Below are 230,686 nucleotides of genomic sequence, written 5' to 3'. Positions count from 1 at the left end.
CAATTTGTGTTAGACTGGAAGAAAAACTCAGAGAAACCGATTCCGATACACAGTGCGATAAAGGAAAAGGGAGCAACCTCGCATCGATTTACTGCATATTATAGCGGAGAAAAACTTGGGCAAGATTATGCAATGCTGTTTCAACAAGCAAAAGAATCCATCATTATATTAACACCTTATTTTATACCAAAAGACAAAACTATTTGGAATGCATTAGTAGATGCAAGAAAGAGGGGAGTCCGTGTCAAAATTTTGTTCTCACCTCATTCGGATGCACTGTTAGTTAAAGAAGCAGCGTATCCATATATCCGAAACGCATTAAAACAGGGAATAGAAGTATATGGTTATAAAAAGGGAGTGTTACACGGTAAAGTATTTTTGATTGATGAAAAAGTATTGATGGTTGGGACCGTGAATTTTGATTCGCGCTCGTTTCATTTAAATGAAGAAATGAACTGTTATATCCATGACCCTGTCTATATTTCGAAAATAAAGCCAGTCATTAATGAAGACTTACAAAATTCAAAGCGAGTAACATCCTCTGACGTCAATCAATTATCTATAAAAGAAAAAATGAAAGAAAAGGTTGCAAAAATGTTTGAGTATTATTTGTAAAAACAAAGGATTTTTATATTAAGGAATAGTAAACTGCATTTTATTAGAATAAATTAAAGTACTGACACATGGGTGAAGCTTAGTAATGCAATTAATCAAAATCAAAAAATTGTTCATCAATGCGAGCAGAATAGATGGATATACCGAGAAAACCTTATTTTAAAGGAACTGAAAAAAATTTATGAATGAGTATGGATATGATTTGTCTTCGCAATCAGTAGCTTTAGTGAAATAACATGGGGTTCGCCAGAGATTTATCAACAAAATTTTAAAATGTTAAAAGAAGTATTGAATTGTTGAATCAAAAAAGAGGTTTTCCGAATAATTTCACTTGGAAAACCTCTTTTAAGTATTTAAATATCTAATTCAAGCTACACTCTAGTTTTTTTGCGGATACCTTATTTTTTAAATAGTGTCTTTTTGTTTCTCGCTAAATAAGAATTCTCAAAATATTTTTGATTAAACTTTATTTCAGACCTACAAATATTGAATAAGGTGGTTTGAATTTAACATTTCGTATCTTCTTTTATCATGTCTCTGTATAATAAATGTAAGAATAATCTGATATTAGTTAACTGTGTATTTGAACAGTGAAATTAAGTGAATCATGAAATGTTTTTGAGGAGGGATATTGATGGGATTACAAGTAGGCGAAAAAATCACCTTTGAGCGAACATTTACAAAAGAAGATGTTGTATTATTTACGAAGGTATCAAAGGATGAAGGTGTTCATCATGTGACACCAGATGAACAAGGGCGATTTGTTGTACAAGGACTTTTAACATCAACACTCCCTACGAAAGTTGGCGGTGATTATAATGTATTGGCTCGTAAGATGGATTTTGAATTCTTACGCCCAGTTTTTAGTGGTGATACGATCCGTTGTGATGTAATTATTGAACAATTTGAACTGGATGAAAAAAATCGCACAAAAATTACTGCGGCGTTTACATGTATGAATCAACTTGAAAAAGAAGTATTAAAAGGAAGTTTCTCAGGCATAATTCTTTAATCATTTATAAAAATATGTAGTATAGCTTTTAACAGGGTTGAAAAATCAAATAAGATAGATGTGCAATTTTGTACTATAGCGACTTAAACAATCGATGTAATAATTCAATGAGAGAAACTTGAAAAGGAGTTTGTTTCATGAATATTACATCTTTTTTGATTTACTGTTTTATTATTACTCTGTAACGATCTTGGAAGGTAACTGTATTAATACCAAAGCTCCATGAAAACTCCCGCCACTTATCTCCTTCGGATCTTGAAGTGGGGGTTTCTCGTGTATCATCTTCAAAAGATGCTTAACACGAGTGGAGTTGACACAGCTGCCTGATGGCACAACCCCTCTATTCCATCGGCAAACGCCTTTGGAACTGCTTTTTTTAAGATGTTATAGGAACCATTCACATCTGCGTTTAGTAGAAGATTCTCTTTCGTACGATACAAGCCACGTTTGATACGTTTTCCACTGAATATAGGGATATTTTCCTCACCGTAAGTGGGGATAACATCATTATCTAAAAAAGATGCCTTGCTTGTATACGATTCTTCCACGACTTGTACAATAATACCTTTTCGTTTTGCTTTATAGGTGATCATTTCAATGAGTAGATTGTGTGGGATATGGTAGAAAGATTGATTCTGTTGTTTTCCCATATCACTGTTTTGTTTCCATGATTTATTTTTCCCAATCACAATCATAGAATTCTCCTGTTGAATCGCTAGCTGAACAATGTGGTAACTCATTTTATGGAAGAGGTCTTTTATTTTGAGAAATCGTTTTTCATGAAGCCTCCCTAAACGCTTGGATGTATGTGGTCCTTCTTTTGGTTCTTTTCCACGACGAAGAATCCCTAGTAAATAAGCCTTTTGCTTGTTGTAGTATTGATTGATACTTTTGATCACATTGCCCTTTACTAACACAGGAATAGCTCCTGTATTCGTTGTGATAGTTACAATGTTATCGATTCCTAAATCAATACTCATATAGCGGTTGTTGTCCACATGTTCAGGTGCTGACTCGGGTTGTTCTGCCACAATTTCCACCTTAAATTTCCCATAAGCAGGAGAAACACGTACCTCTTTGAGATTTTCAATACGCCCAAACAATTTACCAATATTTAATTTCATGCTTGTTTTTGGAAAGCGAATGTACTTATCTTGGAGCTTGCATACTTGATTGGTGAATACAATTTCTTTCATAGATGATTTGATATATTTGGGAATGCGAGGTCTGCCCGTAAAGGTGGAAGGATGTTTCTTGTATGCCTTGATGGAAGCGAAGAATGATTTCCAGTTTTGATACAACTTCTTCATAACTGCTTGATTCGTTTGCGCTGGCAAATTCATATAATCTTGTTGTTTCATTGTTTTAAACAAGCAATCTAAGAAATGATACGATAGGAACGATTTCTCTTGTGTCGGGAATGTAAACAAGTTACATTTCATTTCGTTTTGCTCTTTAACAGGTTTTTCTTTCTGTTTTTGCACGCGTTTTTGGTACGCATGGAATTGATTTTCATTCATGACTTCAATATGTGTTTGTAATGTATGGAGAACTTCTTGTTGAAGTGGATGTAATGATTTACCAGCACGTAAGGCCGTATACACTTGGCGAATATAGAAGTTTGTTGTATTGTAGAGATTTTTTGCGTTTTGACACATTTCTAGGAAGTAAGAGTATAACTTATGACCTTTCTTGATCCAAATTTGATAGGTTGCATACTCTTTTTCTTTCGTCATAATTTCCACCTCCTTCTTTCCTTCATGATACTACAAAACGCTAAAAAAAGAACATATATTCGCGTTGATGCAAGCATATTTTTACGAATGCGACGGCAATTCATCCCCACCTTAAACTAGGTTATACCCTGCGCGTTTTGAAGATGGGGTTTTCTTGCCGATTTCCCGATAAAAAAACAGCATGTGTCCAAGCCTCCATTAATATATATTCATGAAAGAACAATAGTTGAATATGAAAGACAGGATATATAATTATGTAAATTGGAGGAAAAAGAATGTTTAAACCTAATCCTGCTAATACAGCAATTGTCATAACGGACCCACAAAATGACTTTCTGTCCCCTGGAGGTAAAGGGTACCATTTAACAAAAAATATTATTGAACAGTACAACACACTAGGTAACCTTGAACTTCTAATGAGTACAGCCATGAGTAAAGGATATCAACTTTTTATTTCCCCCCATTATATTTATCCGCATGATTATAGTTGGCAATTTACTGGAGCTGAACAAAAAATGCTATTAAAGCTTCAGGTATATCAAAAACAAAATGCTTATACTTCTCCTACTGTAGGAGCTGACTGGGTTCCATCACTTACGCCTTACATTTTAGATAATCGAACAATCATTGCGACCGCCCATAAAATTGCCAGCCCACAGACAAATGATTTAGTTTACCAATTGCGTCAGCAAAGGAAAGAAAAGGTCATTTTGGCAGGTGTCCTATCAAACGTTTGTGTGGAATCACATATGAGAGACTTAATCGAAAATGGATTCCAAACAGCTGTTGTTTATGATGCCACTGCTACTATAAGTGATAAGGACTTTCAAGCAGCAGTTACAAATTATCAGGCATTCAGCAGTGCTACCTGGTCAACTCAACAGGCGATTTACCAATTATAAATACATTCAGTAAAAAAACACCGTCCCAAGAGTTTATTAATCTAACCTGCCCGTTAGCCAACTATGAAGCATAGCTTCACCACAGAATAAGTAAGGGAATTACGTTCTTACATGGTAGTTTAATAATCCAATTCTTCTTTGACTAGTGATAACAGAAAGCCGCCAAAGTCATTAGCGACAACTTCACACTCTTGCTCATCTGGTTCAAAACTAGAGTTATATACAATTACAAGTGGCTCGCCCTCGATATTACATTGGTTAAAATCTAGGCAGTACCATTCGCCCATTCCTGTATTAGAGATGATCAATAAGTTTTGAGGAAGATTAAATTCTTTACGCTCACCTAGGAAACGTAAAAGAAGTTGTAATTTTTCCATTAGTTAGGTTTTATTTACTGAATTAGGAGTTCCAGAAGCAAAGAGTTTCTTAGATGAATTAGCACCTTATTTATTGTCTTTCAGTATTGCACATGGTATTTGGATAGAGCATGGGCAAAAAGAAGACATTGAATAATGACTAAAAACATTATAGACCTATCAAAATTATAGTTATGGTATGTGGATTAAAAATTTAGATTCTCCGTAACATATCCTATAGAGTGGATTGAAATATATTTAGCATTTTGTTCTCAACAATATATATCGTATTGGATGGCACGAAATGAATTAATTTGTGCTACCTCATACGATAGCGCTTTTTCAACGTATTCATTTTGTATACTTTTTGGAGGACATTCAAACTATTAAACATTAATTTGAAGTATGTCTATTGGAAGGAAAGAAAAAATTTATATGTATTGACTACGACAAATTCCTAGTATCTTCTAAATCAACTAAGCCCCCCATTAAAAAAACCATAACACATAAATACAAAAACACCAGTATACAAAGCGCTACAATTACATAAGAAACAAACTTTAATATCCCCATTGGTGCTTTCATTGTCAGAATAACCCCAACTACAATTCCTAAAATCCCAAGTTTCCAATCAATGCTCGTCAAAAGACAACATACAATTAAAGATACTACTATTGAAATTACTCCGAAATATTTTCCCATGGTTTCACCTGCCTAATTTATCTCTATAAAAATTGGATAATTTAAGTAACTACAAAAACATACATTTATAAAGTATGGTATCTTGTAAAATCACTCGATTCCTTTTTTGTAAGTGCCAATACTTTGTTAACAAAAGAATGAGTAATAGTATATCCTTCTACGTCTGTATAGTAAGGAACATTCTTTTTCGTTGAATATCTTAGGGCCTGTCTTGTTAGTTTAATAGGAGGGGGATCGCCAACAAATTCAGTTTCAAAACTCATTACCAAAAATAAAAGGTCCTAACATATTAGTCATATATAATATGTTAGGACCTTTATATTTTAAGTTTTTTTGAATTTAGATCATCTGCTTTATCTATCCTTTTCTTCGTTTTGCGTTGTAGTAGAAACATTGATACAACAACATCATGGTGTAGGATAAAACATGTTTTGGCTAACTTGTAATTTCTTTTGTATTATAAACTTCTACTTTGAATTTCGTGCTGAATATTTGCAGAGAATTCGTCAAATGGTGCAGCTGCAGATTGTTGTTCTCCATATTTTCGAATGTTTACTTCGTTGCGCTCAGCTTCTTGATCGCCAACAACAAGGACGTATGGGATTTTTTGAACTTGCGCTTCTCGCATTTTATAACCGAGTTTCTCATTGCGAAGATCGAGTTCAACTCGTATGCCAGCATGTTTTAGCTTTTCTTCTATTTCTTTTGCGTATTGTTCATGTGCTTCAACTGATACAGGAATAATCTTTGCTTGCACGGGAGCTAGCCATGTTGGAAATGCTCCGGCAAAATGTTCAATTAAGATTCCGAAGAATCGATCAAGTGAACCGAAGACAGCACGGTGAATCACAACAGGACGTTGTTTTTCATTTTTTTCGTTAATGTAGCTTAAATTAAATTTTTCTGGCATTTGGAAGTCAAGCTGTACAGTTGCGCATTGGTGACTTCTGTTTAAAGCATCTTTAATGTGGAAGTCAATCTTCGGACCGTAAAATGCGCCGTCACCTTCGTTGATTCTATAGCGGAAATTTAGTTGTTCTAGTACATTTTGCAGAGCGCCTTCCGCCTTGTTCCATAGCTCGTCATCTCCCATTGAATTTTCAGGTCTTGTAGAGAGCTCAACGTCATATTCAAAACCGAATGTACGATATACGTAATCGATTAAATCAATTACTTCTTTTATTTCATTTTCAATTTGTTCAGGTGTTACAAAAATATGTGCATCATCCTGACAGAATGTACGAACTCTGAGAAGTCCATTTAGAGCACCGCTAAATTCATGGCGATGGACTTGGCCGAATTCAGCTATTCGAACTGGTAAATCACGATAAGAGTGCAGTTTATTTCTAAACATCAGCATATGGCCAGGGCAGTTCATCGGCTTTAAGGCAAATTTTCCATGATCAACTTCTGTGAAATACATATTCTCTTTATAATGGTCCCAGTGACCAGAGTTTTCCCATAGCTTTTGATTCATGATAAAAGGAGTGCGGACTTCTTGATAATTACGCTTTTGCTGAATCCCTCTTAAAAAAGCTTCCATTTCATTTCGTATGATTTGCCCCTTTGGTAAATAAAATGGCATTCCTGGAGCTTCTTCAGAGAACATAAACAATTCTAATTCATTGCCCAATTTACGATGATTACGTTTTGCAGCTTCTTCTAAAAAGATTACATACTCATCTAGTTCCTTTTTAGAAGGGAAGGCAACCCCATATATTCTTTGAAGGACTTGGTTATTACTGTCACCGCGCCAATATGCTCCTGAAACGTTTGTTAATTTAAAAGCTTTCATAAAGCCAGTAGACGGTAAATGTGGTCCGCGGCATAAGTCGAGAAATTCACCTTGTTTGTAAAGAGTTATGTTTTGATCGGCAGGAATATCTTGTAATAGCTCTAGTTTTAAATGGTCACCGAGCTCTTCAAATATTTGCTTTGCTTCATCGCGACTCACTTCTATTCGTTGAATTTCTAAATTTTCAGCAATAATTTTTTGCATTTCTTGTTCAATATGAACTAACTCTTCAACTGCAATACTATTCGGGAGATCCATATCATAATAAAAACCATTTTCAATAACAGGACCAACTCCTAAATTGATTTGACCATACATTCTTTTAACAGCTTGTGCTAATATATGGGCTGCTGTGTGTCGTAATACGTCTAATCCTTCTTTTGATTCTAAAGTTAAAATTTCAATTTCTGCATCTTCCTGTACGTTTCTACGTAAATCAAATAGTTGATGATTCACTTTTCCTACAATAGCTTTTTTTCTTAAGTTAGGGCTAATAGATTCTGCAATTGCTTCTAGCGTAATTCCTTTAACGTATTCCTGTTCACGACCATTTGGAAAACGAATTTTAATCATTTTTTCACTCATCATTATCACTCCATTTTATGAATATAAAAAAACGCACTCATCCCTAAAACAGGGACGAGTGCGTTAATACCCGTGGTTCCACCCAGATTCCCATCGTACTTCATAAAAAGCACCGATGGCTCCATGCGCTGTAACGTAGCGTCTACGGTATTGGATACTATAATTCCCCAATACAGCTCCAAGGTGGTAAGTTATTCTCCAGCGTTAGGAAGATCTCAGCAATTCTTCCTTCTCTGTAAAACCGTAAAGAATACCTCATGTCCTTTTCATTGCCAATTGTTATATGAAATTGAGTAAATAAAAAACGCAATCATCCCTAAAACAGGGACGAGTGCGTTAATACCCGTGGTTCCACCCAGATTCCCATCGTACTTCATAAAAAGTAGCGATGGCTCCATGCGCTGTAACGTAGCATCTACGGCATTGGATACTATAATTCCCCAATACAGCTCCAAGGTGGTAAGTCATTCTCCAGCGTTAGGAAGATCTCAGCAATTCTTCCTTCTCTGTAAAACCGTAAAGAATATCTCGTGTCCTTTTCGTAGCTTTTTTATAACATTTGTATGTTGATTCATAATATACAATATTTAAATTGTTTTTGCAAATCTGTTTTTATATAAATTGTGACCTTTTTTGGAATTTTTCTTTGTTTGTACTATTGCTGTAGATGACTAGGGGGTTTGCAACATGTATTTTATATATATCATATGTAAAAAGGAAACTTATTTTACAAAAAAACTCTAAAAATAACCGGTAAATATTTGAATTCTGATATACTACAAATAAATGTCAGAAAAAACAGAAAATAATTAGTGTAGGGGAGGATAAAAAGGTATGTCAATTCTAGAAAGAATTCGAGAAAATGTCTCGCAAGTGATTGTAGGAAAAGAAGAGGTTATTGATTTAGCTATGATTGCATTGGTAGCAAACGGACATGTCTTACTAGAAGATGTTCCAGGAACAGGGAAGACGTCATTAGCGAAAAGTCTTGCAAAAAGTATAGATGGGAAGTTTCAACGTGTACAATTTACATCAGATACATTACCGGGTGATGTAGTAGGCTTAGAGTATTTTGATATGAAAGAATCCGATTTTAAAACGAGAATGGGGCCGATTTTCGCTAATATTGTGCTGGTCGATGAAATTAATCGTGCCGTTCCGCGTACACAGTCTACTTTATTAGAAGTAATGGAAGAGCGTACTGTCACAATTGCAGGAGAGACGCATGTGTTGCCGCAGCCGTTTATTGTGCTTGCTACGCAAAATCCACTGGAGTCTGCCGGTACTTTCCGCTTCCAGATGCTCAGTTAGATCGCTTTTTATTAACGATTCGGCAAGGGTATCCAGATAGAGGGCATGAAAAGGAGATGTTACGCCGTTTCCGCCAGCAAGACCCGCTCCGCAGCTTACAAAGTGTAGTTTCTCTTGCAGACATTCTTTCTCTGCAAGAAAAAGCGAAACAGGTTGAAATTCATGAAGAAGTGGAAGATTACTTACTTGATATTGTGGAAAAAACACGTCAACATGAACTCGTTGAAATTGGGGTGAGTCCGCGCGGCTCATTAGCTTTCATGAGAGCAGCACAAGCTCGTGCATTATTAAAAGGGAGAGGATTTTGTACACCTGATGATTTTTATACATTAGCGGAGCCTGTATGTGCCCATCGCTTAACACTGAGCATTGAAGGAGATATGAAAACAACGAAAGCGAATGTGATGAAAGAAATTTTGGAACAAGTAGCTGTTCCGGTGGAGAATGTATGAAAGAGAAATTGACGATTAAACATCCGCTTGTGGAAACATATATTGCAGGGATAGTCACCCTTATTACAATACTAATGTGGCTATTTATACAAATTTTTTTCTGTTTGTACTTGCTTTTTTTTATTTGCTGATGGTAAGTTTTGCTCATTGGTATGTTCGTAAGGCTTCACAAATATATTGTGAAATAACACAACAACATGAACGTCTCTTTATTGATGAGACTGGGCATTGTCGTGTACGTATTATAAATCCAACAAAACTGCCAATTTTTGAAGTTGCATTTCGTTTTCGCTCAGATGAACATATGAAATGGGTATTGTCAGAAGGAGAATTAGAACAATCGGTTCATTCTTATCGCATTCCTTTGCATCTGAAAAACAGGAAACGTTAGAAATAGATTTGCATGTATTAGCACAGCAAAGAGGATTACAGAGCTGGCAAGAAGCAGAAATTATTTTGTCTGATCCATTTCGGTTTATTACAATTCACATACCGATAAGTAAACAACATATTCCGTGTTTCCGTATATATCCTTGCATTGCCAAAGTAAATATTCCAGAAACAAACAGCTGGAAGCATGGATTTCGAACTGCGGCTGTATCTCCTCTTTATGATGAAACGAAAATTATTGGAGTCAAAGCATATGAACAAGAGTCGTTTCGTTCGATACATTGGGGAGCAACTGCGAAAACAGGTGTATTAAGTGCAAAAAAATACGAATATACGCAAGGTGATCGATACGCAGTATATTTAAACGTATTAGGTTCGACAGGTTATACATTGTGTCCAGATATAGAGTATTTAATTGAAGTAACAGCGGGTGTTTGTCGGCAACTATTAGCGCAAGATTGTTCATTTGAGCTATGGGTGAATAGTATGTGTGAAAACGGGATTATCCATATAACGGCTGGTAAATACCGCAAACAACTACACAAGACATTACAATTATTATCATCTTTAACAGATCGAGATGTTCCGCTATCTTCTTCCTATTTCTATCAGACAGGTTTCCGTCAGCAAGAAGTTGGAGCTATTCCGATTATTATTGGGAATCCACCTGAAAAACAAGCTGGATGGCTGCAAGTGGTGAAGTGAGGGAGGAGGTCATATGTCGTTTTTACAAAAGAATCGTATTTATATGGTTCGTATCATGATTTGTCTTAGTTTTTTCGTCATAGCAGCTGTATTATCACAAGGGGCTGTGATTATGCAAGAAAAGTTCATTCATCCAAAGAAAAAAATGGATGATGAAGAGGAAAGAAGTTCGATTTATTTTACGAAAGAACCAGGAAGAGAGATTAAAGAGATGGACGAAAAAGAAGTGAAAGGAATAACTACGGATTGGAATTTTGGGAAAATAAGAGGTCTGAAAGGGGTATTTGAGAAGAGCTCAGTCGGGTATAGTACAATCGGTGGACTTGCTTTAGGCAGTATTGTTGTTACCTATTTTGTACGTCGTAAAACGAAAAAAAGGAAAACTTTAAGCCTTTTGATGAAAAAGGATATAAAGTGTATAGAAAATGAAAAGGAAAGTTGTGACAATGTAGAAAAATTTACAATTCTTCCAGAAGAGGAAATACGAGTCTTCTTAATTGAGTGGGAGAAGACGTTGCCGCAATATGAGAAGAGGCGTCCGTTTGAAACGATTCAACGATGGTTATCTCGTATAAAGAGAGGCGATGAAATTATATCTATTTACGAGCAGGTACGTTATGGGCGGAAAATAAGTTCTAGCGAAGAAATACACCGATTGAAAAAATGGACAGAAGAAAACTGAAAACAAAAACATCCTAAACTACTCTGTAAAATAAAGAATGATTAATAGTTTTCTTTCCTTACTAAAAGTAAAGAACTTATATAATGTTACACATTATATAAGTATTGGTACATCACTTAATGAAAGTGGTGTGCTTTTTTAATTTTACAGACCTCTGCATGACCTCATTTACAACAACAACACATCCTCATGAAAAGCGCATTTACAGCAACAATTACTTTAGTTATAATAAGAATATATATTATTTTTGAATTTTCAGTCTAATATGAGGGTTTAGATGAAAGTATATACAGTGAAAGAGATGGCGACCGCTTTAGGGAAACATGTTAGAGTGTTATTCCCCTATTTCGCGGGATGTGCAAAAACACCCTATTTGAAAATTTGGCTTTATGTGTAGCTTTAGAATAAGGATTGATCAAATTAATACTAATAACCTTGATAAACAAGCAAAAAGAAAGAGCGTGTTTTGAAAAAAGATTGATCAAAACACGCTCTTAATATATTTTATTGAATCATCCTTTTATAAAAAAGTTTGATTATTTTTGTTATCCTTGCTCAATTAAAGCGCCCAATTGTTGAAGATCAATTAATTCATTTTTTTTAAAACTTCTCCCCTATTAAATTTCAATAAGTATAGGAACAATCATTGGCTTTTTCTTAGTATGTCTATATACATATTGTCGTATTGATTTTTTTATTTGTTTTTTCATTACATTCCATTGGTTTCTATTTGCTTCTTGTAGCTCGTTAACAGTTTTTATAGTAAGGCGATTAACGTCTCTTCGGAGTTCTGAGAAATCTCTATCAACAAATCCACGAGAAAGGGTATCGGGTTCAGAAATCAGTTTTCCTTCCGCTTTGCTCATAGTTAAAACAATCATGAGCATCCCATCCTCCGAAAGTTGTTTGCGGTCTCGTAACACAATTTCCCCAATATTATCGACATCCCCCCCGTCTACGTAGGTATTCCCCACCGGTATTTTCCGGGTCTGACGGGCAATGGTATGTTCAATATCGACGACATCGCCATTATTGATGATAAACGTGTTTCCTTGCTCTACTCCAACAGATTCACCTAACAAACGGTGATGGTGTAGCATTCTAAATTCACCGTGAATGGGAATAAAATATTTTGGTTTCATTAATGTAAGCATTAGTTTTAAATCTTCTTGATAACCATGACCAGAAACATGCATTCCGGATGTACTTCCTGATCCATAAATCACTTTGGCTCCAAGTGCAAATAAGTTGTCTACGATACTCGTGATATTTCGTTCATTCCCGGGTATTGGACCTGCTGCAAAGATAACCGTATCTTCAGGTAAAATGTCGACACCACGAAAGTTTCCAGTGGACAGGCGAGCAAGAGCAGCCAATGGTTCTCCTTGACTCCCCGTGCATAAAATGGCCACCCTTTCAGGAGCCATTTCATTGATTTCATGTGGGTCAATTAACATTCCATCTGGAACTGTTAAATAACCACGTTCCATAGCAACCGCTATAACATTAACCATACTTCGTCCAAGCAACGCAAGTTTTCGATTTGTTTTTTGCGCTGCATTCACGACTTGCTGAACGCGACTAATATTTGAAGCAAAGGTAGAAAGAATAACTTTGCGTTCGGCTTTCATGAAAGCTGCTTCCACATGTTCACCTACCATTTGTTCCGATGGGGTCAAACCAGGACGCTCTGCATTGGTACTCTCAGATAATAGAAGCAAGACCCCTTCTTTGCCGATTGCAGCCATTTTATGAATATCCGAATTCTCATTATTCGCAGGGGTTAAATCGAACTTGAAGTCCCCCGTATGTACAATCTTACCCTCTGGTGTGTGAAAGACTATTCCCAAGCAATCAGGAATACTATGGGTCACTTTGAAAAAACTTACACTTATTTCTCCGATTGTCAAGTTTGAGTTTGAGTTGATTTCAATAAGTTCACTTTCTCCTAGAAGTTTATGTTCTTTTAATTTGATTTCAATTAATCCTAGTGTGAAGCGTGTGGCATAAACGGGTACATTCAATTTTTTTAAGAAGAACGGGATCCCCCCGATATGATCTTCATGTCCATGTGTGACAATTAAAGCCCTGACTTTATCTTTATTTTCTACTAAGTAAGCTATATCAGGGATAATCAAATCAATTCCTAATAAACTTTCATCTGGAAACTTATTGCCACAGTCGATAATCACGATATCGTTTGAATATTCGATTGCATACATATTTTTCCCGATTTCATTTAAGCCGCCTAAGGCGAAGATAGATAATGCATTTTCTATTGTACTCAAATTTATATCCTCCCAATTTAAATATAATCTTAGTATGCCCTTTGGGTTTCCCTTTATCAGTGGGTTGAATGCTCGAGCTTCCTACAAAAAAGGGAACTCTAGACTGTTTTTTCCTAAAAATAATGACTACAACATTGATGTCTTAGTTTCCCACATCGTTATTGAAGTCTTTCCTCCCATGGAGACAGCTGCTATTGAAATCACTCATGGTTTTCAATTCTTAATAAAGACACAATTCTTTTAAGGTGGTAACACAATGAATACCTATTATGCAGCTATATTTACTTCTCAAAGAACAGAGCACAATTCAGAAAGATATGAAAGTATGTCAGACAACTTGGTAGAACTAGTAAAAACACAACCTGGATTTATTAGGATTGAGAGCGTAAGAGATACGAAGAGTATAGTATTACAATTTCTTATTGGGAATCCTTAGAAGCAATTCAAAATGGAAAGCTAATACGACTCATCAAGTAGCACAACAAAATGGAAAAGAAACGTGGTACAGCCAATATAACGTGCAGATTTGTAAGGTGGTAAGAGATTATTCTTTTAAAGGAATTGATTGAGTTAGTAAATTCGTCTAAAGGAGCTTGTAATTAAGCGACCTTTTTCGCTCTAACGGCGCGTTTGTTCAACCAGAGGAATAGAAAAATAATCAAACTTTATTCTAATCCAACAGGTATTCCATTAAAGGGCCATATTGTTGAATACCATATTTAATTGATCGTGAAGAATATGAAAAAATGTATTAAGCTAACGTGGCAAAAGAACAGGGAGGAGTTTTTGGTAATCATAGGGAATTTAGACTATTAAGTAGATAAGTTATATAGGGGTACTGCCGCATCACCATCAAGCTAATATTTTCATATCCCCCTAAATTAAAATTTTCTTTCTCTACAGATAGTTATTCTGAGAAGCCGCTCATTTTTTCGTTTTGGGGGCATTTCTTTTTATTAAGTTGATGGGCATGTATGGTGACCCCTATTAGACGATAGGGAATTAACAATTTCGGGGTTCAGTTCAACTTTATTCAAAATAAGATTTTTTTGCAGTAAAATCAATGTTAGTGGAACTTTTTTAATCAAACTTTTTTCTAAATTAACATAAATACTTGCAATATTTAAATTAGTACTATATAGTTCTAGTTATGACAAAGGTAAAATTAATGAATCAAAAACGTGTGATTGAAGTAGCTGCAACATTATTTTTAGAAAAAGGGTTTGCTTATACAAGTATGGATGAATTAGTACGTGTAAGCAAAGTTTCAAAGTCTAATGTGTATTATCACTTTTCTAATAAGGAAGAATTATTAGAAGGGGTCGTTGATTATTGGATTGAAATGTATCAATCTGCAATTGATGACGTACTTTCTCAGAACCAATTTTTAGTTGAAGATCGTATCCAACTGTTTTTAAAGCAATTATCACAAGGAGTTCAGTCGAGAGAGTATAAGGGGAGCTGTCCATTTATTACTCTTTATATTCAAAGTCCTACACAGGCCACGCAAATAAAAGAAAAAATAGGTCTTTTTTTTACAGAATTACAAAAGAAAGTTTCTCTATTACTTAAACAAGGGGTAGAGAATGGGGAATTCAGAAATACGATTAATATTGATGAGGTTGCATCACTTTTTATTACAAATCTTGAAGGAGCGTTATTTATTTCAGAAACATTGAAGGATGCAACTGTAATCACGAAAACAGCAGATCATTTTTTTAACTTGCTTCGATAAAAGAAGCTTTTTTTTTACATCAAATTAGTACTAAATAGTACTAAAAAGGAGATTTTATATGAGAACAGTATTTTTAATTGGTGGAACAGGCTTTATTGGAAAGCAATTAGTGAAAGAATTAGCCAAAGAGGATGTTAAAATTCTTCTTTTAGTGAGGTCGAAAAGTAAAGCAACACGCATTTTTCAAGAAAGAGGCATCTTAAAAAAGGCAGTTATGCACTTTATTGAAGGTGATTTGACGAAAATAGATTTAGGTCTAAGTGCTGAAGATAAGGAGAGGATATTGAAAACGGATGTGATTATTCACGCAGGAGGCCCCATGGATATTCAAGTGACAAGTAAAGAGGCAGCTTCCGTATTTTTAAATGGCGCCAAACATATTAGTGAATTAGCTAAAAGTATTCATCAATTGAAGGGCTTGCAACAATTTATTCATGTTGTAGGTTATATGAGTCCCTTTGATGATAAAAATAGCAAGATTGCAATTGATGTGTTTAAAGAAGGAAACAATTATTTGAAAATAAAAAATCCATATGAGAGAACAAAATTTTTAGCAGATCTTTATATCCGTCACCAGGCATCAGCAGTAGGTTATCCGCTTTCTGTAATTAATCCGCCAACTGTAGTCGGTAGTAGTAAAACAGGGAGTACAGAGCAGATAGCAGGATTAGGTTTGCTTGTGATGAGTATGCGAAGAGGGCTCATGCCAGTGATTCCTGGAGGTAAGGGATATAGGTTACCACTTATTTCAAACGATGAGCTTGCGAAGTTTATTGTGCAGGTTTTCAGATTGGAGCAACCGACTATTCAAACATATACACTTGTTGAAGACAAACAGCACGATCAGAACATTGCTGAATTATTAAGTATTATGTCGGAAAGTATGAATATGAGGGCACCAAAAATCTCTGTCCCAATGCCACTTATGAAAGCAATTATGAATAGTGGAGTAAGTAAAATAACAAAAATTCCTTCTGATGGACTGAATTTTATTACAAAACGAAAATTTTCAAATGTTTCAGCGAAAAAAATTATGGGAGGAGATTGGTTTAAGAAGACGAGTGTAATGAAATTTTTCCCTGCCGTAGTAGCTGATCTGGATTATCGAATGATGTATCAAAATGGCCAGCATAATCATTTATTTAAACGAACATTATGCGATAACACTACCCTTTACCAATTACAAGGAGAGGGTAAACCGTTTATTTTATTACATGGTTTATTGAGTGATGGAGAGGATTTATTTCCTTTAGCACAAGAGCTTCATGAAAAAACTGGTCAACCTGTATGGATCTTGGATCTTCCAGGTTTGGGACGTTCTCCTTTTAAACGAGAGAAAAATCTTCTAGATATCTATTTGAATGTAGTGAAAAAGTTATTGGAGAAAGCTACTAATGGTGCACATCTAATTGGCCATTCATTCGGTGCGTTTATTCTTCTGGAAGCATTGGTACAAGAGTACATAGATAAGAAGTATTCAATCACTTTACTTCAGCCACCTGTTGCTAAAAAAAATGCTAAATCGCTAAATGTTCCTCAATTTATGAACAAATGGACATTAAAATTGGCAACTACTAATTTGATAGGGCGTTATTTATTAAGTAATGGTTTGTTTGAAAGTACGGAGAGCATCCCTGAACATTATATTGAAAAAATAAGTAACAGTTTTACTTCTCCTAGAATTTTAAATACTACGGTTCAGCTTAACAGTTTACTACTGAAAAACGATCAAGGTGATTTCAATGAAGTAACAAAGTATAATCTTCACATTATTTGGGGGGATTATGACAGAGGCTATTCTGCTCCATCGCATCTTGGTAAGGTTGATTTTGTTCCATATGGCCATCATTTTCCTCTTAGCCATCCGAGTGAAACGGCAACATTAGTAATAAAAAATAGTAATACTAGCAGATGAGAGTGTGGGATAAATAAAAAGTGTGTAGTAAGATCGTTGTGTCTTTGAAATAAAATCGTACTGTTTGGGGTCCCACCCTATGCCCATCAACTTAAAGATTTTATAACACCCCAAAACGAAAAAATGAGATTTTTATTACAAGTAAGCACAATTTTTCGTTCTGGGGGTAGTTGTATTTTCTTAGCTTGATGGTGATGTGGCGGGACCCCTAGTATATCAATTTTTAAGTTGATGGATATAAAGTACTACTTCTAAGTAAAAAAGAAGAAGGTTAAAAAGGCTAGAATGTGTATTGACGCCATCAAACATTATGATATAATCTATCCCATAAAACCTAAATCGTAATCGTTACTATTTAGGTTTTTGTGAAAAAAATAAAATGTAAATAAAAAACAGTGTAAAGGATAGTTGTGATGATACAGGAAATAGAGTTTATAAAATTTAATCCAACTCAAAATATGACGATTCTCGTTAAGACTAATCATCCAGTTAAAGAGCATAAGACGATTGCAACAAAAATCATGTCGTATGACAGCGTGTATGCAGAACAAGTAGGATTTATAGAAGAATCTACAAAGTATGAAGCCGACGCACATCTTCAAATGGCTGGAGGTGAGTTTTGTGGTAACGCTTGTATGGCACTAGCAACTTTTATTGCTAATAAAAAAGGACTTCAACATAATGATTTAACAGAAATATTATTAGAAGTTTCGGGAACAGACGAACTCATAGTGTGTCAAGTGAGGAGAGAGCTAGAGGAATATTATTGCCAAGTTACTATGCCTATCCCTAAAGAGATAGAACAGAAAACTATAAAGTATGAAGGAAATGATTTGGACATTGTTATAGTGAATTATCATGAGTCTATTCATATTGTGATAGAAGTAGAGGCTATTAATGAAGCAGTGAGAAAAAAAGCCCAAACATTAGCAAAATCACTGGCATTAACCCTAGACACTAAATTGATAGGTATCCTATTGTATAAATCAAATTCTAATGAATTGGTTCCACTTATCTATGTTCCACAGCTTGATAGTATGGTATGGGAACGGGGATGCGGTTCAGGTACTGCCTCTTTAGGAGCTTATTTGGCTTGGAAAAATCAAAAGGAGGTTGTTGCACATGTAAGACAACCTGGTGGAACTATTACTGTTTTTGCCAAATGTCATGAAGAAGAGTTAACAAGTCTTAAAATTGAAGGAGGTGTTGGGATAGTAGCACAAGGAAAAGCTTTTATAACTGTTTAACTATTACATTGTATTGGAGAGAAAATGAATGAATGACTTAGAAAATTTTTTGAAATGTTTGAGTAATTATCGAGAGAAATTTAATGCTTTGATAGGAAGCTATGATCACACTATCAATAATTGTTTGGAGTTAGAGACATTAATAGATGAATACTCAAACTTCATTATAAACACGAGGAACAAAGAAATATGGGGGAAATTGCAGCAACAAGAACACTATGATTTGAAGCAACTTGCGGTTTCTTTAAGAGAAAAGTCAGCGTTTTGTGTAGCTATTATGGAAAAATATCGTGCATTGAAGCTTCTAACTGGAGTTGCTGAAATAACAGATTACTTTAAGAATATCGAATTATGTATTGAAAAAGAATTTGGGAGTTTTCAAATTACTTCTGATTCAAAAGTATTACTAGTAGGGTCAGGTTCATTTCCAATGACACCAATATTAATTGCTAAGCGAACTGGAGCAGAGGTTGTTGGCATAGATATTGATGATGCAGCTATCGAACTTGGATTAAACGTTGTAGAAAGACTAGGTGCAGGATTAAATATTAGATTAGAGAGAGTACCAGTAGAAAATCTTGATTTTACAAAAGACGCGACTCATATCATTTTTAGTTCGACCGTTAAAGATAAATATAACATACTAGAACAATTACATACATTAACAAATGAAAATGTAGTCGTAGCTATAAGATATGGTGATCAGTTAAAGTCGCTATTTAATTATCCTTCGAGGGAAGTTGATAAACAAAAATGGAATAAAGTTGATGACATATTGCGTCCAGATGATGTGTTTGATATTGAGTTGTATCAAAAAGTATAACCTGTTTACTTATGAGAAAGGGAGGATTTTATGAGTACTTTTAAGCGTGTCTTAGTATTAGGAACTGGCCCTACATCTATCCAACTTGCTGTAAATTTTAAAAAACAATTGAATAGTGACGTGGGGATTGCTGGAAGAGAATCTGCTCGTTCAGAGAACTTTTTTTCAACTTTTAAGCAAAGTAATCATCTAGTTCGTGTAAGTATTCAAAATGAAAAACATCGAAATATGGAAGGTGAATACTTCGTTGATCAAGTTTTTAAAGGGTATGAAACAATTAAAGGTAATTGGGATACCATTATTCTCTCTGTAACAACGGATGCATATATTGAAGTAATAAAGCAGATTGATATAGAGCTTTTGAAACAAGTAAGGTGTATTGTTTTAATTTCTCCGACTTTTGGTTCAAACAGCTTAATAAGTAATTATATGTATAGTATTAATCCAGAAGCGGAAATTATTAGTTTTTCTACATATTATGGGGATACACGATGGATGCACGACAGCCCTTCTAATCATGTTTTGACAACAGCGGTTAAGAAAAAAATCTATATAGGGTCGACGGATTATCCATCAAAAAATATCGATATACTCTGTAAAGCATATGAACAATTAGGAATTACTCTAGAAATCATGAAATCTCCAATTGAGGCAGAAACAAGAAATATTTCTTTGTATGTCCACCCACCATTATTTATGAATGATTTTTCGCTAAGTGCAATATTTGAGGATATAGATACCAAAAAATTTGTGTATAAAATTTATCCTGAGGGTCCAATTACACAATATTTAATACATGATATGCTAGCCCAATGGAAAGAAATTATGAGTATTGTAGAAAAAATGAAGATTAAAAGACTTAATTTGTTGAAATTTATGACAGATGACAATTATCCAGTAAGATTGGAAAGTCTATCTCGGCAAGATATAGAAAACTTTAATCATTTAGAAAGTATCCATCAAGAATATTTATTGTATATTCGTTATACCTCACTATTAATTGATCCTTTTTCAGAACCAGATAAGGATGGAAAATATTTTGATTTTTCAGCTGTTCCAATTAGAAAAATGTTTGTCAACAGAGAAGGATATTGGGATATCCCGAGAATGCCTAAGGAAGACTATTATCGTATCAAAATAATACAAGGAATTGCAAAATATTTAGGTTTAAATTGTCCAACAATAGATAAATTCATTAAAACATACGAGAGTAAAATTGAAAAAGTTGCCCAATCCTATAAAGGAGAATTATTATCTAACGCATATTTTATTCAAAGTTTCGATGAAGATTTGAATATGATTTGTAGTGAAATAGAAAAAAGTATTGGAGAGAAGATGGTGGAATAATCTTTATCTTAAATAAAATAGACTAATATACCATATAAATCGTAATGATTTCGGTTTATATGGTATTCTAATCAATAGGTTTGGAACGTTAATCATAGTTAAACAGCAACAATAAATTACATCTAAATTAAGAAGACTAAAGGGAGAGGAATACTTTGTTGATGAAAAGGTTTAAGTTAGCGACTCTAGTTTTTTTGGCCTTATGCGTTCTAGCTGCCTGCTTTGTAATTTTGAAAAGCTCAGATAGCAAGAAGAAGGAGAGTGATCCTTCAACGAGTAATAAAAAAACATTAACTTATGCAGTATCTAAAGATATTAATGATATGAATCCGCATTTGTATACAGGTTCAATGTCCGCTCAAGGAATGGTATATGAATCATTAGTTGAAAATACAAAAGAAGGGATTAAGCCTTTACTTGCTAAATCATGGGAGATATCAAAAGATGGAAAAATATATACTTTCCATCTAAGGCAAGATGTGAAATTTCATGATGGTGAACCATTTAACGCAGAAGCAGTAAAAAAAAATATTGATGCTGTACAAAATAATGCACAAAAGCATTCCTGGATTAAATTATCAACAAAAATAGTAGCTTGTAATGTGGTAGATGAATATACAGTTGAATTGGTGCTATCAGAAGCATATTATCCAACTCTAGTTGAATTATCTATGACTAGACCTTATGTATTTATATCACCTAAAAATTTTGTTAATGGGGGAACAAAAGGTGGTGTAAATGGCTACAACGGTACAGGTCCATATATTCTCGATGAACATAAAATTGATGAATCCGCAACTTTTAAAGCAAATGAAAACTATTGGGGTGGCTCACCTAAAATCAAGAAGATTACTTCTAAAGTTCTGCCAGCAGGGGAAACAACATTTTTAGCATTACAAAAAGGAGAAGTTAATTTTGCTTTCACAGATGATAGAGGTGCAGACAGTATTGATGTCGAGGCAATGAATCAATTGATTGATTCAGGTAACTATCAAATTGCTAGAAGTGAAGCGATGAATACGAAAATGATTGTGGCTAATAGTAGTAAAACTGATAATCCAGTAAGTGAAAAAGCCGTTCGCGAGGCCATTTGGTACGCTATTGATAGAGAAACAATTACTAAGGATATTTTAAACGATACCGAAACAGTAGCTAATACACTGTTTTCTTCTAATGTTAATTATGCGGACGTTCCATTGAAGAAACGAGGCTATGATTTAGAAAAAGCAAAAGATATTTTAAAAGAAGCAGGATGGGTATTGCAAGGTGATGCTGTTGTTAGAACTAAAGATGGCAATAAACTAGCAATGAATCTTTATTATGATAATAATTCTCCTTCTCAAAAAGCAGAGGCTGAATTTATTCAAAGTTCGTTAAAAAGTATAGGTATTCAATTAAAAATTATTGGTGAACAATCAACTTCAATCGCTAATAGAAGATCAACTGGGGACTATGACTTATTATTCAATCAAACATGGGGACTAGCATATGATCCACAAAGTACAATAGCTGGTTTTACCTCCAATGCTTCTTATTTGCATACTACAAGTGGTATTGCAAAAGCAGACGAGCTTTACAGTAAAATTGCTGAGGTTATGGTATCAACTAATGAGGAAGCACGAAAATCATTGTATGCTGAAATTTTAAAAATTGTTCATGAGGAAGCAGTCTTTATTCCAATTTCATATGGTCGTGTCACTGTAGTCGCTCCTAAAAACTTAAAAGGCATCTCATTTAAACAAACACAATATGAGTTACCATTTGAGAGAATGAACTTTAAATAGGGATATAAAGGGGGATTTCCCCCTTTTATTTATTGATATTTTTTATTCAAAGGAGGTTTTCTATGGGAATCTATATTATTAAAAGGCTATTAATATCCATTCCTTTACTTTTAGTTATTTCATTGGCAACGTTTTTTTTAATTAATCTTTCCCCTTTAGATCCAGCCGAAATGGTACTACGTGCACAAGATATTCCAGAAATAACAGATGAATTAATTGCGCAAACGAAAGAGAAGTTAGGGCTGGATAAACCATTTATAGAACAATATTTACATTGGACCATTGCCTGCTTGCAATTAGATTTTGGGAATTCATACGTCACAGGAAAACCAGTTTGGTCATTAATAGGGCCAGCCTTTCTAAATACATTAAAACTAACCTTAGTGTCATCTGTTTCCATTATTATTTTGTCAATATTATTAGGTGTGATCTGTGCAATGAAAGAAGGAAGGGTAATTGATAAATCAGTAAGAGGGATTTTATTCTTTCTAACAGCAATGCCGCCATACTTGCTTGCCGCTATTATGATTTGGTATTTTTCTGTAAAATTAGACCTACTACCAACAAGCGGGATGGATTCGTATAAAAGTTATATTCTTCCGGTTATTGTCATCACGGTAAGTTATACAGGCATTTATTTTCGAACTGTTAGAAGTTCGATGTTAAATAATCTAAATGAAGATTATGTACTGTATGGAAGAGCGTGCGGCTTAACAGAGAGGAAAATTATTATACATGTTTTAAGAAATTCATTGCAAGTTGCCGTTTCAATATTTTGTATGTCTATCCCTATTATATTGGGAAGCACAGTAGTGATAGAAAATATGTTTGCATGGCCGGGATTAGGAAGTCTGAGTGTTAAATCTATTCTAAGTAGAGATTTACCGGTCATCCAAGCGTATGTACTCATACTAGCGGTAGCATTTGTGTTGTTTAATATGATTTCCGACATTATAAATGCTGTAATGAATCCTAAATTAAGGAATGATCTATAAGTGAAAATATTAAAATATTTAAGGGAAGATAAGTTAGCCATTATATCTTTGGTAGTCATTGTTGTGACAATTGTTGCTGGTATATTTGCCCCTTTACTTGCGCCACATGATCCCGAGGAAGTAAATATGGGACTTCGGTATGCAACCCCATCGTGGGAATACCTATTCGGTAATGATCACTTAGGGAGATGTGTCTTATCTAGACTAATTTATGGAATTCGTCCTAGCATTCTATGGGTTTTAGTTGCGTTATTGATAATTGTTTTAATTGGAACTATTTTAGGCCTCATAGCCGGTTACTTTAGAGGACGAGTAGATGCTTTTATTATGAGGTTTTGTGATATTATGCTTTCTTTTCCAGGGTATGTTATGGCATTGGCAGTTGTGGGGATTCTAGGCGTGGGTTTTAAGAATATACTAATTGCGTTTATTTTAATCAAATGGGCATGGTTTGCTCGAGTAATTAGAACATCTGTTATGCAATATTCGGAGTTAAACTATGTGAAATTTTCTAAAGCATCTGGTATTAGTGATATACAAATTATATGTAAGCATATTGTTCCTGTTGCATTGCCTGATATAGCGGTTATCTCAAGTAGCTCTATTGGTTCAATGATTTTACAAATATCTGGTTTTTCATTTCTAGGTTTAGGAGTTCAAGCTCCAAATGCCGAATGGGGAATGATGCTAAATGAGGCGAGAAAGATTATGTTCTCAAAGCCTGAGCTAATGTTAGCGCCTGGGTTAGCTATTATTACTTTGGTATCGGCTTTTAATTTTTTATCGGATGCACTTCAGATTGCTTTAGATCCTAAATTAAGAGCTTCTAATAATCATGCTCGAGAAAACGGGATCACCTTTAAAGATAAGTTCAAAGAAAAAGAGGTGGCAAAATAAATCTATGAATCTGTTAGAAGTCAAAAACTTGAGAATCTGGGATAACAACACTGGTAGAGTGATCATTCATAATAGCTCATTTCATTTAAAATATGGAAGTTGCCTGGCGATCGTGGGAGAAAGTGGCAGTGGTAAATCTATAACTTGTAGGTCAATTATGAGATTGAATAAATCTTGGATTCATCAATCGGGAGATATTCTATTTAAAGGAGAAAACTTAAATAGTCTTTCTGAGAAAGAGATGAGAAAGAAAAGGGGAAAAAACCTTTGTATGATTCTGCAAAATGGCATGAGTGCATTTAATCCTTCCTGTGTGATTGGTGTCCATGTAAGAGAAACACTTGCTCAACATTTTGGTTGGGATAACAGAAAAATAGAGTGGAAAATGAAATATGCCATGGAAAGTGTCATGTTGAAAGATCCGATAGAGATTATGAATAAGTATCCATACCAGCTATCGGGTGGAATGCTGCAACGAATTATGATTGCGTTGGCATTAGTATTAGAGCCCGACATTATCATTGCTGATGAGCCGACCACAGCACTAGATACAATTTCACAATTTGAGGTCGTTGAACAATTTATGACATTAAGGGAAAGAATGGGTTGTTCGATGATTTTTGTTTCCCACGACTTAGGTGTTGTAAAAAAAATTGCCGATAACGTTTTGGTGATGAAGGATGGGAGAGTTATTGAAAGAGGAGATATCCAAACCATCTTTTCAGAGGCACAACATGAATATACAAGATATTTAGTATCCACTAGATTAGCACTGAGTAATAATTTTAAGAAAATAGTGGGGAGGGGTTCTAATTGTTGAAAGTTTATCGAGTTGAGAAATCCTATAATAAAGGTGGGTTCTTTTCTAGAGAAAAGCAGAAAATCTTGAAAAAAGTTAGTTTTGAGTGCAGAAATGGCGAATGCCTCGGTATCATCGGAGAAAGTGGCAGTGGTAAATCAACGTTAGGACGTTTGATATTAGGAATTGAAAAACCTGATTGTGGAACAGTTTTATTTGAGGGAAAGCGTGTAGAGGACAGAACAGTGAGGCTAGGTAATATTAGTGCTGTCTTTCAAGACTATACTTCTTCAATTAATCCATTTTTTACTGTTGAAGAAGCAATTATGGAGCCATTAAAAACTCAAAAAAAGGATCGAAAAGAATACAATAGCAAGATTGATAATCTATTAAATCAAGTTGGGTTAAAGCCGTCCTATAGAAAGAAATACCCTCATGAGTTATCAGGAGGGGAGATTCAGAGAGTATGTATCGCAAGAGCCATCTCAACAGAACCCAAATGCATTTTATTAGATGAAGCAATCAGCTCTTTAGATGTATCTGTTCAAAAACAAGTGCTTGAATTATTAAAGAAACTCAGAAAGATTTATGATATGAGTTATATTTTTATAACACATGATGTTCAGGCTGCTGCCTATATCTGCGATAGAATTATAATCTTTAAAGATGGTCAGATTGAAGAAATAACCCAGATTGAACAATTAAAGGATGTTCGTTCAGAATATGCAAGGAAATTACTGGGGATGGTAGTAACGTTTTGATATTATCCACGAAAAGTATGCCTCATTATTCGTAGGTATGAAAAGAGTACGCTGCAGTATTCAGAGTTATAGAATTAGGAGGAGAAATTGTGAATGGAGCTATGTCTTGGCCTTTTCTGCGTTTATATATATTAGTTTTTCTTTATTTTAGTGCTAATGCCATATTAAACGTTATTATTCCTTTACAAGGGAAGATATTAGGGGCGAACAATACAACAATTGGTTTGATTATGGGAGGGTATTTATTTACAACTATGTTCTTTCGCCCGTGGGCAGGCCATATTATTCAACAGCAAGGCCCGATAAAAATATTACGTATTATTCTCATTCTCAATGGTTTTGCTTTAATACTGTATACGATTACTGGGATAGAGGGATTTTTAATTGCTCGTATATTACAAGGAGTTTCGACAGCTTTCTTCTCAATGGCATTACAGATGGGTATAATTGATGCGCTGCCAGAGAAGGATCGTTCTCAGGGAATTTCACTTTACTCTTTATTTGCTAATATGCCAGGTATTATTGGGCCCGTAGTAGCATACAGCATTTGGGAGGCTGGAGGAATGGATTATTTTACAGTGGTACTAATAACGATTGCTATCTCTACAGCGATGTTTGGCTATAGTGCTAAAATGGAAAAAAGAACGAATCAACCTGTTTCAGAGAGTACTGAGCAAGAAGTAAGTATCCTTAAATCTTTTACGCAGTTAATAAAAAATCCAATTTTATTCAAATGCAGTGTGTTGATGTTAGTTGCTTCAATTGTATTTGGAGCTATTACAACCTTTATACCACTATACGCTACACAATTAAAAAGTGGTAATGCTGGAATTTATCTCATGCTTCAGGCAGGTACTGTTGTCTTTGTTCGTTTTGCTTTAAGAAAAAAGATTCCTTCAGACGGTAAATGGCATGCGTCTTTTGTTATGGGGACTATGCTTCTTTTAGCAATAGCTGCACAGTGTGTAAGCTTTTCTATAACGGGTGGTGCAGTTTTTCTCTATATGGGTGCAATTTTAATGGGAATACCTCAGGCACTTCTCTATCCGGCATTAACAACGTATTTGACTTTTGTCTTGCCACAAAAGAATCGTAATGTGTTAATTGGTTTATTTATTGCCATGGCTGATTTAGGTGTTTCGCTAGGTAGTGTTATTATGGGACCAATAGCGGATTTTTCTTCATACTCATTTATGTATATGATTTGTGCTATCTTGGGTGCCACGATGATTTTTTTTGCCTATTATCGACGAACAACATAAAAGGAGCTTTCCGAAGGTTTCATTTATCGCCTTTAAAAAATTAGTTGAATGTGGTTGAACAACATTTTAAGGGTTCTGGTGCAAATACTTAGGAAAGATATAAAGAGGTGAAAAGTTTCCTAGTGGAATCTAGTCTTAAGCAGCAATTCCAAATAGTTGATGGATGAACTTCACTTGATTTTGGACAGACTTGTCCAGTAAAACAGGTTGCCCTTTTTTTACCATATGCATAGCTTCTATTCCAGAAATAATGGATGTAGCTGTGCGAAAGGATTTCAATCCTAACATCGAACGAACTCGCTTTTTAATAAACCGATGATCTTGTTCCACTATGTTATTGAGATATTTCACTTGCCTTAGTTGGATGCCTAATGGCATCTTTTTTTCTTTTCTCAATTCTTCAACTGCTATAGGATAAGCTGGATTCTTATCTACTGTCACGACACGAGGCTCAGAAATATGAAAAGACTGCAAAGCTTTCTTGAAGAATCGCTTTGCAGCCTTGTGGTTTCTTGCTTTGCTTAGGTAAAAATCGATGGTATTTCCTTTCGAATCGACAGCACGATACAGGTACATCCATTGACTTTTTACTTTGATATATGTTTCATCGACTCTCCAAGAGTCATTGGTTTGCTTGAGATGACGACGGATTCTTTTGTCTAATTCAGGACCATACTGATGAAACCAACGCATAATCGTTGTATGAGCAACGGATAAGCCCCGTTCCTCCATCATTTCCACCAAATCACGAAAGCTCAAGTTGTACCGTAGGTACCATCTTACTGTTTGCAAAATAATATCATGATGATAATGCTTCCACTTGAATAAATTTCGCTTTTCCATACTGATCACGCACCTTTTTTAGAGTAATAGTATCAGTATGTCCAAGATTTAGAGATTACTTGCAATTATCTTGAAGTTTTCGCACCAGAACCGCTTAGACATACATCATCCACATCCTTTTTAGATTAGTAGTATTAGTATGTCCAAGTTTGATAAATTTTTTGCACCAGAACCCCCTTTACTCTATAAGTACTCTAAAATAGTAAACTATAATTTATTATCCAACCCATTTTTTTACAGATGGTATTCTCTTTATTATCAACCAATCCAGTACAAGAGCAGCAAGTAATGAAGCACCCACTAACGGGAACACAATACCTAGTACAATAATAAGAACTGCTGTACCTTTCATTAATTTGAAGTTTTTTGGTAAAGAAGGAGCACCCAACGTACCAGATGGCTTACGTTTCCACCACATCATAACACCTGTCAAAGAAATCCCAATTAAGCCAAGACAGATAATGAGATCTAACAATTGGTTTGCTAGGCCAAAGTAATGCCCTTCATGTAATGCCACTCCGATAGAAATTGCTTTGGCCAGAATTCCATAATCCTTAAAACGCAAATCTGCCAGCACTTTCCCGCTATATTGGTCAATATGCAAAGTTGGGTTCTGTTGCAAAGTTTCCGAAGACATAAAGAGATGGGGAATATTGTGGACCAGTTTTATGAAACTATTAATAATTCATGTAATGCGTTATACGTCGAAAAAACGAAGTTTGGTTGAGGACTTCGTTTTTGTTTGTATATAGCATGAACAGTTTCTATACCTTTAATAGTACGTGAGGCATGGCGAAGACTTTGAAATCCTAAAGAACGGGAGAATCGACGTTTCACATGTCGGTGATCTTGCTCAATGATATTATTGAGGTACTTGATTGTACGATGAAAGGTATTTTTGTAAAGACCTATCTCCTTTAATTTTTTGAATGCGGAAGCTAAAGAAGGGGCCTTATCTGTCGTCAGAACCGTTGGTTCTCCAAAAGTTCGAACAAGTCTTTTCATAAAAGCATATGCTGCTTGTGTGTCCCGTTTTTGACGAAGTTGAATATCAAGTGTTTGTCCCTCTTTATCAATTGCTCGATATAAATAACACCATTTCCCTTTCACCTTGATATAGGTTTCATCCAAACGCCAAGATAACAATGTGTTTTTGTTTTTCTTCTTCCAAATGTGATAGATAAGATTTCCATATTCATGAACCCAGCGCATGATAGTTGTTGGATGAATAGAAATACCACGTTCTTTGAGAATTTCAGACACATCGCGATAACTTAAAGAAAAACGACAATAGTAGCCAACGGCTATTAAAATAATATCCTTCTTGAACTGTTTCCCTTTAAAATATCCCATCTGTGATTCTCCTTGTTTTCTTTTTCGAAAGTGTAGCTTAGTTTAGAAAACTTTGCAACAGAACCGTCAAAAGTATGGGTTACTCGAAGTTATACATTAAAGGGAAAACGATTGACTATGAACTTTTTCTTGATCAAATAGACATGCTAGAACAATTTGATACCAACAAGGATAAATATCTGGAGAACGAGGAACTGTCCTCGCAGAAAGAAAGAATCGAATCGGTATTACAGAAAGATCTTCGTATAGATGTGGATTCGAAGCCCTTAACGATGGAATTGCTTTCGATGAACATGGCAGAAAGGGGTTCCGAGATCGGCGTAATATTTAAACTAAAGTTCACCGCCGATGAAGCGATCGAACAATTTGATCTTCATTACAATCTGGTGTTTGAAGATTCGCCTCTTCATACGAATGTACTCTTGGTCCATTCAGGGGAATATTTCTATCAGGATATTCTTGATACGAAAAAAAGAGATGTTCAGATCACCATTGCTCAGCCTGAAAGTGAATCCGTCCTATGGAAATACTTTGTACTTGGAATCGAACACATTTTGACCGGGTACGATCATTTGTTGTTTTTGGTATCATTAGTATTAATCGCAACTCGCTTCAAGGATGCGTTGAAAATTGTTACTGCTTTTACAATCGCCCACAGCATTACACTGTTCTTGGTGGCTACCGACCGTATTCAGGTCAGTTCGCATTGGGTCGAAGCCTTGATTGCCCTGACGATCTGTTATGTGGCAGTGGAAAATATATTTGTTCAAAAGGCGAAATGGCGGTGGCTATTGACGGCCTTATTTGGCCTGATTCACGGTATGGGTTTCGCCGGGGCTTTGGCTGAAACGGGACTTCCAAAGGACAATCTGATTGGCACACTCCTTTCGTTTAATTTAGGCGTGGAAACAGGTCAGTTCATGCTACTGTGTCTATTACTGCCTCTCTTGTTTTGGCTGCGCAGGTTCTCATGGTATCGTAAAATGATGATCTCAACGTCTTGCCTTATTTTTGTTTTAGCATTTTATTGGTTGATTCAACGTCTGCAGTAAACCATAGCCCAAAACATGAAAAGATTGCCAACCATATGGCCGTATCTCCTTAGGCCATTATTAGAAAATACAGATTAGATAAAGGTGACTAGAACCTAGAGAATTTTGGTATTAACTTAGGACGAAATTAGAGGAAAAATTCTATTATTTGCTTTAACAAAATGAAAAATCAACTTAAATAAACGTTTGTTTAAAACTTATAAGTATAATGTGGAGAATTGTACTTAAGCTATTGGGTACGTTAGTTAAACAAAACATAATACTTAAGTCTTCCACAATCGGGAACTTTAATTGAGCAAGGATCACAAAAATTATCAAACTTTTTTATAAAAGGATGATTCAATTGAATATAGAAAAAGCGTGTTTTGATCAATCTTTTTTTAAAACACGCTTTTTCTATTTGCTCTTTTATCAAGGTTTATTAAGTTAATTTAATCAAACTTTATTCAAAAGCTACACTTCTTTCTCTTTTAGTAAAGTATTTCCATTTTTGTTCCGAAAATTTAATTCTTATAGAAAATTGACCTTTCAAATTCGCCTATAACGAACAAAACGCACTTGCTCTATATTATAAGTCTTAAATAAGTTAAAACTCGTTTTAGAGGATGATAGAGGGGGATTATGGGTTTTTAGTATACTTCAGTTATTTTAATGATAGGCTCTGTTAAAGTAGATTGTTGATTTTCATATTCAAATACCATGAAAAAACCTCACGGTATTAATTTAAAAAAGTGCATAACTAAAGAAGACGTCTTTATTTTATTTTTAAAAAGCGTCCAACAGTAAAAAATTATATTAGTGGTTTATGGATTAAGAGACTTCTTCGATCGATACAGAATACCCTAATTTTTCTAGTCTTCGAACTGAATGACGGACCATTGATACTTCTTTTTGTTTGTCATAATATAATACTAGGTCTAGCATTATGACTTTTTGGAATAAGTTTATTTATTGAAGTATTATAGAGTTCTGACAATTATATTTTGAATTTTTGTATAAATGCTTATAGAACTAACGGATGCTTTAGTTGAATATCATAAAAATAAATAAAAACTAACGTATTAGATGTAAAAAAGCATATAACACGATGGAGGTGTAATGTAGTAAGGGGTTTGTACGTTTTATATACTATCCCTACTACAGATAAATTATGGATAAAGAGACTCTACGAATAAATCTAAGTAAAAAGCATATCCACATGCAAGAACTACTTCAGTCTCTTGTCGAAACCACAACTGACGCTATTTCCATTAGAGACATGCAGGGAAATTTACTTATCGTAAATAATGCCTTTGAAAAAATTTATGGATGGACATATGAAGACCTACTAAATGATCCTTACTGCCTGGTGCCTGAACAGATAATAAACGAGACGAAAGAAATCTTTCATCCGATTAAATTTTCTGGAGAGAAAATTTCGGGGTATGAGACTATTCGTAAACGAAAAGACGGTAAGATTGTTCATGTATCTCTAACAGGGTCCTATATTCGAGATACCACAGGAAACATCGTAGGTACTTCTGTTATCGCCAGAGATATTACAGATCAAAAAATGGCTAAAGAAGCATTGCTAGAGAGTGAGGCTCAATACCGGATACTAGTAGAAAATACGAACGACATTATAAGTACATATGATGTGAACATGAAAAAAATATTTGTATCGCCATCTATAGAAATTCACTTAGGATATACCTTAGATGAATATCTTCAGGCGGATACTTTTGATTTTATTCATCCTGATGATGTGAAAATAATAGTAGAACTTCGTCAATCAATTTCTATCCATAAGAAAATTTTTCAAATAGAAGTGAGATTAAAACATAAAAATGGATCGTGGGTTTATTTAGAGTCGCGTTGTGTACCGATCTTATCCGAGAACTCTGAGATAGAGAGTTACCTAATCGTTTCACGTAATATTACAGAACGAAAACAATCAGAAGAAGCTTTAAGGAAAAGCGAGGAACAATACAGGTTCATTGCTGAAAATACAGTAGACTTCATTTCTGTAATTAACCAAAATGGGGACGTATCTTATAGCTCACCATCACATATGAAAAAACTAGGCAGTGATCGAATTCTCTTTGAAAATATCCATCCAGACGATGCTCCTTTCGTCTGTGAACGATTTTCATATATGCTAAAAGCAAAAGCACCTATTATCTGTGAATATCGATACAAGCTTGATAATGAAAACTCGGTTTATTTGGAATCAAGAGGAATACCTTTTTTCGGCATAGATGGCGAATGTCGTCACTTTTTCAACATTACACGAGATATTACTGAGATGAAACAAAACGAAGTCCTTCTTATGAGAACAGAAAAGATGTCAGTTATCGGAGAACTGGCTGCAAGTATTGCACACGAAATCAGAAATCCTCTTACTTCGATAAAGGGCTTTATTCAGTATTTACAACCAGAAATATCAGGGAATCCCGATTTTACTGAGATTATGTTGTCAGAGTTAGAGCGAATCAACTTTATCGTGAGTGAGCTACTTGTCTTGGCGAAGCCACAAAATCTTCATGTGAAGCCGATTATATTGGACAATATCATTGTAAATGTTGTGAAATTTCTTGAATCTGAAGCTAATTTAAAAAATATTGAAATGATGAAACAACTTGAAAGCACACATGTTGCAATCAATTGTGAAGAAAATCAATTAAAACAAGTATTTATCAACATCATTAAGAATTCCCTGGATGCTATTTCATCAAATGGTAAAATCAGTATTCAAACAAGACTTTTAAGTGACAACCAAGTCCTTATTCGTTTTTCTGATAACGGCTGTGGCATTTCTCCGGAGCTGCTGGCCAGACTAGGAGAACCTTTTTACACCACAAAAGAGAAAGGCACAGGATTAGGTTTACTGGTTAGTAACAAAATTATAAAAGATCACCATGGTAGTATGAACATCACAAGTGAAATCAACAAGGGCACTATTGTAGATATCACTTTACCAATATACAGAAGCTTTTCGTGAAATATATATGGAAAAGTTAGCTTATCGGCTTGTGTTCCCTCAGACGATTGTTTTGGGGGAATATTTTATTGCGTCACGGATATTTTTTTCCAATAAAAGACCACATAAACTAGCAACAATACCAAGTTAAATAGAGAAATTAAAGGCTCCGCCATACAAGGAGCTTTTTTTACTATCAATATAATAATTTCACGTACCTTAATGATTAATAAACAAACCCACCAAAAAATAGCAATCTACATTTAGGGGTATCGTCACACATCCATCAACTTAAGGTATATTTTCAAACAAAATGCGGTCTTTCCATATAGTTTTTTATTATCTTTTGTAGATTTTATAAAAGTGGGCATATCAAATAAACCCTGACGGGTTTCAATTTTTTTACTATGCTACCTGATGAGTAGAAGTGGTATACTCATAAACAACACCCAAAATATCAAAGACTGTCTTTTTCTCGTATCGATGAGATTTTCGTCCGTTGTGCTGTAGGAGGTTAAACAGACGAAGGAGAACCTTTGATAATTCTTGGGTGTTTTTGTGTAATGCTTGGTAAAAAAGTAAAAAATAATCCTTAATTATGTACATCGCTTTATATTCACTTAGCTCTTTCTGTTTCTTACGTAATAGGAGTTCTCGCATTTTAAACATAGTAGAAGAACATAATAGAATACTAATGAGTTGCCCATAAAGATGACATTCTAATCGCTCTTGTTTAATAGATTTACAACGATGAATTTGAAACCAAGATTTCCATATTTTAAATAACAGCTCAATTTGCCAACGTAATGAATATAAATCATAGATTTTCTCTTTTGGAACCCATTCCGTAGGAATGTTTGTCATATATACCGTAATACCTTGTAAAAGCTTCGTGCGCTCTGTATATGTAATTCCTTTTTTCTTTTCGCGAATAGCTCGGTCACGTAGGCGTTTCTGTTTTTGCTCCTCGGTACACCTATAAACTACAATACGAGTAGGCAGTTTGTCTTTACTCCCTACATATACATCGTGTAATTCATACACTTGGCCAGGTTGTAGTTGTTTCATAATGTCTTCTAAATGAATTTGTATATATACCGGTTTCAATTGAGAGGATTTTGTTTTAAATACCACTGTTTCGAACTCTTTTCTATATATTTTAGTTGGTAACTTAAGACGGGATAAATAATACCCCTGCTTGTCTTGAATAGACTTAAAGTCTTGTAGACGAAAATATCCTAAGTCACGAATATACAGCTCATTCTTTTGTATCATGCCTGTTCGAGTCGCACCATACGCCTGATCACTTCGTTTTCCTGGTTCAATTTTCACATCAGAAAATTCTCCACTCAACAAGTCATACTCTAGTTGGATTTTTACACCAGCTTTATGACTACATCCTCCGGCACCAGGATAAGTAGATGCGAATCGATCTGGAACTTGAAAGGTTGTAGAATCAAGGATACGAATACGCTCAAAGTAAGCAGAAAGAGAATGAGAAATCTTAGATAACCCTCCAATTTTAGCTTGTAGAAGTGTAGTAAATACAGTTCGAAAAAAGGCTACAGAAGCCGAGTGGTTCTGTTGCAAAGTTTTCTAAACTAAGCTACACTTTCGAAAAAGAAAACAAGGAGAATCACAGATGGGATATTTTAAAGGGAAACAGTTCAAGAAGGATATTATTTTAATAGCCGTTGGCTACTATTGTCGTTTTTCTTTAAGTTATCGCGATGTGTCTGAAATTCTCAAAGAACGTGGTATTTCTATTCATCCAACAACTATCATGCGCTGGGTTCATGAATATGGAAATCTTATCTATCACATTTGGAAGAAGAAAAACAAAAACACATTGTTATCTTGGCGTTTGGATGAAACCTATATCAAGGTGAAAGGGAAATGGTGTTATTTATATCGAGCAATTGATAAAGAGGGACAAACACTTGATATTCAACTTCGTCAAAAACGGGACACACAAGCAGCATATGCTTTTATGAAAAGACTTGTTCGAACTTTTGGAGAACCAACGGTTCTGACGACAGATAAGGCCCCTTCTTTAGCTTCCGCATTCAAAAAATTAAAGGAGATAGGTCTTTACAAAAATACCTTTCATCGTACAATCAAGTACCTCAATAATATCATTGAGCAAGATCACCGACATGTGAAACGTCGATTCTCCCGTTCTTTAGGATTTCAAAGTCTTCGCCATGCCTCACGTACTATTAAAGGTATAGAAACTGTTCATGCTATATACAAACAAAAACGAAGTCCTCAACCAAACTTCGTTTTTTCGACGTATAACGCATTACATGAATTATTAATAGTTTCATAAAACTGGTCCACAATATTCCCCATCTCTTTATGTCTTCGGAAACTTTGCAACAGAACCGGACAAAGCGTCAATTAACATTTACGACGAGCAGTGAAACACGAAAAGTACGGGTATACCTTGAAATGGACCATAGCGGAAGTGGGGTAGGAGGAAGCGCATGGTTCGATAACATCCAGCTTGAAGAAGGACCTGTCTCTTCTTCGTATAACCCAGTAGCTAACAGCAGTTTCGAATACGACAACAACGAGAAGCTTGAGAATTGGACATCAGTGTGCAACCCACCAAAAGACGCACTAGGAGAGGGATTTGCAGGTTCTACTAGCCTTCAAATGGAACGGAAGAGCACGACAGAACCAAGTTGTCATTATCGCCAACAAGTCGATCTTAAGCAAACAAAGGCACAGGATGTCACCGTCACTGCCATGTCGAAAGCGGAGAATGTGACGAATTCCATTGACAACGGTATGAACAATGGGTATTCCATTTGGGTGCATGCCTTTTATGCGGATGGTGCAGAGGCAGATTATAACGCTGTATTCCCAATTGGTACAAAGGATTGGAATCGTAGTGCGGTAGTCATTCCGACTTCTACACATGGAGCCATTCAACGATTAGATGTTCACACTGTATTCAATGGAAACAATATCGGGAAAGTATGGTTTGACGACGTCCGCGTTATAGAAGGAAATGTACTGACCAAGAACGAATATGATGCCAAATATAACTATGTCACAGCAGCATATGATGAAGAAAATCACAAAACATCGTTTACGTATGATTTGTATGGCAACAAGTTAACAGAAACAGATCCAAAGAATAACACAAAATCATATGAGCATAATCTAGATCATCAGCTGACAAAAACAACATTACCAAATAGTACATCTGTAGAGTATAAGTATGATGACAACAGCAATGTGACAGAGAAGCTCATTACGAGCGGAACGAGTATACAAACGGTGAAATATGCTTATGACGTAGATAACAAGATTACCGAATTCCAAGATGCGCTACAGCGTAAGATTTTGCATACGTACGATGTTAACGCGAACCGCATCAGTACCAAGATGCCAACCGGCAGTCTGTTAGAATGGACATACGACGCTGCGAATCGTATCACAGAAGCAAAACGTAACGGAACAGTTGCCTTCTCGTATGGATATGACGCAAATGGCAACGAAACGAAGGTAACGGATTCTGTCAATGGCATTACACGTGATAAGGCATATGATACAGGCAACCGCATCACCAGCATGACCGACCGAGGCGGCAGCGTAGCATGGTCATATCATCCAAATTCACATAAACTCAAAGATAAAACGCTCACGCATGGAACAACCACAAATACAACGAGCTATGAATACGATGCGTTAAACCAAAATACAAAGATTGTAGATGGCGGGAAGTCCTATTACTTTGAGTATGACGAATTTGGAAACGTGTCCCGTTACCAATCTGGCAATGATACAGCAGCACTGTTTACGTATGACAAAACGCAAAAGGTGACGGACCTGACCATTGGGAAAAAAGATTTGACACCTATCTTGGCTGAGCAATACAAATACGACGCAAACGGGAACCGAACAAGTGTAGAACGTACGACAGGTGTAACGAAACAAACCGTTGCTTACGAGTATGATTCTATTAACCAATTAAAGCAAGAAACACTGGCAGATGGTACAATTCAAACATACAGCTATGACGGGTTTGGGAATCGTACAAGTGTGAAAAAGGGTTCAGAGGATGCAACTACTGCGCAGTTTAATGAAGGCAACCAGCTTACGAAGTTTGGTAGCGAAACACTGACATACGATGCGAACGGAAATCGTACATCAGACGGCAAGTACACGTATACATGGAATGAAGCGGACCAGCTTGTGGCGATTACAAAGCAAGGGGAAAGCACACCATATGCGACGTACAAGTACGATGATGATGGACGCCGTATTGAAAAAATGGTGAGTGGTCAAACCACTCGTTATTATTATGATGGTGACAGTATTAATGTTCTTTACGAAACGGACGCAAGCGGAAATGTACTTCGTCAATATGTATATGGAGTGAGTGGTGTTCGTGTGGCGATGAAGTCACAAGGACAAACGCTGTACTATCACTACAATCCGCATGGTGATGTCATTGCGATGACGGATGCGAGCGGGAATGCGATTGCGAAGTACGAGTACGATGCGTGGGGGAACGTGCTAAAGGACGAAGCACAAGGAATTGCGGTAGATAACCCGTTTGGCTATGCGGGGTACATGTATGATAAGGAAATCGGTATGTACTATCTCATGACACGTTATTATCATCCAACGCATGGTGTGTTCTTATCTGTGGACCCTGATCCAGGCGATAGTGATGATCCAATTACGCAAAATGGATATACGTATGCTGATAATAATCCAGTTATGCATATAGATCCAGATGGGCAATTCGCTATGGCAGCAGCAGCTCCACTATATTTTATCCCAGGGGTTGGGCAAATTGCCTTATTCGCTACGGTAGTAGGAATGGGAGTAGCAGTTGGTTATTACTACTCTAAGAAGTATAAGAAACAATCTCATACTGCTACACGTGTTAAAGGTGGATTAAAAAAAGGAAGAGGAATAACTCAGAAACAAGCTATTAATAGATTAAAAAAGGGGTTAGATGTAATCTCTAACTCGAGGAAACAGGCTAAGAGGCTGCAGAAAAAAACACTGGGGGGTAAGAAAGCAATTAAGGACCCTCCTCATAAACCAGGTTATAGACCACATTATCATAATGGAAAGCGTACTGGAGGACATTCTTTTTTCTAAGAAGGGGGTTACCAAATGTGCCTAATATTGACTATAGGAACAAATATAAAAATACCAGAATTAACAATTAAAAATTTTGAAGAAAATAATATTTTTATTGAGGAAGTAAAAGAAGGAACACCTACTAGGCTATTTAGTACTAAATATAAACATATTTATAGTCTAACTAATGGTATGTGCTCCTGTGACTTTTTTGAAAGATCAAGTAATATCCAAAAAGTTTCTGAGTATATGCCTAAACTAAGTTCCTTAATAAATGATTTAGAGAAGAAATTGATCAGGATATGTCTACATGTTCATTCCTATGTAGGTTTCTACGAAACGGAAAGATTACCTTCACCAAATAAGGTTATAATTAATAAAGAGAAATTGCTAGAAGATTTCTCATTTTTAGAAGAAGATGTAGTCTATGTAGTAAATAATTAAGAATAAGTAGACTAGCAATCTTGGACAAAAAACGGATTATAAAAAACAATTGTTTTTTATAATCCTAGAAACAGGCAGGAAATGCCTGTTTTTTTATGGGATTTTGTTATAAGGGGTCACCATACATACCCATCAAGCGGTTCTGGTGCAAATATTTGAAGAAGGACACGAATAATAGTAGATTCCTAACGGAATCGTATTTTATGCTATAAGTCCAAACACTTGGTGAATGAACTCTTTTTGATTTTGGACAGACTGATTGATATTATCCCCTTAAGGTAGACAGTGTAAAAAGACCATGAATACACATGGATGTTACACTTTTACTTGGAGGGGATTTTATTATGGTTAAAAAAGGGGATAAATTTCAAACTTATTCAGATGAATTAAAGATACAAGTTGTAAAAAGTTATTTAAATGGTGAGGGTAGCCAATCAGCTATAGCGAAGAAATATAAGCTTAGAAGTAGAACACAGTTAATGAATTGGGTCCGGAAATATCAAGAAACAGGCGATATTTCAGACTTGCGGGGGAAAAATGGTGGTAATAACGGCTTAAAAAACCTCTTGAAAGGTCGTTCTCGTACGAAGTTCGATAGTATAGAAGAAGAATTGGAATACTACAAGGCGCAAGTGGCTTACTTAAAAAAGCAGTATCCAAATCTATAGGAGGTGTTCTTGCTCAAACGGCTAAGTACGAGATTATTGAAGAACTACGTTCTCGGTACAAAGTAACCTGGCTTGTCGTCATTGCGCAGTTAAATCGCTCTAGCTACTATAAGTGGCGTTCAACATGTAATCAAAGGCAATTACGCCTTTCAAAGGATAATACATTGCGTGAACAGATTCAAGCAATTCACATAAAACACAAGGAATACGGTTATCCTCGCATGACAATCGCCTTACGAGAGGCCGGATTTTTCGTGAACCACAAAAAAGTATATAGACTTATGCGAGAGCTTCACATTCAATCGATCATCCGTAAAAAGCGACGCTTTTTCAAAGGGAAATCCTCAAAGATTTTCCCCAATGTAGTAGAACGGCAATTCCAAAACCGCAAACAAAATGAGGTACTTGTCACAGATATCACTTATTTGCCATTCAAAGATAAATTTCTCTATTTATCGGTCGTTCAAGACCTTTACAATAATGAAATCGTTGCTTGGAAACTCTCACATCGCAATGATTTACAACTTGTTCTAAAAACATTAGATTTAGCAACACAAAAAAGAGATGTGTATGGAACCATCATCCACTCAGATCAAGGATTCCAATATACATCTCCTGCTTATTATCGTATGCTTCAACAGCTAGGCGCCATCGGCAGCCATTCTCGCAAAGGAAACTGCCATGACAATGCTTGCATTGAATCATTCTTCTCTCATTTTAAATCTGAAATGTTTTATCTTAATGACTATCAAACAAAGGGAGAACTAATTCAAGCAATTGAAACATACATCTATCATTATAACTACAAACGATTCCAAAAACGACTCAATCATCGAGCTCCGATCGAATATCGAATTTCGATGGCTGCATAGTCTTTTTTACAGTTGTCTACTTGACGGGGATAAGTCCAGATTCGGTAAATTAATCTGTCCCTTTTTTATCATACGCATGGCTTCAACACCACTCAATATAGAGGTTGCTGTTTTAAATGACTTGAATCCCAACATAGAACGCACACGTTTCTTAATAAAACGATGATCTTGTTCCACTATATTATTGAGATATCTACCTTGTCTTAGTTGTATGCCTTCAGGCATATGTTTCTCTCCCTTCAACTCTTGAATCGCTACAGGATAGGCAGGGTTCTTATCTACCGTTATCACGCGAGGTTTAGAAACATACGAAAAAGCCAAGGCTTTCTTGAAAAAGCGCTTGGCTGCTTGTTTATCTCTTGATTTACTTAGATAAAAATCAATTGTATTCCCCTCTGAATCAACTGCACGATATAAGTACATCCATTGACCTTTTACTTTCATATAGGTTTCATCGACTCTCCACGAATCATTTGTTGATTTAAGATGATGTCGTACTTTCTCTTCTAGTTGAGGTCCATATTGATGAACCCATCGCATAATCGTTGTATGAGAAATGGATAAGCCCCGTTCCTCCATCATTTCCACCAAAACACGAAAACTGAGGTTGTTTTATTATAAATTCATATCTGTTAAATGAAAAAGGATAGAATACCAGACTCTACCAATTTGGAAATGAAACGATTACGTATGATGCAAATGGAAACCGTACAGCGGATGATAAGTATACGTATACATGGAATGAAGCAGATCAACTGACTGCCATTACGAAAAAAGGCGAGAGCCAACCATTTGTGACGTATAAATATGATGATGATAGTCGTCGTATTGAAAAAACAGTAAATGGTCAAACAATTCGTTATCATTATGATGGGGACAGTATCAATGTTCTTTATGAAACAGATACGAACGGAAATGTCCTTCGTCAATATGTATATGGCGTAAACGGCGTTCGCGTTGCAATGAAGTCTCAAGGTCAAACGTTGTACTATCACTACAACCCGCATGGAGATGTTATTGCCATGACGGATCAAAGTGGAAATGTAGTAGCACAGTATGAGTACGATGCATGGGGCAATGTATTACAGAACACTGCACAAGGTATAGCAGCAGATAATCCATTTGGCTACGCTGGATACATGTATGATAAAGAAATTAGCATGTATTATCTGATGGCGCGTTATTACAATCCAACGCATGGTGTATTCTTATCAGTAGATCCAGATCCAGGTGATGAAGATGATCCAGTGACGCAGAATGGGTATACGTATGGGAATAATAATCCGGTGATGATGGTGGATTCGGATGGGCATTGGGCTAGAGTTTCTGCAGCGCTTTTTTCTGCAGGTTATAAAAGTTATAAAGCTTATAAAAAGTCTCGAAAGATTAATTCTCAGCTTGCTAAAGCAAGTAAGTTGGGGAATAATTATAAATTAAGTAATCATCAATATGAAACACATATAATAGATAGACATGGACCTAATTCGAAATGGAAAGATAGAAGTAAATTCAATTCTGGTTTTAATATCAAGAAAGGTATTCATAGTACTTTAACGAGTTCACGATCGACGATAACCCCAAATAGCCAAAACAGAAGTGGATATATTTTTACCCAAAAGTACCAGAAACCTATTGGTAAATCGGCTAAAGGCAAGAATGTCTATAATTTAAAAGTAGTTATTGATAGTAAGGGTAGAGTGGTAACAGCTTATCCTCATTAATTTTTGATTGGAGATTGAATAATGGCAGTTACATTTTATATAGGAAATAATCATAAAGAAGCACAGTTACTAAATAGATGGATACATTTCGAAGATCATATACATGACCTCTTATGGAAATACGAAAATGGGATGGGGACAGGGTGTGAACTTTTAATTGATTTAGATCCATATGGAGATAGAACCTTTAGCTTTGAAGAAGTGAATAAAATGATAAATATATGTATATATGTAATGAATGAGTATGCAAAACAACCACATGAATCTACTAAAGATTTAATTGAGTGTAAAGATGAAATTCAAACATTTGCGAAGGAATTAAAAGAATTATGTGAAGAAGCATTACAAAGGAAAAAATGCCTTCTTGCTATTGGAGATTAATGGTAAACTCTTTTTGTTAAAATGGAAGATAGGAAAATTGTATTTTTGGAAAAAACTAGGAATAGTTTTCTTTTAAAGAGTAGAGACATATAATTATGTTAAACTTTTTTAGAAAGCGAAAGTCCCGAATGTCCGGAAAATAGGATAATCGGGACTTTTTGCATTTACTTATCATAAATGGAAACGGGTTCTGGTGCAAATATTTAGGAAAGATATAAAGAGGCGAAAAGTTTCCTAGTGGAATCTATTCTTAAGCAGCAATTCCAAATAGTTGATGGATGAACTTCACTTGATTTTGGACAGACTTGTTGGACTTATCCCCGTCAAGTAGACAACTGTAAAAAAGACTATGCAGCCATCGAAATTCGATATTCGATCGGAGCTCGATGATTGAGTCGTTTTTGGAATCGTTTGTAGTTATAATGATAGATGTATGTTTCAATTGCTTGAATTAGTTCTCCCTTTGTTTGATAGTCATTAAGATAAAACATTTCAGATTTAAAATGAGAGAAGAATGATTCAATGCAAGCATTGTCATGGCAGTTTCCTTTGCGAGAATGGCTGCCGATGGCGCCTAGCTGTTGAAGCATACGATAATAAGCAGGAGATGTATATTGGAATCCTTGATCTGAGTGGATGATGGTTCCATACACATCTCTTTTTTGTGTTGCTAAATCTAATGTTTTTAGAACAAGTTGTAAATCATTGCGATGTGAGAGTTTCCAAGCAACGATTTCATTATTGTAAAGGTCTTGAACGACCGATAAATAGAGAAATTTATCTTTGAATGGCAAATAAGTGATATCTGTGACAAGTACCTCATTTTGTTTGCGGTTTTGGAATTGCCGTTCTACTACATTGGGGAAAATCTTTGAGGATTTCCCTTTGAAAAAGCGTCGCTTTTTACGGATGATCGATTGAATGTGAAGCTCTCGCATAAGTCTATATACTTTTTTGTGGTTCACGAAAAATCCGGCCTCTCGTAAGGCGATTGTCATGCGAGGATAACCGTATTCCTTGTGTTTTATGTGAATTGCTTGAATCTGTTCACGCAATGTATTATCCTTTGAAAGGCGTAATTGCCTTTGATTACATGTTGAACGCCACTTATAGTAGCTAGAGCGATTTAACTGCGCAATGACGACAAGCCAGGTTACTTTGTACCGAGAACGTAGTTCTTCAATAATCTCGTACTTAGCCGTTTGAGCAAGAACACCTCCTATAGATTTGGATACTGCTTTTTTAAGTAAGCCACTTGCGCCTTGTAGTATTCCAATTCTTCTTCTATACTATCGAACTTCGTACGAGAACGACCTTTCAAGAGGTTTTTTAAGCCGTTATTACCACCATTTTTCCCCCGCAAGTCTGAAATATCGCCTGTTTCTTGATATTTCCGGACCCAATTCATTAACTGTGTTCTACTTCTAAGCTTATATTTCTTCGCTATAGCTGATTGGCTACCCTCACCATTTAAATAACTTTTTACAACTTGTATCTTTAATTCATCTGAATAAGTTTGAAATTTATCCCCTTTTTTAACCATAATAAAATCCCCTCCAAGTAAAAGTGTAACATCCATGTGTATTCATGGTCTTTTTACACTGTCTACCTTAAGGGGATAATATCAACCAGTCTGTCCAAAATCAGAAAGAATTCATCCATCAATTGTTTGGAATTGCAGCATAACAGTGGATTCCTAACGGAATCTGTCGTCCTCTTTTCAAAACCCACTATATTTGCACCAAAACCTTATTTATTAAACTTTATTACAAAAAACTTTATCCAAATGTTTAAAAATAAATATTTTTCAGAATATATTTATTTTTCTATTTATATCGTGATATTATAGCTTTGGAAATACATTAACATTTATAGGAGGAACTGTATGTGTGATTCGAGGAAAAAAACTTTGTTTCAAGCAGCCCTAGGTATTGCAATTTTTAGCTTCTTTGCTTTACCTTCTATTGGGAGTGCAGAGAGTAACATTTATAAGCAGGAAGGTGGGGAAGTCCATTATAATTGGGGATATGAAGCTCCTGCTGGTGTGCAAAATGATAATTTTACGGCACAATTTAATCAATCAAGATCACTTAATGCCGGTGATTATTTTGTACATACGTTAGCGGATGATCGCGTTAAAGTTTCTTTTGACGGGAAACAGGTTATTAACCGTTGGTACGATGTTGGTGGGCAAATTGACCGTGCTATTGTAACAAATGTGCCGCAAGGCGATCATAAAATCCAAACTGACTTCTATGAAAATGGCGGTCAAGCAGCTGTCTTTTCTGATATTGTGCCATTTGATTCTTGGCTAGCTTATTATTATCCAAATACCAATTTAGATGGATATCCTGTTGATGCAAAAGTAATTGCACCACAAGGTACTGAAAAGAGCCTTATTGAAAATAGTGGTGATGGATCTCCAACTCCAAAAGTACCAGCTAATAACTTTTCAGCTCGATATACTACGGTAAAACGGTTACCAGCAGGTGAATATATCGTGCGAGGAAAAGCAGATGACGGTATGCGTGTATTAATTGATGGCAAACTTGTTATAGATGAATGGAATACTGGAAAATGGGATACAGAACATGCTAGAAAAATTACCATTCAGGATAATACAGCTAGTTGGGCATTTGGAACTACTAATGAAAAAGATACACATCTTGTAGAAGTACAATATCTAGAGTTAGGTGGAGGTAGCAATGTTAGCTTCAATATACAACCCTATGGTCAAGCTGTACAACATGATACATGGACAGCAGAATACTATAACAATACTAATTTAGCAGGTGACGCAGTTGTTGTAGCTGGTAAAAATTCTAAAGATAGAATAGATACAATAAATTTTGATTGGAAAGATGGTTCTCCACATCCAAATATAAAAAGTGACAATTTCTCAGCGCGTTTTACCAAAGTACAAGATTTTAAATCAGGTGATTATTACTGTGGTGGCATAGTAGATGATGGTATGCGTGTATATTTAGATGATAAACTCATTATTGATAATTGGGGGGGCGGATACGATAAAATATATGCGAAGAAAGTCCCAATTACTGAGGGGAAACATAAAGTCACCGTTGAATATTTAGAATTAACTGGTGGAGCCAACTTAAAATTCAATATTGAATCATATAGTCAAGCTATTCAACAAAGTACATGGACAGCAGAATACTTTAATAATCCAGAACTTAAAGGCGATCCAGTCCATATAGCAGGGAAAACTGCCAAAGATAAAATAGATAAACTCGAATTTGACTGGAAAGATGGTTCTCCGCATAAGAATGTACCTGTAGATAATTTTTCAATAAGATATACAAAAGTTGCCAATTTCGATGAGGGTGAATATTACTTTGATGGTATCACAGATGATGGTGTTCGTGTATATTTAGATGATAAACTTATTATTGATAACTGGGGAGCAGGAGATAACAAATTATATGCAAAAAACCACTCAGTTACCAGTGGAAAACATAAGATTACGGTAGAATATTTAGAAATAACTGGAGGAGCTAAATTTTCTTTTAATTACAACACAGAAAGAATATGTAAAAAGATTAATCCGAATGTCCAGCGTGCATCTATTTCTACGGCAGAACTAAAAAACAACGAAGAACAACTAAATGCTAATAGTGAAAATGTGAATGCAGTAAGTTCTGAAAATGCAATAAATTTATCTTGGAACAAAAGGAATGTTGTAGCAAAATATAAGTTACATAAACTAAATGACGATGACAAATGGGAAGAAATCTGGAATGGAACTGATACACATTATACTGTTGCTAATTTAGAGTCATCTAATGCATACACTCTTAAACTAATTTCTTATGATAATAACGATAACATTTTAAGTGAAAGTAAAATTAATGCATTCACATTAAATGGAAATAATGTGAAACAACAGTATTCACAAGGATTACAAAGTGCACCGAAGAGTAACGTAAATAGTGTCGCAACAGATGAAAGTAAATTGGTTTATCCAATGACAGATGCATATATTAATTCCGTTGAATCAGGTGGAATGACGAAATTGACTTGGGGCAATGTCCCAACTGATGATAATGTTTATGAAGTGTATCGAAATGGTCAGTATGTAACAACTACAAATAAAAATGAATTTATAGATACTCCAAAATCAGTTATACAAAGGGCAAGTATAGATTCTGAAACATCTACAGCAGACGATCCATATAGAACATATTATGATATTAAATCGGTTAAACAAATCCCTTCAAATAAAGTTGAAGAGAAAGTCAACACTTTAAAAGCATCTGGAGTTACTCCAACCAATCATCAGAAGGAAGAATTAGGTTGCGAAGAAAAGAAGCTTTCTACATATGTAGATAAGCCTGGATGGTCTGCACCAGCTAAGTCCAGTGTGAGTTCTGAATCAGTTAGTTCGTATGACCTAGGTTATACATTTAGATATCAAACATTCATTCCTGCTGCCTATCCAGACGCACCTTGGTATATACCTAATATAATTAGTGATTTTAAAACTTTTAAAGGTGATAATAGGAATTACTTCACTTATTTTTCAGATAAATATAGAACGCGATTAGACGTTACAGTGACTTGGAAGCATAGTATGAATGGATATCTAGGTACCTCAGCGGAATTTAAATCAATCAAAAAAACCGGACTCACAACAGGGTATAAAAAGGATGGGACAGCTGTAGATGGTAAAGCAAATGCAGAAAGAGATTTAAATATGTCGGTTGTATTAGCCACGTCTAAAAGAGCTGAATTTACTATGGAAACTGCATCTGCGAATCCATTAGTTCCAGGTGCTCCTACTATTGATGCATTCGCTTATGTAATTGTTAATAGAAATGGTAGCGGGGCAACAGCAGGCTTTCATGATAAAGCACCGAATCATGAGTTTTATAGAGCCCTTTATTCATCTGTTAAACCCGAAATTGACAATACGACCACTTTACATACGGCTCGAATAAGTTCTTTTTTTGGATTTACAGCTTTATTTCCAGGTGTATCAACTGTAGAATTTGTAACAGCGTATCCAAGACTAGTTGTTGATTGATAGAGGTTAGTCATATTATAAATATAAGTTGATTAAAAATGATTTTTTTATAGAAGAAAACTCAGTTACTATTAAGCAACTGAGTTTTTACTAATTAGATAGAATATTATTTTCGTGAATTAATAAAGAAATTGAGAGTATTAATTTATATCCTTTTGTATTACAGGAGAAATCATGCAAGTGATAGTATTGATATATATCGTAATTTTTTAAAAAAGAGGTGATTACTATTGAGAAAATTTTTAATGTCGTTTGTATATACTATATTAAGTCTATTAATTTCAATGAATATACTTCAACTATACTATAATAAGGAGATTTTTGGAGAAGAAAATTACTTTAATATTATTGTTAATATCTTTGTTAATGTAATACAAATAACAGTTGTTGTTGTATATATTGGAGTTCCTATAGTTTTACTGGGGTGTATTCTTGGAGAATTATTATTTAAGTATATTATTTTGCCTAATAAACTAAATTGTATCTTTTCTTTAATACTATATATCCTTCTAGGCACAGAAATCGTATTTGTATTTGAGATTATACTAGGAGGAGTTCCAACGGACATATTTACTATTGAGATGATGAAATATATGGTGCTGACTATTATTTGCTCTATTACATTTTTTGTGAGTAGAACCACATATGAACGAAAATGATAAATATGGTGATATTCTTTTTAAGAATATCATGTCTTTACTTCTTTTGGTTCTGGTGCAAAAATAATTCGCTAGAACCATAGAACAGCAATATCCTATTAACCTTGAGATTAAGCAGCTAACTTAAATAACTTATGAATGGCTTCAACCTCATTCTGGGCATAGTTCACCCTTTGGTGAAGTTGCCCTTTTTTTATCATATGCATAGCTTCGATGCCCCTCAAAATCAAGGTAGCTGTACGAAATGATTTCAATCCTAACATGGAACGAACTCTCTTCTTTATAAAACGGTGGTCCTGTTCCACGATATTGTTGAGATATTTACGTTGCCTTATCTGTATGCCTTCAGGCATACGTTTCTCTTCTTTTAATGTTTGAATCGCCACTGGATAAGCTGGATTCTTATCCACCGTAATGACGCGAGGTTGAGACACATGGGAAGAAGCCAAGGCTTTCTTGAAAAAGCGCTTAGCTGATTTCGCATCTCTAGTTTTGCTTAGGTAAAAATCAATCGTGTTCCCTTCAGAATCTACTGCACGATATAAATACATCCACTGTCCTTTTACTTTTATGTAAGTTTCGTCCACCCTCCAGGAGTCATTGGTTCTCCTTAAATATGGACGAATGCGTTTATCAAGTTCTGGTCCATATTGATGAACCCAGCGCATAATCGTAGTATGTGCTACGCATATTCCACGCTCTTCCATCATCTCTACGAGATCACGAAGACTCAGACTGTACCGGAGGTACCAGCGTACTACATGTAAGATAATTTCGGGTTCGTAATGTTTCCACTTAAATTCTGTTGGCTTTTTCATACGGATACACATCCTTTTTAGATTGATAACATCAGTATGTCCAAGCTTCCTAGATTTTTTGCACCAGAACCATTTAGATGATACCTTACTTGATAGGGATAAGGCAGTAGATAAATTGTTTTCAATTATTTTAGAGAAGTGTTATGGGGATGTTAAACAACATTCAGTAAAAAACGAAATGTTGCAGAAATTCAAGGAATATGATAAAAGAAGCTATGGCTACAGTGATAAAGTAAAAGTTTTGGAATCATTTTTTGATGAATTTCCACCAAAATATAGATTGCCACGCAATTACATTCAAGATTTTTGGAATAATAATTTTCCTCATTGTTTTTCTATAAACCAAAATACTATAAATATCATAAATACTATAAAGATGCATGTTAAAGTTGCAATTATAACAAATGGCTCAACTCAGAGACAAAAGGCTAAAATAATTAACACCAATTTAAATAGTTGCTTTGATATAATAATTATTTCTGAAGAAGTGGGATTTAGTAAGCCTGACAAACGTATATTTGAATTAGCATTGAATAAGCTTAATGTTCAACCGGAAGCAGCATTATTTGTTGGAGATGACATAGAAAAGGATATTGGTGGTTGTCAAAATGCAAATATAAAGGGCATATGGTTCAATCCTTATATGATCAAGAATGATACCGAAATAAAACCATATGCCGAGATCAATTCTTTTGATAGATTATTAAGTTATTTTATATATTCAGCATTTTCGTTATTCCGTTAACGGGCGCTATTCCTTTATAGAGAAAGCGTCTTTTTCTTGTATTTCAAGTGTTCTCATGGTTAAGTAATTTTTTTGTTTTCTACGATAGTTGAATAACTAGCGTATAAAAGAGACTCTCCTTGAATATAATAGAATCTAGATTAATTGATTTATAGAATGGGAGCGTGAAGAATAATGTTATTATCTGAGGCCTGGGAACAGTATCAATTAGATAAAAAAATTGAGGGATATTCACCTCTGACTTTAAAAACATATTGTTTTCAATATAATCTCTTATTACGTTATTTCGGTGACATTAACATGAGTGAATTTACTACAGAAAAAGTAAAAGGTTACTTAATTGAAGCAGGATAACACTTAAAGCCATCTAGCTTAGGACACCGAGTTCGTTGCATCAAATCACTTTTTAGATGGACACATGATGAAGGCTTTATTCTTAAAAACCCTGCTGCTAAATTAAAAGAACCGAAGTTAGGCAAAAGAATCCCCAAATTCCTTTCGGAACTAGAGATTGAACACCTTAGGGAAGCATGTCATAACTCAATGGAGAATGTATTATGTGAATTTTTGTATTCTATTGGCTGCCGTATTGGGGAAGTCGTAAAACTGAGTCGTGACGATATTAACTTCTCAACGAATTCTGTCATTGTACATGGGAAAGGTGATGAAGAAAGGAAAGTATACTTTAATACTCGTTGTATCATTTGGTTAAAAAGGTATCTAGATGAAAGAGATGATGGGGAGCCTTGTTTGTTTATTACGGAAAGAAGGCCAAAAAGACGTATGAGTATTGATAACCTAAGATTTATTATCAAACGTATATCGAATCGTGCCGGGATTAAAAAAAGTATTCATCCTCATCAATTATGTCATAGCTATGCTACACATATGATTAACAATGGTGCGCCACTTGAAGTAATACAAAGCTTACTTGGTCATGAGAAGAGTGAAACCACGAGAATATATGCTCAGCTGAGCGGAAAGTTGAGACGCGATTTTTATAGTAAATATTTTTGAAAGCTACTGAAATTAATCTTTAATCAAAATCGAGGCGTGCATATAAAAAGACGTATCTTTTTGAATTGGGCCAGTTTGTGGAATAAGATTAGCAGGGTAGTTAAAAAGCAGGAAGTTTACTTAAAAATATAGAATCTCGATAGAGTTATAAGGATTTTTTTGAAACTTTAACTATTTAGGGGGAGATTACTTTGAAACGAATTGACTTGCTTTTAAACGTACTAGATTCAACATTCGATAAAGAGAGTTGGTATGCACCGTTTAAACATGCTATAGAAGGACTTACAGCCGAACAGGCTATCTGGAAACCATCTGGAGAGGCGACTAATACCATTTGGGAGAACGTTAATCATCTCATTTATTACAAAGAGAGACTTGCTGCAAACTTGGAAGGCCGTGAATGGACACATAATCTCGACGGTGATGAAACCTTTTATCTTACCAATCAATCTAATGATGACAAGGAATGGAAGAAAGTCGTTGAACGTTCTGAAAATGCTCAACGTAATTTAAGACAGGTATTGAGTGCAATTTCCGAAAAAGAGCTTGAGCAAAATTCACTTGAGGAGAAATTACAGGACATCATGCTTCATGATGCTTATCATACAGGCCAAATTATTCAATTAAGGAAAATGCAGGGGGCATGGCCATCAAATCGTTGACTGAACGTTCTAGTTATTCCATTAAAGGGCGCTTTAATTGAGCAAGGATCACAAAAATTATCAAACTTTTTTATAAAAGGATGATTCAATTGAATATAGAAAAAGCGTGTTTTGATCAATCTTTTTTTCAAAACACGCTCTTTTCTATGATCGTTTATCAAAGTTATTAGTATTAATTTGATTAAACTTTATTTTAAAGCAACAACAAGTCGACAGCCAATACAAATGTTGTGGTAAATGAGGTCATTTGTGGTACAAAAAAGGATAGAACATACAGAATTATTCTGCCTGTCACTATCCTCTTCTTTTATTCTTATATAATGTGTAACATTATATGTCTATTCTTGTTAAAACAAAGATTAATTCAAATTTCTTGAATCTAAATAAACTTAAAAAGTTTAGGATGTTTTTTTACGTGCAAGATCATGAGAAGTATTTACATTAGAATTATCCTTCGTTCGTAATAAACTAATTCCATAGCCTAGTAAAGCTCCGATGAGTGCTGGAACGATCCATCCTAATCCAGCATCATATAAAGGTAAGTGAGAGAATAAAGAATTTATCGAATCAACTTTCAGATTTGCTGCATTCAGTCCATCAAAGATACTTACAATAAAAGTGAATAATAAACTTACTTGATATACTTCTGATCTCCCTTTAAACAATCGGTGTAGAAACGTTAATACAATTAGCATAATCGCTAAAGGATATATTGCTGTTAATACAGGTACAGATACGGTAATCAGCTGTGTTAAGCCGAGATTAGCAATGAGAGCACTGAAAGTAGCTAAAATAACAGCAAATGTTTTGTATGATATTTGTGGAAATACTTTATGGAAGTAAGATGAACATGCTGTAGTAAGTCCAACACTCGTCGTTAAACAAGCTATAGTGATCATCAATCCTAATAATAAATTTCCTAAAGAACCGAAGTAGTAATTTGCTACTTTTGATAAAACTTCCCCGCCGTTTTCTAAATGTCCTAATTTAGAAACACTAGAAGCACCCATGTATGCAAGTGAAGTGTAAACAGCAATTAATACGACAGCGGCAATGATGGCTGCTTTTATACATACACTTATAATCTCTTTTTTGTCACTTACACCTTTCTCTTTGATGGAATTAATAATGATAATACCAAATACGAAAGCTGCGAGAGTGTCCATTGTTAAATAGCCTTGCTGAAAGCCTTTGAAGAAAGAATTTGTAACAAATTCTTGTGTTGGTGCTTGAATGTCACCGATTGGCTTTATGACAGCGGTAACAACTAAAATACCGATAAATGTCAATTTAATTGGAGTTAAAAACTTCCCGACAACATCAACAATCTTTGTAGGATTTAAAGAGAGTACACAAGTAATCCCGAAAAACAGAATAGTGAAAATAATTAAAGGTAAATGACCACTATTTTCTCCTACAAATGGTTTTATACCTATTTCAAAAGATACGCTTCCTGCTCTAGGTAAAGCAAAAAGAGGACCAATTGCTAAATAAAGAATAAATGTGTATACACTCGCAAACAATGGGTGTACACGACTTGCCATTGCTTGTAAGTCGTCACTACCTGAAACACCAAGTGCTAATACACCAAGTAGTGGTACGCCAACTCCTGTAATTAAAAATCCTGCGGTTGCAATCCATACGTTACTTCCGGCTGTTTGTCCTAACATAGCAGGGAAAATTAAATTACCTGCTCCGAAGAAGAGAGCAAAAAGCATAAGCCCAATCACAAAAATATGTGAAGTTTGCACTTTTTTTGTCACAAAAAAACCTCCAAATTTAAATATTTTGAATTTTTTACACAAAGATACAATACAAAGTCATTTTTTGTCGAATCATTAACGATGATAACAAAAATAAATTATTATGCAAGACAAAAATGAATTTTTCGTAAATTTATTTTGTCCGTTATTTTTATTATATAGAAAATTTAATTAATTACAATTGTTAAGCGCTTTCTTTCGGTGGTGTATCATACGATATTTTATGGATGTTATTATTTTTATATAACAAACAAAATAATAAATTAAATATTCAATAAAATCAAGAGTTTATTATTCAGAAAATATAGAATAAAAGGTAAATTTTGTGATAGTATGGATAGAAATAAGTGTTTGGAGAGGTATTTTGTTACTCAAATGTCAAATTGTTAAATAGTGGGGGTTTAATTTTACATATTGTTCATGATATTTTGGATTAATTTGTATTCAATGAAATGAGAAAGGGAGAAATAGAATGAAGCATTATGTTTGTACAACGTGTGGTGTACAATATCCACTTTATAAAGAACCGCCTGTAAACTGTGTAATTTGTAATGAGGAACGTCAATATGTAAACCCTTTGGGGCAATCATGGACAACTTTAGAGAGCATACAGAAAAGTAAATCATTTAAGAATGAGATTGTAAAAGAAGTAGAAAATTTATATAGCATAACAACAAATCCAAAGTTTGCAATTGGTCAAAATGCTTATTTAGTTCAAGCTAATAAGTATAATGTGTTATGGGATTGCATTACGTATATTGATGAAGAGACTGTAGCAAGAATAAATGAGTTAGGGGGAATTCATGCGATTGCTTTATCGCATCCACATTATTATTCTACACAGGTAGAATGGGCGGAACGCTTTGATGTTCCTATATACATTCATGAAGATGATAAAGAATGGGTGATGCGCCCAAGTAATCGTATTATATTCTGGTCTGGAGAATCTTTAAAACTTTCCGAAGGTATTACATTGTATCGTTTAGGTGGGCATTTTAATGGTGGTGCTGTTTTACATTGGGAAACTGGAGATGAAGGAAGAGGAATTTTATTAACTGGAGATATCATTCAAGTTGTTGCTGATTCAAGATGGGTAAGTTTTATGTACAGTTATCCGAATCTCATTCCATTGCCAGCAGGTAAGGTAAAAGAGATGGCTGAAAGAGTAAAAAAATTAAAGTTTAATCGTTTACATAATGCATTTCACGGAATCGTGAAGGGAAAAGCAAATGAAGCTGTCCAAAAATCAGCGAAAAGGTATATTGACGCACTTGAAGGGAAATTAATACATAAATAAAAAGACTCTTAATCTATCTTCCAAATGATAAGCTTTTTAGAGAGTATGGATATAAATATTTAGCAGAAGTGATTATTGAACAGATAAAAGAAATCAAGTGTTAAAAAACAAAAGTAAAGCGCAAAATCTTATAGATTTTGCGCTTTTACTATGTGAAAAAGAATCTTTATCTTTTTGGTCTCCGTACTAATTCGCCTCCACAATTTGGACAGATATGATTAGTATTCTCTGTACAAGGTAGGCAAAAAGTACATTCATACACACAAATGTATGCTTCTGAATCTCCTTGCAGAGAAGTATTACAAGTTTGACAGTTTGTTTTCATTTCTAGTGCCATGGGATGCCTCCTTACATAGTAAAATAACTTTTATAATCATATCTCTAATTAGAAGATGTCTCTCTTTTATCGATTGTAACGATAAGAACACTCACTACAATGAGTAAAGCTCCAATGAAAAATGTAGTTTTTAGCTGTTCGTGCAGTAGTAACCATCCGAGAAACGCTCCAACAATAGGTTGGAAAAAGAAAAAGAGTGAGCCAATTCCCGCATCCATTAATTCCATACCTTTGTTCCAAAGAAAAAATGCACCAGCAGTTGAAATGATGCCAAGGTATAAAATCCCTAAAACTATAAATGTGTTAAGACTTTGTATGCTGTTAGATTGTAATTCCCATATCATGCAAGGTGTAATAAACAAAATCGCAAAAAATATCGCATACGTTGTAATGATTAAGGAAGAAAAACGTTGCGAGGCGATTTTGACGTAAATAGATAATAATGCCCACGTAATAGCAGCCCCGACTAAGATGATTGTTCCGGTGAAATACGTTCCAATTTTTATATCCCATCCGATGACAATGATAACACCTAAAGTTGCTAAGAGTACGGAAATGAATTTGCGAATGGTAATAGGCTCTTTTACTATTATTCTTGCAAAAATGATCATAAAGGCTGGTGTTGCGGATGTTACTAAAGAACCTGTATGTGCATCAGACAATTTTGTCCCAATAAACTGAAATGTAATGGAGACAAAATAACCGATAAAACCGATCCAGGCAAATAATAACCAATCTTTTTTCTCGATTGGAATTTTTGTTTTCTGTTTTTGCTGTGTTATTTGTAAAATCATAAATAAAATCGCAAAAGCAATAACGAAACGTAACCAAACAAGCGTGAGCGGGGGAACAAAGTCTAGTACATATTTACTGACAACATACATACCTCCCCAAATGCTTGCAGCAAGCGATAAACAAAATGCACCAAATAATGAATGTCTCATATCATATGACCTCCGTCTATTTTTAGGATTAGAGATAGTTATCCTTAAGACGAAGCATTTTAATCTAGAAGATTTATTATGCCCGTCTTAGAGACGGATTACTGGCTGATCATTTTCGGATAAGTTGTTATAATACATCGCTATTCTCCTTTCCATCCTTAGTAAGTTTCTTTTACTTGATGAATTGACAAATTTAAACGATAGTTGCCGAAGATTAAAATTTCATTTAATAAATTATGTAAGTTTTCTTGGGAGTCTATTTGTACTTTAAGTAAATAACATCCTTCACCACTTATTTTATGGGCTTCTACAATGGAATCTTTATTTGTGATGAAGGAAGTGAATTTTGCGTGTTGATTTGTCTTCATGAAAACAGTAATAAAAGCAGTATACTGCACACCTAATTTTAGATGATCTACTAAAATAGTATATGCTTTTATTAATCCCTCATCCTCCATTTTTCTAATACGGTTTCCAACGGCTTGACCTGTCATATGAATGCTTTTTCCAATATCCTTCCACTGCATTCGTGAATTTTTCTTTAGTAAATCAAGTATTTGTAAATCTGTTGAATCAATCATGGTTTCAAACCCTTTCATGGTGAAATCATATGACGTTAATGTCTTTCATGAGAATGTTATCGCGAATTCAATAAAGATTTATAATAAGATTATAACTTAATTTTCAAAATATTGGAGGGCTAATAATGAAGACAGGACTTGTATTAATTGATATTCAGAATGATTATTTTCCAGGTGGAAGATTTGAATTACATGAACCATTAAAAGCAGCAGGAAATGCAAAGAAAGTGTTAGATTTCTTTAGAAAAATGAATTTACCTGTATTTCATGTGCAACATATTTCAGTAAAAGAAGGGGCTACTTTTTTTCTTCCGAATACAGATGGTGTAAAAATTTATCCTCATGTAGCACCTCTTGAAAGTGAATATGTTGTACAAAAAAATTATCCAAACAGTTTTCGGGAAACAAATTTACTAGAGTTACTTCAGCAAGAAGGGATTGAACACTTGGTGATATGCGGAATGATGACGCATATGTGTATTGATACAACGGTTAGAGCTGCCAGTGATCTAGAGTTTGGATGTACAGTAATTGAAGATGCTTGTACGACAAGGAATCTTATATTTCACAATGAAACGATTCGGGCCAAACATGTGCATGCGGCATTTATGAGTGCTTTAGATAATATGTTTGCGAAAGTAATAGAAACAGAAGAGTTTTTATTGCGTAGAATGTAATAGGAAAAAGAAGCTACTCTACGGTATGTAGAGCAGTAGCTTCTTTTTTATTTTTGTTTGAGTGAAAATAATTCTTAATATTTTTATAAAGTGTTATTCTTAACCGTAACGTTTGACTGTACAGTTTATATATTGTATGATGTTTTTAACATATGTAGGGAGGGAAGGTCGTTGGGAAGGTGTACCGAATCGGACAGTTGGCTCACATGGCTCATGTTTCGAAACGAACGATTGATTATTATACGAATCTAGGTATTTTGAAAGCGGAGCGATCTCAATCTAATTATCGCTACTATGACGAAGCAGCAATTGAAACTTTACGTTTTATTGAGAGATGTAAAGAAATGCATATACCGCTTTCTGAAATTAAGGATAGGATCGAGGAGAAAAAAAAGCTGCTCGGTGTTAATGAAAACGTTTCGGAACAAGTAAATGATGTAACAGAGCGTATCCACCGTTTGGAGACGGAATTAATAGAATTAAAACCGTTATTAGATGGGTTAACAGATTCACAGCGCGAAAAACTAACGAAACATTTATCAACTCAAACGACAGCTTTAATACAATCTCTTATCTTACTTTTATAGTAGGTAGAGCTATCCACCCTTTTAATTTCTGTATAGCGCTTTATTTTCTAAATTTAGAGAGTAAACAAAGCAATTATTCATACAGGAGGTGGACACCTTAGTTTTTGAACTAAGGGGGATTCTTTGGAAATATTTAATTTAGTTATGATAGCGATTTTAATCGCGTTTACTGGATTTTTCGTGGCAGCAGAGTTTGCTATGGTTAAGGTGCGTTCAAGCCGTATTGACCAACTTGTTGCGGAAGGAAAACGGGGTGCATTAGCAGCCAAAAAGGTAACAACAAATTTAGATGAGTATTTATCGGCGTGTCAGTTAGGAATTACCATTACAGCTCTTGCGCTCGGATCGCTTGGAGAGCCTACGGTTCATCGTTTATTACAGCCGTTATTTCAAGATCTACATTTCCCAGAAACGGTTGCGAATTCAGTATCGTACATTCTTGCGTTTGCAACAGTTACCTTTTTACATGTTGTAGTTGGTGAGCTAGCACCGAAAACAGTAGCAATTCAAAAAGCAGAGACAATTACAATGTTGTTTGCAGCACCACTTATTATATTTTACAAAATCATGTTCCCGTTTATCTGGATGTTAAATAAATCAGCGCGTCTTGTAACTGGTTTATTTGGATTAAAACCAGCATCTGAGCATGAAGTAGCACACTCGGAAGAAGAATTACGTTTAATACTTTCAGAGAGCTATGAAAACGGTGAAATTAACCAGGCGGAGTATAAGTATGTAAACAATATTTTTGAATTTGATAATCGTCTTGCGAAAGAGATTATGGTGCCGCGTACAGAAATCGTTGGTTTCTATCTTGAAGATTCAGTAGAAGATCATATGGAAATTATCCGAAGTGAAAAGTATACACGTTACCCAATCTTTGGAGAAGATAAAGATGATATTATCGGTATGGTGAATGTAAAAGATTTCTTTATTCGTTATATGAAAAATGATAAAGAAGATCTTTCATCTATCCGAACGTTTATGCGTCCTATTATTGAAGTAATGGAGACAATCCCAATTCATGATTTACTTCTGCAAATGCAGAAAAAGCGAATTCCAATGGCTGTTTTGTATGATGAATACGGCGGTACAGCGGGAATTGTGACGCTTGAAGATATATTAGAAGAAATTGTTGGTGAAATTCGTGATGAATATGATGAAGATGAGCATCCTCCGGTTCATCATGTTGATGAGAACCATAAAATTGTCGACGGAAAAGTATTAATTAGTGAGATTCAAGATTTATTTGGATTACACATTGACGAAGTAGAAGTTGATACAATTGGCGGTTGGGTGATGACGCAAAATCACGAAATTCAAGAAGGACAATTTGTTACAGCAGAAGGATATGAATTTAAAGTTCTAGAAAAAGACGCGCATCAAATTAAGCGTATTGAAATTCGTAAAATAGATTTACAACAAGAAGAAGCAGCAACTGTATAGTTGCTGCTTTTTATGTGTCTCAAAGTTTGAGAGATCAATTGATTTTTGTTTAAATAATTTAATATTCTTAATTATTCGGATGTGTGATAAAATGAAAATTACGTCTTTTGAAGTTAGAGGAGGATGGATATGAATAAACAACAAATCATTGATGCGTACGATATACTTGCCGGCCATTATGAACAAAGTGTCGATTATGACAGTCCGTATAATACAGATTATGAACGACCAGCTATGATGAATCAGTTTCCTGATAATATGAGAGGAATGAGGGTACTTGATGCTGGCTGTGCGGCAGGGTGGTATACAGAACAGTTTCTTAATCGGGGAGCAGATGTAACCGCGATTGATGTAAGTTCAGAGATGGTTGCTGCTACGAAGCGAAGAGTAGGAGAGAAAGCTGAGGTTTATCGATTAGACTTTGAAAATACGTTACCTTTTGCAGATTGTACATATGATAGCATTGTTAGCTCTTTAGCTCTTCACTATATTGCAGATTGGGAACGAACATTTGCTGAATTTGTGAGAATATTAAAGCCAAATGGAACATTTTTGTTCTCCGTTCATCATCCGGCAATGGATATTCACCTGTCAGAGAAAAAAGAATATTTTAAGCGCGAATTGCTTCATGATAAATGGAAGAAAAGCGGTAAATATGTTGATATGTATTTTTATCGCCGGCCACTACAAGACATTATAAATGAAACGCTTCGTCATTTTGAAATTGAAAAAATTGTAGAGCCTATTCCGACGGAAGAATTGAAAAGAAATTATCCATCATCTTATGAAAAATTAATGAAACAACCGAGTTTTTTAATTATAAAGGCAAAGAAAAAGGAATTTTGAGAATGTGATAATATGGAAAATTGTTATCTTGTAAGCTTCTTCAAGTTAAATCTTAGGTCATGTAGCCATAGAATAATAGTCTTACAACGAAGCATGGTATAGCGGATATTAATTGTTATATAAAGTCACAGTAATCTATTATTTGTAAGTATTTTCAGGGGGGAATTATGTATACATATATTTACATGGTTAGACATGGTGAATCACCTAAAATAGAAGAGGACGAAAGAACGCGTGGATTAAATGAGAAGGGGAGGCTTGATACGTATAGAGTAACTGAATTATTGAAAGATGAAGGAGTAGACACGTTTATTTCAAGTCCATATAGCCGAGCTGTGTTGACGATAGAGAATTTAGCTCATTTTTATGGTAAAGAAATATTAGTATACGAAAATCTTAGAGAATGTATGTTTTCAAGTGAAGATAAGATAATATCAGATAAGGAATTGTATCCACTCGTAAAGAAGATGTTTTCCAATCCAGATTTTTCATTACTGGGAGGAGAATCAAATACAGATTGTCAGAGCCGATCTGTGGCAGTATTGAAAGATATATTAAAGAATTTTAAAGGTCATAAAATTGTAATTGGTACTCATGGACTTGTCATGACTTTAATGATGGGATATTTTGATAGTCAATATGGATTTGAATTTTTAATGCAGACATCAAAACCGGATGTATACAAGATGGAATTTAATGACGAACAATTAATTGATATAAAGAGATTGTGGACAGAATGATTTTGAATAATACTCGAAGAAGGCTGAAACTTTATATAACAGCAATATCATGTTGCCGGTCATTGTCAGGTGTGTTAGTAACAGTACAACACAATGTTTTTATGTTCACTGTCTTGCATCTGTGCGGTGTGATAGCAAATTGAGTTGAGTACCAATATACGTACATACGCTCTCAGCTCGGTGCTGTAGCTCTTTTTCGGTTCAACAAACTATAGATCCAAACAAACCTGCAGCAGTCCTTGCAATACATGTGAATGGCAGGTGAACACAAATACACCAGTGCCAGAGATGAGGCATGTTTTTTATGCCTTTTGAGAGATTTTATGATTTCAAGAACTGATTATTAGATTGAATCCTAAATCTAGGATTCTTTTTCTTTGTTATTTTTGAAGTTTTTGAACTAAAATAGAAAGAAAATTAATAAAATTCATCGCTTTCTTACGACTCTGTATGTTATTATGACAACAGACTTTTAGGAAGAGGTGGATACATATGTTACAAGCGTTACTTATTTTCTTACTGCAAATTATTTATGTGCCAATTTTGACAATCCGTACAATTCTGCTTGTAAAGAATCAAACAAAGTCCGCTGCTGGTGTTGGGTTGTTAGAAGGAGTCATCTATATTGTTAGTTTAGGAATTGTATTTCAAGACTTATCAAATATGATGAATATTGTAGCTTATGTCATCGGGTTTAGTGCTGGGTTGTTGCTCGGTGGTTATATTGAAAATAAATTAGCTATTGGATATATTACGTATAATGTTAGTTTACTAGAGCGTTGCGAAGAACTTGTGACCGCACTAAGACATGCAGGATTTGGTGTGACAGTCTTCATCGGAGAAGGAATTAATTCTGAGCGCTATCGTTTAGATATTGTAGCAAAGCGTTCGCGTGAAAAAGAGTTGGTAGAGATTATTAACGAAATCGCACCGAAAGCATTTATGGCTTCATACGAAATTCGCTCTTTCAAAGGTGGATATTTAACAAAAGCGATGAAAAAACGTGCGTTAATGAAGAAAAAAGATGATCAGGCATCATAAGAGAAAAGGCGAGATTTAGGATAGCTTCGCCTTTTTTATATACTATTTTTTTGGCTAGTTCATCATTAGTAGTTTAAGGCTTTGTTTCGATGATTTGTTTTTGGTTTGACTTTTGGATATATAAAATTCATCCAAAGAACGATAAATAAATTATCTGTTTGGAATCGCCATAAACCCTCGTTATTTCTCAAAAAAACCTAAGCTTTAGAAAATTGAGGTTCTAACTTCCAGAAAATATATTAGTGCGCAATATAGGCGTTTTGCCGACAGGTTCCCTAAGATAATTAATTGTTATACATATATTGAAAGAGTAAGTTAGATGTACACAGCTTTTTATGAAAAATATAAAACAAGTGAATTATAATCTCTCAAACCTTATTAAATAATATATAATTGTAAACAGAACACTCACCATTGTTTTGACAGCAAAACAGTCAAATAAGAAGGAGTGGCAAGCTTGAAAAGGAAAAAGATTTTGTATTGGTTTCTATCTATTGTATTGGTGACTTTTCTAGGGCATACGGTGTATGCTGCAGAACAACAAGAAACACTTAAAGTTCAAGAATCAAACGCTCTAAAGGGACAATTCCATCTTGATAATGTAGTGAAAATTTATGTGCCATCCACCTATAATGTAGATCAACCTATTGATAATACTCCCTATGTTAATAAGTCTCTAGAGACATTCTCTAAAATGTTTGGAGGAGCTACCGCTATTGAAGGAACAGGGGCCTGGGTAGGAGATAACAATCAGCTCATTAAAGAAAAAGTCACCATCGTGTATAGTTTTGCCGAAAACTTAAATAAGAAGACGATTAATGAAGTGGTAGCATATGCGAAATCCCTAAAAGAAGAGATGAAGCAATCATCAGTGTCTCTTGAAGTAAACGGGAAGATGTATTTCATTGAATAATGGTTAGAAAAAGGCTTGGAGATCTTATGTCTCCAAGCCTCTTTGTTATTTAAGAATCATAGCGCAGGCTACATAATCAGTGATATTCATGGTAAACAAAGAGGCTAATCCCTTATTCATTAAAAATTAAGCCTTTTCTCTTTTGAAAGCTTTATACAAGAATGTATACATATTTGGTTTAGTAAGTATGATTTCTCTGAATTGTCCTTATTTCTCGTATGAAAATCGCATAGCTGCTATTTAGTCTAATGCTTTATTTTCGTGCAATCATTATCTATTCATGACATATAATGGTGAATCTAAATCTTTATTTCATGAGCTAAGAAATGAAGATGTATAACACTTGGAATGAAGGATTTTTACCAAAATTAGTTTGACATTCATTTTCTAGCTCCTTAAAACAGGTTTTAATTTAATTAACTCGTCATATTAGATAAAACGTTTTTGGTGATTAAGCTTTGATGACGAACGAAAAGCTACGAAATACCACATAACATTAACGATTAATGTAGCTATGCAAAGTCCTAGTAAAATAGGAAATCCACCCATCGTTAAAGCGACTATGAGTATTGCGGAGTTTATAAGCAGTCCTAATCCACAAAAGAATGCCATAACGAATTTCATTACATTCAATCCTACTATATATAGAATTAAAGGGAGGAGATAGGTGGCAAGAGCCATGCCTATCGCTGTCCACATACCCATCGTGCCCAATTTATTAGCACTAGGTCCGGAATTAGCGAGTGGGGAAAGTGAAGCTGTAACCAATAAAGAGCAGAAGAGCAATGCGGAAACTAAAGTCATGAAAATAATACGAGATTTGTTTGTTTCTTTTGTCATAATATGTTTCACTCCTTTCAAAATCGTTCGTAAAATTAAGAGGGTTATAGAATAGTATCCTAAAGTTGAGAACGTCAGCAGTTGTGAATAGCTCCTCCATTATTCATTTAGAGTAAGTATTCTATTTTTATATTATAACAAATATATGAAAAAAAGGTTATTTTTGGATTGATAGTAGATTAATTTAAAACGTGTGAAGATGAAAACAGAGTATGTAAGAACATTACATACTCTGTTTTATATTCAATGGATCTTCATTCCTTTTAACATTTGGTTTCAAAAAATGAAGGAGTGAAAATCCAACCACGCCTAACAGACCAAAAATAATCCAAGGAAAACTCATATCTTTCCAATATTTCGTAAAGAAAGTCCCTGTATAGTTTCCAATAGTAAATCCTAGGGCAAGCGATAGTTGAAAGAAACCAAAATAGGTTGCTGTGTATTGTTCGTTACTAAAGTTTGCCACAGCAATATCCGTATTAGGTAGTACGAGTGTTTCTCCGATAGTAAATAAAATGACACACACCAATAGCCAATATGGATGAAAAGAGATTGGAATGAGAAGGAAAGAAAGTCCCATTAGTAATACACCATACTTTACAAGAGAAAGTGCATGATATTTTTTGAAGAGATATTTAAATGCAATCATAAATAAAAAACCCGTAATGGCGTTTATTGTAATGACGAGTCCTACTAAGTCTTGGTCGCGGCTTATATTATTCATATGAAGTGGTAATGCAACCGTAAGTTGTGTAAACATCGTATAAAAAAACACCATGATGAGTGAAAAAGATAAAAAGAGCTTGTTTTGCACAGCCACTTTTATTCCCGTTAACAGTTGTGTTTCGTGTACAGTAACATGAAAGTGAGATCTAAGAAGAAAGAAAAGGAATGCTAGAACGAACATGAGTGATCCTGTAAATAAGAATGGATATAGTGGATCCCAATGAAGCAATACACTACCTGCAATTGGCCCGATGATTGCTCCTCCATTAAGGAAGAGATTTAAGTATGTAAATGTATCCTTTCTTATATGAGCAGGTTGAGAACCAAAAATAGCACGTGCAGATGGTTCATAGAAAGCAGTTCCAAATCCAATGAATATTGTTGCAAGCATAATAGTATAAAATCCAGAAAATATCCCTAGAGAAAGAAAGCCAATACCTCGTAAAATGGTTCCGGTTATCATCATGATGATATAACCAACCCGATCTGCAAGTATTCCTGTAAATAACGGAAATATTCGAGAGGTAATTGTAAGCGCTGTTAAAATTGTGCCAACTTGCATAGCAGAAAAATGTAAAGAATTAGATAAATAGATAGCTAGAAAAGCCATTACTGCAAAATGACCAAGCGTCATAAAAAAAGTAGAAAATAATACAAAACGAATAGGTAATGAAAAAGATTTCAAAATGTCCACCTCTTTTTGTTAACCTTCTATTTATTTTAACGGTTAACATTTTTATGTTATGATTATACTGAAAATAAGAAAAAAAGTAAACGATGGAAAGTTGGTGGTGATTTTGAGTAGCAACCAAACTGCACCAGAGATGTTAGAAAGTATAAGAGCGTTTTTAAATACATGGAGAATCCCAAATGAAACAAGAAAACCGGTTGATTTTTTTGAAACAGAAGAAAATGTATATTTGTTTATGAATGAACAATGGGATGAAGAGTTACCTTTTGGTTCGGTGGAGGAAGTAAAAAGTTTCCGCGGCACTATTCGAGAGGCGGTTGAACAGCAGAAGTCGTTAAAGCCGTTGTTCGAGAAATATCCATTACAAGTAATGACTGTGGATGGAGAAGATGGGATTACATATCAAGCAATTGGTGAGGAAAATTTATATACATTTATGTTACGGATTATTGCCTCTGCGATTGTAAATAAACAGTGGGGAAGATTGAAAGCTTGTCCGGATTGTAAGTGGGTATTTTACGATCAATCTCGTAACGGTAGTAAACGTTGGTGCGGCATGTACGCTGAAGGAGAAGGGGGAAGAGCTTGCGGAACAATTGCAAAAGTGAAGAGACACCGTGCGAAGAGAAAAGCAAATTCAAGTTATATCAAATAGCCGAAGCTTGCAGTGCTGCAAAGTTTCGGCTATTCTCTTGCTTTCTAAGTTGAACAGTATGCTATGATTTTTTCAACTGTACAAGAACGAGTCCATCTGGTAATGTAATTTCTTTCGTTTCTATAAAATTATGTTTCTTATATAAAGCAATAGCAGGTGTATTTTTTTTACCAGTTTGTACAATATAAGGCGTTGTTTCTTCATGTAGTTGAAATAGATGTTGCAATAGTTCCGTTGCAATTCCTCTATGAAAATATGTAGGTGAAACAACGAGGCGATGAATATCAATAACATCATCCTCATATAGAAATGAAATAAACCCAGCTAAAGTATCATCAATAAAGTATCCATAAAAGATTTCATTACAATTTTGAATATCCAAAATAGTGTCATACAATCGAGGAATTGAATTGTTTTGAATATACTGTGCTTCAATTTTATATGCGGAAATTTGAACTTCTAAAATTTCCGCAGCTTCTTCAATAGAAGAAGGAGATAATTTTCGTATCAAGTGGAGGCCCCCTTTATGAAAAGAGTGAGAATATAGGATTCTCACTCTTTCGTATAACTAGTTCTAATTTTTTACAAGCAATTCATTGGCATATTGACGGGCCCAGTGATCAGCTTCTAATATCTCTTCTAATGAAGGATTAGCAATATTATGGTGAGATTCTAATGCAGAATAAATTGTTTTTTCAATGTCAAAAAATGAAATCTTGTCTTGTAAATATAAAGCATTTGCAATTTCATTCGCAGCATTTAGTACAGCTGGTTTTGTACCACCAACTTTCCCAGCCTCGTAAGCATAGTGGAGGCAAGGAAAGTTCTCTGAATCAGGTTTTTCAAAATGCAAGCTGCCAACTTCTAATAAATTTAACTTTTTGAAGGAAGATGGTAAACGTGATGGATAGTGGAATGCATATTGAATAGGCATACGCATATCAGGTGCCCCGAGCTGAGCGATAATAGAACCATCTACAAATTCTACAAGAGAGTGAATAATGCTTTCTTTATGAATCATAACATCGATTTTTTCATAAGGAATGTCAAATAACCAGCGTGCTTCTATTACTTCAAAGCCTTTATTTAGTAATGTTGCAGAGTCAATTGTTAATTTTGCTCCCATTAGCCAATTTGGATGTTTTAGTGCATCTTTCGCTTTGAGCAGTGCCATTTCTTCGCGTGTGTTATCTCTGAATGCACCGCCAGAAGCAGTTACAATTAATTTTTCAATCTCTTTATTATTTTCGCCATTTAAACATTGAAAAATAGCTGAATGTTCACTATCTACGGGAATAAGGCGACAATGATTTTCTTTTGCTAATTCCGTAACAATATGTCCAGCAGCTACTAATGTTTCCTTATTAGCAATTGCAATATCTTTTTCTGCTTTTAAAGCTTCAATTGTTGGAAGAAGCCCTGCTACGCCAACGACAGAAGTTAAGACAAGATTACTATCGGGGTGCGTAGCAACTTCAATCAATCCTTCTTCTCCATATACAACCTTTGTTCTAGTAGAAATTCGTGAGCGCAGTGTATGTGCTAATTCTTTCGTACTCACACTTACAATGAGCGGCTGAAATGTTTGTATTTGTTGTTCTAACATATCAATATTTTTATTTGCGCTTAGACCGATAATTTGAAAGTGTTCTGGGTGAGCAGCGACTACATCTAGTGCTGATGTCCCAATCGAGCCAGTTGATCCAAGAATTGAAATGTATTTTACCATAATAAATCCTCCGTAGTTGTATAAATCCTTTCCGTAAACCTTTATCTAATTAGACAAAAAAAGGGAAATTCCTGCATAATAAGACAGAAAGTTCTCTTTTGTATGAAAAATAATTATGGTATAATAAGGGAAATTTATAAGAAAAAGCGATGATAGAGAAGAGTACATATTTTGACCTTTACAGAGAGCTGATGGTTGGTGGGAATCAGTGAGGGAAAAATATGGAATGGGCTCTGGAGCTGCAAGCTGAACTGAGTAGGTTATGACGGTTGTTTCGACGTTATTCGAATCGTAAAGAGAGCTATGTAATTATAGCTAATAAAGGTGGTACCGCGGGAGTCCCTCGTCCTTTTTAGGATTGAGGGACTTTTTTGCGTGATAAAGGAGGAGTAGTTGTGAATAAAAATGTTATGTTAACAGGTATTAAACCAACTGGACATCCGCATCTCGGGAACTATATTGGAGCAATTAAACCAGCCTTGCAGCTTTCTAAACAAAGAGAAGGAGAGGCTTTATATTTTATTGCTGATTATCATGCATTAAATGCAGTGCAAGATCCAATGAAATTTCGTGAATATACGAAGGAAGTAGCAGCGACATGGTTATCTTTAGGTTTAGATGAACATGTAATTTTTTATCGCCAATCAGATGTACCGGAAATTTTAGAATTGTACTGGATTTTGGCTTGTCTTACTCCAAAAGGTTTAATGAACCGAGCGCATGCTTATAAGGCAAAGGTTGATCAAAATATAGAAGCAGGGGTAGATGAAGATACTGGTGTAAACATGGGATTATATACGTACCCTATTTTAATGGCTGCCGATATTTTATTATTTCAATCAAACTATGTTCCAGTCGGAAAAGATCAAATTCAGCATGTAGAAATTGCGAGAGATATTGCCTCGTATTTTAATAACGCATTCGGTGAAATTTTTGTATTACCGGAGTATATTATTCAAGAAGAAGGAGCAATTGTACCAGGTCTTGACGGACGGAAAATGAGTAAAAGTTATGGAAATGTTATTCCGCTATTTGAAGAGCCAGAAAAGTTGAAAAAGCTTATTTTCAAGATTAAAACGGATTCATCTTTACCAAGTGAACCGAAGGAACTTGAAACATTATTTATGTTGTATAAAGAGTTTGCTACAGCAGAGGAAGTTACATTAATGAAAGAACGATACGCAACAGGCATCGGCTGGGGGGATGTAAAAAAAGAGCTACTTCGAGTCATCAACCGGGAGTTAGAGGAGCCAAGAAAGAAATATGAAATGTATATGAATGAGCCGCAGTTGCTTCAGGAAGCACTCAAAAAAGGAGCAGAACGCGCAAGAGAAATTGCTAAGAAGAATTTAGCGGAAATAAAAAAACGGATTGGATGTTAATGTGAAAAGGAAAAGATTTGGTTCCTTTTGTCTTATTAAAAATTAGTTGTAGACTGAAAAGGTGTTTTCTGTACATGAAAGCACCTTTTGTTAACATAAAATCAATATATCGCAAAACCTTTAAAATTTCCTTCAGAAGATCTGAAGAAACTTTCTATTCACATAATCAATGTTATCGGTAGTTGTCATGCCTGATTGATAATTTTCTAAATATACAAGGAATATGTCAGCTCACCGTATGTAAGTATATGATCATCGGTAAATCCAAATTCTGTGTAGAATTTCTTACCTGCATCATTTTTAGGGTGTACAGTTAAACGAATGCAATGACAAGAAGGATGCGTATCTTTGATATGCTTTATCAACACTTCTAGCGCAGAGGATCCTAATCCCTTTCTTTGAAATCTTTTATCGATGAAAACATGAAAAAGCCAAAAGTCTTCTTTGCTATCAGGTGTATAGTGTAGATTAAAGAAACCTACTATTTTCTGCTGATTGTAGATCCCATAAGGTTCGATAATTCTATCGTCTGGTCTAATGTATGCCTTAGCAAGAGCAATAGCAACAGGAGGTGTAACTGCAGCAACAAATTCTTGTTGCTCACTATTTACAGAAAGCCCAAGAGCCCCCCGCTAGTTTTCAGAAGTTATTTTTTTCAGGCTTACTTGAGACATGAGTGATAACCTCCAGTTTCTATATTTGATTTTTTGGAAATCAGGTATTATCTAAATCTCATGAAAATGATTAGAAAAATTCAATTAGATCAGCGATGTTCAGTCTATAACATTTTTTAAAAAGGCGTCTAAAATTAATTTATGTAATGATCCCAAATTGGTAGGAAGATTATGAATAGGGAAGAATCGTAAATCTTTTGATTCCTCGTGATCGATACGTAATGTTCCTTCAAAATCACGACAGATATATGTAGCGAGAACACCATATACTTGATCTCCATTTGGGTAAACATTGAAGAATTCTTTCCCAGAAAAATTTTGAAATAGTTCTAAATGTTTAACGATTAAACCTGTTTCTTCATAAACTTCTCGTTTAGCGGCTTCTTCTAGGGTTTCACCACATTCAAGTGCACCACCAATTATGCCCCAACAATTGTAATCACTGCGAAGTTGAAGTAGTACTTCATTATTTTCGTTTAATATAATCACATGTGAACCTATTAAAATGAGTGGACGATTTCCAACTAAGCTGCGCATTTCTTCGACATATCCCATATATACACCTTTTCCTTTGTTCATATTACATACGCGCAAATTGTAAGTATGTTTCGTATGGAGTAAATCCTAACTTTTCTAAAATGGGAGCAGAATGACCTTTTCTTGCCTGACATGTTGCTAAAATAATGCCTTTTTCCTTTGCATCTTGTAACCGTTTATAAACTAAATGCTTATAAATCCCTTGCTTGCGATAAGTAGGTAATACGCCGGAACCATTTAAATAAACTACAGATCCATCATGACTGTATCTATAGTTTGCATAGCCGACAGCGACATTCCCGTCACAGCAAATGATATAACCACTACTTTCACCGCTAGCTTCAATATACGATTTTCGCTGCTGAAAAAGATTGTCTCTTGCTGAGGGAGGATAGTCCCAAATCGTAATGCTTACATCAACAAGCTTTGCGATGTCCTCATCTGTTTTTACATCAATGAATGAGTATGTATTTGGTAAATCTGGAATATGAAAGCTTGATAATTGTAAAGCGACCCCAACGTATTCATCAATACATGCAAATTTATGATTTATTATTGCTGTAATTAATTCTTTTTGCTGCGAAGGAACCCACCAAGAGAATGGTATATTTTGAAAAAAGCGCAATGCCGTTTCTAATGGCTGCTGTGATGCAAAACGAACAACTTTATTGGCTTGAATGCTAGGGATATTTTTATTTTTAATCATAATGAGATCCGTTGTATGAATAAACTCAACTTCATTTGGAATTAGCTGAGCAGGATAATCCCAATGGTGTGCTTCAATTGCATTTTGTATTGTTTCGATATCCATTGTTTTCCTCCGTATATTAATAAAATGTTGGTAGTTCTTTTAACATCACCTCTGCTTGCGAGGCTGTATAAGTTAGTTGAATATTATGTACTGATCTAAAATATAAACTACGCAAGAAATTTTTTATATTTGAGCATAGAATACAATATTCATTGATTGGGAGTCTCGCTTTATATATTGGCAGCAAGTTTAGTTTGATGCGAATCGTATCGAATAGCTGCTTTTGCGAGAAACCGAGGGATATCATAGAAAGAAGAGGGGTAATAATGCGCTCATCCTCATCAAAATGATATACAATGGAATAAACGAATATTTTATTTAAAAGGCAATGGGTTAGTTCTTCGTAATATTGTGGCGGTAATTTTGGATTATGAATAAGGGCATCGAAAGCATCTGACGCATGAGCGATGCTATGTGCCCACCCATAAGGTTGTACATACCCTCGTAAATCAATTTCCTGGTTCATATAGTCTACTAATTTTTCTTTTACAGTAAGAATAGTTTCTTGTGTTAAAAAGTTTGTTTTATTATCTGCACATAATATCAACGCAATTAATAATGTTGTAAAAGAACGTGTAAACACACTATTCGTGTTATCAGAAGTGATGCCACAATATAAATATTGTTCTTCTAAAGTTAGCATAAGTAACTTTTCTAACTGAGCCTCAGGAAAATAATCACGTGAAATAAGGTGAGAAAAGGTAGAGTAAATCAGTTGATCACGTAAGTAGCCGTCTAATGTTCCGATATGCTCTAGCATATGTAAGCTTAATTGATTTAAATCTATATTTTGAGGTAGTAAATATCCGTTTTTCTGAATGGTTTCTAGTAATTGCTGCAACATAATGGTATTCAATGATGCTCCCCCTCGTTATAGCTTTATCGATAAGACACTCTAGTGTCTATCCCGCATTAACGGGCAGTAAGCCCCCACCTCAAGATTCAAAAAGAGACGAGGAAAATAGGTGGGGGATGAAAAAAACCCCACTGATGGAAGTTTCACTTTATAAGAGCCTAATTGTTTAGGTTAATCATTGATGAAGGGTGAAGAAATTCTTTATTATATGGAATCTTTACGTTATAAACATTAAATGTCTAATATTCTACATATTCATAAAAACTCCTGCTCATGCAATAGAAAACATGTTATTTTTAAAATTTTACAGAAAGAGGTTAAGGAATGAATCAATTGGTTAATATGGAACGAGATTTTAAAGTATTAGTAGGAGAACCGCACTATATTACGATTGAAGAAAATAATACAGTTTCCTTTACAAAGGAACAAATTACAGAGGTTGTACAATTTTGGACAGAAAAAGCAACGGATAAAGGAGTTTTACATTTACATTTCGTTATTTCATCAAAAAGTCCAAATTATACATATTATGAAGAGGTGTTTCAGCGTTTACAATTTCAGCATCAAAAAAGTTGTGTTATGGTACTGAAAGATTTATCTGATGTTACAGATGTGGAAGTTCCGTTTACGCTGAAAACAATAGATGAAGTAGGAGAAGACATTTTTAAAACAATTTGGCTGGAATCTATGCAGTTTTCTTTAACTACGAAAGAAACGTTATCTATAGATCAATTATTATATGCTTTTCAAACAGAAATTGGCGACAGATGGAACGAACATTGTTTAGTCGCCTTTCAAGGAAAAGATCCAGTAGGTGTTATTCTGCCGCATATAGAGCCAGGTACGGTAGAAGAAGGGAGATTGTTCTATCTTGGTATTGTCCCGAATATGCGTGATAAACGATACGGGACAAAGCTTCATGAAAAAGCATTATACATTTTAAAAGAAATTGGTGCCTCATATTATGTAGGTAGCACTGACGAAATGAACGATGCCATGAAACGAGTGTTTTCTAACAACAACTGTATACAGTTAGGGAAGATAGAGAAATATACAAGGGTGATTAGAAAAGGATAAATAGAGCTCCCCTTCGAAGTACTAAAGAAATAAATTTAGGGGAGGAATTGCATGTTAAAACAAACATTTAAAAGAATAATTCCTTTATATCCTGAATTTTTATTTCCAGACTGGCATATAGAACACATATCACAACGGCAGGAGAGCGGGAAGTGGGAAACGCTTTGGTTTCAGGTGATAACACCCACAGGAATGTTTCGTGTGAAACAGTTTTTTCTGGATATTATGGAACCAACTTTTCCTGATAGTTGCCTGTGCCAAGCGCAGGGAGAATGTTTTCGATATAACACACTAACATATTGGCGTGGTATAAATTATAAAGGAAATGATAGTTATGTAACTTCTAAGTGGAAAATGCAAATTGAAATTTCTATTGATAATGGAGTTATAGAACAACATCAGATGGAGGAATTTTTGTATGGATTACAGCCATTTGAATTAGAGACAGCAAAACGACAAATGAAATTACCATTTCACCGTCTAAGCTTTCAGGCTCATATGGAAGATAGTGTAGGCGAAATTAATCGTTGTTCTATATGGTGTTCTCCAGAAGAAAAAGAATTTGTATCATTACCGCTTCTAGTTCCGAGTTCATGGAAGCTAGAGTCTGTTGGTTTTGGTAATCGTGAAACACAGTATATATACTGGGATACAAAAGAGCAGTTATATGCGCTATGGGCATGTCGTCATACAAATTATAGTTATCGCCCTGTATCCTCATGGATCAGAAACTATAGTTCCCCGCTAAAGATTGGAAACTGTGAATACTATACGCATCCACAAAGAGGTACAGTTGTATATCAAGATTTTGGAGATGAACAAATTACCTATGTATTTCGAGGAACGCCGTGCACGTCCTTTGGAAAAGTACAAGCAATCTTTACTCTTTAGGTGCAATGTTCGAGATAAGAGTGGAGTATTTACAAGCAGTCGTTAATGAAATTAACATTATTTATGGTTCTGTGGAGCAATATGCTGAACAAGGGATTGGATTTACGAAAGACAAGTTAGAAGAAAGAGAAAATTTAAGGGAGAGGGTCTAAAGAGCGATGAAATCGATTTTTAGAATCGCTCTCTTTTTTTTCTTCACTTGTAGACAGAGTATGCTTTATGTTATAAGACTCTCATCTCAAGATTTTAGGAAGTTGAAGAAGATAGGTGTGGGCTTTCTGGAAATGAGGACGAAGAAATTTTGCGCACTCACATTTTTCCGAGATTGATTGTGCAATGGATACAAGCAAAACCGATTGTTATGAAAAAAAGATGCTAATAGTATTTGTAGTTATTTCAAGAATTGTCAAAACATTTACAAATATATCCACGTTGTTAACACTATAAATAGTAAAAAATCTGTAACTAAGGGAGGGGATAGGGACATGCTACTATGGATATTAGTAATATTAATAATAGTAGGATTAACGGTTATTGGAACGGTAATGGTTGGGAAAACTGAGCAAGAAGATTATGGAACTTCAACAAAAGGAAATATAACGAGACTTTCTATCATTTATCTTTGTTTAGGGGTCATTTTAGTAGTTGGAGTAGCTTCGTATATATATTTTTATGGATGAAAAATACGGTGTAGTAAAAAAAATAAAGAAAAAGAGAGTGCAACATATAAGCACTCTCTTTTTTGTCTTTGATGGGGATTTTTTAGAGATAATCCTCTTCGTTTTTTATCATTTTTAATAAAGTGAAACTTCCATCAGTGGGGGGTTACTGCCCTTTAATGCGGGATAAAGTATGTAAGTTGAAAATGAAAAGTCTAGGATATTAATAATTAATAAATCTAAAAAGTTATAAAAATCTAAAAATGTATTATGCTATAATTAGATAGTGATTATTGGAAAACCAGGGAAGGAATGGATACTGATGATTGAAATTATTAATGTATCAAAGAGCTATAATGGTAGTAAATTTGCGGTAAAAAATTTGGATTTAACAGTGCCGAGTGGAGAGATATTTGGTTTTTTAGGCCCAAACGGTGCGGGGAAATCAACGACAATTAAGATGATAACGGGTGTTCACTCTCTTGATAGCGGGACGATTTCTGTAAATGGAAAAGACATTACAAAAGAGTCGCTTGAAGCGAAAAAGTTATTTGGGTATGTTCCTGATAGTCCCGATATGTTTTTACGCTTAAAAGGGATTGAATATTTAAATTTTATGGCGGATATGTACGATGTTCCGAAAGATGTGCGTCAAGAAAAGATTCGAACACTAGCAGAACGTTTTAGTTTATACGAAGCATTGTCCGATCAAATTCAAAGTTATTCACATGGAATGCGTCAAAAAATTATTATTATCGGAGTTCTTTTGCATGATCCAGATGTATGGGTATTAGACGAACCGATGACAGGATTAGATCCCAAGTCAGCATTTATATTAAAACAAATGATGCGTGAACATGCCGATAAAGGGAAAACGGTATTTTTTTCGACGCACGTGCTAGAAGTGGCTGAAAAGTTATGTGATCAAGTTGCGATTATTAATAAAGGAACACTTCAATTTCGAGGGAATTTAGCAGAAATGCGAGAGCATTTTGAATCTAATGAATCTCTTGAAAAAATGTTCTTGGAGATGACGGAAAATGAATAAGATTTGGATGTTAACAAAAATATTATTAAAAATGAATTATGCCGACATGTTAACCGATAAGAAGAAGCGTGCTGTATATTTATTTTCATTTTTGGGCCTTATGTGTGTTGGATTTTTGTTTATAGGTCCGCTTGCATATGGAATGTATGGGGGATTAAAACAAGTTGGTCAGGAAAACTTACTTATTGGCATGGGGTTAGCGATTGGAAGTATATGGGTGTTTGTGGTTAGTATTACGACAATTTTAACAGTATTTTATTATAATGATGACGTTGAAATGTTATTACCATTACCACTTCAGCCAGCCCATATTATTACTGCAAAGTTTATTACAGTTTTAATTACACAATATGTGATGGCTTCTTTTGTTTTATTTCCAATCTTTATTGTGTATGGGTTGCAAAGTAATGCTTTTATTACATATTATGTATACGCTCTAATTGTTTACATATTTTTCCCAATTATTCCGTTAGTTCTCGCTTCGCTTCTCATGACAGTAATTATGCGTTATACAAATATCGCAAAAAATAAAGATCGAAGTAATATGTTAATGGGTTTATTTACTTTGTTGATGATTGTAGGCATTAATGTATTTATTCAATGGAAAAATAGAAGTGCTGCTTCCGGACAAATGACAGCAGACTATTTTGTAAATAATCAATCTTCGTTTCTAGTAGAAATGACAAACTATTTTCCGACAACATATTTTGGGGCAATGGCGTTAATAGAAAGTGTTTCGTGGAAAGGAATTTTATATTTACTTCTTTTCGCTGCCATTTCATTTGCGTTTTATGTACTGTTTTTCTATGTTGCGGAGCGTACATATTTAAAAGGAGTTATTGGACTTTCGAATAGTACTGCGAAAAAAGAAGTGATTTCTTCTGAGAATTTTAATAAAGCTACTATACAAAATTCACATTGGAAAGCATATGTGAAAAAAGAGTTTCGTATTTTGTTTCGCACGCCACAATTCTTTATTAACTGTATTGTGCAAACATTTGTTATGCCAATTATGTTTTTCTTTATTATTTTTGTGCAAGACGGCAACTTAGCTTGGTTAAATAAATTTGCAAAAGATAGTGAAACAGCAAGTCTTGCGCTTGGTCTTGCCTTTTGTGCAGGTATGTTTTTAATGGGATCAAACGTTATTGCGACAACATCTTTTTCAAGAGAAGGTCGCACTTGGTTTATCAATCGCTATTTACCAGTCAAGGCAGACGGCATTTTCTTTGCGAAAGTATTTACAGCTTGGCTCATTAATACCACTATTTTAGCTATCTTTGGTCTTGTGCTTATCATTATAGGTGGTGTGTCGCCAGTATTTATCTTACTTTGGTTCTTGCTATGTGCAAATGGGTTATGGTTAAACAATTTAATTGGCACACGCTGGGATGCACAAACAGCTGATATTCATTGGGATTCTGAACAAAAAATGTTTAAAGGTCGTTATACTACGCTTTGGAATTGGCTTGTTAATGTATTATTAGTTGGTATTACTGTTGGTGGAGTATGTGCGTTATTTTTCTTATTAGGAATTGGAATGTGGGGTATGTTTTTAAGTATCCTAGTTGTTTTTACTATTGTAAATGTTATTGTATCTCGTAGTTTACAACTGGGTGCTGAACGTATCCTAGCAAATATTAAATAAATTGTAAATCCTCTGTTACTATACAGAGGATTTATTATATGAGGGGAAGAAGTCGCTATGAGGAAAATTGCAATTGTCACAGGTGCAACTCGGTTACATGGTATTGGAGCAGCGGTTTGCAAAGAATTAGCTCAGAAAGGGACAGATATCTTTTTTACTTATTGGCCTCGCTATGATAAAACAATGCCTTGGGGGATGGAAAGAGATGAACCGTTTTTATTAAAAGAAGAAGTTGAAAGTTTTGGCGTACGTTGTGATATGGCTGAGATTAATTTGGCGCAGTCTTATGCACCGAACCGTTTGTTATATATGGTATCAGAACATTTTGGAGAGCCGACAATTTTAGTAAATAATGCTGCGTATTCTATAAATACAAATTATGATTCAATCGATGTGGAAAAGTTAGATTCGCATTATACAGTAAATATAAGGGCGCCGATTTTGTTAAGTACACTATTTATGAAGCACTTTACAAAAGAAAAAGGCGGAAGAATTATTAACCTTACGTCGGGGCAATCATTAGCGCCGATGCCAGATGAACTTGCATATGCCGTAACAAAGGGGGCTATCGAAACATTTACAGCTTCAGTTGCACCTGCTGCTGCGAAAAAGGGGATTACAGTAAATGCGGTTAATCCAGGACCAACCAATACAGGGTGGATGAATGAAGAAATGAAACAATATCTTGTAACAAGGTTTCCAACAGGAAGAGTTGGGGAGCCGAAGGATGCAGCTCAGTTGATCGCTTTTTTAGTAAGTGAAGAAGCAGCATGGGTAACGGGGCAGGTTATTCATTCGACAGGAGGATTTTATCCCGCATTAACGGACAGTAAGACCCCCACCTCAAGATGAAGAAAAAAGCGAAGAAGATAGGTGGGGGCTAACTGTCCGTAAAAGCCCGATTGGTTCAACTAACCATCAGTGGGGGATGAAAAAACCCCCACTGATGGAGGTTTCACTTTATTGAGAAATTTGTGTTTGTAATAAATAATAAAAGGAATTTTTGTAAGGATATAGAAAACTATTTGGGAGGTGAAATTGTAATTTTAGGAGGCTTATTATGAATTTGAAAAAAATATCGATTGCTTCATTGGCGATTGGAGCGATGCTCTCCATTACAGCTTGCGGTACCTCAACAGAAAAAGATCAAGCAAATCAAAGTAAAAAGGAACAAACAAACGCTCAAGAAGAAGCGAAAACAACAAGTGCAGACCAAACAAATACGAGTAAAAATGAGGAGAAGGACTCAAAAACAACAAGTGCAGATGGGAAAACTGAAGCGACATCAACGAATACAGAACAAACGAAAAATGAGAAAAACGGAACAAAAGAAACAAAATCAACAAATGCAAAGCAAAATGCTAGTATGAAAAGTGGAGTAACAGAAGTTGTACAGTTAATAGAAGAAGTGGACAAGCAATTGAAAGCAAATCCGAAACAAGAAACTGTAAATAAACTAGGAAAGCAGATTGCTGATAAATGGGATGTAGTTGAGAAGGAAGTTGAAACAAAACATCCATCCGATTATAAAACAATCGAACAAAATTTATACCCACTAATTGTTGAAATGGAAAAACAAAAGCAGGATTTAAAAAAGTTAAAAACGTTAACTACGAAAACAAAGCAAGATTTAAATCAATTTTTGAATAAGCTTTAATAAAAAATGAAGATGAAATTAAATCTTATCTTATATATAGCCTATGTAATAAAAGGAGAAACGTAGCAGATGTGTACGTTTCTCCTTTTATGATTAGTTGCAACAAATACATAACACAACTTTTTAATAAAAAATATGGTATGTGAGAGATTGGTGCGATTAACGATATAAATATTGTTTTAACGTACCATTTTCAATACAAGCAAGAGGTATATTTTGTTCAGTTCCTTCCTTCATATTTCGTAAAACCGCTACATTGTTATTTATTTCTTCTTCACCGACAATAAGTACATGCGGAATGTTTTCTTTGTTTGCATAGTTAAGGGCACGTTTTAATTTACGATTTGTTAGTTCGAGTTCTATTTTTAAATTTTCATTTGTTCGCAATGTGTGTGCAATTTTTAAACATTTTGCCTGCGTTCCGAGTGGAATGACAAAGATATCGACAGAAGAGGAGGCACGTTCTTTTTGTATAAGCGCAGTATAAATGACGTCTAAACCAAATGAAATTCCAACTGTCGGATAAGATTTATTATCACCTCGAAAGGCACTGATAATATGATCATACCGGCCACCGCTACCAATGCTAGAGGTAATACTACCATCCGTTAAAAAGATTTCATAAATCGTTCCTGTATACATTGTAAGACCTCTTGCGAGAAAAGGAGAAAATACTGTATTAGATTCAACTCCAAGTGCAAGTAAGTATTGCTTAAGTTCTTGGAGTTCAGTAACGCCTTCCTTTACAAGTGGATCAGAGAATATTTTATCAAATTCAGAGAGCTGTATGGATACACATGTTTCCAACGTCTTACATAATATATCGATTGTTTCGTTTTGTAATCCTCGATTTATTAAATCATTTCTTACACCTTCAATGCCGATTTTCTCAAGTTTATCTACAGATAAAATAACATCTTGTATTTGTGATTGAGGGATTTGAATAGCTTGTAATATTCCTGTTAATAGCTTACGGTTGTTATATTGAATAGTTACATCTAGGTTTAATTTGTTAAATATATCGAGTGCCATTACCATTAATTCAGCTTCCGCTATAATGGATTCAACTCCAACAATATCTACATCGCACTGTACAAATTCTCGGAATCTGCCTTGTTTAATTGGACCATTACGAAATACCTTCCCGATTTCATAACGTTTAAACGGAAGACGGATTTCTGGATTCATAGCTACAACTTTTGCGAAAGGAATTGTTAAATCATAACGCAGTGCAAGTTCACGATTGCCTTGATCACGAAGGGTATACATTTCCTTTAAAATTTCAGCACCTCCTCCATATTTATAAGCCATTAAATCGTACATATTCAAAATAGGTGTTTCTAATGGCTTACAGCCGTAAGCTTCAAATGTTTCTTCACAAGTCCGCTTAATTGTATTACGCAGTACTTGTTCTTCTGGTAAATAGTCTTTTGTTCCTTTTACATTTTGTAAGTTCATATTTATCACTCCTTTTTGAAATAAAAAAGCTATGTAGGTATAAAAATACCCACATAGCTTTATAGTCGCTTCGTGGGTAACAGGAATAGCCCTGTACCCACGAAGAAAAAATTCTTCGGATACAAGGCGTTATATATGATGATGAAGTTGGAAAGAAGTATTACGTTTTAACATAAGCAATCTCTCCTTAAATTTTTTTTATATCATACCAAGATTAATTTGAATTATCAAACATTTTTTGGTCTGTTACTTAAGGGCATTAAGCTCTCTGCTGATAAAAGCTACACTTTTTTAAAGTTTGAGGTATGGAAAAGTTTAGTGAGGATGAAAAACCTGCCTCATGTATGAGACAGATTTTTCATGAAGTAATAGATGTAAGTGTTCCATTACTAATTTTAATAAAGTCTGCACCATCAATAAAGATTTGTAATCCTCTTTTTCCAGCGCTAATACTGATTGGATTTAAATTTGCAGCAGATTCGTCAATAAAAAGTGGGTAATTTTTTTTCACGCCAAGAGGTGAAACACCGCCACGTATGTATCCTGTTAATCCTAGTATTTCCTTCATTGGAACCATCTCTACCTTTTTGTTTTTACTTGCAGACGCTAATGCTTTTAAATTGAGCTCTTTATGTGAAGGTATACAAGCCATAATTACCCCAGTTTTATCTCCGCGAAGGACAAGAGTTTTGAAGACTTGTTCTAATTGTAAATCAACTTGCTCAGCAACATGTTTTGCATCTAAATTTTCTTCATCCCACTTATATTCATGTATTGTATACGGAGTTTTATGCTTATCTAATAAACGACAAGCGTTTGTTTTACTACTCATTTTCCACACTTCCTTTTTTGGTTCTTATTTTTAGTATACAAAATTTTGCAAAATAAGACAGGGAAAATGAGAAAGGACAAGAATATGTAACATATATTTTGAAAAGAAAAGAGGGAAAAAGATGTGGAGAACAACAGATCTATATGATGCATATGAAACTGAAGTGGAAGTATGTAAACCTCTGTTTCAATCATACGGAAAGAAAAAGCAGTTTCATGGAAAAATTGCAACAGTGAAAGTGAAAGATGATAATGTACTTGTGAAGCAAGCGCTAGAAACGTTACCTGAGGGTACAGTATTAGTTGTGGACGGAGAAGGCTCAACAAATTGTGCGTTACTTGGTGATAATTTAGCAAACATTGCAAAGGAACGAAATTTAGCAGGTATTATTATATATGGCTGTGTTCGTGATTGTGTAGAGCTTAGTAAAATTGAGTTCGGTATTTTAGCGATTGCAACGATGCCGAAGCGAAGCGTGAAAGAAGGGAAAGGAGAAACAAATATTCCTGTGTCCTTTGGGGGAGTTTCTTGGATTCCAGGAGATTATGTATATGTTGATGAAGATGGTGTGATTCTAAGTAAAAAAGAAATTCACCATGAGTCATGATGTGAAGAAAAGGAAATTCGAAGGTAAATAATGATAGAAATATTTTCAGATACAAATGCACATCAATATAAGGCTTTAAAAAGAGCGTTACAAGAATATTGGTATTCTTAAAAAGCAAATACGATAAATGATAGACAAAAAAATATAAAAATAGTAAAATAGTACAGAATTTTGTAATATTGTGAATTGTATAGGAGCATAGTGTTTCACTAGGTAAAAAAGAGGAAGTTCGGCGGAGTTTCAATGTTACTCCGCTACTGTAAATGAGAAGACTTTTTACATTTTTTATCAGAAGATGCAAAAAGTCATTATTTCATAAACGGGGTACCTTACCTATGCAAATACAATAACCTATGGAGATAGAGGTGCTGTGCATCCGTTGAACGCTTGTTTGAAGCGTGTTTATGCGCGCCCCTTTGAGGGTATTTTTTTATGCGATTTTTAGGAAAGGGGAGGAATAAATAGTATGGCAAACATGAAAAAATGGTTATTCATGACGATTGCATTAGTTTTCTTGTCTTTTGCAAATACCGTACACATTGCCTTTGCTGAAGGCAAAACAGCAACGTTAGCAATTGTTGGAGATTCACAAAAAGGGATTATGCTATGTCCAAAAGAAGTTGCAATTCAAGAGGGAGAAACGGCCTATAGTTTACTGCAAAAAGAAATGGGGAGTAAAGTAACCGCAGAAAACACGAAGTATGGTGTATACGTGAAAGGCATTGATGGATTAATGTCTGGTGAAACGAGCGGCTGGTCTTATGAAGTGAATAACAAATCACCGATGGTTGGTGCAGATAGCTATAAGCTAGAAGATGGAGATGTTGTGGCTTATCGTTTTGTTTTAGACTGGAACAATATGAGTCAACAAACTTTGCAGCAAGTGTTAGATGAACTTGGTACATGTAAGAAACAGCCTGATACAGACAACCCAGGTACGGACAAACCTGATACACCAAAACCGCAAGAACCTATAAAAGGTGATGTAACGAAGAAAGTTGATGAAGCAATTGTAAAAACTGCACAAAAGATGATGAAAGATGGCATAGATAGTGACTGGGTTGTAATTGGTCTAACTCAATCAGGTCAAGAAGTTTCTAAAGAGATAAAATCAAACTATTTACAATCATTAGAAGAGCGTATTAAAGAGAAGGAAAATAAATTCTCTTCCACTGAGTTAGCACGTACAATTTTAGCAGTTTCAGCGGTAGAAGGTGACCCAACAAATATTGCTAGTAATAACTTAATTTCAAAATTATATAACTTTGAGAAAATAGATTCTATTACAGGATATACTTTTAGTTTACTTGCATTAGATACAAAAAAATATGACGTGCCAGTTGATGCGAAATGGAACCGCGATACATTAGTAAATGCAATTTTAAAATCACAGCATACAGATGGCGGCTGGGCGTATATGGGGAAATTAGAGGAACCAAGTGATGCAGATGTAACTGGAATGGTTTTCTCAGCATTAGCACCATATCAAGATCAAGCGGAAGTAAAGCAAGCATTAGATAAAGCGAAGCAATATTTAGCGAGTATACAGACAGATAAAGGTGGATTTACATCCGGCGGTGTAGAAAATGTCAACAGTGTAGCGGAAGTTGTTCTTGGACTTGCAGCAGCTGGCATAGATCCAACAAGTACTACATATACAAAAAATAATTATAATGCGGTTCAAAATTTACTATCTTATCAATTAGAGAATGGTGGATTTAAATGGTTGGCAAACGATACTGAGGAAGATAGTATGGCAACTGAGCAAGCGATGTTAGCGCTTGTTCAGTATAAGAACTATTTAAATGGTAAAGGTTCTATTTTCGATTGGACAAACGCTTCAACACCAACCAATGAAGGGGATAACTCAACGGAAGAGCCGAAACAACCAACTGGTGATGAGCAATCTGTAGCAGAGGAAGAACAAAAACAAGCGGATAAACAGCCTGTTGTAGCTTCAGAAGATCAAACTGTACAAAAGGAAGCGAAAGTAGAAAAACATAGTTTACCAGAAACAGGTATGTCTCGATTAAATACTGCTATGCCAGCTGCATTTGGCGTACTGTGCATTGGCGCTGCATATGTATTATGGAGAAAAAAAGCAGCTTGACAAAATTAGGAGCAAATATTTGCTCCTAATTTTATTACGAAAGGTGTGAGAAATGATGGAAATGATGAAATGGCTTGTGTTGTTTGTTTTCTCACTTAGTTTTATCACTGGGTGTAGTCAAAATGAGGTAAAGACAGATAAAAAGACAGACGCAAAACAAACAGAGCAAAAAGATGAAAAGAAACAGGAACAGCAATCTTCAGAAGAACAGAAACAAGAACAGAAACAAGAAGAAAAATCTCAAGAAGAAAAAGTTGCAGATTCAAAATCTACCGAACAGAATCAAGAGCAAAAACAAAATGCAGAACAATCACAAAATCAAGAGCAAAAAGCACAATCTCAAGAAAAATCTAAAGTTGTAAATGAGCCGAAAGAAACGCCGAAGCAGGAAAATGTACAACAAACAACTGAAAACCAACAGTCTGCACAAGGTCATTCTGAAGGGACTCCTTCACCGGTACAACCTGCTCCAGAGCCAAAAACGGAATCACAACCACAACAAGAGGTAAAGACGGTTACGATATCCGTACGTGATGATCAAAGTACGATCTTAGGGGGAACGGAAGTAGAACTTCAAGAGGGAGATACTGTTTTTAAAGTATTAGCTCGTACAATGAAGCAAAAGGGAATTCAAATGGAATATACTGGTTCAGGAAATGGTGTATATGTTCAAGGGATTAATAATTTATATGAGAAAGATAAAGGTAGCGGAAGTGGCTGGAAATATAGTGTAAATGGTGTTGATGTTAAAATGGGTGCTGGCAGGTATAAAGTGAAGCAAGGAGATAAAATTGAATGGTTTTATACGTTAGATTATAGGAAAGAAGATCGGTAAAGGTCAATGAAACTAGCGTTTTCTTCTATGCATCCGCTCGTTAATTTTCTGTATTATGTAGGGGTGATTATACTATGTATGGTATGTCTTCACCCTGTTTTTTTAATTGGTGCAATTTGTATGATCCTCATATTAAATATCATACAAGGTAATGGAGAAAAAATGAAAAAAATGTTACCAAGTTCACTTTTTTTCGCTCTTATGATTACAATTATAAATCTGTTATTAACACACCGAGGCAGTACAATTTTATTTTATATAGGTTATAATCCGATTACATTAGAATCAGTGACATATGGATATACAATGGCGTTATCATTGTTTGCGATTTTGTTTACATTTGCTTCTTATAATGAAATGATATCAAGTCATAAGTTTTTATATTTATTTTCTCGTATTTCTCCGAAAGTAGCATTGCTTACAATGATTACAGTTCGCTTTGTACCTTTATTTATGAGACGTCTCACTCATATTACACTTGTGCAAAAGACAAAAGGAGTTCAAGTGGATGCGGGTTCTCTGAAAGAAAGGGCACAGAATGGTATGAAGCTTTTGCAAGTATTATTAGTTTGTTCATTAGAAGAAGCCCTTCAAACCGCTGATTCTATGCAGGCACGAGGATTTGGAGTGACAAAACGAAGTACATATATTCGATACCGTATGGAACATAGAGATTGGCTTGTCCTTACTTTGTTAGTAATTTTATTTGTATATTGCCTTTTCGGAGTAAGTATAGGATATGGTGTTTTAACGATTTATCCAAAAGTAGAATCACTCCTTTTGCAACAAAATGATCTGTTTTTGTTTATTCCATTTCTTATGTATATTAGTCTACCGATTTTAGTAGAAGGAAGGGAGTGGTTATGGTGGCGCATGCAGAAATAAAACAGCTTTCATTTACATATTCAGACGAGGAGTCTGCCGCTTTATGTAATGTATCTTTATCGGTTTCCCATGGAGAATTTATCGTGTTAGCAGGACGTTCTGGTTGCGGCAAGACGACGTTATTAAAACATTTCAAAAAAGAACTTCTCCCAATTGGAATGAGAGAAGGCAGCATGTATTATGATGGGGAATCTTTACATACAATACCAGACTTATTATCGGCTCAAGAAATCGGCATGGTATTTCAAAACCCAGAGAATCAGCTTGTGATGGATACTGTTATTCAAGAACTTGCATTTTCGCTTGAGAATGTTGGCTATGAAACAACGGTCATTCAAAAAAGAATTGCTGAATTAATCAGTTTTTTAGGGTTTCAAGATATGTTGCATCAATCTGTACATACGTTATCTGGAGGACAAAAGCAGCTTGTAAATTTAGCTGCTGTACTTGTTTTACAGCCTAAATTGTTGTTATTAGATGAACCGACAGCACAGCTAGATCCAATTGCAGCAAAAGATTTTTTAGGACTATTGAAACGAATTCATGAAGAATTAGGAATTACAATCATTATGAGTGAACATCGTTTAGACGAAGTGGTTCCTCTGGCAGACCGAATCGTTTTTATGGATGAAGGTACAATTGTTTATGATGGAAACCCAAGTGAAGTAATTCTAGAAATGTGGAAAGTAGAAGAGTTACGCCCATATATTCCGCAAATTCCACGTTTGTTTTTAGAATGGAAGGCTGAACAAGTTCCATTTACAGTGCGTGATGCACAGAAACAAATTCGACCTATTTTAAATGAAATTCAATATGATATATCATCGCAGCATACAGAAAAGGTACATGTATTATTACAAGCAAAACACGTTTCATTTCAATATAAAAAGCATGGATCGTTTATTTTACAGGATTTGATGTTGGCGGTTAAACAGGGGCAATGGACAGCACTTGTTGGAAAAAATGGTACCGGAAAATCAACTTTATTAACGCTTTTAGCAGGGCTGCAAAAATGTCGCAGAGGAAAAGTGACCTGGGAAGGTAAGTTAATCCATAAAACAGAAGTAACAGAGCGCTTTAAAAAAATCGGTTATGTATCGCAGCACCCTCACTATCATTTTACACATGATACTGTTTGGGACGAGCTTTTTAGCCGTGCGCAAGAATTATATAAAAGAGAAGCGAATGAAAAAGTAGAAGAAATGCTTCGGAAGTTTTCAATCTTGCATATTCGTAAGCGGCATCCGCATGATTGTAGCGGCGGAGAACAGCAATTAATTGCGCTTTGTACAGTGTTGCTATCAAAACCGAATCTATTATTATTAGATGAACCAACAAAGGGACTAGATCCAGGAAAGAAAGAAGAGCTTGGCGAGTTGTTTCAGCAATTACAAAGAGAAGGAACGACGATTGTTATGGCGACGCATGATATTGAGTTTGCAGCAAAATATGTGGATAACTGTATCATGTTATTTGATGGGAAAATTATTATGGAAGACACACCGGCACGCTTTTTTAGTGAAAACTTTTTTTATACAACGTCTGTTAATCGTTTTATTCGTAAACAACTGCCGTATGCTTTAACATGGGAGGATGTGTTTGAGGCGTGTCCAAAAGATATGTTGGTATAGTTGTAGTCGTTTTTTTAGTGTTGATTATTACACTTTTATTTACGTCTTTTGTGACGGATCAATATTATATATGGTGCAGTCTTTTCTTTTTAATTGTGATTATGTTGCCATTTTATGTGCGTTTCGAGAAAAAAGCTTTTGTTTCGCGTGAAATTGTACTTGTAGCTGTCCTAGCGGCAATTGCTGCGATTAGCCGCGTTCCATTTTCTATTATTCCGAGTGTACAACCAACTTCGTTTGTTATTATTGTATCTGCAATTGTATTTGGTAGTGAGACGGGTTTTCTTATCGGTGCAACAGCTGCGTTAGTTTCTAATATATTCCTAGGACAAGGACCTTGGACCCCGTGGCAAATGTTTTGCTGGGGTATGATGGGTTTTTCAGCTGGACTGCTGCGTCATACGTGGATGATGAAAACATTATGGGGAAGAGTTCTCTTTGGATTTATAGCAGGATTTGCTTTTAACTGGATTATGAATTTATGGTTTCTTATTGGTTTTTTGAAAGAACTAACATGGGATACTTTTATAAAGGCATACATTACAAGCTTTTATTTTGATCTTGCACATGCACTTTCCAATGTGTTTTTTCTTTTGGTGTTTAGCACATCTTGGATTAAAATATTGACACGCTTTAAGAAGAAGTACGGTATATTAGAATGATGAAATGTAACCCGCATTTTCTCAAGTAAATAGGGAATAAGTTTTTCTTATAAGACATAAATATATACAGTAGGATCGCGACTTACATATTCGTTCGCCTTTTGAGACACTTCTTACATGATGTAAGGGGTGTCTTTTTTATGTATAAGTAAGTGCATTTTTAATTAACTATTTAGGAATTAGAATCCAATTCATACTTTGTTTCTCATACTATGGTACTACATTCATAGATAGAAAGATGATACAACAGATGGATGTTGCAATAATGATATATCTATATACTGGTAGTGATAAAGAGAGTGATATTTCAGATTTCCCCCTTTTGTATATAAATTCCCTATCGGAAAATTGAGTAAAAACAAGGTGGGAGATGCGTGATAACTGTTGGCTTGGCATAATCGCTGCAACTAATTAACGTGTGGGGAAAACCCCCATTGCCAGCAGTTGAAATTTATTGCATTAGTACGAAGAAGGGATGTAAAACATGATAAAGAGTATATATGAAACACATTTACATGTAAGGGATTTAGAGAGAGCAGTTGATTTTTACCAAAATAAACTTGGATTAAAGCTAGCGAGAAAATCACCTGAAAGGAAAGTGGCCTTTTTTTGGATAGGAGAAGATAGACGACAAATGCTGGGATTATGGGAAGTGCCAACAGATGCTTCTATTCAGCTCAATCATTTCGCTTTCGAGGTAGAATTGAATTTCTTAAAACAGTCCAAAATATGGCTGGAAGAGAGAGGGATAGAAGTGATTGGAAGCCAAGGAAAAGGGAATCAAGAACCCATTGTCCAAAGCTGGATGCCGGCAGCGAGTGTTTACTTTCTCGATTATGATGGAAATAAGCTGGAGTTTATTTCTTTATTATCAGATGAACCAAATGACCTTGGATATGTACCATACTTAAGTGAGTGGGAAAAAGAAGTTGCTAATCGAAACGTTTAAAAACAAAATTCTAATGGTGTAGAATTTAAAAATATGGAGCTACGGTGTTATAAAATTACTTTTCTATGAATCAATTGGCGAGTTCAATAGGGTTGATCCTTTCTTTAGCATGTTTAACCCACAAAATGTTTAATTATAGACAAAATTCCCTCAGAAACAGCAGGATTGATTATATATAATAAACGTTGAGAATGATTTTCGAAGATGAGGTGTCTATATGATAAAGCCAGTGATTCCAAAACAGCACGGTGCATGGGCGATGCTTCTTATCCCGTTTTTGCTTAGTGCTTTAATTGGCAAAGCGACATGGCAGCACATACCACTTTTTTTAGCATGGCTATTTGTCTATCTAGCAACATATCCCTTTTTGATGTATATGAAACAAAAGCGACAAAAGCGCTATTTACACTGGACGCTCATTTATTTTAGTCTTGCTATTTTGTTTGGTATAGTTCCACTTACATACGAATGGCGTATTCTTTTTTTTGCAATATATATGCTTCCATTATTTTTTGTAAACATTTTTTTTGCGTGTCAAAAGAATGAGCGAGCATTACTGAATGATGTTAGTGCTATTATCGTTTTTTGTATTGGTGGAATGATCAGTTATTATTTCACAATGAAAACAATTGATGAAACAGCATGGCTAATCGCACTTGTTTCATTTTTATACTTTTTGGGAAGTACGTTCTATGTGAAAACGATGATTCGAGAAAAGAAAAATCCAACATATCGTTGGATTTCATGGGGATACCATTTATCACTTGTAGTCGGTACGTTCATTGTGTCTCCTTGGTTTGTCATTGCGTTTATTCCAAGTTGTATTCGCGCTATTGTGTTGTATGGTAAAACAGTAACTGTTTTAAAAGTTGGTGTGTGGGAAATCGTCAATTCAGTTTATTTTTTCATTGCTACTACAATATTATTTCAATTAAAGGGTTGATATTAAGTTAATGAATAAAAAGTAAGCATGATTCATACGTGCTTACTTTTTATTGTTGGGAATTTTTTATTCCTGAGATAAAATATCTGCCGTACTATCGCACTGTTGCAGCGCATGTTGGACAGCTTGTAAAGATTGTTGAATACGTTGACGATTATCTGATTTCTCGACTGTTTGCAAGGCGCTTTGTAAACAGTTTTTTGCTTCATGTAAAGCTTGGCAAGAATCTTGAACATGACCACGTGCATTTTTTTGCATGATTGCACCTCCTTTGGTCTATACATTTGTAGTATGAGCAAAACGAAACAAAATATAATAGTTTTCAAAAAATAAATCCTGATAATTCTTATAAGAATTGACTTTTTTGGTTATATTCATTATAGTGAGGGTTAAAGTGAATATTTTCTTATCCAGAGAGGTGGAGGGACTGGCCCGATGAAACCCAGCAACCGCAATGCAGGTGCTAATTCCAGCAGAACAGTTTTGTTCTGAAAGATAAGAAGGAAGAGATATGTTCCGCTTCTTCTTATCGAAGAGGTTTTTTTATTGCAAAAAAACCGATAATGAAAGATGGACAAAGAGAAGAAAGGAGTGGACATAGCTGTGACAATCGAGAAATATATTACATTGCGAAGTGCAATTTACGAATATATGGAAGAACAAGAAGAGCCGATTACGTTATTGGATATTCAAGAGTATATTGCTTCTGAACATAAAGGGAAATTTGCGAAAAAGATGCTTCAGCAATTTTATTTATTACGGTTACTTGATGAATTAAAACTGGATGGGAAAATTACTTTAGCAGAGCCACACAAATATATAGATGATAAGGGGATTTACTACATAGTAAAAGAGAAAAGAGGGAGTTGATCTCTCTTTTTTTATGTTATAATTTATTTGAAAATTCACTTACTTTTGAGGTATGTAGATAAAAAGACTGTACTATGCAGTCTTTTTATAAGGAAATGGTGCTGAGTGTGTAGTGTTCAAAAATTAAATGTGCCCCGAAAGATGGGCATTCTCGGCTAACAAATAAAAAGACACCATCGCCGAATAGGTGTCGTTGTTTTTGTCGAAGGGACTTGCCCTTTGACATGTATTAGAATAGCATGTGGGCCCACGGAAAGTCAAAAGGTAATTAAAGGAAAGGTATTGTTTACAATGAACATATTGATTGTATACGCGCATCCAAATCCGTCAAGTTTCAACGCTGCTATTTTGAAACATGTGGAACAAGGGTTACAAAAAACAAATCACTCTGTAACCGTTCTTGATTTGTATAAGGAACAATTTAATCCTGCTCTAACCTTTAACGAGACAAAAAAGAGAAGAGATTTAGTGCATGAGGAAGAAACAAGAAAATATAGGGAATTAGTTGCAGAGGCAGATTACTTCATTTTTATTTATCCAGTTTGGTGGTGGAGTATGCCGGCGATATTAAAGGGATTTATTGACCGAGTATTTGTTTCAGGTTTTGCTTATAAATATGAAGGGATAATGCCTAAAGGATTGCTCACAGGAAAACAAGCATGGGTGATTTATTCATTAGATTCTCCTTTATGGTATGTAGCTCTTTTATATCGATCAGCTGAATGGATTGTAATGAAGAAAGGAATATTATACTTTTGTGGGATACGTAACATAAAGCGTTCTGTATTTCAATCTGTGAAAAATAGTAAACAAGAAAAAAGAGAGAAATGGCTGCAAAAGATATATGAGAAGGCGGCAAAATTATGAAAAATAAGGAACAGATTTATAAAATTATGAATGTATTTAAAAGAGAAGATGATTTGTTTTATTCTTATCTTTCTTGTTTATCTAGGATAAAAGAGAATAGCAAGCAATTTTCTAAAGTTAAACAAGAAGTGCGAGAAGAATATCTTATAAGGGGTATTTGTGAGAGAGAAGTAGACATTTTAGTAGAACAAAATAAACAGATTGCAGATTTATATATACCTAAGTTGCTCCGATGGGAATTTTTACAGGAAAATGTCCATTATATAGAAGAGTTGTGTTCGATGGTATTTCAGTTAGAACCTTTATGTTTTTCAGAAGAACAATGGAAAAATATAATTTCGATCATAGAGAAAGAGCTGCCGTAAGACAGCTCTTTTCGTAACAAAAATTTTGAGGATTTAAGTCTAATTTTAGTGTTCTTGCTGTAAATACTTAGCGATTTGTAAATACATATCTCCATATGCAGATTGTATTTCTCCGTTATGATTCGCATTTGATGAGAAATGAACGATAACCATATGCGCAGGTGGATAAATAAATAGGCGTTGTCCATAACTTCCATGTACTTCGAATCCACCATGTTCATTATGGGGAATCCACCATTGATTATGATAAGAAAATGCTTCACCATCACCAACCGGAAGTTCATATTTTTTAATATTCTTAATTTCATCAATGATAGTAGAAGAAATAATTTGTTTTCCATCATATATTCCATTGTCTGAAACCATTTTTCCGAACCTTGCCATATCTCGAGCAGTCGCATTTAATCCTGCGCTGGCTTGTTCCACCCCTGTTTCATCAACAACATAATAAGCATCCTCTTCTGCTCCAATTTGTGACCAAAAACGTTCACTTACCATGTCTGCTAGGGATTTTCCTGTCACAGTACGAATCACCCATCCAAGTGTTTCGGAGGAACCGTTATCATATGAAAAATTCTCTCCAGGAGCAGCAGTTTCGTGTGCTTCTAGTAACATGTCATAAATTTTTAACGGTCCATCATAGTTTTTGCCACGAGGAAGAAGGTTGCTCGCTAAATATAATTGTGCATCTTGATTATCTAATCCAGCTTGTTTAAAGCCGTGAGTTGGGTATTCTACTGAAACCTGCATATCTAGTAGTTGCTGAATTGTTGCCTTTCCAAATGGTGTTCCTTGTAATTCTTTTACGTAACTTTCTGCAGTTATATCGGGTTGTAACTTTCCTTCTTCAATGAGTTCGCTAATGAGAAATCCTGTAAATACTTTTGATAACGAAGCCATACCGTGTGGTTCATTTTCTTTATATCCATCAAAATACCGTTCATATACAACGTTACCATCGTGCAGGACAATAAAAGCATCTGTTTTGTATTTTTCTAATAATTGAAGAACTGTCGTATTATTATTATTTTCATCTGTAATATGTAAATTATCCAGATTTTGCGAGTTAGTTGGGAGAGAAGATACATAATTTGTATTTTTAGCGACAACTTTTGTGGAAGCAAATTCTCGCATATGTGTATACGACCAACGAAGATACGGATCCTTTAACCAGTTTTTTTTTGTTACTATTTGTTTTGAGGAAAAACTTTTATTTTGTTTGAATAACGTAAAGCCTATACAGGTTAATGTAAATAAAAAAATCAAAACGATTAAAATTAGAGGGGATTTTTTGAATCTCATAACAAGCCTCCTTATGCTTTCATTATAATGTATAAGTTTCTTAATAAGCAAAAAAAAGAGAGTAAACATAGAAGTTTACTCTCTCTTATAACATTAAGCAGATAATTTTCCTTGTGTTGTTTGCTTTTTGAACTTTTGTTTTCGCCCGTGCAGAAAATAATAAATAATTAATGTAAATGCAACGATAATAGAAGAAATAAAATACATATTATGATAGCTTGAATGCGCTGCGATAATACCTAGTACGAAAGATCCGATACCCATACCTGTATCAAAAAATGAGAAGTAAGTAGCTGTTGCAGATCCGCGTCGATGGTGCGGAGCGACACTAACTGCAATTGTTTGGAAGCTCGGAATTAAGGTTCCGTATCCTATACCGATAAGTACACCGGCAGCAAGTAACCAAAATGGCGTTTGCGCTTGACTTAAAGTGAACATTCCAATCATAAATATCATAATAGAGGGATAAATGAGAACATTTTCTCCGAATCGATCAAATATTTTACCTGAAAAAGGACGAGAAATAACAACTACAATTGCATATACGACAAAGAAATAACTTGCAATATCAGCCATGCCAAGTTCCTTTGCATAAATCGGGATAAATGAAAGGATACCGCTATAGGAAAAGGAAAGTACGCAGCCTGTGATAGCAATTGGAATTGTTGAAGGCTCGATTAAATCTTTCCATTGCATATGTTTCTTTTCTTTCTTTACAGTTGTTTTTTCGTCAGGAATATTTACTAGTAGTCCGCATAGAAAAGCAAGCATAGAAAATATAGAACAAACAATGAATAAAACTGTAAACGAAAATTTAGAAATGATAGTTAACCCTAAAAAAGGACCAATAACCATTGGTAAACTCATAAATACTCCATAATAACCAAGTGCTTCACCGCGTCGATGGGCCGGGGCTACATCTGTTACGATTGTACCAGTAGCTGTCGTTACCATCCCAAATCCGATACCATGTAAGAAGCGCAAAGCTAGTAATAAAAATAAACTTTGAGCACCGAAATACATTACTGTTGCAGCTAAAAAGAGTGAAAGAGAGATAAATAAAATTTTCTTTCTTCCTAAATCATCGAGCCATTTACCTGTAAATGGTCGGCATAGTACAGAAGAAATTAGAAACACTGTTGCAACAAGACCCATTTCTCCAGGTTTTCCTTTTAGTCCGTCGATGACATATATGGGTAAGGTTGTCATGAGCATATAAAATGTTAAAAAGAGAAATAGACTACTCAAACATGTTCCGATGAAGTCTTTCGCCCAAAGTCTTTGACTTTTCATAGTCATCCCTCCAATTTCTAATCTAGATTACGAATTACTTTTTGTAGTACGTGAAAAGCACGACGAAGTTCTTCATCGTTAATATCTTGCAGTGCTTTTTCCTCAAATGAGTCTACCTCTTCCTGCCACATTGGAATCATTGCTAGTGCTGTTTCTGATAAAGAAATAAGCTTCTCGCGTCGATCCGTTCCTTCTTTTCTAGTGATCCAGCCCATCGATTCCATGCGTGTTAAAGTGCGAGTCATTGTTGGTGATTCAACGTTTAAATATTGGCATAGTTCAGTTTGTGTGCAAGGTCCAGTCTGATGCAATCTGAAGATTACAGCCCACTGTGCACTGTATAAACCAGTTGGAGAAACACGTTCATTAAACTTTTTGGAAAATTTCCGAGAAGTTTGACTGACGACGTGAAAAAAATGTTGTTTTTCGTCCATATATTTCTTCCTTCCTAATTAGTTGCCTAGCTAACTATATCCCTTTTTTTCTGAATTGTCTAGTAGTCTGTGCGCCACGCTTATGTTAAAAGTACGTTAATTTTTAGATTGAGAACGTATATTCCGTATGGTATTATAAAGTTGAGAATTTTCTGACTTTTAAATTATGTGTTATTGATAATTTTGAGGGGGAAAGAGGATGATTAAACCTACAATTATGAAGTCAGTAGTATTATCAAATGGCGAAACAATTGCCTATCAAGAAGTGGGAAGTGGAACAGAAGTATTAGTGCTTATTCACGGGAATATGACATCTTCACAGCATTGGGATTTAGTTATAGAACAGTTACAAGATTCTTATCATATTTTTGCTCTTGATTTACGTGGTTTTGGCTTTTCAACTTACCATCAGCCTATAGATTCATTAAACGATTTTGCGCAAGATGTAAAGCTGTTTGTGGATGAATTGCAATTGAAAGATTTTTCATTGGTAGGATGGTCAATGGGTGGAGGAGTTGCAATGCAGTTTGTTGCTTCTTATCCGATGGATGTGAAAAAACTCATACTAGTTGAATCTGTAGGGATGAAAGGATATCCGATTTTTAAGAAGGATATAAACGGTCAGCCAATTGTTTCAAACTTATTGAAAACAAAAGAAGAAATTTCGCAAGATCCTGTTCAAATTGTACCTGTTGTGGAAGCTTTAAAACAAATGAATAAGCAATATTATCGCACTATATGGAATTTGCTTATCTACACTAAGCATCAACCTGATCCAGAGCGGTATGAAAAATATCTTGATGATATGTTAACGCAGCGTAATTTTGTTGATGTAAATTATGCGCTTGTAACATTCAATATATCAGATGAGCATAATGGAGTTGTAGCTGGGAATGGGAATATTAATCGCATTCAAGTACCAACATTAGTTCTCCAAGGTGATCGTGATTATGTTGTTCCAAAAGCGGTTGGTGAAGAGCTAGCAAAGCATCTGCCAAATGCAAAATTAGTCGTGCTAAAAGATTGTGGACATTCTCCTTTTATTGATTGTCTAGGGGTATTTATAAATGAAACGATTACGTTTTTGGAAAGGTAGTAAATGGTTCCTATCCACTTCCTTTTATGAATAAATAACATATAATGTAGAGTTACGGTTTCTAAAAGGAGAAGTATTATGGATGTTTTTTATATTGAACCAGTTGTATTTATATCGCCAAATGTTCCAAGAGCAACTGTTTACCCATCTATTCGTTATGGAGCTGTGCATATGCAGCCTTTGTTAAATGGAACTAATATGCATATTCAGAAATTATATTTCCAAACATTCCCTCCAGTATATGGAACGAAGTATTATGTAATCTATTCGAATCCAGTACAAGGTGTAGTTGTGCAGCAACCCGCTGTGTATACCCAAAATTTGAAATCATTTTCAAATCATATGCAGAAATATGTGAAAGCTCAAATATGGAACGGCTGAGAGCTAGAAGTTTGGACTTCTAGCTTAATTTTTGTGAAAATTGAGAGTATACGATTTATGGATAAAACAGCTATAATAAAGGATGTGAGTTCAAAGAGGGAGCGTAATAAAATGGGGAGAAGGTATACATTTTGGGTTATGATTGGAATTGTTGCAATATCTGGACTTTCACAAGGAATGTTGTTGCCGGCAATTGCAATGATTTTTGAGAAGGAAGGGATTAGCTCAAGTTTTAATGGTATTCATGCTACGGCATTATATATTGGCATTCTTGTTATTTCACCTTGGCTTGAGAAACCGATGCAAAAGTTTGGGATGAAGCCTCTTATTGTAATTGGGGGCTTTATTGTTGTTGGAGCACTATTTTTATTTACACAAACATTTTCTTTTTGGGTGTGGTTTGTTCTTCGTTTTTTAGTTGGAGTAGGAGATCATATGCTTCATGTTGGGACGCAAACATGGATTACAACGACTGCAAGTCCGCATAAAGTAGGAAAACAAGTTTCCATTTACGGAGCATTTTTCGGTATCGGTTTTGCAATCGGACCATACCTAGCAAGTACAGTACAATATGGTATTACAACTCCGTTTATTGTATCGACAGTTCTTTGTTTAATAGGCTGGTTATTATTGATTCCAACGCAAAATACATTCCCGGATCAAGGTGAAGTGAAGCAAGAAAGTGAATCTTCTTTGCAGCGCTATAAACAAGTGTTGATGATTGGCTGGATTGCACTGCTTGCACCATTAGCTTATGGAGCATTGGAAGCGATGCTTAATAGTAATTTGCCTGTATACGCAATGCGGAAAGGTTGGTCAGTTGAACAAATTTCATTTTTATTACCAGCGTTTGCTATTGGTGGAATTGTTACGCAAATTCCACTTGGTATGCTTAGCGATCGATTTGGAAGGGAGCGTATTCTAACATGGTCGTTTAGCATTAGTACATTAATTTTTCTATTAGCAGCTGTATTTGATGAGTATTATGGGTTTGTATTTGCGTTTATGTTAATTGGGGGTATGGTCATTGGATCATGTTTTTCACTGGGGCTCGGTTATATGACAGATTTATTACCAAGGCACTTACTACCAGCAGGAAACATTTTGTGCGGAATTGCTTTTAGTGTCGGAAGCATTACGGGTCCTGTATTAGGTGGGCTGTTTATAGAGAAAATACAGTATACAAGCTTTTTTCTTGCTGTTATGATCATTATGGCAGTTATATCGATTATTTATATGACATATATGAGAAGTCAATCAATGGTAAGGAAAGTAGAAAGCAGGTAAAACAATGACAAAACAATTAAAAAAGAAAAAATTTGAAGTATTACCAGATGAAACAATTGCACAGTGTTTAGAGAGGATGGAAAAAGAAGGATATACACCTTCCCGTCGAATGGAAGAGCCTATTTTTCATGAGGTGAAAAGGGATGGAAAAACGGTTGTAGAGCCGTGTGGACGAAAAATAGTATTTGAAGGAAAAGTAAAATAAAGAGGTTTTGCGAAGAACTTTCTATTTCTGTTTTAATATTTAAAAATGTTTTTAAAAAAAATGTGCAAATTTAAGAATATACCACATATAATATAGCGAAAGATCTTTCACCATTTTTCACCGAGGGGGCAATCATAATGAAATTTTTGTCTTACCTTACAGCAATTCTGGTGATTATTGGCGGTTTAAATTGGTTATTTGTTGCACTAGATTTTAATCTCGTAGAAAAACTTTTTGGTTCTGTACCAGCACTTGTTGACACCGTTTATTGGCTTTTTGGTCTTTCAGCACTGTATCAAATCTATGACCGTTTTTTTGCAAGTAATTAGCAATTATATAATTATCATTTAAAGTGTTAAGCAGACGTGCTTAACACTTTTTGTATTGTGATTCGTCTGCTTCGATGTTTAGAAAGATAGAAGGTGGAGGGGCTGCCCGTAAAAGTCCGATTTGTTAACCATCAGTGAGGGATGAAAAAACTCCCACTGATGGAAGTTTCACTTTATGAAAAATTACTTGTGCGAACGGTTCCAATACGTCTTAGAATAAAATGAGAAAAACAGTTTGACCGAGTATTTTATATGCGTTATAATTCAGAAAGTTTAAAAATTTATAAATATAAAAGAAAGAGGAGAATGAGATGCATCGAGTATACAATTTTTCAGCTGGACCATCTATACTTCCAATACCCGTTTTAGAGCAGGTACAAAAAGAACTATTGAACTATCATGAAACAGGTATGTCTATAATGGAAATGAGCCATAGATCTACAGCATTTCAGGACATTATAGACGAAACGAAAGATCTACTTTGTGAATTAATGAATATCCCTGAAAATTATGAAGTGCTTTTTATACAAGGAGGCGCATCTTTACAATTCTCCATGATTCCACTAAATTTAATGCACCGAAATAAGCAAGCGGCATATGTACATACAGGTTCTTGGTCAAAAAAGGCGATTCAAGAAGCGGAAAAAATCGGAACTGTTTCGGTTGTTGCATCTTCAGAAAATGATCAATTTAAATCCATTCCAGAGATAAATAGCACACTTTTTTCACGAGAAATAGATTATGTGCATATTACAACGAACAATACAATTGAAGGTACACGTTATGTCAATATTCCTGAAACAGGAGAAATCCCACTTGTTGCTGATATGTCTTCAAATATTTTATCCGAAGAGTATGATATAACAAAATTCGGCCTTATTTATGCCGGAGCACAGAAAAATTTAGGGCCTGCAGGATTAACAGTTGTTATTGTTCGTAAAGATTTAATTGGCTCTGCAAATTCTGCTTGTCCGACGATGTTAAACTATGAAACTTACAGTAAACATAATTCACTTTATAATACTCCACCATCCTTTAGCATTTATGTAACAAAGTTAGTTTTACAATGGCTGAAAGCGCAAGGCGGCGTGCAGGCAATAGAGAAAAGAAATCACGAAAAAGCAGCAATTTTATACAACTTTTTAGATGAATCAAGTTTATTCACTTCACCAGTAAATGCTACGTATCGATCTTTAATGAATATTCCATTTACAACATCTTCAAATGAACGGGATGCATTGTTTATACAAGAAGCAAAAAAGCTTGGTTTTGAAACATTAAAAGGCCATCGTTCTGTTGGTGGTATGCGCGCTAGCATTTATAACGCAATGCCAGTAGAGGGCGTACAAGCGCTTGTGGATTTTATGCATATATTTGAAAAGAAACACAAATAAGGGGATGAAGAAATGTTTCATATTCAAACGTTGAATCAAATTGCTGAAAAAGGGATTGCTACTTTTTCAACAGATACATATAGTGTAGGAGAAACAATTGAGCAGCCTGATGGTATTTTGCTGCGCAGCTATTCATTGCATCATGAGGAGTTTTCTGAGCAGTTAAAAGCCATCGCTAGAGCGGGTGCAGGTGTAAATAACATACCAGTTGAGCGCTGTACAGAGAAAGGAATTGTTGTTTTTAATACACCAGGGGCTAATGCGAATGCGGTAAAAGAACTTATACTTGCAAGTTTAATTATGTCATCTCGTAATCTTGTAGATGGGATTGTGTGGACAAAAGATTTGCAAGGGGAAGAGGTACCACAGCTTGTCGAGAAAGGGAAAAAGCAATATGTTGGTTCAGAGATTGCAGGAAAGCGACTTGGCGTTATTGGACTAGGAGCAATTGGAGCTCTTGTTGCAAACGATGCTCTATCACTAGGGATGGATGTTGTTGGCTATGATCCATATGTTTCTGTTGAAACAGCTTGGCGTTTATCGAGACAAGTGCAGCGAGCATTCAGTTTAGATGAAATTTTTGCAACATGTGACTATATTACTTTGCACGTTCCGTTAGTAGAACAAACGCAAGGCATAATAAATGAACATGCATTTAAAGTAATGAAAAAGGGAGTTCGTATTTTAAACTTCTCTCGTGGAGAGCTTGTTGATGAAACGATGTTAGAACAAGCACTTGAGGCGGGTATAGTGAAGCATTATATAACAGATTTTCCAAACGAGCGTGTGCTACAAATGAAAAATGTCATTGCAACGCCGCATCTCGGAGCATCTACAAATGAATCAGAAGAAAATTGTGCGGTTATGGCATCTCGGCAGCTGCGAGATTTTTTAGAAACTGGTAATATTCGCAATTCGGTTAATTATCCAAATGTAGAACTGCCTTATATCGGAAAGAAACGAATTACAGTTGCGCATCAAAATATTCCGAACATGGTGGGCCAAATTACAGCGTGTTTGGCAGAGCATCATATTAATATTGCAGATATGATCAACCGTAGTAAAGGTTCTTTTGCATATACAATGATTGATATTGATAATGGGATAGATGAGTTTATTAAAGAAGATGTTATTGCAACGATTAGAAACATTGCAGGTGTCATAGCAGTACGGATGATTGTATAAAGTGAAACTTCCAACAGTGGGAGAAATTTCATCTTCCACTGTTGGAAAGCCCGCCCAATCGGGCCTTTATGGGCAGTTATCCTCCACCTATCTTTCTCGTTTCTCTATGAATCTTGAGGTGGTGGGCGTACTGCCCACGAATAGCGGGATAAAGGAGAGATTTCATTGGCAACTATTAAACCATTTCGGGCAATTCGCCCTGTACAAGAGCGCGCAAAAGAAGTGGCTGCTCTTCCGTATGATGTACTCAATAGTAATGAAGCAAGAGAAATTGCAAAAGATAATCCTTATTCATTTTTGCATATTGATAAGGCTGAAATTGACTTAAGTTCATCTATTTCACCTTATGATAACGCTGTGTATGAGAAAGCAAAGAAGAATTTACAACATATGGTTGAAACAAGTGTGCTTATACAAGAAGAGAAAGCATGTTTTTATATTTATGAACTTACAATGAATGGTCGTTCTCAAACTGGACTTGTTGTTTGTACATCAATTGATGAATATATGAACGACACCATTAAGAAACATGAGCGGACAAGACCTGAAAAAGAAAAAGATCGCATTCGTCATGTTGATGTATGTAATGCTCATACAGGACCAATCTTTGTAACATATCGCGGGAAAAGTGAAATTGCAAATGTAATTGCGAATTGGAAAGCAACGCATAGCCCGGTTTATGAATTTACAGCAGATGATGCAATTAGGCATAAAGCGTGGATAATTCATGAAGAAAGAGTCATTACTACATTAATAAAGCAGTTTGAGGAAATACCTTCTTTATATATTGCTGATGGCCATCATCGCTCAGCATCTGCTGTGAAAGTTGGAATGATGCGTCGCGAAGCATATTCCAGTTATACAGGTGAAGAAGAATTTAATTACTTTTTATCTGTACTTTTCCCGAAAGATGAATTATCGATTTGGGATTATAATCGCATTGTAAAGGATATAAACGGGTTATCAGAAGAACAATTCTTACAAGAAATATCTCAATCTTTTTATGTAGAAAAAGCAAATATAGTACCATATAAACCAGCAGAGCGTCATACATTTGGGATGTATTTGAATAAAGTATGGTATAAGCTGACTGCAAAACCAAATATGTTTGATGCAAATGATGTTGTAAAAAGATTAGATGTATCGATTTTACAAGAACAATTGTTACATACGATTTTACATATTGACGATCCTCGTACAAATGACAGAATTGATTTTGTAGGAGGAATACGCGGACTGAAAGAGCTAGAAAGAATGGTTGATGAGGAAGGGTGGACTGTTGCTTTTTCCATGTATCCAACAACAATGGAAGATTTACTGGATATTGCGGATGCAGGAGAAGTTATGCCGCCAAAGTCGACGTGGTTTGAACCGAAGCTTCGCAGCGGTTTATTTATTCATTCGTTAGAGTAGAAGAGGGGGCAGATTGCTTTCTCTTTTTTTCTTGCATATTTTGTATCAATCTTATAATGTAAAGTCGTACTAACTGAAGGAAAGGACTCGAGATATATGATACATATTTTATTGGCTGATGATGATTTACATATAAGAGAACTTCTACGTTATCACCTTCAAAAAGAAGGTTATACAGTGTGGGAAGCTGAAGATGGAAAAGTAGCACAGTCTATATTAGAGAAAGAAACAATTCATTTGGCGATTGTTGACATTATGATGCCGCATATGGATGGTTATACACTTTGTGAAGAAATTAGAAAATATTATGATATACCAGTTATTATGTTAACGGCAAAAGATCAGTTAATAGATAAGGAAAAGGGCTTTTCTGTTGGAACGGATGATTACATTGTAAAACCGTTTGAACCGGCGGAGGTATTATTTCGAATGAAAGCATTGTTACGTCGTTATCAAATGTTAAATGCAGATATTATTCAATTACATGGAACGACAATCGATCGGAAAAGCTATGAAGTACGTTGTCAAGAACAAACTATTTTATTACCGCTAAAAGAATTTGAGTTACTATCACAGCTTGCAAGTTATCCAGGACGAATTTTTTCTCGGGAAGAATTGATTGAACTTGTATGGGGAGTTGATTTTGCGGGAGATGAACGTACCGTAGATGTACATATTAAGCGATTGCGTGATCGTTTTTCTAAACGGACAGATGATTTTCAAATTAAGACGGTGCGTGGTCTTGGATATAAATTGGAGTTGAAATAAAATGCGATCATTGTATTCACGATTTGTTATAATTTCTATTGTTATTATGTTAGTCAGTAGTATAGTTGGTTTTTTATTATCGAATGTGTATTATCATATTTATTTGAAACCATATAACAGTGAGAAGATTTTAAAATACGCTCAAGAAGTTAAACATTTATATGAAAAGTCGGATGAACATAGTCGAGAGGAGTATTTACAATCTATTTCTAAACTTGGTTTTGAAATTTATGTTGTAGATGATCATAAACAAGGAAAGCGATATGGGAATGCCTTTCGAAAAATTAATGTGAGTAAAGAAACAATAGATAGTGTATTAAACGGACACACATACAATGGTATTTCAACGTACCCTGCACGGTTATTTATAACAGGTTTTTTTGATAATGAGCTTTTAAATAGTATTGGGATTCCGATTCAACATGATGGGACAAACTATGCGCTCTTTATTCGTCCTGATATTCAACAGCAATTTGGAGAAATGCGCATTTTCTTTGCTGCATTAATATGCTTAACCGTTGTAATAAGTATTATTTGTATTGCGATTGCAGCTCGGTTTATTGTACGTCCTATTCAACTTTTTACGAGTGCAACTAAGAAAATTGCAAATGGAGAGTATGAAATAGCACTGCCGGAATATCGAAAAGATGAAATTGGAACACTGGCTGTCAGCTTTCGTAAAATGGCAAAAAGCTTAAAGGATTTAGATCGAATGCGGCAAGAGTTTGTTTCAAACGTTTCGCATGAATTTCAATCACCTCTTGCGTCAATTCAAGGGTTTTCGAAGACGTTACAAACAAATGATATGAGTGAATTAGAACGTAAGCGTTATTTGAAAATTATTGAATCTGAAAGCAGACGTATGTCTAGTTTGTGTAAACAATTATTAACGCTTGCATCCCTAGATAAAGAAGAACAAGTTTTAGATAAGAAAATGTTTGATGCCGGAAAGCAAATAAGAGATGTTATTTTTATGTTAGAGTGGCAATGGCGTGAAAAAGATGTCGCGATTGAATTGGATGTTCCAAGTATACAAGTGTATGGAGATGAAAATTTGCTCCATCAAGTGTGGACAAATTTATTGACGAATAGCATTAAATTCACAGAAAGTGGTGGGACCATTTCGTTTTACGGGGAAGAGAAAGAAACGGAATTGCATTTTACTATCTCTGACACAGGACTAGGTATGAGTGAAGAGGAGATAGAAAAGATTTTTGAGCGGTTCTACAAAGCTGATGAAGCGCGAAATAGAACAATAGAAGGAAGTGGGTTAGGCCTTTCGATTGTGAAAAAAATTGTTGATCTTCATGAAGGCACTATTACTGTACATAGTATAAAAGGAGAAGGTACCACGTTTACAATTCAGCTTCCAAAAGCGTAAAAAGATTCTACAAATTATGTAATGGTTTTGATTTGAAGATACAAATAATAACTAAGTGTACAATTTAGCAGTGCATTACACACTTAGTTAACAACAAAAAAGGAGCTATGAGGTTAAAGATATATAACTACAATTAAGTATTATAATTAAAAGCCTATATCGAAAATTACTAAGTAACTTTCGATATAGGCTCCTTTTATTTAGGTTGCTCTATACGATAGGGGTACCACCACACATCCATCAACTTAAGGATTTAGACTATTTTTGAAGCTAAAAGCACGTTACTATTCTCTTATGTTAATGAGAAAGGGTGACGTGCTTTTTATGAATATGCACCAAAAACAAGAGTTATCTTTATTTGCCGAAGAGTTATATCGATATATGTCTCCCGCTACACTTAATCAATTAGCTATAGAAGCAGGCGGAATGAAACGAAAACGTAAGTGCCACGGGCACCATTTCTTATCTTTGTGTGTATGGTTAAATCAACAAATCGCTACTACCTCTCTTACTCAACTTTGTAGTCAATTAGAAACTTCAACAGGAATTTTATTAAGTCCTGAGGGACTTAATCGACGATTTAACTCGGCTTCTGTAGCCTTTTTTCGAACTGTATTTACTACACTTCTACAAGCTAAAATTGGAGGGTTATCTAAGATTTCTCATTCTCTTTCTGCTTACTTTGAGCGTATTCGTATCCTTGATTCTACAACCTTTCAAGTTCCAGATCGATTCGCATCTACTTATCCTGGTGCCGGAGGATGTAGTCATAAAGCTGGTGTAAAAATCCAACTAGAGTATGACTTGTTGAGTGGAGAATTTTCTGATGTGAAAATTGAACCAGGAAAACGAAGTGATCAGGCGTATGGTGCGACTCGAACAGGCATGATACAAAAGAATGAGCTGTATATTCGTGACTTAGGATATTTTCGTCTACAAGACTTTAAGTCTATTCAAGACAAGCAGGGGTATTATTTATCCCGTCTTAAGTTACCAACTAAAATATATAGAAAAGAGTTCGAAACAGTGGTATTTAAAACAAAATCCTCTCAATTGAAACCGGTATATATACAAATTCATTTAGAAGACATTATGAAACAACTACAACCTGGCCAAGTGTATGAATTACACGATGTATATGTAGGGAGTAAAGACAAACTGCCTACTCGTATTGTAGTTTATAGGTGTACCGAGGAGCAAAAACAGAAACGCCTACGTGACCGAGCTATTCGCGAAAAGAAAAAAGGAATTACATATACAGAGCGCACGAAGCTTTTACAAGGTATTACGGTATATATGACAAACATTCCTACGGAATGGGTTCCAAAAGAGAAAATCTATGATTTATATTCATTACGTTGGCAAATTGAGCTGTTATTTAAAATATGGAAATCTTGGTTTCAAATTCATCGTTGTAAATCTATTAAACAAGAGCGATTAGAATGTCATCTTTATGGGCAACTCATTAGTATTCTATTATGTTCTTCTACTATGTTTAAAATGCGAGAACTCCTATTACGTAAGAAACAGAAAGAGCTAAGTGAATATAAAGCGATGTACATAATTAAGGATTATTTTTTACTTTTTTACCAAGCATTACACAAAAACACCCAAGAATTATCAAAGGTTCTCCTTCGTCTGTTTAACCTCCTACAGCACAACGGACGAAAATCTCATCGATACGAGAAAAAGACAGTCTTTGATATTTTGGGTGTTGTTTATGAGTATACCACTTCTACTCATCAGGTAGCATAGTAAAAAAATTGAAACCCGTCAGGGTTTATTTGATATGCCCACTTTTATAAAATCTACAAAAGATAATAAAAAACTGTATGGAAAGACCGCATTTTGTTTGAAAATATACCTTAAGTTGATGGATGTGGGGTACCACCACATACCTATCAAGCTAAGATTTTAAAGCACTATCTAAATGGAAATTTTGTGTTTTTATAGCACCGAAGTTCATTTTTATCGTTTTGGAGAAGAGTGTGTTTCTTAAATTGATAGAGATTTGGCGAGACCCCAATAAGGCATTTTAATTTAGATGAGCAGGTCGCTAAACTTAATCGGCTATTTCGTATAAAAGATTTAATGGTATATGGAAAATGGAGCTGTATGTATTAAGGCTCCATTTTTATATAGATGAAAAAGTATTATGTTTATCCTGTAAGGGTATTCAATTATGATTCTTTTTGTAATTGCTGAATTCTCTTTTCTCCCCAGTCGTACATCATTTGTAAAATGGGCTGTAAGCTTTCGCCGAGATCTGTTAAAGAATACTCTACTTTAGGCGGGATTTCTGGATAAACTTTTCTTGCGATTACACCATCATCTTCTAATTCGCGTAATTGTTTCGTTAATACTTTATGTGTAATTTTGGGAAATAAATGTTGAATGGTACTAAAGCGCATTGGACCATTTATACCTAATCGATATAAAATGACAATTTTCCATTTTCCACTAATGATGGATAACGTTAATTCTTTCGCACAATTAAATTCTTTATTTTGTATTTTATGTAATACCTCATGACGTAAATCTTGCTCCATGCTTTTCACCTTCCATTCGGTATCCTAGAGGATACTTTCTATCAAAAAAGTGCATTCTTCTCGCGTTTTTATACTACATATATAATGAAAGATGTAGAGCGGAAGTAATCGCTTTATTCTATATTAACACAATTGGATTAGGAGATAGTTATATAGGGGAGGGATTATATATGCAAGAAATGGGGAAGATGACAAAAGGTTTTATTAGTAGCTCTTTGGCAGAGCAACCAATGACAATAAACAGTCGTTATACATTTAGTTTGCCATTGTACACGATAGGAATATTATTCATTGAATTACTTGAAAAGGGCTATGTACAGTTAAATCAAAATGATGAAATAGAAATAAGAAATAATCAAGGTACAAATCGTGTATACGTGAATCAACTTATATTATGTATACAAAATAACAAAAGACGTACATGTAAAGAATGGATGCACTATTTTGGTGAAAAAAGCAAAGTGACAGATGAAATATTTAAGAGCATAGTAAAAGAAATGAAGCAAGAAGGCACAGTTCGGTATAATTCTAAAAAGAGATTCGCCAATATTTTTACACAAATGCAAATTGAATATGTAACGAATGCAAACTCATTTGTAGAGTATATCAAAAAAAATTCGTTGGTTAAAAAAGAAAATAAAATTGAGATGATTATCTTATTATGGAAATACTACTATGCAGCTTATATAAACGAGCAAGAAATAGCTTCTTTACAAAAAGAACAAATGATTTATCGATTTGTAAAACAAATTCAGGAAGGTGTTCTTGAAGGAGCGCAAAGAAATATTTTATTTGTGTAATTGAAAAAGGAAAACTCGAAAACAAAATTTTATTCCGTATGAATAGGCAGTAAGCTCCTAACATTTGTACAGACGTGTAATAAACACGGAAAAATTAAGTTGGTAGTAAAATGAACTGTACTCTATAAAATGGATAGTTTAATAAAAGGACCATGAAAGATTAAGCGTTAAAGTAAAATGTTGATATTTAATCATTGAAAAAGGACTGTAAAATTTAGACAGTCCTTTTGAATTCTTATTGAACTAAAGCATGCGTTAGTTCAATAAAAGCTATTTATTAAATATTCCATAAATAAATGAAAATATTAATACAACAAAATAATACAAATACTTTTTTTAGCCTTCTTATAATACTCCTCTTATGGTAACTCGACTTAATAATCTATTCTATTCCTTAATTTTTTTGGCTTCATAATCACCGTAAAAGTAAGAGTTATCTAAATCATCATATTTAGGAGTAGCAATTATGGTATATTTACCATTTTCATCGACTTCAAACAAATAAAGAAGATAATGATAGGGACCTAAATTATTCTCTTTTGCGGTTTCAACCACACTATACATGATGGCACTTCCTCTAGCACCTCGCGGTGTATTTGAAAACATCCAATTTTTTCTCCCAATTACAAACGGTTTAATAGAACGTTCACTTCTGTTGTTATCGATTTCTAAGTGATTATCTAATAAAAAAGTTTCAAGATGATTCCATTGATTCAAACTAAAAATTGTGCACCTTTTTTACTTTTGTATATATCTACGTGTAATAAAAATAATGAAAATTCCGGATTTTGATAAGGGGTATTTGGATAAAAATATTATGTATTGTTAATTCTAGATACAGAGGATTTGAAAAATCATAATATTATATTTTTTTATAAATGAATTCACGATATAGTTCAAATCCATTTTTTGTGTAAAATTGTTTTGCTGTAGTATTAGCAAGCCAGTAGTCTAGTTCTATCATGTTTATGTTTTTGTTATTTGCGATTTTGTAAATGCAATCTAGTAATTGTGAGCCATATCCTTTATTTCTATATGTTTCTAGTATACTGATTTGATGTATGTATATAGAAGTATACGGTTTTTTGAAAGGATTTCCTGGATAATTTTTAATTTCAATCCATGCATAGCCGAGAGATTGATTAGACTCTTCTAATAGTAAAAAAATAAAATTAGGATTACTAATCACATTTTGAAAAAAATCTTTTACAGCATCATAATGATAAGGATGAAAATGTTGAGGATATAGGGATGCATGTATGTTTTGTACCGGTTCATTTAGTTTTGCAATTATTTCATAATTATTTGTTTCACTAATTTTCATAATATCACCTTTTTCATTGAGGATGTTCAGAAGTTCTTTCTATTATATCTTATTTAAAATTAAAGGATAAAGCTGTTAATGAAACAGCGATGAGAATTTCATTAATATAAGCTAAATGTATGGTATAGTGAGAAAGTATGTTTGCAGTAGAGGAAGGAGATATAAACATGATTACATCTGCGCAAACTCCTTCATTAACAGAGACGATGAAAGAGTGGCATCAAGCGTTAACATATGAAATTAAACATTGGAAAACAATTGGTGGAAGTAAACTATCCATTATAAATGGACGTTTTTTATATACAGACTATGAAAGTAGTGTATATGTATTTCAGCTTATTTCTGAAGTAAGTTTACCAGACGGAACACCAATTCGAATTGAATTTGACGGTGAGGAAGCAACTGGAGAAGTATTATCTGTTCAAGGGTTAGACATTGAAGTGAAACTCAATTGTTATATACAGCAACATATACAAGAAGCGGCGTTATATAGTGAACCGTGGCAACTGTTAGAACAGTTGCAAGAGCGTTTAAAAGAGGTAAGAAAGGATAAACAAAGACGTCAGCGCGTGAAACGGTTATTACGGGGTGATAGTGAGCCAAAGCATATTGTGAAAATGAAAAAAATGAAAAATGAACTTGCATATCGTGCTTTTTATAATGCAACAACATACGTCTGGGGACCTCCAGGTACAGGGAAATCATATAATTTATCGCGAATTATTGCAGCTCATTATCAAAGTGGAAAATCTGTTCTTGTATTAGCTCATAGTAATGCTGCGGTTGATGTATTAATGAGTGAAGTAACAAAGCAAATTGAGAAAAAAGAGAAATGGGTACCAGGAGACGTTATTCGTTATGGTTTTAGTCAAAATGAACAAATCCGGAATCATGAAACGTTACTTACTACGCGATTAGTTGAATCAACAAATGAAGATTGGGAAGAAGAGCGGCTGTATTTAGAAGAATTAAGACAAGAATTAAGACAAAAAATCCTCTCTTATAAAGCAACTTCTTCCGAAAAACGAAGAATGCAAGAAATAGAAGGAGAACTTCGGAAGCAAAAAGCAAAAGTGAAGGAAGTTGAAAAAGAGTATATTGAAAATGCAAAAGTCATTGGGGCGACATTATCGAAATGTGCAATCGATTCACTTGTTTATGAAAGAACATTTGATCTTGTGGTCGTCGATGAAGTAAGTATGGCATATGTTCCGCAAATAGCATTGGCAGCTTCTTTAGGAAAGCGAATTGTCGTTTGCGGGGACTTTCTACAATTACCACCGATTGCTTTATCAAATCATGAGCTTGTGAATAAATGGTTAAAAGAAGATATGTTTTATCATGCAGGTATAGTAGAATCTGTAAACGAGCACAAAAAGCATCCGAATTTATACATGCTGCAAGAGCAGCGTCGCATGCATCCGCATATTTCAAGTTTTACAAATGAGTTTATTTATAAAAATGAAGTGTTCGACCATCCATCTGTTGCAGCGCGAAACGATATTGCAAATTTACAGCCTTTCATGAAGGAAGCGGCAGTTTTAATGGATACAAGTAGTATCGGTGCTTATTCATTAAAAGATGTTGCATCTAGCTCACGTTATAATATTTTTTCTGGACTATTAGCGATGCAACTTGCGTTAATTGGTTTAGTGGATGGAATATCGTCAATTGGTATCGTTACACCATACCGTGCTCAGGCACGTTTTTTATCAACGTGTACCCGAGAATTTCTTCAAAAAACAAAGTTCAAAAATGCACCTGTACTAGCGGCGACAGTTCATAAATTTCAAGGGTCTGAACGTGATATGATTTTATTCGATACAGTTGATAGTTATCCGCAAGAACGACCAGGTGTATTATTCTTTGATCAAAAAAACCATCGACTCGTTAATGTTGCAGTAACGAGAGCAAGAGGGAAGTTTATTCAGTTATCAGATTGCCAATATATGAAGCAAAATCTTTCGCGAAAACAAGCCTTATCTTATTTAACACAGCACTTACAAAAGCGAGGAAATGTGTATGATCGTACAACATCAAGAGCGTTTCTAGAGCGGAAGATTACAAAAAGATTACGTTGGGTTGTACAAACGAGTGCCGAAGAACCGAGGGCATTATTAAAAGACATTGTTTCAGCAAAAAAGAAAATTATTGTATCCATTCCGAATTCAAGCCGTATGGATAAGAGGATTTGGCAAGCATTAGCACATGCAGAAGCAAGTGTTATCCTATATACAGAAGGTGCAATTCCGATAAAAAACGTACAAGCGCGTCGTCAAAACAAGGTGATGCCATTCATTATCATTGACGATGAAATAATGTGGGTAGGTGCTCCATTAACAGCTCATATGATATTTGATGGTAGTCCAGAATTTCCATATATTGCAGCGAGGCTACAAGCTCCGCAAACAATTGGAGTATTAAAAGGATTTTTAGATATAAAAATATAAAATTATTATTGAAGAATCATTATTAGAATAAGATTAAACGAGAATTCCTCAGACGAAAAATTGTCTGGGGTTATTTTCGATGATTATTATTTTGAAAATTCGTAAGATTAATATTATTATATAGTTGAGATAAATAGAAATGAGGACTGTCCTGTGAAAATTGTACATAACCGAGCTATATTACAATTATTATCTGTAAAAGATGCATGTTCATTGTATGCCATTATTGAAAAACACCTAGATATTTGGACATATTTAATAACAAATTACGTGCACACATTAAAACAGATGCTCGGAATGAAAATTCACAGCGGGCTATTGAAAGATTAGGTGCAGTAAAAGAAGGAATTCTGTGAAATGAACGCCAACTTCCAAATGGATATGTGAGATGCTGTTGTGCATAGTATTATCTCAGAAGATTGGCCAAGTGTAAAAGAACAATTAGAAAATAAATAAATGAGTGTAAAATGTAAGTAGGAGGAAAAAGATGCCATATATAGAAACAGAACGTTTAAAAATGATATCTTTCACATTAGAATTAGTAGAGGCTACAATAAAAGGGACTGAGGAGATTTCAAAAATAATACCTTACCAAGTTGCTAATCAATGGCCAATGCCTGATTATGCGGAAATTTTACCGTGGATAGCAGAACGATTACGTGAAAATCCAGATAATAGTCGATGGAGTGGTCTTATTATTCATAAAGAAGATCAGAAAATTATTGGAGATATGGGCTGTAAAGGTAGTCCGGATGTGAATGGGATCGTTGAAATTGGATATAGCATTGTCCCAGATTACCAAGGAAAAGGCTATGCTACAGAAATGACAAAAGGCCTTGTACAATGGTTATTGAACCAGCAAAATGTAACGACGATTAAAGCGGAATGTTTAACAAGTAACACTGCTTCTGCAAGAGTGTTAGAGAAATCAGGTTTTTGTTGTGTATTACAGGAAGAACATATGAAATATTGGATTTTGAAATAGTAGTTCAAGAGAAATGCCTTCTAATCAATTTATCAAGATCTAAATTCAAAAAAACTTAAAATATAAAGGTCCTAACATATTAGTCATAAATAATATGTTAGGACCTTTTATTTTTGGTAATAAGTTTTGAAACTGAATTTGAAATTTAGATAGAAGTCCCATAAACGGTCGTTTTTAGAACTGTTAGTAGTACATATTACATAATCAATATGGATATTTATGGTACGGTGATAGGAAGAGTGAAAAGTAAAGCATGGAGTAAAATAATTAAATAAAACTCATTAACACTCTACGATATGATAAAATTTAGAATGTATGTTTGGTTACTGTTGGATCATTGTAATTTAAGGGGGAGTAGCAATTGAAAGAAACAAAATATCTACAAGTTTGGAACTTAGATTATCTATTCTCAGGTGGAAGTGAATCATCTCAATTAAATGAACATATAAAAGACCTAGAAGTCAAAGTCAATAAATTTGAAGAAAAACTAAATTTTTTTAATACCCCACAAGACGTAAATGAATCAGAAAAATTTGCAGATTTACTTGATTACATAGGAGACATTCGAATTTATATATCACAAGCTAATTCTTTTATAACCTGCCTTCTTGCTCAAAATCCTAAAGATCAACATGCTATAACGTCAAAAGGGAAAATAACAACAATAAATGCTCGTTTTGAATCTGCATTGCAAAAAGTGAAAAATATTTTAGTAAAAACTAATCAATATTTGTGGGAGGACTTGCTTAATACTGATTTTTTAGTAAACTACAAGTTTATACTAAATGAATGGCGTAAAGATGCTAAAATGAAACTTTCAAATGAAGAACAAAATTTAGTGTCAGACCTTATGGTAGATGGGTATCATGCTTGGGGCCAATTTTATAATTCTTTTATGAGTAATATTAGGATTAAAGTTCAAATAAATGGAGAACAAAACAAATTATCAGTGGGTCAAGCTATAAACTTACGTTCACATCCTAATGAAGAAGTTCGTAAAGAATCTCATAATGCTTTAGAAGATAAGTGGAGAGAGAATGAAGAACTATTTGCGAAAATATTAAATCATATTGCAGGCTTTCGATTACAAGTTTACAAAAAGTGTGGCTTAGATAATGTAATAGAAGAATCTTTAATAAAAAATCGTATGAAAGAGGAAACGCTTCATGCAATGTGGTCTGCAGTTAGTAAATTTAAAAAACCATTCACTGATTACTTAAATCAAAAAGCAAAAATGAATGGCTATGAAAAAATGAAATCATTTAACTTTTGGGCACCTATTGCAAAAAGTAATCAAAAAATAGAATATGAAGATGCTGTTGACTTTATATTGGATCACTTTAGTCAATTTGGAACCGAATTAGAAAGTTTCTCTAGAAAGGCTTTCAATGAGGGCTGGATAGAAGCAGAAGATCGTTCCAATAAGTCAGCTGTTGCATTTTGTGCTGGGTTTCCACTTTCGGGGGAATCAAGAGTTTTTATGACATTTGGTGGTACAATTACAAATGTATTAACACTAGTTCATGAATTAGGCCATGCCTTTCATAACCATGCAATGAAATCTATTCATGGAATGAATAAACAATATCCGATGAGCATCGCTGAAACTGCTTCAACGTTTTCAGAGATGATTATCTTAGATGCTGCAATGCAAAAAGCTAAATCTACTAATGAAAGATTATTCTTACTTGATGAGAAATTAAAGCGTAGCGTCATGAATTTTATGAATATTCATTCTAGGTTTTTGTTTGAAAAGAAATTTTACGAAGAACGTAAGGAGGGGATTGTTTCATCATCACGCTTAAATGAAATCATGCAAGAAGCAATAGATGTAGGATATGATGGTTCTCTTGATAATGCTTCATTACATTCATGGATATGGACACCACATTATTATATTACACAATCTCCATTCTACAATTTTCCATATACATTCGGATATTTATTTGCATTAAGTATATTTGCAGGAGCAAAGGAAAAAGGTAAAGAGTTTGAAAGCGATTATTTAAATTTACTTCGGGATTCAGGAAGTATGTCCACAGAAGATTTAGTGATGAAACATTTAGGAGAAGATATCACATCAGGAGCTTTTTGGGAAAAAGGAATAAAATTATGCGTTAAAGATGCTGAAGAGTTTATGAAATTAACTTCTTCACAAGGAAAAGTGTTTCAATAAGTAAAAATACTGTAGGAAATAAAATGACTTAATTTTAGTTAAAAAGAATCATAGGCGTACCCATACTTGTAGGTAATAAAAAAACCTAATTCTTCTGCTTAACGTAGAAAAATCAGGTTTTTTTATTCTAAAAATTGGATTAACGTATAATATACGCGTTTTGTCGGCAGGACCCCATCTAGACCGAATAGTTCTAGCTGAACAGGTTCACTTTGGATTTATCAGTGCTCTAAATGGAATATATGCAACTGTACATACAACAAATGAATTTATAACACAGAATGCTGCAAGTGCATATTGATGTAGATATAATTTTCCGCAATCGTGCGCGTTTGTTGAACAAGAATTAAAAGGGTGGTACATATTATACATGACTAATATGTATCACCCTTTATTTTTTATGAATTTCTATAATTTAGGTCTTGATAAATCAATTTGAAGGCATTTTTCTTACAAAACTATTACGTATTTTATATACTTTTGTTTCAGCGTTCCATTCTTTAAAAAAATTCGCTACAATATAGAAGTATGAGAATTTGATAGAAATATAAGTTGTTATTATTATAAGTAGACCACGAATGTAAGTGTGAAATATAAAAACCTCTTTTTTATTGAAAATCCTTTTATAAAGTGAAACTTCCATCAGTGGGGAGCTTCATCTCCCACTGATGGCTAATTGAATTAATCGGGCTTTTACGGGCAGTTACCCCTCATCTATCTTCTTTGCTTACTCTGAATCTTGAGGTGAGGGTCATACGGCCCGTTAATGCGGGATAGAACTGCTATGAGGGAAAACACCTTCTTTCAAATCAATTCAAATAACAAATTGAACGAACATTCGATTTAACGAATTTTTATATAAAGTATGTAGGAAATACGGGGGCTGTAATGTTATGAAGAAAAAAAGAAGTATAAAAATAAGGGTGGTACAGGCACTCTTATTTATACTTGGTTTAATTATTGTATTTGTAAGCTATGCGGCGTATGATATTTGGCATTATCGTTCTAAGACAGATCAAGTTGATACGGATGCTGCGATTGTATTAGGAGCCGCGTCGTGGAATGGAAAACCGTCTCCAGTATTTCGTGAGAGAATTAATCACGCCATTTCTCTTTATCAGAATGGAAGCGTTAAAAAAATAATTTTTACAGGTGGTACGAAATTTGAAACGGAATTAGAAGAAGCGCGTACTGCGAAAATATATGCATTAAAGCATAATGTAAAAGAGGAAGATATTTTAATTGAAACGGAATCACGTTATACAGAAGAGAATTTAAAAAATGCTCTGCAAATTGGAAAAGAACATGGCTTACAAACGTATACACTTGTAAGTGATCCACTTCATATGAAGCGAGCAATGCAAATTGCAAAGCATCTTGGTATGGATGCATATTCTTCGCCAACGCCAACGTCTGCTTTTCGTAGTCTAGATACAGAGTTACCTTTCTTTTTCAAAGAGCTATGCTCTTATATTGGTTATGTTGCATCCTTGCCTGTTCGTTTTTTAAAAGGCGATTAAAAAGAGAGACTTCCTAATGTTTTTAGGAAGTCTTTTTTGTTTAAAACATTGTTTTTTCATCGGAATAGTGCAACAATTGAAAGGTAGATTAATATGTTTAAGGAAAAGAATGTATATAGTGAAATATCCATTAGTGGGGTCTTTACAGTTCTTTAGTACGTAATAACTAAGGTAGCTAAAGAGAACAGTGTGCATATAATAATTTTAGCATGAAATGGAAAGGACTGATGAAATGGAGTTTGTAAGATCGAGAGAGCAACAAAAGCGATTAAGTAAATTACAACCATATATCACTCAATTCTCAAATAGAGAACCGCAGTTAGACGAATTGTATTCATTTCCTTTTGAAAATATAGAAGATTTAAAAGGAATTGGGTATACAGCATGGACTGTTCCGCAGGACGAAGGTGGGGCAGGAATATCTCTATATGATTTTCTGCTATTTCAGGAATATATTGCACAAGGTGATGGGGCAACAGCATTATGCATGGGTTGGCATCTTGGAATTATACAAGAACTTTCGGAAAATCGCTCATGGGATAAGAAAGTATTTTCTTGGCTTTGCGAGAAAGTGAAACGTGGAGCACTTGTAAACCGAGCTGCAACAGAACGCAATACGGGCAGTCCAACACGAGGAGGAAAACCGGAGACAACAGCTATTCAAAAGGGAAATACTTGGATTATTTCTGGTAGGAAAACATTCACAACAATGGCCCCGGTACTAGATTACTTTCTCGTTTCAGCATCTATAGAAGGGACAGAGGAAATAGGGGAATTTCTTGTCCCGCGTAATATAGAAGGTGTTTCAATTGAAGAAACGTGGGATTGTGTAGCTATGCGCGGTACAGCAAGTCATGATTTAGTTTTAGAACAAGTAGTGATTCCGCGTAAATATTTTGTGGAGATTATTTCTCCGCGTAAGAGGGAAAAGAGAAGAGGATGGCTGCTGCATATTCCAGCTTGTTATCTTGGCATTGCACAAGCTGCACGTCGGTATGCCTTGCAATTTGCAGCAACGTATCAACCGAATAGTATACAAGCCCCTATAGCAACGTTGCCAAATGTTCAAAGATTAATAGGAGAAATGGAATTAGAAATGATGCAAGCCCGTTCTTTCTTATATAGTGTTGCAAAGCAGTATGAAGAAAGTAAAGAAAGTTTGCAAGCAGAGATGGCCGCGGTGAAGTATACTGCGACAAATACGGCAATTTCTATTGTAGATAAAGCGATGCGTATTGTCGGGGCCAGAAGTTTATCTGAAAAAAACCCATTACATCGCTATTACTTACACGTACGTGCTGGACTTCATAATCCTCCGATGGATGATGCGACAATTTCACTATTAGCGCAGCATGCCTTGCAAGATTTTGAAAAGGAAAAATAGGCACTGTTTTTCCTTTTCGTATATAATAAGGGCAAGTGATGTATGAAAAGGAGAATACATATGTTAGAAGTCATCGCAACATGTTTAGAAGATGCAAAACGGATTGAACGTGGTGGTGGAGAACGGATAGAGTTAATTACAGCATTTACAGAAGGCGGGCTTACACCAAGCTATGCATTAATAAAAAATGTAATAGAAGCCGTTACCATTCCTGTACATGTCATGATTCGTCCACATGCAAAATCTTTCGTATATTCTAAAGAGGAAATTGCGTTAATGAAAGAGGATATTCGCATCGCAAAACAACTTGGCGCAACTGGTGTTGTTTTAGGTGTTTTGAATGAAGATAATAAAATTGATGAAGAAAAATTAGGACAGTTATTAGAAGTAGTAGATGAAATGAATGTGACGTTTCACCGAGCAATTGATGAAATGACGGATTTAGTAGGAAGCGTAAAAATATTGCGGAAATTTAATAAGATTACACATATTTTAACATCTGGTGGACAAGGGAAAATAGAAGATAACATTTCTGTTTTACGCGGTATGAATCAAGCAAGCGAGGGACAAATACAAATCGTTGTTGGCAGTGGTGTGACGAAAGAGAATGTGCAGCAATTGCTACACGATACTGGAATTACACAAGCTCATGTTGGTACAGCGGTGAGAGAAGGAAAATCGTGTTTTGGTGAAGTTGTCGTTCAAAATGTACAAGAAATTGTAAAACTGACTAGTTGTTAAAGGAGATATCTAGATGAAAAAGAATGAGATCGTGTCATGGGTTAAAAGTATAGCTCTAGCTTTGGTTATTGCATTTGTTTGTCGTGCATTTTTATTTACACCGTCGCTTGTACAGGGAGAATCCATGATGCCAACGCTAGAAAATAATGAGAGAATGGTTGTGAATAAAATTGGATATAGTCTACAAGGATTAGATCGTTTTAATATCATTGTCTTTCACGGGAATGAAGGTCATGATTTAGTAAAACGAGTAATTGGTTTACCTGGAGATACAATTGAGTATAAACATGATGTTTTATATGTAAATGGTAAGCCAGTTGCGGAACCATATTTAGATGAATATAAAAAGCAACTATCTGGAGGGGAGCTAACTCCTGACTTTACGTTAGAGGAGATAACTGGAAAGAAAACAGTTCCTGAGGGTTATGTATTTGTACTGGGAGATAACCGTCAAGTATCTAAGGATAGCCGAGCATTTGGTTTTGTTTCTGAAAAACAAATTGTTGGGAAAGGTTCAGTGGTATTTTGGCCACTGCAGCATGCTAGAGCATTATAGTAGTTTATAAAAAAAGCAACTAAACTCATTTAGAGTTTGATTGCTTTTTTTATTTTTATTAATAATAAAGATAAAAAATGTATTGTTAGAATTAAGAGAATATTTTATAATTTAAAACATATAATTCATTTCGAAAATCGGAATAGGCGTTCTGAAATACGGAACGGAGGGGACTTCATGAGTTATAACAAAACAGCAGTGAAAACAATGAACATTTTAGAATTATTTTATGAGTATGACACGTTAACATTAGCTGAGATGGTGAGATTAACTGGCATGCCTAAAACATCAGTATACCGTCTTATTGGATCTCTTGAAGAAATGGGTTTGTTGCAAAAAACAATAGATGGTGCATACAAGTTAGGGTTTGTTTTTTTACGATTCGGTCAGCTTGTTTCAGAGCGGTTATCTTTACGGAAAATTGCGAAGCCTTATATGGAAAAATTACAAAAAGAAATTGGACAAGCAGTTAATTTAATTATTCAAGATGGTGATGAAGCCATTTATATTGAAAAAATTGACGGGGATCAACCTGTACGTGTATATACAGCAATTGGACGGCGAGCTCCGCTGTATGCTGGAGCGTGTCCACGTATTTTACTTACATATTTTTTAAAAGAAGAACAAGAAAATTATATAAAAAATACAACACTTGTTGCACTTGCAAAGGGCACGGTTACAGACGAAAATGAACTACGTGATATGCTACAAACTGCAAAGAATAACGGTTATACCATTAGTTATTCAGAACTTGAAAATCATACAGCGGCGATAGCTGCTCCAATTTTTGGAAGTGATGGTATGGTAGTTGGTGGTATGAGTATTTCAGGACTAGAAGCTGAATATGATGAACCAGTAATTATAAAATGGATTGAAAATCTTACTCAAACAACGAAACAAGTATCAATAGAATTAGGATGGAAAGAAAAGAAGGTAGGGGAATAATGAAATTTTCAGCACTAGGTGATCAAGCGATTGTCGTTACATTTGGACAGAAAATCAATATGGAAATTTATGAGCAAGTACAATCTTTATTTGAGGCATTACAAAATGCACCGTTTGTTGGGATGCTAGAATGTGTTCCTTCTTATACATCTGTAACAATTTATTATGATCCCTACACATTGTATAGGGAGAAAAAGATAAATGATTCGCCGTATGACTATGTTTGTTATCATGTGCAGTCACTTTTACAAGGTGAGAATTATAAGAAAATAAAAGAATATGAATATATATCCATTCCAGTTTGTTACGGAGGGGAATACGGTCCTGATTTGGAAGAAGTAGCAAAGTATCATAGGTTAACAATAGAAGATGTAATTCGTATTCATAGTGAATCCACTTACTTTGTTTATATGCTCGGTTTCACACCAGGGTTTCCTTATTTAGGAGGTATGCCGCAGCGGATTGCAACTCCACGAAAACATACACCGCGATTAAAGATTCCAGCTGGATCTGTTGGAATCGGTGGAAGTCAAACGGGTATATATCCACTTGAAACACCAGGCGGATGGAATATTATCGGACGCACGCCGCTTTCTTTATTCCGTCCTCAAAAAGTACCGCCTACTTATTTACAAAGTGGTATGTATTTACGTTTCATCCCCATAACAGAAACAGAATTTCAACAATGGGAGGATGAGAATGTATGAGCATAGAGGTGCTACAACAAGGAATGTTGACAACTGTACAAGATTTAGGAAGACATACATATCAACAATACGGTGTACCAGTTGGCGGAGCGATGGACACAGTTGCACTTAGAATTGCAAATATGTTAGTTGGAAATGCAGAAGGAGAAGCCGGATTAGAAATTACGATTATTGGGCCGAAACTGTTAATTAAGCAGACGACATTAATTGCAATTGGCGGTGCGAATATGGAACCACTTTTAAATGGAAAACGAGTTCCATTGTGGCGCCCGGTATTAGTAAAAGAAGGAAGTATGCTTTGTTTTAAGAAAATTCAGTCAGGATGTAGAGCATATGTAGCATTTGCTGGTGGAATTCATGTTCCTGATGTAATGAAGAGCAAAAGTACGTATATGCGAGCTAATTTAGGCGGATTGGAAGGTCGTGCTTTACAAAAGGGTGATCAATTGCAAATAGGTTCACCTTCTCTTTGGGCAAAACGTGTTATACAGCAGCTTGTAAATGAAAAACGAGATACAACGATGTGGGGAGTAAATTCTAGTTGTTTACCAAACTATCATCATTGTCCGAAGATTCGTGTCGTGGAAGGATTAGAGTTTGAAAAGTTTACGGAAGAGAGTCGTCATTCTTTTTTTACAAAGCAATTTAAAGTTTCCAATTATGCAGATCGAATGGGGTATCGCATAGACGGGGAGCAGGTAACGGTAGAGGGAAAATTAGAGTTGCTATCAGATACTGTGACGCATGGGACAATCCAAGTACCACCTGAAGGACAGCCTATTATATTAATGGCAGATCGTCAAACGACAGGTGGATATCCGCGAATTGCCAATGTAATTTCAATTGATATACCGCTGCTTGCACAATTAAAGCCAGGAGATTATCTTTCGTTTTCGAAAATTTCAGTATTAGAAGCACAGCAGCTATATATAAAACAAGAACAAACAATGTATCTTTTAAAAATGTTCATTAAGCTGAAAGGAGAAAAAGCATGAATATAGTGGATTTAAATTGTGATTTAGGAGAAAGTTTTGGAGTATATAACATAGGAAATGATGATGCAATTCTACCTTATGTTTCATCGGTAAACATTGCTTGTGGATTTCATGCTGGTGATCCTTCAGTTATGCGTAGTACTGTTGCAAAAGCGCTAGAACACAATGTTTCAATAGGTGCACATCCAGGCTTACCAGACCTTATTGGTTTTGGAAGAAGAATGATGCATGTTTCATCAGATGAAGTGCACGATTATATGATTTATCAGATCGGGGCATTAGATGGATTTATTCGTGCATTGGGTGGAAAAATGAATCATGTTAAACCGCACGGTGCGCTCTATAATCTAGCAGCAGTAAATTCAGAAATCGCAGATGCTATTGCAAAAGCTATTTATAAAGTAAATCCAGATCTTCTTTTATTTGGATTAGCAAGTAGTGAATTTTTGCGTGCAGGAGAAAAATATAATCTTCGTGTTGTACAAGAGGTATTTGCAGATCGAACATATCAAAGTAATGGGACCTTAACAAATCGTGCAGAATCGAATGCATTGATTACAAATAAAGAAGATGCGATAAGACAAGTATTGCAAATGGTACAGAAAGGTAATGTTCAAGCTGTTGATGGGACTATCGTTTCAATTGCAGCGCATACAATTTGTATTCATGGGGATGGCGTGCATGCTGTTGATTATGCGAAAAGCATTTACAATGCACTGCAGCAAGCACAAATTAACATTTGTGCACCGTAACACGTAAAAAAGATAGGGGGGTTATATATGGTGAAATTGATTGGAATTTTACTTGTAGCAGTTGGTTTTTTATTTCGATTTAATACATTGTTAGTTGTTATGGTAGCTGGAATTGTAACAGGGATGGTATCCGGTATGTCATTTCACGAAGTGATAAGTTTATTTGGAAAATTCTTTATAGAAAATCGATATATGTCCATGCCAATTTTATTGACACTTCCGGTTATTGGAATTTTAGAGCGTTACGGATTGAAAGAACGAGCAGAAGCACTGATTACAAAATCAAAAGGAGCAACGACGGGACGCGTTCTTCTATCGTATTTTACTATTCGCGAAGCAACTGCAGCGATTGGGCTTAACATTGGAGGACATGCGCAAGCAGTAAGACCACTTGTTGCACCGATGGCGGAAGGGGCAGCGCAGGCTCGTTACGGAAAACTTCCAGAGAAGTTAAAAGAAAAAATTAAAGCGTCCGCAGCGGCTGCAGAAAATACAGCGTGGTTCTTTGGAGAAGATATTTTTATTGCAACAGGTGCTATTTTATTAATGAAAGGATTTTTTGATTCTGTCGGCATGCATGTTGGTGTGTGGGATATGGCACTTTGGGGAATTCCAACAGCAATTTCTGCATTTATTGTAAGTTGGATTCGTTTTCGTCAAATTGATAGACATATAGACGACGTTATGAAACAAGAAGCGAATCAAAATAAGGAGGCGATGTAGCGTGAAATTAATTACACTTGATACAATTTATTATCTACTTGGTATTATTGTTGCTTTTATTGCAATTCGTGTTGCTTTTGATCGTCAACATCCGAACCGTTTTGGTTCTAGTTTGTTTTGGGCGTTGTTTGCTATTACATTTTTATTTGGAAATATTATGCCCTCGTTTTATGTCGGTTGTCTCGTTTTAGTTATGGTTATTTTAGCATCATTAAACCAAGTAACAAAATCAAATGAACAAGAAGCACCAGTAGAAGAGCGTGTAAAACATGCAGCAAAATTAGGAAATAAAATTTTCATGCCAGCTATATTAATCCCTTTGTTTACTATTATCGGGACGCTCACTCTTGGGAAACTCAAGTTTGGAGATATATTTGTTGTGGATCCTGAAAAAGTAACACTAATTGCACTAGCATTAGGTGCATTAGTTGCCCTTGCTTTTGCGATGGCTATTACAAAAGCAAAAGTGACAGAGCCAGTACAAGAAGGGAGCCGTTTACTACAAGCGGTCGGATGGGCCGTTATTTTACCACAAATGCTTGCTGCTCTTGGCGGTATATTTGCTAAGTCTGGAGTTGGACAGGTAGTGGCGGATTTAGTTGGACAAGTATTGCCGACTGAATATCCATTCGTGGCCGTCATGGCATATTGCTTAGGAATGATGTTATTTACAATGGTAATGGGAAATGCGTTCGCTGCTTTTGCTGTTATTACAGGGGGGATTGGTTTGCCTCTTATTGTTCAAATGCACGGAGGAAACCCAGCAATTATGGCAGCGCTTGGTATGTTTGCTGGTTATTGCGGTACATTGTTAACGCCGATGGCTGCTAACTTTAACATTGTTCCGGCAATGTTGTTAGAGCTTAAAGATAAAAATGCTGTTATTAAAGCGCAAGCGCCAGTTGCCGTCGCTATTTTTATAATTAACATGCTTGTTATGTACGTACTTGTATATCGATTTTAAAGGAGGGAGGATTGATGAAAAAAATTTTATTAACAGGATTTGAACCATTTGGAGGAGAAAAAATCAATCCTGCTTGGGAAGTTGCTAAACAACTTGATCAAAAGAGAATAGGTGAATATACAATCGTTAGTAAACAAATTCCTACTGTTTTTCACACATCCTTACAAATGTTAGAATTTTATATTGATGAAGTAGATCCAGCTCTTGTGGTGTGTATTGGACAAGCAGGGGGACGTTCCGATATTACAGTGGAGCGCGTTGCAATTAATGTAGATGATGCAAGAATTCCTGATAATAAAGGAAATCGGCCGATTGATATACCAGTGATTGAGGATGGTCCAGTGGCGTATTGGTCAACACTTCCCATAAAAGCAATTGTGAAGCAACTTCGTGAAGGGGGAATTCCAGCATCTGTTTCCCAAACAGCAGGGACGTTTGTCTGTAATCATCTTTTTTACGGACTTATGCACATATTAGCAAAACAGAAAGATCATATTTCTGGTGGTTTTGTACATATTCCGTTTTTACCAGAACAGGCGAGTGCATATCCTGGACAACCGAGCATGTCGCTTTCTAACATTACAAAAGGAATAGAGCTTTTAATACAAACAGCTTTGGAAGTAGAAATAGATATAGTAGTAGCAGAAGGTACAACGCATTAAGAGAAAATTTCCAAGTTGCTGCATATGGCTGTTATAATGAAAGAAGAAATATACATAGAGGTGAATGTTGTGCAGCATTATGGAGAAGTGCGTTCTATCATTGACAATGCTAAGAAAATTACGGTGTTAACTGGAGCGGGTGCAAGTACAGAAAGTGGGATACCAGACTTTCGATCAGCAAACGGTTTGTATGCGGATGCAAATGTAGAAATGTATTTATCAAGAGGATATTATAATCGAAACCCGAAAGATTTTTGGAAACATTATAAAGCAATCTTTCAAATTGAAACATTTCATCAATATAAACCGAACAAAGGACATAAGTTTATTGCGCAGTTAGAAGAAAACGGAAAAGATGTTGTTGTTTTAACACAAAATATTGATGGACTTCATCAACTGGGCGGGAGTAAACGTGTCATTGATTTACATGGTACACTGCAATCTGCTCATTGTCCAAAGTGTCGTACGAAATATAACTTACAATATATGATTGAACATGAAGTACCGCGTTGTGAGAAGTGTAATTTCATTTTAAATCCTGATGTTGTGTTATATGGAGACACATTGCCTCAATTTCAAACAGCCGTTGAACGCTTGTATGAAACAGATGTATTACTTGTTATGGGAACATCATTAAAAGTACAGCCTGTAGCATCATTCCCGCAAATAGCAAAACGAGAGATAGGGGCAACGACGATCCTTATTAATGACGAGCGGACAGGACAAGAACCGTATTTTGATTATACGTTTCATGAAACAATAGGAGAATTTGTGGATGGATTTTTAGCAGGTGGAGCAGACAAAGCAGAGTAAATGAAACTAAAGCTAAAGAAGTTATGCCAAAGTGGTTTTAAAGGGATATATAGTGCCCAACTAGCGAATGTATTAACCTAAGAGAATAAGAAGCAGTAACAAGTAACGCATGGTTGTTTCTTTTATCCATACGTTACTTGTTCTTTTATTTAGGAATCAATATACAATAAGAGAGTTGCTTATTATGAAAATCGAGTTTTTTATCCCGTAAAAGTCCGATTGGTTCAACTAGCCATCAGTGGGGGATGAAAAAAACCCTACTGATGGAAGTTTCACTTTATATTATTTTTTTAGCGATAAACCATAAACAATCGTTTCACTTGGTGTTGTAATTTTAAAGCCTGTGCTGTAATCTAGCGTCATTGTATTTCCGATATAATCTTTTGTGAAGTCATCGATTTGAATAACAAGCTGTTCGTCTTCAAATACGACATCTTTTGCATGATATTCATCGACAATTAAATCGATATTCACATAGACAGTACAAGTGTTGCCTATACTTCCTTTTACTCTAATAATTGTTTTACCTTCGTTTTGTAATTGTTGCAGTTTTTCTTTTGCTGTATTTGTAACACGAATATTCATGTAATCCCTTCCTTTTCTTAAATTCTCATTCTATTATGGCAAAAATATAATAAACCGGCTACTCGGACACATAAGAAAACCTATCAACTTTTGTTGATAGGTTGTTATTTTTAAAGCTCACATTTATCTAGTGGAATAACTTTTGTTTTCTTTGTAAATTTATAACCTAACCAAAGTATTAAGAAAAGAGGTAAACCAATATATGAAACGAGTACACCGTTCCAATCAATAGATTTTCCCATAAATGCACCGTAGTTTTGACCAAGAATAACGATTAAACATAATACAAATGCAAAGATTGGACCGAATGGGAACCATTTTGCTTTATAGGGTAAGTCTTTTAAGTCTTTTCCTTGTGCAGTGTATGCTTTGCGGAAACGGTAGTGACTAATTGCAATTCCGATCCAAGCGATGAAGCCTGACATACCAGAAGCATTTAAGAGCCATACATAGACCACACCATCACCGAAAAAAGAAGCTAAGAAAGCAACACATCCAACTAATGATGTTGCAATCAATGCATTTACAGGTATACCACGACTATTTAGTTTTCCTAAAAATTTAGGTGCTTTACCTTGGTTTGCTAAATCCCAAAGCATACGTGCTGATGCATACATACCAGAGTTACCAGCAGACAGAACAGCTGTTAAAATAACGGCGTTCATTACTGATGCCGCAAAGGCAACACCTGCTTTCTCGAATACAAGTGTAAATGGACTTACTGTTACATCACTTGCTGCAAGGCTTTTGTCTGTATATGGAATGAGTAAACCAATTACAAGAATTGCTAAAATATAGAACAGTAGAATTCGCCAAAAGATGCTGCGAATTGCTTTTGGAATATTACGTTGTGGATCTTCAGTTTCACCAGCCGCAACCCCTAATAATTCTGTTCCTTGGAATGAGAATCCAGCTGCCATAAATACACCAATGATTGCCATGAAGCCACCGTTAAACGGTGCATCTGCAACTGTGAAGTTTTTGAAACCAACAGGATCTCCGCCCATAATACCGAAAATCATAAGAAAACCGACAATTAAAAAGGCGATAACAGTTACAACCTTAATAAGTGCAAACCAATATTCAGCTTCCCCAAACCCTTTTACAGACATATAATTTAAAAGAAACATAATAGCTAAACAAATAGCACTCCAAATAAGGGAAGGTGTATTTGGGAACCAAAACTTCATAATTAATGTAACTGCAGAGAGTTCAGCAGCAATCGTGATGGCCCAGTTATACCAGTAGTTCCAACCTAATGCAAATCCAAGAGCTGGATCGACAAATCTTGTTGCGTATGTGCTAAATGATCCAGCTACAGGCATGTACGATGCTAATTCTGCTAAACTTGTCATTAAAAAATATACCATAATACCAATTGCAGCATAGGCGACGAGAGCACCGCCAGGACCAGCTGAGTGGACAACACCACCGCTTGCTAGAAATAAACCTGTTCCAATTGTACCACCAAGTGAAATCATTGTAAGATGGCGGGATTTCAATCCGCGTTTTAGTTCGTTATTTGTTTGTGCAGATTGATTTGTAGACGTAGAGGTAACTTTTGTAGTTGCGCTGTTCATTTTCAACACTCCTTTTCTTGTAAGATAGGAAGGAGCGGGGGGAATTAAAAAAAACCGCCAAAGGACTTTAGCGGAGCATTTCAAAAATAGCCACCCCATCATACCTTCCGTTAAGATAGCGCCCCACGTTTACACGGTAACTTTGTAAACGTGACAGTTCTGTTCCTATTCGAAAACAGCCCCAGCATATACTTCCAGAGAAGAAGTATAAACTTCGGCAGCTTTTCCTTTCATTCGGAGTTATTGACGTTCTCTGCGTCTCGTCCGGATTACTAATAAAAGCCGCAACCTCTACCTCATCGGATTGATGAGGATTTTTTCTATTGCTATGATTTTTAATATATCGCAATTGTAATGAGTTTCTGAGAATATTGCAAGGATTTTTTTGTAGAAAAAAAGCGAAAAAGAATGGCTATTTTAGAAAAGCGCTTTCAAAATTCATCCCGGTCCTAAAAAATATGTAATAAGTAACCTCTTGATGAAAAAGGTTATACAATAGTTTCGCATTGTGTTTCAAAAAATCCTTTAAAATTTACAGAAAATTGAGACAAATAAATTTCGACAAAATATATTGTAGAAGAGGAGACTAAAAGAAAACAAGCTTCCCTTTATGGGGAAACTTGTTTTTGTTTGTTATATACAATTTTTTTGTTTGTCTGTTGTGATTGATTACGAGTCGTAATAATCAGTGCAATTGTAACGACAAGACCTGTCACAATATAAGCAAGAAAAATTACGCTTTGATTTACTTTAAAAGTTGTTAATAGCGTACGGATATTGGTGAAAATAATGAGTCCTCCGACAAGAACTCCAAGTAAATGAGAAGGAACAATTCGTACTAGCCACGCAGCAATTGGTGCTGCAATGATACCACCAAGCATAAGAGCAAACACCCAAAACCAACTGACTTGTTCCCATCCAAGAGAAATGAAAAACCCAAGTGTGGCAGCTAATGAAACAGGAAATTCACTCGTATCTACAGAACCGACAACTTTTCTTGCTTCATTACCGCGTGCAAGTAAAACAGGAGTAGTAATTGGGCCCCAACCGCCACCGCCTGTTGAATCTACAAAACCTGCAAAAAGGCCAAGTGGGATTAATTGCTTACCAGACAGGCGTTTATTATTTGTTTGAACAACTTGTTTTTGTAAAATAAATCTTAATAAGATATATACACCTAATACGAATAAAAATACTGAAATATATGGTTTAATTAAATTTCCTGGTAAGTTACTTAAAAAGCAAGCACCTACAAAAGCGCCAATTGCACCCGGTAATGTCAGTCTTGAAACGGTATATTTATCGACATTTCCAAAGCGGATATGTGAAATACCAGATGCGGCAGTTGTAACAACTTCGGCTAAATGAACAGATGCTGAAGCGACCGCCGGTGCAATTCCAAACATGAGTAGTAATGAGGAAGATGTTACCCCATAAGCCATTCCCAAAGCTCCATCAATGAGTTGAGCAAAAAAACCAATGATGGCAAAGATAATTAATTTTTGCATGTTTAATACCTCCGTTTATAATAAAGTGAAATTACCATCAAGGACTGATGGTTAATTGAATCAATCGGGCTCTTACGGGCAATAATCTCCCATCTATCTCTTTTGTCTTCTCAAAATCTTAAGGTCGGGTCTTGCTGCCCAAAAGTAGCGGGATAAAATAAAAAAGGCTCCTTTCTCTAGTGAGAAAAGAGCCTTTGGTTTTCCAATCAGCTTTATCATATTCTAATTTTTTTTATTATAATACATATTAATCATATAAATCAACTATGTTTTAAATAAAATTTTGAATTGCCAGAAATAAACGAAAAGTAATACACTAAAAAGGATAAAGGTAAGGATGGTGAGGAGATGTTACAGTTTGATCATCTTGTTCACGTAATTCAATGCTCTCCAGCTGAAGCAATAAAACAAATGAAGATACTCGGATTTCATACAGTTCAAGGAGGAGAGCATACGAATTGGGGAACATATAATAGTTTATGTTATTTTGATTTGGCATATATTGAGTTTTTAGCAGTTCAGAACAAAGAAGCTGCAAACAGAGCAGAGAACCCTCTCATTCAGCAAACTGTTCGTAAGTTGCAAATGGGGGAAGGGATGCTTCAAGTTGCACTACGTACAGAACATATAGAAGAACTTGCTAAGAAATTCTCTGAAAAGGGATTTCATATAAATGGTCCGCTGGAGGGAAAACGTTTAAGAGATGATGGAACTCTATTAAGCTGGAAAATGCTATTTATTGAACAGGAAGCTGATGAACCTAGATTACCGTTTTTTATTGAGTGGGGTGAATTGGATGAAAAAAGAAGAGCAGATTTACAGAAAAAAGGAGTGATTTCATTTCATGACAATAATGTAACTGGAATGAAAAAGGTATTCTATGCTGTTAATAATGTAAATGAAACAAGCAAACTATGGAAAGAGTTATTGCAAATAGAAATGAGTACGCCAAAAATAGATAAGGAGTGGAATGCTGTATTTCGAAGTTTTTCTCTTGGGAAAATAACAATTCAACTTTGTGAACCAATAGGGAATGGAGTAGTTCAGAATCAATTACAGAACTGCGGGGAGGTACCATTTGCTGTAGAGTTTCAAGGAGACAAGGAGAATACGAGTGTATATCAGATATCGAATGGTATGTACATATTTTAAGAGGAATCAAGGTGAACGAAGTAATAAAGCAATTAGCAGAGCGTACAAATTGGCCGGCAATTGTCCAAACAAAATTTTGGTATAAATCGAAAGGCTTCCAATCGTAATGTTGGAAGCCTTTACGAATAACAAAAGTTGATTGCTTTTTGAAGTCGAAAGATCCCTTCAGTAATATAATTTATATTTACTTTTCCATATGATAGACGAATATAATCATCTTTTGCACCAAAAATACTGCCGGGCATAAAGGCCACTTGTTGTTTTAAACTTTGCATAATAAGTTGTTTCTCTTGAATAGGTTGTTTTAATTTTCCCCATATGTAAATTCCGCCTGTTGGTATAGAAAATGAGAGTTCTTTCTGAAGTGAGCATTGCAGTGCGTCTGCTAATATATTTCTTTTTTGTAATAGTTCATAGCGTAACTGTTGTAAATGTGTTTCAAATGGAACTGTTTCAAAAAATTGTTGTATAAGCCATTGCGGAAAAATACTTAAACCTAATTCCATTTGATGCCGTGCATCTGATAATCGTTCAACAACAGACTGCGGAGCAACGAGCCAGCCGATTCGTAATCCTGGTGCTATCATTTTAGACAGAGAATGAACATAAATGACTGTTCCGTTTGTATCAATTGATTTTAAAGTTGAACATGTTTGTTCTTTATTTTCTAATGTTAATAAGCTAGAAGGGTCATCTTCAACAATTGGAATTCGTAAATCGGCACATAAAGATAGAAGTGTTTCCCTTCTTTTGGGATGAAGGAGTGTCCCTGTTGGATTTTGATAATTGGGATTTAAGAAAATCATTTTAATCCGGTGCTTTCGATAAAGTTCGTATACATCGTCTGGATGAATGCCATGTTCATCAACAGGTAATGGAAAAATACGAATGCCAGCCGATTGGAAAAGGGGCAAGGAATAGCAATGCGACGGACTTTCAAATGCGACTGCATCGCCTGGATTTAATAAACATTGCACAATAAGGTGCAGTGCTTGCTGCGCACCGGAAGTAATCATAATCGATTGTTCAGTTGCATCAATTTGTAAATGCTCCTTCATATATTTAGCTACAATTTTTCGTAAAGGAAGGTAGCCTTGTGGATGATCATAGCTTAATGATTGTGTTAACGGTTGTTCGCGTAAAATTGCTTGTAATTGCTGATGAGGAAACAAATCACATCCAAGTTCACCGTTTGCAAAATCAATGATATTTTCATTTTGCTGCACTTGCTCACGAATGTAGCGAAGGAGTGGTAAGTTAGGCAAAAATGTCCCACCTTCCACAAAACCGCTCCAATTCGGTGCGAATTTCGGCGATACACCCCACATCTGTGTACTGACCCTTGTGCCTTTTCCAGTTGTACTTTCAACAATTCCCATTGCACGTAGTTCATTATAGGCCGTTGTAATTGTACTTCGATTTACTTGAAGCTGCTCTGCTAGCTTGCGCTCTGAAGGGAGAAAACTTCCTGGTGGAAGCTCTCCGTACATAATACGCCTTTCAATATAATCAACAACTTGTTGATAGATCGGGATTTTACTATCTAAATCTAACTTCCATTTCATTTGTAACGTCTCCTTGTTCCTTCATTATCACCATTATAGCAAATTGGCTGGGTGAAAAAACAGCCAATTGGATGGTGTTGCATTGGGCCAATTTTACTATGCTAAATGAGGGAAGGGGAGATTTGGATGAAACGAAGGCAAATGGAATGGCTCCTGATGTTAGTTGCTTTAGTATGGGGAGCAAACTATACGATAGGAAAATACGGAGTGACATATATGTCATCCATTCAATTTAATAGTATGCGCTTTTTAATTGCATCACCAATATTACTACTTATTACTTTTATTATGGAACGTTCATTACGTATAGAGAGGAAAGACTGGCTGAGACTTTTGGTGGTTGGTATTGTAGGGACAACTTTATATCAAACACTGTTTATGCTTTCAGTAAAATATACCTCTGCGACGAATGCTTCATTATTAATTGCAATGTCTCCAATTTTTACTGGGATTTTAGCTGTATTGCATAAACAAGAACGTTTTTCTCTGAAAATACAAATCGGATCTATGCTTTCTTTTGGCGGGGCAGCGCTTGTGCTATTGACAGGGCATACGAATCAGTCTACATATGAATACGCATGGCTTGGAAATATAATTGGATTGGTTGCGTCGATTGCATGGGGCTGGTATCCAATTCTTGCTCAGCCGCTTATTACGAAATATTCTGCGATGCGAGTAACCGCTTGGTCAACGTTATTAGGAATTGTTCCGCTTGTTTTATACTGCATTATGAATGTAGACTCCTTAACATGGCCGAGTGATATGCTAAGTTGGGGGTCGTTAGGATATTCTATTGTATTTGCAACGATTTTTGGACTTGCAATGTGGTACGTTGGGATTAGTAAAATTGGTTCAACAAAAGTAATGGTGTATATGTATCTTGTTCCATTATTCGCGGTTATATTTGCAGCTGTAACGATAGGCGAACAGGTGAACATCATGCAATTGTTTGGTGGGTTTGTTATTTTTGCTGGGTTATACGTTGTGAAAAAAAGAACAGTGAAAAAGCCAGCGCTCAATTTAAAAAAGGTAAGTTAGTATGAAAATGACCACGTCCTAAGAGGAGTGGTCATTTTTGTTTACATAATAAGATTGCTTGCTTCACGGCCCATTGCTGGTGATCGTGAACAAGCAACTGCTGTGCTTCAGAAGAAGATATCCAATGTAAGATGTGATCATTTTCAATAGGAACATGATGTTCTCGTACTTTACTACATATGTAAAAATGGCCATCATTTAGATAGTATACATTTTCTTTTTCTGCATAAAAGTAGCGCTCAGCATTTCCGATATAGTGGTGTACCTCAATTTCCCAGCCTAATTCCTCTAATAATTCACGATGTAAGCATGCTTCTTTTGTTTCGTTATTTTCTATCATACCTTTTGAGAGGACTCCCACCTCTAAATGTACGTAAAGGTGGCGAGGTGAATCGAAAAAGTGTATCCTAATTTCATTTATTTTTATTGTATTATCTCATATGATGATACGAAATTCCGAAAAATGATAAAGGAAAGTGAACTTCAATGGCTAATAACATACATATAAATGAGAAGTGAGAGGACATGACATATGCATATTAGAAAAATTAAGCCTGAGGATTATATTACAATTCATTCTGTTATTAATGATTGGTGGGGCGGGAGACAGATGGCAGATATGCTGCCAAAGCTGTTTTTTGTTCATTTTCAAGAAACGAGTTTTATTATTGAAAATGATAATGAAATTGCAGGGTTTTTATGTGGCTTTTTTTCGCAAACTTTTGAAGATGAGGCATACGTTCATTTTATCGGTGTGAATCCAAAATATAGAAGACAAGGGATTGCGTCAGCACTGTATTCCTCCTTTTTTGATGCCGTTCGTTCCAATGGTCGTCATATTGTAAAAGCAGTAACATCTCCTGTTAATCAAAAGTCCATTCAATTTCATCGTGATGTAGGGTTTAATATTGAAAAAGGAGATAGTCAAATAGAGGGGATATCTGTACATACAAATTATGATGGACAGAGTGGAAGTCGAGTGTTATTTATAAGACATTTATAAATGATGTAAGCAGCAAAACGATATAAAATTGTTATGCTGCTTTTTTATTATAAAATATATACTTTTGTTTTTTCTCGAGAGGTGTTTTTTAGTAAAATGTTGTTCATGATAGTACTTGCAAAACATAATACCAATGTAGTCCGAAGTCGAATTTGCAGTAAATAATCGCACTTTGCGGTATGTGTCATGATAAGTTAAAGAGGATTCTTTCGAACAGATACAAAATTTTTAATAAAAATTAAGATAAAAGGCAATATAAGGAGGGTTGAATTTATATTTCGAAAGGAAGGATAGCAATTGAGTAAAGTTCTATACATTACCGCGAATCCGAAACCAACTGATCAATCATATGGACTTTCAGTTGGACAAGCTTTTTTAGAAGCATATCGTCACGAGGCTCCGGATCATGAAATTATTGATCTTGATTTGTACAAAACCAATATTCCATATATTGATGCAGATGTACTTAATGGATGGGGAAAGCTACAAAAAGGGACAGCGTTTGAAAATCTTTCTGCAGAAGAGCAAAGTAAGATCGCTGCAATTAATAAATTAACAGATCAGTTTGTAGAAGCAGATAAATATATATTTGTAACACCGATGTGGAATTTTAGCTTTCCACCGCTTATGAAAGCATACATTGATACAATTTGTATGGCAGGAAAAACATTTAAGTATACAGAAGAAGGTCCTGTTGGTTTGTTATCTGGTAAAAGGGCCGTTCATATTCAAGCACGCGGTGGTATTTATTCAGAAGGTCCAGCAATAGAAAAGGAGTTTGGAGATCGTTATCTTCGGGCGATTATGAGCTTTGTTGGAATTGAAGATGTACAATCTATTATTGTAGAAGGTATGAATCAAATGCCGGATGAGGCAGAGAGCATTAAAGAAAAAGCAATGGCACACGCGAGAGAAGTTGCAAAAGGCTTTTTTGAATAATTAGAAAAAAACCCACAAATTTCTTATAATGGAATTTGTGGGTTTTTATTTATCAGATAAGTGTGGGGGGAATCGGGATGGATATTGTTTTTACAGAGGATGGGAAACGTTTTAATTATCGCGTAGCAGCTGTATGTATAGAGAATGGAAAGGTTCTTCTTCATCGCGGGAAGGGAGATAACTTTTGGTGTCTACCTGGAGGACGAGTTCAAATGCTTGAAAGTAGTGAGTCTGCTCTTAAACGAGAGATGAAAGAAGAGTTAGAAGTGGATGCAAATGTAAAACGATTAATATGGATTGTTGAGAAGTTTTTTACTTATGATAATCATGAGTTTCATGAAATAGGTTTTTACTATGAAACGCATTTAGAGGATTGTGATATTTCAAAAACAGATTCTTTTATCAGAGAAGATGGTGGACGAGAATTTGAGTTTCAATGGGTTCCACTAGAGGAGATCCATCATTTTAATACGCAGCCTGCCTTTTTAAAAACAAAGCTAGATCATTTACCGCAGTGTGTAGAACATATTGTGACAAATTAAAAGAAAGACGGCTCTGTACTGTTAAGGTTATGTATAATTTCAAATAAAAAGAGACTGCCTCAAAAGGTACATATGTGCCTTTTGGGGCAGTCTCTTTTTGTGAAATCCTATCTTTTAAAAATTGGATATAGGTCAGAGGAGAATAAGAAGAGTATATTATTGTTTTGTCTAGCATAAAAGACATCCGACTCTAAGCTGTACATATGGAAATATAGTTGAATAATAATTTTGGTGAGAAAAGGGAATAGTAAATATAATTTTGAGAAGTAGAAGGGATAACTTCCCATTAAAAAGAGGATAAAAACAAAATTATTGCCTTTCAAATGAAATTTATGTATATTAGTTGATGTATCAATTATTGATGGGTCAATTATTGATACATCAACTTTTTAGGTAGTCTAAAAAAGGGGTGGTAATTTGAGCGATTCATGTTCAAAGGAAGCAATTATTTTATATAAATTACATTTCCTCAATAAAGACATTAGTTCGAAATTCGAAGGTTGTACGGGGATTAGCCAGTCTAGACTGGAACTTTTACATCAACTTTATCTAGTAGATGAAATAAGTCAAAAAGCACTTCAAAAAGAAATCAATATTGACAATGCAGCAATTACCCGGCATTTAAAGCAACTTGAAGCTAACGAAATGATTACAAGACGTAAAAATCCGAATGATAATCGAATAACCCTTGTTAGTTTAACAGATGCTGGTCGGAATAAAATTCACTCCTTTCAAGAGGAAAAAGAGCGATTTGCAACTTCTGTGTTAAAGGATTTCAACGAAGAAGAACGTGATGAGCTTCTAAATATGTTAAATCGCATTCAAAAAAATATAAAAGAATTCTAATGTAATCATTAGACAGAAAAAGGGAGAATTCATCTATGACTAACTTACAAAAAACAAATAATTTTACAGAAATTATCACAGGTCGTCGTTCTATTCGAAATTACGATCCTACTGTGAAAATTAGTAAAGAAGAAATGACAGAGATCCTTACAGAAGCAACGCTTGCACCATCTTCTGTAAATATGCAACCATGGCGCTTCTTAGTAATTGATAGTGCTGAAGGAAAGGAAAAGCTTGCGCCACTTGCTAAATTTAATCAACGTCAAGTAGAAACTTCAGCAGCAATGATTGCTGTTTTTGGTGATTTGAATAATTTTGAAAATGGTGAAGAAATTTACGGTAAAGCAGTTGAACTTGGATATATGCCTTTAGACGTAAAAGAAAGTCAAATGGAGAAGCTTAAAGGTTATTTCTCAACAGTTTCGCCGGAAGTAATGAGAGACACAGTTTTAATTGATGGTGGTCTTGTTGCGATGCAACTTATGCTTACAGCTCGTGCTCACGGATACGATACATGTCCAATCGGTGGATATGAAAAAGATAAAATTGCAGAAGCGTTTGGTTTAGATAAAGATCGTTATGTACCAGTTATGTTAATATCAATTGGAAAAGCAGCTAACAGTGGTTACCCATCAGTTCGCCTTCCAATTGATAAAATTGCTCAGTGGAAGTAATTGTAGAAGATCACAAGGTTTCATTATTTGTGTGATTAACCTTTTATATACAAATACAAGTAGAAAAGTGAGAGGAGACAGTACTATGATTATAATTCATGCTAAATTTCATGTGGATCCAGCAAAACAACAAGCGTTTTTAGATGAGATTCAGCCGCTAATCAGTGGTTCAAGAAAAGAAAGTGGAAATATGTCTTATGATTTGTACAAGGATACCGAAAAAGAAAATGTCTATACAATGGTAGAGGTATGGGAAAATACAGAAGTAGTTGCTAATCACAATAAGAGTGAGCATTTCACTACTTTTGTTGGCAAAGCAAATCAATTTTTAGTTGCACCATTAGACATAAAAGCTTTTGATGGAAAACCGCTACAAGGGTAATAACAAGGAGAGCGTATGAATACTCCCCTACTTAACTTCGTTTGAAGTAGGGGTTTCTAACGTATCGAACACTGCGGAACGCTTAACGTTAGTGGAGTTGACACAATGGTGTGCTATAGACACCCAACCCCTCTATCCCATCAGTCTAGCTTTTGGGACTGCTTATGAGCCTACTGCAAGATTCCTAAGAATCATTAATGCGTCTTCGGCTACTTCTTAGGCTTGAACATTTTACATAGCAGAGCCAATAAGTACCTGCTACAACCTCATACGTTCAGTTTTCAAAGTACAACTTGTACATGGGAAATTATAACATAGGAGTATATGTTTTGCTACGCAAAAAAGCCAATTCATCTCCCGCCTATTTGTTGGTGCTACGCACCTTCACACAAATTGAGGAAGAAGTCTTCTTGGCTAAAATGATAAATTGACGCACTAGTTTGTGAAAATTTATGATACGGTTATAGACAGTTTCCATCGTTTCAATGAAATGTAGGTGGAATTTTTAATTAAGGGGGAAGAAAGATGACAAATTCAAATAATAAAATAGCCAGTATCTATGAAGGCACGAATATAAACAATTGGGGATCATTTCAAAACGTGGAAGAAACAAAGTTATTTGATCCGATTCAAATTGGAGCTTGGTCTCTTCGTAATCGTGTGGCAATGGCACCGATGACGCGTTGTTTTGCTAATGATGAGACAGGGGTAGTTGGAGCTGATGTAGCCGAGTATTACCGGAAACGTGCGGCAGATGGTGTTGGTCTAATTATTACAGAAGGAATAGTAATTAGCCCAAGAGCGAAGGGGAATCCAGGTGTCCCAGGTATTTATACCGAGGAGCAAATTGATTCTTGGAAGTCAGTAACAGATGCAGTACATGAAGAAGGTGGAACAATTATTGCGCAAATATGGCATGTAGGACGTATGAGCCATCATGAACTAACAGGTGGATTCTTACCACAAGCACCTTCAGCTATTGCGGCACAAGGAAATGTCCCACGTTTTCGGAAGCCTTTTGATACGCCAGAAGCGATGACAATAGAAGAAATTCAAGAGACTATCGAACAGTATGCGCAAGCTGCTAGGAATGCGATAGAAGCAGGCTTCGATGGGGTAGAAATTCATGGGGCACATGGGTATTTAATTGATCAATTTGCTTATGAATTTGCGAATCATCGAAATGATCAATATGGCGGAGATTTAAAACAAAGGTTAACATTTATGAAAGAAGTATTGCAAGCCGTTATAAGTGCGATTGGTGCAGATAAAACGCTTATTCGTTTTTCGGCATTTAAAGGTGATAACCCTAGCTACATGTGGGAAAACCCTGAAGCAGCAATTCAAACTTTCGTAGAGATGTTCTGTGAAGTAGGATTAACGATGATTCATCCTTCAACAATGAATTATACGCAAGTTATAGCTGACGGAAAAAACTTACATCAATTAGTTCGTAAATATTGGGATGGTATAATTGTAGGAGTTGGGAATTTAAATCCAAAAGAGGCAGAAGAAGCACTACAAGAAGGTACAATTGATGTAGCGGCATTTGGTAGACCATTGATTTCTAATCCGGATTTTGTTCATCGTGTTAAACATGGGGAAAGTTTAGAGGAATACGATGCAAAGCAGCATCTTGCTACATTAATATGAATAATAATAAAAGAAGAGCACATAAGGTGTTCTTCTTTTATTATGTAAGCAAAAAATATAAGAGAATAGCATGATAGGGGAAAGCGAAAATGAATGAAACGCTACTCGTTATTATTAGTATATTAATATTGTTTTGCTATTCATTATCTTTTTTTACTTTAAAAATATCCAACTTTTATGTAAGCTCTCTATACTTCTTTGATAAACGAATGAACTCTGTTTTATTTCTTTTATCTAACGCTTGATCTATCTCCATCATAATATTCATCTTCTTCTGTGTAATTAGAACACCTTTTAAAAATTCTTCAGCTATTTTAGATGCACCTTTTATATTACCCTTATCATACTATTAAGAACCTCGATAACTCCAGTAGGAGAAGTCGAGGTTTTTAGCTAGTATTGAGATTCAAGCTTATTATTTCTTTTCTTTCACTGATTTCGATATTTGTATAATATATGAACTTCTCTTTTAAATTTCTGGAGAAGTTCGGTATTATCACGGTTTGCATACCTTGTAGCGTTATATGCATCGATAATCACATCAAATTGAATGGAGATCTTTTCTTCTCTATGAAGTCTTTCCATCCATTGTTCAACTGTTTCACCGCGTAGCCGATTTAATGGTGGTTTTAGTTTCTTTTCCAAATTAAATATTTCTTTACGAATTGCATTGTTTGGTGGGCGTAACTTTCGGTTTCGCTTTTGTATATTTCGTTGTTCTAGACCAACAATGATAGGTTCATAGGAAGACATACGCCCAAAGTTGATTTCATGACGCCTTTTAAATAGTTTCCAAATTACATAAATGGCAGCAACTACAATGATAAGAATTGTAATACATTGTAAAACGAACGGATCATATTCTTTTCCTAGAACCTGTGGAGGCGGCGAATTACCTTGCATCAAATTACTATTTAAAGAACGGTCAGTTTGCTTCAGTTCAGCTGCTAGAAATAGTGGGTTTAAAATATATCCTAATCCTAAAGCAATCCATTGAATGACATAAGTGATGCCAGTTCGTACGTAAGAAAGGAAAGGTATGAATAAAAAACTAGTAATCCCAATAGCTGTAACTGATAGTAATCGCATTATTTGTTGATTTCGATTAAAACTTGTCATCCATAATGTTAGGAGTGTATGCAAAATGAGTAATCCTAATTCCCATATGGAAGGAAGTTGCATATGGAGAAATATGGAACCAAAAGACCATAGAACGGCTCCTAATAATTTATGAAAGGGTGAAACATCATCTTTTGCGCACACAAGAAAAAAGAAAAACGGTAATAATACGGAACTTATAGTAGAAAATAACGCCAAAGAATAGCAAACCATGACTTGTAGAATGAATAGTGCTACAAACCATGTTTTTTTCTTTTTACTAATTTTTATAATAGGCAGCAAACAAATATGACTGACTAGAAGAAACGAAACAATGTGTACAACTTCTCCTTTTTCAGTTAATAAAGAAAGAAGGAGGAGAAGAATAAAATCATTAACGTACCGTAGCCATGTATTCAAGCTGTTCCACCACTCCTTCATTGTGAACAATATATGTTGGCTGTGTTGTATAAGGTATAGTATGTTTAGGGAAGCCAAGGAAAAATAGTGTAGACGACCTCACTCTTTTTCGCATCATATAATGCAGAAAACTCTCTCGCGGCAGTAATGTACTATCTTCTGAAATACGTGCAAGTTCTTCCAATGCTTTTGCATAATGTATAGAGCCTTCATTCAGCGTCAAGTGCATAGGCCCATCTTCTGTTAAAATGCTAATAAATAATTCAAAGGGAATTTTCTTTTCTGTTGCAATTTGACAAATGTATGTTGCATAGGAAATCAAGTCTTCTATATTTTCTTTCCATCCAATTCCTCGATCTGAGGCAAGGCATATGCAAATTGTCCAGCTATAATTTTTTACTGCTTCATATTTCTTGGCTTGTAAACTTTGCATTTTGGCAGATGCCTTCCAATGGATGGAACGAAATGATTCTCTTTCATACTGTTTTACTCCGACAATTGACGTTTCATCATGAAAAAAAGAAAAATTTGTTCTATAAGAGCCCAGTAATAGTTGCTGTATTTCTTGTAGTCCAGCAACTTGCTTCGGGGTAGGATAGACAATAATTTCTGTTTTTAATTTATGCATAATTGGTAAATGTACTTGAATGATGTGAAAAGGATCACCAATGATGCATTCAAACTGTTCAATTTGAAAAACCCCTCGTTTTGTCGCTGTGAAAGTTAAATCTAACTTTTGATGTGAACGAGCAGGCTGTGAAAATGGAAAAGAAAAGAGATTTTTTGATATTTGTTCTAGTCCTATGCTTGGATGAATATCGAGTGATGGATGTATATGAAAAAAACATTTTCCATTCACCAACGATACTTTTGCTTCATTTTGTAACATAATGGATAGTTGTCCATTCTCTTTAGGAAACAATCTTGTTGTTTGTTTCTTATTTATAATTTGAAAGTATTTCTCTATGTAAGTGATATACCGATAAATAAAGAAAGAAAATACATAATAAAACAGAAGCGGATATACGATATATGGCTGCGGTAAGAAAAATGTGAACAACAGTGCAATCGGAATTGTTAATTTTATGGTATGATTTTGAAATAATAATGGGACGGAGACGAGACGTTGACCATTCATGTTTGTTCAATCTCCACTGGTACATCAACCTCTTTCAAAATCGCTTCTATAATCTCTTGTTTTGTCGTACGAAGAGCGCCTTCCATGGATAAAATAATGCGGTGTTTCCAAATGTAAGGAAGTAGTAATTGCACGTCTTCTGGTGTACAAAATTCTCGATTCCTTAAAAAGGAAAGAGCTTGAATACTTCTTACTAAAGCGAGTGTTCCGCGTGGACTAATTCCGTTTGCGATAAAATCATGATTACGAGTTGCATTAGCAAGTTTGATTATGTAGTCTTCTAAAGGTTCTGATACATAAACATCTTTTACTTTATTTTGTACTTGAATAATGTCATCTAGTGAGATGACAGGCTGAAGCTCGTTTAATGGTTTGTTCTTTCGAAAACGTCTCATCATTTGGAGTTCTTCTTCTGGAGTAGGATAGCCAATCGAAATGGTCATTAAAAAGCGATCAAGTTGAGCATCTGGAAGTGGAAATGTTCCTTGTGATTCAATTGGATTCTGCGTTGCGATTACGAAAAATGGTTTCGGAAGAGGTGTGGATTGCTTTTCAAGTGTTACTTGTCGTTCTTCCATTGCTTCTAATAAACTCGATTGCGTACGCGGCATTGCACGGTTAATTTCATCTGCTAATAATAAATTTGTCATAACAGGACCAAGGCGTAGTTCAAATTCACTTGTTTTCGGATTAAAGTATTCAATACCAGTTACATCACTCGGTAAAACATCAGGAGTGAACTGTACGCGGGAAAATTGTCCGCCAATACTTTTCGCAATTGTTTTTGCTAGCAATGTTTTTCCGGTTCCAGGCACGTCTTCTAATAAGACGTGTCCATCTGCTAATAAAGAAACTAAGAGAAGGTCAATTACATTTTCTTTTCCGACAAATACAGAAGAGATGTTTTCTTTTAACTTATGTATCATTTGTTTCTTCCTTTCTTACAAGTCTTTTTCTCTTAATTTTAACAGAATTTTCTAAAAAATAAAATTATTTTTCGTTATAATGCAATGTTAAGCATGTGCGTAGATGTTCTGATAAAGTAAATAAATAAGTAGCCCTATGTTAACGAGCTACTTACAATTTGCTGTTGTATGATTGAACAAAGTTGTTTTCTTATATTTTGATCGTATATTTTTTCAAAACGTACCCAATCATCGTTGTAGTAAATAGATATGTGAGAGCTGAAAAAGTGAGGATGCTCTTTTACTTCTTCGATTTGTTCATAAAAGTATTCTTCATATCGCTCAGGAGTAGGCTCGTTTTTTTCTTTATATACAAACAGTAATCTTTTATTTGTTGTCAGTAGTATCCCTGGCATTGATGGTCCTCTATGTAAAAATAATGATAAGGAACATTGTGCGTAAAAAAGGATTGTTTCGTTTTCATGGAGTAAGTTTTTTACTGTATCTAGTAATGTTGGCATTACAATCACCTCTTTCTATATATAATGATTATATCATTTAAATAAAGTTCGATAATTTCCGTAGTCTTTTAAATAAAGTCACGGTGTTTATAAAAAAGACACGATGTTTTGCCCCTTTGGATCTGTTTATCTAAAGGGGCGTTTTTATAGTGAAAAGTGAAAAGAAGATCTAAACTGAAAGGCGGATTAAGGAACTGTTGAGTAGTAACAAATGGCTATCAGGACCTAAATCGTAAAAAGTTATCAAAAATAAAGGATGTCACATATTACATATAACTAATATGTGACTGTTAAATGACAATAAAGTCATTTGAAAAATAATAAAGTTGTTTAAAAAATACCAATCATTGTATTCAACAATCGGGCCATATAGTTGAATAAATAAATCCCAATTTCTCAATTATGACACTGAGAGATTGGGATTTTGAATGCTGGAATATCCTTAACGCTGTAAATCCGTGTTTTGCTGGAGGTACCCTGTTAACAGTTTTGTAAAGTTTTGAGCGGTTTTTGATAGATAATGATTCTTCAGCCATATTAAGCCCATAGATGCAGATAGCTCTGTATCTGTAATTTTGAAAGCCTGGATATTGTAGTTTTTGTATTGTTTAATGACGGTTTCCGGAACAATGGCTTCTCCAAATTTACAAGCGACTAAATCTAATAAAAGGGAGATGTCAGAGCACTCGGCAATAATGTTCGGATGTAGTTGAGCTTTCGAAAATGCTTCCAAGATCATATAATGAACTCCCAATCCTTCTGTACTCGGTAATATCAGAGGGTGGTTTTGAATGTCAGCAAGCATAACCTGATGATTAAAAGGCTGCTTTTTATTTGAAGTAATAAAGTAAAAAGGTTCTGTATAAAGATGGATAGCTGAAAAATCATCTAACTCGAGCGGTAATCGTATAATCGCCAGCTCTACAATCCTGTCTCTCACTAATTGACAAAGATGAGATGACTCATTTTGATGAACTTTATATGTAACCTTAGGATATTTTTTGTGAAATTGGTGAAGTAACTCAGGTAATCCGCCTACCGAAAAAGTATTGATACCTATCGTCAGTCTTCCACTTACCCCGTTTCCGACTTCCTTTACCTCCATTCTGGCTTCTTCCATTAACTGAGTCATTTGTAGCGCATACTTATATAAGGATTTTCCTGCTTCCGTCACTTCTAAAAATTTCCCACTTCTCTCTATTAATTTCGTTCCTAATTCATCTTCCATTGTTTTCAGGTGCTGGCTTAGCGGAGGCTGGGAGATATGAAGTCTTTCAGCGGCAGCAGAAATTTTTCTTTCTTCTACAATTGCTATGAAATATCGCAGTTGTCTAATATCCATCAGTGGAAAAAACTCCCTTCCTATATGAAAAACTTAAGTAAAATTAATTTTTTTTATATTTTTCATATACTACATTCTAAGATATCATAATTTTAGATGAAAAGAAATTTCCCGCAACGGCTTTAAACCGCGATGCATTTTTAAGTAAAAAAATTTTGCAGATGTTAGCTAGAACATCGAGATAGGTTAATAAAAGCTTTTCTTGCGGGAAATCTTTATTTTTAAGCCAATTAGAACTAATTTCTATTGGTACTTGGAAAAAATAAACATTTTAATATAAAGGTGAAACAATATGAAGAAACAACATTTTTACGGCGCTTTAAGCATATTTCAATGGTTCTTTTTCCTGCTGGCTACTTCTGTTGCATTACCGATCGTAATCGGGGGAGTATTTCATTTATCGACTGAGGAAATATCCGATTTGATGCAACGAACTTTTTTTGTGGTGGGCATTAGCTCTTTTATACAAGGATGGCTCGGACATCGCTATCCGATCGCTGACGGACCTGCAGGTTCATGGGTCAGTGTATTTGTTATTTTAGCGGGTATGGCGATTCAGCAGGGGGAAAGTACGAAAGAAACATTACAACTTTTAGAAGGTGGTTTGCTGGTTACAGGATTTTTACTAGTTATTCTTGGCATAACCGGCCTGGTTAATCGGCTGCTGTTTTTGTTCACTCCTTTAGTTACTGGTTCTTTTCTTTTGATTCTGAGTCTTCAACTTAGTGGTGTTTTTTTAGAGGGAATGCTCGGAATACAAGGACAGTCCAACCTAGATTATCAAATAGTAGCGATTTCATTTGGCGTATTTGTTCTAGTGATAGTGCTATCAATTAAAGGAAAAGGATGGATGAAAAGTTACTCCGTACTGTTAGGAATTTTATTTGGGTGGTTACTATATTTCTTATTAGGAAAAACCCCCAATACGATTTCCACACCGGCTTCCTTCATTAAATTACCAGACATTTTTGCATGGGGGACCCCGAAGTTAAATGCTGGAATGGTTATAACCTCAATTGTATTTACGTTTATTTTAGTCTCTAATACGATAGCGGCCGTTACGGCTGTTAAACAAGTGGTTCCAGAATCAGGAGAATTCGAAAAACAAACCATTAATCGCGCCAGTTGGGCAGGCGGTAGTACACATGTTATATCAGCTCTTTTTTCGACAATTGGAATTGTGCCATTGCCAGTATCGGCGGGTTTTATCCGAATAACCGAGCAAAAACGAATAATGCCTTTCCTAATAGCAAGTTTAGCCTTAGCAGGTATAGCCTTTGTTCCGGCAATCGTCAACTTCTTAGCTATGCTTCCCGGCCCTATTGCTTGTGCCGCAAGTTTAGCATCCTTTGTCCAAATGATTGGGATCTCGTTTCAATCCCTTTTGAAAGACGAATTAGATCAGCGTCAACTAACTATATTAGGAATCACATTGCTAATCGGTATTGGATTAATGTTTCTTCCTAAAGGAATATTTCATGATCTGCCTACTATTTTCCAATATATTTTAAGGAATGGTCTCATTGTTGGTACGATCATCGTAATTGTGCTAGAACAACTATGGAAAACAAAAAAACATGAGTGAAAAAAATCATATTTAATATTTAATTTTTAAAGGAGTGTTTTTAAATGAGTCACGAAGAATTCATGAAATTGGCAATCGAGTTAGCTTACGACAATACCAAAAACAAAAAAGGAAAACCATTTGGTGCAGTGATTGTTAAAGATGGTGAGATTGTTGCAAAGGGAGAAAATGATGTTCTTAAAACACACGACCCCACTGCGCATGCTGAACTTCTAGCTATCCGTCAGGCTTGTCGCACTCTTGGTACATCTGATCTTTCCGACTGTATACTATACGTAAGTGGGGAGCCTTGCCCGATGTGTTTAAGTGCTATTTACTGGGCGAACCTTAAACATGTTTATTATTCCTATACTGCACAAGAGGAAGAAGAAATTGGATTAGGAACAAAATACGTTTATCAGCAAATAGCTCTTCCAAAGGAACAACGAGACATTAAATTATTAAAGCTCGATAAAAATCATCATGAAAAGAATCCTTTTGCTCTTTGGAAAGAAAAGAATAAATTATATATTTAACGGAACGTGTTTTCCAAGAGAAAAAGCCGCAGAATATAAAAAATTTCACTCCTCAGGTAAAAAGAGCAGAGCAAAAACCATATTAGAATAGAGGAGAATATTTTATGTGGAAGTGGATGATGGCATTTATAGGATGTATTCTCTTGCTTCAAGGTTGTATTTCTAACATTAGTGGAGAACCGAAAAAACAAGAAAAGGAGAAGGAAATCGTGAGCGAAGAATTAAATAAACAGTTGCTTCAAGCAGCAGAACATAGAGAGGCAGACACCATAAGCAAACTCATTAAGAAAGGTGCGAACATCAACACACAGGACTCAAAAGGACGGACTGCCACTATGATTGCGACATATAACAATGATGTAGAAACCGCAAAAGTACTTATCAAGGCAGGTGCGGATGTGAACATCAAGGATGATATGAAAAACAATCCCTTCCTGTATGCTGGTGCAGAAGGATATATAGATATTCTAAAACTTACGATTGAAGCAGGGGCCGACCCGGCGATTACAAACCGGTATGGAGGAACAGCTTTAATCCCTGCCTCAGAACATGGATATGTGGATGTAATAAAAGAACTTCTCATCCATACGGATATTGATGTGAATCATGTCAATAATCTTGGTTGGACAGCTTTATTAGAAGCGATTATTTTGAATGATGGAGACGATAAGCAGCAGCAAACGGTGCAATTGCTGATTGAACATGGTGCGGATGTGAACATTCCAGACAATAATAAGGTGACTCCTTTACAACATGCACGTGAGAAAGGCTTTAAAGAGATTGAAAAAATTTTGTTAAAAGCAGGAGCAAAATAGCCGGATTGTATAAGATTCCAATCAGTACAAGCGATCTGTATTACTACTATAAATAATAGACAATAATGTAAATTCACTACAATCATAAAATGAGGAGACGATAAAAATGAACAAAAAAGCAAAAGCAATATCATCAATACTACTCGGATTCACATTAGTTTTAATAGGGTGCAGTGCTGGTGCTAACGCCCAAGAATATCATAGTAAACAGAAGCAAGAACAAGCTGTTAAAGAGACTAAAAAGGAAAATAAGTTAACCAAAGGTCAGGAAATGGCTAACATTCTTAGTAGCACAGATTGGCAAGGTACAAGAGTGTATGACAAAGATAATAATGACTTAACAAAAGAGAATACAAACTTCATTGGTCTTGCGAAATATGATGTGAAATCAGGAAGATATGAATTTTTTGATGCTATGACAGGTAAAAGTCGTGGCGATAAAGGAACATTCTTTATCACCAATGATGGGAAGAAGAGAATATTAATTTCAGAATCAATGAATTACCAAGCTGTTGTTGACATGACAAAACTAAATAAAGATGTTTTTACTTATAAAAGAATGGGAAAAGATGCTAATGGCAACGACGTAGAGGTATTCGTTGAACATGTTCCATATAAAGAAAAAGAGCTGTCTTTTACTGATCCGGACAAGCAGTTGGACACTACTACAGGAGATATTGTTAAAAACGTTGATGGAGATAAAATTTTAGGTAGCACCCTTTGGAAAGGAACAAAGGTATTAGATGAAAACGGCAATGATGTAACAAAATATAATTCAAATTTTATAAGTCTGGCAAAATTTAATGATAAGACTAATAAATATGAGTTTTTCAATGCTGAAACAGGCAAAAGCCGCGGTGATTATGGCTACTTCGATGTTGTACACGGAAATAAGATAAGAGCCCATGTTTCAATTGGAAATAATAAGTATGGCGCCGCCCTTGAACTTACCGAACTTAATAATAATAAATTTACGTATAAAAGAACTGGTAAAGACGTAGGTGGCAAGGACATAACTATATTCGTTGAACATGAACCTTATAAAGGTGATTTTAAACCAAAATTCACTAAATAGGGCTTGGTATGCAGACAAGAAGGGAATAGATTTCTCCATTCCTTTCTTGTTTCCTTTAACAAGGGAAGAAATAACTAGAATTTCTTTTGTCGAATTTAAACAGTGAGGAAATAAGTGAAATGACGGGAATAGAACAAAAGAGTGTGAAGCTTTCTGCTTAAACTAACTAGCTAATAGAAGCTTCAGTGATCTTCAACAAACGGGCGCGATTGTTGAACAACATAGGTAGAAATGATCAAACTTTTTTATAAAAACTAAACATAAATCTGTAAGAGAAGAATCCATTTTGATCAATCTTTTTTCAAAATGGATTCTTTTTATTTATCGTAAAACTTGGGATTGCGAGGCATTTTTGAACAAACTTTATTTCAAAGCTACACGTCTTGCAGTGATAGATAGTCAAAATAAACAAGCAAAATAAAACCCTTCATTTGCTTAACAGCAGACAAAGGGCAATGACATAAATGATCTAGTAAGAAGGGAATCTGACCATTTCCTTCTTCATTTATTGTAACATAGAAGGAAAACAGCAAACAAAGGAGAACTCTCATGAAAGAAATCGAAAAATACATGATACCAGCTGAAGCATCTTTTTATTGGAGGATTCCTCGTGAGACATTGAAGAATAAATACAGCCCGTCTGTAATGAATGAGAAGCAAGTGAAGGATCTAGAACGCATGTTACAAGAAGGCTTAGTTAAGTACTTTTTGCATCCTGAAGGAAAGCGTAAGGAATGGATTATTAGTCGTCAAGCAATGTATGAATGGTTTGGAGAACCAAAAGAATAAGGAGAAAGGATGTTAAGAATGAAAGAAGAAACTATTTCATTGTGGGGAGGATTCAAAAATACACTCAGGATGATTGTCTGGTTTTGGATCATAATGCTTTTTATATTTGGAGAAAGCTTGTTACAATAAAAAGAAAAACATAGGGTAAATAAGATAATGAAAAGAGGAAAGAGGCTGAATGAAGTCAACGGGAATCACTAGAAAAGTAGATGAATTGGGGCGTGTAGTTATCCCAAAAGAACTGAGGGATACGCTCGGTATTAAAGAAAAATCACCATTAGAGATCTTTGTAGATGGAGAAAAAATTGTTTTACAGAAGTATCAAGCTGGTGGGGATTGTGTGATAACTGGTGAGGTTTCAGAGCGTAATATGTCATTAGCAAATGGAAAGATTACAATAAGTCCAGAAGGTGCAGAGTACCTGGTTAAAGAGTTGCAACAATACCAAGTTAAATAGAGAAATTAAAGGCTCCGCCATACAAGGAGCTTTTTACTATCAATATAATAATTTCACGTATCGTATTAATTACTATATTAAACAATATCACATAACATTCTACATTTATCTCTTATTTCTCTTTTGGGATGCTATTTCCTTATGAGTGAATCATGGGGTACCGCCACACATCCATCAACTTAAGGTATATTTTCAAACAAAATGCGGTCTTTCCATATAGTTTTTTATTATCTTTTGTAGATTTTATAAAAGTGGGCATATCAAATAAACCCTGACGGGTTTCAATTTTTTTACTATGCTACCTGATGAGTAGAAGTGGTATACTCATAAACAACACCCAAAATATCAAAGACTGTCTTTTTCTCGTATCGATGAGATTTTCGTCCGTTGTGCTGTAGGAGGTTAAACAGACGAAGGAGAACCTTTGATAATTCTTGGGTGTTTTTGTGTAATGCTTGGTAAAAAAGTAAAAAATAATCCTTAATTATGTACATCGCTTTATATTCACTTAGCTCTTTCTGTTTCTTACGTAATAGGAGTTCTCGCATTTTAAACATAGTAGAAGAACATAATAGAATACTAATGAGTTGCCCATAAAGATGACATTCTAATCGCTCTTGTTTAATAGATTTACAACGATGAATTTGAAACCAAGATTTCCATATTTTAAATAACAGCTCAATTTGCCAACGTAATGAATATAAATCATAGATTTTCTCTTTTGGAACCCATTCCGTAGGAATGTTTGTCATATATACCGTAATACCTTGTAAAAGCTTCGTGCGCTCTGTATATGTAATTCCTTTTTTCTTTTCGCGAATAGCTCGGTCACGTAGGCGTTTCTGTTTTTGCTCCTCGGTACACCTATAAACTACAATACGAGTAGGCAGTTTGTCTTTACTCCCTACATATACATCGTGTAATTCATACACTTGGCCAGGTTGTAGTTGTTTCATAATGTCTTCTAAATGAATTTGTATATATACCGGTTTCAATTGAGAGGATTTTGTTTTAAATACCACTGTTTCGAACTCTTTTCTATATATTTTAGTTGGTAACTTAAGACGGGATAAATAATACCCCTGCTTGTCTTGAATAGACTTAAAGTCTTGTAGACGAAAATATCCTAAGTCACGAATATACAGCTCATTCTTTTGTATCATGCCTGTTCGAGTCGCACCATACGCCTGATCACTTCGTTTTCCTGGTTCAATTTTCACATCAGAAAATTCTCCACTCAACAAGTCATACTCTAGTTGGATTTTTACACCAGCTTTATGACTACATCCTCCGGCACCAGGATAAGTAGATGCGAATCGATCTGGAACTTGAAAGGTTGTAGAATCAAGGATACGAATACGCTCAAAGTAAGCAGAAAGAGAATGAGAAATCTTAGATAACCCTCCAATTTTAGCTTGTAGAAGTGTAGTAAATACAGTTCGAAAAAAGGCTACAGAAGCCGAGTTAAATCGTCGATTAAGTCCCTCAGGACTTAATAAAATTCCTGTTGAAGTTTCTAATTGACTACAAAGTTGAGTAAGAGAGGTAGTAGCGATTTGTTGATTTAACCATACACACAAAGATAAGAAATGGTGCCCGTGGCACTTACGTTTTCGTTTCATTCCGCCTGCTTCTATAGCTAATTGATTAAGTGTAGCGGGAGACATATATCGATATAACTCTTCGGCAAATAAAGATAACTCTTGTTTTTGGTGCATATTCATAAAAAGCACGTCACCCTTTCTCATTAACATAAGAGAATAGTAACGTGCTTTTAGCTTCAAAAATAGTCTAAATCCTTAAGTTGATGGATGTGTGGCAGGACCCCTAATATCTATTAATAAAAGCAGTTTTTCTCGGATAGTTGAGGGCATCATCCTCAAAGTAGATGGTTATATATACAAATAATAATATTATAATATAACATTAAAAAATATACGCCAAGCCTATGATTATGCATCCGTCTTGCCGTTTTCCTTTAAACAATACCTAAGTTCGGTTTCAGTCTTCGATTGCTTGGTAGACCGTGGTCCAGAAGTCTTGGATAAGATGCGATGAGTCCGGAGTGGACATCCCAACCTGGGTGAACAGGATTCCAGTAAACTGTTTGTCTGGATCAGCGTAAGCTGCAGTGCCGGTTCCGCCATCCCAGCCGAACTGACCGATAGACGCGTAGTCTCCAAGATAGGTACGCACCGCCATCCCAAAGCCCCAGCCGCCTTGTATCCCTTGTCCAAACGACAAATGGACGTTGTTTTTGGCCAAATCGTCTCGGTATACTTGTTGTTCAGGAGTAAGACGGTTGGTGGTCATCAGCTGGATTGCAGGTCGGGACAGGATCCGTTTGGTTCCGTGCATCCCTTTGTTCAACAGCATCTGCAAATACGCGTGATAATCGTCGACGGTTGCGAGCAGCCCACCACCGCCTGCTTGGAATGCTGGAGGTTTGCTGTAACGTCCGCCTGCACCCTCATCCCACACGATGAACTCACCTGTCTGCGGATCGGGGTTGAAGGCAGGTGGAAGCCGGTCAATCTTGCGCTCAGGCACGTAGAAGCCAGTGTCCTTCATTCCCAGTGGATCGAAGATGCGTTCGCGCAGGAACGACTCGAATGTCTGACCCGTGACCCTGGCAACAAGCACGCCGAGCACTTCAATACTGATATGATACTGCCACCGCTCTCCGGGCTGGTAGCTTAGCGGAAGTGCACCTAGGCGACACATAAACTCATCTGGATCGGGCATATCCTGCCCTGGCGTGTCGAATATCCCACTCTCGAAGAACGCGTTCATGATCGGAGAACCCATCAACGTGAGATCCACTCCGAGCCCGAATGTGGAGGTCAATAGGTCTCGTACAGTGATAGGACGCCGTGCTGGGACGGTCTCTTCCAGCGGACCATCGGGCCGTTTCAACACCTGCCGGTCGGCGAGTTCGGGCAGCCATTTGTCTACTGGGTCGTCCAAATGCAGTTTGCACTCGTCGAGCAGAACCATTACCGGTGAAACTGCGATCGGCTTGCTAGTGGACGCCAATCGAAAGATCGTGTCCCGACGCATTGGTGCGCCACCATCATGCCTCATTGTTCCAAGCGCTTCGACGTGCGTCTCGCCGTTTCGGCTGACTAAGGCGACGAGCCCAGGAATCTTTCCAGAATCGACATGCTGCGCCAGTACATTGCGCATTTTGCGCAACCCTGTTTCAGAAAAGCCTTTATTGTTTTGTCCCATTTTGTTCTCCTTTAGTTTAGATTGAGATTTCTAATACATATTGGCAAACAATTATTAGTTCTTCAAATAGAAAAATTCCCCTTTTTAATAATTTCGACAAAATGTATTTATGTATATGGGGTCACCATACATCACTATCAACCTAAGATAAATTTATCCCTAGACGAGCCTAAAACCGAAGGAATGGACAAAGAGGGGACTTATCCCATGGAATTTCTGGCATCTTGTCTTTTGTTAGGAAGATCAAATATGTATGTAAAATTTAATTTCGGTTTTTAGAGAGGGACAATTCAAGACAAGTTTAAGGTCTTCGGTTTTTAGTGTATAGATATTGAGATGCACTTTCAAAGTTTGATAGGGATTTTTGTAATTTGTATAGTTCGTATGTTGGAGAAGGGGTAATGACGGTAAAACGCGGATTTTATACGCTAAGGATATGCAGGATTTCATGCAAGCTACAAGAACGGTTTGAACTGTCAAATGCTGTTGTGGCAGGAATGTATGAAACCTTGCATACAGCAGAGGGAACGGAAATCTGGAAAAGTCTTGGTATAAATAGCTTTCGGGGATTTGGTTACTGCTGATAATATTACGTTATGTTAACTTTACACGTATACAATATTCATTAATCTTTTAGTACTTATCATAAATTTAATACAGTAAAATGGAAATATAAGGGAACGAGAATAAGATGTGTAGGAGGATTCGATGAGACAAATAAAATTTCTGTTTGTTTTAGTAGTAATCCTTATATTAGGAGCTTGTTCTAATGATAAGAGGTTTACCCTTAAAGGTGAGAGTGCAAATTGGAAGGGTACGTACCAAGGCTATACATATGATGAAAATAATGAAGCAAGTGAACTTACCCTGATTTATAAGGGAGATCCTTCAAAAGTCAAAGATAATGTTAAGTATAACTATGAAACCGGTAATGGTGGAGGAAACGGAAATGTTCCACTAACTCAAAAATTTATTAAAATTAAAAAGTCATGTAAAGGTTGTGCTACGACTGATAAAAATGATGTAATAACAATCACTGTAAGTTGGAACGATAAAACAGAAACTTTTAAACTACAATCTAAAAAGTAACTTTCGCCAACGATAATTATGTGAAAACAAAAGTCCCCCAGTTAAACAATCTGGGGGACTTTTAATAGTCTTCTAAATACATTGAATCCCGATAATGATACGTTATGTTAACTTTACATGAATATTTTATACATTATTGATTGTTCGACTAATAGAATAAAATGATTGAAGAAGATAATACAATTAATTAATGGTATTATATGTAATAGATAGTCATTATTAGAAAATCAGGAGGTTTTTATGAAGGGGAAATTAGTTTTAATTCTTTGTTTTACAGGAGCTCTCATATTATCAATTGATTTTATGAAGGATAAAGATTTGCAAAACATAGAAGTATCTGCACAAAATGAGGAAGTATTTTTAAAACAAACAAAAATTAATGGAGAAGATACTTTAAAAGTTATAACAAGAGAAGAACAAGAAGCTAGAGAAAACATGTTAAATGTGGAAAATAAAGATCAATCTACAGTTATAACAAAAGAAGAACAGGAAATGGTAGAAAATATGTCAATTAAGGAAGGATTTATACCACAAAAAGACGGGACAGGGTTCTATTTTGTAAAAGAAAAATAAAAATGAACTAATTCCTTAAAATAATAAATATCTTATATAAAAATCCCATTTAGTAAAATGAACTAAATGGGATTTTTATAAGCTTTTAATTTTAAACATATTAAATTTCAATAATGGGACGTTATGTTAACCTTACATGAATAAGATATACATCAAAAAAAGTTCTATCGAAATAGATCACTCATGATAAAATGGAATTAAAAGGAAGGAGAGTACCTTAATGAAATTAAAGATATTTTTCATAAGTTTATTAGTAATATTAAGTATAGCATGTGTATTCTTTGTACAAAAAAAGGATGTCATTTTTCAAGAAGGAAATCCGATACCATTCGCAATTGCTATGTCAAAGATGATCTTTACAGATAAAAATATAATGGAAGTACAAACTAACGATACTCGCTATACCTATTTAGTAAAACGAGGGGAACTAGAGCCCTATATTGAAATGAGAGAGCAAGATGGATGGGAATTTTTAGAGAGAGATATATACAGAAATTCTTTAGCTTTTCAAAAAGGAAATATGACGGAGAGCGTTCCTTACAGATATTTCACACGGTATTATACAATCATTAATTCCCAATATTAATAGGTACATTGACTTCCGCTAATGTTACGTTATGTTAACCGAGCATGTATAGGATATACATCAAAAAATGTACGACTTATTCTAATTCTTTCGCGATAGAATGTAATGAATCCATATTTTCACAAAATATAAGAGGGGAGAAAACCTTTGTATAAAAAACTTAGAAAACATCTTATATTAGGTTTCCTAACTCTTATCATTAGTGGCTGTTCAATTTCAAAAGGATACGACACACAGCAAGAAGCATTAAAACAAGAATTAAAACCAACAAGTAATACAGAAATAGATAAATATCATGCTTTAGGACGTATTATAAAGATAGATGGAAAAATAGCTTTTTTTGTTACACCTGATAATTATATTTCAATAGCGGATTTAGAAATGAAAAACAGAAAATGGACTGTTAGTGGGACAGCCGGAGGAGGAAATGTAAGTGAGTTAGAAGTACAAGATTCTGGTATATCACCTACGCTTGTAGTTTCAAATGGAAAAGTTATTTTTGGTTATCTTAAAAATCCATCTATTAGCAAGGTATCTTATGAATCTACTTCGGGACATATAATAAATTTAGATAAATACTTACCAAACGAATCAAAGTATAAAGGATGGAGTTTATGGTACATAATCCTTCCTAATAAATTAGACGATGGCCCAGAATCATTAGATTTTATTAAGACTGCTTTAGAGTTTAAAGATATAAACAGAACTATTATAAAATATAAAAGCTGATCATCTAAAAACAACTTCTGATAACGATAATTATGTAAATGAGCTGTCCAAATGGATGGCTTATTTTATTTTTTGCTTAGCGTGGGTTTTTTCCAAAATGCTGACGGTACCCTAAATAGTCAAATTGACTTAAATTTATCCGCATTATAACATCAGATTAATGCAACAATTATTTAATAACGAGGTAAAAAAATGGATAACTATAAGTTGTTTTCTAATTGGTTAAATCAGCTCTTCGAGCAAGAAATACCAAAAGGAATAAAAGCATTCAATTTTAACTTATACGAAGGGGAGGAAGGGACCTACGACATTCAGTTAATTGGTTCAGATGAATTTGATGAAGATGACTCTGATTGGGCTTGCACGGACTATTTTTCTTCTGGTGAAGCTATTTGCTACATAAAAAGAACAGAAGAAATTGAGGATTGGGAACAGGGTCTAAGCTACATTACGATGTTAGTAGAACGTTATCTTAATGAAGGAGAGAACGCTAACATCCTTAAAAATGCATCTGTAATAGGAATAGGCTTTGTGGATGGGGATATAGACATTCTCTACCGTGCTTAATAATGTAATCATAATTATTGAATTGAAAGCCTGTTTCAATGACTTCCTAGTATCGTTGATACAGGCTTTGTAATTTCCATAACGCACTTGTTAGTTCAACAAGAGGCTTCCAATAAAATCTTCTCGTAAGACTTTATTTTGTTCCAAAGTGTCTTATATGCTAACGAATCTGTTTCACATTTGTCTAATTCAACGAAGGCACTTATTAAAGCCTTTTTTGTTTCAATTTCTTTATCGGTTTGACTAAGTATATTTCTTTTATCTCTATACATAATAAGATTTTCTTTAAAATTTTTTCTTGCTTCTGTTAGAGAGTAATCCTCGTTTGGCCCACCCAAAACTTCATCTACATATGAGTCATCTTGTCCATCATCTTCCCAATTACAAAGTTTACATATCTCAAAAATCCCACGTTCTTCTAATGTTGGATAACCACAACACGGACATTTTTCACGTTGCACTTGAATCCCACCCTAATCGTTTTAATCAATTTTAATAATATCAAAATCTTTCATTTCGGGTTAAACATTCTTATTGAACTATTCTGCTTTAGTTGAGTAAGCGTTTTTTATCACTCGTTATAAAAAGAAGTCCCACATCATTTCCATCCGTTTATATCGAAGTTTAAAATAACCCCAAACAACTATCATGCGCTGGGTTCATGAATACGGAAACCTTCTCTATCAAATTTGGAAGAAGAAAAATAAAAGAGTACAACTATCTTGGAAATTGGATGAGACCTATATAAAAGTCAAAGGAAAATGGTGTTATTTATATCGTGCAATAGATAAAGACGGGCATACATTGGATATTCAACTTCGTAAAAAACGAGATTATCAGGCTGCTTATGCCTTTATGAAAAGATTAGTGAAAACATTTGGCGAACCAACGGCTCTAACAACAGACAAAGCGCCGGCATTACTTTGCGCATTTAAGAAATTAAGAAAACAAGGTTTTTATTCAAATACAACTCATTGCACAATCAAACATTTGAACAATCTCGTCGAACAGGATCATAGGCATGTCAAAAGGCGTTTTGCCAAATCCGCAGGATTTCAAAACCTTCGTCATGCTTCACGTACGATAAAAGGAATCGAAACCATTCATGCTCTATATAAAAGAAACCGAAGTCTTGACTTAGACTTCGGTTTTTCAACGTATAATGAATTACACAAATTATTAATCACTGTCTAAATACTTCCCCCATTTAGCAACACCTGTTTATGCTTTTTGAAACTTTGCAACAGAACCATAAAACTTATGGTTCTACTTGTTTAGCGTCTTTTCAACCAAACGATGTGTGTATACGAGAAATGGTCTAATTAAAAAACAAAAAGGAACATTCATTCCTTTTTGTTTTTTTCTTTATAAAGGGACCTTCTTGCATGCTAGATCATCTTGAAAAGCGATAGCTCCATCGACCATCGTTAATACTACTCGAACGTCTTGTATTTCCTTAACTGGTATTTCGAAGAGATTTTTGTCTAATACAACAATGTCTGCTAGTTTTCCCACTTCAAGTGTGCCTAATTCCTTTTCTCTGAATGATCCATAGGCAGGGGATAACGTATAATTTCTCAAGACTTCGGATAGTGACAGACGCTCCTGCGGATTCCATCCTTCTGCCGGTGATCCATCATATCCAATTCTTGTTAGCGCACGGTAAATGCCTAGCATCGGATTTAATTGCACAATTGGATAATCAGTACCAAAAGCCAACATTGCACCTGAATCTTTTAGCGTTTTCATTGCAAAAACAAGGGGCTCACGTTCTTTTCCAATACGTGAAACATACGTTATCCGTTGCTCCTTACTAAGACCCAAATGTTCTGGTTGCATTGATGCGATCACGCCAAGCTTTTGAAAACGAGCGATTTCATCCGGATGAATGACCTCCACATGTTCCACACAATGCCTAGCATCTCGCTTGCCATTCTTTTTCTGAGCTTCCTCAAAAGCATCCAAAGTTAGGCGAATTCCACCGTCACCAATCGCATGAATACGGATTTGAAAGCCTTCTTGATCAGCCTCTACTATCCATTTTTTCATCGTATGTGGAGAAACAGCTGTTTCCCCACAGGTTTCTGGTTTATCTGAATATGGTTCAACTAAATACGCGGTATAACCAGTTAGTACTCCATCAACAAACTGTTTCAATCCCGAGACTCGAAGCTTGTCTGATGCATAAGTATCACGCAATTGTTTCGCACGCTCTATATCACCGTTTAAGGGAGGGGAAAGGTGAATCCTCACAGTTAATTCTCCGTTTTTATCCAGATCACTAAACAATTCATAATCCTGTAACTTTTCCATAGCAGGCGATCCATACAAATCGTTAACCGACGTCACACCCAGCGCAGCCGCCTGTCCGAGAAATCTTTTCATCATTCTCATACGGCGTTCCCTTGAAAAATTAAATGCATGATTCGACACTAGTGCAATCGCTGTCTCATACAAAATACCCGTTGGTTCTCCGTTTTCATCTTTTGCAATAATTCCGTGGGGCGGATTATCTGTATTTCGATTAATACCCGCAATCTCAAGCGCTTTGCTGTTTACCCAGACATAGTGTCCTTCCATATGAAAGAGTATAACAGGACGATCGGGGAGTACGCGATCGAGTGCAGCACGATTGGGAAGCCCCTTGTTGTCCCAATTGTTTGAATCCCAACAAAAACCAATGATCCATGGATCATCTGGTCTTGAATCAGCAAAATCAGTTACCATTTTTATCGCTTCTTCTTCTGAGCATGCATCGGCTAGAAAAACACTGTCCTCTGCAAGACTTCCAAATAACATATGCAAGTGAAAATCATGAAAGCCAGCCATAATCAGTTGATCGGAATAATGATGTACTTTCGTGTTCGGTCCAATAAACGGATTTATTTCAATTTCAGAACCAATGGCTACAATCTTATTATTAATAATGGCGATATAAGCAGGAATGGGCTTATCCGTAAGACCTGTAAAAACAGCATTACTTGAGATAACAATGTCAGCTTTTTGATTCATATTCATTAGTGACCTCCTAAATTTATCAATATTCTGAATTTTATTTCCGTAAAATAAGTAACAATCGCATATGATGCAAGAGTAGATACCGCTCCTAATTTTACGTTATTTCAAATTGATCTCATGGTTCATTTTATAATTTTTTTCAAAAATTCTAGGCAATCCCATTCATAAACAAGATCTTTAGCCAAAGAAACGATCCAGTCCCTTGTAATATGATACTTTTCTCTAGGCCACACTTAATCTTTGTGCTTCTTCAGCTGTAATTTTTTTCGCAAAAAATAGGTTCTATAAACGTACTGCCTTAACATTTGTATCTTTTAAACGTTGGAACTCTTTTTTCATAAAGTATATGGCAATGAGAACGCCTGGAATTTCTGCAGCAGGACCTGCATACCATATACCTTCTACTCCCCAGAATTTCGGGAAAATAAATAGAAACGGGAACAAGAACAGCAGCGTTTTACTTAGATTTATAAATGTTGCCGTCCAGTTTCTCTCTTGGGCTTCGAAATAGCCGGCGATAAGCAAGCTAACGGCATTTAACGTGAACAGGAAATTAAATACAGTTGTTGCCCAGATGCCAAGTTTCTGCAATTCAGGATTACCGCCGGAGAAAAATGACATAATCGGATCTGCAAAATAGATTAGGATTGCAGTCAATATCACGAATAAAGTAACCGTGAAGATGATTGCTATTGTAATCGCTTGTTTAACGCGGTCAAAGTTGCCCGCACCGCAATTATAACTAATAATCGGTTGAAGTCCTATCACCCCCCCGAGCGCTATAAGCGCAAGCAGATTTGTGATATAGCCGTTTTGAATCGTGAAAGCGGCAACGTGCAACCCACCACCGTAGCTTTGCAGTAAGTTGTTGAAGAAAATAATGAGAAAAAATATCATGAACACACTGGAGAAAGATGCAAAACCTGTCCAAGTCACTTCACCGACAGTCTTTCGTTTTATTTTCATGTCTTTCCACTTTGGCTTAAGATTTGTTTTGCCTAGCAAGAAATAAAAAATTAGCAAAACAGGGATTGATTGCACAACGATGTTCGCCCAAGAAGAACCCATCATTCCCATATGAAACTTCACTACTAAAACCCATTCTAAAATTGATGCAACAACTGCTGCAACTAACCAACTGCTCATTGATAAGATAGGTTTTTCATCAATATTGGTTAAAATACTTAATACAACGGCTAATATCGTTAATGGCAATGAAATCCAGAGAGGATGGCTGTATTGCACTGCATATGGAAGCGATGCATCACTTGCTCCAAACAAGGTCATAATTTGATTTTCAAAGACCAATCCAATGAAAGCTAGCAGAATAGAGACAAAGAGTGTAAACCATAAAGTTTGACCCATTATGCTTCTAGCTTCATTAATTTTGCCTTTTCCAAGTCGAAGTGAAATGACCGCACCGGCTCCAACACCAAAAAGAACGCCAAGCATACGAGTAATGACCATAACCGTATATCCGATTCCAATCCCTTCGATTTCTACAACCTGAAATCCGCTGACGAAATAGCCATCGATAACCGCAAACATTCCTGAAATTGCATTCGCCATAATTCCTGCCAAAGCAAACCGTAAATATAGTAAAGGAATACTTTTGGTTCCCAGTGTTGAATCATATACTGGCTTATTCATAATGTCTGCTTTTTCTTTCTGCGATGAGGGACGGTTTCCTGCTAATTCCATGCGCATACCCTCCTAAAAATAATTTATACAGCTTGATTTATAGGAATTTTTCTATTAGAAATCAAGCGTTTAACCCATTTAACTGTAAAGGTTATCGTAGTTACACGCTGTTTATACTGAACACAATGAATTATTAAACATTTTTTAATAAATATGTTTGGGATCTTAAATCTGATTGCTTATGTCGCTATTATCAAGATTACAGTTCCCTCAATATCACTGATTAAAGGTACTTTTATCTATATCCTCTTTTCCACTTACAACACTTAATTCTTTTTGTCTCAGTGATAGGATGACCGCACAAGCAAAAATCGCTAATGTACCAATTACGAACATCCCGTTTGAAATCGCTAATTGTCCGAAGATCATTGGGCCAAAAAATCCACCTAAACTCGCAAATGCATTAACCGTTGCAATGCCGGCTGGTGCGGTTGATTCCGTGAAAAACAGGGTCATAAATGAGAAAAAGGCACCTACAAATCCATACAATCCAATCGCTGCGAAAGCAATCAACATAATCATCGTCAATGCGCTATCAGCAAACCCACACATAATAAAACCTAAAGCTGCAATGAGGAAGCTTGCAATCAAATGTTTCTTATGCTCATTTCTTTTATCAGAACTCCATCCAAAGAGTAACATGGAAGGGATCCCGATTAGTGCAGGTATAATCGTTAACCAGCCAATTTCCATATTATTTGAACTAGTGGCAAATGATTTAATGATACTCGGAAGCCAAAAACCAAGACCGTACATTGCTGTGTAATTAGCAAAATAAATAAAAGCCAACTTCCATACCTTTGAGTCTTTAAACATTTCTAATTTCGATGCTTTATTTACTGCAAGGCTTTGACGTCTTTCTTTATCCAGTTCATTTTCTAGCCAATTTTTTTCTTCCTCTTTTAACCATTTAGCATCTTTCGGACGATTATTTAAGTAAAACAGCGTGACAATTCCTAAAATAATGGCTGGGATTCCTTCGAGAATAAACATCCATCTCCAACCAGCTATCCCATACCATGCAATGTTATCCATAATCCAGGTAGATAATGGGGCCCCTATAATCGTACCAATCGGCAAAGCCATAACGAGAGATGCGGAAGCGCGCCCTCTTTCTTTATTTCGAAACCAATATGTAAAATATAAAATAACTCCTGGGAAAAAGCCTGCCTCAGCAATTCCGAGTGAAAAACGAGCGATGTACAAATGTGTGGCCGATTGTACAAATGCTGTTAAAGCTACTATGATGCCCCATGAAATCATAATTCTAGCAATCCAAACTTTCGCGCCAACTTTGTGCATAATCATATTGCTCGGTATTTCAAATAGGAAATACCCAAGAAAGAAAATACCTGATAATAATCCAAAAGCTTCTGCAGATAACCCTAAATCTGCATTCATTTCTAGAGCTGCAAAACCTAAATTCACACGATCCAAATAAGCAATGACATAACATATAAAAGTAAATGGTAAAATGCGTATCATTGTTTTTTTGATTGTTGTACTTGCAATTGATTGATTCAATGAATTCATATTAAACATTCCTCCTAAAATAACGAATCATCATTAGGCTCTACAGTACTTAGTAAATTGCTTTGGTGAATATACTTACAGATTTGACAAATTTTCTTCAATCACAAACCAGAGAGCATTTTCAGTCAGTTCAGCCTTCATCGTAAATCCAGATAAGGTCCCATGAAGTACTAATCAGATTTCTGCTGTAAAAGATAAATTTATTAGTAGGAGGACATATTTTGGCTTTCGCGTATAAAATCTTTGGTGTAAACGCTAACATTTATATAACTGCCAAATATTTAACATTTAGTATACGAATTCTTTGTTTAGAAAACTACTATTTATGAAAATTGGATTTCTCAAAAACATAATCGATCTGCTTTATACACTTTTCATTCCGTTCTTTGGAGCTTCAGCTTCAATTTTCCCTTTGTAAGTTCAAAATAATTCCTCCTTTTTAATGATTGGACTGATAGTAACACGGGATTTTGTCGTATATAAATAATAAAATTCTGCTATGTGACAATTGCTATTAATTTTTTAAAAATTCCAAAAATATAATGCGTTTAAAACAATCTGTTGGAGACTGTTAAAATAATTCCTTTCAAGTGGGAATTTTTATTGAAAATAAGGGGCTTATCTATCTAAGTAATGATCTAGCGTACGATTAAACGGATAAAATAAAAAGACATTTGAAATATTCTTTTTATTATTCTATTGAAAGAGGGCCTTTGAGAAAGGGGGGTAATATTTTAATAATTAATAATTGTTAAAATATGATATAAAGAAAGTAATATGTATTACAAAATAGAAAGAATTTAAAGGAGTGAATGATATTAATAGAGATTATACAATCCAGACTGTGCAAAACGCTATGCAAATCTTACGTTTGTTCACCGCAGAAAAACGGGAATGGACATTGTCGGAGATTGCTCAAAAAAAATCTATGAGTATTAGTACTACTAAGCGTCTTTTGAAGGTATTAGAAAACTATGGGTATTTGGAGAGAGGTTTAAGAACTAAAAAATATAGACTTAGTCTGTCGATTTTAAAATTATCCGGTATTGTCAAAACAACAATGGAAATTCACCGGGAAGCTCGGCCAATTTTAAAAAAATTAGTCAACGATTTTGGCGAAGCTGTCCATATTGGAGTTTTAGAAGGAACAGAAACGATTTATTTGGACAAAATAGAAGGCTTACATCCAGTCCGATTATCTTCCCACATTGGAAAGAATAATCCAGTATACTGCACTGGATGTGGAAAAGTTATACTCGCTTTTAAAGAACAAACAGAACAGGAAGAAGTCATTAAAACGATTGAATTGCAACAATTTCATCAGTTTAGTTCAAAAACGGTTAGAAATGCAAGGGAATTAAAGAGTCATCTTAGTCAAATCAAAAAGCAAGGATATGCAGTCTGTATAGATGAATTTAGCGAAGGCATAACCAGTATTGCAGCTCCTATCTACGATTATAATGAATCTGTCGTCGCTTCGATCAGTATTACTGGCCCTAGTAACCGGATAGACATTCCACAAATTGTAGAAGGTGTGGTGAAAGCAGGAAAAGACATTTCGAAAAGTCTCGGATATATATATTAATATGATTATGGAATACGAAAGAAGGTAAGGTAATGAAACGAAGAAGCTTTTCATCACTTGAAAATGCATTACGTATACTGGATATGTTTAGTGTTGAAGAACCAGACTTTAGTGTGAAAGAGATTGCAGATCGGCTTTCGATTGCTGACAGTACAGCCCATCGATTGCTGTCCACACTTAAAAAAGAAGGATTCATTGCTAAAGATAATATAAATAGCAAATATCGTCTTGGTATTTCTATACGCGCATTAGAATCAGTTTTAATAAAAGATTTGGCCCTACATAATGCATCTACGTCAATTTTGTATTCACTGGCTAAAAAGGTGAATGAGGCATCCTCACTCTGCATTTTATATAATAATCAAACTTTTTATGTAAATACAGTAGATTCTGATCGCCCTATTTATGACGGATTGACATACGTAGGAAAATCTCAGCCTATCTTAAGTACAAGCGCAGGAAAAGTGTTAATTTCCACTAAATCGGAAGAAGAAATAGAGTCAATTATTTCTATGGAAGCAACACTTAATAAAACAGATAAGCCTCAGTATGATTTAACGGAGTTATTACGCGTTCAAGAAATGGGGTACGCAATTAGTTATAACAACTTTTCCTCTGGATTAACATCAATTGCTGCACCAGTAAAAAATAAGAGCGGAGACATTATAGCTGCCATTGAATTAATTGGTCCTGAGCAACGCATTCGGCCATCTTCTGTTAATACATATGTAAAAAAGGTGATAGAAGCCACGATAGAATTGGGAAAATCTTTAAACAGTAATAATTAATGCAGGACACAGAAAAAGCTTTCTGACTGTTCTAACAGTTAGAAAGCTTTTTCTGTGTCCTGCATCTTTAAATATTCACCGCGTTAATTTGTTGTAATATAAAGTGACGAAGAAAGATTAGGTCGTGAAGACTGTTTCATACAAGAAAATATCCTTTTTGAAGGAAAAAAGATACATTTTCGCTATAATCGGAAAACGCTAGAAAACATTTATGATTGAATATTTCGAAAATAAAAATTGCAAATTGCCACATAGAAGAATGTCTGATTTATAAATGACAAAATGTTGTGATAACATTCAAAATAATAATTATGAAAGCAATTACATTTAAGGGAGAACGATAATGATGATTTCTGAAAAGAAAAAAGAAGTGTTTATGGAGCCTTATATTCGTGTAGAGGATATTCAATCTCAAAAACTTCAAAAACAACTGGATTATATTTTTGGGAATTCGAAATTCTATCAGAACAAGTTTAAAGAATTAGGTATTGAAAGAAGCGACATTAAAGAGTTAACTGATTTAGCAAAACTGCCGTTTACCTATAAACATGAGATCAGGGAAAGCCAAAATGTATTGCCACCACTAGGTTCGCATGCGATTGTCGATATGAAAGAAGTTATTCGTGTACATTCATCGTCTGGTACGACTGGCCGACCGACTTATGTTGGAATCACTAGACATGATTATGGTGTTTGGACAGAAATGCTAGCAAGAGCTGCATATACTCATGGGATTAGAAAAGAAAGCAAAGTTGTTTTCGCAATGGGCCTTTCCTTCTTTGTTGGAAGTTCTTTCAAGGATGGAATAGAAAGGTTAGGCGCCACTTTTATACCGATTGGTACAGGTGCCTCGGATCGAGTCATCAGAAGTATCATCGACTTCGAGGCTGACGCTTTGTTCTGTACGCCATCTTATGCATCTCATTTAGCTGAATTTGTCAGAAAAAATTACAACATGGAGCCTTCCGAGTTAAGCATTAAACTCATGTCTGTCGGTGGAGAGCCAGGTGGGGGATTACCTGAGGTTCGTAAAAAAATTGAACAGGATTGGGGTTGCAAAGTCGTGGAAGCGATGGGAAATGCCGATATGGCTCCCGTGATGTTCAGTGAATGCCAAGAGCAGAAAGGTATGCACTTCATCGGATCGGATTATGTCATTTGCGAAATTATTGATCCTGAAACAGGAGAAGTTGTTCCACATAGCGATCATATGGAGGGTGAACTTGTTTATACAGCTATTGACCGTGAATGTGTCCCACTTGTCCGGTTCAGAACAAGAGATTTAGTTCAAGTCGATACAACGCCATGTAAGTGTGGACGATGCAGTTTCCGTCTGCGCTGTGTTGGAAGAACCGACGATATGTTAATCGTTCGCGGAGTGAATGTTTTCCCATCAGCGATCAAGGATGTAGTAAATAGTTTTAGGCCGAAAACAACAGGTGAAATTCGGATTCTACTGAAAGCGAAGCCACCTTTAGCAGAGTCGCCACTTCCAATTAAGGTGGAGTATTCAAAAGGCTTAAATGAAAATGAAAAAGGCACATTGAAGAAAGAAATCGAATCTGTGTTACGAGCTAAACTATTTTTCACAGCTGATGTTCAACTCGTTCTAGAAGAATCGCTACCGCGTTTTGAAATGAAAGCAAAATTAACCGAAGATTTATATAAAAAGTAAAAAAATAGTTTGAAATGAAAACGTTTAAATGAAGAGGAGATGGATAGAGTGAGCAATATCGTACTGATAGATGGAGCACGCACTGCATTTACAGAAATTTCAGGCACATTTAGAGGGATTTCCGCAACAGATTTAGGAGCAGAAGCAGCCCGAGAAGCGATTCGTAAAGCGAAAATTGCCCCAGAGGAAATAGATCAAGTCGTATTTGGAAATGTCCAGCAGTCCAGTAAAGATGCACATTATCTCGCTCGTCATGTGGGTTTAAAGGCAGGACTTCCCATCCATGTACCCGCATTAACAATCAATCGCTTATGCGGAACTGGTGTAGAAGCCATTTTAACAGCCGCACGCTATATTATGAACGGCGAAGCAAAAGTGGTGTTGGCCGGAGGAACGGAAAGTATGAGTCAAGTCCCGCACGTGATTCCTGGAATGAGATGGGGGAGCCCGTTGGGTGGGCCTACTATAGAAGATTGGGTGTGGGATGGATTATATGATACGTATGGTGGATGTAGTATGGCTGTTACTGCGGAAAATTTAGCAGAAAAATATAGAATTACCCGTGAAGAGATCGACAGTCATGCATTATTAAGTCATGAGCGGGCGCTGGCAGCGATGGAAAAAGGATATTTGAAGGAAGAAATCGTTCCGATAATGGTTCAGGACAGAAAAGGAAGCATAGTGATTGAAGAAGATGAACATGTCCGGAAAACGAGTATGGAAAAGCTTGGTAAACTAAAAGCCCGCTTTATCGAAAATGGCGTTGTGACACCTGGAAACGCGAGTGGAATGGTTGATGGCGCTGCGGCTGTTATTGTCACTTCAAGTGAATATGCTGAAGAAAAAGGCCTGAAGCCTATTGCGAGACTGGTTTCCTGGGATGTGGTTGGTGTTGATCCAAAATACATGGGTATTGGACCAGTACCTGCGATTCAAAATGCTTTACAAAAAGCGGGATTGAGAATGGAAGATTTAGACTTAATTGAAATCAATGAAGCCTTCTCTGCACAGTATTTAGCATGCCAGAAAGAGCTAGGCTTTGACCCAGAGAAAGGAAATGTGAATGGCGGTGCGATTGCGCTAGGACATCCACTTGCAGCTAGTGGCACAAGAATTACTCTTTCCCTTGCTTATGAATTAAAAAGGCGTAACAAAAGGTATGGAGCTTCTGCTGTCTGTATTGGCGGGGGACAAGGGATAGCATCAATTTGGGAACGATTGTAATAGGGCGATAAATTATTTGACAGAAACACAAGTGTGTATTCACGTCAATAATTTTGTGAAATCTTGCAGAAATAGAATGTTGGGATTTTTTTGTTGTTAACTTTTTGAATATTAAAAATATACAGAGGTGCTTAACAATAAAAGTATAAAGGAGTTGGTGAAAATGATCGTAGATTACAAGTTTAGAGTAAGGTGGGGAGATACCGATGCTGCGGGAATTGTATTTTATCCGAACTTTTATAAATGGATGGACGATGCCACGCATGAATTTTTAGCTGCTATAGGGTCTCCATCATCTACTTTGTATGTTGAGCAGCAAATCAGTGTTCCGCTTCTTGAAGCAAATTGTCAGTTTAAGAGTCCGCTATTTTTTGAAGATCATGTGACCATTCGTAGTTCAGTCGTGGAAATGCATCAAAAAGTATTCAAAATAAGCCACATGTTTCTCAAAGATGAAAAGCTGGTAGCGAAAGGATATGAAATTCGGGCTTGGACATCGTTTAAAGAAAAGCCGAAGGCTCATCCAATTCCGAACCATATCCGAGAAAAAATGATGCCTGAAAATGTAGAAATCGTGAAGAATTGAAGCGATTGTTGACAAATAAGAAGAAAATGAATCACTTTTCTACCATTTAATTTAGATGATACTCCTAAAACAATAATAAATTATAGCAAATTCATTATTCATAGCTATAACCTTTTATCTTTATATATTTCATAAAACTTAGAAATGGGGCGTAATTTCATGAAAAGTGTAAATAAATGTGATGTGATTGTGGTTGGAGCCGGACCGGTTGGATTGACAGCTGTGTTGGCGCTACAAAAAAAGGGAATCTCATGCATGATTATCGAAGCTGAACCGAAAGACCGTCCGCGTCCAGGCAGCCGTGCGATCTATCTACACAGTGCGACATTAAAACTGCTGGAAGAAACATCAAAAGGACTAGGTTTCGAATTAGCCAAAAACGGAATTATCTGGCCAGTAAAGCGAACGCTCTATAAAGGAAAAGAAGTATACGTGAAAAATTATGGGGTCACCAACAATCAGGATCCAAATAAATTGCCGCATTTTACTGCGCTTCATCAAGACCATATTGAAAAACATATATATAACGCATGCATTGAAGCCGGAGTGAAGTTTGTATGGGGAGCACCTGTCGCTAAATTAAACATTCAGGACAATGGGGTAACATTAATTACTGAATCAGGTGATGTTTGGGAAGCAAAGTATATTATTGGAGCAGATGGCGCCCGTTCAGTGGTTCGTGAACAGGCGGGCCTTAAGCTGGAAGGGCCACGCACAAATGATACATTCCTCGTTGTGGATGTCAAGGAGGACGAAGAAAATCCCCTTCCTCTTGAACGAATTTTCCATTATCATCACCCAGCAATGGGTCGCCGTAACGTGATGCTCGTTCCTTTTAAAGGTGGATGGCGTGTTGATCTTCAATTACTTGAAGACGACGACGTTGAAGAATTTACAAATATTGAAGGTGTGAAAAAGTGGCTGTCTAAAGTAATGGATCCGAAATATGCAGAGCGCATAACCTGGGTATCTTCTTATCGTTTCCATCAAGTAGTCACTAATTCGTTTACAGATGAAAAGCACCGGGTTCTTTTGACTGGAGAAGCGGCTCATTTATTTGCACCATTTGGTGCCCGCGGACTGAATTCGGGTGTGCCGGATGCGATTATCGCGGTACGCGGCATTGAAAAAGCCCTTAGGGCAGATACGGAGGAAATGCGTCGTGAAGCGATCGGAGCTTCAGCAACAGAGCGTAGAATTGCTGCCCAGTGGAACCGTGATGGATCTACAACCGCGCTCCACCATTTGCAGGGAGAGGCAAAAGAAATTGATATGAAACGAGCAGTCGCTGCTTCACTCACATCCATTGTCCCAAGACTTGGTCGCTGGCTTGATGAAGGTCCGTATGGCCCGAAATTTGGTCCGCCTGAACTGACAACGAAATATTAATGCAAAGAGAGAAGCTAATTCTCGCAAAAAAGCGGATCTGATCATCAGGACAAAGGTAAAAGGAGAGGAACTTAATGGTAGTTATGCTGAGTGAGGAAAAACATGGGACGGGTGCTCGTATAGTGAATGATTGGATAGAACGTTTACTAGCTATTGATTGGTATAAACAGGCAAGTCAACAGCAAGAAGGTGCAGTGGAGAAGGTAAATCAATTTATGCGAACACTGGGTGTCAATGAATATGAAATAAAATGGTTGTCCAAAGATCAAGTGTCCGATGCCATACAACGTCTTACCTTTGAGAGAAGTAGCCTTTGGGGAATTTTAGAAAAAGTACCAGATCAGTTGAAAGTTAAAATAAATGAAACCGGTAATGAGTCATTGCTTGAAAAGGTAGTGGATGTTGTACCAGAAGCAGTATTTCATAATGCTTTTGCAAGAGCTTTCCATACATTTGGTGAAGAAAAAACGGTTCAGTTTCTTGTGGGGCATGCGATGTATGTCAGTATACTGATTTGCACAGCTGTACTGGCTGAAGAATCGAATCTTTTTTTACCTATAGTAGAACTGCTTGAAGCAGGTTACCTGCCACTTGGGCCAGAAGGGAATACATTTTATCTTGTTTAAGACGCATGAAGAAGCTTTATAGAATAAAGGAGTCGTTGTTTGGAAGAGCCTGCTATATATGTTGCTGGTTATATAGAAGCCTTACAGTATCTTATTATCTTTCACGAGATTAGAGGATATCTCCCAGCAATTAAAAGAAATTCTTAATAATGAAGAATGATATGAATGGAGGATATGGAAATGAAGTTAATTACATTTAGCCGCGAAGGTATGACACAACGTGTTGGAGCAATCGTTAATGAAGAAATTATCGATCTGCATGTTGCCTATAAGTCTTTACTTGCATCAGAAGGGAAAATTCGCGCCCAACAAATTGCCGATGCATTTGTTCCGGCAGACATGACTGGATTTTTACAAGGTGGAAGAGAAAGTATGGAGCTTGCCCAAAATGCAATTGACTATGCAGTAGAAAATAAAACCGACAATGGATATAGACTTGTATATGATTTAAATGAAGTAAAAGTTGAAGCGCCAGTTCCGGTACCTGGAAAAATAATCTGTGTTGGTCACAATTATCGCGAACATATTTTAGAAATGAAACGCGAGCTTCCACCATACCCGCTTGTATTCGCTAAATTTGCTAATACGGTCATTGGCCCACAAGATGACATTCCATTTTATCCAATTTCAGAACAGCTTGACTATGAGGCAGAATTTACTTTCGTAATTGGAAAACGTGCAAGAAACGTATCACAAGAAGAGGCCCTTGAGTACGTAGCAGGATACACTATTGCTAATGATGTAACGTACCGCGATCTTCAAAGACGCACTCTTCAATGGCTGCAAGGTAAAACTGTTGAAGGAAGCGCACCAATGGGGCCATGGTTAGTAACATCTGATGAACTTCAAGATCCTGCTAGTTTAGAAGTTGTTTTAACGGTTAATGGTGAGGAACGTCAGCGTTCTAATACTGCAAATTTAGTATTCTCTGTTCAGTACTTAGTTGAATTTTTATCAAACTTAATGACGCTTGAGCCCGGAGATGTCATTTTAACAGGTACTCCAGGAGGAGTAGGAGTTGCACGTGATCCACAAGTCTTCTTGAAAGATGGGGACGTTGTCAAAATTGAGATTGATAAAATTGGTGCCCTTGAAAACCGTGTAACGAGTGTCAAAGAAGTAGCTGAGGTAAAAAAATGATGGCTACTTTAAAGGTTAAAGATTCTGTTAAATCCGTTCAACAATTGCTTGATCAAGTGATTCAAAAAACAGAAGGGCTTTCCGACGATGTACTTCGTTGGAATCCTACTGAAGAAGAATGGTCTGTTATGCAAATTCTTTGTCATCTCGTCGAAGCGGTTCCTTATTGGCTTGATGAAATTGAACAGCTTTTAGAGACTCCAGGTAAAGAGTGGGGGCGGGGCTTGCAGAATGAGGATCGTTTAGCTGCTGTAAAAAAAAGTAAGGTTGACAGCACTTCTTTATCTGATGTTTTAAAAGAATTAGAAGCGTTAAAACCACAAGTAGAACAAACGCTTAACAAATTAGATGAGGAGAAATTAACGATGGAGGCACCTAGCCGAAATCCTCGTTTTGGTACAAAGCCTATTTTATTTATCGTGGATCATTTACTTGTTGAACATACGAGTAAGCATTTAGGACAAATCGAGCGCAATTTATCTAAGGTCAATAAGTAATGGAACAGGAGGAATAGAGAATGGCTGAAAAAATGGATTTTTTTAAAAGTAAAATAGTTCAGGACTTTACAAGAGATATTCGACAATACAATCTCGGGCCACTTTGGGAGGCAATTCCAGAATTGATGCATCATCAGCCTGAGCCACATGCACAGGCATACCTCTGGAAATGGGATTTACTTGAGAAAAAATTAGGAGAAGCGGCACAAATTTTCACTCCTGAGCGCGGTGGTGAACGAAGAGCAATTTATCTTCAAAACCCTGGTTTAGACTATCGTCAGCCGTGGGGATGGGCATCTACTTCTCAAACGCTTTACGCAGCAGTCCAACTGCTTCAGCCTAATGAAGTAGCCCCTTCTCATCGTCATACACAAAATGCCCTTCGGTTTATTACACATGGTGAAGGCGCTTACTCTATTGTTGAAGGCGAACGTATTTTCATGGAAGAAGGAGATTTCGTTATTACTCCGAAAAACCTCTGGCATGGCCATGGCCATGAAGGTACTGAGCCGATGATTTGGATGGATGTTCTCGATATCCCGACAATCTATATGATGGGTGGTACCTTCTTCCAGCCTTATCCTGAAAGAATCGAAAAACCGAAAGTACCAGATAACTATTCTGCACAGCGCTATGAAGGCGGTATGGTTCGCCCAATTTCTGACCGTCATCCTAAGGCGGCACCACTTGGTGCTTATAAATGGAACCAAACATTGAAAGCTATTGAGGGATTATCGCGCTTTGAGCCAGATCCATATGATGGATATGCCGTAGAGTTTATTAATCCATCAAACGGTCAAACGGCGAATCCAAATATTGGGGCATGGATTCAGAAGCTTCCAAAAGGATTTCGTTCAAAAGCTCACCGCCACACGCATTCGACGATTTACCAAGTATTTAGAGGTTTCGGTTACAGCATAATTAACGGCATTCGATTTGACTGGTCACAAGGTGATTATTTTATTATTCCGAACTGGGCAGTCCATGAACACGTAGCGTTAGAAGATACGTTCTTCTTCTCTGTAAACGATTTACCGATTATGGAAAAATTTGATCTTGAGCAAGAGAAAACATATGAAAGCAATAATGGGTATCAGGAAGTAACGGGTGAGTTTAAACCTATTGTTTTAGTATAAACTCTGATATGTTTCAAGGGTTTAGTGTGAAAACTATTTGAAAGGGACATCAAACCTGCATGGAATGTTCAAGTACCAATTATGGTGTAATTCAAAATAACTTATATATGAATCTAATTTTAGCTAGGTGATGATCTTGTTATTAAAAAAACATACCAAGACATGTTGTCTTCAATATAAACAATTGGTAGTAGAGATAGAAAAACTCAGGGGACTAATGGTGTTTACTGCCCTTGAAAAAGGCTTTACAGATCCTAAAACACTAGAGATAAGCCAGAAACTAGATCAACTGTTGAATAGAACTAACTAATTCAGGACTAAATAGAGGTGCAATTGGTTCTGGTGCAAAAACTTCAAGACAATTGCAATTAATCTCTAAATCTTGGACATACTGATACTATTACTCTAAAAGGGGTTCAGCCGAGATACGTGTAAAAATAGGTCATAGAGATACAATATTTACCAAATGATTTCTATTTAGGGTTCCACAACATTCCCATCAACTTAAGAAAAGTAAACATTCCAAAAGCGAAAAAATGAGCTGAATTCTCAAAATAACTAACTGTAGCGAAAGAAAACTTTCACTTAGAGGTTACTTCAAAAACTTAGCTTGATGGCGATGGGGTAGTACCAGCGAAGCTGTTACCACCCGCAATAAGGAAATGTCAAGATTAAAATAAGTTATAATTTTATTACCTCAAACACGTATACCTCCATCCTGTTTAAGATGGGGGTATATAAGGCAGTTAATTTTTTTATAAAGTATGCTTTAACAATCTAAGCTTTATTCCACAATCACGCCCGTTTGGTGAATATCATTCGTTTAATTCAGTAGGCTGTCACCGAAAACGATTGTCATAAGGCTTCGCCAATGCTCTCTTCCTCGATTAAAGTTAGATTTAAATCTTAAGATAATGAATTAATTACATGCAGGATGTTTGTCCGATTAATAGTTCCTTCTTTCGGAGTTGAACTTATTAAAGTCAGTTTTTAGCATTCCGAATACAATACTATCGGTCCACTCATCTTTATTCCAAAAGTCTTGTATAAAGTGGGCTTCTTTCCTCATCCCAATCCTTCTACATAATTTTCCTGATGCTATATTTCGTGCATCCAGATTCGCTTGAATACGGTGAACTTTTACAACTTCAAATAAATAGTTTATTAGTGCAATAACAGCCTCTGTTGCATATCCTTTTCCAGACACAGATTTTGAAAATGTATAACCAATTTCAACAGTATCTTTCATATCTGTGTACCAAACAGATAGATCGCCAATTACTTTAGTGTCCATTAAGACCGCTAAGCTCAAAGCATTTTCCTTTGTTAATTGATTATTATTTAATTTCTTATCAAATTCCCTTTCTTTATCTTCATGGGTCCATTTATCATGCAAAAGATATTGACATGTTGAATCATCATTATAAATTTCATAAACGTCATTCAGATGATGTTTTTCAAAAGTTTTAATCAGTAGCCGGTTAGTTTCAATTTTCACAAAATCACCTCTTTAAGACAAGAATATCAATACGGGTAAAACGGCACAACTTTCATATTCAATTATGCAACAATCTGGCCCGATTGTTGCATAGAATAACTGTAGCTTTTAACTTTATTACTTTTTATAAAATAGAATTTTTTATGCTATGACCGTAACAAAAATGACCCATTTTTTTACTTTCTTGGTATTAAGTAAATCATCCACCTCTTTTTCTATTTTCTTTCCAAACTCTTTGGCTCCTGGATCAGATATATTTATAGTAGTATTTATAGCAATAGTAATAGGTTGGTTCAATACATTAGCCTGTCGAATTGTAAAATCTTTGTATCCTCTTTTCATAAACACTTCATTAAAAATATCACCGTAAATTCTGTCCCGTCTATGCTCTTTTTTTACAATGTCCATATTCTTTTGACTAACATTAATTGTATAAGGTCTAATTAATTTCATCAAAAATAGCTACTACACGGCTCCACCCAGCACTTGCATTAGCAATATTGATAGGAAACGCACATACTGTAAAACCATATGGTTTTGAAATTTTATCAAGGTTACAAAGCTTTTCAATTTGACAATATTCTTTACGTCTGCCTACTAAATGGGCTTCCCAAAACTGTGACTTCCCTTCCTTTGCCTCTTTGGCTGTTACATTAAATGGACGATCTAGACCCCATGCATCTATCCCGATTAGTTTTACCCCTTGGTCGATAAGCCACTCTGTTGCTGATGCAGTTAGTCCTGAATGCAAGTACTCATAACCAGGCTGATGAAAATGCTTGGAAGTTCCAGTGTAAATAAGTATGATGTCATAAGGTTTGATTGAATAATTCATCCTTTTTAGTTCTTGTTGCAAATCATCAATACTAATCCCTTCGCCAGCTTGCTTGTAAGTCATATTAATGAGAACACCATCTCCATAACACCAATTTAAGGGGATTTGTTCAATTGTTTTTGCAGGTTTTCCATTAGATGTAGAACCATAATGATAAGGAGCATCAATATGGGTGTAGGAATGAGTTGATAATGTTACTTCTTCTACTGCCCAGCCTTCCTCATCTGGCCAATAAGACTTATCAAGCCCTAAATACTTTTCTGTTACTGTAATTGAATCTTTATGATCTTTGTAAATAATTTTATGTGCATTTGGCTCAAATTCCCGAGTAGCGTTTGATAATCGATCGCTTAAATCGATAATTATTTTCCCTTTTCCATTTCGTATAAAACTTTCAATCATAACTCCATTCCCCCTAGTTCCTTAAAATTCATAAGCTCTCTAACTTATACTAGAAATTTAATCTATTTTTGATTATATGCAAAACTTCTTTACAACTTTAACCATTTTTGATTGATAGTTTTTTTACCTTCATCTGTATTCTTTAATCGGTATTTACGGTTCTGGTGCAAAAATAGCTTAATAGAAATATAGAATAGCGATATCCTGTTGATTTTAAAGATTAGGCAGCTAATCCAAACAATTTATAAATAAGTTCAAGCGTATTTTGGGCAGATTTCGCCCTTTGGTGAAGTTGCCCTTTTTTTTATCATATGCACAGTTTCGATGCCTCTCAAAATCAAGGTAGCTGTACGAAAAGATTTCAATCCTAACATGGAACGAACTCTCTTCTTTATAAAACGATGATCCTGTTCCACAATATTGTTGAGATATTTACTTTGCCTTATCTGTATACCTTCAGGCATACGTTTCTCTTCTTTTAATTCTTGAATTGCCAATGGATAGGCTGGATTCTTATCTACTGTAATGACGCGAGGCTGGGACACATGGGAAGAAGCCAAGGCTTTCTTGAAAAAGCACTTAGCTGATTTCGCATCTCTAGTTTTGCTTAGGTAAAAATCAATCGTGTTCCCTTCGGAGTCTACTGCACGATATAGGTACATCCATTGTCCTTTTACTTTTATGTATGTTTCGTCAACTCTCCAGGAGTCATCTATTTGCTTGAGATGACCACGAATTCTCTTGTCCAACTCAGGACCATATTGGTGTACCCAGCGCATAATTGTTGTGTAAGCTATGGATAAACCTCGTTCCTCCATCATCTCCACTAAATCACGAAAACTAAGGCTGTACCGAAGATACCATCTCACTGTGGGGTCCCGCCAACACAATGTCATAAAAACCACGCTAAGCAAATCTGCTTAGCGTGGTTTTTGTTAGGATACTAACATACTTCGTAGATATTTCATCCCTCTCTTTTTGTAAAATTTGTTGAACGGTGTATATATTAGGAGGAATCACGCGACATTTATTGAATGTTCTGGTTAATTAATTGTCATATTTAAAAAAAGAGGAGTGTATGTATGAAGCGTAAAAGGGAAAAGTGGAGATGGGTACAGTATCTGATTCGTCTTCTGATTGTGACTTTAGTTGTATCATCGGTTCTGGTGCAAAAACTCCGAGACAATTGCAATTAATCTCTAAGTCCTGTACATACTGATACTATCAATCTAAAAAGGATGTATATCTGTATGAAAAAGCCAACAGAATTCAAGTGGAAACATTACGAACCCGAAGTGATCTTACATGTAGTACGCTGGTACCTACGGTACAGTCTTAGTTTTCGTGATCTCGTAGGGATGATGGAAGAGCGTGGAATATGTGTAGCACATACTACGATTATGCGCTGGGTTCATCAATACGGACCAGAACTTGATAAACGTATTCGTCGACATGTAAGGAGAACCAATGACTCCTGGAGGGTGGATGAAACATACATAAAGGTCAAAGGGCAATGGATGTATCTATATCGTGCAGTAGATTCTGAAGGGAATACGATTGATTTTTACCTAAGCAAAATTAGAGATGCGAAATCAGCTAAGCGCTTTTTCAAAAAAGCCTTAGCTTCTTCTCATGTATCCCAACCTCGCGTCATTACGGTGGATAAGAATCCGGCTTATCCAGTGGCGATTCAAAAATTAAAAGAAGAGAAACGTATGCCCGAAGGCATACAGATAAGGCAAAGTAAATATCTCAACAATATAGTGGAACAGGATCACCGTTTTATAAAGAAGAGAGTTCGTTCCATGTTAGGATTGAAATCATTTCGTACAGCTACCTTGATTTTGAGAGGCATCGAAGCTATGCATATGATCAAAAAAAGGCAACTTCACCAAAGGGTGAACTCTGCCCAAAATGAGGTTGAACTGATTCATAAATTGTTTGGATTAGCTGCCTAATCTTAAAGGTAACAGGATATTGTTGTTCTATATTCCTAGTAAGCTATTTTTGCACCAGAACCGGTTATTTTATTGAAGCTTATTCCACAAACGCACCCGATAGTTCAATACGAATTATTCTTGAACTTCTCTAATACGTTTCCCATTTAAAAGCGCATGTCCGTTTGTTAACTTTTTTACTGTTTGAAAGCCATACTTTTTATATACTTTTTCTATTGATTCATTTATTGGAAAAACCCAAAGTTTTTAAATCCCTCTATTACATATTTATTTTTGGAAAAATAGCCTAACTCCAAATACTAATAATACTGTGCCAGTAATACCCTCTATTGTACGGTTCACTTTTTCTTTTCTTAAAAAAGTTCTTAATTGACGTATTAGAGAGATATAAAGTAAATACCATATTGCTGTCAAAGTCGTAAATGTGAGTCCTAACAAAAGAAATTGGAAGAAATGATTTTGATTACTCACAATAAATTGGGGTAGAAAACTAAGGAAAAATACAGCAGTTTTTGGGTTTAAGATTGCCGTGGTAAATCCTTGTCTAAAACTTTTAACCGTTCCAATATCCCTAGAGTTTATTTCCACTGAACCTGACATATCTTCTTTTTTAGAAAAGGCACTTTTAATTGACTTTACAGCTAAATAAATTAAATAAAATGCCCCAGCATATTTTATTAATGTAAATAGCATAGCAAATTTCATTAGGATAGCAGAGAGTCCTAGTGTAGCCATTATTGTATGAATCATCATTCCAGATACCGTTCCTAAGACGGTCTTTATCCCACCATTTCTGCCATGAGAGATAGTGTTTTTTGTAACTAAAGCAAAACCGGGACCAGGCATCATTATGATAAGGAGTGCTGTAAGGATAAACAACAAATAATTTTCCATGTTCTAGTATTCCCTTTCTGATTTTTAGTTTCTCTTATAGTATAGCTTTTTTCCTTAAAACATTAAATATAAAAAGTGTGATCAGGATAGTATCATAAACTTTCAAGGTGCTGTAATTGAATTTTAGGGGGCTTCACTTGAATAATGTTCTTCTGTAAATGAGCGTTTTAATGGAATATCAATTACAGAAATAATCAATTTTTTTTATAAGAGTATAACTCAATTAAATAAATTAAGAGCGTTTTTTAATCACTTTTTCTTGGAACACTCTTAATTTTCTTTCGTTTATCGAGGATATTAGTATCAACTTGACCAAACATTATCCAAAAACTACATTGATAAAACACACAGCAAAGCTATGCATACATTTTCTTTGAATATCTTCTAAGACTAAGTAATTTTATGAAAATATAATATCTGATTCCAAACATAATTAGAAATAAAAGTAAGTCTATGACCTATTTTTACACGTATCTCGGCTATACCCCAACAAAGAGATATTCAATTAATGCAAGTATTAAGAGAAATACAAGATAGTAAGCGGCTAATAGCAGCTTCAGAACAGAAGAAATCACTTTGGGGTCGTCTATTTGGTAAATAAATTAGATTCTTTGCATGAGAATGAAATAATATGGGATATTAAAAACATTAAAGAAAATATAAACGTGTTACTTTATATTCTTGTGATAAGATTTTATAGTAGTTTACTATAAAGTATTCATATTGATAGGATATTTTTATCAGAAGGAGAGTGGGGATTGTGAGAGAAACCTGTGTTCCGACTGGCGTAGGACTAAAAAACACTGGTTTTGGATATACGTTATCCTTAATAGGTGGTAAATATAAAATAATTATTTTGTATTGGTTATCTGAAAATAAGGTTATGAGGTTCAATGAGTTGAAGCGATGTATTGGGACTATTTCTTTTAAAACACTAAGTGTTATGTTAAAAGATCTTGAGGAAGATGGTCTTATTATACGCGAAGAATTTCCCCAAATACCTCCAAAAGTTGAATATTCATTATCTGAACGTGGTTGTTCACTTATTCCATTGTTAGATATGATGTGCGAGTGGGGAGAGAAAAATAGTTTTCAAGCTCTAGAAGATGTAACAAAATAGGCATAGTGTAAAAAGAAAGTACCTTCTTGGTTTAGAAGGTACTTCTTATTTTAATTTTTATAAAATTTACCTATTACATATTATCAATGAAATTTAAATAATCTTGAGTACTTTTTTCTATTTCACTTACAGATGGCCCAAATTCTGCTCCATAAAATGCAAAGAATGAACGATAATCCGCTTTACAATAGATGGCTGTCGCCTCAAACGGACGCAACACTTGTTCAAGTGTATAATGGTATCTTCCAGCTTCACTATAATCCACATTTTTGATCCCGGCAGATACACCTAAAGCAACTTTACGATTTTTTAATTTATCTCCTTTTGAACCATAAGCCCATCCATAAAGGAAAACATCATCTAGCCACTTTTTTAAGAGAGGAGGACAGTTGAACCAATATACAGGAAATTGGAAAACAAGGTTACCGTGAGTTTCAACCAATTTTTGTTCTTTTTCCACATCTATGTTCTCATCAGGATAAACCTTATACAATTCGTGCACAGTATATTTTTCTGGATATTTTTTTAATTCTTCTATCCATCGCTTATTAACAACAGATGTTTCTAAACTTGGGTGTGTTATGATAACAAGAGTTTTCAATGTTGCTTCCTCCTTAGGCTGATTTCATTTTTATTGTAAAGTCCAATTTGAAAATATGTAAGTACGCACTTTTATTACAGGTACTTACATAAAGGTAAGTACCTGTAATAAAAAGATTGTGTTGATTGAAGAAAAGAAAAAACAGTTAATATTACAGATATAAAAAGAAAAGAAAATCATTAATAATCCATATAAATTGTAATACAAAATAAAAGACGACTTAAAAGGCGTCTTTTATTTTGTAAATATGTTTAATTTTTTATAGGGGCTATAAACTATTTATTTACAGTGTTTTGAATGTAAACAAATATTCAAAAGTTTACTTTCATTTTGATCTTTAAAAATGATTGATAGCGATGTGGTGCGACCTTATTGTAATTAACTTAATTTTATTAATTTTCCAACTTTACACTAAATTGATAAAAATCTTATTTTTTTAATTCCAAATGTTTACACAATTTAATTTATAATGTATTATTTGTATGTATTTATAAAAAAAGGGAGGAATTACCTTGAAAAAATTAGGGTTAACAGCTTTGGCAGCTACAATGGGGATTGGAATTTTTACTGCAACAGATGCAAAGGCATTAAGAGATATCGATCCAATCGATTTTTCTATTAGTTATTCGTATACAAAAGATGTTCCTGGTGATGGTTATAAAATTTATAATGGAAGTCAAAATGCTGGAAGATATGTTGTTAACTTAGAAGATAGCTCTGGTTCTGCTAATGTGAAAACTGTACTTCATAATTCAAATCATGAATCAAGAGGTTCTGGTACTCTTGATAGAGGTACAAGAGCTTCATTCTATAATACTGGAACTGCTGGTTATTATTATCATTTGAATATGAAAAGAACCTATAGTGGTGGAGATATTTATGTAAAAGGTTCATGGTCTCCTGATTCTCAAGACTAATTAAAAAATGTTTCTTTTATAAAAGGAATCTATGTAATTGATTATTCAATTAAGTCAAAATGATTAGATAAATTCATTTAATCATTTTGACTGTTTTCTGTTTTATAGATTAAATGTAATTTTTTTACACCAATTGGGAGGTTATCGTGAATAATATTATTAAAGATAGATTTATAAACAAATATAGTATTGGTTCTTTTATAGCATTTCTTTTGATTGTATTTTTTTCATTCTTTGTATCAAGTAGTATTTTTGAATCTATTTTTTTATACGATTATAGTAAAGGAGATTTAGCAGGTAAAAGTCGATTTTTTTTAGCTGAAACTTATCTTTTCAAGTCATCGACTTGGGAATTAATGACTTTTGATAGTATGTATTATTCTTTATTTTTGTTCACGCTACCTGCAACTTTTCCTATTATTCGTTTTTATAATGAAGGTAAAGGGTATTTTGTTCATGCTTATACAAGGATAAAAAATTACAAGAGAAGTTTATTAGGTGTTATTTTACAATATTCAATTATTTCCGGTTTGTGTTTTGCTGGTCCATATTTATTGTTTTATTTGTTTGTTGCTTGTTTTAATTCAAACTATATTAATAGTCAAATTGGATTATTAAATAGTATAAATTCTTATATTTCTTTTAATAATGCAATTGTATATTTTGTGGTGATTTGTTTTGTAGTTAATTTTATTTTTGGATCTATATATGGTTTTTTTGCATGTACAATTGCATTATGGACAGAAAAAGTTTATTTTATTGTATTAATTCCAATTATATACTATTTGGTGATGTCAAATATTGCTGCGGTATTTAATCTTGAATCAATTTCTCCATTGGTAGGAATTTTATATAATTCTTATAGTGATGTTTCTTTATATCAAGTAATCGTTCCTTTACTAATTCCTTTATTTATAGGAATAGTACTTATTTTTCTTCATTTTAAACGAGGTGATAAGTTTGGTGTATAAATATAGCTTTTTAAAAGCTCTTTTGTTGTCTTATATTTATTACTGTATTATTTATACATTTCCATATGGTTCTCAATTATCACCAAATATGTTTATTAGTGATAATTTGAATTCATTTATACCCTTTTTCTTGTTATATCTGTTTTTTATTAATGATTTTCAAATGTTTTTTGCAAATAGTATGTTCTTAGTGAGAAATAAAAGTTTAAGTAATTCTGTATTAGGAATTTTAAAAGAATTAGTACCTTTAAATATTCTGTATACGTTTGTTTTTGTTTGTGTAATAAATATTGTAAACATTCAACATTTTGGCAAGATTGATCTAATATATAGTATTAAATTTTTCATGTTAATAAATCTTTGTTTTATATTCCTTAATCTAGTTGTTATTATTCCTAGGATTATATGGGGAGGAGTATCTTCTTTTATCAGTGCTTTATTTTTTATTATGTTAAGTATTTTTTCTATTTTGTTTAAAAAAGAAAGTGATGATTTTCTTTTTTTGCCTTTATCTTTACATGCAATGCCTCTTAATACCTTTCAAGATTTTTTAATAGTTATTAGTATATTTTCTCTGTATATCTGTTTGATATTTTTATTTATATTCTTTGTTAGAAGGTTGTATTATGGAAATCAAAAACATATTTCTTAAGATAGTAAAAATGGTGTTTTTAATATTAATATTTTCTAGTCTGCTTTTAAATATTAAATTTACGACTTTAATGGAATATCCTATATATAGTAATAAGTCTATTTTATTGAGTTATTTTGTTAAATTTTGGGGTAATACTCAAATAAAAAATTTAGATAGTTATTATATTTTGGATGTGTTTAGTATTGTAAGGCCTTTTATTGTTTTGTTTTTAGGAGTTGTATTTTCTACTTTTTCTTTTATGAGTACACCGAGTACGTACTCTTATTTTACTTTCTATAGAAAGAGAAGAATGTATGATTATTGTATTTCTGAATCTTATCTTATTATTTTTAATGCTATAAGGTATGTAATGTTATGGGGAGTTTCTATAGTTATATATGTGTTTTATTTTAAGTTTATAGAAAATATCTCAATTTTATTTGATTATGAAATATTGAAGTTATTAGTACTACATATTATTTTAATGTTAATTTATATCTGTAATATGAGTTTTATATGTTTAATTTTAAATATTCTATACTCAAAATTAATAGGATTTATAGTGATAGTAGGAGGAACTCTTTTTACTATTTATCTTGATTTAAAGTTGAAAAGTATAAATATCATTTTATTTGATTATAATTCTTGTTTTATTGATAGTTTTATTATACAAATTTTTATTTTAGTGTTTTGTTTCTTAATTTATAAATATATATATAAATTATATGTATTGAAAGGATGATAGAATTGTCTCATATTATTTCACTATCAAATGTATCAAAAAAAGTAAAAAAACAATTAATTTTAGATGATATTACATTAAAATTAGAGAGTAATAAGACATATGGTTTTATTGGATATAATGGTTCTGGAAAAAGTATGCTATTTAAAGTGATTTGTGGATTTACTTCTTATACATCAGGTCTAGTGAAAGTTAATAATAAAGTAATAGGTAAAGATATAGATTTTATTGAAGATGCTGGAGTTATAATTGAAGCACCTGAATTTTTACCTAAATTAACAGGTTATGAAAATTTATTTTTATTGTCTAAAATAAAAAAGATAATTTCTAAAGAACAAATAATAAATTCTTTAAAATTAGTTGGTTTAGAAGATCATATGAATAAACACGTTGGAAAGTATTCTTTGGGGATGAAACAGAGACTTAGAATAGCCCAAGCAATTATGGAAAATCAGTCTATTCTTATTTTAGACGAGCCTTTTAACGGTTTAGATAAGAAAGGAGTTATGGAGATACAACAACTTCTTTTAGAGTTAAAAAAAGTTAAAACTATCCTTCTGACTAGTCATAATGAAAATGATATAAGTTTGTTATGTGATGTTGTTTTTGAACTTGAAAGTGGAAAAGTTATTAATGAAGAAAGGATGGCTAATAAGTGAAAAACACATATTTATTTTTATTAATAATAGTTATTTTATTACTTTCATCATGCTCTAATGAAAGTAATAAGGATAATTCTCAAACTAATGAGAGCAATAAACATACACAACAAGAAGATGAATATATGAAAAACAGGAAAACTTTTAATATTTCTTCAGAAAAGTTATTTACTTCTATTAAAAATAAAGAAGGGATTAAAAAAACATTTGAAAAAGAAGGTAGTTATAATGTTATTTCAGATAAAAATATAATTCAAGCTGTTTTCCTTTCCGAGTCGGAAAAAGTTTCTAGTGTGGAAGTAACTGTAAATAATCGAAACTTTTACAAAAATGAGGAAGAGAAGAAAATAGTATTAAGATTTTTTAAAGATTTATTCGAAAGTTTAGATATTAATTATGATGAAGAAAAACTATTATCTATATTAAAAGAAGATTTAACAAACTCTGCTGATATTAAGAATACAGATTATAAATATTTTAATTATAATGATCAGGTTTGGTTGAGTATAGTAGGTGTTTTTAATAATGGAGAGAAGAAAGGTAGTCCAACAGGAATTAATATAAATATAAATAAAAATAAACCTGAAGCTGATTAAAATAGATTTTATATTTCTTATTATAATATTTGTAATAAGAGAATAATACGAAGTTTGAGGGATGTATATGAAACAATTTAAGGGAAAACAGGAGATAAAATGGGTTCTAATTATATTAGTAGTTTTCATTGTTATATTTACAGTTAGAACCTTTATCTTTATGCCATTTAAAGTAGATGGGGAATCTATGGAACCAACTTTGCAAAATAAAGATAGGTTATTTGTTAATAAAGTTATAATAAATTTTTCTTCTATAAAACATGGTGATATTGTTGTTATTAAAAAAACAGAAGATCAGATGTATTTGGTGAAAAGAGTAATTGGATTAGCTGGTGATGTAGTGAAAATCACAGAAGGTAAACTGTATATAAATGGTGTAGAACAAAAAGAAGCTTATTTGAATCAAGATGTATTAGAGCAATATAAACAATTAAATTATGCTGAACAAAAAATTCCGGTTAATAAGGTATTTGTAATGGGAGATAATCGTCTAAATAGTAAAGATAGTCGGAATGGTTTAGGTTATATAGATGAATCTGATATAGTAGGTAAAGCTGAATTTGTATATTATCCTTTTAATAGAATAAAATTTATTGAATAATGAAAATTAAGACTGTTTGATTTAAGCTGTTTATAGCGTTAAAAAGGATTTCTATCTTAACGTTGTAAATCCACAAAATCCTGATGCTACCCTAATTAGCAAAGGTTAGTATTTTCGGTTCTGGTGCAAAAAATCTATCAAACTTGGACATACTGATACTATCAATCTAGAAAAGGGATGGTGTTCAGTGTGAATAAGCAAAATTCGTTCAAATGGAAGCACTATCAGCCTGATATGATTTTGCTAACAGTAAGATGGTACCTACGGTACAATCTAAGTTTTCGTGATTTAGTGGAAATGATGGAGGAGCGAGGTCTGTCCATTGCTCACACTACCATCATGCGATGGGTACATCAATATAGCCCTGAGTTAGACAAACGAGTTCGACGCTATTTAAAGAAAACCAATGATTCTTGGAGAGTCGATGAGACATATGTAAAAGTCAAAGGGAAATGGATGTACCTGTATCGTGCCGTGGATTCTGAAGGAAACACCATCGATTTTTATCTGAGCAAGAATAGAAATGCTAAATCAGCCAAGCGCTTCTTGAAGAAAGCCTTGGCTTCCTGTCATTCCGTAACACCTCGAGTGATTACAGTCGATAAGAACCCAGCATACCCTGTTGCTATCAAAGTATTACATGAAGAAAAAAGCATGCCGATAGGTGTGAAGTTGAGGAAAATTCGGTATTTAAATAACATTGTGGAACAGGATCACCGCTTTATCAAGAAACGCATACGTACTATGTTAAGTTTAAAGTCCTTTCGGACTGCCAAATGGATTCTTGCTGGGATTGAAGCCATGCATATGATGAAAAAAGGACAAACCTCTCAAGAGAAGTCTGTCCAAAATCAAGTGAACCTCATTCATCAACTATTCGGTATTCCAGCATAAAAGCGGATTCCGTTAGGAATCTCTTTACTTCTTTATATCTTCAAAAAATGTTTGCACCAGAACCACAATCAATTGATTTTGCTTTGAAAGTCAATAGCTTACTAGGAAAAGATCATGCAAAGGTTGAAATCTTCCCTAATGCTATTCATGGTTCGGTGATGTTTGAAACAAAAGAAAATATTGAACACATTTTTGCTTTCATTGATAGTGAATTAGCATCTGTTCAAAAATAGACAAAAGCAATATACGAGTAAATAAAGAAACGGCTAATGAATTATGAACTGTACCCTATAAGATAGAAAGTTTAATAAAAAGACCATAAAAAATCAAGCACTTAAGAGATGGTTTCGGTATTCTACCGGAGCCCTCTTTTATAGTGTCCACTGGTAACGATTATAATTATAATCTTCCATACAATCCTTTATGACAAGTTGAAGGGATTCAAATGCTTCACAAACTTTATAATTTAATTCATCTTCCATATGTCCAAAAACACCCATCATTAGATTATGGTGTAACAAAAACGGACGTTTTATGTTACACATATCCTCGAAAATCGTCAATTGGTAAATAATGTGTGATAATGACCTAGTTTTTCACGTATCTCGGCTGTACCCCAAATATATCTATTAAAATAGTACCAAAAACCTAGTTGGATTAAAATAAGGAACTTTGTTTTTAGATATGGGATTTGGTACTTAATATGGATGAGTTTTTAACGCTTTTGTTAAAAAAACAAACAAGTACCATAAACGGTCGTTTTTGTTACAAATAATATTTATCTTGCATTTCCTTTTATACATTTGGCTGTATATCAAGCTTATAGGAGGTTAAAAATTTTTAAATCACAGGACGAAAAAAAGCAATAAATTTTTATTGACTTAAATAAACGAAGATTTATGTTACCACAGGCTGATGAAAAATATATTCCTATGGTTTGTTTTTGTACGTATTTCAGCAAAACCCCCAGACCTATTAGATTTGACATTCCGGAAAAAGCATACTATTATCAAAAATAGTTAAAACCTCTTAACTATTAACGTTAAAAAACATTAAGAGGTTTGAAGTTTTTGTCAGGAGTGATTGAATAATGAACCATGATGAAGATTTAAATTTTAAAAAACTCGAGGAATCATCTTTATTGGTGCTTCGAAAATTTACAATGGCTTATACTATGCCATCAGAAGCCAAAGAAGCTAGGATTTCATATTCCCAATACTTAATTCTAGAGATTCTTAGAAATGAAGGCAGCAAGAGTAGTTCTGAGTTAGCTCAATTCTTTAAAATTACATTGCCCGCTGTTACAAATTTATCAAAAAAACTAGTGGACGGAGGATATATAGAACGTATTCACTCAGAATCAGATCGACGCCTCGTATTATTCCAAATCACTCAAAAGGGACTACATTTCTTAAATGTGATGGATCAGACGGGGAAAAACATCATCAAAACACTTTGGGAAGACTTATCTCCAGAAGAAGTAAAGCAGTTGAATTTCATATTCCAAAAAGCATTAGGTGGAAAATAAACATGAACAAACAACAAAGTACCGCGGGTTCATTTATCCCGATTATAATTGCCATTTTTTTAGGTTCATTTTTATCGATTTTAAATATGAGCACAATTAACGTTGCGATTCCTGAAATAATGAGACATTTTCAAACTGACCTTGACTCTGTTCAATGGACAATAACAGGTTTCATACTAGCAACCGGTATTATTGCTCCAATTACGGGTTCTCTAGGAGACCGATATAGTTATAAATATTTGTACTTTTTTTCACTTTTAGGCTTCACATTATTTTCAGCGCTTTGCGCATTCTCATGGAGCATATCATCTCTTATTGGATTTCGTATTCTACAAGGTGCGTTCTGTGGTTTAATTATGCCAGCCACAATGGCAATTATATTTCAAGTGATTGCGAAGGAAAAACAAGCACTTGCCATGAGTATTTGGAGTATTTCAGCAACATTAGCACCAGCGTTGGGCCCAACATTAAGTGGCTGGCTTATTCAAACATTAGGGTGGAAGTGGATCTTTTTAATAAACGTTCCTATTGGAATTATTGCAATGATCTTAACGATGTTACTTATTCCATATTACCGATTACAAACGCCTAAATCATTTGATTTTATTGGTTTCATTACTGTCATTCTTAGTAGCTTTATGTTAATTGTTGCATTCAGTCAGGGGCATCAATGGGGCTGGACTTCATGGGAAATCATCTCTTTATTAGTTGTCGGCATTATTATACTGGGCTTATTTATTTGGTGGGAACTAAAACATTCCTCCCCATTACTCAATATTCGAGTGTTTCAAAATACTCGTTTCACAATTAGCATTATCATAAGCAGTATTCTTACGATTAGTTTATATTCTGGCACCTATTTAATGCCATTATTCCTACAAAATGTTCAACATGCGTCTGCTTTAGACGCAGGACTAATTTTATTTCCACCTTCTATAGCGATGGTAATAGCAATGATTGTTGCCGGAAAGTTGTATCATCGTATAGGTGCATTTTCTCTTATTGTGACAGGTATTATTTTACTTACCATTGGTACTTTTGGACTAAGTTTCTTGCAAGTCGATAGCTCTACTGGCTATATAATTTTCTGGATGACAATACGTAATATTGGAGTCGCATTTTCAACCATGCCCGCTAGCAACACCGGAATGGAAGAAATTCCTTTAAACTTATCTGGACATGCATCTTCTATTAATAATTGGACAAGGCAAAGTTTTGGTTCCCTTGCGATCGGTATATTCACTTCTATATTAGCTGCACGTATGATTGTACATGCAGAAAAGCTACGTGGGAGTGCTATATCCATTCAACAACAAGCCTTTACACTTAGTATTCATGATGTATTTATAATAGCTACTGTTATCGCTATGCTCGGATTACCTTTTTCTTTTTATCTTAAAGCTAAAAAAATAATTGTAACAATATAGGAGGCTAGCACATGACTCAATATATAAACAATGAGTATGTAGAAATGGATTTTAGAGGAGTCAATATAAGAGAAGAAGAGTTAAGAAACTGTACTTTCATTAAATGTCGTTTCAGAGGTGTAGATGCATCAGAGATTTTAACGCAAAATTGTAACTTTATCGAATGTGATTTTACTGGTTCGTTCTTTAATGCTTCTCTCCATAAAGGATCAACATTTGCCAACTGCAAATTTTCTGGAGCGAATTTGTTTGTTTCAAAATTTGAGGAATGCAAAATGACTGGTTCCGATTTTGAGGAAGCAAATTTAGACGGAATAACAATCGAGGGTGGCGATTGGTCTTATACAAACTTTCGCTTCGCGAATTTAGGTAAACAAAAATTAAGGGGCATTCGTTTAGTTGAGGCTGACTTGTATGAATGCAACCTAGAAAAAGCGGATTTACGTGATGTCGATTTGACCGGTGCGCAATTAGGAAAAGTGAAGCTTTCAGGAGCTGATTTACGAGGAGCAACAGTTAATAGAGTAGATTTTAGAACCTTTGATTTAAAAAATGTAAGACTGGATACAGCCCAAGCGATAGCTGTTGCACAATCTTATGGTGCGAAAATTAATTAAATAAATTATATATTATAATAAAAAATTATGTCTGTTACTAAGCAATTGACTTAACTTATAGGAGTGAATTTAAATGCCTAAATTAAAAAAATTACCCCGTGAGAATCAAGAGATGGTAAAGGCACGTCTTGAGGATTTCTTTTATAAAAAATTCGAACTAGACTTAAGTTCAACTGAAGCTGAATATATATTGGAGTTTATGATGAAAGAAATTGGACCACATGTATATAATCAAGCTGTAGAAGATGCATGTAAAACATTGCGTCTTCAGATGGATGTTGTTGAAGAAGAACTTTACGTGCTACAAGTTCCAATAAATTAGAAGTGATACACCCGAGCTACCTTTTTTGCAAAACTGAAAAGGTAGCTTTTTTCATCTCACAAATCCTTAACGTAGGAAAATCAGTTATTCAACTTCCAAAAAATGTATTAACGTGGGTTTTATGACATTTAGTTGGCGGAACCCCATTTAGTATCTAATTGGTATATTTTGTCTTATTCCCCCTTTTCGGGGAATGGGCAAAAACACCCATGATTAGTTTTTTGCACCAGAACCGATAATGCTTCCATTTGAATACATTTTCCTTTTCCATACCAATCACGCACCCTTTCTAAAGTAATAGTAACAGTATGTCCAAGATTTATAGATTCATTGCAATTGTCCTTAAGTTTTTGCACCAGAACCGTATAAAATCCATCTGTAATCAGCCCAATTTTTTATCTGTTAAGAAACTTTGCACCAGAACCAGAGCATGTTTGCATGTTTCACCTTTTTTTATGTACAATGAGAATAAGAGATGATATAGACAGGGAGAGGAAATCCATGTCCACTAAATTAGTAAATTTACGCATTGATTTTGCTTTTAAACAGTTATTTGGGACGAAAGGGAATGAGGAAATTTTAACCGGTTTCTTAAATGCTATTCTAGAGGAATCTTTAGATGTACCTATTACATCGCTACAACTAGAAGATCCACATCTCCATAAATCTTATGAAGATGATAAGTTATCGATTTTAGACCTATTAGCAACACTAGAGAACGGAACGCAAGTGAATATAGAAATTCAGGTGCGACAAGAAGTCGCTTCATAATAGTGCGTATCCATAGGGATACGCTATTCTAGTTGTCGAGAATATTTCCACCCGAAACAGCGTTGCTAGTAATGGCAGGGTTGGTTGCATGAAGGAATGCATAAGGAAGCGATGAACGTACATTCAATCCGTGCTAGGAAAAGATGAGAAAGGTAAACGACAGTGAATCTTTGTAAGCTTCGTTACGATAAATCCAATGAAAGACGTTGATACATTGAAAATGCGGATTAGAAAAGTGGACTTTGAATGTCACTGAGAGACAACCTACATGTCCGCCGGAGTAGAGAAGATACCTTCCCTCATCGTATCTATGTGAAGTGGAACTTGGTAAGCCCTATATAATCTGTACGTTGTACAGTAAGGATGCCGTAAGGCAGAATGACGTTATAGAGGGTATGGGATGTTGGAAAAAGCGAAGGTCGCAAAGTCGAAAGACAACAGGAACTCATAACTGTGCGAATAGCATCCAGGGCATAACCTAATGATGTAACCCGAAAGGGTGCAGACTTCCAACAGGTCTTCAACACGAAAAAAAGCGGAAAGAAACTTCTGCCGAAAGGAAGGAATCTAGTTATGGATACAGCTCACAAGGCGTCGGCTATTCCTTCACTTACAGATTGGTTTACAATCCATTGGAGAGAAATTGAAAGGTATGTAAGGAAGTTACGACAACGAATTTTTCGTGCCAAACAGCAAAATCAAAGTAGAAGAGTGAGAAAATTACAACGCCTTATGCTTCGAAGTAAAGCGAATCTATTGTTATCAATTAAAAGAGTTACACAAATAAACCGTGGGAAACGCACAGCGGGTATCGATGGAGAGCGTATATTGACACCTAGGTCTAGGGTGAAATTGTTTCATCAAATGAGTTGTCAAAATATCCAATTACATAATCCAAGAGCAGTAAAGCGCATACATATCCCGAAGAAAAATGGGAAATTACGCCCGTTGGGCATTCCAACAGTTAAAGATAGAATTTGGCAGAATATCGCAAAAAATGCTCTAGAACCAGAGTGGGAGGAAGAATTTGAACCCGTTTCGTACGGATTCCGCCCAAAGCGTAGTGCACATGATGCCATAGCGAATATCTTTAATAAATTAAACTCCAAAAGTAAAAAAGTTTGGGTATTTGAAGGGGATTTTGCAGGATGTTTCGATAATCTAAAGCATGACCATATCTTAGAGAAAATTCAAAACTTCCCAGCAAAAGAGATTGTTAGAAAATGGTTGGAATCCGGGTATGTAGATAATCAAGTGTTTCATCCTACAACAGCGGGTTCTCCTCAAGGAGGTTTGATTTCACCTCTCTTGGCCAATATCGCCTTACATGGTATGGAGAATGAACTCGGTATTAGATACAGCAAAAGTAATACAAAAAGACAAGGTACTGCCTATAATATTCATGTCAAATGCACAAAAGCAATGGTTCGTTATGCGGATGATTTTATCATCGCTTGTCAAACAAAAGAGGAAGCCGAATCCTTGTATCAAGAGTTAACACAATATCTTGAGAAACGTGGAATTACATTAGCAACAGATAAAACTCGTGTTACTCACGTCACCGAGGGCTTTGATTTTCTAGGTTTCCATATTAAGCAATATGTGAAAGACAAGAATAAATTGTTAATAAAACCTTCAAAAACAAGCATTCAAAAAGCCAAGAAGAAAATAAAAACAACTTTTCAAAAGTTAAAAGGAAAACCGGTTTACACACTACTAACAAATCTAAATTCAGTAATCCGGGGATATGCATATTACTGGAGACATGTAGTATCGAAAAAGATTTTCTCATCCATGGACTACTTTATATGGGGAAATGTTGTACGGCATGTAAAACGTCTGCATCCAAAGAAAAGTTGGAAATGGATTGTAAAACAATATTTTCGAAAGCCTAAACACAGAGGTCATGATAAATGGGTTCTTACTTGCCCAAAGACACAGTATCAAATTTATAAAATGATTTGGACTCCCGTTGTAAGACATATTGGAATAAAATATAAGAACAGCCCTGATAATCCTGAACTCTCTCATTATTTTGCTAAACGAGATAAAAAAGATTTTGATAACAATAATACGCTAACTCGAATTAAAATCGCAAAGAAACAGAAATATATCTGTCCAATCTGTGAAGAGGCTCTACAAAACGGAGAAGCATTAGAAGTACATCATAAAGTTCCTAAGGCTTATGGGGGAACAAATGAATATAGTAATCTCCAGCTTCTACATATACCATGTCACATCCAATACCATCAAAAACATCCTATCTTTCGAGAGAGAGCGTATATTTACAAGAAATTGAACAAACATATCTCATTAACTCCTCAAGAGAGAATTCAGTTAATAGAATGGCACGTGATTGATGAAGAGTGACTAGCTGTTTTGGATAAAAAGAAGGCTTGAGCCGGATGTTTGGAAACGGACAAGTCCGGTTCTGAGGGGAGAAAGAGTCCGTGAGGACTCCGACTTACCCGACCTTCGAAATACTCATGATATGATCAAACGTTCTTTATATTATTGGAGTAAACTCTATACGTCCCAAATGCAAGAAGGAATGCCATATCGTTCACTTCGCAAAACAATCACCATTAATTTATTAGATTTCATACTATTTTCTAATGATGAATCCTTTCATACAATCGGACAGTTATGGAATACGAACACACAACAAATCTTAAGTAATGACATTGAAATTCATTTCGTAGAGATTCCAAAACTTGTGAGACAATGGCGTGAAGAAAAAGTGAATCCTTGGGAAAATGCGTTTGTTCGTTAGATGTTATTATTACCAGCACATGAAGACGAACATTTAACTCAAACATTGGAGGAAATTGCTATGAATCAAGATCCAATTTTACAAAAGGCAATGAATAAATGGGAAAATATGAGCCATGACTCTTCTTTCCGAACAGCTTATGAAGCTCGTGAGAAGTTACTTCTAGATGAACAAGCCAAATTAGCACATGCTCGTGAAGAAGGTTTAGAAGAAGGTTTAGAAAAAGGTCTGGAAAAAGGTAAATTCCAATTAATTCGTGGTATGCATAAGAATGGTATGCCGTTAGAAGACATTGCGAAATTCACAGGTCTAAGTACAGAAGAAGTCCGAAAGATATTATTATAATGCATGGAATTATAAAAGCTTTTTACTGTTGCAGAATTCATAGAAAAAATCCATGTATTCAGTAACTACATCTAAAGAACCGCTCCTGTATCTATTCAGAAGCGGTTCTTTAGTTCTGGTGCAACAACCCTTTCATACAATCGAACAGTTATGAAATACGAACACACAAGAAATTTTAAGTAATGACATTGAAATTCATTTTGTAGAGATACCGAAATTGGTAAAACAATGGCGTGAAGAAAAAGTAAACCCGTGGGAAAATACATTTGTTCGTTGGATGTTATTATTACCAGCACATGAAGACGAACATTTAACTCAAACATTGGAGGAGATTGCTATGAATCAAGATCCAATTTTACAAAAGGCAATAAGTAAATGGGAAAATATGAGCCATGACTCTTCTTTCCGAACAGCTTATGAAGCTCGTGAGAAGTTACTTCTAGATGAACAAGCCAAATTAGCACATGCTCGTGAAGAAGGTTTAGAAGAAGGTAAATTCCAATTAATTCGTGGTATACATAAGAATGGTATGCCGTTAGAAGACATTGCGAAATTCACAGGTCTAAGTACAGAAGAAGTCCGAAAGATATTATTATAATGCATGGAATGGTTCTGTTGCAAAGTTTCCGAAGATATAAAGAGATGGGGAATATTGTGGACCAGTTTTATGAAACTATTAATAATTCATGTAATGCGTTATACGTCGAAAAAACGAAGTTTGATTGAGGACTTCGTTTTTGTTTGTATATAGCATGAACAGTTTCTATACCTTTAATAGTACGTGAGGCATGGCGAAGACTTTGAAATCCTAAAGAACGGGAGAATCGACGTTTCACATGTCGGTGATCTTGCTCAATGATATTATTGAGGTACTTGATTGTACGATGAAAGGTATTTTTGTAAAGACCTATTTCCTTTAATTTTTTGAATGCGGAAGCTAAAGAAGGGGCCTTATCTATCGTCAGAACCGTTGGTTCTCCAAAAGTTCGAACAAGTCTTTTCATAAAAGCATATGCTGCTTGTGTGTCCCGTTTTTGACGAAGTTGAATATCAAGTGTTTGTCCCTCTTTATCAATTGCTCGATATAAATAACACCATTTCCCTTTCACCTTGATATAGGTTTCATCCAAACGCCAAGATAACAATGTGTTTTTCTTTTTCCAAATGTGATAGATAAGATTTCCATATTCATGAACCCAGCGCATGATAGTTGTTGGATGAATAGAAATACCACGTTCTTTGAGAATTTCAGACACATCGCGATAACTTAAAGAAAAACGACAATAGTAGCCAACGGCTATTAAAATAATATCCTTCTTGAACTGTTTCCTTTAAAATATCCCATCTGTGATTCTCCTTGTTTTCTTTTTCGAAAGTGTAGCTTAGTTTAGAAAACTTTGCAACAGAACCCTCTTTCATTCGATGGTAGATGATATGAGAGGTAACCTCCGCATTGGATTTTCGTAAATGATCTTTAAGAATAAAAAAATCCAGCCATAAAAAAAGAGGGAGAAGGTAGTTTTTATTGAAGTTGTTTATGATTGTTTTTTAACTTGTTAGGGGGGATCGTAAAGAAGATTATTAATCTCTTTGATAATTTTCATCTCACTTACAAACTTGGAGCATTTTGTATTAATAAACTTTAATTTTGAAAGGAGAATCAATAAATATGAGCACGAAAAAACGAATAGGGAATAAGTTATTACTTGTCAGTACAATTTGTGTGATAAGTATTCCTTCTGTTTCATATGCGGAGGAAGTAATCTCACCTAAAAATTCCGCAAGTTCTTCAAGTCTATATGAGGAGCGGAATACGGATATATTGAAAAAAAGTTTATATCCCGATACATATAATAATCCGTTCAACCACCAATTTATTTCGACATTAAAGGAAACAAACACAAACACAAATATAAAAGAAATAGACAATGTTGATGATGAAAATCCTGTTATATCTACTACTCTTAAATTTATCCGTTATATGCATAATGAAAATTATAAATCTGCATTTGATTTAACTTCTCGATCTTTACAGAAGATAATATCTGAAAAATGGCTGGAGAGTTATTGGAAGGGACTCCCGGTGCAATTACAAGCAGGTTCTTTTATGGGAATTGGAGAGGTAAGACAAAAAGAGACCAATTCCGTTCATACAAATGTAGAGATTGGATTAGTTTTTGAACACTTTACTGTACCTTTATTAATTAAATTAGATCCATCTGGAAAAATAGATGATTTTCAACTTAGCATGTCGTTTAGTCCTGTTGCAGAGCGTCCATCATATAGTAAGCCTGAATCATTTGTTGAAAAAGAAGTAGTAGTCGGAAGTGGGGCGTTTCCATTACCAGGAACATTGTCTGTTCCAAAGGGAAAGGGGCTTTTCCCAGCAGTTATTCTTGTTCAAGGATCTGGAGCTAGCGATCAGGATGAAACAGCGTTTGCTTTAAAACCATTTCGCGATTTAGCTGAAGGTCTTGCCTCGAAAGGTATTGCTGTTCTTCGCTATAATAAACGAACGTATGAACATGGATTGAAAACACAATTTAGTCCTTTTTATACAGTTGATAAAGAGACAACGGATGATGCACTTCTTGCGGCTCGGTTTCTTCAAAATGAACCTATGATAGACAAGAATCAAATTTATATTCTTGGTCATAGTCAAGGTGGAATGATGGTTCCGAAAATGATTGAAAAAGATCAAGGTGAAAATATTGCTGGGGCAATTGTGATGGGAGGACCAGCCCGTACGATCCAAGATGTTGTTTTGGATCAATTTGAATATCTTTTTTCTATTGGAGGAATGAAACCTGAAGAATATACATTTTACAAATCGCAATTTGAATTATTAAATGATCCTAATTTCTCTAGTCAGAATCCTCCAAAAGATTTTTATTTAGGATCACCAGTATTTTGGGATTCTGTCCGTAAAATTAAAGCAGCAGAAATGTCAAAAGAACAAAAGACACCGCTTCTTATTATTCAAGGGGAAAGAGACTATCAAGTTCAATCAAAAATCGAAATCCCTCTTTGGAAAGAACAATTAAAAGAGCGAGATAACGTTGATTATCGACTATATCCAAAGTTAAATCACTTCTTTACAGAAGGAGATGGGGAATTAAGTAAACCGGATGAATATTATAGTCCTGCCAATATCCCTGAGTATGTTATTAATGATATTGCTACTTGGGTGCAAGGAAGATCGAATTGAACTACTCGCCACTTAACATCCTTACGGACTGTTTGAAGTGGGAGATTCATTAAGCAATTTCCGCAGAAGTTCTAAATAAGAATCAACGCATATATTTTTTCTAAGTACAGTAACTGGGAAGTTTAATGTTCTATTCGTCAATAGTTATGGAAATTAAAAAAGAAAGCAAAAACAGCTAAACATTGTTTTGGCTGTTTTTGCTTACATAATTTCAGTTAATAACCAGAGTCTTCTGAGGTAAGATTATCGGTTCTGTTGCAAAGTTTTTAAAACTAAGCTAAACTTTTGCAAAACAGAGTGAGGAGAATCATAAGTGGGATATTTTAAAGGAAAGCAATTTAAACAAGATATTATTCTGGTAGCCGTTGGCTACTATTGTCGTTTTTCTTTAAACTATCGTGATGTCTCTGAAATTTTGAAAGAACGTGGTGTTTCAGTTCATCCAACAACGATTATGCGCTGGGTTCATGAATATGGCCACCTGATCTATCAAATTTGGAAGAAGAAAAATAAAAGAGTACAACTATCTTGGAAATTGGATGAGACCTATATAAAAGTCAAAGGAGAATGGCGTTACCTGTATCGTGCAATTGATAAAGAAGGATACACATTGGATATTCAACTTCGTAAAAAACGGGATCATCAGGCTGCATATGCCTTTATGAAAAGGTTAGTGAAAACGTTTGGAGAACCAACGGTTCTAACAACAGACAAAGCACCGGCATTACTTTGTGCATTCAAAAAATTAAAGGAACAAGGCTTTTATAAACATACAACTCATTGTACAATCAAGCATTTGAATAATCTCATAGAACAGGACCATAGACATGTAAAACGCCGCTTTGCCAAATCTGCAGGATTTCAAAGTCTTCGCCATGCTTCGCGCACCTTGAAAGGAATCGAAACGATTCATGCTATATATAAACGAAAACAAAGTTTGCAGCCAAACTTCGTTTTTTCAACGTACAATGAATTACAGCAATTACTCACAATTGCATAAGATTCAGCTGTACTCACCCTAACTTTCTATCTGTTAAAAAACTTTGCAACAAAACCTTTTGAAACCTCTAATTAACGTAGATCAGTTTTCCCTTGAAAACGACCAAATCGATCCCGTATTTTTTTCAATCTTGTTTGGTACTCCAAAATCTCAATTCTTGCTTTTTCAGCTAGAGGTGCAATTGGTCGTAAGTCTTTTAACCCCCAATAATTAACTATTACATCAAGTACTTGATCAAAATATTGCAGCGGCCCATAGTTAGCTTCTTTTGCAATTACAGCCATTCTATTTTCAAAATCAGGCATGACGGCACCTGGCATTTTAAAATTCATAATCACATTGGCTATATGATAGCAATAATTAGGTTCCAATTCCAAATGTGTTCGAATGACGTCTCGATAAAACGCATAATGAAGAGTTTCATCTTTTGCAAGACGGCGTAATAATGTAGCAAGATCTGGATCATGCTTACTTGCAACCTTAGCTACATTATTGTAAAACACCATCGTTGCAAGTTCTTGTAGCGTCGTATACGTCATGGCCTCGATTGGCGTGTGAAAATCAGGCTCAAATCCACCTTCAACGACTGACTTTCTTAATTCATGTAATCGTTTAGGGTTCACGCTTCGAGTAAGTAGTAAATATGTCTCCAACAAATTCGAATGTTGATCCTCTTCTGAAGTCCAAGTATGAATAAAGTCCGTAATAACAGAAAGGGACCCTTTAAAAGTTGCAGATAAATACGTTGTAAACCATGGTAAATTCACTTCTGTTAATAAAGCTGTTTCAATGGCCGTAATTACACCAGAAGGAAGAGTAACTTGACTTTCATCCCAAGGAACTCTTTTAAAGTCCATCCCCTTATCCCATGGTAAAAACTCATGATAACCCCAATCTATCTTCTGTGCTCTTATTTTATGTTGTTCATACATTTCTTTTAAGCGTGGTTCTAATCGGAAATTTAAATCATTTGTTAGCATATGTAAGTGCCTCCTTTTCTTATCATAGATAGTCATTCTATATTTACATTCGTTTTTATCTTTTAAAATTTTCTTCAAATAAATATTATTTTCCTTTTTTTTAGTCAAACATAACAAATTTTGCACCAGAACCGAAAAGACCTCAAATTGGGGTCTTAATTAGTCATTATCAAGGTCTTTATCAAGAAAGGAAGGTTTTTTCTCTTCCTTAATTCCTAATTTCGCTTTTATTTCTGTTAAATCTCTTATTATGGTTTGAGTGTTTAGCCAAGCTGCAATTGAAGCGAAAATAGCCAAAACTAATACAATTATGATTAGAACATTAACAACCATATAGCCACCTCTTAAATGTAAGTTTTTACTAATTTTAGCACAAGTCTATAGGTGATTTTTAAAATTATGCCTAAAACCACAATATTTTAGAAAACAGGCAATTAAAAAGACATATTGTGAGGTATTAGATTACTTTGTAGAAAGAGAGATTGCGGTTGTTTGTAATCGTGATTATAATCGTTGCTATACTACTGATAGGTTAACGCAACAGGAAAACTAATTTCGTAAATAAGTGCTAATAGTTGATAAAATGAAAAGATAGAGACTTTAATATTCATTGTACATACTTTAAACTATTCGTTATTAAAATAATTTTCAAAAATCTCGACCAAATTCAGGGTCTTAACCGTCTAATAGTTAAAGAACAAAAAGTAGGTGATTACAATCTTTAAAATATACAAAAAGAAAAAGAAGAATAAAGAGGAATTTTCTAAATTATTTAAGACCTACCAACATGATTTATATAGGATGGCATATACCTATATGAAAAATTCTGAGGATGCAATGGATGTTGTACAAGAGGCTGCCTATCGGGCATTTCTTAAGTTTGATACGGTAATAGAAACGGAATATGTAAAAACATGGTTGATTAAGATAACAATAAATTGTGCCATTGATTCATTAAGGAAAAAACAAAAAATTTTTACAATAAAAAATGAGGATTTAAATTCTTTGTTTTCAGAAAACACTGACACTTCACTATCATTATTGCTCGAAGAACTGTTAGATCTATTGAATACAAACGAAAGAGCCATTATTTTTTTAAAGTATTATCAGGAGTACACCTTCCAGCAAATTTCAGAAATTATTGACTTACCTTGCAGCAAAGTAAAGTCAATCCATTATAGAGCTTTAAATAAGCTGCGTAGTCATGTCAGGAGGGAAGATATGTATGGAGAATAACAGTAAAACATTATTCGAAAAAATTGAAATTCCTTCTGAGCTGGATAAAAAAGTACGGATTGGAATTGAACGAGCAGAAAAGGAATTAAATCAAAACCATAGTTCAATTTCATGGATAAGTATCCCTCAGAAAAGAATACTATACGCTGTCTCGGCAGTTATAATCTTATTCAGCTTGTTCATTGACTCTGCATTTGTATCTCCTGTAATGGCCAATGTAGCCTCTAATATCCCTTACCTGGGAAGGATTTTTGAATCCAAAAATATTGGTATGGTTGTTTCAGAAAAGTTAAAAGATGAAGGATATAATGTTGGTCAAATAGGAGTTAGTTATAGTCCAAAACCAACTATTTCTATCTCTTTGAATGAATCGGAAGAATACATCAATCAAGTGGAGGGGAAAGTTGAAAAAATAGTCAAGGATACTTTGTATACTAGGGACTATGATAGATTCGAAATCAAAATTTATAGCAATAGAAATGTTGACCACAATGTTGCTGATGTTGGTCCAAAACAAACTTATTTGAATAAGGATATTTATAAAAAAGTGGAAGAGCATGGTATAGAGGTCCTAATGGTTGGAATGAGCCCAAATGAAAAAGTTATTCATGTTGATATACCAAGTAATGAAGAGCGAACAGATGAATTAGAAAAAATAATTTTAGATGTTGCAAAGGGATATGGGATGCAAGACTATACTGTAAAATTCCGTAAGATGGATTTAAAAAAACAAGCTAAATCACAAGAATGGGCGCAAATCATTCCGGTATTGGCAGAGGGGTTGATTGGCAATAGCAAATATAAAGTGGAGGGGATAGGTTATTCAGATTCTAAAGAGCCATTTACATTAATTATTACTTCCAGTTTGAATTCTTCCAATCCTGAAGCGAAAAATTCAGCCAAGGAAATTGAAAATATGGTTAATGATTTAATAAATTCTGATGTGGTTAATGAAAAAATCAAGGGAGAACCATATGATATTTTGATAAAAAGTAAAGATGGAAAGAAAATCAACTAATACAATGAAGGGATGATTCAATAGAACAGTATCGGTTCTGGTGCAAAGATAAAATAAAAGAGAATATAACTCATATATTTCTAGCGGAATTCTATTTTATGCTGTAAGCCCAAACAATCGATGGATGAATTCTTTCTGGTTTTGAACAGACTGATCCCGTAAATCAATCTGTTCTTTTTTAATCATATGCATAGCTTCCACTCTTGCAAGAATGGATGTAGCTGTGCCAAAAGACTTGAATCCCAACATAGAACGCACACGTTTCTTAATAAAACGATGATCTTGTTCCACTATATTATTGAGATATCTAACTTGTCTTATTTGTATACCTTCAGGCATATGTTTCTCTCCCTTCAACTCTTGAATCGCTACAGGATAGGCAGGGTTCTTATCTACTGTTATCACGCGAGGTTTAGAAACATACGAAAAAGCCAAGGCTTTCTTGAAAAAGCGCTTGGCTGCTTGTTTATCTCTTGATTTACTTAGATAAAAATCAGTTGTATTGCCCTCTGAATCAACCGCACGATATAAGTACATCCATTGACCTTTTACTTTCATATAGGTTTCATCGACTCTCCATGAATCATTTGTTGATTTAAGATGATGTCGTACTTTCTCTTCTAATTGAGGTCCATATTGATGAACCCAGTGCATAATCGTTGTATGAGAAATGGATAAGCCCCGTTCCTCCATCATTTCCACCAAATCACGAAAACTGAGGTTGTACCGTAGGTACCATCTTACCGTTAACAAAATAATATCCGGCTGATAATGCTTCCATTTGAATACATTTTCCTTTTCCATACCAATCACACACCCTTTCTAGAGTAATAGTATCAGTATGTCCAAGATTTATAGATTCATTGAAATTTTTCCAAAGTTTTTGCACCAGAACCGTTTTTCACACGTTGATTTATAAATTTTCTCAACATAAAAGTACATATATTTCTAATGGACATATTTAAAACTATAAACTATTAATTTACAATTATTCAAGAACTATACAGTAGAGTTAAATGTATTAACAATATTCTGTAGTAAAGGAGCTTATAAATGAAAAAAATATTTTCTTTTCTAATGGTTGTATGGGTGTGTATATTTATATCTGCTTGTTCCAGTCAAACAAAATCAGAGACAGAAATAAAATCTGATAGCGAGAAAAATGCTATAAAGTCTAAGCACAATGTAAAAGTTAAGGATTATAAGGAACCATTAACACAAGTAGGTGTCAAAGCAGAACATCCGCTCGGAATATTTACCTTAAACCAATTAAGTGAACCTAATACGACGATTGAAGTAGCCCCACTCTATATCCAAGTGGAACGAATTAAAATCGCACGGAGTACAGAAGTAAGTGAAATCGGCAAGTATAACCTGAAAGAACGAGGATTGAATACAGAGGAAATGAACGTGATTCAACTAACAACTACCTTAGAAAACACTTCCGATCAACCACTTGATTTAGGAAAAGGGCCCATAAAAACACTACTTTTAAGTAGCGGGGAACAAGTAGATGTGTATAAAATGAACGCGGATCCTAAAGATCGGAGTTTAAAAGCAAGAGAAAAAATTAAATTTACGCTAATCTGTTTCCTATCCCAAGCTCCAAAGGATCTAAAGAATGTAAAGGTGACTACAGATGTGGTGCGAGACCAAATGACACAAAATGAAATCAGCTCTCCAAAAACTGTAGAAATTAAAATGTAAACAAGAAAACAGCCTGAAGTTTAGGCTGTTTTCATTATCTTATGATTAAAATGAACAATATTCAACAACTGGACCAGATGTACCAGTCTTAATAAAATAATCAGGAGCATAACCAGTGTCAAAATCGCCGCGCCAAAAATCATCATCTACCCAATCCCAAATTTTACTTCCATTGTAGTATTCACCATTAACATAGCAGTATAAATAGAGATTGTGTCCATCTGGAATATCTGTTTCAGTTCGTGTACCATTTATTGTTGGAGTCTTACGAAGGTCTAAACCTGCACCACCAGTCTTTTGAACTGGATACAAACCATCAGCATGGGTTACCGTTTGATTTGCAAATAAAACAGAACCAGCCACTGCAACTGAAGCTATTGAGAATGCAATCTTTTTAAACATGTCTTACCTCCTATTATATTTTATTGTAATAGGGGATTCTCCCCCTCATGCCTATCAAGCTAAAGTGGGTGAATATTCAGTTTTCTTTGGTAAGCATGAGGGGGGTTCCCTAAAAATATATTGCTCTACTATAAAATATACAAAACTGTTGGTAAAAACAAGAATAAAAAGTAATATTTGGTATTTCTCAACTTTTTTGATTCTAGAATACGAGGATTCATCCTATTAATATGACATATTTCCAATGAAAGAAAAAACACTCAATTGAGTGTTTTCCATGTTGATAGCAAAATATGATTAATCAAATCCTTTATTTACATAAATAAAAACTTCAAAAACTCATTTATTATTCTCAAACCAGTTTTTAAACGTTTCCCTTGACTGCTCTCCTAAAATTCGGTTTATTTCTTTCCCGTCTTTGTAATGTACAATGGTAGGAGTCCCTTTTATTTGAAACATACTCCATCCTTGTTTATATTTTCCCAGATTCATAACTTGCATATCAATATTCATATCTTTTGCCATAGGAATTACAATTGGAGAAACCCTTGAGCAATGAAGACAGGTTGTCTGATAATAATAGATTATTTTTTCTTTTTTATTTGAGAGATCTTGCTGTAATTGTTCAGGCGTAATTTGGTTCTGATAATAATTTATCTTTTCTATACTTGTCGTTTTTTCACTTTTCATTTCCTTCTTAGCTATGACAGTAATAACTGCAAATACCAATATAACAGCAGTGATAAAAATAAGCATTTTTTTCATACATTTCTTCTCTCCTTGCTTATTTTAATAAGAATAATACTACAAATAATAATGATAAGAAAAGCTATTAAAGCAAGAAATGGGATCGTGATAAATCCAAACCAATCTAAGTAATCGCCTGTGCAAGGTACTCTTCCACATGTTGCACTACTTGTAGAAAAAAAGGAAACTTTTTGAAGTAAATAATGATATGCAGATATACATGCACCTATGATAGCGATTATCAAACTATAAATCCCAATTTTATAATCCTTTCGTATAATAGCAGCTCCTAACAAAACAACTAATGGATACATAAGAATACGTTGATACCAGCATAATGTACATGGTTCATATTTCATTATTTCGGAAAGATATAAACTTCCAATGGTTGCAATAAAAGAAACAGCCCATGCAATGAACAATAAGTATTCTAGTTTTTTTTCTGTATTATCCATGATTTCAGCCTTTCTTATTTGAGACATATAAATGATTTAACACTTGAAAATATTAATATACAGGTGACTGATAATAACCAGTTTAAAGGTTATTATAAATTATTGATTGATTATTTCGAATAGTTCTGTCAGAAATAACTATAATCTTTATATTGAGAAATTTTTTCATGTAAGGTAATAGGGGTCACTATACATGCCCATCAAGTTAAGAAATGCATTCTTCCCCAAAACGAAAAAAATGAATTGAATGCTCATAAATAACTGTAGAGATATAAAATTTTTGTTTTGGAGATATTTCAAAATCTTAGCTTGATGGATATGGGGGACTGACGGAAAAACGCGGATTTTATACGCTAAGACAGTTTCTAAAAGTGAAATCTCATCTTGGCTACTGTAAAAAAACAACTAGCCCCCCGCAAAAGGTACTAGTTGACGTAAAATTCGATATAGGAAGTTAATTTTAGAAATTATTGAATATAGTCATAAATATTTTTCGCTAATAATAAACAAGTTACTGTAATGAAAAGGGCACGAACATACCCACTTCCTTTTTTTATAGCAAATTTGGAGCCAATGATCCCACCAGCAATTTGTGCTATTCCCATTATGAAGCCATACGCGTAGTTTACTTGTCCTAAACACATAAACATCAACAATGCACCAATGTTGCTTCCCAAATTAAGAAACTTCGCATTACCTGCTGCCTTTAAAAAATCATACCCAATTAATAAAAAGGAAAACATTAAAAATGAACCCGTGCCAGGACCTAGAAATCCATCATAAAAACCAATAACAAAAACAAAAAAAGTAAAAATAATGAAGTGCCGAACGGACAATTTCTTATGAGTGGAAATACTACCCCAATCCTTTTTGAATATCGTATAAATAGCAACAGCACCGAGCATTAGTAACATCAAAGGCTTCAGTATCTCTGGATTCATTAAATGAACGGTCCATGCACCTACTATGGAACCTATGAAAGTGAGTGGAAATAATTTAAACGCTGATTTCAAATCAAGATTACCAGAACGATAAAACACAATATTACTAGTTACACACCCCATTGTCGATGCTAATTTATTCGTAGCCACTGCCCCTGCTGGATTCAGTCCTGTAAAAAATAAAGCAGGTAAAGCAATCAGTCCACCACCCCCTACTACTGAATCAATAAATGAAGCTAAAAAACCAAAAACAATTAAAATAATTAATATCGATGGGTCTAAGTGGAAATCCATATATAATCAACCTTTCTATAGTCACTACTTAAATAGTAACTAATTATTTGCTAAATGTAAATGGTTACTGTAACGTTGAAAATATAGGAAAAGAACAATTGGAGGACGAAAAATTGAACTATATAGTGCAACAGCTCAAAAAATTAGGTTTTAACGAATATGAAGCTAAATCTTATGTATCTCTTGTTAAACAAGGTCCTGTTACAGCCTACCAAGTGAGTAAGGACTCAGGTATTCCAAGAGCACGAATTTATGATGTATTAAGTAATCTTGTTGAAAAAGGAATTGTCATGAAGGAAGAAATAGATGACACCACTCGATATTCACCTTTACCTGTTGAAATCTTTTTGCAGAAGGCTCAATCAGAGTGGAAATCCACTTATGAAGTAATAAGTGAATCATTAAAAAGTCTAGAAACTTCCGAGGAAAAAGCAGACAATCGAGTGATTACTTTAAAGGACTATAAGACGATAATTAGTTATTGTCAGACATTACTAAAAAAAGCAGAAAAGCGTATTGTCATATCGATGTGGGATGATATGTATGAGATGTTAAAGGAGGAACTGGTTGAGGTCGCTAATAAAGTCACGGTACAAGGTATTACGCTACATGTTGAAAATCCCATTAAAAATTTAGAAATCCATCGTATAACACCTTATACAGAAACCCGATCTACAGAACATTGGTTTATTCTGTCCATAGATTCTAAAGAGATGATTTATGGACCATCAATTGAGGAGCGTAGTGTTGCTTTTTATACAGATGACCCTGTTCATATTTATCTATTAGAGGATTATATCTGGCATGACGTGCTAGTGAATCGACTTGTTAGACGTAGCCAAGACAATTTGGAGAATTGGATTACTACAGAGCGAAAAGCATTCTTTATGGAGGAATAAGAAGCATTATCTAAATTAAAGTTCTTTGTTCAACCTGACCGTTGAACAAGGAACCATGTATATTTTATACATGTGAGGTTTACATAACGTATCATTATCAGCAGTAACCAAATCCCAGAAAGCTATTTATACCAAGATTTTACCAGCTTTCCGTTCCCTTCGCTGTATGCAGGGTTTCATATATTCCTGTCACAACAGCATTTGGCAGTTCAAACCGTTCTTGTAGCTTGCATAAAATCCTGCATATCCTTAGCGTATAAAATCCGCGTTTTGCCGTCAGCACCCCATGCCCATCAACCTAAGGTTTTAATATCCCCCTAAATGAAAATTTTCTTTCTCTACAGGTAGTTAATCTGAGAAGTCAGCTCATTTTTCGTTTTGGGGGCATTTATTTTTCTTAAGTTAATGGATATGGGGTTCCGCCACACATCCATCAACTTAAGGATTTAGACTATTTTTGAAGCTAAAAGCACGTTACTATTCTCTTATGTTAATGAGAAAGGGTGACGTGCTTTTTATGAATATGCACCAAAAACAAGAGTTATCTTTATTTGCCGAAGAGTTATATCGATATATGTCTCCCGCTACACTTAATCAATTAGCTATAGAAGCAGGCGGAATGAAACGAAAACGTAAGTGCCACGGGCACCATTTCTTATCTTTGTGTGTATGGTTAAATCAACAAATCGCTACTACCTCTCTTACTCAACTTTGTAGTCAATTAGAAACTTCAACAGGAATTTTATTAAGTCCTGAGGGACTTAATCGACGATTTAACTCGGCTTCTGTAGCCTTTTTTCGAACTGTATTTACTACACTTCTACAAGCTAAAATTGGAGGGTTATCTAAGATTTCTCATTCTCTTTCTGCTTACTTTGAGCGTATTCGTATCCTTGATTCTACAACCTTTCAAGTTCCAGATCGATTCGCATCTACTTATCCTGGTGCCGGAGGATGTAGTCATAAAGCTGGTGTAAAAATCCAACTAGAGTATGACTTGTTGAGTGGAGAATTTTCTGATGTGAAAATTGAACCAGGAAAACGAAGTGATCAGGCGTATGGTGCGACTCGAACAGGCATGATACAAAAGAATGAGCTGTATATTCGTGACTTAGGATATTTTCGTCTACAAGACTTTAAGTCTATTCAAGACAAGCAGGGGTATTATTTATCCCGTCTTAAGTTACCAACTAAAATATATAGAAAAGAGTTCGAAACAGTGGTATTTAAAACAAAATCCTCTCAATTGAAACCGGTATATATACAAATTCATTTAGAAGACATTATGAAACAACTACAACCTGGCCAAGTGTATGAATTACACGATGTATATGTAGGGAGTAAAGACAAACTGCCTACTCGTATTGTAGTTTATAGGTGTACCGAGGAGCAAAAACAGAAACGCCTACGTGACCGAGCTATTCGCGAAAAGAAAAAAGGAATTACATATACAGAGCGCACGAAGCTTTTACAAGGTATTACGGTATATATGACAAACATTCCTACGGAATGGGTTCCAAAAGAGAAAATCTATGATTTATATTCATTACGTTGGCAAATTGAGCTGTTATTTAAAATATGGAAATCTTGGTTTCAAATTCATCGTTGTAAATCTATTAAACAAGAGCGATTAGAATGTCATCTTTATGGGCAACTCATTAGTATTCTATTATGTTCTTCTACTATGTTTAAAATGCGAGAACTCCTATTACGTAAGAAACAGAAAGAGCTAAGTGAATATAAAGCGATGTACATAATTAAGGATTATTTTTTACTTTTTTACCAAGCATTACACAAAAACACCCAAGAATTATCAAAGGTTCTCCTTCGTCTGTTTAACCTCCTACAGCACAACGGACGAAAATCTCATCGATACGAGAAAAAGACAGTCTTTGATATTTTGGGTGTTGTTTATGAGTATACCACTTCTACTCATCAGGTAGCATAGTAAAAAAATTGAAACCCGTCAGGGTTTATTTGATATGCCCACTTTTATAAAATCTACAAAAGATAATAAAAAACTGTATGGAAAGACCGCATTTTGTTTGAAAATATACCTTAAGTTGATGGATGTGGGGTTCCGCCACATGCCCATCAAGCTAACAAAACAAAATACCCCAAAATGAGAAAATAGACACCTTTTAATTAAAAATGTGCAAATTTCTTATTTTGGGGTATCATAAAATTTTTAAAGCGATGGCTAAGTATTGAAAATCAAATCATATTCTAGTCTTTCTCAAATTATTAAAAATATATGGCATAAAGATTAAAAAGAAGCCGAATATCATCATCAAAGAATTCAATGAAAATAAAGCTGGTTGCTTAATCCAAGCTGACCCAAAAATAATTACAAAAGTTACACCAGCACTACGCAGAATAGATTTAAAAGAAACAGAGTTTGTCATCATTTTTAATGTTTTCACTTGTAAATTTTCAATTGATTTATTTATTTTGATTTTCATGTTACTGCCTTCTTTCTAAGAAATAGAGTACATATGATATATATTTGGTTCTGGTGCAAAAATTTCAAGACTCTTGCAAGTAATCTCCTAATCTTGGACATACTGATAGTATGACTCTAAAAAAGGTGCGTGATCAGTCAGTATGGAAAAGGAAAATTTGTTTAAATGGAAGCATTATCAGCCTGAACTAATCTTATTAACAGTAAGGTGGTACCTACGGTACAATTTGAGCTTCCGTAACCTGGTGGAAATGATGGAGGAAAGAGGATTATCAATTGCTCACACAACGATTATGCGCTGGGTTCATCAATATGGACCTCAACTAGAAGAGAAAGTACGACATCATCTTAAATCAACAAATGATTCGTGGAGAGTTGATGAAACCTATATGAAAGTAAAAGGTCAATGGATGTACTTATATCGTGCAGTTGATTCAGAGGGTAATACAATTGATTTTTATCTAAGTAAATCAAGAGATAAACAAGCAGCCAAGCGCTTTTTCAGGAAAGCCTTGGCTTTTTCGTATGTTTCTAAACCTCGCGTGATAACAGTAGATAAGAACCCTGCCTATCCTGTAGCGATTCAAGAGTTGAAAGAAGAGAAACATATGCCTGAAGGCATACAACTAAGGCAAGTTAAATATCTCAATAATATAGTGGAACAAGATCATCGTTTTATTAAGAAACGTGTGCGTTCTATGTTGGGATTCAAGTCATTTAAAACAGCAATCTCTATATTGAGTGGTGTTGAAGCCATGCATATGATGAAAAAGGGGCAACTTGTTTTACTGGACAAGTCTGTCCAAAACCAGAAAGAATTTATTCATAAATTGTTTGGCTTAGCTTCATAAGATAGAAATGAAGAGAAAATTGCTACTCTATGTTTCTAACTAACATTTTTGCACCAGAACCAAATAAAGCATGCGTTAGTTCAATAAGATATTTGTTGTCTATGTGTTAAAATGTTAAAAATGCTTACCAACTTCCAAAAGAATAAGGATCGCAAAATTGCAATGTTAACCTTATTTTTAGATAGTGCTTAAGTTATTTCGGATGATTTCTCGCCCGCACCTGTCTAATCGTCAACTTCGAGTAAGAGGCTCATGATAATCGTTTATAAAGTCATGCACCAGCATAACGGATCACTTCCACCACAATAAGGGCAACAACCTCCTGTATAAGTAATTCTAATTTGATCTGAATGAAGTACATAATAATCAGTAATTGGTTCGACGCCAGGGATCTCTATCCCGCCTGGAATCACTGGCAATATAACCTCCCGCACTGTCATGTCCGACCACTTACCGTTCCAGGAACAAATACTGCACTTTAATATCTCTTCCGAAAAGTTCGGAGCATTTTGGATGACAATAATACATTCTCTACTATAGGTATTACAATTAGGACAATCGTGTACTTTCACGAATCTCCACCTCTCATCAAATTTAAAACTTTTCACGTACCTTCTTTTTATTATTCTTTTTTACAGTCAATTAGTCCTTTTTGGGTGTTTTTGCCCATCCCCCTTTTCGGGGGGATAGACAAAAACACCCTATGACGGTAAAGAAGTATATCTTGTTGACTTCAAATCAAACGACAATGTAACAGTAGGTGGATTTCTTGTTTATGTAGGTATAGGGACTAAATTAAAGACTTATTAACTTCCGAATTCGATAATTATGTAAATGGGCTGTCCATATGGGCGGCTTATTGTATTTTTTGCTTAGCGTGGTTTTTTTCCAAAATGCTGGCGGTACCCCTTCAAAAGGTACATCTTTAGATACATTTTTAGCTTTCATGTATTTAGTGTTAAGTGCCCTCCTTGAATCATCTGTAAAAGTATACCTTTACAGATACATAGAAAACTATAAAAAACCACGTCTGTAAATATCGATTTCTCACTTTACAGACATCTGTTTATTTTATATACCTTTACAGACATAATTGGTATAATTACCAATGAGGTATAGCATATGAAGCATAAAAAATTTGGATATGTCCGAGTTTCGAGTAAAGATCAAAACGAAGAACGACAAATTCAGAATATGAAAGATTTAGGAATAGAAGATCGAGATATTTTCATTGATAAAGAATCTGGAAAAAATATGGAGCGAGAGAACTACCAAATGTTAAAACGTCTCGTTCGTACAGGGGATACCATTGTGTTTGATTCCTTAACAAGACTTGGAAGAAATATGAATGATACATTAGAAGAATTTAGATACTATGAAAAGCATAAAGTGAATTTACAATTTATAAAGGAACCGTATATTAACGTCAATTACACTGGTGAAAGTACAAATGACGTCATTCAGAGCGCAATTCAAAAAGCAACACTTACAATATTATCAGCCTTTGCAGAAAAAGAGCGAATCGATATTAAACAACGTCAAGCTGAAGGAATTGCTCTTGCCAGAAAACAAGGTAAACATTTAGGACGTCCTCCTGTCGAAATAACAGAAAAATTTATTGAAGCTTATAAGGAATGGAGATCCGGTTCAATTACAGCAGTAGGAGCTATGAAAAAGTATGACATCAAACGATCTTCATTTTATAAACTTGCCAAACAGTATGAGAAAAGAATGAAAGAATAGAGAGACAAAATTTTAATTTGTTAAGATAGTAATTGAGGTAGCACCAACATTCGTTAAAATGTGGGTGGGACCCCTTTTAGCAAAACCGGAGTGGAAATGATGAGTATAAATAGTTTTGTGGGATTGATAAAGGACGAATTATTAGAAGAGGTAAGCATAAGAAGTGAGGATGAATTCGAGCCTGTAGTAGTTAAAGATATTCCTAGACTTTGGAAGTGTTTAGGGACAGGTAATTATGCCGCAGTATTTATGCACAAAGAATACAAAGATTGGGTAGTGAAAGTTTACGCGCGAGAAGGAGAAGGAATTGAAAAAGAGTCAGAAGTATACCGAAGAATCGGAAAACATCCTTCTTATTCGAAGCTTATATATAAAGGAGAAAATTTCATAGTATTGAAACGTTTAAAAGAAATTACCTTATACGATGCTATTCATAAGGGGATTAAAATTCCTAAGCAGGTAATCCTTGATATCAATGAAGCTTTAGAGTATGCAAGGGAACAAGGATTAACTCCTTGTGATGTTCACGGGAAAAATGTGATGATGGAAAACGGAAGAGGATATGTAGTCGATGTATCTGATTTCTTAAAAACAAAAGAAGATAGTAAGTGGAGAGACCTAGAAAAGGCATATTTTACATTTTATTTGCCTTTCATTTATAAATTGCCTTTCCCTGTTAAAATACCGTATTTCATGTTAAACATTGTTAGACGTTCATATAGAAAATATAAGAAGCTTAAAAAGAAATTCAAATTGTAAAAGGACCACATACTTATCTTTAGGTTAGATAAGTGAACCACTAGTAAACAAAAGGACCGTACATTTTAGATATGTCTAATATGTACGGTCCTAATCGCTGGATATTTAAAGGTCAATACCAATGGTGCTCAGTCTGAAGAAATGGGTGATGAATCACTTGAAATCGAGAGGATTTATATAAAGAACAAATTTCAAAAACATGGGCTTGGCAAATATCTGCTAAATAAAGCTATGGAAATTGCGATGGAAATTGCGATGGAACGTAATAAAAAGAAAATCTGGCTAGGCGTATGGGGAAAAACTGAAAATGCTATTGCTTTTTATAAGAAAATGGGGTTTGTTCAAACTGGAGCCCACTCTTTTTATATGGGTGATGAAGAACAAATGGACTTTATAATGACCAAAACACTCATATAACTTTTTTGAAAGGTGGATTATTATGTATATTCCAAAATATTTTAAGGTCACAAATGGTGATGAAATTTGGGATTTTGTTCAAAAAAACTCTTTTGGCACGATTGTCACAACAGAACAAGGGAAACCAATTGCCACTCATATGCCTTTGGGGTTAAATAAAAAAGGTGATGATTACTATATTACTGGGCATATGGCTTATGGAAATCCTCAGTGGAGAACATTTGAAACTTGTGAAGATGTGCTTATTATGTTTCAGGGACCGAACGCTTACATTTCTTCTTCTTGGTATGGGCATGAAGAAGTTCCAACATGGAATTATCAAGCCGTCCATGTATATGGTAAAGCAAGCATTTTAGAGAAAGATGAATTAATAGAAGAATTAACAATAATGCTGGAAAAATATGAAGAAAATCGTGAAAATCCTGTTTTATGGGATAAACTTTCTCCTCATCTCTTAGAAAGTGAACTGAAAGGTATAGTTGGATTTAAGATTAAGGTGGGAGAAATTCAGGCTGCATATAAATTAAGTCAGAACCGAAATGAAACAGATTATATTAACATCATTGATAAATTACAAAATGAAGGAAATCCAAATTCGAAACAAATGGCAGAACTGATGGAAAAGAGATTAAAAAATCACATATAAGCCTACCTTTATTCAGCCTTCAGATGCAAGAATTAAAGAACGGAACGGAGCTGTCCATATTGGCAGCTTCTCTTCAGATTGTAAGAGATTGTACTTAAAGTAAACAGGCTTTAGTTGAAGAGTAGAGCACAAAAATGATCAAACTTTTTTATAAAAACTAAACATAAATCTGTAAGAGAAGAATCCATTTTGATCAATCTTTTTTCAAAATGGATTCTTTTATTTATCCTAAAATGCTGGTTTATGAGGTGTTTTTGAACAAACTTTATTTTAAAGCAACAATTATTTCAATCAAATTTTATTTCAAAGCTACATTAAGACTTAAAAAATACTAATTTCCTGTAAGTGTTTTAAAAGATATAAAACAACTGTTTACGGTATAAAAATAGTACTATTACTAAGAGGGATTTTTTACTTCTCCTTAGGATAGCACTACACTACATTAAAAAAGCTTAATTATTATTGGATAAGAGGGTGAAGTGAATTTAAATTTGCAACATTCTTCATCACAAAGTTGTATGAATGGTGCCTAAAACCATACCGCTGGTTAAAGAAAATACATATGTTGTGGACCTTTTAGGATAGATATAGTTATGCAAAAATGATAGCAAGGGGGTCAAGGGAGTGTTTAATGATTTTAAACTTGTGGATGATCGTCCGTTTTATATTCAATTAAAGGATTATTTGAAAAAAATGATTATGAAAGGACATCTGCTGGAACACCAGAAGCTTCCATCTACCCGAGAACTTAGTAAATTATTATCGGTCAGCAGAAATACTGTTCTCACTGCTTACGCAGATTTAGAACAAGAAGGTTTAATCTATGCAATAAAGGGAAAAGGAAATTTTATAGGAAAAGTTAAAACATCCAAAACTCCATCCATCGAACTAAACTGGAAAGAAAAAGTCAATGAAGTCACCTTGTTAGCTGATGAATTGGATTTAATGAAGCACGGTGTTCGCTGGGAAAAAGGCATGATTTCATTCAATAGTATTGCCCCAGACGAAAAGCTTTTTGATGTTGAAAATTTTAAAAGAGCTTTTCTGAATCGAATGTCTATTGAAGGGGATATCGTTTTGAACTACGGATATGCAAAAGGTTATAAACCTCTCATTGATTACCTTCTTCACTATATGGAAATGAAAGGGGTAGATATTTCCAATAAGGATATTTTGATTACGAATGGTTTCACCGAAGGGCTGGATATTTTATTGTCTTCTTTAGCGAAAAAATCCGGTCGTATTATATGTGAAAATCCGACCCATCATGCTGCCTTAAAACTGTTTCGATTACATGGACTTGATGTGCATGGGATTGAAATGAAGGATGATGGTATTGATATTGATCAAGTTGAGAAAAGTTTATCCGAAATGGATTTTGATTTCGCATATCTAATCCCGTCTTATCATAATCCGACTGGAATTGTCACATCCTCAGAAAAAAGGACTGAAATCATGAACCTTTTTTCGAAATATGGGATCCCTATCGTGGAGGATGGATTTAATGAGGAATTGCGTTATTCGGGTTCTCATCTAGCACCCCTATTAACATTCGCCGGGTCCGGCAACAATGTTATCTATATCAGCAGCTTTTCAAAAATTCTTTTTCCAGGATTACGTGTTGGTTGGATTTTAGCAGATAAAGAATTAATTCATTGCTTGGAAAGTGTGAAAAGAGCAAGAACGATTCATACATCTACACTGGATCAGGCAGTGCTTTATCAATATTTGCATGATGGTTATTTCGAAAAATATTTAAAAAAGGCCAAGTCAGTTTATAAGAAAAAATATGAACTAGCTGTTCATGCTTGTCATCAATACATTCCTTTTCAAAGAATGACTGGAGATGGGGGACTCCATCTTTTTATAGAGTTAGAAAAAGGAATGAATTCGCGTACACTTTTGAAAAAATGCTATCAAGAGGGAGTCGTTTTTTCTCCTGGGGACGTCTTTTACACGGATGGAAGAGGAAGTAATACGTTTCGATTAGGATTCTCTCGATTAAAAGAAGCGGATATTCTTAAGGGAATTAAGATAATTGGAGATACACTGAAAAATGAAAGTGGGAGTTGAAAAAAGTGAGAGTTGGCGTAATTATGGGAGGCGTGTCCTCCGAAAAACAAGTATCCCTTATGACTGGGGAAGAAATGATTGCACATTTGGATAAAAGTAAGTACGAAATTGTGCCTATTCAACTAAATGACAAAAAAGAGCTTATTGAAAAGGTAAGGAATATTGATATTGCCTTGTTAGCGCTTCACGGAGAATATGGGGAGGACGGTACGATTCAAGGTACATTAGAAACTCTTGGCGTTCCCTATACCGGAAGTGTCATGTTATCAAGCGGTATTTGTATGGATAAAAATATGTCGAAAAAATTGATTCGTTATGAAGGAATTCAAACCCCGGATTGGGTTCATCTTTCGAATATGGAAGAACTTCAGCTTGATGAAATCGAAAAAGTGGGGTATCCGTTAGTGGTAAAACCTAATTCGGGTGGTTCCAGTGTAGGGGTAAAGATCGTATACGATAAGGATTCTTTACTATCCTCGCTTGAGGATGTATTGAAATGGGATTCTGAAATCGTAATTGAAAAATATATAAAGGGCGAAGAAATTACATGTTCCATTTTGGATGGAAAACTTTTACCGATTATTTCAATTCAACATACGGCCGAGTTCTTTGACTATCATGCGAAATATGATGATGCGGCTACGATTGAAGAGATTGTAGAACTTCCGGTCACAACGCAAAAGCGTGTCGCTGAGGCTGCAATGGCGTGCTATAGAGCATTAAAATGCAGTGTTTATGCTAGGGTTGATATGATTATAAAAGATGGAATCCCATATGTGATGGAAGTGAATACACTGCCGGGGATGACAAAAAATAGCTTACTGCCAAAAAGTGCTCATGCGGTGGGAATCACCTATAGTAAGCTATTGGATATGATTATTGAAACATCCTTACGGGTTAGGAAAAACGAAGGCTTTTAATAGAAACATAATTAACTGTAGTGTTAAAACTTATTGTTGATTCAGGAGCTTTAGACCTAGTGGGAGCATAACTGTTCTAGTCTTTCTGGTATTTTAATAGTATTGGAAAATATGATTTTGGACAAAGAACACTATGTCGTATACAACGCATGATAGCTGTATGATCAATAAATAGCCAAATAGCGCGTGTTTTTCCAGCAATTGCAGCTAGGAGTTTTAATCAAACTTTTTTATAAATAATACATCATAGTGTGATGTGAGGAATTCATTTTGACCAATCTTTTTTTCAAAATGGATTCCTTTTTGTTTATTGTAAAAGTCTCGTTCAATTAGTATGTTTGATCAAACTTTGTTCCAGAGTATTAGGGGGGTTACTGCCCACGAATAGCGGGATAAAGCGAACTTCTTCGAAAATGAAAAAAGTTGCTTATTTTACAAGCAACTTTTTCGTTTTAAAAACTAAAAAGATTGATTTTGCGCTGGTTTAATAAATTGTTCCGGGTTTTCGATTAATCCGCACGCAGCGCATTGTACGCGATATGTAGGACCTTGGTAGGCCATATGAAATGCACTCATATTTTCATTTGTATATTCTTCCTCGATTTGACCAGTTTGTGGATTTAATTTTACTGGTTTTGCTGTTTGCTCAATGATATTAAATCTTGTTCGGTTTGTTTTACAATTTGGACAAAGCATTGGTTCCATATCAACACACCTCCATTGTTAGCATTTGTTGATATGGCGGAGTTTATTCATAAGGAAAAACTCTATAAAGGATTTCTGCATTTTTTGTCAAAATAGTAAGAATGTAAGGGAGGAGAAGAATGTGAAACTTCAAATGAAATACATCATTTTATATGCACAGCAATATGAGGAATGCATTCGTTTTTATCGTGATATATTACAGCTACCGATAAAGAGTGAGCACGGTACATATGTTGAATTTGATACAGGTTCTACAATTTTGGCAATCAATAGTAGAAATGATGTTCAAGAGTTAACTGGTTTATCAATTCCGAAGACGTTATCGGAATCATCTACATTTGAGATTGGATTTGTTGTCGATGATGTTACAGAAACAATACATAACTTAAAAGAACACGGAGTAAAGGTGTTAGTAGAGCCGGTTACAAAACCATGGGGACAAACAGTTTCCTACGTTTCTGATCCGGATGGGAATTATATTGAAATTTGCAGTTCATTAGACTAAAGGAGCGGGAGAGAATGAGAAAGTTTCCTATTTTAGAAACAGATCGTTTGCAATTAAGGGAATTAACATTAGTAGATGCAGATGCGATGTTTCGTTATTTTGTTAAAGAACCTGTTATTCGTTATTTTGGAATGGATGCATTTCAAAATATAGAAGAAGTAAAAAACGTCATTCGGAATTTTAGAGAAAGATATGAAGAGGGATCTGCATTTCGTTGGGGGATCGTATTAAAAGGAACAGATCAATTAATTGGCTCGTGCGGATTTCATTTAATTAATCACAAGCATAAACGTGCTGAAATCGGATATGAATTAGATGAAACATATTGGGGAAAGGGATATGCGACAGAAGCATTACAAGCTATTCTTACATATGGGTTTGAAACACTTTACTTTAAGCGGATTTCAGCTGTTGTATACCCGGAAAATGAATCATCTCGTAAATTATTACAAAAAGCAGGCTTTACGGAAGAAGGGTTGCTTCGAAAATATATGATTCAAAATGATGTCGCGCACGATGCGATTATGTATTCGTTGCTGCAGGAAGAATGGGCAACATTACTTCAAAAAGTACGTTAATTACATGAATATGAATAAAGACAATATAAGACCTAAACCTTTAGTTTTAGGTCTTACAAAATATATCTTTTTATCAAAATTTTTTACAAATTATCAATCTTTATTATAGATGATCAGACTTTTTTATAAATTATCGAACTTTATTTTAAATCTACAACTATATTGGACGGTGTTATATATGAACGATAACCTTACCTTGAAAGAATATTCTTCTGATTATCAATCTCAAATTTTAGATTTAATTCTCTCCATCCAACAAGATGAATATAATATTCCTATTTCAAAAGAAGACCAACCTGATTTAGTTAGGATAGAAAGTGTTTACCAATCCGGAAGCGGTAACTTTTGGATCGCACTTTATCAAGGGAAAGTTGTAGGTACTATCGCTCTTTTAGATATTGGTAATCATCAAGTAGCATTAAGAAAAATGTTTGTAAAAAAGAACTTTAGAGGAAAGACATTTCAAACGGCCAGTCTTTTATTACATAATGCAATTGCATGGGCGAAAACAAAAGAAGTGAAAGAAATATATTTAGGAACGACATTGAAATTTGTAGCAGCCCATAGGTTTTATGAAAAACATCGTTTCGAAAATATAGAACTTAACAAGTTACCTACCAATTTCCCTATCATGCAAGTGGACAAAAAATTTTATAAATACATTGTTTCCTAACTCAAAGACAATATAGAGTATTTCTTTGTTCAATAATCGGGCCAGATTGTGAAGGAATGTACTTAAAGTAACGGGCAGGTTAGTTTAACAAGGAATTAAAAAACATTGAGATGGTATCCCAATGTTTTTTAATTTGTTTAATGTTGTTTATCTAATGCTAGCTTTAGTCCAAATCCAATTAGGATAAGACCTGTTGTCTTATCTTAATGTAAAGTGACAAAAAAGTTGTTTAATTTACAATAAAGTCGTTTAAAAAATAATAAAGTTGTTTTAAAAAATGCGAATCATTCTATTCAACAATCGGGCCGAATTGTTGAGGAATTATAGACAGTAGACATCCTACTTGAATAAGATTAATGGTAAAATTGAGAAGTATGGAAGACTTGATAAAGAATATAAACTAGTTGGTTACAATTAAAAGGGTCTTAATATTAAGGAAGGAAGTGCAAAACTATGGATTTCGAAACAGTTATGCAGGAGCTTGAAGCCCTCGGTAAGGAACGAACTAAAAAAATGTACATATCCAATGGTGCGCACGAGCCGCTTTTTGGCGTAGCTACAGGTGCTATGAAACCAATCGCAAAGAAAATAAAAATAAATCAACGTTTAGCTGAAGAGCTTTATTCCACAGGTAACTACGATGCAATGTACTTTGCAGGTATTATTGCAAACCCAAAAGCTATGAGTGAGTCGGATTTTGATCGTTGGATGGATGGGGCGTATTTTTATATGCTGTCTGATTTTGTGGTGGCAGTAACTTTATCAGAGTCAGATTTTGCACAAGACGTTGCTGATAAATGGATTGCAAGCGGTGACGAGCTGAGAATGTCAGCGGGCTGGAGTTGCTACTGTTGGCTTTTAGGGAATCGCCTAGACAATGAATTTTCCGAAAGCAAGATTTCCCATATGCTTGAAATTGTGAAAAATACGATTCATGATTCGCCAGAACGAACGAAATCCGCTATGAATAATTTTCTATACACCGTGGGGATTTCATATTTGCCGCTACATGAAAAGGCAGTCGAGACCGCAAAGGAAGTAGGTACAGTAGAAGTAAAACGGGACAAGAAAAAAAGCAGTTTCCTAAATGCTTACGAAAGTATTCATAAAGAAATTGATAGAGAGAGGCTTGGTTTCAAACGTAAATATGTAAGATGTTAAAAATTAGCTTAGTATTGGGGTGTTGATCCAAGACGGATTGACACTCTTTTTGTTGAAGTTACTGAACTAACGGGCAGAAGGGTGAAGGAGAATTTAGCTCATAACTTTATAAATACCATTGACTTGGAGTTCACTCCAGCTGTTATGATTTCGAAAGAAATTAGCTGAAAAATTAGGATTCGGAAATCCTGTAAAATATTCAATCTTTGTATAAATAGATCTATTCCTTTATTCCAGAAAAGGGCGCTTTTTTTGAATAAAACTTAGATTTTTAAACGACTTTATTGTTATATTTTTTAGTGTAGTGAAGTATCTTGCATCAAAAATTAAACAACTATATTTTTAACCCCGTCCTAAACTTAGAACGGGGTTATGCTTGTTTGAGCTTTTAAAATTAAAAAACTTTATTGTCATTTTACACCTAATTGGACTTGGACTTTCGGAAACATAAGCCATTCACGCAAATAGTTAATGAAAAAGACGTAAACAAAAAACCAAGTGATAGATAGCACTGTATAAATAACACCCATTATAATAAGTTGTTGTGTTGCCGCTGCTCCTGTTTTTATAAATGGGCGTAAAAATGTTAAGAAGAACATTGCAACCTTGGGATTGAGTACATTTGAGAAGAGTCCTTGTTTAAAAGCTGACTTTTTCATTTCAGAATTATTTTGATTTTCAACACTGGTAACTTTCTGGATATGTGGAAAAAGAAGTAAAAGGGGTGGTAGATATTATACCTGACTAATATGTGTCACTCCTTATTCTTTATGAATCTTTACGATTTAGGTCATGATAAATTTTAAGCGCAACACCAAATAATCATTTAGACAGGCTTTTTAATTTGGTTCTAATTGCCCTTATATATATTTAACAATTTAGTTCGTTTAATTATAACTTTTAAAAAAAATATTTCACACATTAACTACTTCGTAATACTATATAGTAGTACGAAGTGATGCCATTGTGAAAGAAGCATAGGAGAAAGTGAAGCTCCATAAAGAAAATCAGCTGTATCCAATGGGGATAGCTGGTTTTAAAATTATTTAGAAAATCCAGTTGACACTCCAACTACTCGGTGATACAATGTACTTGTAATAAGTAATACTGAATAGATTATTTTCTCGAAAGTTATTCAGTAAAAATGCCCCTTAGTACTCTGTAATACTGAATATAAGTCAGACAGAATAGAGGAGGTAGAGGAGGATCTGAACATGGAAAATTTAACTGAAATGCTGAAGGGTTCGCTGGAAGGTTGTGTGCTGGAAATCATCAGCCGCCATGAAACCTATGGCTACGAGATTACCCGCCACCTGAACGAGCTTGGGTTTACCGAAGTCGTGGAAGGGACGGTCTATACCATCCTCGTGCGATTAGAAAAGAAAAAACTTGTGAATATAGAAAAGAAACCGTCAGATATGGGGCCGCCCCGCAAGTTTTACTCACTTAATGAGGCTGGCCGCCAGGAACTTGAATTGTTTTGGAAAAAATGGGATTTTGTATCATCAAAAATAAACGTCTTAAAGTCAATCTAGCTTCATAAGATATTCTGTCTGATATTTTTGGAGTGTCTTATTCAGCTTTATAAAAAAGGAGGAAAAATAGCATGATGGAAATGTTCAAAAAAATGATTGGTGATAAAAAAGAGTACAAAATGATGATGGCACGGGTTGGAGCCCTGCCAGAGGACTACCAGTTTGTATTTAAGAAAATTCAAAACTACATGTGGAATTTCTCAGCGGGCAACGGGATGGATATGCTACACATACAGTATGAATTAATCGATTTGTTCGAAGCCGGTGCGGCGGAAGGTAGACAAGTGCTGGAAATCACTGGGGACGACGTGGCGTCCTTTGCTGACGAACTAGTGGCAAACGCTAAAACCTATGTCTCCAAGTATCGTGAAGATTTGAATCAGAGTATCATGAAGCGATTGAGAAAAGAATAAATTTAATAAATAATACCGACTGATTAGCTGGTTACAAATGTGAAGTGCTGCCATCGCTATTCAGTTATATTTTTAACCCGGTACTAAGTAATACAGATTATCAGTCAGACTAAATAGAAGAGTATAGGCAATCTAGCTCCGCAAAGCGCTTTTTATAAGGAGGAAAAAAGTATGAGTAATGCAGCGATTTCTGTAAAAGGGTTAAAAAAATCTTTTAAAGACAAGGAAGTCTTAAAGGGGGTGGATTTTGAGGTACGGCGTGGCGAAATTTTTGCACTGCTGGGCTCAAATGGAGCGGGCAAGACGACGACGGTCAACATCCTCTCGACGCTGATGAAGCCTGATGGCGGCGAAATAGGTATTTGCGGCTTTGACGTCCAGCGTCAACCGGATCATGTTCGCCAAAGCATCAGCCTGACAGGGCAGTTCGCAGCTTTAGACGGCATGCTCACTGGGTGGGAAAACCTGATGATGATCGCCAAGCTGCGTGGAGTTTCCAATCCCGCTCAAGTCGCCGACAATCTGCTTGCAAGATTCAGCATGACCGATGCGGCCAACCGCCGGGCAGACCAGTATTCCGGCGGGATGAAGCGCCGGCTTGACATCGCCATGAGCCTGATCGGGACGCCAGCAGTCATTTTTCTCGACGAACCGACGACAGGGCTTGACCCCGAAGCACGGATTGAAGTCTGGGATACCGTCAAGGAGCTTGCCGGCGGCGGCACAACCATCTTGCTGACAACCCAGTACCTGGAAGAAGCCGAACAACTGGCAGACCGTATCGCCATCCTGCATGGCGGAAAAATCATCACGACCGGTACGCTTACTGAACTCAAAGAGATGTTCCCGCCAGCGAAAGTGGAGTACATCGAGAAGCAACCGACATTAGAGGAAATTTTCCTCGCGATCATCGGCAAAAAGGAGGAGATGTAAATGAAAAGCAAAACAGGGGTACTACTAGGGCGTTTAATGCGCAACATCATGCGCAGCCCGGATACGATTATCACAGTGGCGATTACACCGATTATGATGATGTTGCTGTTTGTTTACGTATTTGGCGGCGCCATAGAGACAGGCACGGACAACTACGTCAATTATTTATTGCCGGGAATCTTGCTGATGGCTATCGCATCCGGCGTCGCTTACACTTCCGTGCGGCTGTTTACGGATGTAAAGAGCGGGCTGATGGCGCGTTTCATTACCATGCCCATCAAGCGCTCGTCGGTATTGTGGGCTCACGTATTGACCTCGCTTGTTTCCAATGCGCTTACTATCGTGGTGGTTATCCTCGTCGCGCTCTTGATGGGTTTCCGTTCCAGCGCTGATATCCTAGATTGGCTCGCGGTAGCTGGAATACTCGGGCTGTTTACGCTGGCGCTGACATGGCTGGCGGTCATTCCCGGATTGACAGCGAAATCTATGGAAGGGGCGACAGCCTACTCGTACCCGCTGATTTTCCTGCCGTTTATTAGTTCGGCCTTTGTCCCCACCGAAACCATGCCTAAAATTGTCCGTGCGTTCGCTGAGAACCAGCCCGTGACTTCAATCGTGAATGCGATTCGTGCCCTCTTGTATGAAGGGTCTGTTGGCAACGGTATCTGGATCGCACTTGCTTGGTGCGTCGGCATCATGATCATCGCTTACTTCTTCGCCAGTAAAGCATTTAAACGCCAGTTAGGGTAAGTACACCATCGGTTCGGTGTCTCGTGGCAACTAAATCTTCCGAAATAAAATATATGTTTGGAAAAGCACGGGAAAATTTTCCGTGCTTTAATTATTTGTCATGTTCTCAAGGTAACTATTGTCGATATAACATCTTCATGTTATTCCACAATCGCGCCCGATTGTGGAATAAGAAAGAACATTACATATTAGTCATATAAAATATGTAATGTCCTTAAATTTATTTGTTTTTTATTTAGGTCTTGATAAAACTTTTTTTCAAAATGGATTCTTCTCATTTACCGTAAAATACGGGTTTGTGAGGTGTTTTTGAACAACCTTTATTCCAAAGCAACACTCTACATATATTACTCGTTATAGTCGTACTTAGGGTTAACTTCAATTTTACCCTTGTACTTAATAACTTCGAATATATCTTCCATTTCAGCTTTCTTAAATGTTTTATTACCTACATATATTTCTTCTAGTTTTCCGTCTACCATGACCCTAAGAGCGTTTTTCCTAAAGATTATATACTCTTTATATATGTTTTTGTTTATCATAACTGCTTGCTTATGTTCACCATTCTTTAGTAAGTTTCTATCTATTAATCCTTGACCTACTATTGTGATGCATGAAAAATGGGTGCATATTGGAGAATTTGATAGTCAACTTAATAAGTACTCCGGCATATATTGTGCATATACGGTATACACAATTAATAAGGAGGTTCTGTATGCTGGCATTAGACATTAGAAATTTAAATAAGAAATATCAAAATTTCGGGTTAAAGGATGTATCGTTTCAACTGGAAAAGGGTTATATTATGGGCTTTATCGGTGCCAATGGCGCAGGAAAAACAACCACCATTAAATCGATCTTGAACATGATTCATCTTGATAGCGGCGAGGTACGTATTTTAGGCAAGAACATTGCCGAACACGAGATTGAATTGAAACAGGAAATCGGATACGCATTTAGCGGCATTGACTTTTATACTCGAAGCAAAATGAAGACGTTGACCAATGTAATTAAGAAGTTCTACACGAATTGGGATGATGAAACCTATTACAACTATTTACGAAGATTTAAATTGGATGAAAACAAAAAAATCGTTGAATTGTCGACGGGGATGAAGGTAAAGTACAGTTTGGCCCTTGCCTTATCCCATGGGGCGAAGCTTCTCATCCTAGACGAACCGACAAGCGGATTCGATCCAGCCGCAAGAGATGATCTGTTGGATATTTTTCAAGAGCTCGTGATAGATGGCGAGATCAGCATTATTTTCTCTACTCATATTACATCCGACTTGGAGAAATGCGCGGATTTTATTACCTTTATCGAAAACGGTCAAATTATCAACAGTTCTGAGAAAGATGAATTTATTGCCTCATATCGCCTACTAAATGGTAACGGAAACCAGCTAAATCAGGTGAAAGAAAAGTTGATTTCCTACAAAATAAATTCATTTGGCTTTACGGGATTGATTCACTCCAAAGACTTCGACCCTCCTCCGATATTAAAGCAACCACGCCGAGTCTCGAAGAAATCATGATTTACTTCTCAAGAAAGGAGGATATGTATGTATAACTTAGTGATGAAGGATTTAAAATTAGGCCTAAATCCCATGTTTTTTGTATTACCTGTTTTGACAGGTGCATTAATGCTTGTTCCCGGTTGGTTATATTTTATTGTCATTCTGTATTTTTGCTGGATAACGATACCGATTATGTTTGCAGGATATAGAATTCAGAACGATTTAATATTTACCACTATGATGCCTGTAATCAGAAAAGACATGGTGAAGGCAAGGGTGTTCGTTATTGTCATTCTGGAATTATTGCATATTGTTAGTGCAATTATCTTTGGAATGTTTAATATTCGCTTATATCCGAATCAAATTTACTATTTCTTCGCACCGCACATGGGTTTCTGGGGACTATGTTTTGTCATGCTCGCAATCTTCAACATCATCTTTATTTCCATGTATTACAAGACAGCGTATAAATATGGTGAAGCAACCTTCGCATCCGTTACAGCCGCCATGGTTTTTGCCGGAGTTGCACAATGGCTCGGAATCCAGAATTCTTTTGTGTCTGACATTTTCAATGGTAGCGGTGCTGACAATATGGCGCTTCAAATATCCATCCTAATCGCAGGAATCGTGATATTTATTTCATTCACCATGATAGCTTATCGAATTGCGTATAAGCGATTCCTACAAGTGGAGATACAATGAACATAGCAATTTCGAACACATCGGAAAAGCCAATTTATCAGCAGATTTTCGAACAAATCAGCGCCCAAATTTTGAAAGGCGAATTAGAAAGCGGCTATTGTTTACCACCAATTCGACAAGCAGCCAAGGAACTTCGTATTAGTATCATCACTGTAAAGAAAGCTTGGGAAGAACTCGAACGATGCGGTTTGATAAATACAATAACGGGTAAAGGGTGCTTTGTAGCCGAATTCTCATCCGATGAGATACTGCGAATACGCAACGAAATGGTCATAAAGCAAATGGTTAGCGACATTTCATACTACAAATCCTTTGGTCTTACAATAGAAGAAGTTATTGAGCTTTTGAAGAAGGCTTATACAGTTTAAATCAGACGTTGTGATACGAAATGTGATCTTTTTGCGCAGTAATCCCAAAGAAACCCATCATTTTACAGGGAGCTTTTTGTTTTTGAGTTAGATCAGTCAGGCAACTTTGCTTTGTCTATGGACCATTCAACTTTTTAAAATCTGTTCAACAATCGGGCACGATTGTTGAACAATACAGGTAGAAAATGATTAAACTTTTTTATAAAAGCCAGACTAAAGTCTGTTGAAGAAGAAATCATTTTGATCAATCTTTTTTTCAAAATGGTTTCTTTTTATTTATCATAAAACGTGGGTTTGCGAGGTATTTTTTGAACAAACTTTATTTCAAAACTACAATTCGCTCTATTTTGAAATTTTCTCCTTCTTTATCTTTATCTTCATAAATGTAGTGAATATATGACAAATACTCCAGTCGTCGAATTTTATAGTTATAAATCAAGGTACAATTTCAAAAACAGTACCTTGGTTAAAATCAGTCACTTTCATAGAGCCATAAACGCCTAAATATAGTCTGGTTTGATCCAGATTCGTTCCCAAACTAACATAATAAGCTGATTGAGACCCAAAATTATAATCGGTTTCAATAACACTAAAATCATTTAGTTTACAATCTGTACTTACCCTGGTATAAGCTAAAACCCCTCTAACCGGAGGTCGAGATTCTTCATGCCGAGCAAAATCGGTAAACACAACGCTTCCCGTTAAATTTGGGATTCCATTCCCCATATATGGCTGGACTCCTGTAAGTGCAGTTCCTCCAAACTTGTCTGGTCTGGGATCTTTATGAAAATAACTAGTTAAAGGTTGTAGACGCCTCACTGAAGTTTTTACTGTTTCATTGTAATAAGCAATTGTTTTCTCATCCAAAGTCGGATTCGCAGAACAGCTACTTATAAACGCAGTAGGAAAAGCACCTTCCCACCCCCGCCAACCAAAGTTAATAAATCCTTCTTGGTCAGGGTTAGATCTCATTAAAGAAGCTTGAATAAGCTGAGTAACCGGTATTGGTTTATAATGTACGAATGAAAAAATCGACTCTACCAAATCCTGTCCGACAATCCCTACATATTTGATATACTGATTATAAAACCTTTGAAATGAAATGCCTGTTATATTACGAACCCCTTTGGCAATTACCGTAAGCGATTCCTGGATAGGTACGGGAAGTTCATTAAAACGTGTGACCACGGGTGGATTATTGATAAATGTATTCTTAACTACATCAATTTCAATTATTTTACCGAATATTTCCATATTATCCTGACTTAAATTAAATGGATCATAGCCTGCTCCACCATCACCAGTTGTTAGAACAAGTTTTCCAGTTTCAGGTGAAAAGTTTAAGCTATTGACACCATTATGATTAAAAAATGGTCTTCTTATGTTAAGTAATGTCCGTCGTTTTTGAGGTTGACCATTCGATTGTAAAATCCATTCTTCAACTGTATCAATATGATCATATTGAGTTTCTCTATTTGTCCACCTTAGGTTTAAAGTTCTGGGATCACACGGGTTAGGCTTAAAATGTTCAGAAAGAGCACCTGGACCTTGTGTTCCAGCTACTGAATAATGAAGATAAAACAGACCGCTATAATAAAATTCTGGATGAAATGCTAGCCCTAGCAATCCACGTTCATCATATCCACTACCAGAAACACCTTCCTCAGAAGTACCTAATTTTATGACTCGCGGGCGAATATCTAAAAAAGTCTTGATAACTCCGTCTCCTATGTAAAAGATCTCTCCTACCTGGGTTGCAATAAATAGTCGTTCAATTGAATCACCCGGAAGTATAGTTGTTTTCAAAACGGTGGGTAAATTTATCTTACTTACAATAGGTCGTAAACGAACCTTAACTTTTATCAACTAATTTTACACTCCTTCTTATTGTTTTCTTTTATAAGAATATGACTAGAACTGTTCTATTAGTATCAAATTAGGGCCGGGGAATTAGGGGAATTTCCTTTTAATATTGGTCCGTTTTTGGTAGGTTTTATGTGGATATTAAGATGAACATATGGAAATTTCAAACTGTTTATATTACTCAACGCAATTGTAGATGGTGCTTTTGCATTTATATTGAATGGTGTTATTAAAAAGATAAACTATTTACATTAATTCGATTAAATAAGTTTCAATTTTTCGTTTATTTCTTTTGTAAGGAGTTTTTACTGTATGGATTTCAGTACATTACTGAAAGTAAAAGGGAATTTACTTAATAATATTATGAATTAATCACTTAAAGTAACGGGTGCTTATCTTCAATAATCGGGCGCTTTAATTGAGAAAGAATCACAAAAATTATCAAACTTTTTTATAAAAGGATGGTTCAATTGAATATAAAAAAGCGTGTTTTAATCAATTTTTTTCAAAACACGCTTTTTCTATTTGTTCTTTTATCAAGGTTTATTAAGTTAAGTTAATCAAACCTTATTCCAAGGCTACAATAGTAGATTCATATTACTGCCTTTATTATATAGGTTTTTTATTGATTATTCTAACAGTTGTGGAACTCTAACCCGCTATTTTATGTTTTTTACATTTCTTAGATGTAGTGAAATAGCGTAGCTACAATGAAACTGTAACCAAAATGATTGTGGAAAATTGCTTATTTTACACTTACACCACATATGGTAGTCTGATAATAACAATATTATCCAATAAGAGGGCTGAATTAAGGTTCTATAAGTAATAAAATAACAATTATAAGGAAGGAGGATTATCGCATGAAAAAGTATTGTTTCTTGTCTATCCGCAATATGCTGATTTTGAAATAGCTCACGCATTATTTTTGCTTAGAAAAGTGGGTAAAGAAAAAATTACTACTGTTTCCGTAGATGGGTTTGATTTAATTCTTTTTTCTGGAGGAGACGGTGTTCGTGAAATACTAGATGAGGGAATTGTTAGTAAGATGTTAATGAACACCTTTAGCTTACACATTTCCATTGTCTCTATATGTGCTTCCGTCATTTTGTTGGGCAAAGCAGGGATACTTAACGGTAGAAAATTTACGTGTCTTCAGCATACATATGAGAAAACAAAGTCCTGTTTGAAGCATTAGTATATACAGGAACAGATATTGCAGTTATAATTGTAAATTAATGGATTTTTTGAAAGAAAAAGAAAAATTAGATTCAACAGTCAACTATCCACCACTTAAACGCTAACGCGCTTTGAAGTGGGAGCTTAGAAAAAGCCCTGGTTGTCTAGCCTTAGTCTTTTATAGACTCCGTTCGTAGGTTGCATACCCAAGAATGATTCCCTAGTTCTTGGCTCTATGGTGGCTCTGTAACAGTTCTGATTGGGAAGGAACGGTCAACCACAAGCCTTCTTGTATAATAAGTTGCTAACACCTACAAACATTGGCGAAGGGAAACAAACTCTTAGGAGGGACAAAACATGCGTGTATTTGTCAAGAATTTACGAGGAGAACCACTTATGCCTTGTAGTCCTCGTAAGGCTCGGCTTCTTCTCAAACAAGGAAAAGCAAAGATTGTGGGATATACACCATTTACCATTCAGCTTCAATACGCTACTGGAGAAACGGTACAACATGTTACAGTCGGCGTTGACAGTGGTGCAAAGCATATCGGCATTGCGATTACCACTGAAGACAAAGTGTTAGCAAAAGGAACCATTGAGTTGCGTCAAGACGTCAAAGAAAACCTTACACTAAGAGCTACATTACGCAGAGGTAGAAGACAACGAAAAACAAGATATCGCAAAGCACGTTTTCTCAATCGGAAAAAGAAAGAGGGCTGGTTACCGCCATCGATTCAAAGCAGAGTGGATAACCAAATTCATTGGATTGAAACATTCCGCTCGTTATTACCATCTCCAAAAGTGATTGTCGAGGTAGGAAAATTCGATGCACAAAAGCTCAAAAATCCTGATATACAAGGAACAGAATATCAACAAGGGGATGCTTTTGGCTTTTGGAATACGAGATATTATGTATTCGCAAGAGACAATTACGCCTGTCAAATTTGTAAGAAAAAAGGTGGTATCTTGCATACGCATCATATCATCGAACGATGCAACGGCGGATCTAATATGGCAGATAATCTTGTAACTGTACATGAGGAGTGTCATCAAAAATTTCATCAAGGGAAACTCAAACATAGTTTCAAGAAACCAAAACAATATAAAGAAACAGCTTTTATG

217 protein-coding genes, 21 pseudogenes, 2 riboswitches and 3 other annotated features (2 of these 243 cut by a window edge) are annotated in these 230,686 nt (G+C 35.0%); of the genes and pseudogenes, 167 read left to right on the top strand and 71 right to left on the bottom strand.

The features are described 5' to 3' along the window. Positions 1-615, top strand: the 3' portion of a protein-coding gene (locus tag NKR74_RS13395; protein WP_253629879.1) for a phospholipase D-like domain-containing protein. The gene continues 603 nt to the left of window position 1, outside the view; 615 of the gene's 1,218 nt are visible here — the last part of the coding sequence; its start codon lies beyond the left edge, outside the window; its stop codon occupies positions 613-615. 634 nt (positions 616-1,249) lie between these two features. Next, positions 1,250-1,627 carry a hotdog family protein gene (locus tag NKR74_RS13390; protein WP_098310231.1) on the top strand — a complete coding sequence of 126 codons (378 nt, stop codon included), beginning with the start codon at positions 1,250-1,252 and terminating at the stop codon, positions 1,625-1,627. 284 nt (positions 1,628-1,911) lie between these two features. Here the strand turns inward: NKR74_RS13390 and NKR74_RS13385 are convergent, their stop codons facing one another. Continuing rightward, positions 1,912-3,363, bottom strand: coding sequence for an RNA-guided endonuclease InsQ/TnpB family protein (locus NKR74_RS13385; RefSeq protein WP_253629878.1), 1,452 nt, complete (start codon positions 3,361-3,363; stop codon positions 1,912-1,914). 275 nt (positions 3,364-3,638) lie between these two features. On the opposite strand from NKR74_RS13385, the gene NKR74_RS13380 reads away from it, so the two are divergent. Beyond that, positions 3,639-4,265, top strand: coding sequence for a cysteine hydrolase family protein (locus NKR74_RS13380; RefSeq protein WP_098310232.1), 627 nt, complete (start codon positions 3,639-3,641; stop codon positions 4,263-4,265). Positions 4,266-4,384: 119 nt separating this feature from the next. Here the strand turns inward: NKR74_RS13380 and NKR74_RS13375 are convergent, their stop codons facing one another. The 3 genes from NKR74_RS13375 to thrS form a co-directional block, all read right to left on the bottom strand. Then, positions 4,385-4,642 carry an SMI1/KNR4 family protein gene (locus NKR74_RS13375; protein ID WP_253629877.1) on the bottom strand — a complete coding sequence of 86 codons (258 nt, stop codon included), beginning with the start codon at positions 4,640-4,642 and terminating at the stop codon, positions 4,385-4,387. A 423-nt stretch (positions 4,643-5,065) separates the two neighbouring features. Further along, positions 5,066-5,323 (bottom strand): hypothetical protein, encoded by a 258-nt coding sequence (locus tag NKR74_RS13370; RefSeq protein WP_253629876.1) that lies wholly within the window; start codon positions 5,321-5,323, stop codon positions 5,066-5,068. Positions 5,324-5,780: 457 nt separating this feature from the next. Continuing rightward, the gene (gene thrS, locus NKR74_RS13365) at positions 5,781-7,703 is read right to left on the bottom strand and encodes a threonine--tRNA ligase (protein WP_098310235.1); all 1,923 of its coding nucleotides are present in this window, start codon (positions 7,701-7,703) and stop codon (positions 5,781-5,783) included. Between the two features lie 47 nt (positions 7,704-7,750). After that, positions 7,751-7,982, bottom strand: a binding site (T-box leader). 41 nt (positions 7,983-8,023) lie between these two features. Beyond that, positions 8,024-8,255: a binding site (T-box leader), on the bottom strand. A gap of 282 nt (positions 8,256-8,537) precedes the next feature. On the opposite strand from thrS, the pseudogene NKR74_RS13360 reads away from it, so the two are divergent. The 3 genes and pseudogenes from NKR74_RS13360 to NKR74_RS13350 all read left to right on the top strand — a co-directional run bounded on the left by NKR74_RS13360 (position 8,538) and on the right by NKR74_RS13350 (position 11,243). Next, positions 8,538-9,466 (top strand): annotated as a pseudogene (locus tag NKR74_RS13360) (AAA family ATPase). A 309-nt stretch (positions 9,467-9,775) separates the two neighbouring features. Beyond that, positions 9,776-10,561 (top strand): DUF58 domain-containing protein, encoded by a 786-nt coding sequence (locus tag NKR74_RS13355; RefSeq protein WP_375337667.1) that lies wholly within the window; start codon positions 9,776-9,778, stop codon positions 10,559-10,561. A gap of 13 nt (positions 10,562-10,574) precedes the next feature. Continuing rightward, the gene (locus tag NKR74_RS13350; protein WP_253629875.1) at positions 10,575-11,243 is read left to right on the top strand and encodes a hypothetical protein; all 669 of its coding nucleotides are present in this window, start codon (positions 10,575-10,577) and stop codon (positions 11,241-11,243) included. Between the two features lie 617 nt (positions 11,244-11,860). Here the strand turns inward: NKR74_RS13350 and NKR74_RS13345 are convergent. Further along, positions 11,861-13,531 carry a ribonuclease J gene (locus NKR74_RS13345; RefSeq protein WP_253629874.1) on the bottom strand — a complete coding sequence of 557 codons (1,671 nt, stop codon included), beginning with the start codon at positions 13,529-13,531 and terminating at the stop codon, positions 11,861-11,863. 256 nt (positions 13,532-13,787) lie between these two features. Here NKR74_RS13345 and NKR74_RS13340 point away from each other — a divergent pair. From NKR74_RS13340 to cntE, 12 genes and pseudogenes are all read left to right on the top strand, one after another. Next, positions 13,788-14,100: pseudogene (locus NKR74_RS13340) on the top strand (antibiotic biosynthesis monooxygenase family protein). 599 nt (positions 14,101-14,699) lie between these two features. Continuing rightward, positions 14,700-15,266: a TetR/AcrR family transcriptional regulator gene (locus NKR74_RS13335; RefSeq protein ID WP_001072294.1), complete on the top strand. Its 567-nt coding sequence runs from the start codon at positions 14,700-14,702 to the stop codon at positions 15,264-15,266. Between the two features lie 58 nt (positions 15,267-15,324). Further along, positions 15,325-17,181, top strand: coding sequence for an alpha/beta fold hydrolase (locus NKR74_RS13330; protein WP_253629873.1), 1,857 nt, complete (start codon positions 15,325-15,327; stop codon positions 17,179-17,181). Between the two features lie 413 nt (positions 17,182-17,594). After that, positions 17,595-18,428 (top strand): histidine racemase CntK family protein, encoded by an 834-nt coding sequence (locus NKR74_RS13325; protein WP_253629872.1) that lies wholly within the window; start codon positions 17,595-17,597, stop codon positions 18,426-18,428. Between the two features lie 28 nt (positions 18,429-18,456). Beyond that, a complete protein-coding gene (locus tag NKR74_RS13320; RefSeq protein WP_253629871.1) occupies positions 18,457-19,251 on the top strand; it encodes a class I SAM-dependent methyltransferase in 795 nt (264 codons plus the stop codon). Positions 19,252-19,281: 30 nt separating this feature from the next. Continuing rightward, positions 19,282-20,598, top strand: coding sequence for an opine metallophore biosynthesis dehydrogenase (locus NKR74_RS13315; RefSeq protein ID WP_253629870.1), 1,317 nt, complete (start codon positions 19,282-19,284; stop codon positions 20,596-20,598). 161 nt (positions 20,599-20,759) lie between these two features. After that, the gene (gene cntA, locus NKR74_RS13310; RefSeq protein ID WP_301287697.1) at positions 20,760-22,382 is read left to right on the top strand and encodes a staphylopine-dependent metal ABC transporter substrate-binding lipoprotein; all 1,623 of its coding nucleotides are present in this window, start codon (positions 20,760-20,762) and stop codon (positions 22,380-22,382) included. Between the two features lie 62 nt (positions 22,383-22,444). Further along, positions 22,445-23,377: a nickel/cobalt ABC transporter permease gene (gene opp1B, locus NKR74_RS13305; protein WP_253629869.1), complete on the top strand. Its 933-nt coding sequence runs from the start codon at positions 22,445-22,447 to the stop codon at positions 23,375-23,377. Then, on the top strand, positions 23,378-24,274 hold the full coding sequence (cntC, locus tag NKR74_RS13300; RefSeq protein ID WP_253629868.1) for a staphylopine uptake ABC transporter permease subunit CntC: 897 nt from the start codon (positions 23,378-23,380) through the stop codon (positions 24,272-24,274). Positions 24,275-24,278: 4 nt separating this feature from the next. Then, on the top strand, positions 24,279-25,094 hold the full coding sequence (cntD, locus tag NKR74_RS13295) for a staphylopine uptake ABC transporter ATP-binding protein CntD (RefSeq protein ID WP_253629867.1): 816 nt from the start codon (positions 24,279-24,281) through the stop codon (positions 25,092-25,094). Beyond that, positions 25,088-25,834 (top strand): ABC transporter ATP-binding protein, encoded by a 747-nt coding sequence (locus NKR74_RS13290; RefSeq protein WP_253629866.1) that lies wholly within the window; start codon positions 25,088-25,090, stop codon positions 25,832-25,834. The genes cntD and NKR74_RS13290 overlap by 7 nt, the downstream gene beginning before the upstream one ends. Before the next feature lie 89 nt (positions 25,835-25,923). After that, the gene (gene cntE / locus NKR74_RS13285) at positions 25,924-27,096 is read left to right on the top strand and encodes a staphylopine family metallophore export MFS transporter CntE (protein ID WP_253629865.1); all 1,173 of its coding nucleotides are present in this window, start codon (positions 25,924-25,926) and stop codon (positions 27,094-27,096) included. Positions 27,097-27,231: 135 nt separating this feature from the next. Here the strand turns inward: cntE and NKR74_RS13280 are convergent, their stop codons facing one another. The 3 genes from NKR74_RS13280 to NKR74_RS13270 form a co-directional block, all read right to left on the bottom strand. Further along, complete coding sequence (locus tag NKR74_RS13280; RefSeq protein ID WP_253629864.1) at positions 27,232-27,939, bottom strand: IS6 family transposase; 708 nt, start codon at positions 27,937-27,939, stop codon at positions 27,232-27,234. Positions 27,940-28,156: 217 nt separating this feature from the next. After that, positions 28,157-28,543: a PepSY domain-containing protein gene (locus NKR74_RS13275; protein ID WP_253629863.1), complete on the bottom strand. Its 387-nt coding sequence runs from the start codon at positions 28,541-28,543 to the stop codon at positions 28,157-28,159. A gap of 62 nt (positions 28,544-28,605) precedes the next feature. After that, a complete protein-coding gene (locus NKR74_RS13270; protein ID WP_253629860.1) occupies positions 28,606-29,292 on the bottom strand; it encodes an IS6 family transposase in 687 nt (228 codons plus the stop codon). A 143-nt stretch (positions 29,293-29,435) separates the two neighbouring features. Here NKR74_RS13270 and NKR74_RS13265 point away from each other — a divergent pair, with 143 nt between their 5' ends. Both NKR74_RS13265 and NKR74_RS13260 read left to right on the top strand, forming a co-directional pair. After that, on the top strand, positions 29,436-30,344 hold the full coding sequence (locus NKR74_RS13265; protein ID WP_253629862.1) for a HupE/UreJ family protein: 909 nt from the start codon (positions 29,436-29,438) through the stop codon (positions 30,342-30,344). Between the two features lie 1,198 nt (positions 30,345-31,542). Beyond that, positions 31,543-33,324, top strand: coding sequence for a PAS domain-containing sensor histidine kinase (locus NKR74_RS13260; RefSeq protein ID WP_253629861.1), 1,782 nt, complete (start codon positions 31,543-31,545; stop codon positions 33,322-33,324). A 384-nt stretch (positions 33,325-33,708) separates the two neighbouring features. On the opposite strand, the pseudogene NKR74_RS13255 reads toward NKR74_RS13260, so the two are convergent. Further along, positions 33,709-34,881 (bottom strand): annotated as a pseudogene (locus NKR74_RS13255) (IS4 family transposase); the annotation flags it as partial. A gap of 64 nt (positions 34,882-34,945) precedes the next feature. Here NKR74_RS13255 and NKR74_RS13250 point away from each other — a divergent pair. The 5 genes and pseudogenes from NKR74_RS13250 (at position 34,946) to NKR74_RS13230 (ending at position 40,396) form a co-directional block, all read left to right on the top strand. Next, positions 34,946-35,632: an IS6 family transposase gene (locus NKR74_RS13250; protein ID WP_253629860.1), complete on the top strand. Its 687-nt coding sequence runs from the start codon at positions 34,946-34,948 to the stop codon at positions 35,630-35,632. Between the two features lie 59 nt (positions 35,633-35,691). Beyond that, a pseudogene (locus NKR74_RS13245) lies at positions 35,692-38,079 on the top strand (RHS repeat domain-containing protein); the annotation flags it as partial. 366 nt (positions 38,080-38,445) lie between these two features. Further along, positions 38,446-38,856, top strand: a complete 411-nt coding sequence (locus tag NKR74_RS13240; RefSeq protein WP_253629858.1) for a hypothetical protein — start codon at positions 38,446-38,448, stop codon at positions 38,854-38,856. Positions 38,857-39,200: 344 nt separating this feature from the next. Further along, positions 39,201-39,524: a transposase gene (locus NKR74_RS13235; RefSeq protein WP_230577079.1), complete on the top strand. Its 324-nt coding sequence runs from the start codon at positions 39,201-39,203 to the stop codon at positions 39,522-39,524. Beyond that, complete coding sequence (locus tag NKR74_RS13230) at positions 39,467-40,396, top strand: IS3 family transposase (protein WP_309247655.1); 930 nt, start codon at positions 39,467-39,469, stop codon at positions 40,394-40,396. Before NKR74_RS13235 ends, NKR74_RS13230 begins: the two co-directional genes overlap by 58 nt. A 6-nt stretch (positions 40,397-40,402) precedes the next feature. Here the strand turns inward: NKR74_RS13230 and NKR74_RS13225 are convergent. Then, positions 40,403-41,005, bottom strand: a pseudogene (locus NKR74_RS13225) (IS6 family transposase); the annotation flags it as partial. A 47-nt stretch (positions 41,006-41,052) separates the two neighbouring features. On the opposite strand from NKR74_RS13225, the pseudogene NKR74_RS13220 reads away from it, so the two are divergent. Then, a pseudogene (locus NKR74_RS13220) lies at positions 41,053-42,117 on the top strand (RHS repeat domain-containing protein); the annotation flags it as partial. A gap of 21 nt (positions 42,118-42,138) precedes the next feature. Continuing rightward, entirely contained in the window at positions 42,139-42,498 is a 360-nt protein-coding gene (locus NKR74_RS13215) for a hypothetical protein (RefSeq protein ID WP_253629857.1), read from the top strand. Between the two features lie 347 nt (positions 42,499-42,845). Here NKR74_RS13215 and NKR74_RS13210 read toward each other — a convergent pair whose 3' ends face one another. Both NKR74_RS13210 and NKR74_RS13205 read right to left on the bottom strand, forming a co-directional pair. Beyond that, entirely contained in the window at positions 42,846-43,721 is an 876-nt protein-coding gene (locus tag NKR74_RS13210; RefSeq protein ID WP_253631152.1) for an IS3 family transposase, read from the bottom strand. Then, positions 43,718-44,041, bottom strand: coding sequence for a transposase (locus tag NKR74_RS13205; protein ID WP_230577079.1), 324 nt, complete (start codon positions 44,039-44,041; stop codon positions 43,718-43,720). Before NKR74_RS13205 ends, NKR74_RS13210 begins: the two co-directional genes overlap by 4 nt. A gap of 342 nt (positions 44,042-44,383) precedes the next feature. Between NKR74_RS13205 and NKR74_RS13200 the strand changes: the two genes are divergently transcribed. Further along, positions 44,384-47,539, top strand: coding sequence for a PA14 domain-containing protein (locus NKR74_RS13200; protein ID WP_253629856.1), 3,156 nt, complete (start codon positions 44,384-44,386; stop codon positions 47,537-47,539). A gap of 769 nt (positions 47,540-48,308) precedes the next feature. Here NKR74_RS13200 and NKR74_RS13195 read toward each other — a convergent pair. Beyond that, positions 48,309-49,016 (bottom strand): IS6 family transposase, encoded by a 708-nt coding sequence (locus NKR74_RS13195; RefSeq protein ID WP_253629855.1) that lies wholly within the window; start codon positions 49,014-49,016, stop codon positions 48,309-48,311. Between the two features lie 58 nt (positions 49,017-49,074). On the opposite strand from NKR74_RS13195, the gene NKR74_RS13190 reads away from it, so the two are divergent. The 3 genes and pseudogenes from NKR74_RS13190 (at position 49,075) to NKR74_RS13180 (ending at position 51,440) form a co-directional block, all read left to right on the top strand. After that, positions 49,075-49,761, top strand: coding sequence for an HAD family hydrolase (locus NKR74_RS13190; RefSeq protein WP_253629854.1), 687 nt, complete (start codon positions 49,075-49,077; stop codon positions 49,759-49,761). A gap of 174 nt (positions 49,762-49,935) precedes the next feature. Continuing rightward, positions 49,936-50,778: pseudogene (locus NKR74_RS13185) on the top strand (tyrosine-type recombinase/integrase). Positions 50,779-50,969: 191 nt separating this feature from the next. Beyond that, the gene (locus NKR74_RS13180; protein ID WP_253629853.1) at positions 50,970-51,440 is read left to right on the top strand and encodes a DinB family protein; all 471 of its coding nucleotides are present in this window, start codon (positions 50,970-50,972) and stop codon (positions 51,438-51,440) included. A 398-nt stretch (positions 51,441-51,838) separates the two neighbouring features. On the opposite strand, the gene brnQ is transcribed toward NKR74_RS13180, so the two are convergent. Next, on the bottom strand, positions 51,839-53,203 hold the full coding sequence (brnQ, locus tag NKR74_RS13175; RefSeq protein ID WP_309247637.1) for a branched-chain amino acid transport system II carrier protein: 1,365 nt from the start codon (positions 53,201-53,203) through the stop codon (positions 51,839-51,841). Between the two features lie 472 nt (positions 53,204-53,675). On the opposite strand from brnQ, the gene NKR74_RS13170 reads away from it, so the two are divergent. Continuing rightward, positions 53,676-54,500 carry an MBL fold metallo-hydrolase gene (locus NKR74_RS13170; protein ID WP_098311213.1) on the top strand — a complete coding sequence of 275 codons (825 nt, stop codon included), beginning with the start codon at positions 53,676-53,678 and terminating at the stop codon, positions 54,498-54,500. Between the two features lie 166 nt (positions 54,501-54,666). Here NKR74_RS13170 and NKR74_RS13165 read toward each other — a convergent pair whose 3' ends face one another. The 3 genes from NKR74_RS13165 to NKR74_RS13155 all read right to left on the bottom strand — a co-directional run bounded on the left by NKR74_RS13165 (position 54,667) and on the right by NKR74_RS13155 (position 56,380). After that, positions 54,667-54,837 carry a DUF1272 domain-containing protein gene (locus NKR74_RS13165; protein WP_253629852.1) on the bottom strand — a complete coding sequence of 57 codons (171 nt, stop codon included), beginning with the start codon at positions 54,835-54,837 and terminating at the stop codon, positions 54,667-54,669. A gap of 44 nt (positions 54,838-54,881) precedes the next feature. Continuing rightward, entirely contained in the window at positions 54,882-55,781 is a 900-nt protein-coding gene (locus NKR74_RS13160; protein ID WP_253629851.1) for a DMT family transporter, read from the bottom strand. Between the two features lie 158 nt (positions 55,782-55,939). Next, complete coding sequence (locus NKR74_RS13155) at positions 55,940-56,380, bottom strand: Lrp/AsnC family transcriptional regulator (RefSeq protein WP_253629850.1); 441 nt, start codon at positions 56,378-56,380, stop codon at positions 55,940-55,942. A 107-nt stretch (positions 56,381-56,487) separates the two neighbouring features. Between NKR74_RS13155 and NKR74_RS13150 the strand changes: the two genes are divergently transcribed. From NKR74_RS13150 to NKR74_RS13120, 7 genes are all read left to right on the top strand, one after another. After that, on the top strand, positions 56,488-57,039 hold the full coding sequence (locus NKR74_RS13150) for a cysteine hydrolase family protein (protein ID WP_253629849.1): 552 nt from the start codon (positions 56,488-56,490) through the stop codon (positions 57,037-57,039). Between the two features lie 179 nt (positions 57,040-57,218). After that, positions 57,219-57,626 (top strand): MerR family transcriptional regulator, encoded by a 408-nt coding sequence (locus NKR74_RS13145; RefSeq protein ID WP_098311208.1) that lies wholly within the window; start codon positions 57,219-57,221, stop codon positions 57,624-57,626. Between the two features lie 123 nt (positions 57,627-57,749). Next, positions 57,750-59,072: a hemolysin family protein gene (locus NKR74_RS13140; RefSeq protein WP_253629848.1), complete on the top strand. Its 1,323-nt coding sequence runs from the start codon at positions 57,750-57,752 to the stop codon at positions 59,070-59,072. Positions 59,073-59,201: 129 nt separating this feature from the next. Beyond that, positions 59,202-59,918, top strand: a complete 717-nt coding sequence (locus NKR74_RS13135; RefSeq protein ID WP_253629847.1) for a class I SAM-dependent methyltransferase — start codon at positions 59,202-59,204, stop codon at positions 59,916-59,918. A gap of 167 nt (positions 59,919-60,085) precedes the next feature. Beyond that, positions 60,086-60,658, top strand: coding sequence for a histidine phosphatase family protein (locus NKR74_RS13130; RefSeq protein ID WP_253629846.1), 573 nt, complete (start codon positions 60,086-60,088; stop codon positions 60,656-60,658). A gap of 492 nt (positions 60,659-61,150) precedes the next feature. Continuing rightward, positions 61,151-61,699 carry a DUF2179 domain-containing protein gene (locus tag NKR74_RS13125; RefSeq protein ID WP_154711020.1) on the top strand — a complete coding sequence of 183 codons (549 nt, stop codon included), beginning with the start codon at positions 61,151-61,153 and terminating at the stop codon, positions 61,697-61,699. Between the two features lie 457 nt (positions 61,700-62,156). After that, a complete protein-coding gene (locus tag NKR74_RS13120) occupies positions 62,157-62,612 on the top strand; it encodes a DUF3574 domain-containing protein (protein WP_098311203.1) in 456 nt (151 codons plus the stop codon). 429 nt (positions 62,613-63,041) lie between these two features. On the opposite strand, the gene NKR74_RS13115 is transcribed toward NKR74_RS13120, so the two are convergent. Then, a complete protein-coding gene (locus tag NKR74_RS13115) occupies positions 63,042-63,452 on the bottom strand; it encodes a DUF5391 family protein (protein WP_253629845.1) in 411 nt (136 codons plus the stop codon). A 223-nt stretch (positions 63,453-63,675) separates the two neighbouring features. Further along, on the bottom strand, positions 63,676-64,863 hold the full coding sequence (locus tag NKR74_RS13110; RefSeq protein WP_098310812.1) for an MDR family MFS transporter: 1,188 nt from the start codon (positions 64,861-64,863) through the stop codon (positions 63,676-63,678). A gap of 139 nt (positions 64,864-65,002) precedes the next feature. Here NKR74_RS13110 and NKR74_RS13105 point away from each other — a divergent pair, with 139 nt between their 5' ends. Next, positions 65,003-65,524, top strand: a complete 522-nt coding sequence (locus NKR74_RS13105) for a CGNR zinc finger domain-containing protein (RefSeq protein WP_253631150.1) — start codon at positions 65,003-65,005, stop codon at positions 65,522-65,524. Between the two features lie 61 nt (positions 65,525-65,585). Here the strand turns inward: NKR74_RS13105 and NKR74_RS13100 are convergent, their stop codons facing one another. Further along, positions 65,586-66,035 (bottom strand): GNAT family N-acetyltransferase, encoded by a 450-nt coding sequence (locus NKR74_RS13100; RefSeq protein ID WP_253629844.1) that lies wholly within the window; start codon positions 66,033-66,035, stop codon positions 65,586-65,588. Positions 66,036-66,098: 63 nt separating this feature from the next. Continuing rightward, the gene (locus NKR74_RS13095) at positions 66,099-67,253 is read right to left on the bottom strand and encodes a 1-deoxy-D-xylulose-5-phosphate reductoisomerase (RefSeq protein ID WP_253629843.1); all 1,155 of its coding nucleotides are present in this window, start codon (positions 67,251-67,253) and stop codon (positions 66,099-66,101) included. A 140-nt stretch (positions 67,254-67,393) separates the two neighbouring features. Then, positions 67,394-67,607 (top strand) — a binding site (T-box leader). A 56-nt stretch (positions 67,608-67,663) separates the two neighbouring features. Here NKR74_RS13095 and NKR74_RS13090 point away from each other — a divergent pair. Next, positions 67,664-68,635 carry a tryptophan--tRNA ligase gene (locus NKR74_RS13090; protein ID WP_301287813.1) on the top strand — a complete coding sequence of 324 codons (972 nt, stop codon included), beginning with the start codon at positions 67,664-67,666 and terminating at the stop codon, positions 68,633-68,635. A gap of 206 nt (positions 68,636-68,841) precedes the next feature. Here NKR74_RS13090 and NKR74_RS13085 read toward each other — a convergent pair whose 3' ends face one another. The 4 genes from NKR74_RS13085 to NKR74_RS13070 all read right to left on the bottom strand — a co-directional run bounded on the left by NKR74_RS13085 (position 68,842) and on the right by NKR74_RS13070 (position 71,501). Further along, complete coding sequence (locus NKR74_RS13085) at positions 68,842-69,195, bottom strand: GNAT family N-acetyltransferase (protein ID WP_309247654.1); 354 nt, start codon at positions 69,193-69,195, stop codon at positions 68,842-68,844. A 213-nt stretch (positions 69,196-69,408) separates the two neighbouring features. Continuing rightward, the gene (locus NKR74_RS13080) at positions 69,409-69,864 is read right to left on the bottom strand and encodes an NUDIX hydrolase (RefSeq protein ID WP_253629841.1); all 456 of its coding nucleotides are present in this window, start codon (positions 69,862-69,864) and stop codon (positions 69,409-69,411) included. Positions 69,865-69,889: 25 nt separating this feature from the next. Next, positions 69,890-70,657: a GNAT family N-acetyltransferase gene (locus tag NKR74_RS13075; RefSeq protein WP_253629840.1), complete on the bottom strand. Its 768-nt coding sequence runs from the start codon at positions 70,655-70,657 to the stop codon at positions 69,890-69,892. Between the two features lie 16 nt (positions 70,658-70,673). Next, on the bottom strand, positions 70,674-71,501 hold the full coding sequence (locus NKR74_RS13070) for a DUF2785 domain-containing protein (RefSeq protein WP_375337701.1): 828 nt from the start codon (positions 71,499-71,501) through the stop codon (positions 70,674-70,676). Positions 71,502-71,837: 336 nt separating this feature from the next. Between NKR74_RS13070 and NKR74_RS13065 the strand changes: the two genes are divergently transcribed. The 8 genes and pseudogenes from NKR74_RS13065 (at position 71,838) to NKR74_RS13030 (ending at position 78,493) form a co-directional block, all read left to right on the top strand. Continuing rightward, a complete protein-coding gene (locus tag NKR74_RS13065; RefSeq protein WP_253629838.1) occupies positions 71,838-72,590 on the top strand; it encodes a GNAT family N-acetyltransferase in 753 nt (250 codons plus the stop codon). A gap of 51 nt (positions 72,591-72,641) precedes the next feature. Then, entirely contained in the window at positions 72,642-73,481 is an 840-nt protein-coding gene (locus NKR74_RS13060) for a hypothetical protein (RefSeq protein WP_253629837.1), read from the top strand. Continuing rightward, positions 73,478-73,633, top strand: a pseudogene (locus NKR74_RS13055) (tyrosine-protein phosphatase); the annotation flags it as partial. The gene NKR74_RS13060 and the pseudogene NKR74_RS13055, both read left to right, overlap by 4 nt. 333 nt (positions 73,634-73,966) lie before the next feature. Further along, positions 73,967-74,161 carry a hypothetical protein gene (locus tag NKR74_RS13050; RefSeq protein WP_098310801.1) on the top strand — a complete coding sequence of 65 codons (195 nt, stop codon included), beginning with the start codon at positions 73,967-73,969 and terminating at the stop codon, positions 74,159-74,161. 301 nt (positions 74,162-74,462) lie between these two features. Next, the gene (locus tag NKR74_RS13045; RefSeq protein WP_253629836.1) at positions 74,463-75,188 is read left to right on the top strand and encodes an ABC transporter ATP-binding protein; all 726 of its coding nucleotides are present in this window, start codon (positions 74,463-74,465) and stop codon (positions 75,186-75,188) included. Then, positions 75,181-76,836: a putative ABC transporter permease subunit gene (locus tag NKR74_RS13040; protein ID WP_253629835.1), complete on the top strand. Its 1,656-nt coding sequence runs from the start codon at positions 75,181-75,183 to the stop codon at positions 76,834-76,836. The genes NKR74_RS13045 and NKR74_RS13040 overlap by 8 nt, the downstream gene beginning before the upstream one ends. A gap of 57 nt (positions 76,837-76,893) precedes the next feature. Continuing rightward, positions 76,894-77,688: an SDR family oxidoreductase gene (locus NKR74_RS13035; RefSeq protein WP_253629834.1), complete on the top strand. Its 795-nt coding sequence runs from the start codon at positions 76,894-76,896 to the stop codon at positions 77,686-77,688. Between the two features lie 208 nt (positions 77,689-77,896). Then, entirely contained in the window at positions 77,897-78,493 is a 597-nt protein-coding gene (locus NKR74_RS13030) for a hypothetical protein (protein WP_098310798.1), read from the top strand. 159 nt (positions 78,494-78,652) lie between these two features. On the opposite strand, the gene NKR74_RS13025 is transcribed toward NKR74_RS13030, so the two are convergent. Together NKR74_RS13025 and ybaK are read right to left on the bottom strand one after the other, a co-directional pair. Further along, on the bottom strand, positions 78,653-79,951 hold the full coding sequence (locus NKR74_RS13025) for a histidine--tRNA ligase (RefSeq protein ID WP_253629833.1): 1,299 nt from the start codon (positions 79,949-79,951) through the stop codon (positions 78,653-78,655). A 358-nt stretch (positions 79,952-80,309) separates the two neighbouring features. Beyond that, positions 80,310-80,783 (bottom strand): Cys-tRNA(Pro) deacylase, encoded by a 474-nt coding sequence (gene ybaK, locus NKR74_RS13020; protein WP_253629832.1) that lies wholly within the window; start codon positions 80,781-80,783, stop codon positions 80,310-80,312. A 121-nt stretch (positions 80,784-80,904) separates the two neighbouring features. On the opposite strand from ybaK, the gene rraA reads away from it, so the two are divergent. The 8 genes from rraA (at position 80,905) to NKR74_RS12980 (ending at position 89,405) form a co-directional block, all read left to right on the top strand. After that, the gene (gene rraA / locus NKR74_RS13015; protein ID WP_253629831.1) at positions 80,905-81,390 is read left to right on the top strand and encodes a ribonuclease E activity regulator RraA; all 486 of its coding nucleotides are present in this window, start codon (positions 80,905-80,907) and stop codon (positions 81,388-81,390) included. A gap of 466 nt (positions 81,391-81,856) precedes the next feature. Further along, the gene (locus tag NKR74_RS13010) at positions 81,857-83,500 is read left to right on the top strand and encodes a DUF4430 domain-containing protein (protein ID WP_253629830.1); all 1,644 of its coding nucleotides are present in this window, start codon (positions 81,857-81,859) and stop codon (positions 83,498-83,500) included. 55 nt (positions 83,501-83,555) lie between these two features. Then, the gene (locus NKR74_RS13005; RefSeq protein ID WP_253629829.1) at positions 83,556-84,335 is read left to right on the top strand and encodes a DUF4430 domain-containing protein; all 780 of its coding nucleotides are present in this window, start codon (positions 83,556-83,558) and stop codon (positions 84,333-84,335) included. Positions 84,336-84,341: 6 nt separating this feature from the next. Then, positions 84,342-85,220: an energy-coupling factor transporter transmembrane component T gene (locus NKR74_RS13000; RefSeq protein ID WP_253629828.1), complete on the top strand. Its 879-nt coding sequence runs from the start codon at positions 84,342-84,344 to the stop codon at positions 85,218-85,220. Beyond that, positions 85,199-86,851 carry an ABC transporter ATP-binding protein gene (locus NKR74_RS12995; RefSeq protein ID WP_253629827.1) on the top strand — a complete coding sequence of 551 codons (1,653 nt, stop codon included), beginning with the start codon at positions 85,199-85,201 and terminating at the stop codon, positions 86,849-86,851. Before NKR74_RS13000 ends, NKR74_RS12995 begins: the two co-directional genes overlap by 22 nt. Beyond that, on the top strand, positions 86,827-87,513 hold the full coding sequence (locus NKR74_RS12990; RefSeq protein ID WP_098310790.1) for an ECF transporter S component: 687 nt from the start codon (positions 86,827-86,829) through the stop codon (positions 87,511-87,513). Before NKR74_RS12995 ends, NKR74_RS12990 begins: the two co-directional genes overlap by 25 nt. A 484-nt stretch (positions 87,514-87,997) precedes the next feature. Further along, positions 87,998-88,462 (top strand): VOC family protein, encoded by a 465-nt coding sequence (locus NKR74_RS12985; protein WP_098310789.1) that lies wholly within the window; start codon positions 87,998-88,000, stop codon positions 88,460-88,462. A 220-nt stretch (positions 88,463-88,682) separates the two neighbouring features. Then, positions 88,683-89,405, top strand: coding sequence for a YwiC-like family protein (locus NKR74_RS12980; protein WP_253631148.1), 723 nt, complete (start codon positions 88,683-88,685; stop codon positions 89,403-89,405). A 66-nt stretch (positions 89,406-89,471) separates the two neighbouring features. Here the strand turns inward: NKR74_RS12980 and NKR74_RS12975 are convergent, their stop codons facing one another. After that, positions 89,472-89,663 carry a hypothetical protein gene (locus tag NKR74_RS12975; RefSeq protein WP_253629826.1) on the bottom strand — a complete coding sequence of 64 codons (192 nt, stop codon included), beginning with the start codon at positions 89,661-89,663 and terminating at the stop codon, positions 89,472-89,474. A 145-nt stretch (positions 89,664-89,808) separates the two neighbouring features. Further along, positions 89,809-89,907, top strand: a riboswitch (SAM riboswitch). Between the two features lie 68 nt (positions 89,908-89,975). Here NKR74_RS12975 and NKR74_RS12970 point away from each other — a divergent pair. From NKR74_RS12970 to NKR74_RS12960, 3 genes are all read left to right on the top strand, one after another. Then, positions 89,976-90,275: a hypothetical protein gene (locus tag NKR74_RS12970; RefSeq protein ID WP_253629825.1), complete on the top strand. Its 300-nt coding sequence runs from the start codon at positions 89,976-89,978 to the stop codon at positions 90,273-90,275. A gap of 291 nt (positions 90,276-90,566) precedes the next feature. Next, positions 90,567-91,142 carry an NAD(P)H-dependent oxidoreductase gene (locus NKR74_RS12965; RefSeq protein WP_253629824.1) on the top strand — a complete coding sequence of 192 codons (576 nt, stop codon included), beginning with the start codon at positions 90,567-90,569 and terminating at the stop codon, positions 91,140-91,142. After that, positions 91,139-91,507, top strand: coding sequence for a group-specific protein (locus NKR74_RS12960; protein WP_253629823.1), 369 nt, complete (start codon positions 91,139-91,141; stop codon positions 91,505-91,507). The genes NKR74_RS12965 and NKR74_RS12960 overlap by 4 nt, the downstream gene beginning before the upstream one ends. Positions 91,508-91,552: 45 nt before the next feature. On the opposite strand, the gene NKR74_RS12955 is transcribed toward NKR74_RS12960, so the two are convergent. The 3 genes from NKR74_RS12955 to NKR74_RS12945 form a co-directional block, all read right to left on the bottom strand. Next, the gene (locus NKR74_RS12955) at positions 91,553-92,809 is read right to left on the bottom strand and encodes a serine hydrolase domain-containing protein (RefSeq protein WP_253629822.1); all 1,257 of its coding nucleotides are present in this window, start codon (positions 92,807-92,809) and stop codon (positions 91,553-91,555) included. 93 nt (positions 92,810-92,902) lie between these two features. After that, on the bottom strand, positions 92,903-94,102 hold the full coding sequence (locus NKR74_RS12950; protein WP_253629821.1) for an MFS transporter: 1,200 nt from the start codon (positions 94,100-94,102) through the stop codon (positions 92,903-92,905). A gap of 17 nt (positions 94,103-94,119) precedes the next feature. After that, positions 94,120-94,536, bottom strand: a complete 417-nt coding sequence (locus tag NKR74_RS12945; protein WP_098310783.1) for a MarR family winged helix-turn-helix transcriptional regulator — start codon at positions 94,534-94,536, stop codon at positions 94,120-94,122. 199 nt (positions 94,537-94,735) lie between these two features. Here NKR74_RS12945 and phaZ point away from each other — a divergent pair, with 199 nt between their 5' ends. From phaZ to NKR74_RS12890, 11 genes are all read left to right on the top strand, one after another. Then, a complete protein-coding gene (gene phaZ, locus NKR74_RS12940; RefSeq protein WP_253629820.1) occupies positions 94,736-95,632 on the top strand; it encodes an intracellular short-chain-length polyhydroxyalkanoate depolymerase in 897 nt (298 codons plus the stop codon). 78 nt (positions 95,633-95,710) lie between these two features. Continuing rightward, positions 95,711-96,013, top strand: coding sequence for a hypothetical protein (locus tag NKR74_RS12935; protein ID WP_253629819.1), 303 nt, complete (start codon positions 95,711-95,713; stop codon positions 96,011-96,013). Positions 96,014-96,124: 111 nt separating this feature from the next. Then, entirely contained in the window at positions 96,125-97,300 is a 1,176-nt protein-coding gene (locus NKR74_RS12930) for an MFS transporter (protein WP_253629818.1), read from the top strand. A 4-nt stretch (positions 97,301-97,304) separates the two neighbouring features. Then, positions 97,305-97,505, top strand: a complete 201-nt coding sequence (locus tag NKR74_RS12925; protein WP_154710982.1) for an NETI motif-containing protein — start codon at positions 97,305-97,307, stop codon at positions 97,503-97,505. Between the two features lie 137 nt (positions 97,506-97,642). Next, a complete protein-coding gene (locus NKR74_RS12920) occupies positions 97,643-97,834 on the top strand; it encodes a DUF378 domain-containing protein (RefSeq protein WP_230576324.1) in 192 nt (63 codons plus the stop codon). Positions 97,835-98,145: 311 nt separating this feature from the next. Next, a complete protein-coding gene (gene serC, locus NKR74_RS12915; RefSeq protein WP_253629817.1) occupies positions 98,146-99,228 on the top strand; it encodes a 3-phosphoserine/phosphohydroxythreonine transaminase in 1,083 nt (360 codons plus the stop codon). A gap of 12 nt (positions 99,229-99,240) precedes the next feature. Then, positions 99,241-100,413 (top strand): phosphoglycerate dehydrogenase, encoded by a 1,173-nt coding sequence (locus NKR74_RS12910; protein WP_253629816.1) that lies wholly within the window; start codon positions 99,241-99,243, stop codon positions 100,411-100,413. A 165-nt stretch (positions 100,414-100,578) separates the two neighbouring features. Beyond that, a complete protein-coding gene (locus NKR74_RS12905; RefSeq protein ID WP_253629815.1) occupies positions 100,579-101,826 on the top strand; it encodes a DUF1015 domain-containing protein in 1,248 nt (415 codons plus the stop codon). 96 nt (positions 101,827-101,922) lie between these two features. After that, a complete protein-coding gene (locus tag NKR74_RS12900) occupies positions 101,923-102,594 on the top strand; it encodes a response regulator transcription factor (RefSeq protein WP_098310774.1) in 672 nt (223 codons plus the stop codon). Between the two features lies 1 nt (position 102,595). Continuing rightward, positions 102,596-103,975, top strand: coding sequence for a sensor histidine kinase (locus NKR74_RS12895; RefSeq protein WP_253629814.1), 1,380 nt, complete (start codon positions 102,596-102,598; stop codon positions 103,973-103,975). A gap of 324 nt (positions 103,976-104,299) precedes the next feature. Then, a complete protein-coding gene (locus NKR74_RS12890) occupies positions 104,300-105,730 on the top strand; it encodes an IS4 family transposase (protein ID WP_253628483.1) in 1,431 nt (476 codons plus the stop codon). Between the two features lie 425 nt (positions 105,731-106,155). Here NKR74_RS12890 and NKR74_RS12885 read toward each other — a convergent pair whose 3' ends face one another. Then, on the bottom strand, positions 106,156-106,524 hold the full coding sequence (locus tag NKR74_RS12885) for a winged helix-turn-helix transcriptional regulator (protein ID WP_253629813.1): 369 nt from the start codon (positions 106,522-106,524) through the stop codon (positions 106,156-106,158). A 170-nt stretch (positions 106,525-106,694) separates the two neighbouring features. Between NKR74_RS12885 and NKR74_RS12880 the strand changes: the two genes are divergently transcribed. Next, positions 106,695-107,324, top strand: a complete 630-nt coding sequence (locus NKR74_RS12880) for a hypothetical protein (protein ID WP_098311286.1) — start codon at positions 106,695-106,697, stop codon at positions 107,322-107,324. A gap of 492 nt (positions 107,325-107,816) precedes the next feature. Here NKR74_RS12880 and NKR74_RS12875 read toward each other — a convergent pair. Continuing rightward, positions 107,817-108,047: pseudogene (locus NKR74_RS12875) on the bottom strand (IS66 family transposase); the annotation flags it as partial. 139 nt (positions 108,048-108,186) lie between these two features. Then, positions 108,187-108,648 carry a GNAT family N-acetyltransferase gene (locus tag NKR74_RS12870; RefSeq protein WP_253629812.1) on the bottom strand — a complete coding sequence of 154 codons (462 nt, stop codon included), beginning with the start codon at positions 108,646-108,648 and terminating at the stop codon, positions 108,187-108,189. Positions 108,649-108,785: 137 nt separating this feature from the next. Between NKR74_RS12870 and NKR74_RS12865 the strand changes: the two genes are divergently transcribed. The 17 genes and pseudogenes from NKR74_RS12865 (at position 108,786) to NKR74_RS12785 (ending at position 125,021) form a co-directional block, all read left to right on the top strand. Next, positions 108,786-111,098, top strand: a complete 2,313-nt coding sequence (locus tag NKR74_RS12865) for an AAA domain-containing protein (protein ID WP_375337666.1) — start codon at positions 108,786-108,788, stop codon at positions 111,096-111,098. A gap of 153 nt (positions 111,099-111,251) precedes the next feature. Further along, entirely contained in the window at positions 111,252-111,428 is a 177-nt protein-coding gene (locus NKR74_RS12860; RefSeq protein ID WP_253629810.1) for a hypothetical protein, read from the top strand. Beyond that, positions 111,365-111,554: pseudogene (locus tag NKR74_RS12855) on the top strand (GNAT family N-acetyltransferase); the annotation flags it as partial. The gene NKR74_RS12860 and the pseudogene NKR74_RS12855, both read left to right, overlap by 64 nt. 31 nt (positions 111,555-111,585) lie before the next feature. After that, the gene (locus NKR74_RS12850) at positions 111,586-112,083 is read left to right on the top strand and encodes a GNAT family N-acetyltransferase (RefSeq protein ID WP_098311283.1); all 498 of its coding nucleotides are present in this window, start codon (positions 111,586-111,588) and stop codon (positions 112,081-112,083) included. A gap of 361 nt (positions 112,084-112,444) precedes the next feature. After that, entirely contained in the window at positions 112,445-114,259 is a 1,815-nt protein-coding gene (locus tag NKR74_RS12845) for a M3 family oligoendopeptidase (RefSeq protein ID WP_253629809.1), read from the top strand. Between the two features lie 893 nt (positions 114,260-115,152). After that, a complete protein-coding gene (locus NKR74_RS12840) occupies positions 115,153-115,779 on the top strand; it encodes a YdcF family protein (RefSeq protein ID WP_253629808.1) in 627 nt (208 codons plus the stop codon). Between the two features lie 232 nt (positions 115,780-116,011). Then, on the top strand, positions 116,012-117,163 hold the full coding sequence (locus NKR74_RS12835) for an acyl-CoA dehydrogenase family protein (protein ID WP_253629807.1): 1,152 nt from the start codon (positions 116,012-116,014) through the stop codon (positions 117,161-117,163). 60 nt (positions 117,164-117,223) lie between these two features. Then, positions 117,224-117,904 (top strand): copper homeostasis protein CutC, encoded by a 681-nt coding sequence (locus NKR74_RS12830; protein ID WP_253629806.1) that lies wholly within the window; start codon positions 117,224-117,226, stop codon positions 117,902-117,904. Positions 117,905-117,917: 13 nt separating this feature from the next. Continuing rightward, positions 117,918-118,460, top strand: coding sequence for a signal peptidase I (gene lepB, locus NKR74_RS12825; RefSeq protein ID WP_230576338.1), 543 nt, complete (start codon positions 117,918-117,920; stop codon positions 118,458-118,460). A gap of 177 nt (positions 118,461-118,637) precedes the next feature. Next, positions 118,638-119,405, top strand: coding sequence for an IclR family transcriptional regulator (locus NKR74_RS12820; RefSeq protein ID WP_253629805.1), 768 nt, complete (start codon positions 118,638-118,640; stop codon positions 119,403-119,405). Continuing rightward, a complete protein-coding gene (pxpB, locus tag NKR74_RS12815) occupies positions 119,405-120,112 on the top strand; it encodes a 5-oxoprolinase subunit PxpB (RefSeq protein ID WP_098311275.1) in 708 nt (235 codons plus the stop codon). The genes NKR74_RS12820 and pxpB overlap by 1 nt, the downstream gene beginning before the upstream one ends. Next, entirely contained in the window at positions 120,109-121,107 is a 999-nt protein-coding gene (locus NKR74_RS12810) for a 5-oxoprolinase subunit C family protein (protein WP_253629804.1), read from the top strand. The genes pxpB and NKR74_RS12810 overlap by 4 nt, the downstream gene beginning before the upstream one ends. Then, on the top strand, positions 121,104-121,859 hold the full coding sequence (pxpA, locus tag NKR74_RS12805) for a 5-oxoprolinase subunit PxpA (RefSeq protein WP_253629803.1): 756 nt from the start codon (positions 121,104-121,106) through the stop codon (positions 121,857-121,859). Before NKR74_RS12810 ends, pxpA begins: the two co-directional genes overlap by 4 nt. A 27-nt stretch (positions 121,860-121,886) precedes the next feature. Then, positions 121,887-122,582, top strand: a complete 696-nt coding sequence (locus tag NKR74_RS12800; RefSeq protein WP_253629802.1) for a DUF969 domain-containing protein — start codon at positions 121,887-121,889, stop codon at positions 122,580-122,582. 1 nt (position 122,583) lies between these two features. Then, positions 122,584-123,546 (top strand): DUF979 domain-containing protein, encoded by a 963-nt coding sequence (locus tag NKR74_RS12795; protein WP_098311271.1) that lies wholly within the window; start codon positions 122,584-122,586, stop codon positions 123,544-123,546. Positions 123,547-123,560: 14 nt separating this feature from the next. Continuing rightward, a complete protein-coding gene (pcp, locus tag NKR74_RS12790; RefSeq protein ID WP_098311270.1) occupies positions 123,561-124,208 on the top strand; it encodes a pyroglutamyl-peptidase I in 648 nt (215 codons plus the stop codon). Positions 124,209-124,277: 69 nt separating this feature from the next. Then, positions 124,278-125,021, top strand: a complete 744-nt coding sequence (locus NKR74_RS12785; protein ID WP_253631147.1) for an NAD-dependent protein deacylase — start codon at positions 124,278-124,280, stop codon at positions 125,019-125,021. A 282-nt stretch (positions 125,022-125,303) separates the two neighbouring features. On the opposite strand, the gene NKR74_RS12780 is transcribed toward NKR74_RS12785, so the two are convergent. The 3 genes from NKR74_RS12780 to NKR74_RS12770 form a co-directional block, all read right to left on the bottom strand. Then, the gene (locus NKR74_RS12780) at positions 125,304-125,606 is read right to left on the bottom strand and encodes an iron-sulfur cluster biosynthesis family protein (protein WP_253629801.1); all 303 of its coding nucleotides are present in this window, start codon (positions 125,604-125,606) and stop codon (positions 125,304-125,306) included. Positions 125,607-125,716: 110 nt separating this feature from the next. Continuing rightward, positions 125,717-127,186, bottom strand: a complete 1,470-nt coding sequence (locus NKR74_RS12775; RefSeq protein ID WP_253629800.1) for an amino acid permease — start codon at positions 127,184-127,186, stop codon at positions 125,717-125,719. Between the two features lie 108 nt (positions 127,187-127,294). Continuing rightward, positions 127,295-127,488: riboswitch (Lysine riboswitch) on the bottom strand. Between the two features lie 306 nt (positions 127,489-127,794). Further along, complete coding sequence (locus NKR74_RS12770) at positions 127,795-128,694, bottom strand: sulfite exporter TauE/SafE family protein (protein ID WP_253629799.1); 900 nt, start codon at positions 128,692-128,694, stop codon at positions 127,795-127,797. Positions 128,695-129,042: 348 nt separating this feature from the next. On the opposite strand from NKR74_RS12770, the gene NKR74_RS12765 reads away from it, so the two are divergent. Continuing rightward, a complete protein-coding gene (locus tag NKR74_RS12765; RefSeq protein ID WP_253629798.1) occupies positions 129,043-129,846 on the top strand; it encodes a VOC family protein in 804 nt (267 codons plus the stop codon). 119 nt (positions 129,847-129,965) lie between these two features. Here the strand turns inward: NKR74_RS12765 and pdxR (NKR74_RS12760) are convergent, their stop codons facing one another. Continuing rightward, positions 129,966-131,411 carry a MocR-like pyridoxine biosynthesis transcription factor PdxR gene (pdxR, locus tag NKR74_RS12760; protein ID WP_253629797.1) on the bottom strand — a complete coding sequence of 482 codons (1,446 nt, stop codon included), beginning with the start codon at positions 131,409-131,411 and terminating at the stop codon, positions 129,966-129,968. Between the two features lie 126 nt (positions 131,412-131,537). Between pdxR (NKR74_RS12760) and NKR74_RS12755 the strand changes: the two genes are divergently transcribed. Beyond that, a complete protein-coding gene (locus NKR74_RS12755) occupies positions 131,538-132,449 on the top strand; it encodes a DMT family transporter (RefSeq protein ID WP_253629796.1) in 912 nt (303 codons plus the stop codon). Positions 132,450-132,480: 31 nt separating this feature from the next. Here NKR74_RS12755 and NKR74_RS12750 read toward each other — a convergent pair. Further along, a pseudogene (locus NKR74_RS12750) lies at positions 132,481-132,801 on the bottom strand (NUDIX domain-containing protein); the annotation flags it as partial. Between the two features lie 180 nt (positions 132,802-132,981). Between NKR74_RS12750 and NKR74_RS12745 the strand changes: the two are divergent. The 7 genes from NKR74_RS12745 to NKR74_RS12715 all read left to right on the top strand — a co-directional run bounded on the left by NKR74_RS12745 (position 132,982) and on the right by NKR74_RS12715 (position 138,488). Continuing rightward, positions 132,982-133,452 (top strand): GNAT family N-acetyltransferase, encoded by a 471-nt coding sequence (locus NKR74_RS12745; RefSeq protein ID WP_253629795.1) that lies wholly within the window; start codon positions 132,982-132,984, stop codon positions 133,450-133,452. Positions 133,453-133,749: 297 nt separating this feature from the next. Beyond that, positions 133,750-134,391: an FMN-dependent NADH-azoreductase gene (locus NKR74_RS12740; protein ID WP_098311261.1), complete on the top strand. Its 642-nt coding sequence runs from the start codon at positions 133,750-133,752 to the stop codon at positions 134,389-134,391. Between the two features lie 77 nt (positions 134,392-134,468). Further along, positions 134,469-134,933, top strand: coding sequence for an NUDIX hydrolase (locus NKR74_RS12735; RefSeq protein ID WP_253629794.1), 465 nt, complete (start codon positions 134,469-134,471; stop codon positions 134,931-134,933). 417 nt (positions 134,934-135,350) lie between these two features. Then, the gene (locus NKR74_RS12730; RefSeq protein WP_154710935.1) at positions 135,351-135,779 is read left to right on the top strand and encodes a MarR family winged helix-turn-helix transcriptional regulator; all 429 of its coding nucleotides are present in this window, start codon (positions 135,351-135,353) and stop codon (positions 135,777-135,779) included. A gap of 35 nt (positions 135,780-135,814) precedes the next feature. Further along, positions 135,815-136,453 (top strand): nitroreductase family protein, encoded by a 639-nt coding sequence (locus NKR74_RS12725; protein ID WP_253629793.1) that lies wholly within the window; start codon positions 135,815-135,817, stop codon positions 136,451-136,453. A gap of 85 nt (positions 136,454-136,538) precedes the next feature. Then, the gene (locus tag NKR74_RS12720; RefSeq protein ID WP_253629792.1) at positions 136,539-136,835 is read left to right on the top strand and encodes a putative quinol monooxygenase; all 297 of its coding nucleotides are present in this window, start codon (positions 136,539-136,541) and stop codon (positions 136,833-136,835) included. A 525-nt stretch (positions 136,836-137,360) separates the two neighbouring features. After that, the gene (locus tag NKR74_RS12715; protein WP_154710932.1) at positions 137,361-138,488 is read left to right on the top strand and encodes an alkene reductase; all 1,128 of its coding nucleotides are present in this window, start codon (positions 137,361-137,363) and stop codon (positions 138,486-138,488) included. A 175-nt stretch (positions 138,489-138,663) separates the two neighbouring features. Here the strand turns inward: NKR74_RS12715 and NKR74_RS24150 are convergent, their stop codons facing one another. The 6 genes from NKR74_RS24150 to NKR74_RS12690 form a co-directional block, all read right to left on the bottom strand. Further along, positions 138,664-138,801 carry an IDEAL domain-containing protein gene (locus NKR74_RS24150; protein WP_375337700.1) on the bottom strand — a complete coding sequence of 46 codons (138 nt, stop codon included), beginning with the start codon at positions 138,799-138,801 and terminating at the stop codon, positions 138,664-138,666. A gap of 116 nt (positions 138,802-138,917) precedes the next feature. Then, positions 138,918-140,006 (bottom strand): DUF4018 domain-containing protein, encoded by a 1,089-nt coding sequence (locus NKR74_RS12710; protein WP_253629791.1) that lies wholly within the window; start codon positions 140,004-140,006, stop codon positions 138,918-138,920. After that, the gene (locus NKR74_RS12705; RefSeq protein WP_253629790.1) at positions 139,981-141,144 is read right to left on the bottom strand and encodes a DUF58 domain-containing protein; all 1,164 of its coding nucleotides are present in this window, start codon (positions 141,142-141,144) and stop codon (positions 139,981-139,983) included. Before NKR74_RS12705 ends, NKR74_RS12710 begins: the two co-directional genes overlap by 26 nt. Beyond that, a complete protein-coding gene (locus NKR74_RS12700) occupies positions 141,141-142,070 on the bottom strand; it encodes an AAA family ATPase (protein WP_253629789.1) in 930 nt (309 codons plus the stop codon). Before NKR74_RS12700 ends, NKR74_RS12705 begins: the two co-directional genes overlap by 4 nt. Before the next feature lie 134 nt (positions 142,071-142,204). Continuing rightward, positions 142,205-142,570 carry a PH domain-containing protein gene (locus NKR74_RS12695; RefSeq protein ID WP_253629788.1) on the bottom strand — a complete coding sequence of 122 codons (366 nt, stop codon included), beginning with the start codon at positions 142,568-142,570 and terminating at the stop codon, positions 142,205-142,207. 442 nt (positions 142,571-143,012) lie between these two features. After that, positions 143,013-143,912, bottom strand: coding sequence for a LysR family transcriptional regulator (locus NKR74_RS12690; protein ID WP_253629787.1), 900 nt, complete (start codon positions 143,910-143,912; stop codon positions 143,013-143,015). Positions 143,913-144,204: 292 nt separating this feature from the next. Between NKR74_RS12690 and NKR74_RS12685 the strand changes: the two genes are divergently transcribed. The 6 genes from NKR74_RS12685 (at position 144,205) to NKR74_RS12660 (ending at position 149,148) form a co-directional block, all read left to right on the top strand. After that, positions 144,205-145,497, top strand: coding sequence for a purine/pyrimidine permease (locus NKR74_RS12685; RefSeq protein WP_253629786.1), 1,293 nt, complete (start codon positions 144,205-144,207; stop codon positions 145,495-145,497). Positions 145,498-145,541: 44 nt separating this feature from the next. After that, complete coding sequence (locus tag NKR74_RS12680) at positions 145,542-146,012, top strand: nucleoside deaminase (RefSeq protein WP_253629785.1); 471 nt, start codon at positions 145,542-145,544, stop codon at positions 146,010-146,012. 104 nt (positions 146,013-146,116) lie between these two features. Continuing rightward, a complete protein-coding gene (locus NKR74_RS12675; RefSeq protein ID WP_253629784.1) occupies positions 146,117-146,827 on the top strand; it encodes an ankyrin repeat domain-containing protein in 711 nt (236 codons plus the stop codon). Positions 146,828-146,933: 106 nt separating this feature from the next. Beyond that, complete coding sequence (locus tag NKR74_RS12670; RefSeq protein ID WP_253629783.1) at positions 146,934-147,902, top strand: DUF4822 domain-containing protein; 969 nt, start codon at positions 146,934-146,936, stop codon at positions 147,900-147,902. A gap of 549 nt (positions 147,903-148,451) precedes the next feature. After that, on the top strand, positions 148,452-148,691 hold the full coding sequence (locus NKR74_RS12665) for a DNA-binding protein (RefSeq protein ID WP_253629782.1): 240 nt from the start codon (positions 148,452-148,454) through the stop codon (positions 148,689-148,691). Positions 148,692-148,869: 178 nt separating this feature from the next. Continuing rightward, positions 148,870-149,148 (top strand): AbrB/MazE/SpoVT family DNA-binding domain-containing protein, encoded by a 279-nt coding sequence (locus tag NKR74_RS12660; protein WP_253629781.1) that lies wholly within the window; start codon positions 148,870-148,872, stop codon positions 149,146-149,148. Positions 149,149-149,441: 293 nt separating this feature from the next. Here the strand turns inward: NKR74_RS12660 and NKR74_RS12655 are convergent, their stop codons facing one another. Next, positions 149,442-150,872: an IS4 family transposase gene (locus NKR74_RS12655; RefSeq protein WP_253628483.1), complete on the bottom strand. Its 1,431-nt coding sequence runs from the start codon at positions 150,870-150,872 to the stop codon at positions 149,442-149,444. A gap of 277 nt (positions 150,873-151,149) precedes the next feature. Continuing rightward, positions 151,150-152,379: a serine hydrolase domain-containing protein gene (locus tag NKR74_RS12650; RefSeq protein ID WP_253629780.1), complete on the bottom strand. Its 1,230-nt coding sequence runs from the start codon at positions 152,377-152,379 to the stop codon at positions 151,150-151,152. Positions 152,380-153,087: 708 nt separating this feature from the next. Between NKR74_RS12650 and NKR74_RS12645 the strand changes: the two genes are divergently transcribed. The 5 genes from NKR74_RS12645 to NKR74_RS12625 all read left to right on the top strand — a co-directional run bounded on the left by NKR74_RS12645 (position 153,088) and on the right by NKR74_RS12625 (position 155,923). Beyond that, positions 153,088-153,468, top strand: a complete 381-nt coding sequence (locus NKR74_RS12645) for a hypothetical protein (protein ID WP_253629779.1) — start codon at positions 153,088-153,090, stop codon at positions 153,466-153,468. 240 nt (positions 153,469-153,708) lie between these two features. Then, positions 153,709-154,041 carry a hypothetical protein gene (locus NKR74_RS12640; protein WP_253629778.1) on the top strand — a complete coding sequence of 111 codons (333 nt, stop codon included), beginning with the start codon at positions 153,709-153,711 and terminating at the stop codon, positions 154,039-154,041. A gap of 220 nt (positions 154,042-154,261) precedes the next feature. Further along, the gene (locus tag NKR74_RS12635; protein WP_253629777.1) at positions 154,262-154,627 is read left to right on the top strand and encodes a hypothetical protein; all 366 of its coding nucleotides are present in this window, start codon (positions 154,262-154,264) and stop codon (positions 154,625-154,627) included. Positions 154,628-154,774: 147 nt separating this feature from the next. Beyond that, positions 154,775-155,356 carry a hypothetical protein gene (locus tag NKR74_RS12630; RefSeq protein ID WP_253629776.1) on the top strand — a complete coding sequence of 194 codons (582 nt, stop codon included), beginning with the start codon at positions 154,775-154,777 and terminating at the stop codon, positions 155,354-155,356. Positions 155,357-155,548: 192 nt separating this feature from the next. Next, on the top strand, positions 155,549-155,923 hold the full coding sequence (locus NKR74_RS12625; protein ID WP_253629775.1) for a hypothetical protein: 375 nt from the start codon (positions 155,549-155,551) through the stop codon (positions 155,921-155,923). 95 nt (positions 155,924-156,018) lie between these two features. On the opposite strand, the gene NKR74_RS12620 is transcribed toward NKR74_RS12625, so the two are convergent. Then, the gene (locus tag NKR74_RS12620) at positions 156,019-156,384 is read right to left on the bottom strand and encodes a CPCC family cysteine-rich protein (RefSeq protein WP_253629774.1); all 366 of its coding nucleotides are present in this window, start codon (positions 156,382-156,384) and stop codon (positions 156,019-156,021) included. A 178-nt stretch (positions 156,385-156,562) separates the two neighbouring features. On the opposite strand from NKR74_RS12620, the pseudogene NKR74_RS12615 reads away from it, so the two are divergent. Further along, positions 156,563-157,117, top strand: a pseudogene (locus tag NKR74_RS12615) (IS6 family transposase); the annotation flags it as partial. Between the two features lie 171 nt (positions 157,118-157,288). Here NKR74_RS12615 and NKR74_RS12610 read toward each other — a convergent pair. The 4 genes and pseudogenes from NKR74_RS12610 to NKR74_RS12600 form a co-directional block, all read right to left on the bottom strand. Further along, positions 157,289-158,941: an amidohydrolase gene (locus tag NKR74_RS12610; protein WP_309247636.1), complete on the bottom strand. Its 1,653-nt coding sequence runs from the start codon at positions 158,939-158,941 to the stop codon at positions 157,289-157,291. 99 nt (positions 158,942-159,040) lie between these two features. After that, positions 159,041-159,162: pseudogene (locus tag NKR74_RS24145) on the bottom strand (cupin domain-containing protein); the annotation flags it as partial. Positions 159,163-159,223: 61 nt separating this feature from the next. Continuing rightward, positions 159,224-160,642: an MATE family efflux transporter gene (locus NKR74_RS12605; protein WP_253629773.1), complete on the bottom strand. Its 1,419-nt coding sequence runs from the start codon at positions 160,640-160,642 to the stop codon at positions 159,224-159,226. 216 nt (positions 160,643-160,858) lie between these two features. After that, positions 160,859-162,175, bottom strand: coding sequence for an MFS transporter (locus NKR74_RS12600; protein WP_253629772.1), 1,317 nt, complete (start codon positions 162,173-162,175; stop codon positions 160,859-160,861). Between the two features lie 808 nt (positions 162,176-162,983). Here NKR74_RS12600 and NKR74_RS12595 point away from each other — a divergent pair. From NKR74_RS12595 to NKR74_RS23940, 11 genes are all read left to right on the top strand, one after another. Continuing rightward, a complete protein-coding gene (locus NKR74_RS12595) occupies positions 162,984-163,760 on the top strand; it encodes an IclR family transcriptional regulator (protein ID WP_253629771.1) in 777 nt (258 codons plus the stop codon). Between the two features lie 32 nt (positions 163,761-163,792). Next, complete coding sequence (locus tag NKR74_RS12590) at positions 163,793-164,548, top strand: IclR family transcriptional regulator (RefSeq protein ID WP_253629770.1); 756 nt, start codon at positions 163,793-163,795, stop codon at positions 164,546-164,548. Between the two features lie 343 nt (positions 164,549-164,891). Beyond that, positions 164,892-166,223 carry a phenylacetate--CoA ligase family protein gene (locus tag NKR74_RS12585; RefSeq protein ID WP_253629769.1) on the top strand — a complete coding sequence of 444 codons (1,332 nt, stop codon included), beginning with the start codon at positions 164,892-164,894 and terminating at the stop codon, positions 166,221-166,223. A gap of 48 nt (positions 166,224-166,271) precedes the next feature. After that, the gene (locus tag NKR74_RS12580; RefSeq protein ID WP_253629768.1) at positions 166,272-167,447 is read left to right on the top strand and encodes an acetyl-CoA C-acetyltransferase; all 1,176 of its coding nucleotides are present in this window, start codon (positions 166,272-166,274) and stop codon (positions 167,445-167,447) included. 163 nt (positions 167,448-167,610) lie between these two features. Next, entirely contained in the window at positions 167,611-168,033 is a 423-nt protein-coding gene (locus tag NKR74_RS12575) for an acyl-CoA thioesterase (RefSeq protein WP_301287692.1), read from the top strand. 159 nt (positions 168,034-168,192) lie between these two features. After that, the gene (locus tag NKR74_RS12570) at positions 168,193-169,422 is read left to right on the top strand and encodes an FAD-dependent oxidoreductase (protein ID WP_253631144.1); all 1,230 of its coding nucleotides are present in this window, start codon (positions 168,193-168,195) and stop codon (positions 169,420-169,422) included. A gap of 74 nt (positions 169,423-169,496) precedes the next feature. Next, entirely contained in the window at positions 169,497-170,048 is a 552-nt protein-coding gene (locus NKR74_RS12565) for a hypothetical protein (RefSeq protein WP_253629767.1), read from the top strand. 180 nt (positions 170,049-170,228) lie between these two features. Further along, positions 170,229-171,188 carry a fumarylacetoacetate hydrolase family protein gene (locus NKR74_RS12560; RefSeq protein WP_253629766.1) on the top strand — a complete coding sequence of 320 codons (960 nt, stop codon included), beginning with the start codon at positions 170,229-170,231 and terminating at the stop codon, positions 171,186-171,188. Continuing rightward, the gene (locus NKR74_RS12555; protein WP_253629765.1) at positions 171,188-171,685 is read left to right on the top strand and encodes a DinB family protein; all 498 of its coding nucleotides are present in this window, start codon (positions 171,188-171,190) and stop codon (positions 171,683-171,685) included. The genes NKR74_RS12560 and NKR74_RS12555 overlap by 1 nt, the downstream gene beginning before the upstream one ends. 20 nt (positions 171,686-171,705) lie before the next feature. Beyond that, the gene (locus tag NKR74_RS12550; protein ID WP_253629764.1) at positions 171,706-172,821 is read left to right on the top strand and encodes a cupin domain-containing protein; all 1,116 of its coding nucleotides are present in this window, start codon (positions 171,706-171,708) and stop codon (positions 172,819-172,821) included. A 130-nt stretch (positions 172,822-172,951) separates the two neighbouring features. Continuing rightward, positions 172,952-173,131: an aspartyl-phosphate phosphatase Spo0E family protein gene (locus NKR74_RS23940; RefSeq protein ID WP_301287691.1), complete on the top strand. Its 180-nt coding sequence runs from the start codon at positions 172,952-172,954 to the stop codon at positions 173,129-173,131. A gap of 636 nt (positions 173,132-173,767) precedes the next feature. Here the strand turns inward: NKR74_RS23940 and NKR74_RS12545 are convergent. The 4 genes and pseudogenes from NKR74_RS12545 to NKR74_RS12530 form a co-directional block, all read right to left on the bottom strand. After that, on the bottom strand, positions 173,768-174,319 hold the full coding sequence (locus tag NKR74_RS12545) for a GNAT family N-acetyltransferase (protein WP_253629763.1): 552 nt from the start codon (positions 174,317-174,319) through the stop codon (positions 173,768-173,770). A 141-nt stretch (positions 174,320-174,460) separates the two neighbouring features. Then, entirely contained in the window at positions 174,461-174,772 is a 312-nt protein-coding gene (locus tag NKR74_RS12540; protein WP_253629762.1) for a DUF4030 domain-containing protein, read from the bottom strand. Beyond that, entirely contained in the window at positions 174,759-175,556 is a 798-nt protein-coding gene (locus tag NKR74_RS12535) for a cyclase family protein (protein ID WP_154713218.1), read from the bottom strand. The genes NKR74_RS12540 and NKR74_RS12535 overlap by 14 nt, the downstream gene beginning before the upstream one ends. Before the next feature lie 220 nt (positions 175,557-175,776). Continuing rightward, a pseudogene (locus tag NKR74_RS12530) lies at positions 175,777-176,452 on the bottom strand (IS6 family transposase). Between the two features lie 354 nt (positions 176,453-176,806). Between NKR74_RS12530 and NKR74_RS12525 the strand changes: the two are divergent. Further along, positions 176,807-177,514, top strand: a complete 708-nt coding sequence (locus tag NKR74_RS12525) for an IS6 family transposase (protein WP_253629761.1) — start codon at positions 176,807-176,809, stop codon at positions 177,512-177,514. A 114-nt stretch (positions 177,515-177,628) separates the two neighbouring features. On the opposite strand, the pseudogene NKR74_RS24140 reads toward NKR74_RS12525, so the two are convergent. After that, positions 177,629-177,757, bottom strand: a pseudogene (locus tag NKR74_RS24140) (GNAT family N-acetyltransferase); the annotation flags it as partial. Positions 177,758-177,781: 24 nt separating this feature from the next. Next, a complete protein-coding gene (locus tag NKR74_RS12520) occupies positions 177,782-178,408 on the bottom strand; it encodes a LysE family translocator (RefSeq protein WP_253629760.1) in 627 nt (208 codons plus the stop codon). 487 nt (positions 178,409-178,895) lie between these two features. On the opposite strand from NKR74_RS12520, the pseudogene NKR74_RS12515 reads away from it, so the two are divergent. Both NKR74_RS12515 and NKR74_RS12510 read left to right on the top strand, forming a co-directional pair. Then, a pseudogene (locus NKR74_RS12515) lies at positions 178,896-179,009 on the top strand (DUF3967 domain-containing protein); the annotation flags it as partial. 159 nt (positions 179,010-179,168) lie between these two features. Then, entirely contained in the window at positions 179,169-179,528 is a 360-nt protein-coding gene (locus NKR74_RS12510; protein WP_253629759.1) for a winged helix-turn-helix transcriptional regulator, read from the top strand. Between the two features lie 73 nt (positions 179,529-179,601). Here the strand turns inward: NKR74_RS12510 and NKR74_RS12505 are convergent, their stop codons facing one another. Then, entirely contained in the window at positions 179,602-180,129 is a 528-nt protein-coding gene (locus tag NKR74_RS12505; protein ID WP_253629758.1) for an NAD(P)H-dependent oxidoreductase, read from the bottom strand. 512 nt (positions 180,130-180,641) lie between these two features. Here NKR74_RS12505 and NKR74_RS12500 point away from each other — a divergent pair. The 16 genes and pseudogenes from NKR74_RS12500 to NKR74_RS12425 form a co-directional block, all read left to right on the top strand. After that, the gene (locus NKR74_RS12500) at positions 180,642-181,046 is read left to right on the top strand and encodes a hypothetical protein (RefSeq protein WP_253629757.1); all 405 of its coding nucleotides are present in this window, start codon (positions 180,642-180,644) and stop codon (positions 181,044-181,046) included. Between the two features lie 146 nt (positions 181,047-181,192). After that, complete coding sequence (locus tag NKR74_RS12495) at positions 181,193-182,017, top strand: hypothetical protein (RefSeq protein WP_253629756.1); 825 nt, start codon at positions 181,193-181,195, stop codon at positions 182,015-182,017. Positions 182,018-182,643: 626 nt separating this feature from the next. After that, entirely contained in the window at positions 182,644-183,393 is a 750-nt protein-coding gene (locus NKR74_RS12490) for a hypothetical protein (protein WP_253629755.1), read from the top strand. Further along, positions 183,390-184,052 carry an ATP-binding cassette domain-containing protein gene (locus NKR74_RS12485; protein ID WP_253629754.1) on the top strand — a complete coding sequence of 221 codons (663 nt, stop codon included), beginning with the start codon at positions 183,390-183,392 and terminating at the stop codon, positions 184,050-184,052. Before NKR74_RS12490 ends, NKR74_RS12485 begins: the two co-directional genes overlap by 4 nt. Next, positions 184,049-184,648: a hypothetical protein gene (locus NKR74_RS12480; RefSeq protein ID WP_253629753.1), complete on the top strand. Its 600-nt coding sequence runs from the start codon at positions 184,049-184,051 to the stop codon at positions 184,646-184,648. Before NKR74_RS12485 ends, NKR74_RS12480 begins: the two co-directional genes overlap by 4 nt. A gap of 67 nt (positions 184,649-184,715) precedes the next feature. Then, the gene (gene lepB, locus NKR74_RS12475) at positions 184,716-185,249 is read left to right on the top strand and encodes a signal peptidase I (RefSeq protein ID WP_253629752.1); all 534 of its coding nucleotides are present in this window, start codon (positions 184,716-184,718) and stop codon (positions 185,247-185,249) included. 189 nt (positions 185,250-185,438) lie between these two features. Next, positions 185,439-186,143 carry an IS6 family transposase gene (locus tag NKR74_RS12470; protein ID WP_253629751.1) on the top strand — a complete coding sequence of 235 codons (705 nt, stop codon included), beginning with the start codon at positions 185,439-185,441 and terminating at the stop codon, positions 186,141-186,143. Positions 186,144-186,190: 47 nt separating this feature from the next. Beyond that, on the top strand, positions 186,191-186,376 hold the full coding sequence (locus tag NKR74_RS12465) for a hypothetical protein (protein WP_253629750.1): 186 nt from the start codon (positions 186,191-186,193) through the stop codon (positions 186,374-186,376). Between the two features lie 857 nt (positions 186,377-187,233). Then, complete coding sequence (locus NKR74_RS12460; RefSeq protein WP_253629749.1) at positions 187,234-187,671, top strand: MarR family transcriptional regulator; 438 nt, start codon at positions 187,234-187,236, stop codon at positions 187,669-187,671. A gap of 2 nt (positions 187,672-187,673) precedes the next feature. Continuing rightward, the gene (locus NKR74_RS12455) at positions 187,674-189,098 is read left to right on the top strand and encodes a DHA2 family efflux MFS transporter permease subunit (protein WP_253629748.1); all 1,425 of its coding nucleotides are present in this window, start codon (positions 187,674-187,676) and stop codon (positions 189,096-189,098) included. A gap of 11 nt (positions 189,099-189,109) precedes the next feature. Next, positions 189,110-189,715, top strand: a complete 606-nt coding sequence (locus tag NKR74_RS12450; RefSeq protein WP_253629747.1) for a pentapeptide repeat-containing protein — start codon at positions 189,110-189,112, stop codon at positions 189,713-189,715. Positions 189,716-189,788: 73 nt separating this feature from the next. Next, positions 189,789-190,037 carry a DUF2164 domain-containing protein gene (locus NKR74_RS12445; protein WP_001996008.1) on the top strand — a complete coding sequence of 83 codons (249 nt, stop codon included), beginning with the start codon at positions 189,789-189,791 and terminating at the stop codon, positions 190,035-190,037. Between the two features lie 501 nt (positions 190,038-190,538). Next, positions 190,539-190,790, top strand: a pseudogene (locus NKR74_RS12440) (Rpn family recombination-promoting nuclease/putative transposase); the annotation flags it as partial. 591 nt (positions 190,791-191,381) lie between these two features. Beyond that, positions 191,382-193,178, top strand: coding sequence for a group II intron reverse transcriptase/maturase (gene ltrA, locus NKR74_RS12435; protein ID WP_253629746.1), 1,797 nt, complete (start codon positions 191,382-191,384; stop codon positions 193,176-193,178). Between the two features lie 103 nt (positions 193,179-193,281). Beyond that, positions 193,282-193,926, top strand: a pseudogene (locus tag NKR74_RS12430) (Rpn family recombination-promoting nuclease/putative transposase); the annotation flags it as partial. A 130-nt stretch (positions 193,927-194,056) separates the two neighbouring features. Beyond that, positions 194,057-194,524, top strand: a pseudogene (locus NKR74_RS12425) (Rpn family recombination-promoting nuclease/putative transposase); the annotation flags it as partial. Between the two features lie 67 nt (positions 194,525-194,591). On the opposite strand, the gene NKR74_RS12420 reads toward NKR74_RS12425, so the two are convergent. Then, positions 194,592-195,271 (bottom strand): IS6 family transposase gene (locus NKR74_RS12420; RefSeq protein WP_375337665.1). Its coding sequence is split into 2 segments (ribosomal slippage): positions 194,592-195,253 and positions 195,253-195,271, totalling 681 coding nucleotides; the frame shifts between segments, so codons are not numbered across the junction. Positions 195,272-195,595: 324 nt separating this feature from the next. On the opposite strand from NKR74_RS12420, the gene NKR74_RS12415 reads away from it, so the two are divergent. Both NKR74_RS12415 and NKR74_RS12410 read left to right on the top strand, forming a co-directional pair. Then, entirely contained in the window at positions 195,596-197,134 is a 1,539-nt protein-coding gene (locus NKR74_RS12415) for an alpha/beta hydrolase (protein WP_253629745.1), read from the top strand. Positions 197,135-197,447: 313 nt separating this feature from the next. Beyond that, complete coding sequence (locus tag NKR74_RS12410; protein ID WP_253629744.1) at positions 197,448-198,134, top strand: IS6 family transposase; 687 nt, start codon at positions 197,448-197,450, stop codon at positions 198,132-198,134. Between the two features lie 71 nt (positions 198,135-198,205). On the opposite strand, the gene NKR74_RS12405 is transcribed toward NKR74_RS12410, so the two are convergent. Both NKR74_RS12405 and NKR74_RS12400 read right to left on the bottom strand, forming a co-directional pair. Further along, positions 198,206-199,114, bottom strand: coding sequence for an acyl-ACP desaturase (locus NKR74_RS12405; protein WP_253629743.1), 909 nt, complete (start codon positions 199,112-199,114; stop codon positions 198,206-198,208). Positions 199,115-199,273: 159 nt separating this feature from the next. Continuing rightward, positions 199,274-199,447 (bottom strand): hypothetical protein, encoded by a 174-nt coding sequence (locus NKR74_RS12400; RefSeq protein ID WP_230575583.1) that lies wholly within the window; start codon positions 199,445-199,447, stop codon positions 199,274-199,276. Between the two features lie 375 nt (positions 199,448-199,822). Here NKR74_RS12400 and NKR74_RS12395 point away from each other — a divergent pair, with 375 nt between their 5' ends. Next, positions 199,823-200,350 carry an RNA polymerase sigma factor gene (locus NKR74_RS12395; RefSeq protein WP_309247635.1) on the top strand — a complete coding sequence of 176 codons (528 nt, stop codon included), beginning with the start codon at positions 199,823-199,825 and terminating at the stop codon, positions 200,348-200,350. Next, positions 200,340-201,368, top strand: coding sequence for a DUF4030 domain-containing protein (locus NKR74_RS12390; RefSeq protein WP_253629741.1), 1,029 nt, complete (start codon positions 200,340-200,342; stop codon positions 201,366-201,368). Before NKR74_RS12395 ends, NKR74_RS12390 begins: the two co-directional genes overlap by 11 nt. A 96-nt stretch (positions 201,369-201,464) precedes the next feature. On the opposite strand, the gene NKR74_RS12385 is transcribed toward NKR74_RS12390, so the two are convergent. Beyond that, entirely contained in the window at positions 201,465-202,172 is a 708-nt protein-coding gene (locus tag NKR74_RS12385; RefSeq protein ID WP_253629740.1) for an IS6 family transposase, read from the bottom strand. Between the two features lie 249 nt (positions 202,173-202,421). Here NKR74_RS12385 and NKR74_RS12380 point away from each other — a divergent pair, with 249 nt between their 5' ends. Next, complete coding sequence (locus NKR74_RS12380; RefSeq protein ID WP_253629739.1) at positions 202,422-203,075, top strand: hypothetical protein; 654 nt, start codon at positions 202,422-202,424, stop codon at positions 203,073-203,075. Between the two features lie 45 nt (positions 203,076-203,120). On the opposite strand, the gene NKR74_RS12375 is transcribed toward NKR74_RS12380, so the two are convergent. The 4 genes from NKR74_RS12375 to NKR74_RS12360 all read right to left on the bottom strand — a co-directional run bounded on the left by NKR74_RS12375 (position 203,121) and on the right by NKR74_RS12360 (position 205,914). Next, the gene (locus NKR74_RS12375) at positions 203,121-203,477 is read right to left on the bottom strand and encodes a hypothetical protein (protein WP_253629738.1); all 357 of its coding nucleotides are present in this window, start codon (positions 203,475-203,477) and stop codon (positions 203,121-203,123) included. A gap of 339 nt (positions 203,478-203,816) precedes the next feature. Beyond that, positions 203,817-204,242 (bottom strand): thioredoxin family protein, encoded by a 426-nt coding sequence (locus NKR74_RS12370; protein ID WP_098308688.1) that lies wholly within the window; start codon positions 204,240-204,242, stop codon positions 203,817-203,819. After that, positions 204,239-204,679, bottom strand: coding sequence for a disulfide oxidoreductase (locus NKR74_RS12365; protein ID WP_253629737.1), 441 nt, complete (start codon positions 204,677-204,679; stop codon positions 204,239-204,241). The genes NKR74_RS12370 and NKR74_RS12365 overlap by 4 nt, the downstream gene beginning before the upstream one ends. A gap of 467 nt (positions 204,680-205,146) precedes the next feature. Next, complete coding sequence (locus NKR74_RS12360; protein WP_253629736.1) at positions 205,147-205,914, bottom strand: TSUP family transporter; 768 nt, start codon at positions 205,912-205,914, stop codon at positions 205,147-205,149. Positions 205,915-206,027: 113 nt separating this feature from the next. Between NKR74_RS12360 and NKR74_RS12355 the strand changes: the two genes are divergently transcribed. Both NKR74_RS12355 and NKR74_RS12350 read left to right on the top strand, forming a co-directional pair. Next, on the top strand, positions 206,028-206,813 hold the full coding sequence (locus NKR74_RS12355; protein WP_253629735.1) for a TrmB family transcriptional regulator: 786 nt from the start codon (positions 206,028-206,030) through the stop codon (positions 206,811-206,813). A 517-nt stretch (positions 206,814-207,330) separates the two neighbouring features. Next, positions 207,331-208,761, top strand: a complete 1,431-nt coding sequence (locus NKR74_RS12350; RefSeq protein WP_253628483.1) for an IS4 family transposase — start codon at positions 207,331-207,333, stop codon at positions 208,759-208,761. A gap of 271 nt (positions 208,762-209,032) precedes the next feature. Here the strand turns inward: NKR74_RS12350 and NKR74_RS12345 are convergent, their stop codons facing one another. Further along, positions 209,033-209,275 (bottom strand): hypothetical protein, encoded by a 243-nt coding sequence (locus tag NKR74_RS12345; protein WP_253629734.1) that lies wholly within the window; start codon positions 209,273-209,275, stop codon positions 209,033-209,035. Between the two features lie 142 nt (positions 209,276-209,417). Here NKR74_RS12345 and NKR74_RS12340 point away from each other — a divergent pair, with 142 nt between their 5' ends. The 7 genes and pseudogenes from NKR74_RS12340 to NKR74_RS12310 all read left to right on the top strand — a co-directional run bounded on the left by NKR74_RS12340 (position 209,418) and on the right by NKR74_RS12310 (position 216,683). After that, complete coding sequence (locus NKR74_RS12340) at positions 209,418-210,125, top strand: IS6 family transposase (RefSeq protein ID WP_253629733.1); 708 nt, start codon at positions 209,418-209,420, stop codon at positions 210,123-210,125. A 1,122-nt stretch (positions 210,126-211,247) separates the two neighbouring features. Beyond that, positions 211,248-211,868 (top strand): recombinase family protein, encoded by a 621-nt coding sequence (locus NKR74_RS12335; RefSeq protein ID WP_253629732.1) that lies wholly within the window; start codon positions 211,248-211,250, stop codon positions 211,866-211,868. A 99-nt stretch (positions 211,869-211,967) separates the two neighbouring features. Then, a complete protein-coding gene (locus NKR74_RS12330; protein WP_253629731.1) occupies positions 211,968-212,627 on the top strand; it encodes a protein kinase family protein in 660 nt (219 codons plus the stop codon). 93 nt (positions 212,628-212,720) lie between these two features. Next, a pseudogene (locus tag NKR74_RS12325) lies at positions 212,721-213,044 on the top strand (GNAT family N-acetyltransferase); the annotation flags it as partial. 22 nt (positions 213,045-213,066) lie between these two features. After that, on the top strand, positions 213,067-213,690 hold the full coding sequence (locus NKR74_RS12320; RefSeq protein WP_253629730.1) for an FMN-binding negative transcriptional regulator: 624 nt from the start codon (positions 213,067-213,069) through the stop codon (positions 213,688-213,690). 624 nt (positions 213,691-214,314) lie between these two features. Beyond that, complete coding sequence (gene pdxR / locus NKR74_RS12315; protein WP_098311153.1) at positions 214,315-215,763, top strand: MocR-like pyridoxine biosynthesis transcription factor PdxR; 1,449 nt, start codon at positions 214,315-214,317, stop codon at positions 215,761-215,763. A 5-nt stretch (positions 215,764-215,768) separates the two neighbouring features. Further along, on the top strand, positions 215,769-216,683 hold the full coding sequence (locus NKR74_RS12310; RefSeq protein WP_253629729.1) for a D-alanine--D-alanine ligase: 915 nt from the start codon (positions 215,769-215,771) through the stop codon (positions 216,681-216,683). 459 nt (positions 216,684-217,142) lie between these two features. On the opposite strand, the gene NKR74_RS12305 is transcribed toward NKR74_RS12310, so the two are convergent. Continuing rightward, a complete protein-coding gene (locus NKR74_RS12305) occupies positions 217,143-217,388 on the bottom strand; it encodes a DNA alkylation repair protein (protein ID WP_098311155.1) in 246 nt (81 codons plus the stop codon). A gap of 121 nt (positions 217,389-217,509) precedes the next feature. Here NKR74_RS12305 and NKR74_RS12300 point away from each other — a divergent pair, with 121 nt between their 5' ends. From NKR74_RS12300 to NKR74_RS12285, 4 genes are all read left to right on the top strand, one after another. Then, positions 217,510-217,893 (top strand): VOC family protein, encoded by a 384-nt coding sequence (locus tag NKR74_RS12300; RefSeq protein WP_098311156.1) that lies wholly within the window; start codon positions 217,510-217,512, stop codon positions 217,891-217,893. Between the two features lie 14 nt (positions 217,894-217,907). Further along, positions 217,908-218,471: a GNAT family N-acetyltransferase gene (locus NKR74_RS12295; RefSeq protein ID WP_098311157.1), complete on the top strand. Its 564-nt coding sequence runs from the start codon at positions 217,908-217,910 to the stop codon at positions 218,469-218,471. 178 nt (positions 218,472-218,649) lie between these two features. Then, complete coding sequence (locus NKR74_RS12290; RefSeq protein ID WP_253629728.1) at positions 218,650-219,144, top strand: GNAT family N-acetyltransferase; 495 nt, start codon at positions 218,650-218,652, stop codon at positions 219,142-219,144. 453 nt (positions 219,145-219,597) lie between these two features. Then, positions 219,598-220,305, top strand: coding sequence for a DNA alkylation repair protein (locus NKR74_RS12285; RefSeq protein ID WP_253629727.1), 708 nt, complete (start codon positions 219,598-219,600; stop codon positions 220,303-220,305). A 410-nt stretch (positions 220,306-220,715) separates the two neighbouring features. Here NKR74_RS12285 and NKR74_RS12280 read toward each other — a convergent pair whose 3' ends face one another. After that, positions 220,716-221,006 (bottom strand): LysE family translocator, encoded by a 291-nt coding sequence (locus NKR74_RS12280; protein ID WP_375337698.1) that lies wholly within the window; start codon positions 221,004-221,006, stop codon positions 220,716-220,718. 513 nt (positions 221,007-221,519) lie between these two features. On the opposite strand from NKR74_RS12280, the gene NKR74_RS12275 reads away from it, so the two are divergent. The 7 genes and pseudogenes from NKR74_RS12275 to NKR74_RS12245 all read left to right on the top strand — a co-directional run bounded on the left by NKR74_RS12275 (position 221,520) and on the right by NKR74_RS12245 (position 226,522). Continuing rightward, positions 221,520-221,840, top strand: a complete 321-nt coding sequence (locus NKR74_RS12275; protein WP_017151750.1) for a PadR family transcriptional regulator — start codon at positions 221,520-221,522, stop codon at positions 221,838-221,840. A 71-nt stretch (positions 221,841-221,911) separates the two neighbouring features. Then, positions 221,912-222,253 (top strand): DUF1048 domain-containing protein, encoded by a 342-nt coding sequence (locus NKR74_RS12270; protein ID WP_098311161.1) that lies wholly within the window; start codon positions 221,912-221,914, stop codon positions 222,251-222,253. A 171-nt stretch (positions 222,254-222,424) separates the two neighbouring features. Further along, the gene (locus NKR74_RS12265) at positions 222,425-223,186 is read left to right on the top strand and encodes an ABC transporter ATP-binding protein (RefSeq protein ID WP_253629725.1); all 762 of its coding nucleotides are present in this window, start codon (positions 222,425-222,427) and stop codon (positions 223,184-223,186) included. After that, positions 223,187-223,936: an ABC transporter permease gene (locus NKR74_RS12260; protein WP_253629724.1), complete on the top strand. Its 750-nt coding sequence runs from the start codon at positions 223,187-223,189 to the stop codon at positions 223,934-223,936. A 715-nt stretch (positions 223,937-224,651) separates the two neighbouring features. Next, positions 224,652-225,505, top strand: a pseudogene (locus tag NKR74_RS12255) (ABC transporter ATP-binding protein). Next, complete coding sequence (locus NKR74_RS12250) at positions 225,498-226,154, top strand: ABC-2 transporter permease (RefSeq protein WP_098311166.1); 657 nt, start codon at positions 225,498-225,500, stop codon at positions 226,152-226,154. Before NKR74_RS12255 ends, NKR74_RS12250 begins: the two are co-directional and overlap by 8 nt. Next, on the top strand, positions 226,151-226,522 hold the full coding sequence (locus tag NKR74_RS12245) for a GntR family transcriptional regulator (RefSeq protein WP_253629723.1): 372 nt from the start codon (positions 226,151-226,153) through the stop codon (positions 226,520-226,522). Before NKR74_RS12250 ends, NKR74_RS12245 begins: the two co-directional genes overlap by 4 nt. A gap of 435 nt (positions 226,523-226,957) precedes the next feature. On the opposite strand, the gene NKR74_RS12240 is transcribed toward NKR74_RS12245, so the two are convergent. After that, positions 226,958-228,388, bottom strand: coding sequence for a PQQ-dependent sugar dehydrogenase (locus NKR74_RS12240; RefSeq protein ID WP_253629722.1), 1,431 nt, complete (start codon positions 228,386-228,388; stop codon positions 226,958-226,960). 937 nt (positions 228,389-229,325) lie between these two features. Here NKR74_RS12240 and NKR74_RS12235 point away from each other — a divergent pair. Together NKR74_RS12235 and iscB are read left to right on the top strand one after the other, a co-directional pair. Then, a complete protein-coding gene (locus tag NKR74_RS12235) occupies positions 229,326-229,583 on the top strand; it encodes a DJ-1/PfpI family protein (RefSeq protein WP_253631142.1) in 258 nt (85 codons plus the stop codon). A gap of 338 nt (positions 229,584-229,921) precedes the next feature. Continuing rightward, on the top strand, positions 229,922-230,686 hold the 5' portion of the coding sequence (gene iscB / locus NKR74_RS12230; RefSeq protein WP_253629721.1) for an RNA-guided endonuclease IscB. 483 nt of this gene lie beyond the right edge of the window; the window shows 765 of its 1,248 coding nt (coding positions 1-765); it begins with the start codon at positions 229,922-229,924; its stop codon lies beyond the right edge, outside the window.

Origin of the sequence: Bacillus sp. 3103sda1, assembly GCF_024159135.1 — a bacterium.
Classification (GTDB): domain Bacteria; phylum Bacillota; class Bacilli; order Bacillales; family Bacillaceae_G; genus Bacillus_A; species Bacillus_A rhizoplanae.
The sequence above is the reverse complement of the archived record's forward strand: the minus strand, read 5'-3'. Positions and strand labels throughout refer to the sequence as shown.

What these genes read in the sequence shown, in the direction of transcription:
- NKR74_RS12540 (WP_253629762.1), bottom strand. Translation starts at nt 174,772, where the DNA reads ATGAAATTAATTAGACCTTATACAATTAATGTTAGTCAAAAGAATATG.
- NKR74_RS12670 (WP_253629783.1), top strand. Translation starts at nt 146,934, where the DNA reads ATGAACAAAAAAGCAAAAGCAATATCATCAATACTACTCGGATTCACA.
- NKR74_RS12305 (WP_098311155.1), bottom strand. Translation starts at nt 217,388, where the DNA reads ATGGAACCAATGCTTTGTCCAAATTGTAAAACAAACCGAACAAGATTT.
- NKR74_RS12445 (WP_001996008.1), top strand. Translation starts at nt 189,789, where the DNA reads ATGCCTAAATTAAAAAAATTACCCCGTGAGAATCAAGAGATGGTAAAG.
- NKR74_RS13375 (WP_253629877.1), bottom strand. Translation starts at nt 4,642, where the DNA reads ATGGAAAAATTACAACTTCTTTTACGTTTCCTAGGTGAGCGTAAAGAA.
- NKR74_RS12360 (WP_253629736.1), bottom strand. Translation starts at nt 205,914, where the DNA reads ATGGATTTCCACTTAGACCCATCGATATTAATTATTTTAATTGTTTTT.
- NKR74_RS13035 (WP_253629834.1), top strand. Translation starts at nt 76,894, where the DNA reads ATGAGGAAAATTGCAATTGTCACAGGTGCAACTCGGTTACATGGTATT.
- NKR74_RS12380 (WP_253629739.1), top strand. Translation starts at nt 202,422, where the DNA reads ATGAAAAAAATATTTTCTTTTCTAATGGTTGTATGGGTGTGTATATTT.
- NKR74_RS13115 (WP_253629845.1), bottom strand. Translation starts at nt 63,452, where the DNA reads ATGACAAAAGAAACAAACAAATCTCGTATTATTTTCATGACTTTAGTT.
- NKR74_RS12935 (WP_253629819.1), top strand. Translation starts at nt 95,711, where the DNA reads ATGGATGTTTTTTATATTGAACCAGTTGTATTTATATCGCCAAATGTT.
- NKR74_RS12930 (WP_253629818.1), top strand. Translation starts at nt 96,125, where the DNA reads ATGGGGAGAAGGTATACATTTTGGGTTATGATTGGAATTGTTGCAATA.
- NKR74_RS12270 (WP_098311161.1), top strand. Translation starts at nt 221,912, where the DNA reads ATGATGGAAATGTTCAAAAAAATGATTGGTGATAAAAAAGAGTACAAA.
- NKR74_RS13040 (WP_253629835.1), top strand. Translation starts at nt 75,181, where the DNA reads ATGAATAAGATTTGGATGTTAACAAAAATATTATTAAAAATGAATTAT.
- NKR74_RS12635 (WP_253629777.1), top strand. Translation starts at nt 154,262, where the DNA reads ATGAAATTAAAGATATTTTTCATAAGTTTATTAGTAATATTAAGTATA.
- NKR74_RS13030 (WP_098310798.1), top strand. Translation starts at nt 77,897, where the DNA reads ATGAATTTGAAAAAAATATCGATTGCTTCATTGGCGATTGGAGCGATG.
- NKR74_RS13080 (WP_253629841.1), bottom strand. Translation starts at nt 69,864, where the DNA reads ATGGGATATGTCGAAGAAATGCGCAGCTTAGTTGGAAATCGTCCACTC.
- NKR74_RS13105 (WP_253631150.1), top strand. Translation starts at nt 65,003, where the DNA reads ATGTTAGAAAGTATAAGAGCGTTTTTAAATACATGGAGAATCCCAAAT.
- NKR74_RS12700 (WP_253629789.1), bottom strand. Translation starts at nt 142,070, where the DNA reads ATGATACATAAGTTAAAAGAAAACATCTCTTCTGTATTTGTCGGAAAA.
- NKR74_RS13125 (WP_154711020.1), top strand. Translation starts at nt 61,151, where the DNA reads ATGTTACAAGCGTTACTTATTTTCTTACTGCAAATTATTTATGTGCCA.
- NKR74_RS12925 (WP_154710982.1), top strand. Translation starts at nt 97,305, where the DNA reads ATGACAAAACAATTAAAAAAGAAAAAATTTGAAGTATTACCAGATGAA.
- NKR74_RS13215 (WP_253629857.1), top strand. Translation starts at nt 42,139, where the DNA reads ATGGCAGTTACATTTTATATAGGAAATAATCATAAAGAAGCACAGTTA.
- NKR74_RS12745 (WP_253629795.1), top strand. Translation starts at nt 132,982, where the DNA reads ATGCATATTAGAAAAATTAAGCCTGAGGATTATATTACAATTCATTCT.
- NKR74_RS12320 (WP_253629730.1), top strand. Translation starts at nt 213,067, where the DNA reads ATGTATATTCCAAAATATTTTAAGGTCACAAATGGTGATGAAATTTGG.
- pdxR (WP_253629797.1), bottom strand. Translation starts at nt 131,411, where the DNA reads ATGAAATGGAAGTTAGATTTAGATAGTAAAATCCCGATCTATCAACAA.
- NKR74_RS13150 (WP_253629849.1), top strand. Translation starts at nt 56,488, where the DNA reads ATGAAGACAGGACTTGTATTAATTGATATTCAGAATGATTATTTTCCA.
- NKR74_RS12955 (WP_253629822.1), bottom strand. Translation starts at nt 92,809, where the DNA reads ATGAGATTCAAAAAATCCCCTCTAATTTTAATCGTTTTGATTTTTTTA.
- NKR74_RS12780 (WP_253629801.1), bottom strand. Translation starts at nt 125,606, where the DNA reads ATGAATATTCGTGTTACAAATACAGCAAAAGAAAAACTGCAACAATTA.
- NKR74_RS13025 (WP_253629833.1), bottom strand. Translation starts at nt 79,951, where the DNA reads ATGAACTTACAAAATGTAAAAGGAACAAAAGACTATTTACCAGAAGAA.
- NKR74_RS12965 (WP_253629824.1), top strand. Translation starts at nt 90,567, where the DNA reads ATGAACATATTGATTGTATACGCGCATCCAAATCCGTCAAGTTTCAAC.
- cntA (WP_301287697.1), top strand. Translation starts at nt 20,760, where the DNA reads ATGAAAAGGTTTAAGTTAGCGACTCTAGTTTTTTTGGCCTTATGCGTT.
- NKR74_RS12260 (WP_253629724.1), top strand. Translation starts at nt 223,187, where the DNA reads ATGAAAAGCAAAACAGGGGTACTACTAGGGCGTTTAATGCGCAACATC.
- NKR74_RS13315 (WP_253629870.1), top strand. Translation starts at nt 19,282, where the DNA reads ATGAGTACTTTTAAGCGTGTCTTAGTATTAGGAACTGGCCCTACATCT.
- NKR74_RS12275 (WP_017151750.1), top strand. Translation starts at nt 221,520, where the DNA reads ATGGAAAATTTAACTGAAATGCTGAAGGGTTCGCTGGAAGGTTGTGTG.
- NKR74_RS13170 (WP_098311213.1), top strand. Translation starts at nt 53,676, where the DNA reads ATGAAGCATTATGTTTGTACAACGTGTGGTGTACAATATCCACTTTAT.
- NKR74_RS12645 (WP_253629779.1), top strand. Translation starts at nt 153,088, where the DNA reads ATGAGACAAATAAAATTTCTGTTTGTTTTAGTAGTAATCCTTATATTA.
- NKR74_RS13165 (WP_253629852.1), bottom strand. Translation starts at nt 54,837, where the DNA reads ATGGCACTAGAAATGAAAACAAACTGTCAAACTTGTAATACTTCTCTG.
- NKR74_RS13090 (WP_301287813.1), top strand. Translation starts at nt 67,664, where the DNA reads ATGTTAACAGGTATTAAACCAACTGGACATCCGCATCTCGGGAACTAT.
- NKR74_RS13045 (WP_253629836.1), top strand. Translation starts at nt 74,463, where the DNA reads ATGATTGAAATTATTAATGTATCAAAGAGCTATAATGGTAGTAAATTT.
- NKR74_RS13385 (WP_253629878.1), bottom strand. Translation starts at nt 3,363, where the DNA reads ATGACGAAAGAAAAAGAGTATGCAACCTATCAAATTTGGATCAAGAAA.
- NKR74_RS13070 (WP_375337701.1), bottom strand. Translation starts at nt 71,501, where the DNA reads ATGTTGCAGCAATTACTAGAAACCATTCAGAAAAACGGATATTTACTA.
- NKR74_RS12250 (WP_098311166.1), top strand. Translation starts at nt 225,498, where the DNA reads ATGTATAACTTAGTGATGAAGGATTTAAAATTAGGCCTAAATCCCATG.
- NKR74_RS12865 (WP_375337666.1), top strand. Translation starts at nt 108,786, where the DNA reads ATGTTTGCAGTAGAGGAAGGAGATATAAACATGATTACATCTGCGCAA.
- NKR74_RS13240 (WP_253629858.1), top strand. Translation starts at nt 38,446, where the DNA reads ATGTGCCTAATATTGACTATAGGAACAAATATAAAAATACCAGAATTA.
- NKR74_RS12735 (WP_253629794.1), top strand. Translation starts at nt 134,469, where the DNA reads ATGGATATTGTTTTTACAGAGGATGGGAAACGTTTTAATTATCGCGTA.
- NKR74_RS13160 (WP_253629851.1), bottom strand. Translation starts at nt 55,781, where the DNA reads ATGAGACATTCATTATTTGGTGCATTTTGTTTATCGCTTGCTGCAAGC.
- NKR74_RS13380 (WP_098310232.1), top strand. Translation starts at nt 3,639, where the DNA reads ATGTTTAAACCTAATCCTGCTAATACAGCAATTGTCATAACGGACCCA.
- lepB (WP_230576338.1), top strand. Translation starts at nt 117,918, where the DNA reads ATGAAAAAGAATGAGATCGTGTCATGGGTTAAAAGTATAGCTCTAGCT.
- NKR74_RS12975 (WP_253629826.1), bottom strand. Translation starts at nt 89,663, where the DNA reads ATGCAAAAAAATGCACGTGGTCATGTTCAAGATTCTTGCCAAGCTTTA.
- NKR74_RS12610 (WP_309247636.1), bottom strand. Translation starts at nt 158,941, where the DNA reads ATGAATATGAATCAAAAAGCTGACATTGTTATCTCAAGTAATGCTGTT.
- pcp (WP_098311270.1), top strand. Translation starts at nt 123,561, where the DNA reads ATGAAAAAAATTTTATTAACAGGATTTGAACCATTTGGAGGAGAAAAA.
- NKR74_RS12835 (WP_253629807.1), top strand. Translation starts at nt 116,012, where the DNA reads ATGGAGTTTGTAAGATCGAGAGAGCAACAAAAGCGATTAAGTAAATTA.
- NKR74_RS12755 (WP_253629796.1), top strand. Translation starts at nt 131,538, where the DNA reads ATGAAACGAAGGCAAATGGAATGGCTCCTGATGTTAGTTGCTTTAGTA.
- lepB (WP_253629752.1), top strand. Translation starts at nt 184,716, where the DNA reads ATGAAACAATTTAAGGGAAAACAGGAGATAAAATGGGTTCTAATTATA.
- NKR74_RS12600 (WP_253629772.1), bottom strand. Translation starts at nt 162,175, where the DNA reads ATGAATTCATTGAATCAATCAATTGCAAGTACAACAATCAAAAAAACA.
- NKR74_RS12675 (WP_253629784.1), top strand. Translation starts at nt 146,117, where the DNA reads ATGTGGAAGTGGATGATGGCATTTATAGGATGTATTCTCTTGCTTCAA.
- NKR74_RS12950 (WP_253629821.1), bottom strand. Translation starts at nt 94,102, where the DNA reads ATGAAAAGTCAAAGACTTTGGGCGAAAGACTTCATCGGAACATGTTTG.
- NKR74_RS12555 (WP_253629765.1), top strand. Translation starts at nt 171,188, where the DNA reads ATGGCTACTTTAAAGGTTAAAGATTCTGTTAAATCCGTTCAACAATTG.
- NKR74_RS12640 (WP_253629778.1), top strand. Translation starts at nt 153,709, where the DNA reads ATGAAGGGGAAATTAGTTTTAATTCTTTGTTTTACAGGAGCTCTCATA.
- NKR74_RS12345 (WP_253629734.1), bottom strand. Translation starts at nt 209,275, where the DNA reads ATGAAAATCAAAATAAATAAATCAATTGAAAATTTACAAGTGAAAACA.
- NKR74_RS12910 (WP_253629816.1), top strand. Translation starts at nt 99,241, where the DNA reads ATGTTTCATATTCAAACGTTGAATCAAATTGCTGAAAAAGGGATTGCT.
- NKR74_RS12590 (WP_253629770.1), top strand. Translation starts at nt 163,793, where the DNA reads ATGAAACGAAGAAGCTTTTCATCACTTGAAAATGCATTACGTATACTG.
- NKR74_RS12560 (WP_253629766.1), top strand. Translation starts at nt 170,229, where the DNA reads ATGAAGTTAATTACATTTAGCCGCGAAGGTATGACACAACGTGTTGGA.
- NKR74_RS13000 (WP_253629828.1), top strand. Translation starts at nt 84,342, where the DNA reads ATGAAACTAGCGTTTTCTTCTATGCATCCGCTCGTTAATTTTCTGTAT.
- NKR74_RS12565 (WP_253629767.1), top strand. Translation starts at nt 169,497, where the DNA reads ATGGTAGTTATGCTGAGTGAGGAAAAACATGGGACGGGTGCTCGTATA.
- NKR74_RS13005 (WP_253629829.1), top strand. Translation starts at nt 83,556, where the DNA reads ATGGAAATGATGAAATGGCTTGTGTTGTTTGTTTTCTCACTTAGTTTT.
- NKR74_RS13370 (WP_253629876.1), bottom strand. Translation starts at nt 5,323, where the DNA reads ATGGGAAAATATTTCGGAGTAATTTCAATAGTAGTATCTTTAATTGTA.
- NKR74_RS12340 (WP_253629733.1), top strand. Translation starts at nt 209,418, where the DNA reads ATGGAAAAGGAAAATTTGTTTAAATGGAAGCATTATCAGCCTGAACTA.
- NKR74_RS12725 (WP_253629793.1), top strand. Translation starts at nt 135,815, where the DNA reads ATGACTAACTTACAAAAAACAAATAATTTTACAGAAATTATCACAGGT.
- NKR74_RS12840 (WP_253629808.1), top strand. Translation starts at nt 115,153, where the DNA reads ATGAAGAAAAAAAGAAGTATAAAAATAAGGGTGGTACAGGCACTCTTA.
- NKR74_RS13060 (WP_253629837.1), top strand. Translation starts at nt 72,642, where the DNA reads ATGTTAAAACAAACATTTAAAAGAATAATTCCTTTATATCCTGAATTT.
- NKR74_RS12450 (WP_253629747.1), top strand. Translation starts at nt 189,110, where the DNA reads ATGACTCAATATATAAACAATGAGTATGTAGAAATGGATTTTAGAGGA.
- NKR74_RS12265 (WP_253629725.1), top strand. Translation starts at nt 222,425, where the DNA reads ATGAGTAATGCAGCGATTTCTGTAAAAGGGTTAAAAAAATCTTTTAAA.
- NKR74_RS12870 (WP_253629812.1), bottom strand. Translation starts at nt 108,648, where the DNA reads ATGAAAATTAGTGAAACAAATAATTATGAAATAATTGCAAAACTAAAT.
- NKR74_RS13325 (WP_253629872.1), top strand. Translation starts at nt 17,595, where the DNA reads ATGATACAGGAAATAGAGTTTATAAAATTTAATCCAACTCAAAATATG.
- NKR74_RS12880 (WP_098311286.1), top strand. Translation starts at nt 106,695, where the DNA reads ATGCAAGAAATGGGGAAGATGACAAAAGGTTTTATTAGTAGCTCTTTG.
- NKR74_RS12525 (WP_253629761.1), top strand. Translation starts at nt 176,807, where the DNA reads ATGAAAAAGCCAACAGAATTCAAGTGGAAACATTACGAACCCGAAGTG.
- NKR74_RS12995 (WP_253629827.1), top strand. Translation starts at nt 85,199, where the DNA reads ATGGTGGCGCATGCAGAAATAAAACAGCTTTCATTTACATATTCAGAC.
- NKR74_RS12290 (WP_253629728.1), top strand. Translation starts at nt 218,650, where the DNA reads ATGAACGATAACCTTACCTTGAAAGAATATTCTTCTGATTATCAATCT.
- pxpB (WP_098311275.1), top strand. Translation starts at nt 119,405, where the DNA reads ATGAAATTTTCAGCACTAGGTGATCAAGCGATTGTCGTTACATTTGGA.
- NKR74_RS12800 (WP_253629802.1), top strand. Translation starts at nt 121,887, where the DNA reads ATGGTGAAATTGATTGGAATTTTACTTGTAGCAGTTGGTTTTTTATTT.
- NKR74_RS12775 (WP_253629800.1), bottom strand. Translation starts at nt 127,186, where the DNA reads ATGAACAGCGCAACTACAAAAGTTACCTCTACGTCTACAAATCAATCT.
- NKR74_RS12695 (WP_253629788.1), bottom strand. Translation starts at nt 142,570, where the DNA reads ATGCCAACATTACTAGATACAGTAAAAAACTTACTCCATGAAAACGAA.
- NKR74_RS12575 (WP_301287692.1), top strand. Translation starts at nt 167,611, where the DNA reads ATGATCGTAGATTACAAGTTTAGAGTAAGGTGGGGAGATACCGATGCT.
- NKR74_RS13335 (WP_001072294.1), top strand. Translation starts at nt 14,700, where the DNA reads ATGAATCAAAAACGTGTGATTGAAGTAGCTGCAACATTATTTTTAGAA.
- NKR74_RS12665 (WP_253629782.1), top strand. Translation starts at nt 148,452, where the DNA reads ATGAAAGAAATCGAAAAATACATGATACCAGCTGAAGCATCTTTTTAT.
- NKR74_RS13130 (WP_253629846.1), top strand. Translation starts at nt 60,086, where the DNA reads ATGTATACATATATTTACATGGTTAGACATGGTGAATCACCTAAAATA.
- NKR74_RS12685 (WP_253629786.1), top strand. Translation starts at nt 144,205, where the DNA reads ATGAAGAAACAACATTTTTACGGCGCTTTAAGCATATTTCAATGGTTC.
- NKR74_RS13235 (WP_230577079.1), top strand. Translation starts at nt 39,201, where the DNA reads ATGGTTAAAAAAGGGGATAAATTTCAAACTTATTCAGATGAATTAAAG.
- NKR74_RS12370 (WP_098308688.1), bottom strand. Translation starts at nt 204,242, where the DNA reads ATGAAAAAAATGCTTATTTTTATCACTGCTGTTATATTGGTATTTGCA.
- ybaK (WP_253629832.1), bottom strand. Translation starts at nt 80,783, where the DNA reads ATGAGTAGTAAAACAAACGCTTGTCGTTTATTAGATAAGCATAAAACT.
- NKR74_RS12625 (WP_253629775.1), top strand. Translation starts at nt 155,549, where the DNA reads ATGGATAACTATAAGTTGTTTTCTAATTGGTTAAATCAGCTCTTCGAG.
- NKR74_RS12890 (WP_253628483.1), top strand. Translation starts at nt 104,300, where the DNA reads ATGAATATGCACCAAAAACAAGAGTTATCTTTATTTGCCGAAGAGTTA.
- NKR74_RS12705 (WP_253629790.1), bottom strand. Translation starts at nt 141,144, where the DNA reads ATGAATGGTCAACGTCTCGTCTCCGTCCCATTATTATTTCAAAATCAT.
- NKR74_RS12690 (WP_253629787.1), bottom strand. Translation starts at nt 143,912, where the DNA reads ATGGATATTAGACAACTGCGATATTTCATAGCAATTGTAGAAGAAAGA.
- NKR74_RS12415 (WP_253629745.1), top strand. Translation starts at nt 195,596, where the DNA reads ATGAGCACGAAAAAACGAATAGGGAATAAGTTATTACTTGTCAGTACA.
- NKR74_RS12365 (WP_253629737.1), bottom strand. Translation starts at nt 204,679, where the DNA reads ATGGATAATACAGAAAAAAAACTAGAATACTTATTGTTCATTGCATGG.
- NKR74_RS12810 (WP_253629804.1), top strand. Translation starts at nt 120,109, where the DNA reads ATGAGCATAGAGGTGCTACAACAAGGAATGTTGACAACTGTACAAGAT.
- NKR74_RS12820 (WP_253629805.1), top strand. Translation starts at nt 118,638, where the DNA reads ATGAGTTATAACAAAACAGCAGTGAAAACAATGAACATTTTAGAATTA.
- NKR74_RS12245 (WP_253629723.1), top strand. Translation starts at nt 226,151, where the DNA reads ATGAACATAGCAATTTCGAACACATCGGAAAAGCCAATTTATCAGCAG.
- opp1B (WP_253629869.1), top strand. Translation starts at nt 22,445, where the DNA reads ATGGGAATCTATATTATTAAAAGGCTATTAATATCCATTCCTTTACTT.
- NKR74_RS12490 (WP_253629755.1), top strand. Translation starts at nt 182,644, where the DNA reads ATGGAAATCAAAAACATATTTCTTAAGATAGTAAAAATGGTGTTTTTA.
- NKR74_RS12960 (WP_253629823.1), top strand. Translation starts at nt 91,139, where the DNA reads ATGAAAAATAAGGAACAGATTTATAAAATTATGAATGTATTTAAAAGA.
- NKR74_RS12830 (WP_253629806.1), top strand. Translation starts at nt 117,224, where the DNA reads ATGTTAGAAGTCATCGCAACATGTTTAGAAGATGCAAAACGGATTGAA.
- phaZ (WP_253629820.1), top strand. Translation starts at nt 94,736, where the DNA reads ATGATTAAACCTACAATTATGAAGTCAGTAGTATTATCAAATGGCGAA.
- NKR74_RS12920 (WP_230576324.1), top strand. Translation starts at nt 97,643, where the DNA reads ATGAAATTTTTGTCTTACCTTACAGCAATTCTGGTGATTATTGGCGGT.
- NKR74_RS12330 (WP_253629731.1), top strand. Translation starts at nt 211,968, where the DNA reads ATGAGTATAAATAGTTTTGTGGGATTGATAAAGGACGAATTATTAGAA.
- NKR74_RS13270 (WP_253629860.1), bottom strand. Translation starts at nt 29,292, where the DNA reads ATGGGATATTTTAAAGGGAAACAGTTCAAGAAGGATATTATTTTAATA.
- NKR74_RS12570 (WP_253631144.1), top strand. Translation starts at nt 168,193, where the DNA reads ATGAAAAGTGTAAATAAATGTGATGTGATTGTGGTTGGAGCCGGACCG.
- NKR74_RS13010 (WP_253629830.1), top strand. Translation starts at nt 81,857, where the DNA reads ATGGCAAACATGAAAAAATGGTTATTCATGACGATTGCATTAGTTTTC.
- NKR74_RS13155 (WP_253629850.1), bottom strand. Translation starts at nt 56,380, where the DNA reads ATGAAAGGGTTTGAAACCATGATTGATTCAACAGATTTACAAATACTT.
- NKR74_RS12895 (WP_253629814.1), top strand. Translation starts at nt 102,596, where the DNA reads ATGCGATCATTGTATTCACGATTTGTTATAATTTCTATTGTTATTATG.
- NKR74_RS12680 (WP_253629785.1), top strand. Translation starts at nt 145,542, where the DNA reads ATGAGTCACGAAGAATTCATGAAATTGGCAATCGAGTTAGCTTACGAC.
- NKR74_RS12350 (WP_253628483.1), top strand. Translation starts at nt 207,331, where the DNA reads ATGAATATGCACCAAAAACAAGAGTTATCTTTATTTGCCGAAGAGTTA.
- NKR74_RS12850 (WP_098311283.1), top strand. Translation starts at nt 111,586, where the DNA reads ATGCCATATATAGAAACAGAACGTTTAAAAATGATATCTTTCACATTA.
- thrS (WP_098310235.1), bottom strand. Translation starts at nt 7,703, where the DNA reads ATGAGTGAAAAAATGATTAAAATTCGTTTTCCAAATGGTCGTGAACAG.
- NKR74_RS13050 (WP_098310801.1), top strand. Translation starts at nt 73,967, where the DNA reads ATGCTACTATGGATATTAGTAATATTAATAATAGTAGGATTAACGGTT.
- NKR74_RS12400 (WP_230575583.1), bottom strand. Translation starts at nt 199,447, where the DNA reads ATGGTTGTTAATGTTCTAATCATAATTGTATTAGTTTTGGCTATTTTC.
- NKR74_RS12520 (WP_253629760.1), bottom strand. Translation starts at nt 178,408, where the DNA reads ATGGAAAATTATTTGTTGTTTATCCTTACAGCACTCCTTATCATAATG.
- NKR74_RS12770 (WP_253629799.1), bottom strand. Translation starts at nt 128,694, where the DNA reads ATGCAAAAATTAATTATCTTTGCCATCATTGGTTTTTTTGCTCAACTC.
- NKR74_RS12535 (WP_154713218.1), bottom strand. Translation starts at nt 175,556, where the DNA reads ATGATTGAAAGTTTTATACGAAATGGAAAAGGGAAAATAATTATCGAT.
- NKR74_RS13075 (WP_253629840.1), bottom strand. Translation starts at nt 70,657, where the DNA reads ATGGATATCGAAACAATACAAAATGCAATTGAAGCACACCATTGGGAT.
- NKR74_RS12945 (WP_098310783.1), bottom strand. Translation starts at nt 94,536, where the DNA reads ATGGACGAAAAACAACATTTTTTTCACGTCGTCAGTCAAACTTCTCGG.
- NKR74_RS13390 (WP_098310231.1), top strand. Translation starts at nt 1,250, where the DNA reads ATGGGATTACAAGTAGGCGAAAAAATCACCTTTGAGCGAACATTTACA.
- NKR74_RS12970 (WP_253629825.1), top strand. Translation starts at nt 89,976, where the DNA reads ATGGACAAAGAGAAGAAAGGAGTGGACATAGCTGTGACAATCGAGAAA.
- NKR74_RS12285 (WP_253629727.1), top strand. Translation starts at nt 219,598, where the DNA reads ATGGATTTCGAAACAGTTATGCAGGAGCTTGAAGCCCTCGGTAAGGAA.
- NKR74_RS12605 (WP_253629773.1), bottom strand. Translation starts at nt 160,642, where the DNA reads ATGGAATTAGCAGGAAACCGTCCCTCATCGCAGAAAGAAAAAGCAGAC.
- NKR74_RS12385 (WP_253629740.1), bottom strand. Translation starts at nt 202,172, where the DNA reads ATGGAAAAGGAAAATGTATTCAAATGGAAGCATTATCAGCCGGATATT.
- NKR74_RS12485 (WP_253629754.1), top strand. Translation starts at nt 183,390, where the DNA reads ATGATAGAATTGTCTCATATTATTTCACTATCAAATGTATCAAAAAAA.
- NKR74_RS12335 (WP_253629732.1), top strand. Translation starts at nt 211,248, where the DNA reads ATGAAGCATAAAAAATTTGGATATGTCCGAGTTTCGAGTAAAGATCAA.
- NKR74_RS12585 (WP_253629769.1), top strand. Translation starts at nt 164,892, where the DNA reads ATGATGATTTCTGAAAAGAAAAAAGAAGTGTTTATGGAGCCTTATATT.
- NKR74_RS12465 (WP_253629750.1), top strand. Translation starts at nt 186,191, where the DNA reads ATGTTTGCACCAGAACCACAATCAATTGATTTTGCTTTGAAAGTCAAT.
- rraA (WP_253629831.1), top strand. Translation starts at nt 80,905, where the DNA reads ATGTGGAGAACAACAGATCTATATGATGCATATGAAACTGAAGTGGAA.
- NKR74_RS12455 (WP_253629748.1), top strand. Translation starts at nt 187,674, where the DNA reads ATGAACAAACAACAAAGTACCGCGGGTTCATTTATCCCGATTATAATT.
- NKR74_RS12720 (WP_253629792.1), top strand. Translation starts at nt 136,539, where the DNA reads ATGATTATAATTCATGCTAAATTTCATGTGGATCCAGCAAAACAACAA.
- NKR74_RS12715 (WP_154710932.1), top strand. Translation starts at nt 137,361, where the DNA reads ATGACAAATTCAAATAATAAAATAGCCAGTATCTATGAAGGCACGAAT.
- NKR74_RS12660 (WP_253629781.1), top strand. Translation starts at nt 148,870, where the DNA reads ATGAAGTCAACGGGAATCACTAGAAAAGTAGATGAATTGGGGCGTGTA.
- NKR74_RS13330 (WP_253629873.1), top strand. Translation starts at nt 15,325, where the DNA reads ATGAGAACAGTATTTTTAATTGGTGGAACAGGCTTTATTGGAAAGCAA.
- NKR74_RS13265 (WP_253629862.1), top strand. Translation starts at nt 29,436, where the DNA reads ATGCTAGAACAATTTGATACCAACAAGGATAAATATCTGGAGAACGAG.
- NKR74_RS12460 (WP_253629749.1), top strand. Translation starts at nt 187,234, where the DNA reads ATGAACCATGATGAAGATTTAAATTTTAAAAAACTCGAGGAATCATCT.
- NKR74_RS12650 (WP_253629780.1), bottom strand. Translation starts at nt 152,379, where the DNA reads ATGGGACAAAACAATAAAGGCTTTTCTGAAACAGGGTTGCGCAAAATG.
- NKR74_RS13200 (WP_253629856.1), top strand. Translation starts at nt 44,384, where the DNA reads ATGTGTGATTCGAGGAAAAAAACTTTGTTTCAAGCAGCCCTAGGTATT.
- NKR74_RS12900 (WP_098310774.1), top strand. Translation starts at nt 101,923, where the DNA reads ATGATACATATTTTATTGGCTGATGATGATTTACATATAAGAGAACTT.
- NKR74_RS12985 (WP_098310789.1), top strand. Translation starts at nt 87,998, where the DNA reads ATGATAAAGAGTATATATGAAACACATTTACATGTAAGGGATTTAGAG.
- serC (WP_253629817.1), top strand. Translation starts at nt 98,146, where the DNA reads ATGCATCGAGTATACAATTTTTCAGCTGGACCATCTATACTTCCAATA.
- NKR74_RS13350 (WP_253629875.1), top strand. Translation starts at nt 10,575, where the DNA reads ATGTCGTTTTTACAAAAGAATCGTATTTATATGGTTCGTATCATGATT.
- NKR74_RS12375 (WP_253629738.1), bottom strand. Translation starts at nt 203,477, where the DNA reads ATGTTTAAAAAGATTGCATTCTCAATAGCTTCAGTTGCAGTGGCTGGT.
- NKR74_RS13195 (WP_253629855.1), bottom strand. Translation starts at nt 49,016, where the DNA reads ATGAAAAAGCCAACAGAATTTAAGTGGAAACATTACGAACCCGAAATT.
- NKR74_RS13280 (WP_253629864.1), bottom strand. Translation starts at nt 27,939, where the DNA reads ATGGAAAAGCGAAATTTATTCAAGTGGAAGCATTATCATCATGATATT.
- NKR74_RS12405 (WP_253629743.1), bottom strand. Translation starts at nt 199,114, where the DNA reads ATGCTAACAAATGATTTAAATTTCCGATTAGAACCACGCTTAAAAGAA.
- NKR74_RS13205 (WP_230577079.1), bottom strand. Translation starts at nt 44,041, where the DNA reads ATGGTTAAAAAAGGGGATAAATTTCAAACTTATTCAGATGAATTAAAG.
- ltrA (WP_253629746.1), top strand. Translation starts at nt 191,382, where the DNA reads ATGGATACAGCTCACAAGGCGTCGGCTATTCCTTCACTTACAGATTGG.
- NKR74_RS13355 (WP_375337667.1), top strand. Translation starts at nt 9,776, where the DNA reads ATGGGTATTGTCAGAAGGAGAATTAGAACAATCGGTTCATTCTTATCG.
- NKR74_RS13135 (WP_253629847.1), top strand. Translation starts at nt 59,202, where the DNA reads ATGAATAAACAACAAATCATTGATGCGTACGATATACTTGCCGGCCAT.
- NKR74_RS12765 (WP_253629798.1), top strand. Translation starts at nt 129,043, where the DNA reads ATGTTACAGTTTGATCATCTTGTTCACGTAATTCAATGCTCTCCAGCT.
- NKR74_RS23940 (WP_301287691.1), top strand. Translation starts at nt 172,952, where the DNA reads ATGATCTTGTTATTAAAAAAACATACCAAGACATGTTGTCTTCAATAT.
- cntD (WP_253629867.1), top strand. Translation starts at nt 24,279, where the DNA reads ATGAATCTGTTAGAAGTCAAAAACTTGAGAATCTGGGATAACAACACT.
- NKR74_RS12295 (WP_098311157.1), top strand. Translation starts at nt 217,908, where the DNA reads ATGAGAAAGTTTCCTATTTTAGAAACAGATCGTTTGCAATTAAGGGAA.
- NKR74_RS12655 (WP_253628483.1), bottom strand. Translation starts at nt 150,872, where the DNA reads ATGAATATGCACCAAAAACAAGAGTTATCTTTATTTGCCGAAGAGTTA.
- NKR74_RS12390 (WP_253629741.1), top strand. Translation starts at nt 200,340, where the DNA reads ATGGAGAATAACAGTAAAACATTATTCGAAAAAATTGAAATTCCTTCT.
- NKR74_RS13095 (WP_253629843.1), bottom strand. Translation starts at nt 67,253, where the DNA reads ATGGTAAAATACATTTCAATTCTTGGATCAACTGGCTCGATTGGGACA.
- NKR74_RS13260 (WP_253629861.1), top strand. Translation starts at nt 31,543, where the DNA reads ATGCAAGAACTACTTCAGTCTCTTGTCGAAACCACAACTGACGCTATT.
- pxpA (WP_253629803.1), top strand. Translation starts at nt 121,104, where the DNA reads ATGAATATAGTGGATTTAAATTGTGATTTAGGAGAAAGTTTTGGAGTA.
- NKR74_RS13320 (WP_253629871.1), top strand. Translation starts at nt 18,457, where the DNA reads ATGAATGACTTAGAAAATTTTTTGAAATGTTTGAGTAATTATCGAGAG.
- NKR74_RS12550 (WP_253629764.1), top strand. Translation starts at nt 171,706, where the DNA reads ATGGCTGAAAAAATGGATTTTTTTAAAAGTAAAATAGTTCAGGACTTT.
- NKR74_RS13250 (WP_253629860.1), top strand. Translation starts at nt 34,946, where the DNA reads ATGGGATATTTTAAAGGGAAACAGTTCAAGAAGGATATTATTTTAATA.
- NKR74_RS12885 (WP_253629813.1), bottom strand. Translation starts at nt 106,524, where the DNA reads ATGGAGCAAGATTTACGTCATGAGGTATTACATAAAATACAAAATAAA.
- NKR74_RS13065 (WP_253629838.1), top strand. Translation starts at nt 71,838, where the DNA reads ATGAATCAATTGGTTAATATGGAACGAGATTTTAAAGTATTAGTAGGA.